The sequence below is a fragment of the Pedobacter sp. ISL-64 genome (genome assembly GCF_018613605.1).
GTDB lineage: Bacteria > Bacteroidota > Bacteroidia > Sphingobacteriales > Sphingobacteriaceae > Pedobacter.
This window is the reverse complement of sequence record NZ_JAGGPU010000002.1, coordinates 173,015-403,700: the sequence shown is the minus strand read 5'-3', so window position 1 is coordinate 403,700 and position 230,686 is coordinate 173,015. Positions and strand designations below refer to the sequence as shown.

The window sequence follows — 230,686 nt, the reverse complement described above, 5'->3', positions numbered from 1 at the left end:
ATCTTCGATCACATCGCCAAGTTCGCCACCGGCAGAAGGTGTTTTTCTACTTTTTTGTGCCGCAAAAGCAACAGGCAAATGTGGCATATTTTGCGCCAGGTAGAGAAAAAATGGTTTCTTAGCTGTAGCACTTTGTTTAATGAATTTGATCGATTCGCGGGTGTAAGAACTCGTTAAAATACTATCGTGCGGTTTATAGATTTCTGGTTTGGCATTTCTAAAAATCTTGATCGTCGTATCAGTTTTAACATAAGGCGCTCTATAATCGTGGCTGTATAAAAGGCCATAAAACTCATCAAATCCCTTTTTGTTTGGCAGCGAAACACCATGATCGCCCAAATGCCATTTACCGACCAAAGCGGTAGCATAGCCTGATTGTTTAAGCATCTGTGCAATAGTAATTTCATCTTCAGGCATGCCACGTTTATCGCCCGGACCTATTGGCCAAGGCAAATCCATCCTGCTACAGTATCTTCCGGTGAGCAAAGATGCCCTTGATGGCGTACAGGTTGGTGAGGTGGTTACGAAGTTTGTAGCTTTTATTCCTCTCATAGCCATTCCATCCAAAAATGGTGTTTTGATCAGCGGACTTCCATAACAAGATATGTCAGCATAACCCATATCATCAGCCAATACAATAATTACGTTTGGTTTTTGCTGTGCTTTTAATTGTATCGAAAAACTGCAAGCCAGTAGAAAAATTAAGATTCGGAGATTCATGCCTGAAATTTAAGCATCATATTTTACAAAAAAAGGAAGTATCCAAGCTTTTACCAAAACAAATACTCAAGTTTAGATTGTTACCTTTGTAGAAACATTAAAGATCTACATTTTGCAAGTTCACACCCTATTCGAAGGCACCTATTCTGTTGATGCAACAAAGAAATTTGTTCCTTTCGACCCTGCCATACATCATTTTAAAGACAGACCCGCATCGCTATTCATTAACGTTCAGCCTTTTTTGGTTGAGCTGAAAAACGACCTTGTACTCTTTGATACGGGTTTAGGATTTAGTGATGACCATGGCGAACTGATTTTGCACAAAAATATTCGCAATGCAGGTTTCGATCCTACTGATGTGACCAAGGTGTTAATGTCGCACTTACACTATGACCACTCTGGGGGCATGATCCATAAACAAGGAGATGATAAAGTTGAACTAAGTTTCCCCGATGCTGAATATGTAATTAACCGAGGCGAATGGGAAACAGCATTTAGCAGCACTTCATCTTCTTACCATACCGATATTTTCGATTTTGTACAACGCAATGCACAATTAAAATTTGTAGAGGGCGATGGCGCATTGGATGAAACCATTTCTTACGAATTTACAGGTGCACACTGTCCCAACCACCAGGTTTTCCTTTTAACCGAAGGTAAACAAAAGATATTTTTTGGTGGCGATGTACTGCCTGAACCTGAAGAACTGGTTAAAAACTTTATTGCCAAATATGATTTCGATGGCCGTAAGGCAATGGAATTACGCAAGGAGTTTGGTAAAAGAGCAGCAGAAGAAAACTGGGAATGTTTGTTCTACCATGGCAAAAGCGCAGCAACTGGTTTTGTTGATGTTGTTGAAGGCGGATTTCGGATTAGGTAGGTTAGGGTTTAGGGTTTAGGGTTTAGGGTTTAGGGTTTAGGGTTTAGGGTAAAACAGATCCATTATGGATTTAGTACGAGTTGAAGTTAAAAAATCCGATTTATTATCTTGCTTAAATTGCGGTTGGCTAAAGCCGAACCACAATCAAATTCATCCTCACCTGATTTACTTACCAATCATTCATTGTTGCCAGCTTCAGCTGGCACATAACAAAAAAGGTCCCGATAAATATCGAGACCTTTTGCATTTCAAGTCCTCCCATTAAGGGGAGGGTTGAGTGAAGTTTATTTCTTAGCTACCAATTTAACAGCTAATTCAAAGTTATCATCAATTGCTTTGTCGCCAATGCTATCGAAGAATGATTTAGAACCGTATTTGATGTCATATTTAGTTCTATCAACAACGATTTTACCTGCTAAAGCCGAAGCTGTACCATCGGCATTAACCGTTACTGTTGCAGGGAAGCTTAATGGTTTAGTAATACCTTTGATGGTTAAATTACCTGATACCGTTACGTTTGCTCCTGAACCAGCAACTTTAGTAATTACGAAAGTTGAAGTTGGAAATTTAGTTGTACCGAAGAAATCGTCTGCTTTTAAGTGACCTTCTAATTTAGCACTTCCATCAACATCTTTAATTGAAGCCATATCAATTACAAATGTACCACCAGTTACACTTTTACCGTTAACGGCTAAGGTACCTGATTGTAAAGCTACAGTTCCGTTGTGAGAACCTGTTACTTTTTTACCAACCCAAGTAATGGTTGATTTTGCTGCATCTACAGTATAAGTTACTGGTTTAGTAGGGTTTTTAAAAGCTGACAATGCTACAACTGCCACTAATAAAAAAATTGAGCTAATTTTTAATTTCATTTTCTGGTTTTTTATAATTTGATACAAATATAGATTAACTCCCGATTTACTGTTGTTGACCTATGTTAAGTTTTTTCAAAAATAATCGGATTTATTTAAAATCATTCTATTGACTGCAGAAATATAGCAATGGTTTAATTTGTTTACTTTTTAATGTGAATATAGAAAGGTAGAAGGCGGAAGGTTTAAGGTAGAGGGTTTCCTTCGCATCGCCTAAAAAATGCAAATATTTACTACATACCTATCATGCTTAATTTTATCCTATACTGTTCATAGAAAAAATAATCTTCTATATTTAGAAAATAATATTAAATGCTCATGAAAAATAAAATTTACGCTTCATTATATTTATTCAGCTTATTACTTATTGCAAGCAGTTGTAATTTCAACAGCACTTATTTAAACCGCGAGGAAGATAAAAAAGATGCGGAGAAAGTAGCGGATCAGTTTTATACGTTGGTTGAGAAAAATGATTTGAAAAATCTAAGCCCTCTTCTCAGCAATCAATTTAAAGCTGTAACCAACGCACAAAAATTAAATGATTATTTAACTGGAACTGCTAACAAGCTGGGTGAGATAAAAAGCAAAAAATTAGATCACTGGGAATCGAAAGTAATCAGAGGCTCAAATCCATCTGCAAATTATGTACTATATTATGTTGTTGAAAGGGCAAAATTTCAAGCAAAGGAAACAGTTACTTTAACTGCAGAAAACGACCAAATTAAAATTTTAGGATACAATGTAAATTCCGAAGGTTTATTAAAATAAGAAGAATCCTTGATCTATAAAAGGCATTGAAATCGGCAACTAAATCATGGCAAAGAAAAATTTACCCGATAATTTAAAAAATGGCATTGAAGCACTTTCGGCCAGTTCGATGGATGATGTGAAAGTACATTTTAATTCGGATAAACCTGCACAATTAAATGCTTTGACCTATGCTAAAAGCACGGATATTCATTTAGCTGCCGACCAAGAAAAGCATTTACCGCATGAGGCATGGCATGCGGTGGTGCAAAAACAAGGTCGGGTTAAACCAACAACACAATTAAGTCCAGATATAACAATTAACGACGATGCTGGCTTAGAAAAAGAAGCCGATGAAATGGGATCAAAAGCAGCTGATCTTTAAATTATAAATAAGGCATCCGCTTTTTATATTACTGCGTTTGGCTTTTACAATAACGCACCTTATTTTTATAATAACGCACCCGCGATTTACATTAACCCACCCGTGATTTATATTAACTTACCCGCGATTTATATTATTGCACCCGCTAAGTTAAATACCGCTCGCTCTGAATTGGTTTCCCATCCAGCCCCCTCCTTTATAAACCTGACAGTAGCGAAAATCCTTTTTGTTTTGCCTCCGTCTTTAAAGATTGCCGCGTCGTTCCTCCTCACAATGACGATAATGGGGAATCCACAAAACAAAAAGATTGAAGCGAATGGCAGGACTGCACTCCCCTATGAAAACCTAACATTCATTTCCAAAAAAAATCTGCAAGTTTTATGAAATGAATCCATAAAACTTGCAGATGATTTATCTAAATAGATTGCTTCGTCGTACCTCCTCGCAATGACGATTGGGAGTAATTAAGGCGATGGAAAGGAAAACCTTAAACCCTCTACCTTCTAAGGAACGATCTCTTCTAAGTAACTCTCAATCGGCGGACAAGCACAGATTAATGCCCTATCACCATGACTATCGTTAACACGACCAACTGAAGGCCAGAACTTGCGTTCTAACACATAAGGAAGTGGGAACGCAGCTGTTTGACGGCTGTAAGCATGGTCCCATTCGTTAGCGGTAATTACCGAAACCGTATGAGGCGCATTTTTTAATGGGTTATCAACTTTATCTAAAGTGCCGTTTTCTACAGCGGTAATTTCGTTTTTAATCGCGATTAGGGCGTCACAGAAACGGTCTAACTCATGTTTAGGCTCCGATTCGGTAGGCTCAACCATTAAAGTTCCTGCAACCGGGAAAGAAACCGTTGGTGCATGGAAACCGTAATCCATTAAACGTTTTGCAATATCAGTTACTTCGATTCCGAAAGCTTTGAACGAACGGCAATCTAAAATCATCTCGTGTGCACAACGACCCTGAGCACCTGAATAAAGTACGGGATAATGCTGCTCTAAACGCGCTTTCATATAGTTTGCGTTTAAAATGGCATATTTGGTAGCATTGGTTAATCCTTCAGCACCCATCATTGCGATATATGCATGAGAGATAATCAAAATCGAAGCCGAACCCCATGGCGCAGATGAAACTGCAGAAATTGATTTTCCTTTATCGATATCAACCACGGCATGACCTGGAAGATAAGGAACCAAGTGCTTTGCCACACCGATTGGGCCCATACCAGGACCACCACCACCGTGAGGGATACAGAAAGTTTTGTGCAAGTTTAAGTGACAAACATCGGCACCAATATTGGCCGGACTTGTTAATCCAACCTGTGCATTCATGTTTGCACCATCCATATAAACCTGTCCACCATTAGCATGGATGGTTTCGCAAATTTCGATAATGCTTTCTTCGAACACACCGTGAGTAGATGGATAAGTTACCATCAAACACGATAAGTTGTCTTTGTGTAATTCTGCTTTCGCTTTTAAATCTTCAACATCGATGTTACCGTTTTCTAAAGATTTAACCACAACAATTTTCATATCGGCCATTGCAGCAGAAGCAGGGTTTGTTCCATGTGCCGAAGCAGGAATTAACGCTACATTACGGTGGAAATCGCCTCTATCGTGGTGATAAGCGCGGATAACCATTAAACCCGCATATTCGCCCTGAGCACCAGCGTTTGGCTGTAAACTCATTGCGGCAAAACCGGTAATTTCACTTAACCATTTATCCAGTTCATTAAAAACCGAATAGTAACCCAATACTTGATCTGCAGGTGCAAATGGGTGGATGCGACCAAAGTGAGACCAGGTAACCGGAATCATCTCTGCCGTAGCATTTAATTTCATGGTACAGCTACCCAAAGCAATCATCGAGTGGCAAAGCGATAAATCTTTTGCTTCTAATGATTTGATATAACGCAACATTTCATGCTCTGAGTGATGTGCGTTAAAGATTGGGTGTGTTAAATAAGCTGAGGTACGTTGTAATGAAGCAGGGATAACCGTTTCTACATTTTCTACCACTTCAACCTGATCGGCAGCAATAGCTTTAACTTTAGCAAAGATTTTAGCAATTAGAGCTACATCTTCGAAAGTGCTGGTTTCGTCGAACGAAATAGTTGCAACGTTACCAACATAATTTAAGTTGATTTCGTTATCGATACATCCTGAATGGATACCGCCCTTTAAATCGCCTAAATCGAAACGGATCGTATCGAAATAAGCAGAATTCAACTGCTCGAAACCTAAACCTTTTAAAGTAGATGCTAAGCTGATGGCCAAACCGTGTGTACGTTCTGCAATAGCTTTTAATCCTTTCGGACCATGGTAAGCGGCATAAAAACCAGCCATAATAGCCAATAGCGCCTGTGCGGTACAGATGTTTGATGTTGCTTTATCTCTACGGATGTGCTGCTCGCGGGTTTGCAAAGCCATACGCAAAGCATAATCGCCATGACTATCAATGGTTACACCTATAATACGACCTGGGATGTTACGTTTATATTCTTCTTTAGTTGCGAAAAATGCAGCGTGTGGCCCACCAAAACCCATTGGTACACCTAAACGTTGTGTAGTACCTACTACAACATCGGCTCCCCACTCGCCCGGAGGCGTTAATAAGGTTAAGCTTAAAATATCGGCAACTACCGTTAATTTAATATTTTGATTGTGCAATGCCGATGCAAAATCTTTATAGTCGAAAACTTCACCGTTTCCTGCCGGATACTGAACAATTGCACCAAAGAAATCTTCAGCGGCTACGAAATCTAAATGACTTCCGATCACCAGTTCAATACCGTAAGGATTAGCACGTGTTTTTAAAATATCGATCGTTTGAGGGAAAAGCAATTCCGAAACGAAGAACTTTTTAGCCGCCTGATTTTTACGCAAGCTATATTGCATAAACATCGCTTCAGCAGCAGCAGTACCTTCATCCAATAAAGATGCATTGGCAATTTCCATTCCGGTTAAATCAATAACCATCGTTTGGAAATTTAACAAAGCCTGCAAACGGCCCTGTGCAATTTCTGCCTGATATGGTGTATATTGTGTGTACCATCCTGGGTTTTCGAATACGTTACGTAAAATTACACCCGGGGTAATGGTATCATAATAACCCTGTCCGATAAAGCTTTTGAAAACTTTATTCAACAATGAAGTTTGTTTTAAAGCACCAAGATATTCAGTTTCTGATTTTGCTGCAGGCAAATTTAATGGCTGTTTTAGCCTAATTGCCGTCGGAACAGTTTGTTCAATCAGCTCATCAATAGAATTTACGCCAACAGCTTGCAACATTTCGGCTGTATCTGCCTCATTTGGTGCAATATGACGATTTTGAAAATCTTCCTTGTAATGGATATTTAAGCTCATGCGGTATGAATAATAAATTTGCGTGCAAAGGTAGCAAAAACGAAGCTGTATTTTGCTATATATCAGTGTAAAAAAGGTGTATTATTTGCCGTTAAAAGCGACAAAATAGGTAGAGTTTATACACAAGCAAGAAGACAAACGTTTGTTCATTTTTATTTGATTAACTCATTATTAGGAAAGCAATGGCAGTTCCCAAATTTAAGTTTGTTGCCATAGTTAACATCAATCTTTTTGCATCCTGTTGAACCGAATAAATAAGCAGCTGCAACGTAAAATATCAGCTACCAAAGGAAAGGAAAAAAGCATTTTCGTAAATTTGAAACCTACTTACCTGTGTTCTTTTATGTCAACTTGCAAAAATAACGTCGCACTTTTAGTTCATGCCTGCGATAGTTATGAATTTCTATATAAAGGTTTTGATTACACTTTCTCAGAAAACTGGGATTTTAAAATCCCTTGCAATTATTATTTCGCTACAGAAATAAAAAGCGCTGATGTGAATGGCTTCACCAACATCAAATCGGGCAAAGGCGAATGGGCCGATCGCCTGGTAACGCTGTTAAGTAATATAAACGAAGAATATGTACTCTATTTCCAGGAAGATATGTGGTTAAGCAAACCTGTAAATCCTAAGTTCTTTACAGCACTGTTCGAACAGGCAATTGAAAACGGTTGGCAACAGGTTAAACTTCATAGTTCTGGTGTTTACAAAACTAAAGAAACCGCTAATTTTATTGAAGGATTTAATATTGCGGAGATCGATAATGAGGCATCAGATTATTTAATGTCGCACCAGATTACCCTTTGGAAAAAAGATTTTCTGCTTGCGCAACTCTATAAAAAAGAACATCCATGGAGGAATGAACGCAAAGGTACTAAGAGATTGAAAAAATTAAACCCACTTATTCTTCATGCCGATTACTTTGCAGAAAATGGCGCGGAGGAAAACAATAAAAATAAAAACCCGTCCGAACGAAGCGAGTACTATGCAGTTTCATTTAACAGTACCTTAAATTACAATGCCGTTCGGTTTATCGAGGTATTGAGGTCGGGTACTCAACCTCAAAAAGATTATGCTGTGGAACTGCTAAACCATTACGACAACAATTTAACGCATAGCGGTAAAGAAAGGCCTAAAAAAGAAGATCTTTTTAAGAAGCTTAAAACGTATCTATCGAAAAAGAATTCGTAATTAATTTTCACATATCATATAGTTTGAAAAGCAATGGCTGTGCTAAAATTCATTTTGTTCCCGCCATCCGCTACAATCTTTTTGAGATCCTACCAGCATATTCAAAGTTGCTGCAAACAAAAAGTATTTTCGCTGCTGTCGGGTTTAAAAACCAGGGACTACAAGAAACAGAGGTTGCTGGGCGCAAATGCCAATCAATACTTGCGGCCAACAAAAGTCAGCCGCAAGGAACGCGTTATTTGGTCAGTAAAGTATTTACGGCAGCCACAAGTTGTTCTTTATCACTTGGTCGCGGGGCTTTCATCGTGTTTACGTTTCCTTCTTTATCAATTAAAATATAGGTAGGAAAACTGTTTATCGAGAATCTGGTCTCAATCATATTTTGCTGCGTTTCTGGCAAGCGGTAATGCACAGCATTTTCACTAGACAGTTCATATTCTTTGATAATATTTTTCCAACCTTCTTCTGGAGAATTATTGGCGAAATACATAATACAACATCTTTTCCCTTTAAAGCTTCTTTAACCGGTTTTACAAAAGGCATTTCGCCTTTGCAGGGGGCACACCAAGTGCCCCAAAAATCAACATAAATTACTTTTCCTTTATAAGGTTTAATTAGTTCGGCAAAGAGGGAATCTGCATTTTTCGCATCTTTTAAATGATCGGTTCTCTTTAAACTTTCCTTGTATTCTACATCAACCTTGGATATGTTTTGATAAGCAAGCTGAAGCTTATTAATTTCATTTCGATAGAAATCATTTTTTAAGTTACCTATAGACCGCGCAAATACAGTATCTGGCATTGCAGTATGTTTACCTTCAAAATATTTATAAAAACCACGTACCATAACACCCTCTCTCAAATCTTCGTTTTCAATACTCTTTGCCACCCTTAATTCCTTATCAAAAACTTTAAAAGCCAATTTTTGACCTGCCCGGTCTATAATCTGTTCTTTATAAATCCTCCTTACACTATCTGCTAATTTTCGTTTTTCAGGAGAAAATCCCTTTAAAAGCCTTAGATATTTTAATGAATCTTTAGTTGACCCAATTTTATTCAATTCGATCTCAGCGAGCAGCGCCTTCTTTTCCTTACCTGATAAATTAATCTGTTTTAAATAAACCATTTCAGCAAGCACGTCGTCCCACTTAACAGAATTTCGTTCATTCGAGGCCAAATAAGCAAAGTAAACTCTTTTAAACGATGAAAAATCCCTAACCAGCGTAAAAGGTTTAGGCGGGTTGTTTTGATACAAACTATCACTAACAAAATTTATAAATGGTTCAGGGAATTTCTCTTGCTTTAGTGTAAATCTTTTCTGCATTAAATCAAACCCCATTTTATACTTATAACCCTCTGATACAAAATATTTAAAGCGGTTACTTGCATTTTGGTATTTTGCCAAGTGTTTATTCAGATATTCAATTGCTTTTTGATGTTCTTTCTTACTGATGGCTAAAAAAGATAACAAATCTGCATTTCTTCTGGCATTATAATCACTCTCTGTGGTTCCTAAGTAAGGGCCATAATACTTGTAGTTCAGCAATTCGTTATGAAAACCGGCATTATCGCCCATCGCACTCCTGATCTGGGTGTTGGAATCTTCATAATAAAAATAATGTTCTCCCGGTTCAATCACGTCAATAACTCCATTCCTCTCCCAGTCTAAAAAAACCTGAGTGGTATTTAATAGAGGAATTTTGACCGTAAAAAAACCATTGCTATCCAAATCGCCATAGTAACTAACCTGTTCATCTTTTAAATGATCGGTAAAACCAACTGAAAAAGGTTTATTACTTGTTGGGTTTCTTAAATAACCGGTAATGACTGCCGTGTCCACTCTGGCAAAATGGTTATCTTTAAATGCTGTTGCATCTTTTGTACTGTTGGCTTTAAATTCTTTTTTCAGCAGGTATACATTGCTTGCGCCTTGCTCATCGACCAATCGGGCAATGCTATCGTTTTTCGCTGTAAATTGAATATTTCTCTCCTTCCCATCTTTAAGAAGTGTAATCTTTAAACTTTTCCCATTTTTTTCGATGCTTTTATAGGGATAAACTTGTTTATTGTAGATCGCAAAGTCTTCAAAAAAACCATACTGCCATTCGTTGGTGTTATCGTTTATCCAATTACCCAAGAATTGGTATACCAAAGGGTTCTTAGCAATAGGGGCATAAATTTTCAATCCTTCGAGACTATTTACTTTTAAAGCTTTAACCAACTTATGCACATAAACCATTCTGCAGCTATCTTTATCTTTCAACAAAAACCGATCTTCTTTATCCATGTAGTTGCCGGCCCATACAATTTCCCATTCCTTGTTTTGATAAAGCATTTTATGCTTGGCAGTGATGTAAAAATCTGAATGTGATGGTGTATTCACCCATTTTCCAAAATAGTATGATGGGATTTCGTTTTTGTTATAAATTTTAATGTCAGGATCAGAAGCACTCCATGTACAATAAATCTCTTTTTCCCATTTATTAAACTTCAATAAGGCTTTACCTTCATTTGGCGTTTTAATTTCTAAGGTTAAAGAGGTTTTATCTCCTGTATTGAGCCACATTTTGTAGGTCCCATTGATATTTTTTAGACTGTCAACTTTATACATCCGATAATTGTACTCAACGTAATTATCATTAATTAAAGTCCCGTTCCAGTTGCCTACTTTTGTTGCCTTATAGCTCCAAAAGCCATGAAGATTTTTAGGCACTATAGGTTTTGCATTGACAGGTATTAAATAAAAAAAGAAAATGAGGGTGAGGAGGTGAGCTAGATTTTTCATGGTTATTATTTAGATTAGACTGATGAAGGTATCAAGTTTTTAATCTAAAAATTCTTAAAAAATGTTAAAAATCAGATAGTTCCATTTTTCAACCCAAAACAAACGTTTGTTCTATTTTTAATATCTTATCATTTGAAAAGCAATGGCTATGCTAAAATTCAAGTCTGTTCCCGCCATTCACTACAATCTTTTTGCTACTCCCTTGTCATGCTGAAGGTTGCTGCAAACAAAAAGGATTTTCGCTGCTGTCGGGTTTAAACACGCAAGGCAATACAAGAAACAAAGGTTGCAGAGTCCAATAGGCATTACGCCTTTATCTTTGGTCTTTCAGCTTTAGTCTTTCTCCTTATTTCTGCACTTTCCAGCCCTCATCTTTGCTCAACTTTAATTTATAGGTTTTGGTAATGAAGTTGCTGTTTTTGTTCGCGTCCTTATCAAAAGGTTCGAAATCAGTAGTGGTCATTTTAAGTGATACGGTAACCTTTGCCGTGCTTGAGTTTACCTGTGCAAAGTCGACTGGTTTTTCGTCTGATAAAACATATTCTACAACTTTTACCGTTGCCTTATTACCATCCTGTTTCAACACCAACGGACTTGCCTTATCGGTTAAAGTGATCTGGTAAACGTAACTGCTATCTTTCGATAAGAATTTTTTCTTAGCTTCCTTTAAGCTTAACGAAACCAGGCCTTTACTTGCCAAGGATTTGTATTTCCCAAGCTCGAACATATCGTTTGTGCTGTTGAATTTGATCTCCCCAAAATTAAACCTGGCGGTTTTATATTCGGGATTGGCTTTTAGATAATCGGTAATTACCTCAGCAGCCTCGTCTTGATTAATGGTGGTTTTGGTTTTACATGCGGTTAAACCGACGATGATAAAGGATAAAATATAAATAGTAAGTTTTTTCATGTGTATATGCGTTATGCTTTTTTAAAGATATTTAATTTTAGTTTAACCGCAAAGAACGCGAAGTTTATTAATCTTAGGCTTAACCACAAAGGCGCTAAGAACGCAAAGTTTGCATTCAAGGCACAACATTAAATTTCAAAAGCCCGGCTTGTGCCCTCTTTGCCTTCACTCTGCGTACTTTGTGGTAAAAACTAGATTATTTCTTTTTGATATAGAACCAATATAAACCACAGAGTGCACTAAGTTTTCACAGAGAAAACAGAGACTTCAGGCACCCTACATCCTTAATTGTTAAAAATAATAGCCCTGCTTTGTGCCCTCTTTGCCTTCACTCAGTGTACTTTGTGGTAAAAACGAGATTATTTCTTTTTTAGATATTCTAAATTTGGCAAAACCATCGCCGATAAAATTACCACAACGCCAACCCACCTTAAAAACGATACCTGCTCTTGTAACACAAAACCCGCCATCATTACGGCAACGGGCAATTCTGCGGCGCTTAATATCGAACTTATGGCTGTTCCAATTCTGGGTACGCCTTCTGCATAGAATAAAGGTGGAATAACCGTACCAAAAACTGAGATAATCAGTCCCCATTTCAATAAACTACCATTTAAAGCACCGTTAAATAAGAATGTTGGCGGAAAAATAATGAAGATTAATATACAGGCACCGGTAATCATCAAGGCACTTTTTTGCAATGGAGCATATTCATTTCCAATCCGGCCACTCAACAGCAAAAAGCCTGCATAAGAAATTGCAGCCAACAAACCGAAACCAATCCCTTTGAAATCCATGCTCTTGATACTTGTTTCAGCCATTCCGCTGGCCAAAACAGTTCCAGCTAAGACCAACAGGATTGCCAAGAGCTGTAAGCCTGTGGGCTTCTTTTTAAAGATGAGGTATTCCATTAAAATACTCATCCAGATAAACTGCATTAACAAAATGATGGCTACTGAATTTGGCACAAGTTTTACACATTGATAATAAAACACGCTCACTAATCCAGTACATGTTCCTGCCAGCACCATTTTCCACCAAGGGGTTTTAATGTTAATTGTTTTGGCTTTATAACCAGCGGTTCTGCTTTGAAAGAAAAATAGCACCCATAAAATTACGGCACCAAAGAAAGCCTGAGCTCCTGTAACATCACCCAGCGTATAACCTTCATGATAAGCCAGTTTAACAAAAGTAGAGAGGATACCAAAACTGCAGGCACCGAAAAAAACAAGGAGAATTCCTTTTAACATATTTATATTATCTAACCACAGAGAAAAAGAGTTTTTCACCGAGTACGCAGAGGCTCTGTTTCTCTGTGCACTTCTTAGTGTACTTTGTGGTTAAAAACTAAGCTAATTGTTGTAAATATTTCTGAATGGTGGTTTCCAAACCTAAATAAAGAGAATCACTAATGAGTGCATGACCGATTGAAACTTCTAATAAACCAGGGATGCTCTGCGCAAAATAATGTAGGTTGTGTAAGTCGAGATCATGCCCGGCATTAATTCCCAAGCCTAATTTGTTGGCATGATGTGCCGCAGCAATGTAACTCACTACTGCCTTTTCGCGGTCGGCAAAATAATTATGTGCATAAGCCTCAGTATATAATTCAATCCGGTCTGTTCCGGTTTCTACCGCTCCTTCAACCATCTCTACAACCGGATCTACAAAAATAGAAACACGGATGCCCTCCTTTTGGAAAACAGCAACCATTTCTTTCAGGTAGTCTTTATGTTTAACCGTATCCCAACCGTGGTTAGAGGTAATCTGACCTTCGGCATCAGGCACGAGCGTAACCTGAGCAGGTTTATTGGCCAAAACCAGATCAACAAATTTATCTTCTCTGCAATTTCCTTCAATATTAAATTCTGTCGCAATAACAGCCTTTAAATCGTAAACATCCTGGTAACGGATGTGGCGTTCATCAGGCCTTGGATGCACGGTAATTCCCTGCGCACCGAAACGTTCGCAATCTAATGCAACCTTAACCAGATCAGGATTATTACCTCCGCGACTGTTGCGAAGTGTAGCAATTTTATTGATATTAACCGATAACTTTGTCATGAAGCAAAGATAAGGCTTTGCCTCTGTTAATCTTAAACCTTAAAAAAATTTGACTTTTTTTTGCTCATATTTGCTTCTTGTAAATGAACTTAAAAGATACAACAATATATAAATTCCTGATCGTTTTACTTGCAATTGCGAGTATACCAGCACTTTTTGGTGGCGTGATGGAGCCCGATGGCGCATTATATGCTTCCATGTCTAAAAACATCATCCTGTTTAAAGATTGGTTTAATCTTTACGGCCGTGGGGCCGACTGGCTGGATAAACCCCACCTCACTTTTTGGATTTCTGCAGCATCCTTTAAAATTTTCGGAATCTCGTCCTTCGCTTATAAATTACCATCATTTCTGTTCGGTTTACTGGGCGCGTGGTATTTATACAAATTAGCCAAAGATATATACGATGAAAAAACCGGATTGATCAGCGCAGTGATTTTTCTAAGTGCCTTGCATATCATCACTTCTACATTTGATGTTAGGGCCGAAATTTATATTACCACTTTCACATTAGCATCTATTTACCATTATTATAAAGCACATCAAAATTCTTTCTGGCACATTGTAGCAGGTTCATTTTTTGCGGCCTGCGCGATATTGATCAAAGGAATTTTTGTATTGATTCCTGTATTTGCAGGTTTTATTATCTACTGGTTGCTTACAAAACAATACCGTCAGCTTTTAAAACCAAAATGGTATATCGCCATTCTCTTGATTTTTGTTTTTACTACCCCCGAGCTGTATTCGCTTTACACGCAATTCGATCTGCATCCCGAAAAAATTGTTTTTGAAAGAACTGGTGTTTCGGGTTTAAAATTTTTCTTTTGGGACAGTCAGTTCGGAAGGTTTTTTAACAATGGGCCAATTAAAGGCAAAGGGGATATTTCCTTTTTTCTACACACTACCCTTTGGGCATTCCTTCCCTGGTCTGTACTATTTTATACGGCCGTAGTAAATCTGTTTAAAAGAAAAAATAGAATCACTTTAGCTCCCGAAAGCATTATGATCTGGGCAAGTGCGGCGGTTACTTTTCTGATCTTTTCGCTTTCTAAATTTCAGTTACCGCATTATATACTGATCATCTTTCCTCAGTTTTCGATCATAACAGCCTTGTACTTAAGGAAGCTTGGCGGCAAAGGTTTAAAAACCTTCTTTTTTATACAGAACATCATTTTCATTTTGGTTATTGCCTTACTTTCTGTCTTAACCTTTTTCTTTGGATTTGAAAGCCCATATTTAATTATCGGTATCCTGATTGTTGTTCTCGTTATCGCATTCTTGTTGTTTAAAGGCATTTTATTGGAAACCATTATTGCGAGAAGTGCATTTTTATCTGTTGGATTAATGATATTTCTCTTCATTTTTTTCTACCCGGCCCTTTTAAAATATCAATCGGGTATGCAGGCAGGTAATTGGTTAAAGCAAAATTACCCTACTGCTAAACCTGCAGTATTAAATTATATAGATGCGTTCTCTTTTGATTTTTATGCCCCTGGTGAAGTAAAATATTTCCATAATTATACAGATCTCGACAAATCAAAAAACCTAAAAGACTTGGTTATATACATTCCGGAACAGGAATTAACAAAACTGAAAAGTGAATACCACGCTGAAATTCTAAAATCGTTTGAATATTTTCATACCACCAAACTCACGGGTAAATTTTTAAACGCAAAAACACGTCCTCAGGTTTTAGAGCGATTTTATTTGGTTAAAATACATTAACATGGATTTATTCTTCCGCATTTTAAAATTTGGATTAACAGGTTTCCTCGGGATGGCAATAGATTTCGGCGCGACCTGGTTGTGTAAGGAAAAGATTAAAATAAATAAATACATTTCCAATGCCATTGGCTTTACGCTTGCTGTGACCAATAATTATCTGATTAACCGGGTTTGGACTTTCGAAAGTACGAATACGCATTGGGGAACCGAATTTAGCAAGTTTTTAGTGGTAAGTTTAATCGGTTTAGGGTTAAATACCTTTATTATCTACCTTTTTCACCAACGGAAAAACGGAACTAATTTTTACGTAGCCAAATTTTTTGCAATAGTGATCGTTTTTGTGTGGAATTTCCTCGCGAATATGCTGTTTACTTTTAAATAGAAAGTTTTGGAATGCTTTCGAATAGATCCTGAAACAAGTTCAGGATGACGCATGACTTAGAAGACTTAATTATGTAATTGGTACGGCACTAATAAACCAATGACCAGTGAACAAATGAACCAATTTAAGTAACGTTTTTGCCAATAAAATAGAACACTACAAGCCATATCAATCCTTTAATCAGGAAGAATAAAAACCCAACCAGCCCCACCCGCTTAAACCATAATTTTACTTTTTCTTTGTTCATGGCGATGTTTGTAAAGATAATGGATTTGCCATAAATTAGAAAGATTTTAAATAAGGAAATATGAAGTTATCTAAATCTTTGCTTCTCATTATTTTTTCCATTTGCTTTTTTGGTGTTAAAGTTTTTGCACAAAATTTTGATGATATTAAACGCTACAAGGTAAACTTTGCTACAGCCGCTCGCGATAACGAAAAACTGATTGCAATTAGAAGTTTTTCTGCAAATAATCAAAAATATTTACTGTTGGTAAATCCAGAGACTTTAGATACCAAAATAGATCTGGCAAATAAGTATACTGTAAGTAGCTTACAATATTCGAACGTGCTGGCTATTTTTAAAAACACGGCGTACATTAAATCAATCGACGCAGCGGCAGCTAAAGATCTACAGCTTCAAAATGCAGGTATTGATCATGCCATTCCGAACGAAAAGGGCATTACTTTAACCATCGATCTTTGTCCATCGCACAAGGCTTTAGACAGGATTATTTTTCAATCTGTTTTCGATGAATTTAAAAAGACAGAACAGCCTGCGCCGCTCGCGATTTCTGTTTCTGGTAAATGGATGCTGAAACATCAGGATGACCTGAACTGGCTGAAAAGTCTGGTAGAGAAAAAAGAGCTGAATATCACCTGGGTAAACCATACTTACAACCACGAAGTAAATAAACTGCCATTAGCCGAAAACTTTCTATTGGCCCCTGAAACCAATTTAGATGTGGAGGTATTGGAGAATGAAAAACTGATGCTCAAAAATGGTTTAACACCATCTGTATTTCTCCGTTTCCCAGGTTTGGTATCGGATAAGACGATTGTAGAAAAGATCGAGGTCTACGGATTAATTCCTGTTGGAAGTGATGCCTGGCTGGCAAAAGGGCAACAGCCTAATGCGGGCAGTATTGTATTGATCCACGGCAATGGGAATGAAGAAATTGGGGTGAAAGATTTCATCCAGTTATTAAAAACCAGACAGGCCGATGTAAAAAGCAAACAATGGCTACTTTTCGATTTAAGAGAAGGTTTGGAAAAGGAATTTGAATAGCTTGCTTTTTAACCGCAAAGGACGCAGAGGGAAGGCGCGGAGCACGCAAAGCTGGGGCCAGATAGTTTTGAATCAGACTTAGCGCCTCTTTGCGAAAAGCTTTGCGTTCTTTGTGGTAAAACTCCTTCTTAAATGGCAATAACTTTATTTCTTTGGCCTTAAAACATCTACTGCATTTTTTAACCGCAAAGCGCACAGAGAAAAGGCACAAAGAACGCAAAGTTGGGTGCATAGGTTAATCTAGCATTGCGTCACTTTGCAAAAAACTTTGCGTTCTTTGCGGTAAAACCACTATTTCTTAACCGGCAACAACTTTATTTCTTTCGCCTTAAAACGGTTATTTACAATTTCGCCTGTAACTTCTGCTTTGCTTACGGCATTGCAAAAACCATGTTTGTCGTGGGCATCGCCAAAATCATCAATGCCTTTTCCATCAACAAAATAAGATTTGCCATCTATTTTTACTGCTAACTCGCAGTCTTTACCTTTCATTTTAAACTGGCATTCGCCACAGGCAATATCTACCGTTTGTTTGGTGATTACTTTTGCTGTTGCAGTTTTTAGAGGTGCAGTTTGGGCATTTACAGAAATAGCAAATACACAAAGAATTAAAGCAAATATTAACTTTTTCATCATTTCTTCTTTTTTCAAATGTAAGTTTTCAAGGGCAAAAGAACCACAATTCTTTGTAAAATAAACCTGATGGAAACGAACATCCCGATTCTTCCATCGGGATAAAGTGTACAGCAGGACTGAAACCTCCGAAGAGAACAGGAACCAACGTTTTCAAAAAATAGCAGACTCGCCCAGACTTTATGGACACCCCGCCTTGCAGGCACTCCTCTGACGAATCGGAGGGAATAAAAAAAGGGATATGCAATTTGCACATCCCTTTGATATATTAAGTTTCAGTTACTGCTAACTGAACTAGTATCTGTATGTATCTGCTTTGAACGGACCTTCTACCGGTACACCGATATAATCAGCCTGGTGTTGATCCAAAACATCTAATTCTACACCGATTTTTTCTAAGTGTAAACGTGCTACTTTTTCATCTAAATGTTTAGGCAAAGTATATACTTTGTTCTCGTAAGCGCCAGTGTTGGTCCAAAGTTCCAATTGAGCCAGAGTTTGGTTAGTGAATGAATTACTCATTACAAAACTTGGGTGACCAGTTGCGCAACCTAAGTTAACCAAACGACCTTCGGCCAGGATGATTACATCTTTACCGTCGATGGTATATTTATCAACTTGTGGTTTAATTTCAACTTTAGTATCGCCATAAGTGCCGTTTAACCAAGCCATATCGATTTCGTTATCGAAGTGACCGATGTTACAAACAATTGCTTTATCTTTTAATGCTCTGAAATGTTGTTCGCGAACGATATCACAGTTACCTGTGGTAGTTACCACGATATCAGCTTCTTTAATTGCAGTAGCTAATTTTTTAACTTCGTAACCTTCCATTGCAGCCTGTAAAGCACAGATCGGATCAATTTCAGTTACGATAACACGTACACCTTGCGAGCTTAACGATTCTGCAGAACCTTTACCCACATCGCCATAACCGCAAACAACGGCAACTTTACCAGCCATCATTACATCAGTAGCACGACGGATCGCATCTACTAACGACTCACGACATCCGTATTTGTTATCGAATTTAGATTTGGTAACCGAATCGTTTACGTTAATTGCTGGTGTATGCAATGTTCCGTTTTTCATTCTTTCGTATAAACGGTGAACACCAGTTGTAGTTTCTTCTGATAAACCTTTAATAGCTGCAATTAGCTCAGGAAATCTGTCGAAAACCATGTTGGTTAAATCGCCACCATCATCCAAAATCATGTTTAATGGTTGTTGCTCCGGACCGAAGTATAAAGTTTGCTCAATACACCAGTCGAATTCTTCTTCGTTTAAACCTTTCCAGGCATAAACCTGAATACCAGCAGCAGCAATTGCAGCAGCAGCGTGATCTTGTGTAGAGAAAATATTGCAAGATGACCAGGTAACTTCAGCACCCAGCGCAGTTAATGTTTCGATTAATACAGCCGTTTGGATGGTCATGTGCAGACAACCTGCAATACGCGCACCTTTTAACGGTTGTGTTGGACCGAATTCTTTACGTAAACTCATTAAACCTGGCATTTCTGCTTCGGCTAATTCGATTTCTTTACGGCCCCATTCTGCCAGTGAAATGTCCTTAACTTTGTAAGGGATATAAGAAGTCTCTACTGATGACATAATTATTTGTTTTAAAATGAAATGCAAAGTTACCACATCCCTTTGTGAAAGCCAAATAATTAAAAGCGCAAGCAGGTTTACAGATTGTAAAATAGTACTTCCTTTTTCCACCACAAGTTCCAATACTTCATGTCTAAGCTATTTTTTGAAAAGCAAGTCCTGTAGTTCTTAGCTCAGCTTCGGCCCCTGCCATACATTATAGCTCCGATGAATCCCGATGTAAAATCGGGACGGAGGCTGCCGTTCCCGTCAGGTTTAGAAAACATAAAACTGTGCTCCGTTTGTAAAGCTGAGATCAATCTAAAATAAAACTTTGATTTACAGCTAATTATTTCTTAAATTGTTATAACCAAATTAAGTTTTATGAAAAGCGTAAAACACTTGTTAGATACCAAACAGGTACGGATTATCTCGGTATCAGAAAATATTTCTGTTTTGGATGCCTTAAAAGTAATGACAGAAAAGAACATCAGCGCAGTATTGGTCATGGAAAACAATCGGCTGCATGGCATTTTTACGGAACGCGATTATGCCCGAAAAATCATCCTTCAGGGTAAATCATCAAAAGATACTTTGATTAAAGAGGCAATGACGGCCAGTCCGATCACCATTAATTTAAGTGACAGTATCGATTATTGTATGGAGCTGATGACCGATAAACACATCCGCCATTTACCAGTTGTAGAAAACGACGAAGTAAAAGGAATGGTTTCAATCGGTGATGTGGTAAAGTTTATCATTGCAGATCAAAAACAGACCATTTCGCAATTGGAAAGCTACATTAGTGGTTAATGCTGAGTTGGATTATGTTGGTTGGTGAGACACCAACCAATAGATGAGGCCTACGCTTTTATGGCTACTTTATCTTCTGTTTTGCCGGATTGGTGCATTTCGAGTTTTCCATTGTATTGTGCACCTAGTTCAATTTCAATGGCCTCTGTTTTAATGTCGCCGTTAACCCTGCCTGTCTTTTTTATTTCCAGGTTTTGGGTTTTTACATTTCCGTTAACCGTTCCATAAATAATGGCCGAAGCGGTTTGTATGTCACCTTTAATCATCCCTTTTTCACCCAAAACAATGCCGCCTTCAACATTTACATTGCCAATTACAGTTCCATCGATCCTTATAACTGCTTTTCCTTTTAGTTCGCCTGTAATGGTAAAGCCGAGGCCTATGATAGTCGAAATCTCTTGTTGATTTAAGTCTTTAATCTGATTGTTTTTCTTGAACATATTTCTTATAAGGTTAAAAAGGATCTTGGATTTATAACTTTACCATTTTTATGCACTTCATAATGTAAATGTGGGCCGGTTGACCGCCCAGTTGAACCCGCTTTGCCAATGTTATTGCCAGCTATCACATCCTCATCTACCTTTACCAAAATTTTAGAAAGGTGACCATAGTATGTTTCAAAACCATTACCATGTTTAATTACGATACAATTGCCATAACCACCACGCCTTCCAGCAAAAATCACCTTACCGTTCGCTGTACATTTAACAATGTCGCCATAATTGGCCCTGATATCGAGTCCTTTATGTGTCTCCACGTTTTCACCACTAAAAGGATTTTCGCGATGCCCGTACCCGGATGTGATTGTACCTAAATGTGGATAACCCATAGGCGTATAGGCCACGTTATAGGCAATTTTACTCAGGTAGTTGTCGTAAAACTCGCCGATTTCTTCAGCCGATAAAATATCATCGCTTTGTTCTCCGCCTTCATTGCCCGTTAAAATTGGCTTTAATCCTCTTGCTTTTAGGTATTTATTGATGGTAAGCAGTTTTTTATCTATTGATTGGTAATGCTTTTTTAGGGAAGAAGTATCGATAACAGATAGTTTGTCTTTACTTTTTAAAAGCGCCAGTTCGAGTTTACTCTTGGCTAATTCTACACTCGAATTACTGCGGATCAGGTAAAATATGCTGGATATAAGTATTAAGAATAATCCTAAAACGCCTAAAATATACTTTTTCCAATGTACAATGTATCCTGTTGGAACTTGGATGGGCTTGCTTGAACTTTGATTATTATTTACAAAAATTACGGTTGTTTTGTTCCGTTTTCTGTTCATTTTTACTCAGATTTTTTGTTTGGGACTAAAACAAATATATGATTAACAACCACACAGTCAAAAACAAAGCCCACATTTAACACTTGCAGGAATAAAAATCACAACACATTAACATCGAATTAACCTTCAATTCATTGCTCACGCTCGCTAAAAGACAGGTCTGTAACATTTAAGTGGTTTCCGTTATAAAGCTATCTAGGCGATCGGCACAACCAATACTATTAAAAACTATATTCGTAGACAAAATATTTTAATGAAAGCCCTAATTTATCCGGCAGTCGCACTCGTATTCAACATTATTCTCTTTAATAGTTTCCCCATGGCCGGGGGTGGCGTAAGTATAGGGGCATTATTAACCATTCCAGTTATAGGCCTAATCTCACTTTTACTTACGCTCACTCATTACCTACTGCGAAGAAAAAAGAATACTACAAAATATTTTCAACCCATTGGGATCACCTTAACCGTTTTGATCAGTTATTTTTTATTCATTACCGATGAAGGCAATACCCCAATTGATATTATGGGCAGGATGTTTAAAACAGCAAGAAATTACAATAAAATTAAGCTGACTGATTTCTACCTAGATGACATTCCATCCAATGCTGAAAGGATATTAGCAACAAAGAAAAAGTTTAAAGATCAAATTCCTGATACGGCATACACCATTAATATTTTTAAACATAACGATTATAAAACAATAGAAACCTTCGGCATTTTTTATAAAAACGGGAAACCTATAGCTATAAATGAGAATGTTAAAATCAGGCAAATAAACAGGATGGCAATTATGCTCACAAGAATTGCAGGGCAGGATAGTTTAAGTTTTGTTCTATCGCCATTGACAATAAAACTAGGCGAAAGCAGAATAAGCGGCTTCCCAGAAGAAAACCCTAAAAGAAAGCCAGAAGAATCGTTAAGACAAGCTGACATTAACCCCGTTAGTAAAAGAATAACCTTAGACCAACAGTATTTCGCTTACAAAGTCTTTTATTGGTTACTTTAACAGCAAAAACTTGTCATTTCGAGCGAGCGCAGCGAAGCCGAGAACCACGAAGTGCTCTGCGAAGCAAAATCTTTTAAGGTAATTTTCGCAAAGATTTCTCCGCTACGGTCGAAATGACGATTTACTGAATAACGAACTAAACTTATTGAAATCTGTGTAATCAAACCCCATGGGAAAAGGCTAGAAATCCATCAAATCATTACTTCCACCTCCACTCACCGGCAATACTCAAAGGCTCCTTTAGGTTCTGAGATTCTAAGAAAGCCCTTAATTCTTCTTCGCCCTGCACACCTACCGGAATTTTCGGTGTATTGGCTAAAGCGTAAGTTAACATGGCGCTGTAACGCACTGTATTTTTAAGTTCCTGCTCATCAACCAGTTTAAAACTATCGCCATCTGAGTGATAAAATGGGCCAGAATTGTTTGGCAGTTTACCACCAAAACCACCGCCGGTAGGAATCCCCTCTAACATAAAAGGTTGATGATCGCTATGCAAACCAGCACCAGCATTAAACAGATTTTTGAAACCGGTATCAATTTTTACAATATCATCTCCCCAGGCCGTAAACAAATCTTTCATTTCTGCTCTTGAAGTAGAAAAACCCTTCGGATCGTTCGTCATGTCGTAGTTTAACATAAATTTAACCTGGCTTAATGTTTTGTCTTTTTTAGCCTGATCGATGTATGCTTTAGAACCCAACAAACCTTGCTCCTCGCCCATAAACAATACAAACTCTATGGTACGTTTGGTTTTTAAATTCAGTTTTTTAAAGGTACGTGCCATATCCATAATAGCAAAAGAACCAATTCCATTGTCGATTGCACCGGTTGCTAAGTCCCAGCTATCTAAATGTCCACCCACTACAATTTTATCCTTAGGCCATTCAGTTCCTTTAAAAGTAGCCACTACGTTTCTCGCTTTGATTAAACCCGAGAAATTAGTCATGGCGATGTGTGCAATCTGCGGTTGTGATTTAATTTTTTCCTTCAAAGCTGTACCGTCTTCCAGTCCAATACAAATAGCGGGAATGGAGATCAACTTACCTGTTACCGAAGCTGTCCCGGTTAAAAGTACACCATCTTTTACGGTGTTGATAATGATCACTCCAATTGCGCCATATTTTGTGGCAATGGCCGTCTTTTCTGAGCGGTGTAATGACTTTGTCCCAGCAGGAGAGCCTGGTAATACACCAAGATAAATCAATGCAATTTTACCTTTAAACTTCTCAGGACTGCCTTGATAATCTGCCTCCAATCCATTACCTGCATCTACTATCTCGCCAGTAACGTCAGCACTAACGGGCGAATGTGCTAAAGTAACAGCCTTCATTTTCGTCAGACTGTTTTTATCAGTACCAATTTCCACACTGATTGTTTTTCTTGCCCAGCTTTCTACCTCGAAAGGTTGAAACTTCACTTCACAACCGTAAGATTTTAATAAATCGAAAGCATACTGCTCTGCTTTTGCGCCGTTTGTAGAACCCGTTAAACGATGACCGATAGTTTCAGTTTCATATTTAAGTGTTTGATAAGCTTTTGAATTCTGCTGTACATCGGCATTGATTTTGGCAAAAACATCGCCGAATTTATCCTGGGCATTTACAAATAAAGCGGTACAAAGAAGCGCTGCAGCGAAAAGATATTTCATTAGGAATAATAGTTTAGTTGTTGAAAGTACAAATTTTAGCCAGAGATTACTAGCTGTAACGTATATTTTGCTCAATCGAGCCGTCATACTGAACTTGTTTTACAAGTAGAAACAGTTTTTTTCAATTGTCTTGTAGCTACTACGTGGTTAGTATCTTAAAAGACCCTGAAATAAATTCAGGGTGACGACCATTATAAAATAGTCCCATTTAGATTATTGCTCTTTAACATGCACTTTTTTCTTCGGAAAAACCAACGAGGCCACAATGCTGATTACCAAGATACTTAAAATCACAATCAGCGAATGCTCAGTGGTGAAGCCCCATTTTTCCAGATAAATATGCCCCAACATTTTGATACCTATAAAAGCTAACAATACAGCCAACCCGGTTTTTAAATAGTGAAATTTATGGATGATATTCACCAACAGGAAGAACATGGAACGTAAACCCATGATGGCAAAAATATTAGAGAAAAATACAATGTAGGGATCTTTTGTTACCGCAAAAATAGCTGGGATAGAATCGACAGCGAATAAAAGATCGGTAAACTCAACAATCAGCAGTACCAAAAATAAAGGTGTCACCAGAGTTTTATGGTTAATTTTTACGAAGAATTTTTTACCCTCATACTTTGGATGGATAGAAAATATTTTCGAGGCCCATTTAACCACCGGATGATTTTCCGGATCAATCTTATCATCCTCATCTTTACTAAAGAACATTTTTACCCCGGTAAAAACAAGGAAAGCGCCAAACAAATAGAGTATCCAGGCAAATTTTGCAATTAATGCTGCACCAACAAAAATGAAGATGAAACGCATAATAATGGCACCCAAAATACCCCAGAACAATACACGGTGATAATATTTTTCTTCAACGGCAAAGGCTGAAAAAACGAGTACGATCACAAAGATATTATCTACAGAAAGTGCATATTCAATTACATAGCCGGTTAAAAATTCTAAGCCGAGGTTTTGTTTATATACCGCTAAACTTCCTTCAAAATCATTAGGGATTAATTTAATGTGATGCTGGTGTCGTGTTACAATTTCTTGCAGATGTGCAAAATCCTTTATTCCATGTAACTGGTGCCCTTCGGTTAACAGGATAAAGTAAAAACCGATAGCCAAAGCCACCATAATCAAACTCATCACCCCAGCTTGTTTTAAGCTCACCACATGCTCTTTCCTACTAAAAAGACCAAGATCTAAAGCAAGAATCAGCACAATAAAAAGGAGAAAACCTAAGCTAAAAAGTAATTCGTTACCCATTATTTTTTACGTTCAGTAGTGTACAGTACAAGTTGTTCTAAACCAGTCCGTGCTTCGCCAGCCTCAAAACTGTGCAAAATATCAAATGCCTCTTTCTGGTACTCCAGCATTTTCTGATTGGCGTAATACACACCTTCCTGGGCATTTACAAAATCAATTATCTGCTGAATTTTAACCGCATCATCCTGGTGGTTTTTCACCAGGTTGATTATTTTTTTACGTTCAGCTTTTTCGGCTTTATTCAGTGCATAAATTAAAGGTAGCGTTACTTTCTTCTCTTTAATATCAATACCCAAAGGTTTGCCTACATCATCAGTCCCGAAATCGAAGGTATCGTCTTTAATCTGAAAGGCAATTCCTACTTTTTCGCCAAACAGGCGCATTTTTTCTATCGTTTCATCATCCGCACCAGCCGAAGCAGCACCCGCCGCACAACAAGAAGCAATTAAAGAAGCTGTTTTCTGTCGGATTACATCAAAATATAACTCTTCCGAAATATCCATTCTCCTCACCTTTTCTACCTGCAAGAGTTCACCCTCGCTCATCTGTTTCACCGCTTCCGATACAATTTGTAACAAACGATGTTCGTTATTGTTTACCGAAAGCAACAATCCTTTAGCCAACAGGTAGTCGCCAACCAAAACGGCAATCTTGTTTTTCCATAAAGCATTGATAGAGAAAAAGCCGCGGCGTTCGTAAGCATTGTCTACCACATCATCATGCACCAAAGTAGCGGTATGTAAAAGCTCTACCAAAGCAGCCCCGCGATGGGTTGATTCTGTAATGCCACCACATAGTTTAGCCGCAAAAAATACGAACATCGGCCGCATTTGTTTGCCTTTTTGCTTTACAATATAATGGGTAATCCTATCCAGCAACGGTGCGTCGCTATGCATAGATTCTTTAAAGGTTTTTTCAAACGCTTTAATATCAGCAGCAATAGGTGTTTTTATCTGTTCGATTCCCGGCATTAAGTCGAAAAATTTTGATTGCAAACTTAAGCTAATTTCCCATAAAAAGGTAATATGTGGTTGTATTATTAAGGATTTGAAAAGCAACAGCTTAATCTTTAACATCTTTTGCTCCTGCTATTGCCCATAGTCCTCGCCCTCATGCTCACGGCTGTGGGCTATTTGGCGCCATCAGGTTTAACATTACGGGTTAGTGTAGGTAAAAACCCCTCCATACGATAATTAATTCCTCAAAAATATTAGCTTTATTTAATTTCAAATTTTACATTTAAACCAATATTAGCTGAGCCTAGATGAAAAAACGCTACAAAGTACTTATCGGCCTTTCGGCATTAATTGTTGCAGGCTACCTACTGGGCCCAAAACCCAAAAAACCGGTTTACAACAAAGAACTCACACAGGTTCCCGATCTGGAAGATTTAGACCGTTATGTGGCCAGCATAGAATCGATGCACAAAATAAAACCAGGTAATGAAGCCGAAATCATCTGGGCCGATCCCCTCCACAAGCAAACCGAGTATGCCATTGTTTACCTTCATGGTTTTTCGGCATCAAAAACAGAAGGAAACCCCGTTTACCTAAATCTGGCCAAAGAATTAAATGCCAATTTATACCTAGCGCGTTTGGCCGACCATGGCATTGATACACTTGCACCTATGCAATATTTTACCGCCGACCGCCTTTGGGAAACCAGTAAACAGGCTTATGCCATCGGTAAAAAACTGGGCAAAAAAGTAATTTTAGTAGGCACTTCTACCGGTGGAACTGTCGCTTTAAAACTAGCGGCAACCTATCCTGAAATTAACAGCTTGATTTTATTGTCGCCAAATGTAGCCATTAACGATAAAAATGCCTGGCTTTTGAATAACCCCTGGGGATTACAGATTGCCAGAAAAGTGGTGGGTGGCGATGAACGCAAGGTAGATGACCGTACTGACGAATATAAAAAATACTGGTACACCAATTACCGCCTCGAATCTCTGGTAGAACTGGAAGAATTTATTGAGAGCAGTATGATAAAATCTACTTTTCAAAAAGTAAAACAACCCGTTTTAATGCTCTACTATTACAGAAATGAACTTGAGCAAGATCCGGTAGTACGTGTAGATGCCATGCTGAAAATGTTTGATGAACTGGGTACACCGAATAATTTAAAAAGAAAACAAGCCATACCAAACGCAGGGAATCACGTAATGGGATCGTATATTACTTCGAAGGATTTACCAAGTGTAGAGGCTGCTATTGAAAGTTTTGTGGGGAGTACGTTGAAAGTGCCTGTTCAATTGAAAGAATAGTCGTCATCTCGACTGAAGCATAGCGGAATGGAGAGATCCATCAAAATAGATTTCTCGACTGCGTTGCACTCCGCTCGAAATGACGATCCCTGCTTATATTTACTATATTAAATACTAATCTAAATCTCGCTCTTTATGAAAATTAAACCTATACTGATTGAAATAGCATGGCTTTTGGGTTGTGCAATCATACCACATAGTATATTCTTTATCATCTTAGGAAATTCTGGTCTGAACATTAACCTTCACGACACCTATTTCGTAATAAAAAACGGCTATCCCCTGGTGTGGTTTTCAGCCATTTCCATCGCTTTCCCACTTTATTTCATCAAAGAAGGCAGGCATTCTTTCAATCGAACGCTACCATTTATTATCTTTTTAATTTTAGGTTTTGGTTTCAACACATTAATTGCTAAAGCAAGTCCTTTTTTTCTTTTTTACCTGAGATTGGCCAAAATGGCTGGACAGTCTACCCTCCATTATCAGTTCACAACAGGGCAACAACGGACATTCTAACACAGGAAGGATTTCTTTCTATGTTTTTAATGCCAATCAATTACCTTATCTTATTTCAAATTATAGTTATCGCACTAATGTTATTTGCAACATACAAGTACGGAAAAAGCAGGAATAATTAAATTCAGAACTCTAAAAGCCCAAATCAAGAAATTTAAGCTTATTTGCGTAAAGACTTACAAAGTTTTCCATCGCTAATCCTCAGACTAAACTTCTTAGGAAATTTAACTCAAAATATTCTTCACAATCATTTCGGCGTGCACCCTCGAATTTTCGATAAAAAGTTTGTGGGTATCCAATCCACCGCAAACTACACCTGCCAGATACAAACCTTTCACATTCGTTTCCATCGTTTCTTCGTTGTAAACCGGGCAAAGTGTTTCGGGCAGTTCGATGCCGAATTTCCTGAGCATTCCAAAATCGGGCTGATAACCCGTCATCGCAATTACAAAATCGTTCGGAGTGGTTTTTATGCCCTCTGGTGTTTTGATATCTACTTCTCCCTCCCTTATTTCAATCAACTCGGAGTTAAAAAGTGCTTTAACTTCTCCCTCTTTAATCCTGTTCTGGATATCCGGACGCACCCAATATTTAACATGAGGACCAAGATCGTTACTACGCACCACCATCGTCACATTTGCGCCTTTTCGGTAGGTTTCTAAAGCAGCATCTACGCCCGAGTTATTGGCGCCAACCACTACCACATTTTGAAATGCATATAAATGCGGGTCTTTATAATAATGCGTTACTTTTGGTAAATCCTCTCCTGGAACATTCATCAACAATGGCACATCATAAAAACCAGTAGCCACAATTACATTATTGGCCGTATAATTGGTTTTAGTGGTATTGATTTCGAAAACATCATGATCGTTTTTAACAACCTGTTTTACGCTTTCAAAAAGATGGATATTTAAATCAAATTTTTCGGCCACACGACGGTAATATTCAACCGCTTCATTTCTGTTAGGTTTCGGACTTATGGTTACGAAAGGAACTCCTCCAATTTCTAACTTTTGAGAAGTAGAAAAGAAGGTCATAAACACCGGATAGTTAAACAAACTGTTCACCAAAGCACCTTTCTCTACAATTACATAGCTTAGATTTGCTTTTTGGGCTTCAATTGCACAAGCCATCCCTATCGGGCCAGCACCGATAATTAATACGTCGTAATGATTTTGATTTTCAGACATCCAGTTTTTATTTCGCTTAAAGAGTGGTCGTCATCTCGACTGCAGCACCGCGGAATGGAGAGATCTGTTAGCATAGATTTCTCGACTGCACTGTGTTCCGCTCGAAATGACGATCTCTTTTATTTATTAAACTTTCATTGCTTTGCTTGGGCAGGCGAAATCGGTTCTTTTTAAACCGGTATTTTTAATTGCGCCGTAACCGCCTGCAACATCAATCACATTTTCTACTCCACGCGATTTTAAGATGGAAGCAGCAATCATCGATCGGTAGCCACCCGCACAGTGAATATAATAGGTAGATTTTGGATTAATCTCGCCAGTCCAGTCGTTAATAAAATCTAATGGACGGCTCAGCGTAAATTCCAGATGTTCTGATTCATATTCACCTGGCTTGCGTACATCAAGTGCTGTAATTGCTCCGTTAAGACTAGCTGTTTCAAATGCCTCGGCAGAGATTGATTCAATCGTATCGATTTCCTTGCCAGCATCTGTCCATCTTTCGAAACCACCATCTAAATAGCCTATGGTACTATCGTATCCTACGCGGGTTAAGCGGGTAATGGCTTCTTCTTCTTTACCCTGATCGGTAATCAGTAAAATTGGCTGCTGTAAATCGGTAATCAAAGCACCAACCCACGGTGCAAACTGTCCGTTAAGGCCAATATTGATCGAATTTGGAATAAAACCTTTTGCAAAAACCTGCGGATCGCGGGTATCGAGCATAATCGCCCCTGTTTGGTTTGCAGTATCTTCAAACTGCTGAGGTGTTAAAGCGTTTAATCCTTTCTCGTAAACCTCATCAATACTTTCCACCCCGCCTTTATTAATGGCAGCATTTTTAGCAAAATATTGTGGTGGTGGCAAAATGCCATCTGTTACTTCTGCAATGAATTGCTCTTTTGTTTCGGCTTTTAAAGCGTAATTTACTTCCTTTTGGTGCCCTAAAGTATCGAAAGTTTCTTTACTCATGCTTTTGCCACAGGCAGAACCTGCACCATGTGCCGGATAAACAATTACATCATCAGCTAAAGGTTTTATTTTCTCATTTAACGAATCGTAAAGCATTCCCGCTAAATCTTCCATGGTTAAATGGCCTTTTTGCGCTAAATCAGGTCGACCAACATCGCCAATAAATAAGGTATCGCCACTAAAAATGCAATGATCTTTTCCATTTTCATCTCTTAGCAGATAAGTAGTCGATTCTAAAGTATGCCCGGGAGTATGTAAAGCGGTAATGGTTACGTTTCCAATTTTAAACTGCTCACCATCTTTAGCAATGTGCGATTTAAACTCGGTTTTAGCGGTTGGGCCATAGATAATTTCGGCACCAGATTTCTCTGCCAGGTCTACATGTCCGGAAACAAAATCGGCATGAAAATGCGTTTCAAAAATATATTTGATGGTGGCCCCTGCTTTTTCGGCTTTCTTTAAGTACGTTCCAACCTCTCTTAGCGGATCAATAATTGCAGCTTCGCCATTACTTTCGATGTAATAAGCGGCTTCTGCCAGGCAACCTGTATATATTTGTTCTATTTTCATGTTTAATAAGTATCGAGTGTTGTGTATCAAGTATCAAGACATAACCTTACGCCTTAAACCCTGTACCTTATACCTCTTTACTAGCAAAAATAGCGCTAAATACTTATAACCGAAATGATGTCGGTCATAATTGCAGAAGTTTTACTTACTGTAATGCAAAACTGCTAACTGAAAATGGTCAACTGCAATTGATTTGGGCGTTACCCAAGCTGCGCAAGGGTCGGGCTTTTTCAGGGCTGCGCTTCGCTCCGGTACCGATGAAGGATCGGTACTAAACCCTTACAATCCCTAACGCGGATCTATCGCAATTTCAGAATTTATGCAACGACCCATGTTGTTAAACCTGATAAAGCGTAAAGCCCGGAGCGAGGTATCCCGATTCATCGGGAAGGACTTGAAGCGGTAACAGGACTAAACGTGCCATTATAACAGAACCCATCATTTCCAAAAACGATGAAAATAACCCTACACTTCAGGATTAAATCCGTAGTTCTGTAAACGGGATTACAAATCCCGACTAGCATTAATCTTTAGTCAATTCACCCCTTAGCGATTCTTCCATTAATTTTCGGCTTTCTTCTATTGACAAGCCCAAGCCCATTACAAACATTAACTTTGTAACTGTAGCCTCGAAAGTTAAGTCGTACCCACTTAAAATGCCCATTTTCAACAATTCTCTACTGGTTTCGTAACGTCCCAATTGTACAGATCCTTTTTTACACTGAGAGATATCGATGATTATCTTTCCATTCAAAATAGCCTGACGCAAACTATCTAAAAACCATTGTGCGGTTGTGGTATTGCCTGAGCCAAAAGTCTCTAAAATAATGGCATCTACTTTAGAATCTGTTATTGCCTGAACCGCCTGTGGCGTTATTCCAGGGTATAATTTCAGCACCCCGATGTTAGAATTAAAATTGGTGTGTAACTTTAATTCTCCTTCAGTAGCTTTTAGGATATAGTTTCTGTGAAATTGCAAGTGAACGCCTGCTTCGGCAAGTATCGGGTAATTTGGCGAACGGAAAGCCTCGAACTTTTCACTATTGTATTTTATAGAGCGGTTGCCCCTAAATAATTGCGCATCAAAATATATACAAACCTCTGGAAAAAGTGCTTTCCCATCTTCTTTGGTCGCTGCAATCTCTAGAGCGGTAATTAAATTCTCTTTGGCGTCAGTCCTGATTTCGCCAATAGGGAGTTGCGAACCGGTTAAAACAACAGGCTTATTTAGGTTTTCGAGCATAAAACTCAATGCCGATGCGGTGAAGGCCATGGTATCAGATCCGTGGAGGATCACAAAACCATCGTACCCATCGTATTTATGATAAACGAGTTCGGCTAATGTTTTCCATATTTCAGGATCCATGTTTGAAGAATCCAATACCGGATTGAAGGAATGCACATCTAAATCGTAATCTAAACGGCTCAATTCAGGAACGTTTTCTTTTATCTGCTGAAAATCAAATGGAATTAACATCCCATTTGTAGGATCGTTAACCATACCGATGGTACCGCCGGTATAAATTATTAATATTTTGGTCATTTGGTTGGGTGAAGGTTGCTCACCGCAAAGAAACTAAAAATTTACAAATGATCAGGCGATATTTTTAAATTAGCAACAAAAAAGCCAAAAAACAGAATATAATTATCAATTTAATAATTTTTAATATATTATTTTAAAAATAGAATAATAAATTCAATACGATCGTCATCCTGAACTTGTTTCAGGATCTGGCAAGAAAGATGCTGAAATAAATTACAACGACAGAATCTAAAGCTTATGCGTCATTCCCGCGCATGCGGGAATCTTAAAGCTACTGCATTACGATTCCCAATCAAGTTGGGAATGACGAACCACCAGAACCTCTTGCACAAGAATAAGAATCTCTTAAATTCCGAATATTTTCTTCGAATTTTCTGTGGTTATTGCTGCGATTTCTTCAATAGAAACGCCATAAATATCGGCAAGTTTTTGGGCAACATAAGTCAAATAACTACTTTCATTGGGTTTTCCGCGGAAAGGAACCGGAGCCAAATAAGGCGAATCTGTCTCTAAAACTAAGTTAGCTAAAGGAATCTCTGACAATACCAGGTCCAATCCAGCTTTTTTATAGGTAACCACACCGCCAATGCCTAAATAAAAATTTAAGTCGATGGCCTGTTCAGCCTGAGCTACATTACCAGTAAAACAATGGAATATCCCATGCAGTTTGTCGTCCCTTTCACTTTCTAACAGCTCGAAAACCTCATCAAAAGCTTCACGACAATGGATCACAATCGGCAAACCTAAATCTTTTGCCCAGGCAATCTGTTTACGAAAAGCATCTTGCTGAATGGCCAGAGTAGTTTTATCCCAATACAGATCTATCCCGATTTCACCAATAGCATAAATTTTCCGATGCGAAATACTATTGTAGATTTCGTCCAATTGAGCACGGTAATCTTCCTTCACATCACAAGGATGTAAACCTGCCATTGCAAAACAATTTGCCGGATATTTCGTCACCAGATCATCAATCATAGCAATCGACTTTACATCAACATTTGGCAAAAACAAACGGCTAACGTCGTTCTCGAAACAGCGCTCCATTAACTGCGCTTGTTTTTCAGCATCCTGCTCGTAATATAAATGGGTATGGGTATCGGTGAAAATCATGTTTATAATGTAAAATGGGTAATGGTAAATGGATGATAGGCTAGGTTATTTCATGAATGCATTATTCAAAGTCAATTTCTTCTCAAATCTGTCATGTTGAGCCTGTCGAAACACTTTACAACAAATTTTAAGCAAGTCCTTCGACAGGCTCAGGATGACAACGATTTATTATATATTCTCGGCCTATTTGCACATAAAGACCCTGAAACAAGTTCAGGGTGACGATCGCTTAAAGCCTGTTACTTTGGTCTTTCTGACCTCCAACCTCAAACTATTTCTTCTTCTTAGACACTTTGACCTCAGACTTCGGACTACCGATCGCGGACTCCAAAGCCATTTCCTTTTTCAAAAACTTTCCGGTTAAACTGATCGGGTTCTGGATCAAACCTTCAGGCGTACCTTCGAATAAAATCCTTCCTCCACCAGCACCGCCTTCCTCGCCTAAATCGATCACCCAATCGGCAACTTTAACCACGTCTAAATTGTGTTCAATTACCAAAATCGTATTTCCTTTATCAACCAGCTCTTGCAATACACCTAAAAGCACATTAATATCTTCGAAGTGAAGTCCGGTGGTAGGCTCATCTAAAATATAGAAGGTTTTTCCGGTATCTTTTTTAGAAAGCTCTGTAGCCAGTTTAACACGTTGGGCCTCTCCTCCTGATAAGGTAACCGAAGATTGACCTAAAGTGATATAACCTAAACCAACATCTTTCAATGTTTTGATCTTCCTATAGATGATCGGGATATTTTCGAAGAAATTACAGGCATCTTCGATACTCATATCCAGCACATCGCTGATCGATTTTCCCCGGAAACGAACTTCTAAGGTTTCTCTATTATATCTTTTTCCACCACATTCTTCACAAGGCACCTGTACATCAGGCAAGAAATTCATTTCAATCACCTTTAAACCAGCGCCCTGACAGGTTTCGCAACGGCCACCTTTTACATTAAAAGAGAAACGACCTGGTTTGTAACCACGGATTTTTGCTTCAGGCAACTGTACAAATAAATTTCTGATATCGGAGAAAACGCCGGTATAAGTAGATGGATTAGAACGTGGTGTTCTGCCGATAGGTGCCTGATCGATTTCAATTACCTTATCAATTTCTTTCAATCCGTTAATTTTCTCGTAAGGCAAAGGTTGTTTTTTCGCCCTAAAGAAATGGTGATTTAAAATCGGATATAGCGTCTCGGTGATCAAACTCGATTTACCACTGCCCGAAACTCCGGTTACAGCAATAAATTTACCCAAAGGAAAATCTACTGAAACTTCTTTTAAATTATGCCCGGTAGCTTTTATGATAGACAATTTATGTCCATTTCCTTTTCTACGGACTTTTGGTGTTTCAATTTTCTTTTTGCCGTTAAGGTAATCAGCAGTTAAAGTATTCGACTTCAGGATCTGTGCGGCAGTTCCTTCTGCAACTACCGTTCCGCCGTGGATACCCGCTCCAGGACCAACATCAATTACCCAATCGGCCTCCAGAATCATGTCCTTATCATGTTCTACCACCAAAACGGTATTTCCAAGATCACGGAGATTTTTAAGCGCATTGATCAAACGTTCATTATCGCGTTGGTGCAAACCAATACTTGGCTCATCGAGAATGTACATTACATTCATCAACTGCGAACCGATCTGCGTAGCCAAACGGATCCGCTGTGCCTCGCCACCTGAAAGTGTACGGGCAGTCCTATCTAGCGTTAAATAAGTTAAACCAACATCTGTTAAGAAACCGATCCTGGCTTTAATCTCTTTTAAAATTTCCTTTGCAATAATATTCTGACGGTCGCTAAGGCGCTCATCTACTTTTTCGAACCAGATGTTCAGGTTGAAAATATCCATTGATGACAACTCAAAAATGTTCTTGCCATCAACTTTGAAGTGTAGACTTTCTTTTTTCAAACGAGCACCATTACACTCTGGACAGGTTTTCAGTTTACGGAAAGTTTCCATATCATCAACTGCAGCCTCGCCACGTTTTTCGTTCTGTTCTTCGAGCATTTTAATAATACCATCGAAAGTGATATTATAATTCTGAACATTCCATTTATTGTACTCAACAGCTACATTGATCAGATCGTGTGTACCGTTTAAGATAATATTGATGATATCATCACCCAGTTTTTCGATTGGGGTAGAAAGCGAGAAATTATATTTTTTAGCCAGCGCTTTTAATACCTGGAACATCCAAATATCTCTATATTCGCCCAATGGTGCTAAACCACCGTTTAAAATGCTAAGTTTTGGGTTCGGAATCACCGATTCTTTATCCACCACGAAGATATAACCTAAACCGTCACAACGTTCGCAGGCACCATAAGGCGAGTTGAATGAAAAACTGTTAGGTTGAGGTTCGTCGTAAGAAATCCCTGTGGTTGGGCACATCAAAAACTTGCTAAAATGCGCAACGTTATTATCTTTATCGCTGATTTTGATCACACCTTTACCCATTTTCATCGCAATTTGCAACGAATCTAGCAAGCGTTTTTTATCCTTCACATCAATGATCAAACGGTCAATCACCACTTCGATATCGTGAATTTTATAACGGTCTACCTGCATTTTAGCAGAAATATCCTTTATTTCCCCATCCACACGAACCTTTACATAACCTTGTTTACGGATCTGCTCGAAAAGCTCGCGGTAATGCCCCTTTCTACCTTTAACAACAGGCGCAAGAATATTTACTGCAACACCATCAAATCTATTAAAGATATTCTGCAGGATCTGGTCTTCGCTCATGCGCTCCATCTTCTCGCCAGTATTGTACGAATAGGCATCGGCAACACGTGCATAAAGTAAACGCATAAAATCGTAAATCTCGGTAATGGTACCTACAGTAGAGCGTGGGTTTTTACTGGTGGTTTTTTGCTCGATGGCAATAACCGGGCTCAGTCCCGAAACCTTATCTACATCGGGGCGCTCCATCCCTCCCATAAACTGGCGGCTGTAGGCACTAAATGTTTCCATATAGCGGCGCTGTCCTTCCGCGTAAATAGTATCAAAAGCCAGCGAAGATTTGCCGCTACCGCTTAAACCCGTTATAACAACAAGCTGGTTGCGTGGAAAACTGACATCTATATTCTTTAAATTATGTACCCTCGCACCATATACTTCTACATCTTTTTGCTCGCCGAGGTCGATAGATTTATTGCTCATATTTTATTAAAAGTTGGAGGCAAAATTGAGCCTTTAAAAAGACAAAATTTCAATCCGCAAAAATGCTAAAAATTTTATCAAAATGAAAGTCTAATGCAATCTTGATTAAGGATTAATTGTCATAATGTCGGCTTCTATTTCTAAGGAAACCAGAGGCAAACAAAAGAGACAGATTAAAAAGCGCAAAAAATTCGTCATATCAGATAAACGCTGAGAATGAAGTAACTGTTTTGTATTTTTAGAGAACTTTTAAAGTTTTTAAGCCCCTCACCCAATGCAACCTATAAACATCTTAACAAAGATCTCTCGACCCCACTGCTCTCCGCTCGAGATGACGACGCACCTGTAGGCACCACGCGAACCAAAGAACCAATGGCTAATGAACCAACCTACCACTCTATCGTTGTTCCATTCTCTGTCGGGTGTCCAGTGCACACCAACACTCTTCCCCTTTCCAATTCATCATCGGTAAGCACTTCATTATAATCCATTCTTACCCCACCTTTGGTACAGTTGGCTACACAGGTACTGCATACACCCCCGCGACAACTATACGGTAGTTTGATTTTATTTTCCAGCGCAACATCTAAAATTCTTTTTGGCCAAGGCACTTCGAGGTTATAAGTTCCCCCTCTAAAGTTTAAAATTACCGAATAAGTGTTTCTATCGACAAGCTTTTCTGCCGAACCATCATCCTCATCCACCTCATCTTCTGGCAATACAAAGGTTTCTCTTTTGATCTGTTTGATATCGAAACCCATACCCAGTAAGGTAATCCGGCATAAATCCATATAAATTATCGGGCCACAGCTGTAAAACAGCGCATCATTCCGATCAAAATGCAAATGTTCTTTGAGTAATTTCTCGATGTAGAATTTATTCAGCCTGGCCGTCATTAGGTTTTTGCTATTACTGAAAACCCAAACAATCTTTAATCTATCCGGATATTTCTTTTGCCATTCGTTCAGCTCATCATAAAATAATGCATCCTCAATTGATCGGTTACTATATACCAGTGTAACCAACGATTTTTTCTCACGCACCAATGCTGTTTTCAAAATCGAGAATAACGGCGTGATTCCTACTCCTGCAGCGAACAGAAAAAGATCGCGTTTCAGGTTTTCTTCTGGCAAGTAGAAGAACATCCCTTGAGGCTCTTGCGCCAAGAGAATATCATTTACCGAAGTTTTATGGTGTAAAATTCTTGAAATCTCTCCATTTTCTACCCTTTTCACTGTAATGGCTAAAGGCTCATCCACGTCTGGTGAGCTATTAAAAGAATACGATCTTCTTATCTCCTTATGTTTCCCCTGAAAAACCAACGAAATAAACTGACCGGCTAAATACTTTGGGTATTGTTGATCTACTTCCTCAAATTGAAAAGTAACGTTATCGCCAGGTTGATTTATGATTTTATTGATGCGCAGTTTGAACATAATACAAAGAAAGGAAATTGGTTCAATAGTTCATTGTTCATTAGTTAGCGTGATGCCAAAAACACACGGTTTAGGGTTTAGGGTTTAGGGTTTAGGGAAAACACTAGTCAGACAAGTCTGTGTTCGATAATAATAAAAAATACATGCGCTTAAATGACCTTCTATTTCTTATATGGTAAAACTATTCCGTGTTAATCCGTGCTTCCGTGGCAAGAAAAAAGTGGTTAGTGGTTAGCAAAAACAAATCTGTGTAATCCAACAATCAGCGTAATCACCTTCAAAAAAAAGCGTCCCGATTTAAAACCGGGACGCCTTACCAAATGCTTGTCTTTATCTTAATTATATTATTCGGCGTTGTAGGCCAATAATACTCTCGGTTTTTCGTAACCGTAACGTTTCGGATGTTCCATAATCTGTTTCATAGAAATCACTTTATAAACATAGCCTCCGGTTTCGCGGTTCAGCTTCATTTTGTAGTAATTATCTTGATTTTGATTATTGATCTGCTTGCGCAGACGTCCGTCGCCAACATTGTAAGCCGCAGCTACCAATGTCCAGCTTTCTAAACCTTTATACATTTCTTTAATGTATTTGCAGGCAGCGATGGTCGATTTACGCAGATTATAGCGTTCATCAACATTTCCGTTTACTCTTAATCCATAGGTACGGGCTGTGCCAGGCATAAACTGCCAGATTCCGGCTGCACCTTTTGGAGAAACTCCTTCCGCCATTCCAGATTCGACCAGGGCCAAATACTTAAAATCGTTTGGAATTCCGTAGGCAGCAAGAATAGGCTCAATTACAGGAAACCATTTTGCTGCTTTTGCATGCAATTTATTGGTTTGCGTATTTCCGTAAGTGTGTGCTGCAAGGATTTTTTTCATTTTGCGTTCTACCTTTTTATCGCCTAATGGCAGGGTTTCTTTTGCAAAATTTAACTGCGCCATTAAAGATAGCGGCTTTTCCGCGCTTTCAACCTCCAGGCTATCAGATTTGGGTATTGTAGTGTTTAATTTTTCTTCTTTTAAAAGACTTTTTTGTGCTAAGGGCATTTGGTAAGCGAACACTTTTGCCAAGATAAATAGTGTTGCCACTACCGCAAATGGTACGATGTGTTTCTTTAACATCTTCCTCCTTTTTTTGGTGAACTTATATAAAAACGTTGGCAAAGGTAAAAAATAATAAGCACATTATCAAATAGTTACAAAACTAACCCCTAAAATCAACCCCTAAAGTACTTTAAACGTGGTTTTTATATTTTGATTTTCGGCCGAATTTTCCTATATTAGAGGCTATTTTTTTATCTAATTTTTCTGCTCTTAAAATTGTTATGTTCATCAATTTTTCATAAATTTGCAACCCGCATTTTTAATGTGGTTAAAAGCGTATCATGATAAATAAAAACAATAGGAACAGTCGGGATGACAAGTCCAAACCAGGCAGTCGGAAAACAGAAGGCAGAAGTAGTTCGGCCGGGTCTGACAGAAGAAGATCAGACGACAAAGACAGCAAATTCAAAAAATCACCCGATTCTAAAGACGGCTTCAAACCTAGAAGCGCAGAGGGTAAAGATTTCAAATCAAAATCTTTCGGAGACAAAAAAGACTTCAGGCCAAGAACAGGAGACCGTAATTTTAAATCGAAAGATGGAGAATCAACAGGATTCAAATTTGGAGACCGCGAGTTTAAATCAAAAGATAACAACTCAAAATCAGAAGACCGCAGTTTCAAGCCAAGAGAAGGTGGATCGAGAGATTACAAGCCAAGAACTGGAGATCGTGATTTCAAATCGAGAGAGGGAGGATCAAGAGATTACAAACCGAGAACAGGAGACAGAGATTTTAAACCAAGAGAAGGTGGTGCAAGAGATTATAAGCCAAGAACAGGAGAACGCGATTTCAAATCTAAGGATGGAGATTCGAGAGATTTTAAACCGAGAACTGGCGACCGCGACTTTAAACCTAGAGAAGGCGGATCAAGAGATTACAAACCAAGAACAGGCGACCGTGATTTCAAATCGAAAGATGGCGGATCAAGAGACTTCAAACCCAGAGAAGGTGGCTACAAAGATTTTAAATCAAGGGGCAAATCGGATGATTTCAAGCCAAGTGCTGGAAGTTCAAGAGATGTAAAACCTAGAGAGCCGAGGGAAGGCGACACCCGTCCGTTTAGAAAACGCGAGGATCAACCAAGAGATACAGAATTTAACCGCCCAGAGCGAACTGTAATTGCCCAAGGCCGTAAAACAAATGAAGACAAAGGCTTAATTCGCCTTAACAGATATATTTCAAATGCAGGTATCTGCTCTCGCCGTAAAGCTGATGAGCTAATTGCTGCCGGCATTATTACCGTAAACGGAGAAGCCATTACCGAATTAGGGCACAAAGTTGATCCGGCGAAAGATTTAGTTCGTTACAACGGCGAATTATTGAAACGCGAGAAAAAAGTTTACGTTTTATTAAACAAACCAAAAGATTACATCACTACTACCGACGATCCGCAGGAACGCCGTACGGTGATGCAATTGGTTGACAAAGCCAGTCGTGAGCGTATTTATCCAGTTGGCCGTTTAGACCGCAACACCACCGGTTTGTTATTAATGACTAATGATGGTGATTTAGCTGATAAATTATCCCATCCTAAAAACGGTATTACCAAAATTTACAATATTGAGTTGGATAAAGCTTTATCACAAGGTGATTTAAACAAAATTGCTTTTGGTTTAGAGCTGGAAGATGGATTGATTAAACCTGATAACATTTCTTACGTTGCGGGTGGAACTAAAAAAGAAATTGGCATCCAGATCCACAGTGGCAAAAACAGAATTGTTCGCCGTATTTTCGAACACCTGGGTTACAATGTAGAAAAATTAGACCGCGTAGTATATGGTAATCTGACTAAGAAAGATCTACCTCGTGGCAGATGGCGCTATCTTGAAGATCATGAATTGATCCAGATTAAACATCTGATAAAATAATATGTAAAAGGCAACCGATGGTTGCCTTTTTTGTTGAACATAACAGAGGTTGTCATTCTGAACACAATGAAGAAACCCTAGTCAATGGGAGCCTAATGCCCAACTTCTGTACGACAAAAGATCAATGCATTCATCAACCGTCTGTGCAAATCAAGAACAGATTCTTCACTGTGTTCAGAATGACAGTTATCTCTTTTACATTAAAATTTTCCCATATTTGTTAAAATCAATATCGTTTTTCATGAAAAAAATTAGTTCAGTATTTATACTTTCTATACTATCAACGCTAACATTTGCGCAAAAAACCAATTACAACCTTATTGTTGGCACCTATACCGCACCTGGAAAAAGCGAAGGAATCTATACTTACAACTTTAATACTTCAACCGCAGCTACAACGGTAAAAAGCATCACAAAAAACACAGCCAACCCGAGTTATCTGGCCGTTTCTCCAGATCAGAAATTTGTTTATGTAGTTAATGAAACTGGAGCCACCAGCACAGTTAGTGCTTTTAAATACAACGCAATAACAGGTACTCTAACTTTTTTAAATAAGGTAGACAGCCACGGCGCCGATCCTTGTTTTATTACCGTTGATGCGAAAAATGTTATTGTTGCAAATTATAGTGGAGGCAGTTTAGCGGTATTCGCACGCAAGACTGATGGTGCCTTAACAGAAGCTTTGCAAGTGATTAAACATACCGGAAAAAGCATTGATCCTAAAGGCAGACAACAAAGCGCACACGTACATATGGTCAAATTTACACCGGATCACAAATATTTAATTGTTAACGATTTGGGTGAAGATCGAACTTATATCTACAACTACAAACCTGCAGCAAAAGAAAACATCCTTTCCGTTAAGTCAGTGATTAAAACCAATGCAGGCACTGGCCCAAGACACATCACTTTTAGTCCAAATGGAAAATTTGCCTACTTAGCGCACGAATTTAATGGCAGTATAACCGTTTTCGCCTATTCGAATGGGAGTTTAACCAAAGTCCAAGAGATTGGCACTACACCAAAAGACTTTTCCGGAAAAGTTGATGGTGCTGATATCCATATTTCGGCTGATGGAAAATTTCTTTATGAAACCAACCGTGGAGATGCCAATAGCATTTCTGCTTTTTCAATTCTGCCAACCGGAAAATTGAAATTCATCGAAACAGTCAGTACACTCGGCAAAGGGCCAAGAAACTTCACGATTGATCCGACTGGAAAATTCCTATTGATCGGTCATCAATACACCAACAACATCGTTATCTTCAAGCGAAATAAAATTACTGGCAAATTAACCGATAGCGGTAAACGCATTGATGTTGGCGCGCCAGTTTGTTTAGTTTTTAATTAATCACCTAAAATTAAGCCAATGGAAAACTTCGATTGGACCAGATTCACCATCAAGATTGCTGTTAAAGCGGAACTTGAAAACATGTACAATGCCTGGACAAAAGCCAGCGAAATTGAGAAATGGTTTTTAAGCGAGGCGGAATTCTCTGACGAAAACGGCATATTGCTCAACAAAACGCAAAACGTATTGAAAGGCGATAAATACCAATGGATCTGGTATCTGTATGATGATATTGAAAAAGGGAGCATAACTGAAGCCAATGGCAAAAATGAACTTCAATTTACTTTTGCAGGCGAATGTTTGGTCGACATTAAACTCAGAGAAGAGTTTGAGTATGTAGTTGTAGAGTTGACGCAAAAGAATATTCCTTTAGATGAAAATGCAAAAAGAAATATTCGCTTAGGTTGTCATAATGGTTGGAGTTTTTATTTGGTTAATTTAAAATCTGTTTACGAAGGTGGTTTGGACTTAAGAAATAAGGATAACCGCTTTAAGCCCATGCTGAATAATTGAGGTGATGGATTTAGTGGGTAAAGAAAGAGAAACTCAGGAATTAGGTTTTTCGGTGGTAGATGATGTATTTACAGACCAGGAAGTTGAAGATATCCTTGCAGCGATTGACAGGACAGATCCTACAAAAGAAACCTTTAGAAAATCGGACGATCTTTTTGCCATACGTCAGTTTTTAAAAGAAGTTCCAGAAACAATCTCCCTTATTTTTAATGACAAACTCAAACATATCGTAAAAGAGTTTTTTGGCGAAGATTATTTTCTTGTCAAATCGATCTATTTCGACAAACCAGAAGCATCAAATTGGTTTGTTTCCTATCAATCAGGATTTAACGATTTCAGTTAACCAGAAAGTAGAAATAGCTGGTTTTGGGCCCTACACTAATAAACATAATCAGTTTGCTGTTCAACCGCCACTTAATATCCTTGAAAATAATTTCACCATCCGCATTCATCTCGACGACACGAACGAGGAGAACGGTGCATTAAAAGTAATTCCCAATTCGCACAGCAAAGGCATTTACCGCCCCGAAACCATAAACTGGAACATAGAAAAAGAAATGAGTTGCAACGTAGTAAGAGGTGGTGTGATGATTATGAAACCACTACTTCTGCACAGTTCGAGCAGAACAACTAACAATCAAAAAAGAAGGGTAATTCATCTTGAATTCAGCAACAAAATACTGCCAAAGGAATTAAAGTGGTCGGAATATTTGAGTTTAATGTGATAGATACTGAAACAAGTTCAGTATGACGATTCGAGGATAGGATTGATATGGTTAATACACATAGGAACGTCACCCTGAATTTATTTCAGGGTCTTAAACCGAAAAAGCTAAAAGAAAATTATGGAACGAGGCGGCTGCGTTTATATTTTAACGAATCACACTCGTACCGTATTATACACTGGTGTAACATCCGATTATATTTCAGGATAGTTGAGCATAGGGAGAAGAAATATCCAGATTCATTTACAGCCAAATACAATTGTAGTAAACTCGTTTATTACGAGCAGTTCGATTCAATTGAGGAGGCCATTGCGAAAGAAAAACAATTGAAAAACTGGAGGCGGGCCTGGAAGATTAATCTGATTAATCAAAATAACCCAAATTGGGAGGATTTATTTGAAACCCTCGAATGAAGTTGAAATTCATTTCGGAATCCTCACCCTGAGTTCATTTCAGGATCTTTATAGCATTATAGATGCTGAAACAAGTTCAGCAGGACGATTCTGTGTGGATTAATCACACCCATCCTTCCTAGAAACGTCACCCTGAATTTATTTCAGGGTCTTTATAGCAAAAGGATTAGCATGATAGGTGCTGAAACAAGTTCAGCAGGACGATTCGAGGGAAGGATGTATCTAAGAATAAAAAATGGCCCCGATGAAAATCGGGGCCATTCAAATATTATATTGTCGCTTATTATGCCGGTTCTGCAACTCTGGCTACATTGCGATATGGGAATTCATTAAAGATATGTCTGCGGGCAAAACGGCCAGGAGAATCGGCGTTAACCAATTTCACGTAGATTGCTTTTGGCACATCGAAATATTCGTAAGCACTTCCATCAAAAAACTGGATATTTAAAACCTGTTGTTTGTATTCGAAATCCTGAATATTCGACAATGTTGTAGTTTGCGTGTACGTTTCGATATTCTGTTCGCGTGTTTCTGGCGCAATACTTACCAAGAAATGGTAAGCTTCGATAATTTCTTTACTTCTAGCTTCTGCATCTAATTTCTCTTCTTCCTGCTGAAATTTATCAGGGTGACAATCTTTCATCAATGTGCGGTACACAGATTTAAGCTCTTTTAACTCAGCATTTTTATCTACGCTCAAAAGCTTTCTGTAATCAACTATTTTCTTCATTTGGGATAACCTCTTTTTTAATTTTGTCGAAATGATTTCAGGGACCTTTATCTGCAAAACCGTTTCAAGCCGCAAAGATACGATTTATAATCATTTGATTTTGAGAAAGTTTAATTTGTTAAATATTGCTAATATGAATCATCAACTAACGAGTTCTCCTGTATGTTACTTAAGTTTTTTAACAACAGATGCACACGGATTTATCATCTGTGTGCATCCTTTTATCTGTGGTTAAATATACCGTGAGACTTAAATTGTTAATATTTAGCTTGTAATGAGTTTTCGATTACTTCTTTATAATAGTTAACATAAACAGGCAGGATCTTTTTCAGGTCAAAATCTTGTGCCCTTGCAAAAGCATTTTCTTTGAAACGATTCAGGGTTTCATCATCCTTTAATATTTCAATGGCATGGGCTGCCATTGCATCTACATCTCCAACATTGCTCATGTAGCCACAAAATCCGTCAACGTTCAGCTCAGGCAAACCACCCGCATTTGTAGTAATTGCCGGCACCTTACAAGCCATTGCCTCTAATGCTGCTAAACCGAAGCTTTCAGATTCTGATGGCATTAAGAAAAGATCTGAAACCGATAAGATTTCTTCAACCGCATCTTGCTTACCTAAGAACCTTACATTTTCGCAAATATTCAACGATCTGCAAAGCTGCTCATCGTAAGCGCGCTCAGGCCCATCGCCTACCATTAATAGTTTCGACGGAATAACCGCCTGTACTTTTTCGAAAATCCTAATCACGTCAGCCGTACGTTTTACTTTCCTGAAATTACTGGTGTGGATTAAAATCCTTTCGTTATTTGGCGCGATCGCTTTTTTGAAATGACCTTTTGCCTGCAAACTGAAGCGCGAAAAATCTATAAAATTTGGGATTACCTTAATTTCTTTTGTAATCTCGAAATGGTTATAGGTATCTTCTTTCAAATCTTCCGACACCGTAGTTACACCATCGCTTTGATTAATAGAAAAGGTAACCACAGGTTTATAAGTTGGATCTTTACCCACCAAAGTAATATCGGTACCGTGCAAGGTAGTTACCACAGGGATGTGGATGCCATAACTTGCCAAAATCTGCTTCGCCATAAATGCCGCAGAAGCATGTGGAATGGCATAATGAACGTGTAATACATCCAATTGTTCAAAACGGACAACATCTACCAGTTTACTGGCCAGAGCCGATTCGTAAGGAGCGTAATCAAAAAGTGGATAATCCCTTACCGAAACCTCGTGATAAAACAGGTTGGCAGAAAAGAAATCGAGCCTGGCAGGCTGACTATAAGTAATAAAGTGAACCTGATGTCCCTCGTTAGCAAGTGCTTTACCAAGTTCTGTTGCAACTACTCCACTACCGCCAAAAGTGGGGTAGCAAACAATTCCTATCTTCATTGTACATGTATTGTTGTTATCGCAAATGTAGCCGATTTTAATCTATAATGCGTGTCGGCTTATTGCAATAAAAACAGTAACATTTCTATGTTAATGCTTTTGTTTTGCCGAATGTCTATATTGGTATTGATGGAAATTATGGGATGATTATTTATCTTTTGTAGGAGGTCGCATTTTTATTTTGAAGCGCAGGGTTTTTCGGACTTTTTAAAGCTGGTTCCTGCTTTGCGCTGTAGTCCCGATTTTCAATCGGGAGCTGCCGCTACAATCAGGGCTAAAAACTTATGGCGGTAGCACATAAAACAGACATAGTAGCAGAAACCCGACTAACCTAAACCCGATAGAACGATTGATCCCCGTTTTTTTCTAACGGGAGCAATAGTGATAGCGGGAGAGGATTAACCAATAATCTACCACAAGTGCTTTCCAAAACAATAATTGATTTTCTATCCTTAAAATAGACACCTATTGTTTAGACCTCAAAAGCGTTTGAGTAACTTTTAGAAAACTATTTCAGGTTTCTCATTTCCTCTTTAATTACGAGATAGAGTTCATTTGGACGTTGCGTACCGATAAAATACTCCAGTCCATCACGATCGGTTAAAACAACCGCATCTTTACCCGATGAATAAAAACGGATCGTACCTTTTGTGTGCAGGTTGTAAACCGGATTATTGAAAAAATAACGGCTATAAGTTGCCTTACGAACGTCAACAATACTGTTCAGGTCTATCTTAACACGTTTGGTTGTCCAAAGACCATCCAAAATCATACTGCCATTATCTACTACAATTTTGTACTGGATAAGGAAAAGTAAAAGCATAGAAACACCAATGATCCCGAAGCCTACAACGAGGAACAAGTCTTGCGTATTGTCACGATCGCGTTCATAAACGTAGGCTGCAAAACAGAACGCGGCCATAATAAGCCTAATGAAAATACGAACATAATCACGGCCGATGTACTGTTTTTCGATATAGGCGTATTTGCTTTCCACTTATTTAATTTTGAGTTCGAATATAGCAACTTTTTTTGTTGCTGTAGTTAATTTATATCGGTTATCCTGCCGCATACCTGCAATCCAAACAATTTCACCATTGCCGTTAACCAAAATCGGCGTGACGCTTTTCAAATGTAGGGGAACTTTCTCGTCGATAAAATAATCGCTCACTTTTTTGGGATTACGCATACCCAATGGAATAAATTTATCTCCATTTTGCCAATTCCTCAACACCAAAGGGAAAATTAATTTATCAGCATTTACAAACGCTTTATTCGAGTTAATTTCGAATTTCACTTCATCTGTAAACCTCAACGAAATTTCATCATTAGCAAAAGCAATGTTTTCAGTCGTTGTGTGGATAAACTGATTAGTGGTAACCGATGTATTTTTTTCAACAATAACCAGATCACTTCTATTAATAATGGCCTGGTGCGTGGCGCTAAAAAAATGGGTGCCACTTAACGCCCTTAAACTGTCTAAGATTTCCTGCACTACATTTTCGCCGAAATTAAAAGGCTTAAGCAACTCGTAGAGCAGCAATTTTTGCGGATTCAATTTCGAAACCTCTTCCAAGGAGATATAAATGCCATCATTCCTTTTATTTAGGATTTTATTTGCAAGTTTTTCAACCTGGATATTTAAAAAAGTCTCCAATTCAGCAAAGCGTGAGATATTTTCGGCAAATGTTTTTTCGAGATTAGGGTTAATCTCCTGCAGATGCGGTACTACCTGTAGTCTGATTTTATTCCGTGTATAATTTGTACTTGCGTTTGAGCTATCTTCTACAAAATCGATGTTATTTGTCCTTACAATTTCATCAATCTGCTGTCGGTTCAAAAAGAGCAAGGGTCTGATCAGTAAATCACGTTTAGGTAAAATGCCATGCAATCCACTTATGCCTGTGCCACGGGTAAGGTTAATGAGTACGGTTTCTACCGCATCGTTTTGGTGTTGGGCCAGCGCTATATAATCGTAATCTTCTTTACGCCTAATTTCTTCAAACCAGTTATAGCGCAGATCGCGTGCTGCCATCTGGGTAGAAATTTTATTTTCGGCCGCATATTTTTTGGTATCAAAATGCGTTACATAAAAAGGTAACCCTAAACTTTTGGCCAGTAGCGCAACAAAACTTTCATCACGTTGTGCCTCATCAGCCCGTAAATTAAAATTACAATGTGCCACACCAATATCAACGCCTATTGCTTTAAACAAATGCAACATTAATACCGAGTCTTTCCCCCCACTTACGGCCAAAAGGATCTTGTTAGCCCGAACAAACAGCTGGTGCTGTTCAATAAAATCCTGAAATTGTTTTACGGGTAACATCCACCAAAAATATTTAATTTTAACTGGTATTCCGAACGTTCGGAACAAAAAACTAACTTTGTAGTGTGCAAAAACTATTTGTCTTTTTATTTCTTTTAATCAGTCCAGTATTTTTATTCGGTCAGCAACCTGCTTCGAAGATTAAAATTGTTTCGTTTTCCAAAATAACTGGTGATATCAAGAAAAAGATCAATTACCTACGAAACCCTGTTTTTCAACAGGATAATGCAACTTTGACCTGCGATAGTGCTGTATTTTATAGCGAGCGGAACTATTTCGAAGCTTTTAAAAATGTACATATCAACCAGCTTACCACTGATATTTATTCAGATCAATTGGAGTATGATGGGAATAAAAAACATGCGCATTTAACCGGAAATGTGGTGATGAAAGACCCAACATCCACCTTAACCACCAATATTTTAGATTACAATACCCTCAGCAAGATAGGCACTTATACCAGTGGAGGAAAAATTGTAAATCAAGAGGTAACAGTAACGAGTAAAAATGGCTATTATTTTAGTCAAAGAAACGTAGCCTACTTTAAATATGATGTGGTAGTAGTTACGCCTCAATCGGTCATAAAATCGGATACGATGAGCTATAATACTCAGGATAAATGGACCTATTTTTATGGTCCTACCAATATCAAGGGAAAAGACGATAATCTTTACACCGAAAATGGTCAGTATAATACGATGACTGAGGATGCTTTTTTTGGAAAGAAAAACCTATACACGCAAGGCACCAGATCGTTAAAAGGTGATAGTTTGTATTATTTCGGAAAAAAAGGAATTGGTAAAGCAGTAAAAAACATTGTTTTTTCTGACACGAAAGATAAGATGAAAATGTTCGGCGATTTAGGCTATTACTATAAACTGGATCAAAGGACATTGGTTACACGAAATGCATATCTTGGCATTGGCACGGAAGATTCTATAATGGTGAAGAATAAAAAAAAGCCAGATAGTTTATGGATGGGTGCCGATACATTAGAAACGCAGATGGTGCTACAAAAAACCTTAAAGCTAATCCCTAAAATTTCGATTAAAGCCGACAATCAGGTTGGCGAAGATGATGAAGATACCGGTGAGAAAAAGGGAACCACAGAACCTAAGGAGAAACCTGAAACACAAAGCACATTAAAAGACGACCGAAATAAACGCAACACCGCAAAAATAAGCAGGACTGACAGGAAGAAAAAGAATAAGGGTGAGGCGGTAACGGACGATCCGCTTAACCTGAAAGACAAAAGTATCGATAGCCTAAAATCGAAAGTAGATTCGCTTGGCAAAGATCTGCCCAAGATTAACCTCGATAGTTTGCAGAAAAACAATCTTTTAAAGAACAAGGCCGATTCCATTATCAAAAATCTGCCTAAACTTAAAACCGATAGCCTGAAAAAGCTGGCTGATAAAGCCAATTCGATAGTAAAAGATGTATCGAAAACAAAAATCGATAGCCTGCAAAAAAAGATCGCCGATAAAGCTTCTCCTATTGTAAAGGATATTTCAAAAACGAAAATCGATAGCCTGCAAAAAAAGATAGCAAAATCTGGCGTTAAAGATAGTTTAACAAAAGCGCTAGGAAACTTAAAACCAGGCGCATTAAAGACTGATACGGCCAAATTTAACCCGGCTGATACCGTTCAAACCCGTATCATTAAGGCTTACCACGACGTTAAGATTTTTAAAACTAATATACAGGCCAAAACCGACAGCCTTTTTTATACCAGTGCCGATTCTACGCTACGTTGCTACAGTAATCCGATCATCTGGTCGGAAGGCTCTCAGCAGGTTGGCGATACCATTTTTGTTCAGTTCAAGAATAAAAAACTGAATAATTTACAGGCTTTTAGAAATGCATTTCTGGTAAATACCCCAAAAGATTCATTGAGATTTAACCAAATAAAAGGAAGGTTAATGACTGGTTTCTTTAAGAATGGAAAATTTAAGAACCTATATGTAGATGGCAACGCCGAAAGTATTTATTATACCCAGGATGATAGCACAAAGGTGTACAAAGAAATGAACCAAACACTCAGTAGCAGGATAAAATTCATCTTTAAGGATAAGGAAAATGCAATTGAGGAAATTGTTTATATCAAGGGAATAGAAGGAGCCTTAAATCCGGAAAACACCATTGCAAAAGATCATGTTTTAAAAGGATTTTCGTGGAAACCTACTGAACGCCCAAAATCAAAAAAAGATGCAATAGGCTCTTCGGGTAAACCTAAGCTCAAAACAAAGGCAAAAGCAGTTGCAGTTAAAACAGTGGCAGGTGCTAAAGCAACTCCTGCAGGCAAGGTACCAACAACGGTACCAGCTCCGAAACCAAAGGTTACATTAGGAAAAGACAGTTTAAACCTGGATAAGAAAATACCTCAAACCAAACCAGCAGACACTGTCAATTTTGGCATTAAGCCCATTTTACCCAAAAAGGATTCTACACAAGTCAAAAAAGATTCTGTTCAGGTGAAAAAGATGGTTGGTAAAATGTAGTTTTTGCTATTAATTGAATTAATGATTAAATTTATTCATGGATTTACAATCAGAGAAATTAAGTGTACTTCAAAAAATCATTAATTCAGATGATGAAAGTCTGATCAGGGATATTAAATCATTAATTACTGCTAGAGATTTTGATTGGTTTGATGGATTAAATAGCCACCAGCAAAATGATATTTTAGAAGGAATAAATCAACTCGATCGTGGCGAAAGCTTTAGTCATGAAGAAGCAAAAAGAAGATTTAGTGTCTGATGGATATCATTTGGTCTAAAAAAGCAGGAGAGACTTTCCAAAAAAACATCGAATATTTAGAGGAAAATTGGACAGAGATAGAGGTGAGAAAATTTATCACAAGGGTATTTACCTATATAGAAACACTGTCTGAAGAACCATTAATTTCCAGAAAAACTTATAAAACAAAAATACGCATATTGGTATTATCATTCCACACATATCCGTTGTATACAGGATTAAACCAAAAAGTAAAATATTAGAAATTGTAACTTTTATTGACAATCGACAAAGCGGTAAAAAAAGAGAAAATTTTTATAATTCTAGTTTCAAAAAATCCATCATCTTTTTTAATGCAATGGCCCTGTGGCTGATTTTATTCTTTTCGGCCATATCCATTTCGGCAAAGGTAATCTCGTAGCCATTAGGCTGAAAAATAGGATCGTAACCGAAACCCTTCGAACCTGATAATTCTGTCCTGATGCTTCCTTCTATTATGCCTTCAAAAATGTGGTTTTTACCATCTTGCATTAAAGAAATCACTGTTTTAAACCTTGCTTTTCTGTTGGAGTTGCCCTCAAGCTTAGCTAAAACCAATTGAATATTTTCTAAACTATCTCTGCTTCCAGAATACCGGGCAGAGTAAACTCCTGGTTCGTTATTCAAAGCATCTACCTCTAAACCGCTATCGTCGGCAAAACAATCTAAATTAAAATGTTCAACTACATAGCTGCTTTTTAAAGTAGCATTTCCTTCAAAGGTATCTGCAGTTTCAGGAATATCAACTAAACAACCAATATCTTCCAGATTCAGCACATCATATTTACCTTCAAGTGCAGCCCGTATTTCTTCGGTTTTATGTTGATTATTGGTCGCAAATACAAGTTTTTTCATTGTAAAAAAGGTAAAAGGTTTAAGGTGTAGGGTTTGAAAGATTAACTGTTTCTTTATTACCGGCTTATTTAATTTTTTGAAGATGCCCCCAAAGTATTTTCTTAGCGGTTAAATCGCTATCGAGATGATGGAGATTTGGAGCAAAGATAATCCTGGTGGTTTCGTGAACGATGATTTCATTCTGCCAGGTAAGGTTAAGCCTCAAGTCGGCAATCTCTACTCCAAAAGATAACATAATGGCAGGTTTAAAAAAACGGTGCAATTCTACGAAATCTGTTCCCTTATAATTTGAATAATTTAGAATAGCAAAATCAGGCGTACCCAAATCAACGGCTTTAACAATTTTCCGCAACAATTCTCTGCCTTGCTCAGTACTTACATCATGCTCACTATCGTTAACTAAAATGAGTACTGATTTTTTATTTCCACCTAAAAATTTAAACGTTTTTTCAGGTGCAGGTTCAGCCACAATATGCGGAATTTCAGGAGCTTGCGGATAAACTTTAGGCACATTTGTAGAATTAATACCTGGAATTTGTGTTATTTCTGGTTTTAAGACAGATTCTTTTACTTCAGTAACGGAAACATTTTCGACAACCAAAACAGGTTCTGGATTACGTAAAGGCAGAATTTCTACGTTTTCATCCTTTACCAGGAAAACCTCTTCAGTAAAAAATAAACGTAAAGCATTCGCATTGTTGGTAACCTGGTTTTCCATTCGTATTTTTGCTCGATAATAATTTCTGTTAAAATTAGTTAAATATCTTATAATAGCGTCGCTAATTGTTACTTTTATCCCTTAAAATTTATAGAGTGCTCTGCGTGAAGAAAGCTTATTGCCTATTTGTTTTCAGCTTTATTTATAGCATTTCGTTTGCGCAAAACGTTGCTGTAGTAAACGGTAAATCAATAAGTGTTAAAGAGTTTATGTGGGCATACAAAAAAAGTCATAACGGAAACGTTAGTGCGGCTTACGATACTTTGCAAGCCTATTTAAACTTGTACATAAATTTTAAGCTTAAAGTTTTAGATGCCCGGGAGATGGGATTGGACAAAAACGCAAGCTACCAGGAAGAAATTAAAACTTACGAGGATGCATTAACCACACATAAAAAAGTTGGGGTAAGTAACAAAGACCGCGATTTTTTATTGAATGAATACCGCGAAGGTGTTTTAATGTTCAATGTTTCGGAACAAAAAATATGGAACAAGGCACAGGAAGACGAGCAGGCGATAAATGAATTTTACACCAAAAACCAACAAAATTACAATAAACCTTTAAGCGAAGTTAGAGGAGAGGTAATTGCCGACTACCAACTAAGTTTAGAAGAAAAATGGCTAAAAAGCCTGAAACAAAAATATCAGATTAAAATTAATGAAAACGAGTTGAAAAAGCTTGCCAAGTTATAACCAACCTGATTTTTTTGACCATAAGTATTAAATTTGCAAAATATAACAAATAGAATGAAGAAAGTTTTTTTAGTAGCAACCGCTTTAATTTGCCTGTTTTTAAACAGTTTCGCTCAAAAGCACACTGTAGATAAAGTTGCTGCTGTTGTAGGAAATAATATTATCCTGCTATCAGATTTAAACCAACAATACACACAATATCTTTATCAGGGTAACCAGCCTAACAACGAGATTAAATGTAAACTCTTACAACAAACCTTAACGCAAAAGCTACTTAAACAACAGGCTGAGATCGATTCGGTAATGGTTGAAGATGGTGCGGTTGATGATGAGGTGAACAAACGTATGCGTTATAGCATGCAGCGTGCAGGTGGTCAGGAGCGTTTAGAGCAATTTTTAAATAAATCTGTTCTGCAGTATAAAGATGAGATCAGACCATCGGTAAAAGATGAGTTGATTGCACAAAAAATGCAACAAAAAATCACCGAGAACATTAACGTTACACCAATGGAGGTTGAAAAATACTTCAAAACTTTGGGCGATAGTGTTCCTCAATTTAATACAGAGGTAGAAGTTGGTGAAGTAATTTTAAACCCGCAGTTAACCAGAGCAGAAAAACAAAAATTCCGCGATAAAATTGAAGCCCTTCGTTTAAGGGTTAAAAGTGGCGAAGATATGGGTGTGTTAGCTAAAACCTATTCTGAAGATCCAGGTTCTGCCGCCGATGGTGGCGACTATGGTTTTATCGACAGAAATACCATGGTTAAAGAATTTACTGCCTGGGCATTTAAACTGAAAGCTGGAGAAATTTCACCAGTGTTCGAAACAGATTATGGTTTCCACTTTTTACAGGTTTTAGAGCGTAGAGGCGAGCAGGTACATGTTAGACATATTTTAATTATGCCTAAAACTACACCAGAAAGTTTAACCCGTTTAAAATTGCATGCAGATAGCATTTACAACAATATTATTGGTAAAAAATTAAGTTTCGCTGCTGCTGCTAACCTTTATTCAGATAATAAAGAGAGTAAATATAATGGTGGTATGATGCTTAATGCCGAAAATGTTCAGGCAAGAAGTACTTTTATCCCGGTTGATAAATTAGATCCGTCAGTGTTTTTGGTAATTGATAGCATGAAAATTGGTGGCATTTCTAAACCGGATTTATTTACAGCAGCTGATGGAAAACAAGGTTACCGCATTTTATATTTAAAATCTAAAATCCCACCGCACAAAGCAAACTTAGCTCAAGATTTCCCAAAAATCAGAGATGCCGCACAAAGTGATAAAATTAATCGTACTTTAAGCGAATGGTTTGAAAAACGTCGCGAAAGCACTTACATTAAAATCGACGATGAATTTAACACCTGTGATGAATTAAAAATTTGGACTAAAACCACAGCCGCAAAATAACACCAATGCAGTATAAGAACGAAGTAGAAGCTGTTGATGCACTTCATCAATCTTTCAACAACATTAAAGCCGAAATAAGCAAAGTAGTAGTTGGACAAGATGACATCATAAAATCTGTTTTAATCGCCATTTTTACTAACGGACACTGTCTGTTGGTTGGCGTACCAGGATTAGCAAAAACTTTACTTGTACAAACGGTGGCTTCTGTTTTAGACCTCGATTTTAACCGCATCCAGTTTACCCCCGATTTAATGCCAAGTGACATTATTGGCGCAGAGATTTTAGGAGAAGACAGGCACTTTAAATTTATAAAAGGGCCTGTTTTTTCTAATATTATCCTCGCTGATGAGATTAACCGTACACCACCAAAAACCCAGGCTGCTTTATTAGAAGCCATGCAGGAGAAATCGGTTACCGCAGCTGGGCAAACCCATATTTTACCAAAACCGTTTTTCGTTCTGGCCACACAAAACCCTATTGAGCAGGAAGGAACTTACCCGCTACCCGAAGCGCAGTTAGATCGTTTCATGTTCAATATTCAATTAAATTACCCTGCCTTTGCAGATGAATTGAACATTGTAAAAAAAACGACCAGTAATAAAACCGTTCAACTGCAGAAAATTATCCATGCAGATGATATTCAATATTTCCAGAAACTGATCCGCGATATTCCGATTACCGATAATGTTTTGGAATATGCCGTAAAACTGGCTGCTAAAACCCGTCCTAATAGCGAGTTTGCTACCGATGCTGTTAATAAATACATCAGCTGGGGTGCTGGTCCGCGTGCCTCGCAGTTTTTAGTGCTGGGTGCAAAATGCCACGCCGCCGTAACGGGGAAGTACTCACCAGACATTGAAGATGTTAAAGCTGTAGCTGAGCCTATTTTACGCCACCGCATTGTGCGTAATTACCGCGCAGAAGCTGAAAGCTTATCAATCGAGAAAATCATTAAAGATTTATTGTAGTAGCATTAAGCTAGTCTGGATTTGCAGTCCCGCCTGATGAGCCAGAATTTTAACTTCTATTAGTGGATTACAAATCCACAATACAGCTGGAAAAGTCATCTCCAATCCCTATCTTGTGTATCGATACTATTCGCAAAACCTCGTGCTAAAAGATACATTCATTAGTCTCTTAACAAATTATACGGATAGTGACCGAATAATAGCCGAATTTTGGGCTGAGATTGAGAAAAACTACACTCATAAAAAAAGACATTATCATACACTTTTACATCTTGATAACTTGTTGACACAACTTACTGAAGTAAAAGTTAACATTAAAAGCTGGGAAACTATTCTATTTACTATGTTCTATCATGATATTATTTATAATGCGTTAAAATCGGATAATGAAGAGAAAAGTGCCGAACTTGCCCAGAAGAGAATGATGCAAATTTCGGTTCCTGATCACATTATCAATAACTGCAAAACTCATATAATAGCCACGAAAAACCATTTTGCTTATCCTGAATCAGATACAAATTATTTTACTGATGCAGATCTTTCTATATTAGGCCAAAGCTTAGAAAACTATACTACTTATTCGCAAAACGTAAGAAAAGAATATTCAGTTTATCCAGATCTCATTTATAATCCAGGACGAAAAAAGGTTCTGGAACATTTCATAAAAATGGAACGGATTTTTAAAACAGATTATTTTTATCACAAATTTGAAAGCCAGGCAAAATCAAATTTACAGCTCGAATTAGAACAACTTAGTTAACTGGGATTTGTAATTGCTGTCTTATGAACTAAGGATTTTTAATCCTTATATTGTGGATTGCAAATCCAGACTAACGAAAAATATTATTATTTTTAAACTTAATATCCTACAATAAATTATCGCACTCAAAATGGAAGAAAAATACCCAAGTCTGGTAGAAAGATTACAATCTACATTTATCGACACCATAATTATCATCATTCTTATGGTATGTTTTTCAAATGTATTAGACGGCTTTAACAATGTACCAGAATGGGTACGGATCTTATTATTTGCATTTTTATTTGTGATTTATGAACCACTTTTCATGACATTTGGCTGCACCATCGGTAATTACATTAAAAGGATCAGAGTAAGAAAACATGAGGACATTAACCAAAAAATCAATATTGGCCAATCCATAATCAGGTACCCAATAAAGCTTGCTTTAGGCTGGATTTCGTTCCTAACCATCAATTCAAATCTACAGAGAAGGGCCATCCATGATCTGGCCTCCGGCAGTGTGATGATAAAGCTTTAATTTTTCCCATTTTAGCTTCCGCTAATCGTGGTTTACAATCCCAACTAGTGAAAATTGGTTACCTTTTATAAAATATGGTATTAAAGTTTGTAAGTTCCGTTCAAATACGGATGTATCAAACATGATCCTCGACTTTATCAAAAGACGTTATATTGCGCTTATTTCATTATTACCTTATTTTGCTCTTTGGGGTCTTTGCTTTAACTTTTTCCACATGGTTGCAGAGAACCCAAAAAGCAGTTGTGGTGCTGCCAATGGTGGAATGCTAGTTATGATGTTGTTTGCCATGGCATCTACGACTGTAATATTCCTTGTCTTTAGTCTTATCAGTAAAGGACAGAAACGCAGAGATTTTATAACAATACTTTTCATCACGTATTTACCTTTATTGATTGCTGTTATAGACCTAGCAACCTAAAAGTACAGGCCAATATAAATCCAGCACAAACAATTATATTTGTTTTATGATGTGTGTCAATAAACTTACCGGTGCTATAGCCGCACTTATGGATGAATATAAAAAGGCGATTAACGAGCTTATTGCGGTAATCGAACCAATTAGCCCACATCAACTGATTAAAACCATTGAGCCAGAAAGTTCAAATCCAGATTGCATTTCCATTCAAACTATCTTAACGCATGTAACTGCTTCGATGTTCAGTTATGCGGTGTATATTGAAAATTCTATTGGATTGAAAACAGTCAGGCCGGAACGATTGCAGTTTGACGATATCACACCTTATATCTCAAGGATCCAGGAAGCGCTTAAATATAACGAGGACTTTTTCATCAGAAATCCCAACATCACCATGGAAGAGTTCGATCAATCGAAAAAGATAAATACAGGGTGGGGACAGCAATACGATGTAGAACAAATGTTAGAACATGCCATCGTTCATATTTTAAGGCATAGGCGGCAGATTAAAAATGCTTTAATTCAATTTAATGCTTAAAACAAAAAAATTGAGCGCTCAAACCAATTTCTATAACCGGTTTTCATTTTTATATCCACTGGTCGATGTTTTTCTTAAACCTCAAAAGGAAAAGTTTTTCGATGAGATTAATCAACTGCCCTATGGAAACCTACTCGAAATCGGTGTTGGTAACGGATCTCATTTTCCACGCTATAAAAACCACAAAATTACCGGGATAGAAATTTCTTCTTCGATGTTAAATGTGGCTAAAAAAAATGCAACAAATGAAATCGAATTATTTCAAATGAATGGCGAGCAACTCGAATTTGCAGAAAATAGTTTCGATTATGTGGTATTATCGCATGTAATTGCCGTTGCAGATCAACCTGAAAAATTACTGATGCAATGCCACAATGTTTTAAAACCAAGTGGAAAACTCTTAATTCTAAACCACTTTACGCCAAATAATTGGCTAAAACACCTAGATCGGCTATTTAATTTTTGTTCTGGATGGTTCCATTTAAAATCTTTATTTTACATAGAGAATATTAAAGCGATTAATCAGTTTAAACTTGAAAAAGAAATCACTTTAAAGCCATTCTCCTATTTTAAAATTCTAATTTTCACCAAACCTTGAAAAAGCACTATTGGTACATTTTCTTTTCCTTGATAATTAGCCTGTTCATATATGTATTTTACAGGACTGATAAAACCATGGTGAATCAGATTATCATTCAGTTGATCTCTTTCAAAACCTACCAAAGCTTGAAACAGGCTGTCACAGCAAGCTTGCCACTAAACGAATACCTGATCTATTCACTTCCTGAGGGTTTATGGGTTTTCTGCATCACCTTAACCTCAAAAGAATTTTATTTTGATCTTTTCAAAAAACGCATCAATTGTGTTTTCATTCCACTTTTATTCGTTATAGCACTCGAATTATTTCAATTATTCCATATCACCAATGGCCGTTTCGACTTTTTCGATATTGGCATCTCCTTGTTTTTTTGGTTTATAGCGGCTAAAATTATCGATACACAGCAATGTTTAAAAAATCTGTTCCATTCGTTAAATTATAATAGTGCATTTTGTTTACTGAGTTATTGCATTATTTATCTCGCACACGTAATCCATTAGAAAATTTTATTTTAAAATTTGCAATTCACTGAAAATAAATATCTTTGCATCAAAATTTACAGAAATGCTACGTCAACTACATATCCAACAATTAAGCTTTAGCCCGTCTTGTGGCATAAAGGGCTTGGGTATTGACTTAAATTTCCTTTCCAACCCTTAACGCGGTTTTAAGTTTCAACAAACAAAACCCACATTTAAAAATCAATTTATTACGCATTTGCTAAGCATTTAACCGCTTATCAAAATTAATTATATCCGTTATGGACATTTATACCACTGTAGAAGAAAAGTATCTACAGGCCATTGAAGAACTGCACTGGGGCGAATTACCTAAGGCGCTTCAGTATTTTAATGAAATTATTGTTTTCGACCCTGATTATGCAAGAGCTTATTTTCAGTTGGGCGATATTTATGAGAATCATTTTAAAGATTATAAAACTGCAGGTTATTATTACAAACGCTGCATTGAGCTAGATGCCGATTTCCCAGAGGTTTATAAACCCTATCTGGAACTTGTTATTACGCTTAAAATGCACAAATTGGTGAAACAGGTTGCAGAAAAGGCTTTACTTGTACCTGGTGTTTGCGAAGCACACATTTACGAATGTTTGGGCCTACATGCCGAGCAACAACAAGATTTTGCAGAAGCAGCAAATTATTTCAAAAAAGCAGAACTGTTTAATGCCGTTCAGGATGAGCAAAGCACTTTACAGGAACACCAAAACCGTATTAAAAGTAAAATGAACAGCACAAAAGCAATGATTTACGATTTACAAGGATAAAAGGCATTGCCTTTTATCCTTGTAAATTAGATGGATTATCTTAAAATACAATTCGCCGAATTGCCCTTGTTATTTTAATTTTGTTACTATCTTTACCGCACAATTACAAAGCATAAATCTTTAAATCAAAAATATTCGATATGTCAGCTCACGATTCACACGCACCGGTTCAGCAAACAAAAGGCATTTGGGCTTTACCATTAACGGCATGGATTCTGGTTTTATTATTGGTAGTTTATTTCACCAGACCAATCTTTAACCACGAAGAAGCACCTGCTCATCATGAAAAAACTGAAGCAGCGCACGAAAAACCAGAAGCACACCACTAGGATTTTCCAGTTATAAAAGCATAAAAAAAAAGCGTTTGGATTTAAAATCTGAACGCTTTTTTTGTACTCCTTTATTTCTTACTATTTAAGTTGCCCCATAATGTTTGGAAAATCGGTAATGATGCCGTCTACCCCAAGGCTCATAAAATAATTTACTTCCTTTGCCGTATTCACCGTCCAAGGGATAATTTTAATACCCATTTCGTGGCAGCGGTCTACCAAACCCTTACCGACCAAAACCGAGTAAGGGCTATAAATAGTCGGTTTAAAACCTAATTTCTCAATATAATCTTCAAAAGGCTCCTTTTCATCAATCAATAATGAGGTTTGTATTTTTGGATATTTCTCGTGCAGGTATTGCAGCGTACGCATATCAAATGATTCGATAATGACTCTTTTGGCGAGTTTTTTCGAATTAATTACATCCATAATGAGTTCTACAAATTCTGCAGGTTCCGGATGAAATTCGTTATCGCCTTTTTTAATCGTTTTCGTTTCGATGCTATATACAGGTTTGGCAAGCTTGTGTGCTTTAACATAAGCCTCAACCGCATCTATTGTTTCAGAAAGCAGCGGTTTGTAAGCTTTAAACTTCATCTGCCCGGGAAAGCGGTTATGGACTTTGCTGCCTACATCAAACTTTTTAATTTCCTCATAATCCATCTTGTAGATGTTATAATTCTTTTGGTCTTTCAGCGTAATCGGCTTTCCGTTGGGCAGCAAAGAAATCTCGTTATTGAAATAGGGTTCTTGCGAAAGCACCACTTGTTTATCTTTCGAAATCACGGCATCCATTTCTAAGGTAGTAACGCCTAAATCGATCGCTTTTAACATTCCTTCAATGGTATTTTCGGGCATAATACCACGTGCACCGGCTTTACCCTGTACATCGAATTTCTTCTTTTGGGCAGAAACATTTAAGAAAAGTAAAATGAGCGTGGAGAGTAAAAGTAATTTTTTATGCATGAATTTTAAACGTAAAATGGGTAGTTTTATTTGTGCGTTGACAACTTTAATAAACAACTTGAAAAGGAAAGTTGTCAAAGTTCTACCGCAGTATAAGCATTGAGCCAACCTAACTGCGGGTAAAGACAAAATTATAGAAATAAAAAAAGGGCTTCTTTTTATGGATAGCCCTCTTTAATTCACATCTGTTATTTATCTTTCTGCTGGTACAAATGCCTGTACAATTAAGTTCCAGCTTGCGTCAGCTCCCTTTTCATAAACGAAAACATAATTAAAACTTTCGCGTAAATCGGCCTTGTAATCAATAGTAGCCACACCATAGGTATAAGCCAAATCGCTACCGATTGCTTTATCTACACCTGTTGTTTTCAAGTTAATTTTGCTAATCATTCCGTTGTAAAAAGCAATAATTTTCCCTTTTCCGTCAATGGCTTCGTTACCTGGGAAAAGCAAACGTGCATCGCTGGTTAAAAAACCTCCAAATGCCGCAATTCCATGCGTTTTTAACAAAGTATTTAAAGTTTTCTCGGTGGTTAAGATAATTTCTTTCCCAGCCTTAATTTCTTTTTCGTTTAAGAACTTTGGTGCAACATGATCTTTAGGTTCAATAAACTGTGGCGTAACTTTGGCCAAAGGTTTATTGCTTTCCGTTCCTAAATCAATAGCCAATTTCCATCTGCCATTTTCTGGTTTCCAGATCGATAAGTATTGCCCGTATTTTTTCTCCGAAGTACCAACTTCATATGGGCCAGTAGTGAAACCTAAATCGCCACTACGCGATACTTTCGCCAGGTTTGGGGTCCAGGTCACATCGTTTTCAGCATTTGCTTTACCCGCATAAAAAGTTTTGGCATTAACCGGATTTGGTCTGAACACTAAAGTGCTCGTTGATGAATAGTCTATAAAAGCTTCTTTATCTCCATTTTTGGCAATTGACTTAGCAAAATCCTTCTCAGCATTTACTAAAGATTTGGTTGTTCCGTCGCTTTTTTGGGCAAAAGCACCTAGGGCTAAAAGCGAAGCTATTGCAGTTGAAAATAATTGTTTCATTATTAATTAAGATAATATTGTTTGGCGAATATAAAATTTTCTTTAATGTATGGCCTTAAAAGTAATTAACAATTACACATTAAGGCTACTTATTTTTCTCTATAAATGGTTTCTAAAACAGTTTGCCCTGCGGCCTTCAATGTATTTTTATCAATATTGGCCAAGTTATCCAATTGCGTGTGCCAATTGATATAAAAACCACTGTTATCGTTGTAATGGATAATATCGATAGAAGGAACACCTGCTTTGTTCATCCAAAAATGATCATCAACCAATTTTCCGCTCGGAATTTTCGTAAAGTAAGAAGCATAACCAATTTCATTACCAATTTCCCAAACCTTGTTTACTACGTTTGGAGCAGCCTGACGGGAGATTTCATCCTGTGTAAACTGCGCGCTACCGCCACCAACCATATCAAGATTAATGCCGTACAAAGCTTTATATCCTGTCGTGATTGCTTTTTTAGCCCAGTATTGAGAGCCTAAACACCATGTAGTTTCATCGGGTGTTTCATCATTGGCCTTGCCATAATCTTCTAAATCCCACAATACAAAATCGACTCCAACTTCTGGCTGTTTCTGTTGAATCTGACGTGCCATTTCCAAAATTACCGCCACCCCACTCGCACCATCATTTGCCGCATCAAAAGGTTTCGCATGATTTGCAGGGTCGGTATCCTGATCAGAAAACGCCCGGGCATCCCAGTGTGCCGTAATTAAAACCCTGTTCGTTTTATCCGGATTAAAAGCCGCAGCAATATTTTTCAGCTGAAAGCTTTTCCCATCATAAGTTTGTGTTTTCTCGCCCTGAACAGCTACATCGACACCGAACGATTTGAGTTTAGCTACTAAATAATCGACACATTTTTGGTGCGCTGCTGTTCCAGGAATCCGTGGTCCAAAATCTACCTGAGCCTTGGTATAGGCATAAGCACTATCAGCATTAAAATCCGGAGAAACTAAAGGCAGTGCCTTTTCCCCATTTTCATCAGCATTTTGGTTTGTTTTATTCCGACAAGCCTGAAGTGCAATTAAAGCGAATAAAGGCAGTATTAAAAGTTTTTTATTCATTGTTTAATGTAACGGAAAATTGTTTAAAGTAGTGTAATGTGTTGGATTTAGTCGTTCATCTTCATCCCCCTGCCCCCTTCAAAGGGGGACAGACTCCTTGATAAATTCAAAATGCATAGGATTTATTTTCCACGATTAATTCATCCCCCTTCCGAAGGGGCAGGGGATGACCTGGGGAAAACTTGTTTCTTCAACAGGATCTCGGATGATCTTTCTCCCACTCTGCTATGAAATGTTGAATTGTCCTATCTACATTCTCGATATCGGTCATTACCTCATCATCGCTAAACCTCAGAACATGAAAACCCAATACTTTTAAAATATCTTCGCGTGCTTTGTCTTTTTCAAATTGTCCCTCCCACTCATGACTAAGGCCATCAACCTCGATAACCAACTTTAAATCCTTTGAGAAAAAATCCGCAATATAATTCGCGATCGGTCGCTGTCTTAAGAAAGAATATCCCAGCATTTTTTTATTCCTCAACAATTCACACCACATTCTTATCTCTGCTTTTGTACTATCATTTCGATGGCCTCTAGCAAAAAATTTTAATTTAGAATTATAGTGGTTGTTATCCATCGGTTAAAACATCTATTATTTCATCGCTGGTATTATTTGTTCATCCCCCTGCCCCCTTCAAAGGGGGACTTGATTTCTCGATAAAGACAACTAAGTCTTACTCCAAGTCGTTCCTTCTTTGCCATCTTTAAGCTGGATCCCCAATTCCTGTAAGCCAATACGGATACGGTCAGAAGTGGCATAATCTTTATTAGCTTTTGCCTCAGTCCTTAAGTTAATCACCATATCCAAAACGCCATTTAAGTCGTTACCTCCAGCATCCTCATCTTTCAGTCCTAAAATATCGAATACAAAATCGCTAACCAGTTGCTTTAACTTTTCTAAAGCTTCTGCAGAGATTTTTCCCTTACCATCGTAAACGGTATTGATAATCCTTACCGCTTCAAATAGTTCGGCAATCAGGATCGGACTGTTAAAATCGTCATTCATCGCATGGATGCATTTTTCTTTCAATGCATCGATATCGAAATCATTCTGTTCAGAAACCGTTAATTTATCTAACAAACCAATGGCAGCCATTAAGCGACGGAATCCTTTTTCTGAAGCATCCAAAGCATCATTCGAGAAATCTAATGTACTGCGATAGTGTGCCTGCAACATAAAAAATTTAACCGTCATCGGGCTAAAGCCTTTTTTCAATAAAGGGTGATCGCCAGTAAATAACTCTAAAGGGAGAAAACCATTTCCGGCTGATTTAGACATCCGCGTGCCATTTACTGTAAGCATATTGGTGTGCATCCAATAGCGGGCAGGCTGTTTATGGCTGCAAGCTTCAGATTGTGCAATTTCATTGGTATGGTGCGTCGCCGCTAAATCCATTCCACCACCATGAATATCAAATTCGGCACCCAAATATTTAGCACTCATGGCCGAACATTCGATATGCCAGCCCGGAAAACCCATGCCCCATGGCGATTGCCATTGCATCAGGGTTTCTGGTTTCGCTTTTATCCAAAGGGCAAAATCCAACCTTCCGCGTTTCTCATCCTGTCCACCCAATTCGCGGGTATTGTTAAGCATATCTTCCAGATTGCGGTTCGTTAAAATCGTATAATTATATTCTTTACTATATTTTTCTACATCAAAATATACGTTGCCATCAACTTCATAACCATAACCGTTGGCTATAATTACCTTAATCATTTCGATCTGTTCGATAATATGACCAGTAGCAGTAGGCTCTATACTTGGTGGTAAAGTATTAAACATGCGCAATACATCATGGAAACCCAAAGTGTACTTCTGCACAATTTCCATTGGCTCAAGCTGCTCTAATTTTGCACGTTTTGCAAACTTATCATCACCCTCGTCTCTATCGCCCTCTAAGTGACCCGCATCGGTAATATTACGTACATAACGTACCTTATAACCAGCATATTTAAGGTACCTGAAAATTAAATCGAAAGAAATAAATGTGCGGCAATTACCCAAGTGCACATCACTATAAACAGTAGGGCCGCAAACGTACATCCCAACACTGGGTGCATTTAAGGGTTGAAAAAGTTCTTTTTTGCGCGAAAGCGTATTATAAAGCTGTAAGCCAGTATTCATATTGCAAATGTAATATTAAGTTAGAAAGTTAAAATGATTTAATGATGGAATGTTGCCTGTTGCCCCGCTTATGATTTTTCTTTAACATTTGTAAGGTAACTACTCATTCACTTTGCGACATATCAATCCCCTCTTTCAGAGGGGTGTCCGCAGGACGGGGTGTTTTATTTATTTCAGTTAAAATAATCATCCGTGCTGTCAGATGTTACCATCTGACTGTAAATCAAAATTAAGCCTTTAAAGGTATAGCGTTGTTTTCTGCATAGATATGAAAAGGTACGCTACTGCTCATCGGTAAAAGCAGCCCCTCTTTCCGCTGTAGCTTCGCCAAAGGGGCTCAGGCTGCCGCTTCAATAGGGTTTAGATTGTTTAGTTTAGTGGCTTTTGGCTCTTTCTAAACTTGCGAAGTCTCACAAGGCCAAGAGCTCGGACGGGCTTCGCAAGTTAGGTCAGCGCAGGGTGTAAAAACAAAATTTAATCTTTAATTTAGATACCTATCAAACATCAGTAAATGGTCCAGATCAGAGAAATTTCAGAAAAAGATGCTGAGGGCGTAGCCAAACTTGCTACACAACTGGGTTACGAGAGTAACATCAAGCAAACATCAGCCAGGATCAATCTCATTATTAATAACAGCAGCACAAACTGTGCATTTGTTGCTATAATCGACGACAAAGTAGTAGGTTGGATCCACGGTTTTTACACCTTAAGAGTAGAATCCGATCCATTTGTCGAAATTGGGGGGTTAATTGTAGATGAAACTTACCGCAACCTAAAAATCGGAAAACAGTTAATTGAACACGTAAACCTTTGGGCAAAAAAGCATCAGCTAAAAAAACTAAGGGTAAGATGTAATACCAAACGGATCGAAAGCCATAAATTTTACGAGCATATTGGCTTTAAACAAAATAAGCAGCAAATTGTATTCGAAATGGATCTGGCTTAATTTTTTTATTAGTGTCAGATAGAAATATCTGACAACCACGGGCAGGTCTTTGCTAAACTTGCGAAGTCTAGCTCCGGCTCTGCCCGGCCAGACTTCGCAAGTTAGCCAACCCGCAATTAACAATCACCCCAATTATTACAACCTTCAAACATTTCTGCATTGTAACATTTCAATCCTATTCATTAACTTTGTACCATGATTGATTTACCGGTAGTACCTGCTGTAACTGAAGTAAAACGTAAACCAGATTGGTTACGTGTAAAATTACCCGTTGGTAAAGAATATGCACAAGTTCGCAGTTTAGTAGACACGCACAAGCTCCATACCATCTGCGAAAGCGGCAATTGTCCTAATATGGGCGAATGTTGGGGTGCAGGCACGGCAACCTTCATGATTTTGGGTAATATCTGTACCCGTAGCTGTTCTTTCTGTGCTGTAGCCACAGGCCGCCCTTTAGCAGTTGATGTTGACGAGCCTAACCGCATTGCCGATTCGGTAAGATTAATGGGCGTTAAACATTGTGTAATTACTTCGGTAGATCGCGATGATTTAAAAGATGGCGGCTCAATCATCTGGGCAGAAACCTTACAGGCTATCCGCAGAGAAAGTCCAATTACTACTTTAGAAACCTTAATCCCCGATTTTAAAGGCCAGTGGGATAATTTATACCGCGTATTGGAAGAAAGACCAGAAGTGGTTTCGCACAATATGGAAACGGTTAAGCGTTTAACCAAACAAGTGCGGATCCAGGCTAAATACGACAGAAGTTTAGAGGCTTTAAAAAGAATTTCTGAATTTGGTTTAAGAACAAAAACAGGTATTATGCTCGGCTTAGGCGAAACCGAAGAAGATATTTTCGAAGCCATGGACGATTTAGTTGCAAATGGTGTGCATATCTTAACCTTAGGGCAATACTTACAACCTACCCGTAATCACCACCCTGTTGTAGACTGGATCCATCCGGATACTTTTGCGATGTATAAAGAAGCTGGTTTAGCAAAAGGTTTAAAGTATGTAGAAAGTGGCCCGTTGGTACGTTCATCTTATCATGCAGAAAAACACCTTTTTCCAATTGAGGGGATTGCTTAATTTACTGGCAACGCAGGTTTAACAACGCTTTAAAAGTTGCACTCCTTCCTGGAGTACCTTTCTAAAACATTTTTTTGCTTTTACTGTTGTGTATTGTATCTTAGTAACCAATAGTGACCGCATTAAAAAAACTAACCCTAACTGAGCCTGAACTTGTTCAAGCACTGCAGTCGAAAGATCCCGCGGTTCTAAAAACACTGTACAGCATGTATTCGTCAGCGCTTTATGGCGTTATTTCGCGCATTATCACCCATACAGAGCTTGCTGAAGATGTACTACAAGAAACTTTTGTAAAAATCTGGCAATCTGCTGCACACTATGACAATACCAAAGGACGTTTGTTTACGTGGATGATGAACATTGCCCGCAATTTATCAATCGACAAACTACGTTCTAAAGACTTTAAGAATTCACTCAAAAACCAAGATATAGAAAATAACGTAAGTTTCGTTGATGAACAAAACAAGGTAACCTTCAATCCTGATATTCTTGGAGTTAAGCAACTTGTAGAGAACCTTAAACCGGATTTACAGGCAGTTCTTGATTTAGTTTATTACAAGGGTTTTACCCATGTGGAAGCCGCAGAAAAGTTAGATCTGCCATTAGGTACGGTGAAAACCCGGATCCGGTTGGCTATTATTGAATTGAGAAGGAATTTTAATTGAGCGTGGAAAATTTAAAAGCATATATCGAATCTGGAGTACTTGAGCTGTACGTTTTAGGTGATTTATCACCTGAAGAAGCGTTGCAGGTTGAGGAAATGGCATCTCAACACCCTGAGGTAAGAGATGAAATAGCTGCTATTGAGCAAGCTATGGAGCAATATGCTATGCAAAATGCTGTAGAGCCATCTGCAGATGTAGAAACAAGATTATTCGAAAAGTTGGGCTTAAGTGAAGTTGAAGAGCATGTGAATGTTCAACCCGAACCAATTTATACAGAAGAACCAAGAATTATACGTTTAGATGGAAATGATGCCAAAGTAAGAACTTTGCGTTATGCCTTAGTTGCTTGTATAGCTTTATTGGTAGTAAGTACAGCGGCATTGTTTATTACCTATAACAAGCTAAATGCTGCACACGACCAAATTGCGAGTTTGAACCTGGATAAACAAAAATTTGCTGGCTTAGTAAGCAAATTAGCGTTCGAAAACCAGGGTTTGGATAATATGGCAGCCATGGCCGACAGCAAAGAATGGGCAACCATCAGAATGGCTGGTCAGGCTTTTAGCCCGAGCGCTAAAATGAAAGTTTATTGGAACAAAAAAGATAAAAGTGTGCTGATCAACTATGTAGCAATGGATTTACCAAAAACCGATGCAGCACATCAATATCAGTTATGGGCTTTGGTAAACGGCAAACCGATAAGTTTAGGCGTATTCGGCAAAACGGATTCAACTAATAACGAGGCATTGGTAAAAATGCAGACCATTCAAGAAGCACAGGCTTTTGCCGTAACTATAGAGCCTATGGGCGGAAGTGTAAATCCAACAATGGATAAATTAACCGTAATGGGCGGTGTTTAAATAGAAATAATTTAATCAATTATATTAAAATCCCGATATTGAGAAGTGCTGGGATTTTTTGTTTTTATAACATTAATTTCTCGTTGATGTTTATATTAGAAAACGAACAGTTCCAACTCCGTAGGTGCTGCAGTCCCGTTATACACTCCAATCTTTTTATTGCAAATTCAATACGTCAGGCAATACGTCTAGTCTAATCCATTTTAAACAATAAAAAGGATTTCCGTTACTACCGGGTTTAGGAACAATGGGGCTGTGGGTTTTGACCTTTCGACTGCCCTTTGTAGGCAATGGTTTTGCGCCCTGCAGCCCTAAATAGGATGAATGGCCGCGCCGCCTAAACCTGGACAGCAGCGAACACCGAACGCAGAGCGGTAAAGCGAATGGCAGGACTATCGTTGCCTAAATGCTCCTGCATGTGTTTTTCAAAAAAGTGGATAAATATTTCTGCTGAAAGAAGCGCAATACCTGATTAACACATGCAGAGAGACCTTGTCATAAAGATCTCTCCGCTGCGGTCGAGATGACGATGCCACTATTAAGACTTGGCCGCGTATTTCACCTCTTCGTAAGGCTGTACCAAAACCCATCCCTCGCCAAAAAATTCTAATTGGAAAGATTCGCCACTTCCTCTTCCGATAAAAGACCCGAAAGTTAAATTGGTTTTAATGTTTGGCGTTAAGTTTTCAGACCAGGCTACTGTAGCATTAGGATCAGTGTACACAGGCTGATTGCCGGTAACCCTTAATAAAATAGGTTCGCCATGTGTGGTAATGGCAATATAGCCACTGCCCGATAATTTAACCTGAAATAAACCACCGCTCATCATGCCTGCAATGCTTTTTAGCATTTTTATTTCGTTTTTAATATTGTCTTCTAAAGCCAATACATCATTACCGTTTACAAAAACCGCTTCGTTTTGGAGTTTGATGATCTTTACTTTCTTGCCCTCATCCGCCAAATATAGTTTACCTGTTCCAGTGGCGTGCATCAGCGAAGTACCTTCGCCAGATATGGCTTTCTTTAACAAACCACCCAAACCTTTGCTCAATAGTCCTTCTCTTTTAAAATCGATATTTCCAATGTAAGCAACCATCGAACCTGCTTTTGCCAATATTTTTTGATTTTTTAGATTTACCTCCAGCATGGCAGGTTTCTCTAATTCGAAAAAATCGTTTTCATTTGGATTCTCTGCCGATTCCTGAATTAATTCATTCAGCGTGTACTCTTTTTGTGCCATAATAATTTGTTTTCCGTTTTTAAGATATCTGTTATTTTAAATATTCCCTTAAACTATAAATTATAAACTAGAAGTATAGTAGATTAATGTCGATTTTTCTCCACAATTGTGGCTAACTGCACACAACCAACAAACTAATTGGATATGAGCACTTTAATTTCTTTAGACACCCTGGCTGCAACCTGAGAGGCGGTAGCCACAAAGTGTTCGTGCGCTAAAGCATCGCCTGCTTTTCCATGAATATAACAAGCTAAAATAGCGGCATCTGTTGCGGTATATTGCTGTGCTATAAAGCCTGCAATAATACCGGTAAGAATATCGCCCATTCCCCCTTGCGCCATTGCCGCATTGCCTGTAGGATTGATGAGTACCTTACCTGTAGGCAGGCAGATAAAAGTATACTGGTTTTTAAGCACGATAACGATCTTCCGTTGTCTGGCCTGTTCTATAGCCTTTTGCACCCTGTCCCACCAATTATCATGTTCGCCGAATAACCGATCGAACTCTTTCATGTGTGGGGTAAGAATGATATTTGTGGCAAGTTTATCGATTAGATCGGGCCTTTTGCCCAGAATATTTAAAGCATCGGCATCAATAACCATTGCTTGGTTGGCCATGATCAAGCTTTCGAGCAGTTTTTCATTCTCAGCCTCTGTACCTAAACCCGGACCAATAGCAATTGCCTGATATTTTTTGGGGTTCTCTATCCGCGTGTATTCGTCTCTTGGTAGCGCCATTACTTCTGGTAAGGTTGTATTTAAGGCGATTAATCCACTTTGCGGGATACAGACTGTGGTTAATCCCGCCCCTGTGTGTAAACAGGCCATCGAAGACAATAAAGCCGCACCCATGGTATTGGTATTTCCCGCGATAATCAATGCGTGGCCGTAAGTACCTTTATGGCTGAACAATTTTCGGGGCTGAAGGATCTTTTCAATATCACTTTCTTCCATCAAATAGAAATCAGCTTCTTGTTTTTGGATAAAAGCCTCATCCAGATCAATATCAACCACCTCATATTTTTCAGTCGCCATGGCCGACTCGGGAAAGAAAAAGTTAATCTTCGGCCTTTGAAAACAAATTGTTTTATAGGCTTTTATACCGTTGTATTCTTTAGGCAACTTGCCTTCCGCAAAAAAACCAGTGGGTACATCAACTGCATACACTTTTTTATTCAGCTTGTTAATGACCTGAACCAGTTGTTCATATTCTCCGCTTAAAGGTTTATTTAAACCAGAGCCTAAAATGGCGTCGATAATTAAATCGGCTTTCAGATTCTTTAAGTCAGAAACCTGGTTGACGATCGTTTTTTTGCATCTCGTTTCTTCAATTCGCTGTAGGTTGATAGCAAAATCGTCGCTTTGTTTTTTAATGAAGTTGATGATGTAAACTTTTATATTCTCGTATCCGTTAGCAATAAGCAAATGGGCAATGGCTAATCCATCTCCTCCGTTATTTCCCTTCCCACAGCATATAGCAACGCTTTTATTCGTATCGAACTCATCTCTTAAAAAAGTTTGAACAAAAGCCCTTGCAGCTTTTTCCATCAGATCGATTGATGCTATTGGTTTATTCGCAATCGTAAACTGATCGGCATTACGCATTTGGGCAGAAGTAAGCAATGTTAGCATATAACTAAGATAAGGTTATACAGCTATAATGCCAAAGATGGGATTTTGTTTGATTTTTTATACCCAAGGTGCTGGTATTCCAAAATAATTTAAGGTACTGTCTTTTAATTTTTATACCTTTTGCCAATCTTTAGCGTTGTCTAATGAATTAAATTAAATCTCAAAACAATGAATCAAAAACCATCGAATGCATTCGTGGCAGCTGCCTGGATTGCATTAGGTATCGGAATGATCGGCTTTATTGTAGGCCTATGGCGTTCTGATATGCTTCTTAATGAAAAAGGATATTATTTTACCGTATTGATGTTTGGCCTTTTCGCCGTAATCTCTTTACAAAAAGCTGTTCGCGATAAATTGGAAGGAATTCCCGTTACTGAAATTTATTACGGTATCAGTTGGTTTTCTACGCTCTTAACCATCACCTTATTGGTAATCGGTTTATGGAATGCTACTTTGCTGCCCAGCGAAAAAGGATTTTATGCCTTTGCCTTTTTACTCTCCCTATTTGGTGCCATTACAGTGCAGAAAAATACGAGAGACAGCCAGATCGTGAATAAAAACCGTGATTCGGAATAAAGATATGCGGAACTAAAACGGGGGAGCGAATAATAGCTTCCATATTTTTACACTTAACATCAAAACCAACTGCAGGTTTTATGGAATTTCATAAAACCTGCTTTTTTTTTATCTAAAGAGGCGGATTAACCAGCAACCAACTTATTAATATTTTCTAATTCTGCATAAAAATCAAGAAGTTTCTTTTTGGATTTAAAATTTGTATCGTTAATAATCTTCGCAAATAACCTGATCGATTCAAAAAGTTCGTCTACCTGGAAATCAAAATAGCTGCCTCCTGCAAAATATTTATAATTTGAGGCCATAAATTTTTCGATCTGTTCTTTCTCTTCTGCCGTTATCTGCTCTGCATATAAAGGGTTCGTTAGTAACTTTAAAAGTTCTTCTTTAAAAATTATTTCTTCATCCTTAACCAGGTACATCTGCTGTTCAATAGTTTCAACAGCAGTACGCTCATGCATAAAGGAAGTAACCTGAACAATTTTATTGTGGCAGCTATTCTGGCTTTCCAAAAGTGAATGGATCGCTTTATAATCACCGTAAAAATTAGCAAATTCATCATTTCTACCCTGCTCGAAGGAAAGCCCTAGAAAATATTCAAATATCTGGATATCTAATTTCTTCAAATGATTGTCTAATTCTTCTGATTCGCTTTCTAAGCGTTTAATAAGCTCCGAACAATCTGTCTGCGTGTATCTTTTCCCATCATAATCAAAGGTTTTAATCTCAAAAAACTTGTCATCAATCTGTTTAATCGTATTTAAATCGCCATTGATACCGTCGTGAAGATATATCAAACTTAAATTTTCATCACTAAAAAAATCATTGGCGCGTAGCTGAAAAGATAGGACCGGTTTTTCAAAAGCAACCACTTCCAGATCATTTAACGGATTTCTAAAATCGAAATAGCCATTGTATAAGCGATGAAATGCATTCTGTCGCTGATCTTCCAAAAAATCTTCTTCAAACTTGTCTGCATCTGAAATTATAGGAGAATCACCATAGTCTATTGCATCGAAGAGTTTTTTTGTAACCTGTTGAAGTACCATATCCTTATTTACCAATAAATCTATTGCTATACCAGAACCATAGCTCTTCAATGGGTAATCTAGTTTCTTAAGATGTGCTACCCTATCTGCGGTACTTGGATGCGAAGACCATTGATCTTTCAGAACGAGTTTACTTTTATTGAACTTGCTATAATGTTCTTCTGTTACAATCGGAAGATAATTCTCAATTCTTATATCTTGAAGACCAGCATAAAAATCCATTACAAATTTCTGTTGTGGAAAAATGTTGTTGGTTTTTTCCTTATCCTTGATTTTGCCATTATAATAACCAAAAACGTTATTTAAGGAATAATCGGCCAATTGTAGGCGGTGAAGCGCGGTAATTAAGGCTTCAGAACCCGCAACATTTGCTGCCACTGTATCGGCATGAAACTCCATTTCTCTGGAGAGCGCCAAATGATTCAGATTAACATCATCATAAATCTTTTTTAGAATAAACTGGATGCCCCCAATAATTTTATTTGCCAGAGCAACAAAAATTCCAAAGTAGCTACTTATACCAGCTAACTTCTGTGCAAAATTACCATAACCTTCATTATCATAAAGTGTATTGTAGATAACTTGATTAACATTATAAACATAACTCCCTGTACGCATACTTTTTTGAGAGAAATGGCCAAATTCATGTGCAAGGATAGCCTTCAGCTCATCAATTGATATGGTGTTCATTAAGCCTAAACCAATATGGAGGTTTTTTCTTACCGGAAGAAACATGCTCCAGAAACTAGAATCGTAAAACACAGATGCATTAACTTCTGAAGAAAAGTAAACCTTTTTTGGAAAATCGGTCCCTACTTCTGCTACAATCTCATCAATCATTTTAAAAAGCTCAGGCTGTTCGGATTGCGTAACCCGTGTTAAATGAGAACGGTCAATTTTATTAACCTTAAATATAAATTTCACCAGGAAAATCAAAATTAACAGGCCAAAACATACTAAGCCGCCGCCCAACATAATGGTAATAAACATTGGTTTGGCTGCAATTAACATAAAGCCAGCAAATGCAGAAAGCATGGTTAAGCCAACTGCTGCAGAAACTAATACGAAATAGGTTAATACAAATAGTAAAATGGCTTGAATAGATTTTCGGGCCATTTTCCTGAAATTTTCGGATGGCTGGAGAGCATTTTCGTACATAAAGATATTGTTTGGTAATGCAAGATAACAAAAGCGCTAAATGCCTAAAAGGGATTTTAAAAAAAATAGGGATAAAATTCTTGTGGCAATTCTCCGCTTTAGTTAAATGTTAGAAAATAATTACTACTTTAAGCATCAGATACCGAAGCTAATAGTTTATCATTTTCGAGCAAATAATATAAACCTATTTCAATCTTATACATCCTGCCAATGGAACAAAAAGATAGCTTAAAAAAAACACTTACCCCTTTTATGTTGTGGGGACTTGGTGTTGGATATGTGATTTCGGGAATGTATTTCGGTTGGAACTTAGGCCTCGAAAAAGGAGGCACACTGGGTATGGCCATTGCAACGGTTGCCATTATGGTGATGTATGTTACCTTTAGCTTTAGCTATGCCGAACTGGCCTGTGCTATACCAAAGGCTGGTGGTGTTTTCGATTATGCCAATACAGCACTCGGCAAAAACATCGGTTTTATTGCGGGTATTGCTCAAATGGTCGAATTTATATTTGCACCCCCTGCCATAGCCTTTGCCATTGGTGCTTATTTTAATGCCTTTTTCCCTCAGGTACCCATTCTTACCAGCGCAATTGTTGTTTACTTTATCTTTACTGCTCTAAATATATATGGTGTAAAAGCTGCGGCTTCGTTCGAAGTAATTATTACCGTTTTGGCAGTTGGCGAACTGCTATTGTTCTCTGGCATTACATTGCCTAAATTTCATGCAGAAAACCTGGTCCACAATAACTTTCCAAATGGTTGGAGTGGTGTTTTTGCCGCCATTCCATTTGCCATCTGGTTTTTTCTGGGTATAGAAGGTGTTGCAAATGTAGCCGAAGAAACCAAGAACCCACAGCGAGATATCAGTAAGGGTTTTGGCTGGGGCATATTTACGTTGGTGGTATTATGTATGCTTGTTTTTATCTCCACCATTGGCATTGGCGGTTGGGAAGCCATTGTGTATAAAAATGGAAAATCGGGCGAAACCTCCGATTCGCCTTTGCCACTCGCCCTTTCGATGATCACAGGCGATAACCACCTATTGTATCATTTACTCATCACGGTTGGGTTATTTGGCCTGGTAGCCTCCTTTCATGGATTAGTTTTAGCAGCTGGTCGTTCTACTTACGAGATGGGCCGCGTGAAAAGTATTCCAGCTATCCTCGGAAAAATTTCTCCTAAATTCCAAACACCCGCAAATGCATTAATTGGCAATATGGTGATTGGTATCATCGCACTTTTATCAGGTAAAACTGCCGAAATTATTATCATTTCTGTATTTGGCGCATTAACTTTATACATCATCTCGATGATTTCGGTAATGGTACTTAGGAAAAACAAACCAGAAATGGCACGGCCTTTCAAAACGCCAATTTATCCGTTATTTCCCATTATTGCCTTAATTATTTCCTGCGTTTCTTTCATCGCAATGCTGATTTATAATCTTAAATTGGGTTTAATTTATTCGGGTATCGTTTTGGGCATATTTCTTCTATATAAAATTTTTAAAAAGGCAGATTAATGAGTACGAGCAAAGACATCCTGGATTACGTTAAAAATCATCCCTCTGGAAAAGTAAAATTAGCTGTTGCCGATATCGACGGTATTTTAAGAGGAAAATATGTAGCTGCCGAAAAATTCGCATCTCTGGTTGAAGGCCGATTGGGTTTCTGTGATGTTACCTTTGGTTGGGATGCAGGTGATGTGGCTTATGAAAATGGAAAATATACAGGTTGGCATACCGGCTATCCCGATGCACAGGTTAAAATCGACTTGAGTACCTTTCGGAAAATTCCCTGGGAAAATGACGTACCTTTCTTTTTAGGCGATTTTATTGATGACCAGGATAAGGCAAATTTTGTATGTCCAAGACAACTGTTAAAAAAAGTAATTACCGAATGTGAAAGTGAAGGATTTTCGCCGCTTTTTGCACAGGAATTTGAATGGTTTAATTTTTCGGAAACACCAGAAACCCTCCACGAGAAAGGTTTTGCCAATTTAAAACCCTTAAGTCCGGGCATGTTTGGCTATTCTATTTTAAGGAGTACTTACAAAAATGAATTTATGAGCGATCTGTTCGATCTGCTGAACAAATTCGATATCCCGATCGAAGGTTTGCATACCGAAACCGGACCAGGTGTTTACGAAGCGGCCATCAAATATGCTCCAGCTTTACAAGCTGCCGATCAAGCGATATTATTTAAAACAGCCGTAAAAGAAATTGCCTATAAACACGGTATCATCGCTACATTTATGGCCAAAATAAGCGAAAACTTACCGGGATGTAGTGGTCATGTGCATCAAAGCCTTTGGGATGCGGACAAGAAGATCAACTTGTTCTACGATGAAAAGGATGCAGATAAAATGAGCGAGATAATGAAAAGTTATATCGCTGGTCAGCTGCACTGCCTTCCATACCTTTTACCAATGATTGCCCCTACCATAAACAGTTACAAACGTTTAGTTGAAGGCGCATGGGCACCAACAACGGTAACCTGGGGAATCGATAACCGGACAACTGCGTTACGTGCACTGCCGGGAAGCAAAAAAGCATCACGTTTAGAAACCCGGATAGTAGGCTCAGATACCAACCCTTATCTGGCACTTTCGGCCTGTTTGGCTGCCGGAATGTACGGGGTCAAAAATAAGCTGAAACTCGAACAACCGGCCACCAAAGGAAATGGATATACCGATTTATCGAACGGCACACTGTCGCGTAATTTATTTGAAGCAACGCAAAAGATGAAAAATTCTGATCTGGCCGCAGCATTGTTGGGCGGAGATTTCGTTGATCATTTTACCATGACCCGCGAATGGGAATGCAAGCAATATGCTAAAGTAGTAACCGATTGGGAGCTAAAAAGATATTTAGAAATTATTTAGCCTAAAGTGTTCATGCTGAAAAATCAAATTTTTAAAAAAAACAATAATTAAAGATGAGAGAATACGGGGCATCGTCATTCCCAACTTGATTGAATCCTAATGCCTTGGCAGGGTTTGTAGGTTGCATTAAGATTCCCGCCTGCGCGGGAATGACGACCGTTTTTTAAAATCTGTGATTGGTAACTTGATTCGGAATCTTGATATTTTAACACCCAAGCTTAGGTGAGCTCAGGTGCCTAAGGTGGTAAAACAAATAAAAACAGGCTAAAATGTTGATCGCCTAAGCCACCTTAGAACATCTTAGCTAACTGTATATAGTTAGTTTAATAAACAGTAAAATAACAACTCACCCTTAGGTGCGCTCAGACACCTAAGGTGGTAAAACAAAAGATAAATTAATTGCCATGATATTTGATAAAATCCATCAGTTTAATTTCCCTACAACCATCCGTTTTGGCGCTGGCGCAGTAAAAGAGTTGCCCGCCTACTTAAGCAAGAACAATATAAAGGCACCGTTAATTGTAACCGATCCCACCATCGCGCAACTTCCCTTTTTTAAAACCATTGTTGAAGATTTAAAGGCAAAGGGCATTGCTGTCGAGGTTTTTAGCGACATCCACAAAAACCCGGTAAAAAGTGATGTTTACAAAGGTACTGATGTTTGGGATGCTACCAATCGCGACAGTATAGTTGGTATTGGTGGTGGTGCAGCTTTGGATGTTGCCCGTGCAATTGTACTCCGTGTTAACCACCGCGATGATTTATTCAAGTATGATGATTTAATCGGCGGCGATATTTACGTAACGAACGATGTTCCGCATTTTATCACCATCCCAACCACATCTGGTACCGGAAGTGAGGTTGGCCGCAGTGCGATTATTGCTGATGACGAAACCCACCAGAAAAAAATCCTATTCTCGCCAAAATTAATGGCGCAGATCGTATTTGCAGATCCGGAGTTAACCATGGATTTGCCGCCCTTTATCACTGCCGCAACAGGTATGGACGCATTGACACATAATATGGAAGCTTATCTGGCCAAGAACTTCCACCCCATGTGTGATGGAATTGCATTAGAAGGAATCTCATTGATCAAAGATTCTTTGGAACGGGCAACCAACAATCCCGATTTAGAAAGCCGTAGTAAAATGTTAATGGCTTCGATGATGGGCGCAATTGCTTTTCAAAAAGGTTTGGGTGTAGTGCATTCACTTGCGCATCCGCTTTCTTCATTGTTAGATACCCATCACGGATTGGCCAATGCTGTGAATATTCCTTATGGCATGCAGTTCAATGTTGCTGGCTTTGAAGATCGTTTTAAAAAAATTGCCCGTACGTTGGATCTCAAGGATGAAAATGGTGAAGCCGTTGTAAAATATCTGTTCGATTTAAATACAAAAGTGAATATTCCGCATAAATTGAGTGATATTGGCGTTAAAAATGAACATATAGAAACACTTGCCGATTTAGCCTTTGCAGATTTTGCACATCCAAACAATCCTAAACCGGTAAGCAGAGAAGATTTTAAACAATTGTATTTAACCGCACTATAGATTAGGATTGCTTGATTATAGGATTTTAGAATTATTAACCCATTAAAATCAGTGTAATCTAAAAATCGGTGTAATCACCCCAAAGGAAAAAAATAAATCAGTGGAATTAATTAATATGTCTGATAAAATAATAATTGGTGTTACCGACTGTAGTAAATTCGACATCTATCGGGATTGGGTGTTATCCTATAACAAAAATGTGGTGGTAATCCAGCTCGGGTACAAACTCAACAATTTCGAGGAGATCAGAAAATGTGATGGGATCGTTTTAACTGGAGGAGAAGACGTTCATCCCCGTTTTTACAATCAGCCTGAATATTATCCTTACTGTTATGACGATGATATTGATGAAAAACGTGACGAGTTTGAATTTAAGGTTTTAACCTATACCGAAGCCAATTCTGTCCCTGTTTTAGGCATTTGTAGGGGCATGCAAGTGGGTAATGTATTTTTTGGCGGAACTTTAATCCCTGATATCCCAACCTGGGGAAAATTCGATCATTCAAAAATGCACGATAAATCAGACCGATATCACGAAATCATCGTCAATCCTTCCTCGTGGCTGAACCAGATTGTGAATACAGATAAAGGCTTAGTGAACAGTAACCATCACCAAAGCACCGATAAAACAGGGAAAAGTTTGGTAGTGAGCGCAATATCACCAGATGGCGTTACAGAAGCCATGGAGCGGATAGAACCCGAAGGAAAATCCTTTCTGTTATTTGTACAATGGCATCCCGAACGCCTAAAAGACCAGCAAGGCCCCTTTAGCAAAAACATACATGAGGCTTTTATTAATGCGATAAAATTAAATATAAACCACAGATAAAAAGGATAAATACAGATTGTAATCATTAAGCTAATTTAGGATGTTAGTCCTAAACCCTTTTTAAAAATCTGTGTTCATCTGAGAAAATCTGTGGTAAGAAAATGAATAACATGCAGATCATCAACCCAGCAACAGAAGAAATTATTACCAGTTTAGCGGAAGATAACTCCTCTACGCTCCAAACTAAATTAGATACTTTAAAAAAAGCTCAACCTCAATGGGCCAACAAAACCCTTAGCGAAAGGGTTTCGGTTATTGCTCGGTTTAGTGATTTACTGGAGGCTGGCATAGAAGAATTGGCATCGGTATTAACCAGCGAAGTAGGCAAGCCACTCCAACAATCGCGCAACGAAATTAATGGTGCAAGAGCCCGTATTAAATGGATGTTGACCAATGCCGAAAAATACCTGGCCGACGAAATAATGACCGATGAACCAGGACTCAAAGAAATCATTAAATACGAACCGCTGGGTGTAGTTTGTAATATCTCAGCCTGGAATTACCCTTATCTGGTTGGGGTAAATGTATTTATCCCAGCTTTATTGAGTGGCAATGCTGTAATGTACAAACCCTCAGAATATGCCACTTTAACCGGGATCGAGATTGAAAAAAAGTTAAAAAAAGCAGGGGTACCCGATGATGTTTTCCATATCGCTATTGGCGCAAAAGAAACGGGAGCAGCATTATTAGAAATGGGTTTTGATGGTTATTTCTTCACAGGTTCTTACAAAACGGGAAAATTCATTTACGAAAAAGTAGCGGCAAAAATGGTTCCCTGTCAATTGGAGTTAGGCGGAAAAGATCCGTTGTACATTGCCGAAGATGTAAACGATGTTGCTTCTGCTGCAGTTGGTACGGCCGATGGCGCTTTTTACAATAACGGACAAAGTTGTTGTTCAGTTGAGCGCATTTATGTGCATGAGAAAAATTATGAAAATTACTTAAATGCCTTTGTTACCGAAGTTAAGCGCTGGAAAATGGGCCAACCAACAGCCGATGGTGTATATATTGGTGCCTTAACACGGAAAGAGCAGATTTTGGTATTGGAAAAGCAAATTAAGGATGCCTTAAGTAAAGGTGCAACATTATTAACTGGCGGAAAGGCCATTGCAGGAAAGGGCTATTATTTTGAACCAACAGTGTTAACAGATGTTACCAATGATATGATGGTGATGCAGGAAGAAAGTTTCGGACCAATTATCGGAATTATGAAGGTGAAAGACGATGCAGAGGCCTTAAATATGATGAAAGATACAGACTATGGCTTAACGGCATCGGTTTATACAGCCGATCAGGCAAGGGCTGAAAAAATACTATCTCAGCTTGACGCGGGTTCGGGTTATTGGAATTGCTGCGACAGAGTGAGTGCAGCACTGCCATGGAGCGGAAGAAAATATTCCGGTATTGGGGCTACATTATCGCATCAGGGATTAAGAGCCTTTACTAAACCAAAAGGCTATCATTTAAGGGGATAATGAATGGAAAACGATAGCGACAAACAACTTATTGAAGGCGAAATTGCCGATTATTTGTTAACAGATGATGGAATACTCATTTCTTACAGTAAAAGCATTTTACGTACAGTAGAAAATATTGCGGCCAATGTTGAACTGGTGAAGAAAATTACAGGGGATAAGAAAGTTCCACTGTTAATTTACTTAAAAAACTCTCCTGTTCCAAACAAAGAAACACGAAAGTTTTCTACGGAGCAATTTCCTCAAATTTATACGGCTATGGCGATGGTTTCGAAACCCGGTTTAGCCCAATTGATTATGAAGATCCTGTTTAAGTTTCAAATTCCACCCATCCCGATGAAATCATTTACGGACGATGAAAAAGCTATGGAATGGTTGAAAAAGTTTTTGTAGTCAAACTTGCATATCATAATTGCTTTAGTTTGTTCTTTTTTGATAAAAAAAGTAAGGCTTATAGATTTTATTAAATTCATAACTAATTTAACGCTCCTGATACGCTCAAAATAAAACGCTATGATTCCTATTGATGACATCCGCAAAAACTATGAAAAGTATGATGATACTACAATTCTAAAAATTATTTCAGGGGCTAAAGGGTTACGAAAAGAAGTTGTAGCCTTATTGAACGATGAAATCATAAAAAGGAATTTAGATACTAAACTGATCAAATTTGTAGAAGAAGAAACTAACTTTTACGAGGGAGTCGAAAGGGCGAATTTAATTAACGAGATCAAGAATTCTGTTTGTACCCATTGTAACAATGAAAACGAATTATATGGCTATACCTTTAATACGATAATATCCTACCTGATTTGGTATAATCATGAACAAAAACTTCAGATCATATGTTCAACATGCGCAAAAAGTTTTCGTTTAAAGAGTATGCTCACCACACTTGCATTAGGCTGGTGGTCGAGGCCAGGCCTTTTTGGTACACCTGCCACACTTATTTCAGATCTGATAGAAATCTTCAGAAAGGAAAAGTACAGCCAGCAGGTAATCGACTATTTCATTGATGAAAATACAGGAAAAATCAGACGTATGGAAAAAGGAAAAGGTATGCTAACAGCTCTTATTAGGAAATTTAACCAAAAAAAGGCAGAATTAGAAGACTAAAATTTGCTATTACACTATTAATAAATTTAATGCATGATCACTTCAGATAGCAATCAGAAAAATTGGTTAATTAAACAGAGCTATTTTGATCGAAAGCCTAAAAATTTATCATTTACGGCACAATCAATACTATTTGGTAATCAAAAATTATCAGTTCCCACAATAACTGATTTATCTAAAGAAGAGCCGTTAGAATACCGTTTTGGTATTAAATGGATTAGAGGATTTGAATTTATCGTAGGGAGAAAGTATCAATTATTGATTAAGAACAGCAATGGGGAAATGATCAAAATAAGTTTCGGTTCTTATTATGGCATCAATAAAGTCCATTTGTATAATCAATATGCCGAAATATTAAACCAATTATGGGAAAGCTATTTCGATGGGTTAGTGGACCATTATTTAGCACTGTTTAGTCAAAAAACACCATTCATTTTGGCAAATGTGACTTTCGACGAATCTGGTATCAAAATTAAATCCGCAAAATTTATTAAGGAAGAAGAAAAATCGTTGCTTTGGCCTGATGTAGGCACCAAAAATTACCGCACTTATTTTGCCATCTTTTCAAAACAAAACCCATCAAATATCAATAAAGGATATAGTTATTTAGATGATTGGAACACGGGAGTTTTATACAGTATTATTGAAACGATATTAAAAGGATTTGAGGCAAAATAGTCTCAAAAAGGAACCAATAAACAACACTATTTATTCTAAAAGATTCTTCACTGCGTTCAGAATGACAAAAACATTTACGTGTCTTCACGAACCATCGTAAACTTAGCTCATCGCCTAGCAATGCAACCCATTTGTGGTTAAATCTTCGACTCCGCTCGGGCTGACAAACCTCTAATTATGGCATAAATTCAATCACGATTTTTATCAAAACCAAACGTTATGCGCTCCGCGCTTTGCTTCTTGCACATTTCCTTCCGCACAAATACCTCCTATTAAAATCTTTTTTAATAAATTGCGGATTATACTTATTCGGTTAACCCGCTTTAATTATTTTAATGAAAAAATTATTCCTGATTATCTCCTGCTGTTTTTTTGCAGCCAATACCTTCGCTCAATCTATTGTTACAGAAACTGAAATCGGCGATTCCGAAAGCGCAGTTGTGCAAACACCAATTGCCATCATCCCCGAGCCTGTATCCTTAATGAAAAAGGCAGGTACTTTTACCTTGCCAGAAAATGTAATCATCCAGACTGTTAAAAGTGGAGAATTAAAACAATCTATCGCTTACCTTTCTGATCGGATTACCACTGCTACAGGGAAATTTGTAAGTACAGTGAGTAATTCAAGTCACCCAACTATTAAACTGATCTTAAACACCCAAGAAGATACTCAACTCGGTAAAGAAGGTTACAGACTAAATGTTAATCCCACTCAGGTTGTAATTACAGCTAACCAGCCTGCAGGGATTTTTTATGGCGTTCAGTCATTGCTTCAACTTTTCCCGGCCGAAATAGAAAGCAAGGAACTAGTAAATGATATCAAATGGAAGTTACCTTGTGTTGATGTGGTAGATTATCCGAAATTAGGATGGAGAGGTTTAATGTTCGATGTAGCCCGTCATTTTTTTACTAAGCAAGAAGTAAAGCAGTTTATTGATGACATGGTGCGTTATAAATTTAATCTGTTGCATTTGCATCTCGCAGATGATGAAGGCTGGAGAATCGAAATTAAAGGCTTGCCTAAATTAACCGAAGTAGGTGCATGGAGCGTTAAAAAAACCGGGACTTTTGGCGATTTTACACCACCAACGGCGGATGAACCCCGTACTTACGGTGGCTTTTACACACAAGAAGATATTAAGGAACTTGTTCAGTATGCACAAGAACGTTTTGTAAACATATTACCAGAAATCGATGTCCCGGGACATAGTTTAGCTATTATCGCTTCTTACCCTGAATTATCCTGCACACCCGATGCCGTTAATTATAAAGTGCGCTCAGGCGAGAAAATAATGGATTGGAGCCGTGGTGCGCCTCCAACAGCTTTGCTTGATAATACGCTTTGCCCGGCAAACGAAAAAGTTTACGTGTTCTTAGATTCGGTACTTACCCAGGTAGCGAAACTTTTTCCTTTCGAGTACATCCACATGGGTGGCGACGAAGCACCTCATAATTTCTGGGAAAAGAACGATCAGGTTAAAGCCTTAATGCAACGAGAAGGTTTAAAAACCATTCCACAGGTTCAGGCATATTTTGAAAAACGTGTAGAACAGATCGTAATTTCGAAAGGCAAAAAATTTATGGGCTGGGACGAAATTCTTGAAGGTGGTGTATCGCCAACAGCAGCCGTAATGAGCTGGAGAGGAATGAAATATGGTATCCAGGCAGCGAACGAAAAACACAATGTGGTAATGAGTCCGACAGATTTTGCATATCTGGATTATATGCAGGCGGATCAGATTACCGAACCAAAAGTTTATGCCTCGTTAAGGTTAAATAAAGCCTATCAGTTTAACCCTATTCCAGCGGGCGTAAATGCACAATATGTAATTGGTGCACAGGCCAACCTTTGGACAGAACAGGTATTTACTTTCCGCCAGGTAGAATATATGGTTTGGCCACGTGCATTTGCCATTGCCGAATCGATCTGGAGTCCGATTGAAAAGAAAAACTGGGCAAATTTTGTTGATCGTACACAACAGCATTTCAAACGATTAGATTTGGCAGAGATTAAGTATTCCCCTGCTATTTACGATCCGATTTTTACGGTGAAACGCAGTGCAGATAAACAATTAATAATCGAATTAACGCCAGAAATAGACGGTCTGGATATCTACTATAGCTTCGACAACTCTACTCCCGATCGCTTTTACCCGAAATACACAGCCGCATTACAGGTGCCAAAAGATGCCAGTATGTTACGTGTAATTACCTATCGTGGTAAACAACCCATTGGAAGATTGATCAGTATGCCTATTGCTGACCTGCAGAAAAGAGCAAGATAAAATGACAGGAGAGAAAAGTTTGGCAAAACTGCTAAAAACAATGAAACCAGTGCACAACCCTGGCGAATTTGTATTTTGTAGGGTTGAACATCCAAGCACAATAGATATTAACCTGGCAATTTGTTTATTCAAAGAGCAGGAGGCAACCACGGTGGTCTTAAAAAAAGAAATTGCAGATCATTTGGGTCTTGAGTATACTTTTATCGCTTCTTGGATCACATTAACCGTACACTCTTCTTTAGAAGCCATAGGTTTAACAGCAGCATTTTCAGCTGCACTTGCCGAAAAAGGTATAAGCTGCAACGTAATGGCGGGCTATTATCACGACCATATATTTGTGAATTTGAAAGATAATGAGGCAGCGATGAATATTTTAGAACAACTCTCCAAATAATGGGTAAGGAAATAGAGCGCAAATTTTTGATCGATCTGCAGAAGTGGGATAACCTGAGCAAACCAGAGGGAAAGCTTTTTAGGCAAGGCTATCTGCTTACTGATAAAGATAAAACCATACGTGTAAGGGCAACAGCAACCAAAGGCTTTTTAACCATAAAAGGTCAAACAATAGGTGCCACACGAATGGAATATGAATATGAGATCCCTGTTGCGGAGGCCAAAGAATTATTAGATAATTTCTCTTTATCTGAGCTTTCGAAAACCCGTTACGAAATTCCGTTTAGCGGTAAACTTTGGGAAATAGATGTATTTTTAGGCGATAATACAGGCCTCATTGTTGCCGAAATTGAACTTGACAGTGAAGACGAAATATTTGCCTTGCCAGATTGGGTAAGCAGAGAAGTTACCGAAGAAGAAAAATATTATAATTCCAATTTAACTATAAAGCCATTTAAAGACTGGATTTAGCACAACCTATAGACCTTGCAAGTTTGAAAACTTGTGAGGTCTTTTCATATACAGCGTTTTTTTTTATAAATAATTAATAGATTTCACTTTCTAGTTAAACGCATTTCATATATTAGCTTTATCGAAGTCATCCCACCGATAAAAAGGAAATTACTTTAATTTCTAAGCATTGTATTGTCAAATAATATCAATATAAAACCAAAAGGATGAAAACAACTAAATTATTAATGAGCATGGTTATTGCAACTACACTATTTTTTGTAGGCTGCAAACCAAACGATGCGGCCATCCAAGCTGCAATTCAAGCCAAAGAAGCAGCAGGCATTACGGTGGCCGTTGCCAAAGGCGAAGTAACTTTAACTGGCGAAGTTGATGATGAAGCCACAAAGGCCAAAGCAGAAGAAATTGCAAAGGCAGAAAAAGGAGTGAAAGCTGTAATCAACAATTTAACAGTGAAACCAGCAGATGTACCAGTGGTAATCGCCGAAGACTCCGCTTTAATTAAAAATGTTGCTGATGCAACCAAAGATTTCCCAACGGTGAAAGCTGAGGTTAAAGACGGTGTAATTCTCTTAACCGGGGAGATTAAAAAAGCCTCTCTAATAACTTTAATGCAACATTTGAGTGCGTTAAAACCTAAAAAAATCGACAATAAATTAACCGTTAAATAACCCGACCATGGCATTAGCAGATAAATATAAAACACTAACTGACGCAGCAACTGCGGCGGGCATAGCAGATTTAGCAGTAAGGGAGCAGGATGGGATTTTATACATAGATGGAACTGCCGCCGATGGCGCGACTAAAGACCACCTTTGGGAAGTTTACAATCAGATCGACCCAAATTTTACTTCAGGTGATCTGGTTCTGAATGTAAACGTGGCCATTGATGCAGCGGTCACGCACGCAAAAGTTATCACAGAGAGCAGTAATCTAAATATCCGTAAAGGTCCGGGAACCGATCAACCAATTGTAGGTAAGGCTGCACATGGCGAAGTAATTACCCTTGTAAACAGAAGCAACGATTTATGGTGGCTGGTACGAACTAACGATGGCGAAGAAGGCTATTGTTATGCGCAATATTTAGAAGCGCAGGCTTAAAAATGCGAACAGACCTCGCAGGTTTCTGAAACCTGTGAGGCCTGTTTTAAAATTAAATTAGCTGATGCTCGTGCGCAAAATTCAGCAAACCAACAATTGATTTAACGCCAGTTTTACGCCATATATTTTTACGATGGGTTTCTACTGTATGTTCCGAAATAAATAACATCTTGCCAATATCTGCAGAAGTGTATTCTTTGGCAATCAACCTAATAATTTCTACTTCCCGGGGTGATAAAATATTCGCTTCCTCTGTATGGTTTTCACGCTGGTAACCGTTAATAAATTTAGCCGTAATGGAATTTTGTATATAGGTTTCGCCGAGCATAACCTTATTAATTGCTTTATGCAGTTCGTGAAACTTTACATTTTTTAAAAGATAGCCATTTGCTCCAGACTTGATCATTTTCGAGATATTGATAAAATCATCCTGCATAGAAAGTACAATAACTTTAATTTTGGGGAATTCTCTTTTAATCAATTTAGTTAAATCAGCTCCAACCTTCTCGCTAACACTAACATCGGCAAGCACAATATCTGGCGTTTTAGTCCTGATCAATTGTACGGCAAGTGCAGCAGAATTAACCTCGCCAACAACAACAATACTTTCTGAATCACTTAGAATGGATTCAACACTATCCATTAATGCATCATAATCGTGAATTAAAAAGACCTTGATCTTCTCCATAAAGTTTAGTTTTAACGTTAACTCTTTTCACCAGAAATTCAGGCAAAACAGTTTGAAGAGGTTTTAAACACAAGGTTAATCGCTATTCAAAACCTACCCAATATTCTATCAAAAGCTTTAAATTTTATGTTTTTAACTAAGGTAGGTTGCATCTTGTTCTTGACATATTCCAATAAATTAGCCCCCTGTTTTTGCATAACGGTTGAGTGAAACCATTTAGAAATACTGCGGTTATTTCTATTGCATGTTGGGTAACGATAAGAAGCCGTTACATGCCTGCAATATCCATCCTTTATAAACAGATTGAAAAATATGCTAAACAGCATCAATTTCAGGCCCAGAAACATAATAGTACTGCTTGAGCGCATAGTAATAATAAGGATGGTTAATTGTTTTGTTAATCTAATTTAAACAAAAATTTCATTTTGCCACTACAATTATTAATTTCTTAACACAAAAAAGTGCAAAGCCAGTATTGAATTTTACTGATCCCTGCGCTTTTATATTGGGATAAGTATTTTATTTACTTAGCGGTATGGCCACATTTGGTTTAATAATACCTTTCAGTTCTACATCAAATACCAATGGCGTAAATGGATTAATTGGTCCGCCACCATTTTCTCCAAAACCCAATCTCGATGGCAAAATCATTTTGATCTTACCGCCTACACCAATAAGTTGGATACCCTGAATAACGCCTTGCGGCAATTGCCCTAATGGTAGGCTACGTGGCACATATTGTACGCTTTCAGAGAAAATTCCGGCTTCTTTTGCGATTTTAGCATTCGAAGTATCAAAAACATTTAATGTTCCATTCGATTTTTTATTGGTAAACTGACCTGTGTAATCCATTAATACCGTATCCGTTAAAGTTGCTCTTTCAGAATTACCCGGAGCAGAAATTACATATTGCAATCCAGATGGCGCAATAGTGACCTTTAAATCATTCTCGGCCACGTATTTTGCAATTTTAGCAGGCTCTACCACTTTATTTTTTTCATTTAGCGCTTTGTACTCCGATTCAAAGAAAAGTCGTTTCTTCGCTTCGAAAATAGAATCGGGATCTTTCCCTTTATGCAATACTTTCTCAATTTTAATCGTAAAAGAAGCAATGTTTGATTTTAGTCCTTTTGGCTTAGGCTGGCCTGAATATTTCTCCATAGAATCCAGGTTCAATTTAAAAACTGCACTGTCTCCTTCACCGAGCAGTTTCAATCCTGAAGCTAAATCGCCTTTAAACATCGACTTGCTAATGGCAAAGAAAGCCGGACGCTCATTATCGTAAGTATTTACCATTACCGAATCGGGATTGGTATTGGTTTCTACTGTTTGAACACCATTTAACTTTACATAATCGCCATCCTGAATTTTCGGCTTACCGTCACTTTTATAGATCTTGTAAGTCATATCTCCTTCACCCTTTTCGAATTTGTTACAGGCAGACATGCCTAGTGCCGCCGCCAAGAGAATAATAATTCCGTTCCTCATTTAAATTTATTTATTAAAAAATAGTAGTTAGATCTTTTTCAAAATGCCTACTATTTTATTAGATCACTACAAAGATAGGTTATAATAAGTTTTTATAAATCTTTGAAACGTTTTATTTCTTGGCTCAGTATTAAAAAATAATAAACAAAAAAAATCCTGCTTAAATAATAAGCAGGATTTTAAAATATTTTTAAGAAATTATTTTTTAACTACAGGAGCAGGCATTTGAACTGGAGCTGCTGCAGCTGGTTTTCCTTTGATAATATCTTTGATTTCTAAATCGAAAGCAATTGGGCTGAAAGGCATGATACCTACCTGAGGTGCACCTTGCTCGCCATAACCTAAATTAGAAGGGATAATTACTTTAATTTTACCACCTTTACCAATTAACTGTAAAGCTTCAGTAAATCCTGGGATTGTACCGCCAACTGGCATTTTTTGAGGACCGTAAGGTTTACCTGGTTTAAATTCGTTTTCTGCTTTAGCCAATTTCTCATCACTTGTATCGAAGATTTTGTATTTACCATCTTTACCTTTTTTAGTTACTCTACCAGTATAATCAATTAATACGGTATCGCCTAAAGCTGGTTTTTCTGCACTGCCTGGTTTTTCTATAATGTAGTGTAATCCGCTCGCAGTGGTTTTGGTCTCTAATTTAGTATCTTCTAAATAGCTTTTTAATTTAGCAGGTTCAGCAGCTTTCTTTTTTTCTGAAGTAGCTTTGTAATCAGCCTGGAAAAACTCCTGTGCTCTTTTGTTAAAAGTAGAATCAGCTTCACCGGTTTTTTTCTTGAATACTTTTTCGATTTTCACTGTAAAAGTGATGTATTTATCATTTTTGAACTGCTCTGGTTTAGGTTGTTTACTATGAAGTGCCATAGTATCTAAGTTTACTTTAAAAGTAGCGCTATCGCCTTCTCCAAACAATGTTAAAACATCATTCATATCACCAGCATACATTTTTTTCTGTGCAGGAAATACTGCAGGAGTTTCGCTATCGAAAGTGCTGGATAAAACTGAATCTTTATCGTTTTTCTGGATAAAATTCATTTTAACGATATCGCCTTCTTTGATTTTCTCGTTACCTGCCGAGTGGTGAATGGTATACAATAAGCCACCAGCTCCCTTTTTCTCTTTGTTACATGCCGCTAAACCTAAGGTGGCTGCTGCTAGAATAATAATTCCCTTTTTCATTTATTTAATTTGACTTTTTTAAGTTTATTGTTTTATTTCTTGTGTTTAAGCTATCAATTGTTCTTTGTATTCTGCTAATATTGTTTTAAATTCATTTACTACATCAGCCAAGGGTTTTTCTGCTGCGCCACCTGCTGCATTCCTATGGCCACCGCCATTAAAATATTTTTTACAGATTTCGTTGGCCGGAAAATCGCCTGTAGACCTAACAGATAATTTAACTTTATCCGGACGCTCAATAATTAATGCGGCTAAACGGATGCCATTAATCGATAATGCGTAGTTTACCACGCCCTCTGTATCGCCGGTTGCACTATGATATTGTGCCAGTTCTTCTTTTGTAACCGAAATAATGGCGGTATTGTATTCTCTTATAACTTCTAACTTGTTTGACAGGCAATAACCCAAAAAGCGCAAACGATTTTCGCTTGCATTATCGTATACCAATTGATGGATTTTCCAGTGCTCGGCACCAAGATCTATCAAATCAGCTGCAATACGGTATACATCGGCTGTAGCTGAAGGAAAGCGGAAAGATCCAGAATCGGTCATGATACCGGTGTACAAACAGGCTGCAACATCTTTGTTGATGCCAGCTTTATCTTCCAATTGATTAACAATAAAATCGTAAACCAATTGCGCAGCAGCACAGGCATTAATATCCCAATGACGGTAATCATCAAAATCTTCAGGTTCGAGGTGATGATCGATCATGATTTTTTTTGCTCCTGCTGCTCTAACCAATTCGCCAAGTTCATTAATCCTGCCTAGGGTGTTAAAATCAAGGCAAAATATGAGCGAAGCTTCATCCACTAACTTAGCGGCCTTATCTTGCTCTTCTGTAAAAATAATTACATCGCCATTATTTGGCATCCAATGCAGAAAGGTAGGATAATCTGTAGGTGTGATTACCTTAACATGATGGCCTTTTTGAATTAAATATCCATATAACCCCAGAGATGAACCCATCGCATCGCCATCGGGTTTGTGATGCGTGGTGATCACAATTCGTTGTGGCGTAGCTAATAATGTTTTTAATTCAGTTAGTGTAAGCATATATTTTTTGCGCTGCAAAGCTAAGTAAATTTAGATTAGGATTAAAGGATTTTAGGATTAGTAGGATCATAGTTTTAAAAGAGATGGAGATTAACAGGATTATACAACTTAAAAAAAGCTCAGTTAGCCATTTGAAGCCTAATTATCCATTACGAACCTCGGTTCGCGACCGAAAAACAATGTTTATTGATTATTCATCAATTAAAACGTATTTTTGCAAAAAAAATTGATATCAAAAGCACAATGAGCACTAACAGAACTTTTACCATGATCAAGCCTGACGCAGTAGCAAACGGCCATATCGGATCGATCATTAACGACATTACAAATGCTGGTTTTAAAATCATCGCATTAAAATATACTAAACTTACAGATGAAACTGCTGGTCAGTTCTATGCTGTTCACGCTGAGCGTCCTTTTTACAAAGATTTAGTAAGCTTTATGTCTTCAGGACCTATTGTTGCTGCTATTTTAGAAAAAGACAATGCCATCGAAGATTTCAGAAAATTGATCGGTGCTACTAACCCAGCTGAGGCAGCAGAAGGAACTATCCGTCAGAAATATGCAAAATCAATCGATGCTAACGCGGTTCACGGTTCAGATTCTGATGAGAATGCAGAAATTGAAGGTAACTTCTTCTTCAAAGCAGACGAACGTTTCTAGTTTTCAACACAAAAAACTTACGATAAAACCCCGAATATTCGGGGTTTTATTGTTTTATCTATTTTGTATCTTTCGGCCTTAAAATATAATCCACCATTTTAAACCCGTTTGAATTAATTACACATAAAATAACCAATGAAACCATCATGATTTACCAACAATAAACCATGATCGCTTCATCACAAATGAAAACAATTTAACAAGAATGAAAAGAATTTTTTTAGCGGTATGTCTATCCGGTATCGCTGCTGCATCTTATGCACAAACCAAAACAGCAGCAAAGAAACCTGTTGCCAAAAAACCAACCACAGCCGCAAGTAAAACATCAACCTTTACAGCGGGTTTAAAATCTACTTTAGATTCTACCAGTTATGCTTTCGGTACTTCCATCGGCGCGGGATTAAAGACAACTGGCCTTTCTACCTTAAATTACGAAGTACTGTTAAAAGGACTGAAAGATGCATTTACAGGAGGCAAGGTTATTTTAACTCAGCAGCAGGCACAACAATGTATTAATGAGGCATTAGCCAAGGCATCATCAGTAAAAAACAAAGCTGAAGAAGCAGCAAATAAAATTAAATATGCACCAATTATGAAAGAAGGACAAGATTTCTTAGAACAAAACAAAAAACGTGCAGGTGTACAAACAACTGCAAGCGGCTTACAATACGAAGTTTTAACTGCTGGTACCGGCGTTAAACCATTGGCAACCGATTCGGTATTGGTTCATTACAAAGGAACATTATTGAACGGAAAACAATTTGACAGCTCTTATGATAGAGGCGAACCGATTTCATTCCCACTAAACCAAGTAATTAAAGGCTGGACAGAAGGTGTACAATTGATGCCTTCGGGTTCTAAATACAAATTTTTCATTCCATATGATTTAGCATACGGAGCGCGTGGTGCCGGACAGGATATCCCTCCTTACAGCACTTTAATCTTCGAGGTTGAATTGTTAAAAGTGAACGGAAAATAAAAATTTCTATTCGTCATCTCGACTGAAGCACGGCGAAACGGAGAGATCTTTTAACCATAATCAAAGATTTCTCCATTGCACCACCAATGAAAAATTAATCAAGATACCTGCTTCTTTATTGAGCAGGTATTTTTTTTGGAAAACGATGTTCAGTGCGATGTGGCAGCTGGAGTCCCGCCATCGCTTATAGTCCTCTCCCGATGAAATATCGGGATGCGGGCTATGCCGCTTTGTCGCGTTTATTAACAAGGGGCAGAAGCACTAAACTTGCAGTCAGATGGCAAACTCTTACACTACTACAAAGATACCTAGACCAGAATCATGCTCAAAGATTTCTCCACCACGGCCGGAATGACGAAATCTAGAGCATTTTACTAAAACTTTCTTCAGTATTCAATGTTAGCTATTACAAATTAACATGTATATGAAAAGAGCATTTCCTTTAGTACTGATCGCATTTTTATGCACTACCTTAAGCAGTTGTGAACTAGTAGAAGGTATATTTAAAGCCGGCGTTTGGGTGGGCGTAATTGTAGTTGTAGTAGTGGTTACACTGCTGATCTGGATTTTGTCCAAGATATTTGGTGGAAGAGGCTAGTTTAGTCCTGAGTCTATAGTCCTTAGTCGGGAGTCTTAGTCCTCATTAAAAAAATATTAAGGGTATAAGTGAAAATCTTATGCCCTTTTATTATGCTTATAAAAAAATCATATCGGTAATTACCACACTACCGGCATGTTCATTAAGCTTCTGGATAATGCCCTGACGTACCATAACCAATTCATTTTTGATTACCGAAGATTCGATGCGTAGGAACAATTTCTTATCGTGAATGTAGATCTGCTTGGTCCTGTTGGCTATGGCGGTGCCCATAATCTCTGGCCAGATAGACAAGATTGAAGTTTCGTCGAATTTACGGCGCAAACGGTATACATCCAGCATTTTGCTGATGGCATCTTTTACTGTAACATCATTGGGTTTACGCATTTTGTATAGTTCCGTTATCTACTTCGAACAAAGTTACATCAACTTCTATTTTTTCAAAAATTGATTTTACCCTTTCTCTTCCTGTATCTGTAATAAATATCTGCCCAAAATCATGGTGGGAAACCATTTGCATCAATTTTTGAACGCGGTTATCATCCAGCTTATCAAAAATATCATCCAACAAAAGCAAAGGCTTAAATCCTTTGTTTTTGGCGAGGTAAGCATACTGGGTAATCTTCAAAGCAATTAAGAAAGATTTCTGCTGACCTTGTGAGCCAAACTTCTTTAAAGGCATTCCGCTGATCACAAAAGCCAGTTCATCTTTATGGATACCAGTTGTGGTACGCTCCAGTACACGGTCTTTCTCTACCGATTTTTTTAACAGCTCCTCGAAAGTAACCTCATTCAATTGCGATTGATAATTCAGCTCCACCGTTTCCTTATTGTCTGTAAGGTAGGTATAATATTGGTTAAACAGCGGAATAAACTCATCCATAAAGGCCTTACGGATAGCGAATATCTTATTGCCGGCTATAATCAACTGCTCATCCAAAATCTCAAGCAATGTAGGATCGTACTTTCTGGTAATGGCAATCTGTTTTAAAAAAGCATTCCGGTTTAACAGAATGCGGTTATAGGTAATCAACTGATCCAGGTAATGTGAGTCTGTTTGCGAAATAACATTGTCAATAAACTTTCTCCGCTCCTCACTACCTTCCATAATCAGGTTTACATCATAGGGAGAAACCATCACTACCGGAAAAAGGCCAACATGATCAGCCAATTTATCGTATTCTTTTTTATTGCGTTTAAACTGTTTTTTTTGGTTGCGTTTTACCCCGCAGGAAATTTTTTCGTTTTTTTCGTTGCGGTCAAAATCGCCCTGGATCATAAAAACTTCTTCATTGGTTTTGATCTGCTGGCTATCGATGGGATTAAAGTAACTTTTACATAGACAGAGGTAGTGAATAGCATCAAGCATGTTCGTTTTGCCTGAGCCATTATTACCCGTAAAAACGTTTACCGTTTCCGAGAAATGGAGATCTGCATCGGTATAGTTCTTGAAATTTAGAAGGGTAATATTTTTTAACCACATAAATATGTCACAAATTTACCGTTTTTTAGCCTCTTAACACCCATTGTTTAAAATAAACGTTAATAACACTTAAAAAAATTGTACTTTCATAGCAAGGAAAATTAGATGGTTGCACAAAAAATGTTAGAAGGAAATGTTCTATGGTCATATGATCATGAACTGACCAATGAAAAAAGTTCGGGCTGGATTAAAAAAATCGCCGGTTTATTTTCGTTTTTAAAGCCAATTCACAATCACGAGGGCGATATTCTATTGGCATCGAATGGTCTTTTTATCACCGGAGACGAACAATTAGAACTTCCATTATCGAACATAGAAGAAGTTTATATGGGGTTCGACGACTTATTTCCAGCTTCATCAGCAAAAAACTTCGGTGCATTCTGGCAACCCATCAGAATTAGATCGACTGTGAGCCGCTCTGAAAGTCAAACTATATACCTGGTGATTAACCACACTGGTATTTTTAGCGATAACCAAACCTGGTTTAACACACTAATTAGCTTGTTACGCTAATGATCATGACGATTTTACGATTTGCAAGCCTAAATAACTAATGTTTAATTAAATACTTCAAAATAAAGATTGATACTTTGATTGAAAAATGTATTTTTGCAATCTTAAATTTTTTAAACAAACATGTCTACAACAGATAACCAGACAATTCAACCAACTAAAAAAGGTTCATTTTTACAAGAGAATAATAAGAGCTTACTGTTTATTGCAGGTGCTGTAGTTTTATTAGTTTTAATATATCTTTGGTATCAAGGCGTGTATTTAAAAGGTCGTGCTGAAGAAGCCGCTAGCAAAATGTACAAAGCAGAGCAATTTGTTGGTGTAGATTCATTATCGAACAGAGCTGTTAAAGGCGAAGGTGGTTACCCAGGCTTAGAGCAGATTGCTAAAGAATACGATAACACAAAATCGGCAAACTTAGCTAACCTTTACCTGGGCGGTATTTACTTGCGTAAAGGCGAATACAAACAAGCTATAGAGGCATTAAGCAAATATAGCGCTACAGGCAGTCCGGTTGCAGATCCATTGGCTTTAGGCTTATTAGGTGATGCTTACAGCGAATTGAAAGACTTTAAACAAGCGGCCACTTACTATAAAAAAGCGGCAGATAAAGCAAGTAAATTTACTTCACCAATGTTTTTAAAGAAATTAGGATTGGTTAACGAAAGCCAAAATGATTTTAAAGGTGCTGTTGAAGCTTATACTAAAGTAAAAACACAATACCCTGAGAGTGCAGAAGCGCAATTAATTGATGCTTACATTGCAAGAGCTCAAGAAAAAGTTAAATAATCATTAACTAAAACATATTTATGAAAAGATCATCGAAAGATGGTCTTTTTTTGTTTAAAAGCTTTTGTTTGTTAATTGCGCTGGTTCTTCGATTATGCTGCCCATTGGCATATCCCCATAGAAAAGTCGTCATCTCGACTGGAGCATTGCGGAATAGAGAGATCTATGAACCAGATTAACTTAGAAAATAGATTTAGCTTCGCTGAGCCTTCGGGTTCTCGGCTGCGTTGCACTCTGCTCGAAATGACGATACTACGAGGCTATTCATTCTACTCCGTGCCTAGTGGCCCACCAAACGATAAACGGCCTCATCCACTAATCATTGTTTTTTTTTTGGAAATCAGGTGCAGAGCCTTTTAGGCTTGTGCAGTCCCGCTCTACGTTTTTTTCCGATGTTGATTTAGTTTTAAAACCAATTTATCGATAAAGCATCGGAACCACTTCGATCGGGTTTAGGTGGCGCAGCCAGCAATACTATTTGGGGTTGCATGATGCAGAAAAAAGGAAGTCGACCCTACATGATATTCGCCAGATCAGAGGGCCTGTAAGGACACAGACCATGACTCGAAAAGGAAATCTATATAAAATATGCTATTCAACCTTTAATAATAGCAAAGACATTGCCCTTTAAACCTGATTGAAATGGAAAGCCCGGAACCCGATCCTTTATCGGGTGAGGACTTGCAATGAAAAGCAGGACGAACAATAAAAAGAGCCTCTGCAATTGCTTTAAAAAAAAGCTATCCTAACCTGATCAAAGCATGTTACAGTATAGATGCTGAAATAAATCTGATAGCTATCGGATCAACATGACGATCCATCTAATCAATTAACCGATTTAAACCGTTAACCGATTAACCATCTACTTATTAAAAGCCGTCATGGTGTGGGCGGGCCCAACGGTTACGTAACTTTTAATCAGCGCTATGCTTTTATCAATCAACGCAGGGAGTTCTAATTGCTCATCCTTATCAAACAAGCCCAAAACAAAATCAACTTGTCTACCTTTCGGATAATCGTTACCGATACCGAAGCGCAAGCGTGCATAATTTTGTCCGCCACAAACCTCTTCGATGCTTTTTAAGCCATTGTGACCAGCGCTAGAGCCCTGTAGTTTTAGCCTCAGCTTACCGAGAGGCAATGCAAGGTCGTCAACAATCACCAAAACATTTTCTGGTGCTATTTTTAACTCTTTCATCCAATAGTTTACGGCTTTACCACTTAAGTTCATAAAAGTGGTTGGTTTAATTACATGAAGTTTTTTACCTTTAAAGCTCACCTCAGCATAATAAGCCAAGCGGATATTCTCGAAACTTCCATCTAAATTTTTAACCAGTTCATCGGCGATATCAAACCCAATGTTATGTCTGGTATGTGCATAATCTGGTCCGATATTCCCTAAGCCAACTATAAGATATTTCATGGGGGCAAAGGTAGAAGCTTAAAGCGAAAAGACCAAAGACTAAAGCGAAAAGTCGGAAGTCCATGCCGCGAATTTATTCATTTATTTTCAAACAGCTTCTTAATGGATAGCGGAGCGGTTAGCGTTAGGCGGTTAGCGGATTAACCTTGATGTAAATAAAAAAAGCGTTCCGAATTAAATCGAAACGCTTCATCTTGAAATCAAGAAATCCTAAGAATCCTGATTATTTTTTACCTTTAGCAGCTTCAGTTTCTGCTTGTTTTAACGCTCTAGACATTGCAACAGAAACGATAGTATCTTCAGGAGTGTTAGTGATCACATATTTTTGACCTTTAAGATCGCGAACACGGAATAAACTACCCACTTCTAATTTCTCTAAGCTTACTTCTACGTTTTGTGGCATATCTGCTGGTAATGCTTTAACACGTAGTTTACGTAATTTCTGGATTAATTTACCCCCCATTTTAACACCTGGAGAAGTTCCTGTTAATTTAACCGGGATCTCCATAACGATTTCTTTCTCGTCGAACAACTGAAGAAAATCGATGTGCATTAATACGTCGGTAAGTGGGTGAAATTGAGTGTCTTTTACGATAGCTTTAGTTTTAGTACCGTTAACATCAATCTCCACAAAGTTTACATCCGGGGTATAAATAACATCTCTTAAGTCAGCAATAACTACAGCAAAGTGTTGTTGCTCTTTTCCACCATACAATACCGCCGGAACTTTACCTTCGTAACGAAGTTCCTTGGCATCGCGTTTCCCTACGTTCTCTCTTGGAGAACCGCTAATTGCGATTGTTTTCATTTTATTTTTATTTTATATTTATTAGTAGTCAGTATTAAGTATCGAGTTTCAAGACCTTAAGCCTTCGACCTTCTACCCTTTACCTTATTTAAACTCTCTTTTTGTTTAATTGGTTAATTGTTGTAATTGGTTAACTGACGGCAAATCTACAATTAACCGATTAACCAGTTTATACAATTAACCTCACTATACTCTAAACAGATCACTAATTGAGCCGTGCTCGTTTACATTGGCAATTGCCCTTGCAAATAAGCTGGCAGTGCTTAGCACCCTAATTTTCGGACTTTCCTGTTTCAACGGGATAGTGTCCGTAACGATTAACTCGGTTAATACCGAATTTTCTACCGTTTCTATTGCCTTGCCTGATAATACTGCGTGTGTACAAACCGCTCTAACACTTGCAGCACCGTTTTCCATAATCAAAGCCGCAGCTTTTGATAAGGTTCCGGCAGTATCGCAAATATCATCGATCAATACTACATCCTGTCCGGTTACATCACCAATAATCGACATCGATTCGATTTCGTTGGCACGTTTACGGCGTTTATCGCAAATAATTACCTCAGCATTAAAAAACTTGGCAAAAGTACGTGCCCTGTACGAACCGCCCATATCTGGCGATGCAATAGTTAAGTTTTTTAAGCCCAAACTTTTAATATAAGGCACAAAGATTACCGATCCATCTAAGTGATCAACCGGGATATCGAAGAAACCCTGTATCTGTGCAGCATGCAAATCCATCGTCATGATGCGGTGGATACCTGCTGATTTTAATAAGTTAGCCACCAATTTGGCACCGATTGCTACACGAGGTTTATCTTTTCTATCCTGACGGGCCAAACCATAATAAGGAACAACTGCAGTAATATAATGTGCCGATGCTCTTTTAGCCGCATCAACCATTAGCAAAAGTTCCATTAAATTATCACTGGGCTGATAAGTAGATTGGATTAGAAAAACATCACTACCGCGGATTGACTCATCAAAAGAAGGCTGAAACTCTCCATCACTGAATTTGTGAATGGTTACGCTACCAAGTGGCTTGCCGTAATGTTCGGCAATCTTAAGTGATAATCCCTTAGAACCTGTTCCGGAAAAAAGCTTTACCGGGTTAAACTGCAATGGCATGGGTTCGTGTAGTTTACGGTTAAAAAAAATCGGATCATGTCCATTTAAAACATGATCCGACATTAAATTTTAGTTGTCCGACCTGGATTCGAACCAAGACAAACGGTACCAAAAACCGTTGTACTACCCTTATACTATCGGACAAAAACTTATCAAGGATATTCTCCTCGAAAGGGAATGCAAATGTAGGAACCTTATTTTAAATATGCAAGAGTGATTTTAAAATATTTTTAATTTCTTTCCTGCTGTTCCTGTTTGCGATGCAAAGATAAAAAAATCATCATATAGCGTGCAACATTTTCTTTTTTTATGCGACTTTTTTTACTACGGACCACTTAAATCATTTATTATCAAAGACTAAAATTAAACTATGAATTACTCAAGGATCAACACCATTGGAGGCTGGCTCTGTTTTATCGTTGCCGCGCTCACCTACATCTTAACTTTAGATCAATCTGTAAGTTTCTGGGATTGTGGCGAATTTATTTCTTCGGCTTTCCGAATGGAGGTAGTTCACCAGCCCGGCGCTCCAATAGTCTCCATGATCCAGAGGTTGTTTTCGGCACTCGCTTTTGGCGATAAAACTAAAGTTGCCTATTTTGTTAATATATCTTCGGCACTTGCCAGCGCAGGCACCATCCTCTTTTTGTTTTGGACCATTACAGCACTGGCCAAGAAAACGGTCATTAAAAAAGGCGAGGAAATCACCAGCCAGAAAATCATCGGCATTATGGGTGCAGGTTTTGTTGGGGCTTTGGCTTATGCCTTTTCTGATAGTTTTTGGTTTTCGGCAGTGGAAGCAGAGGTTTACGCCATGTCGTCGCTTTGTAGCGCCATTGTATTTTGGGGCATATTAAAATGGGAATCGCAGGCTGATGAACCTAAATCAGACCGGTGGTTGCTTTTTGTGGCTTATATTATGGGTATTTCTATAGGTGTACACATCTTAAATCTGCTAACCATCCCTGCATTGATATTTGTTTATTATTTTAAAAAGAACCCCTCGCCCAATTGGCAAAGCGTGTTAAAAATATTTCTTGTTTCAATCACTGTATTAGCAGTCGTACAGTTCGGCATTATTCAGTACGTGGTATCTTTTGCGGCAAATTTCGATTACTTTTTTGTGAATACGATGGCCCTGGGTTTTGGATCGGGTGTATTATTTTTTGCCATTTTAGTAATTGGAAGCCTGGTTTACGGCATCCGCTATTCCATCCTCAAAAATAAAAGGGTTTTAAACCTGATCATGCTATTTACGGTTTTATTGCTATTTGGATACAGCTCTTTTGCCCTACTCATTATCAGGGCGCAGGCCAAACCAAATTTAAACAATACCGATCCAGAGAATGCTTTTAATTTTCTGAGTTATGTAAACCGTTCGCAATACGGAGACAGGCCTTTATTATATGGCGAAAATTATAATTCTGAAAAGATCGACATTAAAGAAAGCGGCAAACTTTACAGAAAAGGAGAAACAAAATATGAATCAGCAGGAACAAAATCTGACTATGTTTTTGACGATAAAACTTTAGCTCCACGCATGTACAGTGATAAACCCGAGCACATTAGGTTTTACAAAAGTTACATGGGTTTTGATGATGAGCATAAACCTACCTTAATGGATAACCTAAAATACATGTTCTCTTTCCAGACCGGACAGATGTACATGCGTTATTTTATGTGGAATTTTGTGGGCAGGCAAGACAATGAAGATGGGCAATTTGGCGGGAAAGATGGCAATTGGCTCAGTGGCATTAAACCTTTGGATGCGATCAGGCTTGGTGATCAGAAAAACCTTCCACCATCCATTGTAGAAAACAAAGCATACAACAGGTTCTTCTTTTTGCCGCTGATTATTGGTTTGATCGGCGCGGTTTGGCACTTTAAACGGAATCAAAAAGATGCAGGTATTATTGGTTTACTATTTGTTTTTACTGGTATTGCCATTGTAGTTTATCTGAACTCAGTTCCGATTGAGCCACGTGAAAGGGATTATGCCTATGTGGGTTCGTTTTATGCCTTTGCCATCTGGATCGGTTTAGGTGTATTTGGATTAAAAGACTTTATCTTCAAAAAACTAACGCCTGTGCGGGCCAGTATTTTTGCTTCGATTATTGCCTTGTTCGGTGCTCCGATCATTATGGCCAATCAGGGATGGGACGATCACGATCGTTCTGATAGCCACGTAGCGAGAGATATGTCTGTCAATTACCTAAAATCGTGCGCTCCTAATGCTATTTTGTTCACTTATGGCGACAATGATACCTACCCGGTTTGGTACGCGCAGGAAGTAGAAAACATCCGTCCGGATGTGCGTGTGGTAAACCTAAGTTTATTCACCGCCGATTGGTACATAGACGGTATGAAAAGAAAGCAAAATCAATCAGCGCCGCTTCCTTTAACGATTAAGCGCAATCAATATGTTGCTGGTACACGCGATATTATGTATTATCAGGATTATAAAATCGCCCAGCATATTGAGTTGCAGGAAATTTTGGACGTGCTTCTATCCGATCATGACGAAGATAAAGTAACCATGACAGATGGTTCTAAATACAATGTGCTACCAACCAAAAACCTTAAACTGGCGGTAAGTCCACAGCAGGTTTTGGATACCGGAACCGTGCCTAAAGAAGATGCAGGCAAAATTGCTAGCAGTATGGAGTGGACTTTTAACCAAAATTATGTTACGAAAGGGACATTGGCCTTGTTTGATATTTTGGTACACAATAATTGGGAGCGACCGATTTATTTTACTGGGGCAATGCCAGATGAGCAATACGTTGGGCTAAATAAATACCTTTATGTGGAAGGATTGAATAAAAGGTTATTGCCCTTAAAACCAGATACGGCAATTACACAAGATTATGACCGTGTAAACCTGAAACCGATGTACAACAATATGATGAATGTTTATGGTTTTGGCAATATTAAATACGCCAACCATTTAGACAGGCAATCTGCTGATGATGTAACCATGTTCTCGAATATGTTTAACGGTTTATTAACCGGCTTGATAAATGAAGGTAAAATTACCGAAAGCAAAAAAGTGGCTAATAAATATTTTGAAGTCATTCCTGCTAAATTCTACAGCATGCGACAGATAATGAGCACTTATTATTTCACTGAAAACCTTTATCGTTTAAATGATTTAAACCGTGCAAATGCGATGATCAAAAAAACTGCCGATTATGTGGGCAGGGAATTAACCCATCTTGCTGATGTTTCAGAAAGTAAAAACCAGCTATCATCTGAGCAGGATGTACGTTTCTACCTTGGCTATTTAGGACAAATGGTAAAATTAACCGAGGTTTTTAAACAAGCTGAGCTAAGCAAAAGCCTTGAAAAAAAATACAATGATCTGATTGTAAGGTTTACCCCATTTGCAGCGGGTTAAGCTAAAAACATTCTAAATTTTAACCCATAGGCAGATTTCACCTTTCTGCTTATGGGTTTTTGCTTCTCAAATAAATTAAAATCCTTTATGTTAAAGGCCTTAAGCCGTTAAAAATTGTTAAATCAATCCAAAAATTTACCTGTTTTATCGACTAGAATAGTTAATTTCGGCAGCATTTTTATGTGAAAACAATTTTTAATATCATTAAACAAACCAATGAATTATTCAAAAGTTAATAATATAGTAGGCTGGATCTGCTTTTTAATTGCTACACTAACTTACGTTTTAACCTTAGAGCCTTCTGCCAGTTTTTGGGATTGCGGTGAATTTATCGCATCGGCATTTAGGATGCAGGTTGTTCACCAACCGGGTGCGCCTTTGTTCTTAATGATCCAACGTTTCTTCTCTATTTTTGCAGCTGGAGATTTGACCAAAATCGCTTACTGGATGAATGTTGGTTCGGCTGTATCGAGCGGGGCAACTATCTTATTCTTATTTTGGACCATCACTGCATTGGCTAAAAAAACGGTGTTAAAAGCTGGTGAAGAACTAACAACCGGTAAATTGATCAGCATTATGGGTGCAGGTGCCGTTGGCGCTTTGGCTTATACTTTCTCTGATAGTTTTTGGTTTTCGGCAGTAGAATCAGAAGTTTACGCACAATCATCGTTATTCACGGCGATTGTATTTTGGGCTATCCTTAAATGGGAAGCACATGCCGATGAGCCACGTGCCGATCGTTGGTTATTGTTTATTGCCTATATTATGGGTTTATCAATTGGTATCCACTTGTTAAACCTGTTAACCATCCCAGCACTTGCTTTTATTTATTATTTCAAAAGAACAGATAAAGCAACAACATCGGGAATTATTAAAACCCTTATTGTTGGTATTTTAATCTTAGCGGTAATCCAATATGGTATTATCCAATACCTGGTTTCGTTCGGTGCTTATTTCGATTTATTCTTTGTTAACACATTAGGTCTGGGTTTTGGAACAGGCGTTTTATTCTTCGCTATTTTATTAATCGGCGCCCTGGTTTGGGGAATCCGTTATTCTATCCAGCACCAAAAGAAATTATTAAACTTAGGTTTAATCTCTACTGTATTAATCATTTTCGGTTATGCATCATTCTCGATGATTATCATCAGAGCAAAGGCAGATCCGAACTTAAATAACAGTGCACCGAAAGATGCTTTCTCTTTCTTAAGTTACCTAAACCGTGAGCAATATGGCGACAGGCCATTGGGTTATGGCCCTAACTATAACTCTGAAAGAGTAGGCGTAACTGAAGGAAAAACCATCTGGAGAAAAGGAAAAGACAAATATGAGGTAGCGGGTAAAAAAACCGATTACGAGTATAACAACAACACTTTACTGCCACGTATGTATAGCGATGATCCTAAACATGCTGCTTTTTATAAAGAATGGATGCGCTTAGATGATTCTAAAAACCCTAATCTGGTTGATAACGTTGGTTTCTTGTTCAGCTATCAGATTGGCTACATGTACATGCGTTATTTCATGTGGAATTTTGCTGGTCGCCAGAATGACGAGCAAGGCCAGGGTAGCGGACATGAAGGTACCTGGATTAGCGGCATTAAACCAATTGATGCCATGTTGAGAGGCAATCAAAGCAATCTGCCACCATCAACCGTCGATAATAAAGCGTATAACCGTTTCTTCTTTTTACCATTAATTTTAGGCGTTATTGGTGCACTTTGGCATTTTAAACGTAACCAAAAAGATGCGGGAGTTGTAGCATTACTATTCTTCTTTACCGGTATTGCCATTGTATTATACTTAAATCAAAAACCATTAGAACCCCGCGAAAGGGATTACGCTTATGTAGGATCGTTCTATGCCTTTGCAATATGGATCGGGCTCGGGGCACTCGCCATTAAAGAGTGGTTGTTTAAAAAACTAACGCCAACTGCCGGTGCCATTGGTGCAACCGTAATCGGATTACTTGCTGCACCGGTAATTATGGCCGGGCAGGGATGGGATGATCATGACCGTTCTACGAAAATGGTTCCGCATGATATTGCCTTGGATTACCTACAATCTTGTGCGCCAAATGCCATCTTATTTACTTATGGCGATAATGATACCTACCCACTTTGGTATATCCAGGAGGTAGAAAATGTTCGTCCTGATGTGCGCATTGTAAACTTAAGTTTATTCGATACAGATTGGTACATTAATGGTTTAAGACAAAAACAAAATGAATCCGCTCCATTACCAATTTCGATGAAACCTGAACAATATGTACAGGGAGAAAGAGATGTAATGCCATACGATGATTACAAAATTGCAGGTAGTGTGGAGCTTAAAAACGTAGTTGATTTGTTGCTATCAAACGATGAGAGCGATAAAGTACCGATGCAGGATGGATCAAAATCTAACTTCCTGCCAACTAAAAACCTTAAAATTACAGTAGATCCGCAGCAGGTAATAAATACAGGAACAGTACCTGCTGCTGATGCTGCAAAAATCACCACCACAATGGATTGGAAGTTTAATAAGGGTTATGTTACTAAAGGAACTTTGGCCATGTTCGATATCCTTGCACATAACAACTGGAAACGTCCGATTTATTTCGCTTCTACAGTACCTTCTGAGCAATATAACGGCTTAGACAAATATTTATACAGCGAAGGTTTGGCCATGCGTTTATTACCACTTAAAGCTGACACAACAGCATCTGAAGATAGACCAGAGCAATTAAATACGCCTGTATTGTATAATAATGTGATGACTAAATTTAAGTGGGGAAATATGAAAACCGCTAAATATTTAGATCCACAGTCATCAGATGATACTTTCATTTTCACCAATCTCTTCAGTAGCTTAACCAGCAGCTTAATTAAAGAAGGTAAAATAGCTGATGCCAAAAAAGTAGTAGATAAATATTTTGCAGTAATGCCTGATAAATTCTTCGGCATCCGTACGGTTGTTGTAAAATTCTACATGGCTGAAAACCTATACAAACTAGGAGAAACCGCCCGAGCTAATGATATTTTAGACAAATCTGGCGATTATATCAATAAAGAATTAAACTACCTTGCCGATATCTCTCAATCAAAAGGTTTAACCGGATCGCAGAACATTCAAACGGGATTATACTACCTAGACAGAATGATTAAAACGAGTAAAGCTGCAGGTCAGGATAAACTGAGCGATAAGCTGCAGAAAACATTTAACAGTTTAGAAGGCCGTTTATCGATGTTTTTCCCACAACAGTAAACGGATCAGAAAATAGCTTACAAAGCAGCTGCATTAATTTGTAGCTGCTTTTTTGTTGACCAACAATAGATCGTCATTTCGAGCGAAGTGCAACGCAGTCGAGAAATCTGCCTAGATAGACCTCTCCATTCCACTACGTTCCAGTCGAGATGACGTTTTTCGTTTAAAATGTTTCAGTGATAGTGCAACCAAACGGAGAGACTAAATTCAGGTTACGATCCGTAATAAAGCTTTCGGATTTGTCCAAAAAAAATCCTGTTCAGCATTGCCAAACAGGATTCAAATTTATTTTAGTTAATGATTATTCGTTTACAACACCCATCGCACAGAATTTTTCAATCCGCTGTTCAATCAGTTTATCAGTTTTTAGTTTACCTAAAGCAGCTAAATCTTTAATAAGGTAATCTTTTAAAGTTCTGCCCATTAACTCCGGATCCTGATGTGCACCTCCAAGCGGCTCAGGAATAATACCATCGATTAGTTTGTTGCCAAACATATCATCAGAAGTTAATTTTAAGCATTCAGCAGCTTTCTCTTTAAAATCCCAGCTTCTCCATAAAATAGACGAGCAAGATTCAGGAGAGATTACCGAGTACCAGGTGTGCTCTAACATATATACTTTATCACCGATACCGATACCCAAAGCACCTCCCGATGCACCTTCACCTACTACAACACAGATAATCGGCACACGGAGAATAGACATTTCCAACAAGTTTCTGGCAATAGCCTCACCTTGTCCCCGTTCTTCAGCCTCTAAACCAGGGTAAGCACCCATAGTATCGATAAAGGAAACAACCGGTTTATTAAATTTTTCAGCCAAACGCATTAAACGCAAAGCTTTACGGTAACCTTCAGGGTTGGCCATACCGAAATTACGGAACTGACGCTCTTTGGTGTTTTTACCTTTTTGGTGACCAATAACCATTACCGTTTGGCCATTTATGGTAGCAAAACCGCCAATAATCGCTTTATCATCTTTAACGGTTCTATCGCCGTGCATTTCAATAAAATCATCGCAGATCATATTGATGTAATCGAGTGTTTGCGGGCGATCGGGATGACGGCTCATCTGAACCTTGTTCCAACCGGTTAAATTTTTATATAAGTTATTGGTAGTTTCATCTAATTTACCATCAAGCTCGTCTAAAGTGGCAGACATATCTACCTTAGTTTTTTCGGCAACTTGCTTAACCTTTTCTATCTGCTGAACTAAATCGGCAATAGGTTTTTCAAAATCGAATGATGTTTTTATTTGCTGCATAATTGAACCACAAAAATAAGTAATTATTTTTAGTTTGCAGTGAACAGTTTTTTGTTTGCTTTTTTGGGCCGGCTAAATTGCTTTAAATAACTGTCAAATTAATAGCAGTATGCAAAGAAGTTATAAGCTAACCTATAATTTGGAAAGCAATTACAGTGGTGCTTCGGTTAAAGCAGTCCTGCCATTTGCTTTTAGCCCAGATGAAAAATCTGGGGCTATCGCGGCTGTCAGGTTTAGATAACAGCTGTTTTTGCAACCATGAGGGGTTTAATACCACCGCCCTAACCTACATAGCCCTGATTGAAGCGGAGATCCTTTTTTGTCAGCCTGAGCGGAGTCGAAGGGCAAAAAAGATCGGCGCGCAAAGCAGGACGAACAATAATTATTGCACTGCAACTGCGCTCCAGATAAAACTCGAAGCATTAATTTATAAGAGTTGACAACTGATTAGCGCGGTGCAGAGAAATCTTTGAGCGATTTATTTGGATTCGATTCAAAGATTTCTCCATTTCGCTGCGCTTCAGTCGAAATGACGACCAAAAGAGCTAAAACTTAGCGGCCTCACCTGCTTTTGGTAATGCTTTTTTAATAAATTCACGGATATGGTTATTGGCCGTTTTCAGATCATCTTTACGTAAATACATCATGTGCCCACTGCGGTAACCTTCCCAGCTCATGCGGTCTTGCAGTTTACCGGCGGCATCTAACTGCCACATGCTGTATTTCGCGTTGAAATAATCGCAGGCACCATCGTAATAACCTGATTGCACCAATAAGTGCAGATATGGATTCTGTGCCATGGCCTGGCGGAGGTTATCGCCGGTTTGGTCGCCAGTTTTATCCCATGGGTAAACGGAACCGAACATATTGTACTTTAAATCGGTTTTATAATTCAGCTCGTTGCGGATGTACATATTAATGGCTGGTGTAAAAGAATGTAGCCAAGAAGTCAGTTCGGCATTATAATCGGGTCCTTCGCCGGCACTCATTTTATCGATACCACGATAGCGCGAATCTAATCTACCAACAGTAAAACCTTTATCTCTCAGCAGTTCTTTCCAAAAGAAATCAGCAGGTACATTGAGGTTGTAATCTAATATCACTTTTTCTGAAAGACCAGCGTAACGGGCCATCTTTGTGGCAATGGCTTTCTTTTTATCAGCACTTAACATCCCGCCCTGCGAAATAGCTGGGATTAATTCATTAATGGTAAAATTTTCAACCTCAGGAAGCATGGCTGTTAAATCTTTGCCCTGTAAATCAGCCGCAAGCGCCTTATGGTACCAGGCTGTAGCTGCAAAATATGGCAAACGCAAAGCCGCATCAACAGGGCCACTACGCTCAATACCAAGTTCTGTTGGCGAAACCAAAACCACGCCGTTTAAATACATCCATTGACTGTTTTGCAGCTCTAAAGCCAAACCCGAAACGCGTGTGGTACCATAACTCTCGCCAATTAAAAATTTTGGAGAGGCCCATCGGTTATTACGGGTTACAAAAGTATTGATCCACTCGGCCAGATATTTAATATCGGCACGTACTCCAAAGAACTTATTGGTTGGAATATCTTTACTCACCGCTCTCGAATAGCCAGTATTAACCGGATCGACGTAAATAATATCGGCAACATCTAAAATAGAATATGGATTTTCTTTATAACCATAAGGCTGCACAGGATAACCTTCGTCATCAATATTTAAAATCACAGGACCAGTATAGGCGATGTGCATCCAAACTGAAGCTGAACCCGGGCCGCCGTTAAAAGAGATTACTAAAGGTCGTTTATCGCGATTTTGCACATCACTGCGTTCGTAATAAGTATAAAACAAACCTGCAATCGGTTTTCCGTCTTCATCCCAAACCGGCAATGTACCTGTTGTGGCCTTATAGGGAACCGATTTACCATCGATATTTACAGTGTGATTGGTAACAACAGAACTTTCTACCTTAATGGTCCTTTCGTTTACTGAAGATTTAGGTTCATCTTTAACGGTAACCTGGGTAGTGGTTACGGTTTCTTTAGATTGGCTTTTTCTTGGTTCTTGTTGCGCATATGCAAAAATACCCATGCTTAAAAATGTAGCGAGTATAAATCTGAATTTCATTGTTTTGGTTTGGTTTCTAAATATCAAACTATTGTAGCGTTAATCAAAAAGCGCATTAGAAATGTTACCATAAAAGAAAAGTCTTGACGCTTGCCAAGACTTTAATTATTCATGTTACAACAGAATTTCTGATGAGTTTAAAATCGACGCAAAATGCAGCACAAACGTTTGCTTAAAATATTATTCAAAATGTAGGGAACAAAAAAGCCGATACCGCAAATGCGGTATCGGCTGGTAAAAACTGATTTAATCGAGACGGGTTATTGTTTAATTCTTTTTTATTACTTTAAGGCCAGAATCTCTTCATCTGACAATACCTTGTTCCAAACTTGTAATTCATCTAACTTTCCTTTAAATCCACCAACAGTTTGAAGTGGAAAAAACAAAGTTTCCGATTTACGCACTTTCGTTTTGTCTTTATCTGTAAACGTGATCCAGTTATCGTACAATCGTTTTTCAAGTTTACCATTTACATAAAGGCTAGTACCTTTATTGGTTCCGGTTATCACAACGTGTGTCCAGCTATTATCGGGCACAGCATATCCAAAATCGATATCATAACCTTCTCTCGAAAACCCAAGTTTGCCTGTACCTGTTTGTTTTAATTTCACGGTAGCGTTAGGCGATTTGAATAACAGCGCACCATCCAAATTGTTATTGGCAGGGTTTACCCAAAAAGAAACCGTATAATTATAACCTATTTCAGCGTATGGTAACCTGGCATAACTATCTTTTCCTGAAAATGACAAAGCATTCTTTGAATATCCTTCTATATAAGTTGCGCCAGTAGTTTTGATCTGATTGTCTTTTTCATCAAAGTTAAACCGGACTGTAAATGGCGCATCATTTTTAGATAGCTTTCCACTGATGTTTAATGAAGGGCCTTCTCCTATCTTCTTGCTCAAAACGTCAAAATCATCGAACGTTAAAGTTGTATTGTTTCCTCCCCACATCTTTTGTGCTAGTACCTGCATAGCAGGGAATACCCTGTCGTGTACATCTTTTTCAGTAATTCCGTTGCCTACAATATCATTCCACACCGCAAAAGAGCCACCTAATATAGTAGGATCACCAGGTGTAAACTGAACATTTCCGATCATCGAAGGCGTCCATTTATTATAAAGATTTTTAATGTTCAGGTAATCATAATAGTAGCCTGCTGCAGGTACAATATATAGCCATCCATCAGGCGTACTGATTTGCTTATAGCCCAGTTTCTTCATCTCAACAGGGTTAGCATAACCGTTATACCAGGTATTCATCACCACATTTTCTACTTTTACAGGAGTGGTACCTTTTGCGTGTGTTAATGCTCCCCACAGCCTAACATCTTTTCCAAAACTTTCTACATATTTAATCATGCGATCGGTAAAAGCCCTGAAAACTTCTGCATCTTTTTTAGCATATTCATCTGTACCAATGTGAACCGCTTTACCCGTAAACACTGGTGTGTTACCAGAAATATATTCTTTAAATACATTTTCCATAACCGTATAACTAAGTGGATTATGGAGATCGAGGTGATCCATACCATATGCTTTACTGCCAATTTCGGGGACTACCTTGGTAAAGGCCAGCGCATGCGCCGGTGCATCAATTTCTGGAATAATGCGGACCGCATAATTATCGGCTAACTGTTGTAGCGCCATAAATTCCTTTTTGGTATAAGAACCATCTTTTGCCGTCAGCCCCGGGTAGGTTGTATTTTCTAAGCGGAAAGACGAATAGGTATCAGCCCAATTATCATTGAAGTATTTTTTAAAGCCATTGTCATTTAAGTGGATCTGAAAATCGTTCAATTTGTAGTAAGACATGAATTTCACATAATCTCTTAAAAACTGCAGGCTAAAGAACTTACGGCCAACATCGAGCACAAATCCGCGTACTTTAAACGCTGGATAATCTCTTGCCAATCCTTTTGGAATGGAATTTTTCTGTTCCAGTAACTGTAGCAAAGTTCTGGTTCCCCAGAATAATCCCTGATATTTTACTGCACTAATGGTAATATGTTCATCTGCATTAAAGTAGTATCCTTCTTCGCCAATGCTTTTATCTGTTGCACCTAAGGATAAAAAAATATCGCCTTTTTTAGCCTTACCTTTCACAATTAACAGGCTGAAACCTAGCTGATCTTTCAGCTCTTGTTTTAAAATGCTGGCAGCGTTCTGCAGCTGTTTCTCATTCGCTGTATTTAAAACAATTCTACTGGTGGCCGTTAAAGAGAAATTGCCTTTACCACCATGCCATTCGCGTAAAGCGGGGATTACAAAAGGCTGTGGGTTAATACCACCGTCTGAAAATTTCCCTGGGACAACGATCTGTTTAGATACATCGTACTTTATCGAATCGCTTACCTGACTAATCAGTTCGAAATACAAGTTTACATTTGTTGCAACCAGTGGCCTGGTAATATCGCCAGATGGATTTACTATTGGTTCGCGATTACTTCCCTTGAATACCAGAGAGTAACCTTTTGGGCTTTCTGGAAAAATAATTTTCTTGTCGCCAGCCTTTATTTCTTTAATGTTAGGTACTGATTGAATAACCGTGCTGTCGGTTTGACCGAATAAAAGACCTTGAGTAACAATAAGGAAACCGAGAGTAAATAGAATGCTTTTCATGTATAAATAATGAATTATTATAATTAGCGTTTAGCGTATTCCGTTAAGTACATTACAGTTTTAATACTGAAGATGATGTACTTATGAGTTAAAGATAAACTAAACTTCTTTATACGCTCAAGTAAGTTTTGCGCAAACGTTTGATGAAAATGCAATAACAAACAATGGAATAAAAAAGCCGACACTGCATAAGCAATGTCGGCTAGTAAAAAACCGGGATGATATAAATTATTTATCCCACCAAACTCTACCTGCAAGGTTATCGCCACCTGGTACAGCTGCGGAAGCGGCCTTGTAGTTAACACCATTTTTAGCTGCTTCCTCTACTGGATAAGGGAAACGACGGGGAATAGTTCCGTTAGTAGCATTTCCAGGATAAACCACGGGGGTTAAAGTCGGGAATCCAGACCTGCGCCAATTAGACCATGTTTCGTAAAAATCCAACATGGTGCATGTATGTAGCCAATATTGGGTATTAATCATTTCCAAACCATTAGCTGCGATGTACGGATTGGCAATGGCATAGGCATCGGCTACAGTGCTTGATATCGCCAGACTGGCGTCGTATTGAGATAAGAAAGTGATACCAGCAGATAAACCATTAGCATAGTGGGCCGCGGCTGATCCACTAATTGCCCATCTTTGCGCAGCTTCTGCCAATAACAATTCACTTTCGGTATAAGTTAAGATAAAGGTAATACCATCTTTCTTAATCATTGCCGGGTTAGGTGATGAATAAGCAGGAAAAGTTGTATAAGAAGCATCTTGCCTAATATCTCTACCAGCAATACCACTTAAATCTTTCCCGTTAGGCATTCCTTTTTGAACAAGTGGGTCGGCGCTGTAATTAGGATTTTGTGTCTTCGTATTTTCATCAAGAAAAAGTCCTGTAACGGCAACTTTTCCTAAACGTGGGTCGTTTACTGATTTTAATTTGTTAATAAAATTTTGTGACCACTTCACATAATAATTTTCTTGTCCGCCATCACCAGCCAATACCTGACTGTTGCGGTTCTGAGTAACCCTTGCGCCTGATACATCATGTTTAACAAAGGCATTGTCGTCATTGCTGATCATGGTTTTACCAATTACCTTTTGTGCATAGGCTTTAGCTGTATTTTCATCTACTTTGGTTAAACGCATGGCTATACGCAATAATAAAGTGTTACCGAATCTTTTCCATTTATTGATGTCTCCTTTGTAAATGGCATCTCCTGTAACTTTATCTCCATTCACATCCAATGCATTTGTTGCTTCTTCTACCTCTTTTAATAAATCGGTATAAATTGCCTGTTGCTTATCATATTTAGGTGCTAAATTACCTGTATAATAACCTTGTCCTGCTTCTGAATAAGGCACATCACCGTACAGATCGGTAATACGCTCAAAAATTAACGCTTTCCATAAACGTGCAACCTGGCGTACGTTATTATACTTAGAAGACCCTTTTGTAAATTCAACAATATCAACAATAGGTTTAACCTGTTCTACATAAGCACCAACAGACGTACTGCCCCAATAAGCTGCAGTATAACCTTCATTAAGCAGATACTTATCTCCTGCCCAATAGCTTACAACAGTAGAAAGCCCCTGCATCATAGTAGATGAATAAATCAAATTCCCTCTCCAGGTATCATAAGCGAAATCGATGCTCCCAGTATAAGTAAGCTGAGCGGTAGTTAAGGTAAAATTAGGATCGAAAGTAGCTGCCCCATATGCAGAAGGATTGGTATTGATATCTTCGAAATCTTTGGTGCAACCAGAGATTATTAACATGCCGATACAAAGTAACAGGCTATATTTTTTTAATATGTTTGTTTTCATTGTTCTGTCTGTTTAAAATTAAAGCTTCACACTAAGGTTTACGCCAAATGTTCTAACCGGCGGCACACCACCTAGTTCCAATCCTGGAAAAGTAGCATTGTAACTGGATTCGGGGTCGATGTTATCCGTCTTTTTCATCAGGATAAATAAATTGCGACCGACAAAACTTACATTTAAACCATGTATTTTGTTCTTGAACATTTTGGCTGGAAAGTTATAACCTAAGGTCATCTGTCTGAGCTTTATGAAACTAGCATCTTGTACAAATTTATTTGAAACATTATCTGCTGAAAGCTGATAGTAAGTTGCTGCGGTATTGCCCAAACCCTCACGATTTTCCAGTGTAGCTTGATGCAAACCAAACACGTAGCCATAATAATCAGTAGCAGAGAATACTTTTCCTCCCCATTTGCCATCAATCAAAAATGATAATGTTGCACCTTTATAATTAAACTCGTTGTTCCAACCGGCAAACCATTTATTGTAAGCAGAGCCGTATGCAACAAGATCGCCACGTTGAGGTGCACCGTTTGCACCAAGCATGACTTTTCCTGCTGCATCATATTTATAATCGTACGCCATTACCTGAGAGGCGGCTTTGCCTGGTATGTTCTGTAAAAAGCCAACACCAGGGCGTGAGGTTGCGATAAGGTTTGAGGTTACACCATCAGCAAGAGAAATTACTTTATTATCGTTGTAAGATCCGTTTAAAGATGATGTCCACACAAAATCTTTACTTTTTAACACCTGTCCAGATAGCAATAATTCAACACCTTTGTTTTCGATCTTACCAGAATTTAAAACGGCTCCACTATAGCCAGTTGATGTCGATGTAGTAACAAAGGTGATTTCATCTTTAGAGGTTTTTTTATACCAGGTAAGATCGAGGTTCAAGCGATCTCCTAAAAAACGCATTTCGGTACCAACTTCCAATTCGGTTGCTTTTGATGCTTTTAATGCCAAATTTGGAATATTTACATTAGAAATAGTGCCTAACGGCAAACCATTTAACACTTCACTCCTTAAACTGTAAGTTAATAAAGTTTGATAAGGATCTGTTGCCTGACCAACAACTGCGTAGCCAGCTCTCACTTTACCAAAAGTTAAGAAAGATGGTTTCCAAAGTTCGGAGAAAACAAATGAGCCACTAACCGACGGGTAAAATACACTCAATTTATTGTCTTTACCTGGTGTTGCCAACGTAGAGAACCAATCGGTACGACCACTTCCTGTTAAATAAAAAATGTCTTTATAGGCAAGTTCTAAAGTACCATATACAGATTGGGTTTCGGCTACGGATGCTACATATGCCACAGATTTATTCTTGGCATTTAGAATATTATAAACACCGAAAACTGCAAAATCAGCCCCACTGTTTGTTGTCTGATTAACGTTTGTTCTACGATAACTCGCTCCAACATTCGGTGTAACAGCAAAATCTTCATCTATTTTAAAAGGTTTGCCTACTAAAACATCCACATTTACATCGGCAAACTTAGTTGCCTGTTCTACAATTTTACCGGGTGCATAATAAGCGGTACCTGATGGCACCACGTTTTTATAGCCGTCGGTATAGGCGTCACGTCCGGCACGCCCCTGTAAAAACAGCCCACTATCAAAAGTATATTTAGCACTGAACGAACTGATTAAACGGTCGCGTTTGGTATCGTTTACAAACTCGTTTGCAGCGAACCAAGGATTGGTTGCATAAGCATTGCCTTTATTGTATTGGATTTCATTGCCATTTGCGTCTTTCCATGGCTTAAGATCATTTACACTTACGCTTGTTGGTAAAAAAGCAACATTATAATTGGCATTACCTGCACCATCAGAAACCATTGGCCTGTTTTTCGCCTGCTCTAGAATGTAATTCATGCGGGCATCGATAGTTAAGCGTTTAACCGGACTAAAAGTACCTGTAAAATTAAAAGACTGCCTGTTTAAACCTGAATTTGGAACAACCGAATTATTATGAACATCGTTAGCTGATAAGCGGATGGTACCGCCATCAAAACTTTTGTTCAATGCCAGAGTATTAGACCACGTACCTCCAGTACGGTAAAAATCTTCGATGTTGTTTTTCTGTGCAGTATAAGGTCTGGAAACACCATCAAACTGGATTACATTAGATCCATCTAATTTTGCTCCCCAGCTGGAACCACCCACCTGTGCCGCTGCAGCGGCATCAACGGGCTTTACACCATTGGCTCCTTGTCCGTAAACATATTGCCAGTTGGTTCTGTCCATAACCTGTTCTGCTACATAATTACTATTAAATTCTATGCTGTTTCCCTTTCCACTTTTTGTGGTAATTAAAATTACACCTGCTTTTGCACGATAGCCATACAACGCCGATGCTGCCGCACCTTTAAGCACCGAAATACTTTCAATATCATCAGGATTTAAGTTCCCAACAGCATCTCCTAAATCTGGAGCATTATCGTATTGGCCGCCTGAGTTACCATTGCCATTGAGATTATTTAAACCCACCGGTTTATTCTCCATCGGCACTCCATTAATTACATATAAGGGTTGATTAGTTTGACTTAAACTAGAAACACCGCGGATGGTTACACTGGTTGCTGCTCCCGCACCACCAGAGGTAGAGCTAATATCGAGACCGGCCACTTTACCAACCAAAGAGTTGGCCACATTATTTTCCCTTGCTTGGGTTAGCGTTTCACCACTAACTTGTGTAACCGAGTATCCTAAGGCCCTTCTTTCTTTTTTGATACCCAAAGCAGTAACCACCACATCAGTAAGTTGTTTGGTATCTTCTGATAATACGATATCGATATTGGTCTGAGAGCCGATGGCAATTTCCCTGGTTTGAAAACCAGCATAAGAAATTACCAGAATAGCATTTTCAGGCGCATTTAATGCAAATTTACCGTTCACATCGGTAGAAGTACCAATGCCTGTTCCTTTAACCCTAACACTTGCACCAGGTAAAACCCCTCCAAGGGCATCTTTAACGGTTCCCGAAATCGGGACTTCTTTATTTTTGCTAATCACAATCAAGCCACCATCCGAAACAGAATATTTCAGGTTAGTTCTGTTTAAAATGGCTGCCAATACATCTGTTACCAAAGTATTGGTTACAGTAATGCTTACATCCTTGTTTACCGGAACGTAAGAAGAGCTGTAAACAAAATGGTAACTGCTTTGCTGCTCAATAATCTGTAATACCCTGGCCAGCTTTGTTTTCTTAACATCCAAAGAAATTTTTTCCTGAGAAAAAACCGATGCCGAAACATTAAGACAGGTAATGAAAACCATAATACAGGCTAGTTTCATTAGCATAATGAATTTTAGAAGCGCTTTATATTTTGGGCGCCCTTGCAGTAAGTAATAATAAATCATATTTTTGTTTTTTTGGTTGCATAAAGTTCTTGGCAGCAATCTGTTTGCGCATAAACTGCCATTAATTAATCAAAAGAGAAATTGTTAAGGGCGGTGCTCCAACACCGTCCTTTTTTCTTTCTATTTCGAGATGGTTACCTGTTTTCCTTTTATCTCATATTTAAAATTATTTTCAGTGTCTTTTAAAGCTTGTAAAACCTGTTCGATACTTTCGTTTGTTATGGTCGCTGTAAAGCGGTATTTTTCTATTGAAGGATCTGTAAATCTGATTTCTACGTTATACCATTTTTCTAAAACATTCCTAATCTCATCAAAATCCTGATCGTATATTTCGATCCGGTTCTGCGTCCAGGCGGTTTCTACAATGGTGCTGTCTTTAATCTTTGTGTAATGGTTAATGGTAATTTCGGGCTGTAAAGCAGTAGGTTTAAGCAATTTGCTTTTTTGTTGCGGGGCAACGCTCTTATAAAAAGTAACTTTCTGACTTGGTTTTAAAGTAATGGTTCCGCCATTTCCATTTACGGCTTCCATGGTAATTAAGCCACGGATTAAAGTTGCTTCTGAAGTTGTTTCATCGGGATATGCTTTCACATTAAAAGCGGTGCCCAGTACATTGATGTTAAAATCGGCTGTGTGCACTTTAAAAGGTTTATTTTTATCATGAGCCACATCAAAAAAAGCTTCGCCCCTTAGGGTAACCTCTCTGAACTGATCGTTAAAACCTTTGGTTACAGATAAAGAACTTTTTGCGTTTAATAATACAGATGTTCCATCCTGAAGTTTAATTTTTTTACGCTCACCACTTTTTGTGGTAAAGGTGTAAACCTCCGCTACAGCATTTTTTGTTTTGTTATACTTATAGTATGTGTTATAAACCAATACTGAGCCAAGCACTAAAACTAATGCCGCAGCTATTTTAAGCCATAAATAACGGTTCAGTTTAACTACTTTTTCTGCCGGAAACATACTTTCCTTCAGGCTTTCTGTTTGTTTGTTTAATGGGCGTTTATTCCCGCTCAATATCACATAAAGTTTTTTTGCTTCTGCAATTACTGCAGCCTGCTCGGGGTGGGCATTAATGTACTTCTCCCAATATCCAATGCAAAGCTTATCTGTTCCAGCACAATACTGCTGAAAAGTACTATCGACAAGAAAATCTTCTGCATTGAATTTACTTCTATCAACCATTCTAATTTGCCTTTTATATATCAGTGCCCAAAAGCTTTACTTTTTCCTAAGAAAATTTTAACTTTTTTTTAACATAGCGGAATATGTGCCCTGAATGAGGACATAACGAAGAAATTTAATTTGCAGGAATGCAGATTAAGAAATACAAAGGAGTTGATTCGCTGAAGGTTCAAGCAGTTTTTATGTTTTTTTTGGAAAGCAATTGCAGAAGCATTTGGGTTTGATAGTCCTGCTATCCGTTTTATTTCATATCGCTCCTATCAGGTTTAGGTGGCCGAGGCTGTATTACTATTGAAGGTTGCAGGGGAGCAGAAGGATTAAACACCAAGAACCACACACCCAGTTCCCTAAACCCGGTAGTAACGGAAATCCTTTTTATTGCTTAAAAACCATATTTAACTATAACGTTTATTTGCAATAAAAAGATTGGAGTGCATAACGGGACTACAGCACCTACGGAGACAGGAATGCTCGTTTTCAAAATATAAAATCCACTATCTCAAACTGGCAGACTGTGAGGATAGAAAGGCTTCAGAAGTTTTAAGTATTAATTTTTTAGGCGTTTTAACACGCTATCCGCTGTATCTTTTGGCTTTCCTTTACGGGCTCAGGATGACACCAAAAGGATGCCGCTCCTATCGTTAACGCAGATACATCGCGGGCAACTTCAAAAGTCTAAAAGGGATAAGGGTAAGAATGACTTTGGAAGTTTAAGCGGAAGGCCATTTTTTCTCCCGCTATGGTCAAAATGAAGAGCGAAAAGATTTACGAAGTCACCCTCCTCCTCTACCCGAGGCTAGACTTCGTAAATAATATTACGCATTAAATTCTTTCCTTAGGATTTTAAGCGCGTCGTAGATGGTATTATATGCCGTTTTTATGGTTTGGTTGCTCTGCTCGGCAATCTGTTCGTAGCTTAGTCCGTCAAAAAATTTCAAATGGATCAACTGTTTTTGACGGAAGGTTAATTTTTCTAGCGCATTTTTGAGCTGATGTTGCACCAGTTCGTCGCTTTGTACCTTAACAATAAACTCTTCGTAGCTCATTTCCATCCAATCGCCATCGGCCCCTGCATTAAAAAGTGCATCGTTAATTTTACGCTTTCTTTCTAATATTCTGAGCAGTTTGCGTTTAAGGAAGGTACGCAGATAGGCTTCAACATTATCAACACGGGTTAGGCTTTCGTGTTTCTCCCAAATGGTGGTAAAAACAAGGTCGGTAGCTTCACTTGAAGTATCGGCATCGGCACAAACCCTGATCCCGAAATTTACGAGCGGGTAGTAAAGTGCCGTATAGAGGTCAAAAAACGCATCTTTATCGCCAACCCGTAACCGTTCCCATAATAAGTGATGCGCTAGTTTACTGTTCATTAACCTGTTAGTTGTTATCGCAATATTAACTAAAAACAACAAGATTATTAGGTACCAATTGAGAAACCTCGCAGGTTTTCAAACGGCGCAGCCTTCAATGAGGCCGTTAAAAAACAATATGAAATACGAATTAAACCTGCGAGGTTTGAAACTGAAATTATTTTAAAACCGTTTTACTGAAAATGTGATATTCTCCAGGCGCTAAAGTTTGAGTATAAGTATTCGATGAAAGATTAATATTGCTTCCAACCACATCAACCCAAGTGCCTGATGAACCAAAATCAATATTAGCTGCCTGGCTCACCACATCAAAATTACCCACCACCATAACAGTGTTAGCACCTTCGGTTAGCTTAATGTATTTGATTCCACCAGCAAGGTTATAGCTTGAGTTAGGTGAGTTAAAAATGCTGTTATTTTTTTTCAATCGGATGAATTTAGCGTAAGCATCGTACAAAGCTTTACGGTTCGGATCTGCGTAATAATCCCATTTAATCGGTTTTTCACCTGTTCTTCCATTAAAATCGATGCTGATATCATAGCCCAATTCCCCAAACTGCCAGATCATTTTTGGTCCGGGGATACTAAATAAAAATGCGGCTATTAATTCTTCTCTTTTTAATGAAGTGGATAAATTTCCTTTAATTACATAACTACCTGAAGCATTTCCATAGGTAATATTCTTAAAATTTAATCGCTCTTCGTCGTGACTTTCGCTATATCCAACCAAGTTCTCTGACTTTGCAAACCCATGATTGACATAAAAACCCCATTGAAAATTAGAATTATCTAACCAGCCCATGGTTGCTTCGTTCATATTGTAATTCATGTTGTTCCAAAGCATCATACCCTCATCAGCCAAAACTTTCTCTTCAGCTTCCTCAGCAAAGTGCTCCAAAATCACATAAAAATTAGGATCTAAACTTTTGATGAAACCATTATAGTCTTTCCAAATTGCAATCCGCCCGGCATCGTACAATCTAAACTGGTCATCACTAGTTGACGATTTCTGTGTAAATCCTTTCGACAGATCGAAACGGAAACCATCAATTTTATATTGCTGCATCCAAAATTTCATCACATCTTTCGAGAACTTTTTAGTAGCCAAACTTTCATGGTTAAAATCATACCCCACATTAAATGGATGTTTTGCATCAACATTAAACCATGGACTAGCACTGGTTGGCTTAGCGCCATCAAAATACAATTGCACCATTGGTGATTGGCCGAAAGAATGATTCAACACCATATCTAAAATCACAGCAATGCCATGGCCATGGCATTCATCTATAAAATTCTGCAAAGCTGTTTTAGTACCATAATATTTGTCGGGTGCAAAATAAAACGAGGGGTTATAACCCCAGCTTAAATTCCCTTCAAATTCGTTTACCGGCATTAACTCAATTGCGTTTATACCCAAACCGATCAGATAATCGAGTTTAGCCAGTGTTGAGGCGTAGTTATGATCGGTGGTAAAATCGCGGACGAGCAATTCGTAAATGACCAGGTTATCTTTAGCCGGGCGGGAAAAACTGGTGTTTTTCCAGGCGTAAGTTGGCTGATTGGCCTGCATTACACTCACAATCCCTGTTGTTTTACCGGTTGGATAGGCTTTTAAATTTGGATACGTTGCTGCAGTAATGTATTTATCATTATCGGGATCGAGTATTTTCTCACAATAAGGATCGGCAACTTTTAAGTTTCCATCTACATAAAACTGGTAGGCATATTCTGTATTGGGGTTTAAATTATCTACCTGAATCCACCAATAACTCCCATCTGGTGTATTTTTCATGGCTAGCGTTGTGGTAGACCAATCGTTAAATTCGCCAATTAGCGAGACTGATTTTTTACCTGGTGCATATAATGTTACTATCACCGATGTTCCGTTGTTGATAAATACCACGCCATCTCTCGCCCCGGCAGGTAAAGCAGCTGTTTGATTTGTTGGCGTTGGTTCTAGGCTAACATCTGTAGATGCTTTTTTACAAGCGCTATTAAACGCTACTATCAATAGAAACAGATAGAGGATGGTTTTTGCTTTTTTCGTTTCGTGCAGACACGAACCAAGGCAGTAAATATTTTTTTTCATTTGGTTAGGGATTTTATTAATTCCAGGTACAGTTTACCTTCTCGGTCTGTGTCCCCACAGACCGAAATGTTGTTAGTGGTCTGTGGGGACACAGACCACGGAATAAACCATGGATTTATTACACCGATCTATTTTCTTCTACCCCGAGTTTCGCCGCTAAAACCTCGTCTGTTTTCTTAGGTTCGCGGATAAACAAATAGCAGATTACAGCGGCTAAAACCATTAATCCACCACCCAATTGAACAGCTAGAAGTCTATCGTTATTTAATACATTGCGCATTAGCCAACCGAAACCTAAGGAGGCAATAATTTCTGGCAGTACGATAAAAAAGTTGAAGATGCCCATGTAGATCCCGATTTTATCTTTGGGCAGAGAACCGCTCAGCATGGCATAGGGCATAGAAAGTATACTGGCCCAGGCAATCCCCACACCAGTCATGCATAAATACAGCATATTTTTATCGTGCACCCAGGCTACGCTGATTAAACCAATGGCTCCACAGATCAAACAAAGGGCATGTGTGGTTTTACGGCCCAACGCATCGGCAATTTTTGGCAGCACTAGTGCGAAAAGAAAAGTAATAACGCTATAATAAGCAAGGGTTAAACTTCCAAAATCTGCACCGTGGGCATAAACTGGATCGGCAGCATCTTTTCCACCAAAAACATTCACGGCAACGGCTGTGGTATAATAAAACCACATTAAAAACAAGCCTGGCCACGTAAAAAACTGTACCAAAGAAACAATCTGCATTCTTTTAGGCATATTCCTTAAGGCATGAAAAATTTCTCTTGCACCACCACCAAAACCTTTATTGCTTTCTTTTACTTTTTCTTTAAAATCTACATCCTGAGGTGGGTATTCTTTAGTGGTAAAAACCGTCCACAATACTGCGGCAAAAAAGAAAAAAGCACCGATATAAAAAGAAAACTTTACATTTTCAGGAATACTCCCCTGCTCTGCAGTATTGGTTAAGTGGAATACGTTGTTCATAATCCATGGCAATGCTGATGCTACACTTCCTCCTAAACCGATCATCATACTCTGCATAATAAAACCTCGGTTAACCTGGCTATCGGGTAATTTATCGGTAACAAAAGCACGGAAAGGTTCCATGGCAATGTTTCCAAAAACATCTAAAACCCAAAGCAATCCGGCCGCCATCCACAATACACTGCTATGTGGCATAAAAATTAATGCAATACTACTTACAATGGCCCCGATCATAAAATAAGGTCTTCTTCTACCCCATTTTGGGTGCCAGGTACGGTCGCTCAGGTAACCAATAATAGGTTGTACCAATAAGCCGGTTAAGGGCGCCGCCAAAAACAATAATGGAACCTGATCGGGATTGGCGCCAAGGTTTTCGTAAATACGGCCCATGTTTGCGCGCTGTAAATCCCAACCGAACTGAATCCCAAAAAAACCAACGCTCATGTTGATGATCTGTACGAGTGTTAATTTCGGGTTTTCGAATACTGTTTTTAAGCTCATTGTATTTGGTTTAGTTTTTAACCGCAAAGCGGAAATTGAAATCAGATCTCTGCTTACTTTGCGAAGCACTTAGCGTTCTTTGCGGTTAATTCATTTTTTTATCTTAAAATTCAATCACCTGTGCGTTAACAGGCGTAACGGTTACGGGTATGCTTGTTCCTCCCGGGATATTTAATTTTCTGTTTGTTAACAGGTCTGTAACCGGAGATGAATGTTTAACTTTTAAAATCTGATCAGGGATTTCGATATTGGCGGTTAAAGTTTCTGTCCGATCAAAATTGGCCACTACCAATAAACGCTGTTTGCCCGAGTAACGGATAAACGCATACATGCGGTTATTCATATTACCAATAATCGGCACCTCATAAATCCCGCCATTAATTATCGCATCACTCGTTGAGGTAACTTTTAATAACTGTTGATAATAAGCGCGTAATTTCTGCTCGTTTTCACTTAATTGTTTACCATCAAAAGCGCCATTATTCATCCATTTCTGGTGGCTTGGAACGCCCCAATAATCAAAAATAGTTGTTCTGTTGTCGTCGCCGCCAAATCCTTCTTGACCTTTTCCAGGTTCGCCAACTTCCTGACCGAAATAAAGCATCACCGGACCTGCACCTAGTGTTGCCGAAACAACCATTGCAGGTAAAGCCAGTTCAGCTTTACCTGCAAATCCGGCAGATGCAATGCGTTCTTCATCGTGGTTTTCTAAAAAGCGCAACATGTGTTTGCCAAAACCGGCACTCTCTACCTGCCACACGTGTTTAATTGCAGCTACATCTGCAGTTGGTTCATTTCTGATCAGTTTCTTAAGTCCATCATACAAACCCACTTTATCATAAAGGTAATCGAATTTACCTTCATCTAAATATTGTTTGTACACTTTTGGATTGTAGGCTTCGCCCAGAAAAATTAAATCAGGATTAACTTTTTTCACCTGTGGAATTACCCAGTTCCAGAAAGCAATAGGCACCATTTCGGCCATATCACACCTAAAACCATCCACCCCTTTATTGGTCCAATAAGTTAAAATATCACGCATTTTTAGCCAAACCGGCGGAATGGGATCGAAATACTGCTTTTCGCCATTCTGATAATCTACGCCATAATTCAGCTTAATGGTTTCATACCAGTCGTCATATTTAGGCTGTGCAGAAAATACATTGTTACCGGTAGCTTTTGCAGGGTTTTCATTAAACTTACCATCCTGTAAAATAGAAATAGGTGTTTGCTTTGCACCACTTGTTGGCACTGCAAATGGCTGACCAGGGTTATAATAAAAATCGTTTCTGGCACTAAAAGCTTTGGTTACATCATCCTGGACACCAAAATCGATTATATTTTTTTGTTTTGCATAAGAGTGGTAACTTCTGGCTACGTGATTGGGCACAAAATCGATCAGCACTTTTAAGTTTTTGGCATGTGTTCTTTTCACCAGTGCTTCAAACTCCTTCATCCTGTTTTTAACATCAACAGCCAGATCTGGATCTACATCGTAATAATCGCGGATGGCGTAAGGCGAACCCGCTCTACCCTTTACCACATCGGCATCATCAGGTTTAATCCCATAGGCAGCATAATCGGTTAAACTTGCGTGGGCAAGTGCACCTGTGTACCAAACATAATTAACACTGAGCTCTTTTATACCATCTAAAGCTTTATCGGTAATATCATTAAACTTACCTGAACCATTTTGTTCGATGGTACCGTAAGGTATATTTGTGCTGTTTTTATTCCCAAATAAGCGGGGCAATAACTGATAAATAACGATCTGTTTATCGTTCATTTTTGTACGCTGTTTTTGTGCAAAGGATGGTGATGAAATAAGTAAAAAGAAAATTGCCACAATATAGGCTACCGCATTAAGATTGCTTCGTTCCTCGCAATGACGATCAGTCGAGGCAAATCTCCATCCGTTTTCCATTTTATATTTTACCTCTACAATCATACCAACGTTGCGTTATTTACTTCAATTTCGGTATTTCCGGCCAATTTATAAAACTGGTTTCTGATACCGATTTCTAAATCAATGGCTGCATTGTTTTTGATGCTGATAGCGTTCTCGGTAATATTAATCTTTAAGGTAGCCCCTCTAAAGCCGATGGTAAAAGAAAAAGATTTCCATTTGCCTGGCAAGAAAGGATTAAACTGCAATTTACCATCACGCACACGCATGCCCGCAAAACCTTCTACTACACTCATCCAGGTTCCTGCCATCGAAGTGATGTGTAAACCATCTTCGGTATCGTTGTTATAATCATCCAGATCTAAACGGGCGGTACGCAAGTAGAATTCGTATGCACGGGCTTCATCATTTAATTTTGCCGCTAAAATACTGTGCACACAAGGCGACAATGAACTTTCGTGTACGGTACGTGGCTCATAAAAATCGAAGTTGCGTTTCAATGTATCCAGATCGTAATCTTCTTCAAAGAAATATAATCCCTGTAAAACGTCGGCCTGTTTAATGAAACACGAGCGCAAAATCCTGTCCCAGCTCCATTTTTGATTAATTGGACGTTCGCTGGCAGGAAGATCTTTCACCAAAGTTTGTTCTTTATCTAAAAATCCATCCTGTTGCAAGAAAATGCCCAGTTTTTCATCGTGTGGATAATACATTTTCTCGATGATATCGGCCCAGTCGGTAAATTCCTTTTGATCGAAATTTAAGCTTTTTAACAGACTGTTGTATTTTTCAGGCTGCTGCGTTTTCACGATTCCGGCAGCTTCGGTTGCATATTTCATACACCAGGCAGCCAAAATATTGGTGTACCAGTTGTTGTTTACATTGTTCTCATATTCGTTTGGTCCGGTTACCCCAAGCATTACATATTGCTGTTTATCGTTGCTCCAGTTAACGCGTTGTTTCCAGAAACGGGCAATACCGATCAACACTTCTAAACCAAAGTCAGACAGGTAGCTTTCATCACCAGTATAGCGGATGTAATTGAAAATGGCAAAAGCGATGGCGCCATTACGGTGGATTTCTTCAAAGGTAATTTCCCATTCGTTGTGGCATTCCTCACCGTTCATTGTTACCATAGGATACAATGCTGCACCGTCTTTAAAACCTAATTTTGCTGCATTTTCAATCGCTTTACCCAATTGCTTATGGCGATAAACTAACAGGTTTTTGCTCACTTCCTGTGGAGCAGTTGCCAGATAAAACGGCACACAATAAGCTTCTGTATCCCAATAGGTTGAGCCACCGTATTTTTCGCCCGTAAAACCCTTCGGACCAATGTTCAATCGGTCATCTTTACCTGTATAAGTTTGAAAAAGCTGAAAAATATTGAAACGGATAGCCTGTTGAGCCGAAACATCACCTTCGATAATGATGTCGCTTTCTTCCCACTTGCTCGCCCAGGCTTCAGTTTGTTCTTTTAACAAGGTATCGAATCCTTTATCAGATGCTTTGGCAATTACCGATTTTGTTTCTTTTAAAAGTGATTCTTTCGGGTAATTTTCTGAAGATAAATTCGCTGCGATTTTAACCAAAGTGATCTCTTCGTTCGCTTTTACCTCAAGAAAAAAAGTTTGTCCCACAAATTTCTCTTTGCGGACAGCCTCAGGGTTGATGTCTAATTTCTCCGCATTTTTATACAGTTCAATATTACTCCCGGTACAAACCTCAAATTCAGTTTTCTTAGTTCTTAATTTAATGTAAGCTTCTGTTCCAGAAATTTCATCTGCAATTTTATCCCAGAATTTTTCGTCATAATTACTGTCCTGATTTTTAACATCGCCATCAATAAAGGGCATTAATGTTAATTTACCATCGAAATTTAATGGCGTAATGCTATAACGGATGGCACCAACTTCATCATCAGCAATGCTGCAAAAGCGGGTCGATTTAACTTTTAGGGTTTTACCGCTTTTTAATTTTGCCGTGAAGGTACGCTCCAGGTATCCGGCATGCATATTCAACACACGTTTAAAATCGCTTACCTCAGCAGTTGCCAGATCAAGGATTTCATCATCTATTTTTACTTCTATACCTACCCAGTTAGCCGCGTTCAATACTTTTGCAAAATATTCCGGATACCCGTTTTTCCACCATCCCACACGGGTTTTATCCGGATAATAAACACCTGCAACGTAATTCCCAGGTAAAGTATCTCCAGTATAAGTTTCTTCAAAGTTGGCGCGCTGGCCCATACGGCCATTACCCAAGCTGAAAATACTTTCCGAAATTTTATTTAAATGTGGATCAAAGCCTTCTTCGATAATATTCCACTCATCTGCTTTAATGTAATTTTTCATATTTAGTATCAAGTAGCGAGTAACTAGTATCAAGTAATTAGAATCGGGTATCAAGATAAATTTACTACTTGATACTTACTACTTAATACTTGCTACTCCTTTACAATTCTTCTAGGTCTTTAACTGTTAATTTGTCTAATCCGCTTACCACCACATCTGCTTGACTAAGCACACTTTTTTCACCAATGCCGATGGCTTTCATTCCACCTCTTTTTGCGGCTTCTACACCGGCAACAGCATCTTCAAAAACCACGCATTCATCAGGTGCAAAACCTAAAAGTTCGGCCCCTTTTAAAAATACTTCCGGATCAGGTTTTGATTTGGTTACCATGTTTCCATCAACTATTTCATCGAAGAAATGAGCAAGGTCTGTCTTCTCTAAAATAATCCCCGAGTTTTTACTTGCCGAGCCCAAGGCCAATTTGTAACCGGCCTTGTGAATCGCTGTTAAGAAATCAACCGTTCCGGGCAAAACTTCGGCCGGTGTCATTTTAGTAATCATATCTACATACCAGCTATTTTTTAAACTGGCGAGTTCTTCTCTTTCTGCATCGGTTTTATCTACTCCACCCCAGGTAAGAATCTTATTTAAACTTTCTACGCGACTAACGCCTTTCAACTGTTCGTTCTGTTCTTCTGTAAAATCGAAACCCATGGTATTGGCCAAACGTTTCCAGGCTTTATAATGGTAAACTGCAGTATCTACAAGTACGCCATCAAGATCAAAAAGACAGGCCTTGATTGAGGCGGAAGGTGTAAGGTTGAAGGTAGAAGGTTCTGTATGATTATTATCTTGCATCTTTATTATAATTTTTTGTAGTGAGTATCAGGTTTCAAGACAGCTTATTTTTGGCAAATAGCAATTACCTTCCGCCTTAAACCTTCGACCTTTTACCTTAACTCCAACACCAACGTTGTTTTAGCGGGCACTTTGATGTTTTGAAAACTGATATTTTCGTCGGTAATTACATTTTTAGCTGATGTAATTCCTTTTGTTCTTTCGGCAAAGCGATCGGTATTTAATGTTTTTTCTTTTTCAGTGTTGTTTACAATAACCATTACTGTCCCTTTTGGTTCTGCATTGTAGCGGAAATAAACATAAATATCATCTTGCGGAACAAACTGCATCAATTTACCCGTTTGTAATGCTGCGCTGTTTTTGCGGAAATTGGCCAATGTTTTAACAAAATTGAAAGCTTCATTTTCTTTGCCTGTACGGCCATCGGCTATAAATTTATCCTTTTTATCACCGTCCCAGCCACCGGGAAAATCGGAACGGATCAATCCATCAGGATTAGAAAAGTTTTTCATTAAAATTTCTGTTCCATAATACATCTCGGGAATGCCCCGCATGGTTAACAGGATACTCATTCCCATTTTGTATTTATCAAAATCTTCTCCAACCATCGAATAAAAGCGGCTCATATCGTGGTTGTCTAAAAAGATGCAGTTGGTATTTGGGTTTTTATAAAGAAAATCGTGCGCTAAGGTGGCATACAAACGGTTAATTCCGTCTACCCAACCATTTTTGCCGTTGATTCCTTCGTAAATCGCATCTTTTAAAGTGGCATCGGTAATCCCTTGCAAATGGGTATCAAAACCGCGGTTAACCGTATTGCCACCAGTAAAAAAGGCCTGGTTCGCCACAGCAGTTACCAGTGTTTCGCCAAAAACGGATAAATATGGAAATTCTGCCTGAACTTTTACAGCCCAATCGGCCATATAAACCGGATCGTTATATCCGTAAGTATCCAAGCGTAAACCATCAATACCGGCATATTCGATCCACCAGATGTGGTTTTGGGTCAGGTAATTCTGTACATAAAGATTGGTCTGGTTTAAATCGGGCATTGAAGGTACAAACCAACCATCTAACATCTGTTTACGATCTGCCGCAGCGGCGTGTACATCCATAACGGTCTGATCGCGGTAACTTGTTTGCGTATACTTTGGCCATTGGTTTAGCCAGCTTTTCATCGGTAAATCTTTATAAAACCAATGTTGGGTGCCAATGTGGTTATGTACAATATCTTTAATCACTTTTAATCCTTTGGCATGGGCAATCTCTACATACTTTTTATAAAGTGCATTTGTTCCATAACGTGGATCTATTTCATAATGATCGGTTACCGCATAGCCGTGGTAAGAAGCCTGTGGCATATCGTTTTCTACCTCTGGTGTCATCCAAACTGTAGTTACGCCTAAATCTTTCAGGTAATCGAGGTGGTTAATTACACCTTGTATATCGCCACCATGGCGGTAGTACATGCTATCGCGGTTTAATGCAGTTTCGGTTAAACCCTGAACCACATCGTTGCTTTTATCGCCGTTCGAAAAACGATCGGGCATAAGCAGGTAAATAAAATCTTTGTTGGTTACGCCCTGAATCCTGCCGGCACTTTTATCGCGGTTTTTTAATTCGTAAGTGTAACTGAATATTTTTTTCCCATTAACGGCAAAGTTAATGGGGAATTTGCCGGCTTTGGCTGCCGCAGCAATTGTTAAATCGAGAAATAAATAATTGGGATTTTCTACTTTATTTACCTTAATTAGCTTAACCCCTGGATAGGTTAAGGCCACGGTGGTATTGGCAATATTATCGCCATGCACCAGCAGTTGTAATTTAGGGTTGTGCATGCCTGTAAACCAGAACATTGGCTCTACCCGTTCCAGCTTTTGGGCAAATAGATTGTTTGTTAGAAAAACAACCAGTAGGGTAAAAATTGTTGTTACCCTTTTAAAAAAGGAAGTATTAGTATGATTATGAATTGGAAACCGATAATTTGGATGGGTATGAGATCTGTTCATGCTAAAACTTTAAAGATTTTAAAAAAGCCCCGCAGTATGTAACTGCAGGGCAGATAATAAGGATTAGTTTTTAACCATTGTAGCTTTTTTAGCGGCTACATCTAAAGTAATGGTATAAGTTCCGGGAACGGTTACTGCAATGTTATCGCCATTGTTGGTTAAAGCAGTTATGCTACCACCAAGATTAACTGTCCAATCGTGTTTGAACCTAAATTTCAATGCACCAGCAGTTAAGGTTGTTTTAACGGAGTAATTATTTGATTTTCCATCATTTACCACTTTCATGTCGGTATCATTGTTCCAGCCACCCAAAGTTGCGTCTCCAATAATCGACCATTCGTTCGGTGTTGAAAAAGCTATGGTTTTGGCATTTAAATCAACAGTTACCTGTTTTACTATGGCATCTGGCGATTTTAAGTTATCGCCTGCACTACTGCTGATTTTACCCGAACCAGCATCGCCATAAGCAATATCCCATTTTTTGGAAGGAGTGATTTTAAACTCCAGGTTTCCGGCGGTATAAGCAATCATTCCGGTATAAACGCCATTGCTTGATAGCGAAATTAAACTGTCAGCAGTAGCAGGATCCCATCCTTGATAAGCCCCTGGAACATAAATCCATGCTGAAGCCAAATAAGGCGTGGCGGTTAAAGTGATCACGTTTGAGTAAGTTAAATCGTTTACGGCTGCTCCCGATTTCAACCTTACTTCAATCTGGGCGGCAACGCCAACTTTTCCACCTAAAGCCAAAATCATGTTGTTGATTTCGGTTACGGTTGGTGCATAAGTTTTCGCGGTAACCACTACTTCTTTTGGAGCAGCAAAGTTAGTGCCCTTTAACGCGAACTGTAAGGTTGAGTTTACTGGCACCACATAACCTGATGACGTAGCCAGTGGATAGCTTAATGTTAATGCGGCCTGCGCACCATTTGCCTGTACCAAACTCAATGTATTGGTAGAAGCGGTAAGTGTGCCTGCTGCCCCAACAATTGAAACCGTTTGGGTTTCGTCTTTTTTACACGACCAAAGCGACAATGCTACAAAGCAAAAGGCCAAGGTTTTGAAAAATATTGATTTCATATCTTATTAAAATATTAAGATTAATAACCTGTGTTTTGAACCAGATTCGGATTGGCAATTAAATCTGCCGCCGGAATCGGATAAATGTTACGATAAGCTGGAATAGATGTTCCGGCTTTAACTCCGCCTTTAAATGGCCATAGGTAAGTACCACCGGTAAATTTACCATAACGCACTAAATCGGTACGGCGGTGGCCTTCCCAGTATAATTCGCGGGCACGTTCATCCAAATAAAAATCGACAGTTAATGCAGCTGGAGTCAGATTACCTGATGCATTGCCATAAGCACGTTGACGTAAGGCATTAACATATTCGAGCGCTTTCCCTGCATCACCACCTGAACCACCACGGGCAACTGCTTCGCCGTAAATTAAATACTGTTCGGCCAAGCGGAAAATGGCAAAATCCAAAGAGCTGAATGTTCCATTTAATGATGGAGGTATGGTGCTGGTACCAATGATGTTTTTAAATTTTGTAACACGCAATCCATCTGTAAATACGCCAATTTCATCAACTGTATTTTTTGCACCGAAGAAAGTACCGCGTTTATCTAAAGTTCCATTTGCATCTGGAAATAGCGCAGGTAAATTCTGACGGGTCCTGTTACCTCCCCAACCACCATTAGGTACGCCATAAGATGCTGTACCCATATCGGCATTAATACCTGCATTGATCAGGAATGTGGTGCCTCCATAATTGGTACCTGTTACTCCATCATAATTAATGGTTAAAATATTCTCGGTATTGTTAATGTTATTATCCGCTTTAAAAAGATCGGTATAATTGGATTTTAAGCTATAACCCGCAGCAATCACCTTGCTCGAGTAAGTAATGGCTTCTGTATATTTTGCAGTTCCGGTATAAACCTGCGCATTTAAATATAACCTGGCCAATAAAGCCCAATCAGCGCCTTTATCTGCACGGCCATATTCGTTGCTACGCGCATTGGCTAAATCGCCCTCAATTGCTTTCAGTTCTGATTCGATATAAGTAAAAAGGGCAGCCCTTTGGATCTGTTTTGGGGCTACTTTACCGATTTCATCATTTTCGGTAACAAAAGGAGGATTACCAAAGGCATCTAAAAGCACCCAATATTGATAAGCACGTAAAAAACGGGCTTCTGCACGATATCTGGTAATATCTGCAGCGTCGGTACCTGTAATGTTGCGTGAAGCCAATTTATCGGCTGTACTTTCTCGAAGAAATTCATTACAAACCGTAATCTGTAAAATACTTCTTGAGTATAATCCCCTTAAAAACTGGTTATCCACACTTGGTGTACCATAATCCAATTCCGGAATACCGGTATCTCCCCAGGCACAGATCGCCTCATCGGTTACCAACTCTTGTGAAGTCCAGAATAAACGTAGGAAATCTGCAAAACCCGAGTTCAATCCACCGATATCACTATTATCCGATCCTGTAGAACTGGTTAATGCATAAGCCGCATATAATTTAACCAAACCTTGTTTATACCCTGCCGGAGTAGCATAAACGGTTGCCGCAGTAACATCATTGGTGGGCAATACGTTTAAATCTCCTTTTTTGCATGAATTTAATGACAACAATAAAACACCTGATGCCAATATTATTTTAAATGAGTTTTTCATTTTTTGTCTCCTTATTAAAAACCAACATTAAAACCTAAAGTATACGTGCGCGGACGCGGATATAGGTTATAATCAATACCACCGCTCAACTCAGGATCTATACCATTGTACTTGGTTACGGTAAAAACATTCTGGCAGTTTGCCGATATCCTTAACGAGGCTGTTCCGGTTTTAGATAACTTGCCGGCGTTGTAAGAAATACCTGCATTGTCCATTTTCAGGAATGAAGCGTTTTTAATATAATAATCGCTTAAGAACTGGTTGTTCTGGAAATTGGTTGCCAGAAAATCTGTTGATGCATTGTTGATTACACCTGCCGGACTTAAGATATTCGCTCTGACACCAAAGTTTGATGAAACGTTATCATATATGTAGTTACCAAAGTTAGCCCTAAGCGACGTAGTAAAACTCCATTTCTTGTACGAAAAGGAAGTATTGAAACCCAGGGTAATATTTGGATCAGGTGATTTATAAAAATACTGATCGCTGGTATTGATCACGCCATCTTTGTTCAGATCTTCATAAACACCTTCTAAAGGTTTTCCATCTGCGTTGTACACTTGTTTGTATACGAAAAAAGATCCAGGGATTTGGTTAACGGCATTATATTTTAAGGTAACACCGGTACCACCTGTAATATCGCCTGCACCAACTTTCGAAGCAGGATCGGGATTTAAGGTTAAATTGGTTACTTTTCTTTTGTTGTATGCAATGTTTACACCAAAATCCCAGCTGGTGTTTTCGGTTTTGATTGCCGAGAAGTTTAAGCTTCCCTCAACACCTTTAACATCCATATTACCCACATTCGTTGTTAACTCGTTGTTAAAGTTCGTACCTACGGGAATATTGATTTTGCTTAAAAGATCAGAAGTCTTTTTGTAATACACATCGATACTTCCGTATAAACGGCCTTTCATAAAACCATAATCCAAACCTGCATTATAGGTGGTAGTAGTTTCCCATTTCAGATCAGGATCGTAAGCTGCCGGAGTATAATAGTTGTAAAAAGTATTACCGATCTGGTATTGGCCGGTATTGCTATTGGCATAATATTTAGATAGGTAATCGTAATAGCCGATACCATCTTTATTACCTGTTTGACCGTAACTTAAACGGAGTTTTAAATCAGAAACCGATGAGCTGTTTTTCAAGAAATTCTCGTTTGAAATTCTCCAGGTAAAAGCAGCTGAAGGAAAATAGCCCCAACGGTTTTGCTCTGCAAATTTTGAAGAAGCATCAGCCCTTAATGTTCCAGATAAAATATATTTATCTGCCAAAGTATAAATAAACCTTCCGTAGTAAGAAAGTAATTTATCACGATCGGTAGAGAAAGGGAAAACAGGTGTTACCAACGCCTCTCCGGTTCCTTTGTAAGAAGTAAAGTTGAAACCGGTTTTTGAGTTATCGTAATATCCGTAACCTGCAGTTACATCAAAACGGCTTTTAATGCTCTCTACAGTATGTGCGTAGTTTAAGTAAAACTCAGAAAGTTTGTTGGTTTCTGTATTCAAAGAATGGGTATATGATCCTGAAGTTGAAATGCTTTGTGCAGCATAAACCGGAATACGAACATCACCGTAGCCTTTAGACAGATCGTAACCTAAATTTAAATTAGCGTGCAATTCTGGTAAAAAGTGGAAAGAGTAATCGAAACGTGCGTTACCAAAACTTCTTTCGGCATTACCATTGTTATCGTTCAGCCTGATTAAACCTACCGGGTTGCGCGGTGCATTCGGATTTACCGTACCATCGCTTCTTAACCATTCGAAGTAGTTACCAAAGCTATTGTTTGCGTTTACTGATTGTGTTGGATCGAACTGGATAGCAGCACCAACAGCACCGGCATTAGCAAAATGCGACTGGGTTAACGCACCTTTTAAGTTTAAGTCGATTTTTAAATGCTCCTGGAATAATTTTGGCGAAATGCTGATTGCACCGGTTCCACGGGAAAAATGATCGGTGATCAAAAGGCCTTGCTGATCTAAATAACCAGCAGAAACACGGTAAGGAACCCCTTTAAATGAGCCTGCAATGCTTAAACTGTTATCGGTAGAAAATGCGTTCTGATAAATTTCATCCTGCCAATCGGTATTTGAACTGCCCAGTAACGAAGTGAATTTTTTACCATCGTCATAACTTGCATTGGGGTTCGCATTCACGAAATCACGGATCTGGCCTGAGGAAAGGATATCCACCTTTTTGGCAACCGTGGCGATAGAATTGTTGGTGCTAAAATTAAACACCGGTGCACCTGATGCACCTTTTTTGGTCGTAATTAAAATTACCCCGTTCGATGCCCTCGAACCATAAATGGCTGTTGCATTTGCATCCTTTAAAACGGTAAAGGTTTCGATATCGTTCGGGTTGACCAATGATAATGGGCTTGGCGCATTACCAATAGCGTTACCACTGAAGGGAACCCCGTCAATTACGATAAGAGGATCGTTACTTGCATTTAATGATGCCCCACCACGGATACGGATTTGGCTACCTACTCCAGGTTGACCACTATTAGAGATAATGTTCACCCCTGCTACCTTACCCTGGATCAATTGTTCAGGCGTAGTAATGGTACCTTTCTGAAAATCTTTCGAGTTTACTGTGGTAATAGACCCGGTTAGGTTTTTCTTTTCTGCAGTACCATAACCGATTACCACTACTTCATTCAGTTTTTGTGCATCGGGTGCCAATTGAAAATTAACAGTAGCATTTGCTGAAATGCTTACAGCTTTATCAAGGGTTTGATAACCGATAAAACTTGCAGATAGCGTTATCGAACCATTCGATAAACCTGCTAGTTTATAATTACCATTGGCATCTGTTGATGTACTTCTTGTTGTTCCTTTTACAACTACAGAAGCGCCAGGTAATGGCAGGCCGGTTTCATCAAGCACTTTACCAGATACCGATCCGGTTTGTGCTTTTACCATTAATGCTGAAAAAACTAACAGCACCAAAAGCCCCTGTTTTAACAGGTAAAATACTCTCATATTTGAAGCTCGTTTAAGTATAAAAATTTGGTTAAATATTATAGTGATTTACACATAGGCCTAATTTACAGCTGTTAATGATATTTCAAAATATATTTAAAAAATATATTTCGGGCCAAAATATCAACAAGAAAATCAATGTAAAAATTGGCTTTTCGCCACAATTAAAAATCTATATTAAATAATTTTTAAATTTTCAATAACTTGATAATCAATAAATTAAAAATGATAAATTTTAATTTAAAGTGTAAATATTACACTAAGTCATTTTCGAAGCTTTTTTCGGGAACGTTCCCGAAAAAATTGGGTCAAAATTCAAACAACTTTCGGGAACGTTCCCGAAAATAAGTCAGAATTCTGCGTATTTTACACTAAGTGACAAAAATTTTTGAGAATTTTAAGCTGAAAACCACCCCCTTTTTAAGGGCTTTTTTTACCCGTTTACGGTCGAATTCCGCTTGATAATTTTAGACTCTAAAACCACCTCATTTGGTAGATTCTTATCGGCATGATCATCTAAAATAGTAAACAGTAATTTAGCCGCTTCCTCTCCTATTTCGGTAGCGGGTTGAGTGATCGTAGTGAGTGAGGGATTTAACAAAGGAGCAATTTCCAAACTTGAGAAACTGATCACCTTTAAATCTTTGGGGATGTTGATATTGAGATCGTAACACGCATAATAAGTGGCAAAGGCCAAACGTTCAACCGAGGTAAAAACACCATCCGGTTTTAATTGCGTTAAAGCCTCTTTAATGATAATGCTATTTTCGTCGTAACTGTTACTGCAATCAACTATCAGATTTTCTTCGAAAGGAATCTGATGTTTAGCCAATGCATCAAGATAGCCCTGCATACGTGTTTTACCTATCGATAAACTTTTATTCACCACCAGGTAGGCAATTCTACTGCAGCCCTGCTCTATTAAATGCTCAGTTGCCAGAAAACTGCTGTTATAATCATTTGTAATTACCCTTGGCGTATCAATATCTTCGTAAATCCGATCGAAAAACACCAAAGGCAGCCTTTTACTTCCAAATTTATTGAGGTAATTATGATCGTTAGCTTCTCCTGAAACCGACATTACAATACCATCGGCCCTACCATTGTGCAAATGGCGGATAAAAGTTACTTCTTTTTTATAATCATCATCCGTTACGTAAATCAGAATATGATAGCCATTTTCTCTGGCTACGCGTTCAATACCGTGAATGGCCTGTGAGAAATAATTATTGGCCAATTCGGGTACAATAACGGCAATGGTTTTACTTTTTTGCTCCCTTAAATTACTGGCGTAGTGGTTGGGCTGATAGTTTAATTCTTTTGCTTTGGCTAATATACGCGCTTTGGTAGCCGCATTAATGTCACTATTATCCCTAAAAGCCCTCGAAATTGTAGAAGTAGATAAATTTAATGCTTCTGCTAACTTCTTAATATTAATACTATCCATTTTTGGCTATTAAACCCAATTAATTTGAATAAACACTGTAAATATAAAACATTAATGCACCAATATCTGCCATGTAAAATAATTTATCAGTTAATTCACTATTGCGGGAATAAAACAGCTACATTTTATTAATTGACATTAGTTGATATTTACCATAAAATTCTTTAAATAAATATTCATTTTTTTTAAAACAAAAAGCATCTTTACCGCTTTAATAATTATGCGCTTTTAATCATCATCTCATTTACCGGTGCAAAACAAAACGATATGAAATAAAATTACAAAATGGGAAATAAAAAAATACTCATTGCCGATGACGATGAAGGAATTGTTGATGCTGTGACGATGATTTTAGAAGTGATGGGTTATGATGTTGAATTTACATATGATGGGGGGGCGGTAATAGATGCGGTAAAAAATAAGCCAGATCTGATTATGCTTGATATCTGGATGAGTGGGCACGATGGCAGGGATATATGCAAACAGCTTAAAAACGACCCTCAATTTAAGGAAATTCCTATTTTAATGATCTCGGCCAGTAGAGACATCAGACAATCTGCGCTAGATGCCGGTGCAAATGATTTTATGGAAAAACCATTCGAAATGGATTCGTTACTTAATAAAGTAGAGGTATTGTTGGATTAGATAAAAGGTATAATGCATAAGGTTTAGGGTGTATGGCTTTCCGAGAACGATCGTCATCTCGACTGACGCGTAGTCCCGAATTTTCGGGAGAGAGATCCATAACAGATTTTGCTTCGCAGAGTCTTCGGGTTCTCGACTGCGTTACACTCCGCTCGAAATGACAAACGTTGGGAATAATATTCTTAATGATCACACTTAACTCATCTCCTTAAAATAAATCCGTTCAGGCAATTGCTTAAAAACAAATTCCGTTACATGGCAAAGCCAAAGTTTATGGTTCTTAAATTCTCCTCTAAATTTTTCTAACAGATAGTCGCCACCACCACCCAAATTCTCTTCCCGGGTATAAACAAGATCTAAAATTTCGGCATTTTCAATAGGCGCATCAGCCATCAGTAATTTGCATTCATCCCCGGCAATCGCTATCCAGTTCAATAATTCATCGGCACCCTCTACCATTTGCAGATCGGCTATATCTCCTCCCCATTCGGGTATATCGGCATACCATTCGTGCTTTGCATTTTTATAAAAACGAATTGCTCTCTCCATATTTTGTAAAGAAAAAAAATCTAGATCAATAATCCTGATAAAAATCACGAAATTTAAATCATTGCATGTCTGATTCAACTCTACCGGTTTTAAGAAAAATAATTCATATCGATATGGATGCTTTTTATGCATCTGTAGAGCAACGCGATTTTCCTGAATACCGGGGAAAGCCCTTAGTAGTTGGTGGCAAGCCCGATAGCCGAGGCGTAGTTTCTACAGCCAGTTACGAAGCACGGCAATATGGAATCCGCTCTGCAATGCCGAGCAGTAAAGCTTACCAGCTTTGCCCGACAGCAATTTTCGTATACCCCCGTTTTGATGCCTATACTGCGGTTTCGAAAGCGCTGAGGGAAATTTTTAGTCGGTATACTGATATTATAGAACCCCTTTCGTTAGATGAAGCCTACCTTGATGTAACGGAAGACAAGCTCGGAATCGGATCGGCTATTGACATTGCTCAATCCATTAAAGATGCGATTAAAAATGAGTTAAACTTAACGGCTTCAGCAGGCGTATCGATCAATAAATTTGTGGCCAAAGTAGCTTCAGATATGAACAAACCAGATGGTTTAACTTTTATTGGTCCATCGAAGATTGAAGCTTTTATGGAAAAACTCCCGGTTGAAAAATTTTTTGGGGTAGGCAAAGTTACCGGTACCAAAATGAAGGCCATGCAGATTAATACAGGTGCAGATTTAAAAAAATTAACTGAAGCCCAGCTTGTTGCCCAATTCGGAAAATCGGGAAGGTTTTATTATAAAATTGTTCGTGGCATTGATGAACGCCCCGTTCAGTCGAATCGCGAAACCAAATCAGTTGGTGCAGAAGATACCCTTTCTGAAGATACCAATGAAGATTCGGTGATGCACGATCTGCTAAAACAGATCAGTGAAACCGTGGCCAAACGTTTGGAAAAATATCAACTCAGCGGAAAAACGGTAACCTTAAAAATCAAATTTGCCGATTTTAAACTCATTACGCGCAGCCGGTCTTTTGCCACACCAATAAATAAAGCAGAGGTAATTTATGCTGAAGCGATTAAACTTTTGGAAGAGGCAGCTATCGGCCTAACCCAGGTAAGGTTGTTAGGCATTACCTTATCGCGTTTTTATGATGATGTAGAAATCGAAAAGCCAGAAAGTAATCAGCTTGAGTTTGAGTTTTGATCAGATAAATTGTCATCTGATAGCTATCGGATGCGAGAAGGCTTTTTCAGCCGGCGAGGCAATCTTATAACAAACGCTATGATTTTATTTCGGTCGGTGAGACACCAACCGATAGGATAATTTCCTAGTTTAAAACACCAATTTTCATTTGGAGCGCAAGGCCAGTACAAAACAGTAAGTTTCTTCCCGTTTTACGCTTATACGCTTCACTTCCTCGTTGCTGCAGGGTAGCGCTGCAACCGTGGCTATTGGGCCAAAACAGTATTTCATTTTCTGGATTGTTGGGTGCAGAACCCTTGTTCCTAAACCTGGATTGGAGCGAACACGAAGTGCAACGGAGTAAAGCGTAAAGCAGGACTAACGGCCTCCAAGAACCGCAGGCCAGTCATTTTCTAATTCTAATAGCTACTCAAATAGCTTTTTTTGCTTGTATATATACAATTGTCTATTTGGTCTGTGTCCCCACAGACCAAGGACAACACAAAAAGGCCCTGCAACTAGATGCAGAGCCTTTAATTGTTAATTTTAAGGGCTAAAATTTATTTGCCAGCTAATTTATCGGCAAGCATTTTCATGTAAAAACCGCCTACTACACTCCGGGCTTTAAAATTATCGCGGATACCGGTATTTGAATCATAAAAATCGTTTAAAGGCACTCTCGACTCGGTTTCGATAGCGTGTTTGTAAACCGGGTGAACCAGAGCTTCGAATTCTCTTTGTGTTGGTGCAAAAGTAGCAGTCCACAGGATCCAGTCATTTTTAGTGTAGGCCTTTCTGCTATCCAACGGAATACCGTATCTATTTTGTTTCGTCAGGTAGTATTTGGTTTCGGTTTCGTATATCTTTTGCGGAAACAGGTTTAACTTTAAAACCTTATCCCAAACCAGGTTATACTTCTGGCTCCATGTATTTTTATTATCAAAAGTTAAGGCGTAGTGATCGCCAGCATCGGCCATTTCTATCCATTTTGGCACCATACTTTCGGCAATAGCCCTATATTTTTGGGCTATATCATCATAGCCTAATGTTTGGGCCATTTGTGCATAACAGGCTATACCTACAATCGCTTTTACCGATAAGTTGGCATTACGGGCAAGGTGACCGGCAAAATCATCGGTACATAACTGCGTTTTTGGATCTAGGCCCTCTTTGGTTAAATAATCAACCCAGGTGGTTAAGGTTTTCCAATGCGCTTTGGCATAATTGGCATTCCCCTGTGCTTTGGCAATTGCAGCAGTTAAAATAATCATGTTGCCCGATTCTTCAACCGGCATTGGCTCACCATAAGTTTGTCCGTTTGCTAACGGATAGGTTCCCAGATCGTGAGCTGCCCAAGGGTGAGGATATTTTCCGCTTTCGCTGAAATAGAAAATACCATTCAACATGCCCTGTAACAGTTCAGGATTATAAATCAGGTACAATGGTGCCGAAGGGTAAGTAACATCAACGGTATTGATAAAACCACCACTGTTGTTTTCCTTAGATAACCATAAAATTTCACCCTGCGGGCTCTTTACCAAAGTATGTGCAGCAATGCTCTGGCGATAACCTAAAACACATAAATCGGCATATTCTTTACCACCTGATTTTAAGGCATCGGCATATAAAGTTTTGTTAAAAGCCTCGCATTTCTGGATCACTGTTTTGTACTCGTCTGCAGCAGCAGTTAGTTGTGCTTCGATGGTTTCTTTACCCGAGGTATTCCACCATGGTCTTAAATTTTTATTGAAGTATTGAACAGAATAAATTTCATCATAACCCAGTTCAACATATTTTTCTACCGCAGCTTTACCTACCGTTCCAAAGGGGATAACTGTATTTAATGCGAGCATTTTACCCTGTTTAGCGGTTGAAGCTGAATTTCCTTTTCTAAAAGCATCAGCTGCATCTTTTTCTGCAGTTACAAATTGAATCGCATTACTTGTTTTTGGAGCGGCTACATAAAAGTAACCCCAATCGATACGCATATCATCGCTTGCCTTTTGCAAAATCGGTTGCTCTACCGTACCCGTTTTTAGTACCAACAATTTAGCCGTGCTGTATTTGCTTGCGGTAACCTCTTGCGTTGGACGGTAAACTGCAATATTTGACGACGCACTGACGTAAACTTTTACCTGGTGCGTTTTACCATCGTTCGCTTGTACCTGGTACGAAACATAAGAAACCGGACGTGCGAATAAACCCAAATCGTTCATCAACAATGGCGAGGTAAAGGTTAATTTTAGATCGATTTTGCCACAAGTGAAGTTGTAAATAGTCTGCGTAGCATTGATATCGACACTTTTTTGTTTGGCTATCTGTACTTTTTCGGCATTATCCTTTAATTTATCAACCAGACCAAAATCAAGGAAACGGCCACCAGCGGTATTTAATAAATGGATGGCGATTACGTTTGATCCCGATTTTAAGGCACTCTTATCGCCCTTGCTTAAAGCAACATACTGAAAGCTGTTCGTCCAGCCTTCTTTGGTGTATATTTTTTTCCCGTTTAAATAAACTTCAATATTATCGTCGTGGTTTATTTTTAAGAAGAGTTCGTTTATCGATGCAGGGTTTGCCACGTTGATAGTTCTTCTTACCCAGATATCGTGCGATTTCCAAAGTGTTTTTACATTTTTTGCATCATCACCAATTGGTGCGGCACCGGTTTGCCAGTTACTTGCACTATAGTTTTCGGCTTTCCAGTCGCCCTGAGGTTCCGTTTCGGTATATTTTACGTCATATCCTTTTTCATCAGAAGCGGGTACAACCGTTTTGTAGGTAGTGGTTTCTTTACCTAAAAAGCGATAAATACCGCCATCAACATTGATTAAGCCTAAAAGAGAATTATCGGCCCCGGTCCAATGCTGGGTGGAAGATTCGTTTAATTTGTCGGTAGTAGACCAGATACTGAAATAGGTATTGTGTGTAATTAAAGGATAGGCAGGTGCCTTTCGCTCCTGTGCCTTTAGCAAACCGCCTACAAACATGCAGCCCAGTATGCCGAAGAATTTTAAAGTGTTGGTTTTGTTCATAATGTGTGTGTATTGAAGTCTGATATTATATTCTGGTTAGATTTAACTGTAGTTAAACGTTTTACTAAAGTATAAAATATAATTTACTTTTGTTAGAGATTTCAAATTTTTAATTGTCTAAATGACAATTAATATCAAACCCTCAAAAAAAATACATGAAGTTTTTAAGCTCCATGTACCTTTCAAATTGTGCATAAAACCTATAAACTAAGGTTGTTTTTTGTTGATTGTCCACTCGGCCAATTGAAACACACGGCTTCCCCTGTTCGATTTAATGTAAAGACGGTAAAACTTATAAGCAATGTAATTATCGAAGTGGAAAAGTTTAGTCTGTTTTCTGCTACTATCATTATTCTCCCACGGGCATACCGTAACCGTATGCAAATCGGTATACTGAATACCGTCTAATGAGCCTTGCAAAATCCAGAATCTTGGATCGCGGTCTGGTGCATCATTACCCGAAGTTAATGTATAAGCACCAACAACCTGTGGCGTTGCCAGCTCGAAGGTACATTTCTGCGTACCATCGAAACCTGCCTGCAAGAATTTCGTATTTATATCCTGATCGACCAGTTTTTTAGAACCTTCACCAGAATCGGCGCCTGCACCTGCTTCGAGGTTGACCGAAAATTTACCACCAATGGTTTTCATGTAATTTTCGCCGCAGATAGAATAATTTATTGTAGGATCTACAACATTAAGCAACACTTCTTTGGCTGCAGAATAGCCTTGGCTATTCCTGGTTGTTAGGGTTACTTTATATTTGCCAGGAAAACGGTACGTATGTTTTGGATTGACCAAAACAGAGGTACTATCATCACCAAACTGCCATAACAGGCTTTTATAGTTTGTAGAACTTCCGGTAAACTGGTATTCTAAAAATTTAAAGGTATCTGGCTTTATATAGGCAAAACCTGCTGTTGGTTTAGGTTCGTCTACCACTGGAACCACCTCTTCTGCATCTTTCTTACACTTTACTGTTGTAATTACAATAAGTATTAAAAGAGATAGAATACTGAATAATCTTTTTACGTTATTTTTCATATCTTATTAATATTTAAGGTGTTGGAAATAATTGAGATTTTGGTATAACTCTTTTCGACAAAACATTTGGCACTTCAATTTCCAGATACGCTTGCTGCCCACCTACATTTTCGCGGTGATGTGCCTCAATAGTATAACGTTTTCCACGTTCTAAAAATATGGTGCCCTTACGTGTATCTTTATCCCACTGGGTAGTATAATCATTCACCAAGGGAACTCCGTTTACATATAATCTCGATCCATCATCCCAACGGGTTTGATAAAAAGTATATGTGCCACGTACAGGGGCTAAAAACTCACCTTTCCATCTACTTGCGAAGTTATCTCTGCTTAATTGCGTTCCGGTAGCATTTTTTACATTGTCTGGCCATCCATCGCCACTAAAGTTAATGGTTTCATCAATTCTGGTTACAAATGGTGCACGCCCATCATCAGGATCCAATTGCGTATTGGTATAGTATTTTGCTGTTAAACCAGTACCAGTTCCTGTGATATAAGAGTTGTTATCTAAATTTACATTAGGATCTACTACCACGATTAATTTGCTTTTTGTAGGATGTATCACATGGTTTGTGGCATCGCTGATACTGAAGGCGAACGCGAATTTCTTATTCGCGACAATATTTGCATCAAAAACCGGCCATGGGATCTGAAGTCTGACGATCGCACTAGACGCCCCTGTAGCAAATCGAACTAAAGTATCAATTGAATAATCCTTGGCAGCCAAATGTATTGCATCTGCAGGCAAGGTTCCCCTACCTACTAAAGTGGCAATAGTATCTACATTTTCTTTAATTTTGATATTGAATGCAGTAGATGGCTGATTCTCCAAACTTACAATAAGTGGAATGGTTACCCCTGCCGGCCCTACAATGTAGTCGCCCTGATAAACCACATTATATATACCCCCACCATTTAAAGTTAAGTAGTGTATATCAGTCGATTTTAACAGATCTGCAGTATTAATAATCACTAAAATGGTCGACTTACCAGCCGCGATTTTGTTTCCTTTGCCCGGAGCCGAAAGCTTTAATGCAAAAACAACCTTTTTACCATAATTACGTTCCAATACCGATCTGCGAACAATGGCAATACCTTCACTGTTATCGGTTCCATAAGCAACGTTAATTACATTGGGATATTCTACTGCAGCAGATGGCATGAGTACGCCGTTTGCGATAGTGCCATTATTAATTAACTGTGTAACCGTATCGTTATTTAAGGTTAAACCTACCTGGAAAGCTTCTTCTGCCACCCCGGTTAAGGAGATTTTAAAAGGCACTTTAACATATTCATTGTCGATTGAAACATTTCCGACCACAATACCCTCACCTGTTATACTCCGGGTGGCAGCATCTGGCAACTTCAAATCCTCTACTTGTGATTTGCGACAAGAATAAACACCAATGATGCTTAAACTTATCAATGCGATGTATATAATTTTTTTCATTTTATGCTATTTTAAATTATCAGATAATCCTTATTGATCCAACCAAACCCGGCCATCAAGTCTCCAGGCCTGTTTATTGGCAATTTTTAACCAGTTTATAATCTGCGCCGGAATATCTGATGTTTGCGGAACAAATATCGCCAGTGTTTCTGGTGCCGGAGGGCAGATTAAATCGTTAAAATTCTCCCAGGTATAAGTTCCCTGAAATTTAAAGTCGTGCGCCTGAGAACTTAAATCAGCCATGATATTACCGTTACCGTCAGTTGCAGGCCAGTACCCTACCAGGAAATTAAAGTATGGATGACTTTGATCAATTGAAGTTTGACAGGCATAGTTGCCAATCATTCCATCAGGAACGGAGAATTTAAAATAACGGATATCAGTTACATATACATCTGGCTCTCCGTGTCCATTTCCATTTAGAAATCCTAATTTTAAAGGATTCGAATTTGCTAATGAACCTGATCCGGTAATTTCGGCCTCATTATTAAAGCCACCATTGGTGTATGTACGAACAAATCTTTGTCCATTGCGCACCTCTATCTTTGCAGTTAAATTTGTCCATTTTCCCTTGCTAAAACTTCCACCTCTACATTGATGATAATCTCCATCCTTAGTGCCTCTCCATTCGAAATACCAATAGTCTTCTTCTAAGTAAATTACCCAACCTACACTTGGATGGCCACCCGACCACTCGTTACGTTTACCTAAAATACTCGGCCAGAAAAACTTGTCTTCGTTCTTTTTAACCTTAAGCTCTATGGTCATTTTTGTGGTGTCGTCTATATTGTAAACGCCTGCATCTTCACCATCAATTTGTGCCCTAACATTTTGCCCTTTAAAACGGATGGTTTTACCTAAATACCGATTACCGGTAAATGGCTTGGTAAGAATCCGTTTGTTGTACGTTGGCGCATAGTAGATGATAAATGAATTTGCTTTAGGCTGACTAAAAATGGTTTGATCATCGGCATTTGCAGGTAATGTATAGGGCCCACCAGCGCTTGATGCGATAACAACCAACCACTGCTCATTATTATAGTTTGGGCGTTTTTTTAATGCGGTTAAGATTTCACCTACCGAAGTATCGAATTTTTCGATAGCTGTTTTATAGGCTGGGAAAGAAATATCATACCCAGATCCGGCAGCTGCTCCTGCTGCATTAACACCCATAAAGTGCCCTACAACTACAGCAGCTGTATCGCTTGTTAAATTGCTTATTAATCCTGCTTTCACCGCATCATCGTCTGCTACCAAATTACTCACATCGGCTCCTGTTGTTAACGATTTAAATATAGTTGAGGAGGTGTAAGCAACAATTTTCGATTTTGCACTTGTTTCTTTAATTCTGCTAAAGATAATCGGATAATTCTGCAGATCATTATTGGTTAATGCATCAGTGGTAACCTTATGTTTATCTTTTTTAACCCCGGTTAACATATTTGCCCAATTGGTTGCATTTGCAGTTGCGTCAGGATCGCTTAAGCCTACCCAACTGTAGATTGCATGTGGTAAAACCGCATCGATATTTGGTGTATTGGCATCCAAAACCGATTGACCTCTTGCTCCATCAACCACTAAATAGAGCACCTTACGGTTTCCGTATTTTACAGTTGTTGTATCGCTGGCATTTTTATCGCCAATTGTCCTGTCGAATTCTTTATTACAAGAAAATATGGCCGTAGTGATTATTGCTGCGATTAAGCCAATCAATAATTTATATTTTTTCATCATACTCTTCCTAATTTATATTTTGGTTAGCTTAATCTACTATTCGATGGTTACCCTAATGATGTGATATAATGGTAAATTATCAAAACGATAAAATTCACCAATTAACAATAATGCTTTTTTACCATCTGCAGATTTGGTTTCAATAACATCAGATAAGCCTCCAGTAAAAGGACCGGTAGAATTGTATCCTTTCGCCAATGTTCCTGTCGATGTTAATACCATAAAACCATTTCTGGTAATGTTATTGTATTTAATAAAATTCCCGCTCGCTACAATTAACCCGTTATTAAGCTGTTTGGCGAAACCAGGAAAGCCACCTTCAAATGGTTTGGAAGCAAATGTCTCATCTAAAGTTCCATTATCATTTAAAACAGCCAAACCAAATGCTGGTTTACCATTGTATTGTGTAAAGATTCCGGTAATTACATATTTTTTTGTAGTTGTATTATAGGTACAGGAACTTATAGTATTATCCGCCCCTGAGCCAGGCGTGAAAGAAGGATCGATGTTTCCATCGGGATTTAAGCGAACAATACGATTGGCTGGTTGGCCATCAAATGTATTAAAGCTACCAAATACAACCAGTTTTTCCAATTTCTCTGCATCGGTATGCATATAACTATCGATATTTCCATTCCCACTTTCCTTCCCCTTGTTGGTAGTAGTGTTAAAACGGAAAGTTTTATCAAGGCTACCATCTAAATTAAAGCGCAATACCTGGCGAATTTCTGTACTATCCAGTATTACGGTATCTCTGGAAAAATCATAATTAAACTTATCATAGGTTCTTTTTACATAATACCTAAAATTACCTGTTGCTAAAATTTTTCCCTGGTGTGCGTATACACGGTTAATATAACCATTGGTACCACCATTAAATTTTGGGAACCATTTTTGCGTAACCGTATCGGTAAGCGTTGGCTTTCTTTTGGTTTGGATTTTTATGGTGTCGATTGCTCCACTAGTAAACAAACTGGTAATGTTGCTGATATTTTCGGTACGCTGGTTAAATCCGCTAAAACTACCCGCAATAATAAAGCGACCGCCAATTTCCAAAATCCTAAATAAAGCACCATTCGCCCCTCTCCCTGTACGGAAAGTACGATCGTATTCTCCATCAATGGATGTTCTGGCGATCCTATTAATTGGAACCACCCCGCCTTTGTTATCAAAGTTGGTAAAATTACCGACTACGATAGCTCTTCCATCAGGCATTTCATACACCTGGCTTACATAACCATTTGTACCCGCTATCGCTTTAAAAGTAGGATCGATTTGAATAAGCCCGGTTACGGTAAAAGTTGGTCCAATAAATAATTGGTCACCAATGGCGATTGAAGTTACGCCCGTACTTCCATTTTCCGGAACTTTAACCTTTATTTCAGTGGCAGTTACACTAACAACTTCGGCCTTTTCGCCGTTAAACATAAAGCTTAACTGATCTTTATATTTATCAAAACCAGCAGCTTTGATGGTTACAGTTGTACCCACCAGTCCGATTGCCGGAACAGGTACATCAGTTTGCGAAATGGCCACACCCAGGGGTGACTTTGCATCAGCATAAGGATCGGGGAGCACTTCATCTGCCTTTTTACATCCTTGAAAACTAAAAGCAATCAAAGTGATTATTGCGAATATAAATTTAATTTTTTTCATCATTTAATTTCTTGAGGTAAAACCAATTATGCCTTATTTTGAGGGATCAGAAGGAGCTAAACCACTAAAATATACATCACTAAAAAAATCATCCCGTTTAAATCCAAAATAAGCGCCATTAACAATAGTATTAAAGGCCAAAGCATGTACTACGCCATTAGTAGGTTTAATATCAGATGATGCTACCGCATTTATATCCCAATTATCATTTGGTTTTGAAGCATCAGGAATATAAGTCAAATTGAGTTGTCGGTATCCAATATATTTGATGTTGTTTGCGGTAGCATAGGTTACCCCAATGTTACAAATATTACCTGCAAGGGAATAATATAAGCCTCCTGGATAAACACTCCTCACATCAAAATCTACCTGTTGATAGTCCTTTAATCTATTCACACCCTTAAACATGTAGCGTTGCAAATATCTCCTCCAGATTACCGGACTGATCTGATCTAGCGTTTTAACGGTATCCTTTCCTGAGTAAAAAAGAAAATTATTTAATCCATTAGTTCTGATTGTTCCGATTGTTCTTTTGATTACATCATCATCAGGTGCAAAAAAAGTAAAGTCGTCATTAGAAAATGTACTTTCTAAACCCGCAAGCTTTACAATTCTGGCCAGGGTATCAAATGGAACTTTTTTAGCCTGTAAATATTGAAGCATGTTGCCTTTAAAATTAGGATCAGCTAAACCTCCATCACGATAATACTCATCTTTTTTACAAGAATTTAATAATACTAATAAGGCAGCACAAGCAAAAATTAGCTTTTTCATATGTCTTTTATTATAATAATTAATTACCACCATTAACCCAATACTCATTCAGTTTCATATATGGATTGTTGTTCACCGCATCTGGGCTTATCGGCCAGGTCCAGGCACCACGACTAAATTTATCCGATGTAAGCACATTGTAAGCATACTGACTATTTAAAATTCTCTTTGTTCTTACCAAATCGAAGTAATGATGGCCCTCGCCGATAAGTTCCCTTGAACGTTCGTAAAAAATAAATTCTTTAAGGTCTCCATTTGAAGGCGTATATGGAGATGCTCCAGCGCGAGCTCTTACCAGGTTTACCAGTTTTATGGCTTCGGTATCTTCATTTATATTTGCAAGAGCCTCTGCCGCCAGCAGGAGTTCTCCTCCATACCTAAAAATCATAAAAGTGTTATCAGGATTGGCGTCTTCTTCACCAACGATAAAAGAGTTCTTGGCATATTTTAACAACATGAACTTTCCATTATCTGAAAAAATATCTTCATTAAACCAGGTTGTTATCCTTTTATCGCTGCCATCCTGAAAAATTTTCTGCATGTACTCCCCCCTGTAGTAAGCAAAACTTACACGGTGGGTATACTCAGGCCTTTTGTATGGGTAATGCAAAAACATATCGGCAATAGGGGCAACATTCAGTACCGCATCACCATAGTTTATACTTTGATAAAACTCAAATAAGCTTTCTTCGGAACGGCCTTTAATAACCGTTGACCACTCTGAAAGTGGTAATAACCGATAGGCGTTACTCGCTACCAATTCCTGACCCAAAGCGGCGGTAGCTTGATAATATTTGTTAGCGTTGGCCCCGTCAAAACCGGCGTTCCACATATTCATTTCCATCATTAAAGCAATAATGCTTCCCCTACTTGCCCGTACGCCTTTCAAAGCAGGGTCGCTATAAGTAAATGGAATTTCATTTTTGTGACTATTTAAATCGGCAATGCATTTATTGAGAACCGATACGAAATTTTCACGTGGTAGTGATGTAGAATGAAACGCATCTGTATAATAAACAACATCTCCATATAACCTAACCATGGTAAAGTAGCAAAGTGAGCGAATAAACGCGGCCTCAGCTTTAAACTGTCCTTTTTCTGTATCGGTAACTCCTGGTACGCCCTCATCTAATTTTGCGATCAAGATATTGGCGCCCTGAATGGCCCTATAATAGCTAGTCCAATTTGTTATTCTATCAAAATTGTAGTAATCCCATGGCTGTCCCCTTCTTATCAGGTTTAATAAATCGTTTCTGCCTAAATATTCAACGAATTCACGCGATGGCGCGTTGTCTGACTGGCTTTCGTGCAATACTTCACCTGACCTATATTCACCAACCGCACCAATATAATGTGTTTCGTTTATTTTGCTGAAAACAATCCTCGATAAATCATAAATATTGGCCACTACGTCTTCTTTAGACTGGAAATAGTTGTTTCCCGTTAATTTATCTAAAGGCTGTATGTTTAAAAACTTTTTACATGAAGGCAAGCAAAAAGACGCCGCGATAACTAAAGTGTAAATGATAACTTTTTTCATAATAAATATTTTTAGTTGCCTGTGTTAAGTTCTAAGTTTAAACCAATATTATACGTGCGTGGCACAGGATAACCGTTAGAAATATCGCGACCTAATGCGGTTACGTTTTCTGGATTTGGACCACTGTACTTAGAAAATGTAATCAAGTTATTGGTTGAACCAAATATCCTTAAATTGGCAAGTCCGAATCTGCGTATCAACTTTTTATCAAACATGTACGAAAGCGTTAAGTTGTTAATTTTCAGATAGGATCCACTTTCCTGCCATAAAGTTTGATCGGCTCTTAGTGGCTGAATATTTCCATAACGGGAAAAATCGTAAGGGTATGGGTATTTAGCCACATCACCAGGTGCCTGCCAGATATTCAAATCACCTAAAGGTACTACCGCGTTTAAGGCAAAAGGATCTCTCATGATGGCAATACGATCGGCAAGCGCATTATTCAAGATTGTTCTATCTGCGGTATAACTTGCGTACATATTTAGGCCCCATTTTTTATACCGCATGGTGAATGATAAACCACCAGTAAACAATGGTTGTGAGTTTCCGGTAATTTCGTAATCCCTGCCATCCAGAATATAATCGCCATTTACATCTTTCAAGATCGGGTCTCCCCCGTAAAAGAAGGTGTTATTGGTTTGGTATCTTTTTCCGGTAACCGGATCTACTGGTACATCTGCATCGCCACTGTAAACGCCCTGGTTAATTCTTAAATAGTTTGACAAGGTATTTCTGCCCACACGGAAAACATTATGCTGCAGGTAACCAGAGCCATCGAAGCGGATATATTGCCCGTTATACTCTTCAGGTAATTTTAACAACACATCGCGGTTATACGCTCCGTTTATTGAAAAAGATAAATCAAAATCTTTACTGGTAATGGCCTTTACATTTAAGCTGATTTCGGTACCGTAATTAGCGATACCCAAATCGTTACTCGATAATTTGTTAAAACCCGTGGTATTTGATAAAACACGATCGAACAATAAATTATCTACCTTTTTGAAATAGGTATCCACAACGATCGAGAATCTGTTCAGGAAGCCTACATCAAAACCAAGATTGTACTGACTGGTAGTAGTTGGCTTTAATGCCGGATTTGGAATTAAATCATAGTCGATACCAATGGTTTGTGTATTGTTGTAATTTCCATTTAGGTTATAAATACCATAAATACTTTGAAGATTACCTGTAGGTACAATATTTTGGCCCCATGTTAATCTTACACTACCATAATCTAACCATTTTTGATCTGTTAACCAGTTTTCTTTGTTAAAATTCCACCTCAAACCCACTGAAGAGTTTTTAGAATATGGATTTTCCAAACCGCTTGATGATGTACCATCTAAACGGTAAGAGAATTCAGCGACATATTTCTTATCGTAATCGTAAGATAATGAACCTGCAAAAGACGCGATTGTAGCATTTTTATAGCTACTTAAAACCCCACCCCCCCTTGAGTAATAACCGTCGTAACCGATTGGGCCCTGAAGCTGATCGTTTGGAATTCTTTCCTGTCTGCTTATGGATGATTGTGAACCTTGTTTATAAATTTCGTTAAATGTGTTAATAAAGAAATTATGTTTTTCGCCTAAAGTTTTAGCGTAAGTGATCGCGTTTCTATTATATAACTGGAAGTTTCTTCCATTATAATCATAAAGTTTGGCAAACTGTCCGTTGGCCGCAGCTGGTGTAAATGTAGTTTCAGTATCTGAAGTATAATCATAACTTAAGGTAGATGAAGCCGCAAAACCTGGTATAAATTCGTAACGGGCATCAATATTTGTTCTTAAATTTCTCGAATTGTTATCATTCAGCGTTTGCAAAGCCGACAATACGCCACCAGATGCCTGATAAAAAGACGGAGGAGGCAAAAGTGTTGACGCCTGACCGTTTGAAGCTACACCCGATTGAAGTAAGCCTGCACCGTTACCTTTATTCTGCTTACCTACCGAACCATTAACGAAACCGAAAAATCTAAATTTATCATTCGGTTTGAACTCCATGTTCATGTTCAAATTGTAACGGTTATAACCTGTGTTTTTAATTACACCTTTTTCGGCATAATACCCCATATTGGCCTTGTAATTAAACTTCTGATCACCACCATCTAAGGCTAGGTTATGACTTTGGTTAAAAGTGGTTTGATAAAATACATCCTGCCAATCGGTAGAATTGTTCCAGTATGCATTTAAACTATCGGCAAGGAAAGGTGTATTGCTAATCCCCCTGATTTGATTAAGGGTCTGCGCGTTTAAAATAATCTGTTGAATCTTTAATTGACGTTCTGAATTACCACCTAATGTTTCGCGTAATTTAGGGGGTGCATTAACGAAAAAGTTCGATACATATTTAATACGCGGCACTTTCGAGTTACCTCTTTTTGTGGTAATGATGATTACGCCATAAGCACCTCTGGAACCATACATGGAAGTTGCCTGCGCATCTTTCAGGATTTGGATATTTTCGATATCCTCCTGAGGGATTAGCGAAAGTGGGCTCACCCCAGGACCTTGCGTTTGAAAACCAAACTCTGCTGCCTTATCTGCATCTAAAGGCACACCATCAATAATATATAATGGCGATGTAGGTTGTAAAAATGAATCGTTACCACTACCAGAAATACTTAAACTTGATAAACCACGAAGCTGTACCGATCCTCTAAAACCCGGTGCACCGGTATTGTTCTGGATATTTAACCCCGGTACTTTACCCTGTAAAAGTGTTTCTATATTCGATACCGGTATATCGGATACATCCTTACCACTAAGCACCGTTACCGATCCAGCAGTGGTTTCCTTTGGTCTATTCTGATACGCTACAATGATTACCTCACTTAGATCCTTGCGGTTTTCGCTAATGTTAACTGTAATATTGGTTTGATCGGTAATTTTAACCGATGAGGTGTTGTAACCTAAAAATTTGAATAAAAGTGTTCCTCCAACGGGTACGTTAACCGAAAACTTTCCGTCGCCATTTGTTTGCGTTAAGCCTTTATTGGTGGCTTGCAAAACAACCGATACACCTGGCACCCCTTGTTTAGTATCTTTATCCAGAACCCTACCACTTACAATGATATTTTTTTCTTGCGAATAGGCATTCGTACAACATATTATACATACAATAAGTAATGTATATAAAAGTATATTTCTTTTCATAATATTAGCTTTATTGATCAACTATTCGTTAGCAAATTTTGGGTTCTCGTTTTTGAAATAAAAGACGATTTCCCAGTCTCCTGCTTTGTAAATGGAGAAATTGATACCGAAAGTAGCCACCGTACGTCCGCCCCCAAAACCTATCCGGGAGTAACTCAATTCAGCTTTTGCTCTTGATCCCCCGGTAGCGTATGATGTTGGAATCTCTACCAATGGAATTGGATAAGCAACATCGTACTGAACATATTTATCTGTTTTTTGGATATTAAAACCATGGATCATTTTATCCCAAACCGTTTCATTGAAGAACTTCGGATCAATGGGTAAAGAATCCTTGCCCAAAACCACAATTCGTAACGAATGGCCATTTCCGCCAGAAGCTAATGGACGGATGTAAACAATCGCATCCTTTTTATCATTGTTGCTTACTAAGTTTAAGTTAGAAGTTGCGCCGATTACGTTATTTAAATAAGGGCGGATATAATCTCTCAATTTTTTATCTAAAGGAAATTTTGGGTCAGGAGAAGGCAACCCCGTATAGGCGTTAAAATCATTCGATGGCTCGTATGGGCGCTCTCTGAAAGGTCTGATCTGAAAATCTTTGATCAGCCTTTCACCGCCTGTATTTTTAACCTTCACATCAAAAAAGCGGGTATCCTGAGAAAAATTAGTACTATCTGTTGGACGGGGCTTCAATATCTGATTGGTTGCCGAAGGCCACAAAATAAATTCACCTGACGAACGTATTTCAAATATTGGATGCGTTTCAATTTTTCTTTTCGCTTCAATTTCAGCCAAGCTTTTCTCCAAACCCGTGTAAGGAGCAGTCCAAACATAAGTAGGCGCCGTTGTAAAAAGATCGCTTACCGGTTTTCCATCACCAAACCTAACGTTTACAATTTCAAACGTAATTGGATTGGTTGAGTTATCACTATTAAAACCACCGATAAGATTGGTTCTACCAATTATGGGTTCAAGAATTTTATTGCTAAAATTCACATTGTTGCTGATATAATCTTTCTCATCTGGCAAGTCGAAAATCTTTTTACAGCTACTGCAAACAGTGATAGCAAGTAAAAGGAGCGCAAAACATTTATTTATGATAGATTTCATTGGAGTATTTATTTTAATGTTTCTATTTCGCATCACTATTTCGTTTTATTTATGGTAAACTCAGCCAACTGGAATGTTCCGCTGTTTCTTAGTTCGGTAATAACAACGCGGTAAAATTTATAGGCAACCGTGTTTGTACATCTAAATACCTTTTGCTGATATCTTTCTTCAAAGAAGAAGTTAGATCTCCTATCCAATTCTACCCAATTCGTACCATCCATAGAGCCTTCATATGTCCAGGCTTTAGGATCTCTTTCGTTGGCATCATTTGCCGATGTTAAGGTATATACTGATGAAACCGCTGGAGTTTTGAGTTCAAACCTCATCCATAACTCACCCTGTAAGTCGGCTAAGAATTTAGTATGGTCATCACCATCAATTACTTTCCTCGAATTTTCTCCACTGGTTATGCCCCCACCATTTTCGCGGTTAGATGAAAATACACCGCCAATTTCCAGGTACAGGTTTGGTGGTGGTGGTACAAAGGTTAGCCGGGTAACGAATTCGTTAAAACCAAATACGTGATCGGCACTGATTACATGCACTATGCCATTTTTGGTTTTAATATTGTTTGATGATGTTGTGCTGGTTGCCCAGTTGCGAACAAACTTGCTTTTTTTGGTATTGTTAAAATTAATGATTGAAGGTCCCGCACCAACTTGGCCAGAAGCCGAAATGTTAGTGATGCTCGCATGCATCGGGTAAGAAATATGTGCACTGGTTAAGTTTAACCCATCCTGAAGTTTTAAAGAATCTGTAGGTTTTTTGCCTCTGATAATATAATAAGAGGTCATAGTATCTAACTGAACGGCATCTATATTGGCTAAAAAAAGTGCATCCTTATCCGATTGCTTTCTCAAGGTATTTAAGTTTCGTAAAGCCAGCTGAAAGCTTGGATTGCTTACTGCAAATAGCGTAACATTACTATCGGTTAATGTTTTTTTAAGGCCCATTCTATCAATCGCTACAATTAGCGAATCGAAAACCCCCGGTTTACTTTTTAAATACTCGTAAGTATTTCCAGCAAACGTTACATTTTGTTCTGGAGCATCATAAAATCCTCCGTTCTTTTTGCAAGCCGAATTGATTAGCGTTAGCAACGATAAAATTGCTAAAGCGCTCATGTATTTTATTGAATTTTTCATATCCGTTATCATTAGCGCCAGTAAGCATTTTGGGTTAATAAACTATTTTGAGAAATAAGCCTCCTTGATATCGGCCAATAAATGCCACCAGAGTTAATGAGGTTCATAAATTTGGCATCATTTTGTTTGATCTTATTGTAGCGGATCAAATCGTACCACCTTGAGCCTTCACCCAACAATTCGCGATGGCGCTCCTCGAAGATTAATTTTATGACGTCGTTTGTATTCAGTGAATTAATTAACGCTGTAGGATCGTCAAATCTTCTGCTCTGAACAACAAGTAGTTCATTTAGTGCTCCGTTTTGATCACCTAGTACCGATAATGCTTCAGCACGTAAGAGTACAATATCTTCTAAGCGTGTAAAAATCAGAGCGCTGGTAAAATATCTGAAGTTTGGATCTGTTCCACCACCCTGGATCACTTTGATTTTACTGAAAATGGGATACTTACCATTCAGGTTTGTAAAATACCTTCCATCATATCTAGCCTGTCCTAAAGTATCAACGGCAAACCTTTGATCTTTAGCAATATTGAAATATTTCAGAATCGAATCTTTTGGCAGATAAATATCCGGAACTGATTTAGTCATAACTGGCTCAGCTAATGTTAATTCTTCAATATGCCCTGTTGATGAACCATCTACGTGGCCATAATCGGAGTTGAAACCAAATATCTGCCTGGTATTTTTATTGTAGAAGAATCCGTTAGAATTTGATAAATCACCAGTTGAAGTAAAACCGCCGGCACTTCTGCCATAATTATCTTCAACAAATTTGGCATATTTAGCAACGTTGGTGTAATCGCTATTCCAGGCTGCTAAATGCGCTAATACAGCGTATGCAGTCACTTTTGTGGCCAAAGCACCTCCCCATCTTCCCGAAGTTTCATTGTAATAATCAGTTGGCTGCTGCACATCACCACCACTATAGATAAATGGCATATCAGCTGCCGCTTTTAAAATTTCCTGTTCGACCCATGCTAAAACCCTTGCCTGGCTTTCACGTGGTTTATCGGTAAATTTACCTTCATCCGATGAAGTAATAAAGGGCACATCACCCCAGATTCTAACCATGTAGAAATAGGCAAAAGCTCTTAAAAATCTGGCTTGTGCAATATCAACAGTCATGTTATTGCTCGTGTAACGTTTATCCGTTTCTTTAACATGTGCAATATTTTCTAAGAAAACATTGGCACCGTTAACAATGGCGTAAAACCTTGTCCAATCAGATAACGATTCGAGTACCGGATATGAGGCGTTTAAATTATTGCCAATAACCGCTTTTAAATCCTGTCTTTTTGGGCTTAAAAATTCTCCTGTTCTTACATCACCGTAAATCCAGTGCCCATTATTGTCTGATAAAGCAGCACGTGTTAAGGCATAAACACCCAAAATTCCCGAGCGGGCATCTTCTACCGTATTCCAGGCATTTTTTTCGCCTACAACTCTGGTAGAATCTGTTTCTAAAGCTTTATTACAGCTGGAGAAGGCTACCACAGAAATCAGAAGTATGTATAATATATTTTTCATCTCGCTTGATATATTGTTAGTTCTTGTTTTCATCTTATAGATCCATTTTAACACCCAGGGTATATGTTCTTGGGATAGGTTGGCCATAACCGGTATCAATACCGTCATAACTAACCAGCTCAGGATCTTGACCAGTGTAAGGTGTGATGGTGAAAATATTACTCACAGAACCGTATATGAAGAATTTGCTGATTTTGATATTTCTTTTATTGAGCAAGTTACCCAGTTCGTAACCTAATGATACTTGCCTTAGTTTTAAGAATGAAGCATTCTCTAAGAAAAGATCCTGATCTGCGCGATATGGAATTACGGTACTCCAAGGGTTATAAAGTGGGTATTTTGAATAATCTCCACGTTTTTCCCAGAAGGTGATTTCTTTAACAGAATTGATATCAGTATTACCTTCGCGGTTCACAAAATCGAAACGGCTAGCCATTTCCTGGTTGATTAGCTTTCTACCTAAATTAAAGTAAAAACTTGTACCTAAACTCCAATTGCCATATTTAAAGTTGTTATCAAAACCACCTGCAATGGTTGGCAAAGAATGTCCTTTTAATACTTTATCATTATCATCAATGGTATTATCACCATTTTGATCTAGCCAACGTGGGTCACCAGCTTTTAAAGTAATTCCTTTATATTTTAATTTCTGTCCGTTAACCACCGGCACATCAGCATCTGCTGTATAGATACCGTTATTAACCAATAACCAATATTGATCTACTGGCTGGCCAACTTTTAAAAACCTGTTACCCACAACCAGCTGATCTAATCCTCTAGGCAATGCCTTCAGTTCGTTAGCGTTGTGATTAAAGTTTAAGGCAGAATTCCAGGAGAATTTACTTTTGGCGATTACCTGACCGCTAATGGTTACATCAATACCCATATTATTAACGGACATACCACTTTCGATAGATTGTTTGTAACCATATTCGGCATAAGCCGGTATACCAATTAATTGATTTTTATCGGTTTTGCTATATACATCAACAGAAAGGTGAAGACGGTTTTTTAACAGCGCAGCATCAGCACCAATATTAAGTTGATCAGAGTACGACCATGGCACACCATAACCTACCCAACCAAATTGGTAAGAACGGGTTAACACACCGAATGCATTATATCCAGGCACCGTTAAGTTACCGGTATAGCCAACCGAGGCCGTATATTGTGGCCCCTGCGCATAATTATCGTAACTAAATGTACGCCCCATTCTACCAATGCTTGCACGCAATACTAAGTCATCAACCAGTGTGTTATCTTTCAAAAATTCGTTTTTGATATTCCACGCTCCGGAAATAGTTGGCGAATAAAACCAGCGGCTTGTTGGCTGTGCATTTGAAGAGCCATCTAAACGTAATATCGCTGAGACAAAATATTTATCGTTAAATGAATAATCGGCTTTTCCATAGAAAGACAATAAATTATCTTCTGTTTTATCAAGAAACCGATACGTCAATTCTCTAGGGAAGGCAACCGGAGTTAAGTAATTTCCATTATCCGAACCATTATCATTTTTAGGTTTCGAATCGAGCAAATTGATTTTAATGTAATCGTTAACGCCTTTATAAGCATAAGCGTTACTATATTTATAAATATCCCATTGCATGGACTGCCCCAATGCAAAATGAAAATCGTGAACCTTATTAAGGTTTAAATCGTATGTCACTTTGTTATCCATCATTAATCTTTGGCTAAAACCATAATAATTGGATGCATAACTGTTCCCTTGCAAAAGCGTTCTGGCATAGAAAACATCTCTGTAGCCCTCACTGTAATCGGCATTAAAAGACGATACCACTTTAAATTTTCCAAAAGTTCCTTCTAGTTTGGCATAACCTTGGATACTGTTTGTTTTATTATCATCAAATCCTTTCGTATACTGTTGTACATAAGAAGCATAGAAATCCTTATTAGGAGGAAGTGGTGCACTCAAATCAGGGAAATAATTAAGCTGTGCAAACCTATCACGCAAGGTTCTATTTCTATCGCGGTTTAAACGGTTGGCGTTAATCATTGTTGAGAACAGCAACCACTTGGTCGGCTTCATATTGATATTGAAAGTGGCGCTATAACGGTCGATACCGGTTTCGTCGGCTACACCCTCGCTTTTGGTATTACCCAATGCAAACCTAAAGTTGGCTCTGTCGGTACCACCGGCAAGTGAGAAATTAATGCCATATACTAAAGCATTTTTATAGTATAAATCGGTCCAGTCTGATTTACCACTATATACGTTGTTTAACGAATCACTTAAATATACCGGATACTCTTCATCATCAGAATACCTTCCGTTGGTGGTATAAACATCATAAAAACGCTGTCTGAACTCATTTTCATATTTACCATTGATGGTATTTACAGTTGGCTTTTGCACCATCCCTATATAGGAATTGAAAGATATGGAGCGATATTTACCAACAGCTGTTTTTGAGGTTAAAACAATCACTCCATTAACACCTCTTGGCCCGTAAACAGAAGTAGAACCTAAATCTTTAAGTACCTCTACCGATGCAATATTATTCAGATCGATACCGGCCAATAAATTAGTTGCAGGACCGATTCTATTAAAATCGAATTGCTGTATATCAAAAGCAAAAGGATGCTCCCGTACCAACGGGATTCCGTCGAGAACCACCAGAGGCTGAGCATCGTACAAATCCTTTTTAGATAATAATGGCATTGCAGCCCCTCTAATAAACATGTTCTGAATAGACCCAGGCTCACCAGATGGTTCCTGAATATACAGACCAGCAAAATTGCCCTTTAAGTTTTGTTGTAATGAAATGGCAGGGAATAGTGATAGATCTCTGGTGTCTTTTTTTACACCGCCAGATAACTTATCGTAAAGTGTTTTCTGCTTGATCTGATCTAAACTGTCTTTTCGTAATGAATCTTTCGGTGTTACGATCTTGATTTTTGTCGTATCCTGAAGAATCAAGCAATTAATTGTTAGGCCTTTATGAAGTTTTTCACCCGTTGCAAAAGTCGGTAAAACGTTTAATGTAAACGCGGCAAAAAAAACAAGGCACGCCCATAAGTATCGCATAGTTAATGGATCTTTAATTGGTAAAAAAATGATTTCTAAAACTTATTTTTTCGGAAACGGCATGATATGTCCTCGGTTAAAAAGACAGGTACTTCGGTAGTAATAGTTAGGAATTCTCATAAAATTTAGTATTTGGTTAACTCAAATATATAATATACTAAAACGTTTTAATAACATATTGTCATTTTTATGAAATTTTTATAAAAAAGCACAATAATATCTAATTCTATTAAAATAATTGTCAGTCAGACAGGTAAAAAAATAAATATTATCAGAATATCTTAAAAAATTAACATCCTATAAAACAGTCTATAAGGACATTTTTAGCCAGCAATAACAATAAATCGAACAATTTTATGTTGCTATTTTCTTAAAGTACTTAAACGTTTTAGTAAAAACATAAAATATAGATCAAGAAGTAAAGATTAAACCGACAATGATTGTTTAGGCGTGAGGATAATCCTTTACCATATTATATATTATAACATTACCTTAGATATAGTGGTATTTTATATCATAAAACAGAAAAGTTAAAATCAATTATTTTTCGGTGGCCACCCGATAAGTAGGATCTTCTATAATGTTTACTGCTATAATCTGATCTGCATTTTTCAGCAAGCGTTTACAGTCGTTACTCAGGTGCTTTAACTGGAGCTTTTTATCAGCCGAACGGTAACGTCCGGTTAGTTTATTCAGGGCATCAATACCCGACATATCAAAAACACGGCTATGCTTAAAATCAATTACGATATGCTGAGGATCATGAGCTACATCAAACAGCTCATTAAAATTGGCGATAGATCCAAAAAACAAGGGGCCGAATATTTCGTAGGTTTTTACACCACTGGCATCGATATGTTTACTGGCACGTATTCGTTTAGAACTTTCCCAAGCGAAAACAAGTGCTGAAATAATTACACCTATTAATACCGCAAGTGCCAGGTTATGCAGCCAAACTGTAATTACAGCCACCAGAATCCCAATGATAATATCCTGCGAGGGCATTTTATTAATCACTTTAAAGCTCATCCATTCAAAGGTGCCAATGGCTACCATCATCATTACACCAACCAAAGCCGCCATGGGTACGCGATCTATTACCGGAGCGCCTGCCAAAATAATAACCAATATAGTTAAGGCAGCAATAATGCCCGATAACCTTGCCCTGGCACCTGCAGAAAGGTTAACCAGTGTTTGGGCAATCATCGGGCAGCCACCCATCCCTGTAAAAAAACCATTTGCAATATTCGCAATTCCTTGAGCAATACTCTCTCTGTTCCTATCGCCTTTGGTTTCTGTAATTTCATCAACCAGATTCAAGGTAAGCAGGCCCTCCGTTAAGCCCACACCTGCCATAATGAGCGAATAAGGAAAAATGATCTTCAGCATATCCAGATTCAACGGCACTTTCGGAATATGAAACGGAGGGAACCCTCCATTTACTGAAGCAATATGTTTAACCAGTTTGGTATCAATTCCAAAACATAAAACGATAAGAAAAACCACAATAATAGCCACCAGCGAGGATGGAATGGCCTTGGTTATTTTAGGGAGAATGATCACTATTGCAACGGTGAGTAATACCAAAGCCAACATGATATATAAAGGGGTACCGCTCAACCATTCTATTCTGCCGTTAACAAGGGTTTTGAACTGTTCCAGCTGCGACATGAAAATAATAACCGCCAAACCGTTAACAAAGCCAAACATTACGGGCTGCGGAACCAGCCTGACGAATTTTCCAAGTTTAAACAGCCCCACTATTATCTGGATTACACCTGCTAAAGCCACTGCCGCAAAAACATATTCTATACCCTGGGTTTTCATTAAGGCAATGAGCACGATTACTGTTGCACCTGCCCCTCCAGAAACCAAACCTGGCCTGCCACCTAAAACAGCCGTAACCAACCCCATAATGAAAGCGGCGTATAAACCTGTTAAAGGAGGGAAACCTGCAAGAATAGCAAATGATAACGATTCGGGGATCATCGTCATGGCCACCGTTAAACCTGCAAGAATTTCAGTTTTATAATTTATTTTCTTAGAAAAATCGAAAAGTTGCAGGTAAGGTTTCATCATTTAAATTATTAGCAGTTGCAAATATCTAAATTATGGGAACATTAGTGCTATAATAAATATCGGCGCTGAATAAGTTCAGCATCAGTGGGGCAAATAAATATTTATAAATGAAGGCAAATTTAACGAGCACAATAATAACCCTAAGTCACGATTTGGAACCTATCGGCGTTTAAAATCCTTTTGAATTCGATATACCGTCTTTTCTACCTGGGTTGTAGCGAATTAACTAAACCATTCGTTTTAATTAAAACTTATCACAATGAAAATTTCCTCCAAAGCCATGTTTTATTATTTCTTTGCACTCCTCCTATTTGCAGCCACAATTTATAGCACAAAGCTACTGGTTATATTAAACACTTGGGAAGAATTTACCGATACCGTGACTAAGCTATTTCCGTTTGTTGGTTTTATGGCATTAGATATTCTATTATTTACCATCAGTATGTATCTTTTTAGAAAAGGCTATAAAAATGGAAAAGAAAAAAAACATATCCGATTCCTGTAAGCAAAAAGATATTTAATTACTATGGAATTAATTTGGGATAACCCTTTTACTTTTAAGTTCATCAAACAGATCAAAAAACATTTTTTCAGTATCGATATACTCATGGAAGCCCAATCGTCTTGCTTTGGTACCGTCTGAGAAGAAATCGTAATCCCAAGAAAAAACAAAGTCGCCAAAGGCCCATGAAGATACTTCTCCATAACTGTGTTTGGCTAGGTTATGTTTTTCTTGCAGCTGTGTCCACAAAGTCGATTTATCGGCCATTACGGTTTGCAAAAACATTTGAAGTGGAGGGGCAGTATCCATTTTAAAATAAGCTGCAATTTTAGGCCAAAGATCGTTCCATCGGACCAAATCACCATTGGTTATATTAAAAGCTTGATTGGCACATGCTGGGTTGGTGGCCGCCCATACCGTTGCTTTTGCCAATAATCCAGCATCTGTAATGTCTAAAAGCTTATCATATGCTCCTAATTTGCCAGGAAAGCGCAAAGGCAAACCCAGTTCTTTCGATATGGATGCATAAACTGCAATTACAGAAACCAAATTCATTGGATTACCCAATGCCGTACCCGCAACCACAGATGGCCGGAGTGCAGACCAGCTCCATTTTTTTCCCTTTTGCTGTGCTTCAAGAAACTGTTGCTGATCTACATTAAATTCTGGGGGCATATGTCCACCGTCGCTTTCTTTTGCCGGTGTTTTAAAAGGACCGTAATGCGCTCCGTATACTTTATAGCCCTGCATTAAACTGATGTGCTGTAAGTCTTTTGCAATACCTTCAATGGCATTAACCACATTTATAAGCATCGCCAAATTAGGTGCTACCAACTCCGCCCATGTAGGTTTATCCTGATATGCGACATAAAAAACATGTGTTACTTTAGTTAAGAGGCTCAATTGCTTCTTACTGTCCTCTGGGTCCAGCAGGTCTACAGAAATGTACCTCGTTTTATCTTTACCCAGCCCACCCCGACGCGATAAACCGATAATATCCCAATCGCCAAGATTTTCTAAGTGGCTGATTAAATTACTGCCAATTACCCCATTTGCACCCACAACCAATGCTGTTTTACTGTTATTCATCTCTTTTAATTTAAATTAATTCACATACGGTAAAGATCCTGACAAACCACAGATATGTTTTTGTAAAATAGTATGATAGATTTGTATAAATCTATGATGAAGCGATATATCCAATTTCAACCTATTGTTATTTCGGAATTTGAAGTAAGCAAGTGGCAGCACCCTTTACATCGGCACAACCATTATGAACTGATTTACATTAAAAATGGATCTGGCCAGCATATCATTAACGAAATCTCCATTGCTTACGAAAAAGGAAATCTCTTCTTAATTGGTCCGGATGATGATCATCGTTTCGAAATTGAAGAAAAAACACATTTCATTTATATCAAGTTTACCGATATATTCATTCATCAAAAAGAGGTTAACCCAACAGGCTTGCAATACCTGGAATACCTGATCAAAAGCCGTGAAACACATTTTCTAGGTTTTAACTTTACGGCAAACGATCAGTTGATTGTTGAAAACATCATCGCAGTTATCTTATCGCTCAATATAAACATGTTGCAAAATGAAGCTTTAATCTGGACGCAGATCTTAGTACTTTCCGATATCATGCAGCGCAATATGCCCGAAATCAAAAATAGCGCGCAACGCTCGAAAGACATCCAAGCCATCTTCTGTTACCTGCACAAATACATTTACCAGCCTAAAAATTTAAAAGCGAATGTAATGGCGGCACATTTTAACCTTTCAGAAGACTATATAGGGCCCTATTTTAAAAGAAATACAGGTATAACCTTACGCCAGTATATCCACAATTATCGTCAGCATTTAATTCAACAGCGAATAGAAAGCGGAAGATTTGGATTGAAACAAATTGCGGAAGAATTTGGCCTTGTTGACGAAAGCCACGTAAGTAAACTGATGCGAAAAGTCTGAAGGGATGTAAGATGGATTAGTTCAAAGTCTATACTGCAGAAGAAACATGCCCTTGTGTGCTTCTTGCCTTAGTTATTGGATGGAAAATGTAAGATAGATGCTGGAATTGGCTCTGCGTTCATCTTCTAGATCTGTGGAATAAATAATTAAAAACGAATTGCAAATCCTTAGCATTTAGGTCTGGATTGCAAATCCAGACCCGCTACATTATTTAAACAAACTTTTTTCATCTACCGAAAAACCAAGCTCAATAAAACTCAGTGTAGACCATTTAATTTTGAGTGGAGTGCCTGCATCTTTTATGGTTTCTTTACTCACATCCTTACCAGTTCCATAATTGATCTGTGCAAAAGGATTTTTATCAATATTGAGCACTAAAAGCAATCTGCTCCCTTTTTGCAGCTGCTTACTGAATACTCTCGATCTATAAAAAGGTATGGTTTCTAATTTCCCAGGTTTAAGCAAGTTTCTTTTACTCATATCGTATGCGTAACTGGCTCTTCCTAAATAATAAGAGAGCTGGAAATATTCGCCTGAGGGCGTAACTTCATAAAGAACCAGGCCTACATCCATATCCCTTTTGTTTATGATGGCTTTAAGCTGTCCCTCTAGCGCACCTGATACTGAAACGGCTTTATTAAATGGCTCCGTAATAAAAAACAGCCCATTGGATCTGTCGATTTCTTTTTTGATGATCGGATCAGGGTAATAATCATTGTAGAATGTGGTTCTGTCTGCCAGATCAACCTGTTGATGCATAAAAATTTGTTCAGCTGGCTTTTGCTGCGATAACAGCATCGTTCCGTTTATACTATCCAGATAAAACCGGATACGGTGATCTTCCATTTTTACCAATGAAGGTGCATGCTTCCACTTATTTGCGCCCATGACCTCATAATTGATCTTATCTTTTATCAGTGTGGGTTTCTTTCCGCCTTTAAGAATATAATCGAGCCATTGGAAAGTGATTTCGCGGGTATTGATTAGTGCTATTGAATCTACCTCATAGTCCCTTAGCATAGCTACTCCACCTATCTGTGATCCAAAATGATCATAAGGGCCTATAATTAAATAATGTTCGGCCGAGGGATTATACTTATAATGTTCGCGGAGGTATTCCAATGCCGAAACCTGTCCATCATCATAATAGCCGGTAATACTAAGTACTGGAATATTAATGTGTTTAAATTCTTTACCATAAGGCACCATCGACTGCCAGTAGGCATCGTAATCGGGGTGACTAAGCCACTTCTGCAACAATGGATTTGGTGTACCGTCAATGCTGTCGACCTTATTGTAAGCAACCCCACTTTCCCACCAGTTATTCCGCATCCTGCGCCAGCGGGCATTATCGTTATTCACAGCATCATCCGTGTATTTGTTATTGGTGATGTAAAATGCCCATTGATAATTGGCTGTTAAAAAAACATTATTTTCCATGGGTAAGCCAAGCCCTGGAATTGCAGCTACATAAGGTACAATGGTTTTAAGCGCCAGATGCAGGTGCTTGGTGGCAGCCCATTGTGCAAAACCAGAATAACTTCCTCCATACATGCCAACCCTGCCATCACTCCATGATTGATTGGTGATCCAATCGATAACCGCATTCACATCCTGTCCTTCATGCTCATAAGGTTCGGGCCTATCGGGACTGAGCCGTTTCCCTCTGGCATCAGCAACAATGCCTACATAACCATGATCGGCAGCGTATTTGGCTTCCATCAAACTTCTATTGGTGTTGGAATAGATAAAATAAAAGAGTGCGGCAGGTAATTTCTGCGGCATACCTTTTTTCCTCACCACTACAGCAGATAAAGTAATGCCGTATTTTGTTTTAATCATCACGCTATCATTGATGATATAATTAGTGGTATCTGGTAAGGTTAGTTTTTGCTGTGGAAAGGCTTCAATGCCCATTACGAGGCATAGCGCAGCCATACCCAGTTTTACTAAGTTTATTTTCATGATCAAAAAATTATAATTTATGTTTTAATGAGGCTCCGTAATTTAACAGCCTGCCGTTCTGATATTCTGATTAAATTTCCCGTTTTAAGTTCTACAAACATCCCCTCATCATCTTTTTTTACCGAACTGATGTAGTCGAGGTTAAACAATATACTTCTGCCGGCTCTAAAAAATCTTTCACAATCGGGGTTATCTTCGAGTTTGTTTAATGAGGTTTTGAGCAATACCTGCTCTTGCCCGAAAAAGAGCCTGGCGTAATTCTCTACCGACTCGACCAGATGCACATCTTTCCATTTAATGAGGTGGTGTTTGCTCCTATCCTTTATAAAAACAGCTGCTCCATCATTCGCACCGATCTTTTCTATGGCTTTATCCATTGCACTTTTAAAGCGTTCCTCCCGTATGGGCTTCATCAGGTAATCCATGGCGCTTACTTCAAAAGCCTGCACCGCATAACTGTCGAAAGCGGTTACAAAAATCACCTGCGGCACATGTACCAAATTCTCCAACAGGTCGAAACCCGAACGGCCAGGCATCTGTATATCCAAAAAAATCAGGTCGGGCTTTAAAAGTCCGATAAGTTGCTCGGCTTCATCAGCATTGGCAGCCTCACCCAATACCGTAACCTGCGGATAGCTTTTTAACATCCTTATCAGTTCCTGCCTTGCGCCACGTTCATCGTCAACAATCAGTGTTCTAATGTTGCTCATCTGATTGGGATTTTAATTTCGGCGCAAACCTTTTGCTCCATTTCATACAGGCTGAAAGATGCATGGTGCTGGTAACTGAGATCGAGCCGTTCTTTCAGGTTCTGCAGTCCTATGCCCGCCACCGTTTTATTTGGTTCCAACTTTCCAGGGTTTAAAACACGGATGCTTACCAATCCATTCTGTTCGTTAATTATTACCTCAATCTTCCCGCCCTGCTTTTCTAATGCAACTCCATGTTTTACCGCATTTTCTACCAATGTTTGAATGCATAAGCGTGGCACCATCAGCGCAGAGAGCGAAATATCGATATCCAAATCGTATTGTAATCTTTCTTGCATCCTCAAACCTTCTAACTCCAGGTAATCTTTCACCAGGTCTATTTCTTCATTTAACCTGATCAGCATGGCGCTGCCTTTATACAATCCACTGCGCAACAGTTCGCTTAGCAGATCGATTGCCCTACCCGCTGCATCGGGCCGGGTATATACCAAAGATTTTATGTTATTGAGTGCATTGAACAAAAAATGGGGATTTAACTGAGCAGAAAGATTATCCAGTTGCGACTGTTTAAAGCTAAGCTCCAATCTGGCATTTTCTACTGATAACCGCATTTCCCGTTTTGCGTAGTGGTAAAGGTGGTAGGCTAAAAGCCATATGGCCATTAAGCGGATACCAGCAACAAAAATACCTACTGCATTTAAACTAAAAAAATCAGCAAACGACTGGTGTGGGTGGCTTAGAAACAGTAATCTCACCAGGTACAACTTACTAACCGTAATTATGGCATAAAAAATACCCATTACTGGAATAACGATCAACATCCGCCAGATCAGTTTTTGAAGCGCCAGGTCTTGCCAATGGTTTTTATTTGCAAAATTACGGTACAAATGGGTAATCAAAATGTACATGATCACATCCGAAACAAACTGTACAACAGCCATATCGAATCTGAAATTACCAGCTGCAGACCAACCTTGAAATCCCCAATACAAAGCGGCCACACACCAGCCAATTAGCTGACATTTCCAATAAAGCGATATGTAGGGTTTCTTTTCCAAAAATTTTCTGTTCCAAACAAAGCAACGAAAACTAATTTTAAGAAAAAAGATAAAGTACAGGAGCGTAGGGTTTTGGGGGATGAGTGGTTCTTTTAGTCAGGAGCCGGGAGTCAGAAGTCCAGAATCTATCGTGCAAAGAAAGAAATATGCCTTTATGCGCGCTGTGCCTTAGTGGTTAAAGGATGGAAATAGTCCGAAATCGGGAGTCGGGAGTCCGAAGTCTATTTTGCGACAGAAACCAACATGCCTTGGTGCCTCTGTGCCCCTCTTCTAGACCTGCAGGACAAATAAATAGCTAAAAAACGGATTGTAAATCCGTAGCACTCGGGGTCTGGATCGCAAATCCTGACCAACAATAGGCCTAACTTTGGGCTCTCTGCGCCCCTCTTAGCGCCCTTTGCGGTTAAAACGTCAATTCAGCAACTGCTTTTTAAATGTATTCGGACTAATACCAACCTCTTTTTTAAATAAACGCGAGAAATAAGAAAGGTTCTCAAATCCCAATGCATAAGCAATCTCCGAAACCGATCTATTTTCACCGATCAAACGATTTTTTGCTTCAGATATCAGGTAAATATGGATATGTTCTAAAGCCGTTTTTCCACTCTCCTGTTTTAAAACATCTGTTAAATAACCTGCCGAAATGTTTAAACGCGCTGCCATATCATGCACTGATGGCAAACCTTTAGTAGCCAATAATCCATTAGCAACGTATTTATTTATTTCTTCATTAAACCTGGTTACTGTTTTGCCCGAAATTTCTGTACGGTTAAGAAATTGCCTTTTGTAAAAACGTTGACTGTACTTAAGCAAAGTATCTACATTGGCCAAAATCAATTCGCGACTATATTCATCCTGGTTGTTTCGGTATTCGGTTTCAATTTTATGATACAGCTCCCATACAGTGCTTTCTTCACTGGGCGAGAGATGTAGCGCTTCGTTGGTTTCATAATCGAAGTAGTGGTATTTTTTGATGGTATCATGCAACATATGCCCATTCAAAAAATCTTCATGAATAAAAATCAAAAAACCATCTTCATCCATCTCCAGGTTTTTCATTTCGATTACCTGATTGGGTTTAAAGAACATCATTGAACCACTCTCGTGGTCGTATTTTGTACGTCCATAAAGGATTTGTCCTGCAATAATCTTTTTAAAACCGATCATATAGAAATCGCTCGTAAACTCCCGGTCGCCCATGGTACACATATGGTCGCATTTGTAAATGCTAAACAATGGGTTCTCGGGTGGTGGAAATGCATTTTCTCGGTGTAATTCGGCTAAATTTTTATAGTGTTTCATCCCTTTGAATAATAATTAACTACAAGCTACACAATTACCCCGTACAGCTTGTAGTTAAAGGTTTTAAATGATTTATTAATGACCGTGCGCATTCGTAGCTACTTCAGCCCATTCATCAAATTCAGCCAAACGTTCTGCATAAACCTGTTTAACACCTGGTAGAGCCACTTTACCCAACAAGAAGTGTAAAGGAGGATTAAGACTGTCGATCAATGCCAATACAGCGGGTACGGTTGCTTCTGGTTTGCCCCAACTATCGGGTGTTGAAGCATCAAAAAATGCTTTTTTAACTGGAGCATATACTTCTAGCGGCGCTGTTTGGAAAGCTGAAGCACCCGACCAATCGGTAGAAAAACCATTTGGTTCGATTAAACTTACCTTAATGCCAAAACCTTTTACTTCTGTAGCCAAGGTTTCACTTAAGCCGTTAACGGCGTATTTCGAGGCATTGTATAAACCCAGAACAGGCAAACTCACCAAACCCAGGAAGCTAGAAACCTGGATAATGTGCCCGGCTTTCTGTTCGCGCATTACCGGAACAATTGCTTGTGTTACCCACAGCAGACCAAAAAAATTGGTTTCCATTTGTGCACGGGCCTGTTGTTCAGTCGTTTCTTCTATGGCACCAAACAAACCAAATCCTGCATTATTGATCAATACATCAACGCGGCCAAAGTGCTGCTTAACTTTTTCAACTACGGCAAAACAGGCATCTCTATCGTTTACATCCAATTGAAGCGGCAACACGGCATCGCCATAAGCTTCTACCAAATCATTTAAATCTGCTGTATTTCTTGCGGTTGCAGCTACTTTATCGCCACGTTCTAAAAGGGCCTTTGCCCAGATTTTACCAAAGCCACGTGAAGCACCGGTAATTAAAATTATTTTCGACATTTTTTTCTTTGTTAAATATTGATAACAAAGGTATTGTAGCGCGCCAAGACCGATTTATACAAAACACGGGACTATTAGCACATTTTAAGGTTTAGCTAAATTATCAGTTTGAATATTTAACAACAACCCGAAAGATGATCAATCTGTTGTAGCGTTTATGGATGTTTTTACGTTTTATGAGGAACCATTAGTCTAAAAACCACTCACCTATGAAAAACCTACTTTTTCTTTTTGTAGCCTTTGCACTTGTTTCATGTAAAAAATCGGAAAGATATGGTCCGCTGAACTTAAAAAACGGACAGGAAGTTGAACTGCAGGTAAGCCCTCATTATGCTGCAGATAATGATGTGCTTTTAAAGTTGCCAGGCAATGTAGATGCGGGTGCCTCTCTTGTAGGTTTTGACCAAAGAGAACCTGGTTATTCTTACCGCGTTAAAGCCAGATTCAACCGCGATAAAGAACCACTTCAAGACGGGCCTGAATACTACTTTATTTTCGAAAAGATAATTAGCAAAGAGCAATACAAAGGAATTGAATCATTTCCTGTTCAGCTGATTACCTCATATGTACCTGGCGGACCCGTAATAAGACTAAGCAAAACAGGAAATAACTATTATATGGTTCCTGATAAGTTACAGCTCACTTATGAAGACAGTACCATACAGAACGAACTCGAAGAAATATGGCTAAATGTACAGGAAATCCGTGCAAACTGGCAAAAAGGACAACGGCCAAAATGGAAGGCCATTAAGGCAACAGTGGTACACGATCCGCAGAAATTTGGGAAGGCCTACATGGTACAACAGATACAATTCATCGATTAACAAAAAATACAAAGAGGCTGTATCATAAATTGTAATTTACTTCGAGTTTGTCACGTTGTCCAAAGGACTCCTACAGAGAGCCTGTCGAAACGCCTTTTAAGAGATTAAAAAAGGTCCTTCGACAAGCTCAGGATGACAATTTATGATAAACCTTTTTTGGTTTTAAGTAAAACCTAAGATTTATTACTTAGATACTGTAATTAAATGATTCGGTTTCGATTAACCCACGGTGCTGCATTTCAGTCCAAAAGGCTAAGGGCAGCTCTTTTGCGGCAAGGGCAACATTGGCGGCAACTTTCTCAGGTCGTGTAGTATTTAAGGCAATGCTTTTCACCCCAGGAAACTGGAAAGAGAAATTAAAACAGGCTTCAGCCGGTAGCACATCAAACTCATCACAAACTTTAAAAAATTCGTTCCTCCAATCGAGTAGTGCTTTTCCCGATACTGTATCACGATCAACCTGCTGATAATTGAAAAAATCGCCTCCTGTTAAAAACCCTCCGTTAAACACAGCCGAGTTAATTACCTGTACGTTCTTTTGATTTAGCTGTTTTACAAAAGCCACCAGTGCTTTAGGATGTGACTTTAAGGTTAAACTATTGGCAATCATTACCCAGTCCAGCGCCACATCTTTTGTAATCAGCTCGATTACTTTCCAGTCTTTTGCCCCTACCCCAATAGAAGATACTAAACCAGCTGACTTTAGATCGCCTAATGCCCTATAGGCTTCGATAATGTGCTGATATCTTTCTTCGTAATCCGATCTGTTATCAGCTGCCAACAGGTATTCGTCAGGATCATGTACAGAAACCATTTGGGCATGATAATCGCCCAGCAAATGATTACCCTGTTCAAAACATTTCATTATCCCTTCATAACTGATCATCTGTACGGCATCATGCCCGATATTTTTCCATATGCCTGGTTCAAATGTTGGCTCAGGAGTCAAAAGTTCTGTTCTATACCAGCCAAGCTTATTGCTGATCACCACATTTTCTTTATCAACATTTAAATCAGCAAGGCATTTCCCTAATGATTCTAGCGCGAGGCCAGCCCCATATTTACCTGCGGTATCAAAGAATGCAACTGGCTTGGCCGATTTTACACAAGCCTCAACAATAGCCAACTTTACAGAGTAATCAACGGACTGATAAAGATTGCCCAAACTGCTTGTTCCAAAAACAACAGCGGGCAGCTGGAAATCAATCTGTTCGGTGTGCATGTGCCAGTTCGACTTTTTCATATCACAATTCGTTTAACTTAAATATATTTTTCATTAGCAGCCACTTTTCTCCCGGCTTTGCCAAGGGTAATGCCTGCTGATATTTCCACATCAGTTCTTCCCACTCTTTCACCTTAGGGTTAGCAATATCCATAGCTGTTTTTTTTTCAAAACTGAAATCATTCTCAGTTTCCATAATCATGAACAAACGATTCGAAATGCGGTATATTTCCATTTCCAAAACCCCCGATTCGATAATACTCCGCTTAATTTCAGGCCAACCGTTAAGGTGATAAGCTTCATACTCCGCTATGAGTTTTGGATCATCAACGAGATCCAGTGCTAAACAATATCTTTTCATTTTTCACTTTAAAATGTGAGCGGCTCTCCCTATTTTTTGAATTCTATTTTGAAACCAGTTACCAACCAGGCCGGATAATCTGCGGGTTTGCTAATTACGAGGGCATCATCTTCCTGCACCCACTTTAATTTACTTTTACTGCCCAGCATCGTAACCGAAGTGATGGGCTTCTCCAGGTATTTCGATCTGCGCCCAAGTAAGGTCATTCTGATGCTTTCATTTGGCACATTTAAACAGAAAGCAAAAAGATTGTCCGCCTTTGTGGTATACCTGATATCGGTAGATTGATATTCACCTGAATCGGTTAAACCACCAAAATGGCCCTTTTTCTGGTTTGATTTAATAGTAGAAGGGCCTTCTCCATATACTTTCCATGGTCTCGATGCATAAATACCTTCTCCATTCAATTTGGTCCAGTCGCCAATTTCCGTAACAATTTTAACAACATCAGGCTCCAGGTCTCCTTCTGGAGTCTGTACAACATTGATCAAAAGATTTCCATTTTTACTTACAATATCGATCAAAAGCTGGGCGATTTCATTTGCACTTTTGTATTTCTGCCCGGTTCTATAATACCAATCTCCTATCGAAGTATCGGTTTGCCAGGGAAATGGGCTGATCGAATCCAATACACCGCGTTCTACATCTTGTGCCCATTTACCTTCAGATGGCTCTTTTGGCGTGTATACAGCCTCAAGTTTGCCTTTATTTTTGGCCATATCCTGATTGTAATAGTGCGCAACCATTGTACGCCCCATATCGTCAAAAGGAAGTTTACTATCCGAATAAAGCAGGTCGGGATGATAATTATCGATCAGTTCGTTAACATTTTCCAACCATTGTTTATGCCAGCCCGGATTATTGGTCAGCCACTCTTTCATATCAGCCGAATCTGCAGGCAGATGATAAAGATCAGAATATTTCGGATCGTGCCCGTCATAGGCAATCCCTGCAAATTGCCCTGTTTTGTCTGCGCCATGGCTTGGCTGAAACCAGTTAAAACTGGCCGCAAGATGCTCGGAAACACCAAAACGGAGTCCTTCTTTTTTAGCCGCTTTTTGCCATAAACCCACCACATCTTTTTTTGGCCCCATATTTACCGAATTCCATTTATGGATTTTGGAATTCCATAGAAAGAAATTATCATGATGCGAGCCCATGGTTACAAAATATTTGGCACCGGCCTTTTTATACAAAGCCATCAACTGCTCAGGATTCCATTTCTCTGCTTTCCATAAAGCGATAATATCTTTGTATCCAAATTTAGATGGCGTACCATAAGTTGCCACGTGGTACTTATTCTGCGCACTGCCCTGAACGTACATATTCTTGGCATACCAATCACCCTGTCTGGGAACTGCCTGAGGGCCCCAATGAGACCAGATTCCAAACTTGGCATCTCTGAACCAGTCTGGGTATTTATACTGCTTTAAGGATTCATCGGTAGGTTTAAAAATCCCTTGTTCTACCTTATCTGTTTTTTGTTGTGCCTTGAGGTTTAAGCCTAGGGAACACGCCATAAGGCCAACTAATACTATTTTTTTCATTTCCTTATATTTGGTTTTATCAAAAATAGGTAACTCATCCGCTCAATTCTTGAAATAAATAGACTATTTGTTGTAAAAATCCGACATTTAAGAAATGATAAAAAAGCATTACAGCACACCTTTTTCTTACTGAACTAGATTGTAAACTCAACCCAGCCGATTGATTTATCCTGAAATTACTATCCTAATCCGTCTTGATTCTCTTTCTTAATTTCAAATCATCCAAGAAACTCACCGGCATGTAGACATCTACCTATAAAAACCAATTGTTTAGGGTATAAGGATTAAGATGAACCTAAAAGCCATTCATCTATACCGTTCATTACGTCCTAGCAAGAGGCGCTCTGTACCTTCACTCTGTAACCTCTGTGGTTAAAATGGATGATGAACGTAAAAGGATCTCTCTCCCGAAAATTCGGGATTGCACTTCAGTCGAGATGACGACATAACACTGCGTTCTCTGCGCTTCACTTCGCGATCTTTGCGGTTAAAAAAATGATAATTAAATCTTTTGTTCTGCATAAGCAACATTATAGAGATGGTTTGGCTTTAGATAGATCACATCATTTTGAAAATCAAAAACCGTATTGAATCTTTTCAGAATATCGGTTCCCAGATAATGAACGTTAACTCCTGGCATGGGTTTGTTTTGCTCCATAACCTGAGCTGGAACATTTTTCAATTCAAAATTACCAATCTTCAAACTTTGCAGTTTTACCGTGGTTACCGGGATTTCATTACCTCTTGTACCATGCATAATTACCTTTTTGATCACTTCCATCTTCCCGGTTGGAAAGCGCATTTCCTGCAGCAAATCGTTATCAAGCATAGCTGTGCGCTGATAACCTAAATCGAAGAAAAAGAGGCTTTTATTTTTGATCCCGCTTTGCGAAATTTCACTTTCTATAAAAGGTTTGTTTTTGATATAGGTGATCTTAAACCTGGTGTATTCCTTATCCTGTAAAATCTGCTTGGGCATGGTAGAATGCACCATCATTTTATTCTGATCATAATCTAACGCTACAATCATACCGTCGAATATATCCCATCCCAGCAGGCCATCGGTTTCATTGCCCGCCAATTCGATATCATAAATTTTGCTCTTGTAGGTATGATTCCCAATTTTGATATCATAATCGGTGTTATAAAGTTTGGGCTTAGATTTAACTTTTTGCTTAAGTGCAGCGGTAGTAAAGTCTACCTCGGTTGCGCCTGAATCGAAGTTTAATAAAAGGGAATCAGTTTTGTTGAAAAACACCGGTAAAAAGTTCGTATTGTATTTATTCACAAAAAAAGGAATTGAATCGTGCACTTCAGGCAATATTTTGCTGAAGTTTTTTAGCTCAGGACACACAATCTTGGTGCGGCAGGAATCTTTGCCGTTTAACAAAACAATAAATTCTTTTTGCTCCCCAGGTCCTATCCTAAACACAATAGAATCTATATCCGTTTTGAATTTTATGTTTATTGATTTGGTTATTTTACCAGTTGTAAACACATCTAATTTTATCTTGGGATTGATGTACCAGTTCGATGATGCCTTGTACGCTTCGTAGAATTTTGCCTGACCAACTCCCGCTTTAACAATTGGTAATTTCTTTTGAGCTAAAACAGAAAAGGGAAGCAAAACTGTTAAAATGAGTAATATTCGTTTCATGAGCGATTAATAGATTTAGAGGTTTAAGGCTTGCATTTAGTGGTTACCATCGGAAACCTGAACTAAAGGTAAAAAGAATTCACATAAGTCACGTTTAACCCCTTAACTTGTCGTTTTTGCACATTAATACTTACCCGGCTTTATTATACTTTTGAATATACTAAATCAGAAAACAATATGGCAACTCAAATTTTTGTGAACCTATCCGTTAGCGACCTTAACAAGTCGGTGGAGTTTTTCACCAAACTTGGTTATACTTTTAACCCACAGTTTACCGATGAGAAAGCAACCTGCATGATCATCAGCGATACCATTTACGTAATGCTGCTGACCAGAACCTTTTTCCAAACTTTTACCCAAAAAGAAATCATCGATGCCCACAAAGCAATAGAAACCTCCATTGCCATATCGGCCGATAGTAAAGATGCTGTTAACGAAATGGTAGATAAAGCAGTAGCTGCTGGTGCCACAATACCGAATCCGGCTACCGATTATGGTTTTATGTACCAACATAGTTTCGACGATCTTGATGGCCATCATTGGGAATATGTATGGATGGATCCGAACGGTATGCCTGAGCATCAGGGGTAGTCTGTATATTAAATTATAAATGGCAAGCAACGGATTTTCGGGCTTGCCATTTATTGTTGGGATTATTCGACTCATGGTTAATTCGCTGTTGAATCGTGGTTAGGTGATTAGCGGGATTAAAATAAGAACAGCTAACCGTTCTTAGTGTCTCGATAAGGAAATCTATTTTACCAACCTCATATGCCGTAGGTGATAAAAATACACTCCCCCTCTAACTCCTGTTCCCGCTCTTAGCCTGTCTAACCCCCTGACCATCGCTTAAATTAAGCTTGTAAACAAAAGTCAGGCGATACCTGGCCGCGTTGGGACTGTTTACTTGCGTAATGCTAAAGCCCTGCCCCGTTGTAGTGGTAGAAAATTTGCGCAGGTTAAACAAATTGCTCACATCGAACAACAAGCTAGCCTTATCTTTTAAAAAGTTCTGACCAATCCCAACGTCGATCGAGTGGATTGCTTTCATACTACTCTGTGCATTATTAACTGCACCGGTAAAATTATAACGGGCCTGCACACTGAATTTATTGGGCAATTTTACCTGCGTACCTAATCTGGATGTATACGTATTGCTTGAAAAAGCAAAATCCTGACTGGCATAAACCCCGGCCTGACTGAAGTGGTAAGCATTCAATTCCATATTCATTTGCAGCCATTTGTAAGGATTATAAAGCACCGAAAGTTCTGCGCCAGAGCGTTCTTCCTGTTTAATGTTAACTGGCATTGAAATAAAAAGTCCGTTCTCGCGGTAACTGTAATCAATCATTACCCCGGTGTTGTGCTGGTAATATAGCGATGGGTTAATAATAAACGTACCCGCCCGCACAAGCAGGCCCAGCTCGAGTACATCGGCATAGGATGGATTAAGATCGGGATTACCCACATACCTGGAATTGTAATCGGTTATTTCATTAAAGGGGTAAAGGTTATTTAAAGCCGGCCGGTTAATACGCCTGCTGTAACTCAGCTGCAACGAAGTGCTTTTGCTCATTTCATAACCCAAATGCACGGTTGGAAACAGTTTCAGATAATCTTTATTGCTGTTATAAATTCCTTTTTTATCGTCAATACTTACTTTCGTATATTCACTCCTTAGCCCCAGCTGGTATGAAAAGCGATTGATTTCACTGTTGAATTGTAAATAAGCACTTCCAATAAATTCATTATAGCCGACACCATTGTCAATGTCATCAATTACCGCCCAGCCATTTGCGGCTTTTCCTTCTGCCAGGAAATCGCTGTTTACTTTCCTGTTTTCGGCTTTAATGCCATAGGTTAAGGCGGCCTTGCCTTTAAGCGGGATAACCATATCGCTTTGCGCTGCAAAATCTTTGCTCGAACCAATGGCAGTCGTCCTGATTTCGGGTCGTTGCTCTACCGATGGCAATATTTTGTTGGTGGCGAGATTCCAGTTTTTAGCACTATTCCAGAAATCGTACTGCATATCTACCGTTAACTTTTTGCCGGGCTTTTTAAAGAGTCGGGTGTAGTTAAACTCCAGTTGATTGTAATTTCTGTTTTCCCACGATTCGCCTGTACGTACCAGTGAGCTATCGGGAGCTGAACTGAAATAATTGTACCCCAGGGTGGTTTTATCGTGGTCTTTTGTAGCATTGCGCAGGTAAGCCATGGTGATGGTGTTTAAACTATCGGGCTGATAATCGGCCCCGAAATAAACCAAACGGCCATCGTCATGTCTGTTTTCATCCTGGTGCTGGTTAAGCATAGAGTTGAAACCTTGTTGATTTACGGTTTGATTAGTTTTATATAAACCCACATAATCAGAAAAGCGTAAGCCAATGGTTGAAAAGAGATTTAATTTGTTCGATTTATAATTTAAACTCGGCGAAATCCGGCTGTCGTTCGGAATACCGCCCACCAGCCGAAGCTGCCCGTTAAAACCGCTTTTTTTATTTCTTTTCAGCACAATATTAATGATCCCTGCCGAGCCCGAAGCATCATATTGTGCAGAAGGATTGGCAATAACTTCTACCCTTTCTACCTGGTCGGCGGGCAATTGTTCAAGCGCCGTTCCGGCTGTTAAACCAGACCGTCTGCCGTTAATCAGCACCAAAACGCTACTGTTTCCGCGCAGGCTTATGCCACCACCGGGCGCAACACTTACCGAGGGCACCCCTGCTAGTAATTCGGTTACTGAACCCGATTGCGAAAGAATATCTTTTCCAACCTCAAAAACCTTTTTATCTAACTTTAAACTTACAGCTGCTTTTTCTGCCGTAACGGATACTTCGTTTAACACCTTTGTATCGGGCTCCATTAAAACAGTTCCCAAATCAGCTTTATTCTTATCAACCTCAATTGTTACGCTTACTTTGCGGTAGGCCATAAAACTAAATTCGATGCTGAGTTTGCCTTGTTGTGTGGTGCCCAAAGTAAACTTCCCCTTATCATCGGCCATGCCCGATACCAATGGTTTACCGGCTTCATTTAAAATAGTAACACTTGCAAAAGGTATTGCCGCATTGGTTGTTTTCTCTTTAACGTGACCGGAAAACGAACGCTCTTTTAATTGTGCGGTACTGTTTAACCAAAAACAAATAAAGAGGGTAAAGGTGATAGCGATATGTTTCATGCTGCAAGATTAGTCCTCTGTGCTGAGAGCTAAATAAAAAAACATGCAAACAGCTCTATATCCTTTTGAAATGCATCAAGGCGATTTATCTTTATCTTACATTTGAATTATGAAACGCATTCTCCTGTTTATACTTTCCGTGGTTTTATTTTGCTCCTGCAAGCGGCAGGTATTGTACGAAGAATACGACCCTATATTTAAAACAGGCGATGATGTGGCCTGGGCTGCTAAAAGCTTAAACGAAACCGGCTGGCGACAAGAGCGTGGCTCTACCGGCCGACAGGTTTTCTGGATCAGGGAAAAAACCGAACTGATTGACAACAGTGGAGGTGCATTGGGCCTTCAGATAATTGCCTTTGGGGCTTACGAAATTTATTGGGATGGGGTTAAAATAGGGATCAATGGGAAACCCGGCTCGCCCATTGTTGATGAAGTTCCGGGTAACGAAACTATAATTCTTCCTGTTCCCGATTCACTTTCCAAACCGGGCAAGCACACCGTAGCCTTGCGCAGCACCCAGTTTAGTTACCCCAGGGTGCAGCGTAACGTGGGCGTAAAGCTCGATACCTATGTTAATCTCATTCGCAGGCCACTGCTTATTTCTTCACTCATGTTTATCATGGCAGGCGCTTTTCTGGTAGCCTCGCTATATTATATCTTTCTATATTTCAACAGCCATAAAAAACAATATCCTGTACTCATCTTTTCTGTAATTTGCCTGCTCTTCTTTTTACTCCTGATTACCGAGTACCTTAAATTTTATATTGAAATCCCCTATCCCAAATTCTTTATCCGGATGGAAGTAATCGGATGGCTAACTTTTTCCATTTCGCTCCTGGTACCCCTCTACTTCTGCATCCAGTTTGGCATTAAAAGAAAATACCTGCTCCTTTGCCTGCTTTTTGGTGTGCTGCTCTTTATTTACATCCACAATTATGGCCACTACGATCTATCGGCCATTTATTATAGTAGGACCATGTGGTTTACCATGCTGCTTATTGCATTTGATGCAGTTTACCGGAAACAAAAAGGCAGCTGGCTGCTAATGGCAGGTATTTTAGCAAGTGCTGGCATGAATTATTATCTGCTTTACGATTTTGGAATATTTATCTTCTATACTTTTATTGTTCTGTCTATGCTCTATCTCCACACCATCAGAATGAAAAAGATAGAACAGGAACATTCCAATTCATTGCTGCTTTCATCGAGGTTACAGCTCGAACTTCTAAAGAAAAACATCCAGCCACATTTTATCAAAAACACCTTAACCTCGCTTATCGACTGGGTGGAAGAGTCGCCTAAGAAAGGAACCGAATTTATTCAGGCACTGGCCAACGAGTTTGATATCATGAATGCCATATCTGAACAAAGTTTAATCCCCATCAGGCAGGAAATTGCTTTATGCCAGATGCACCTGAAAGTGATGGGTTTTAGAAAAGAAATTAGTTACGAATGGGAAGATAGCGGAATTATAACTTCGGCAACCATACCGCCGGCCATTATCCATACCCTGCTCGAAAACGGCATTACACACAATACATCACAAGGCAATGGTACAATTAGGTTTAAACTTTCTTTTAGCCAAACTGATGATTTTTGCCAATACACCTTCGAAACCTTGGGCAAAAATAGGGAGTTACAAGCCGACCGCAGCGGAGGAAACGGTTTCAGGTACATTAAGGCCAGACTCGAAGAAAGTTATCCAGGCTGCTGGAAATTTTCATCCGCGGCATCGGCACAAGGCTGGATGAGTATCATTAAAATAAGCAATAAATCAAAATGACAATACTGATAATAGAAGATGAGGCACGGATAGCGAAAAGGGTTGAGCGAATGACTGCCGCTCATTTCGAAGGTAATGCTTTAATCCAGATCTGCGATTCGCTTAAAAAGGGAATGGATTTTCTGGAAAAGAACAGCATTGATATTTTGTTGCTCGATCTTAACCTGAACGGGAAAGACGGTTTTGAAGTACTGCAATCTTTAACCTCGCGCACTTTTCAAACCATAGTAGTTTCGGCCAATACCGAAAATGCACTTCGTGCTTTCGAGTTAGGTGTACTCGATTTTGTTCCAAAGCCTTTCGATCAGGAACGGCTTACACTGGCGCTCAGTAGGGCAACAGCTACAAAAAAAGAACTCAGCAGCAACTTGCGCTACCTCACCGTGCGAAAAAACGGCAGTGTCCGCCTTATCGAACTTAACCAGCTCAACTATATTAAAGGGGCGGGTATATACAGCGAACTGCATCTTCTAGATGGCAGCATCACATTGCACGATAAGGGGCTTGATGCGCTGGAGCAAATTTTGCCTGCTGGTTTCGAACGCATCCATAAATCGTATTTGGTTCAAATGAAACAAATGGAGCAGATCTTAATCTCTTCGGGTACCAAATATGCATTAAAGCTTAAAAGCGGAGAAATTTTACCTATTGGCCGGTCGCGATATAAATCCTTTAGAGAACGGATCGCTTTGCAGGAGCAGGAAAACCACAGTTAAACAGGCGAACCTTGCTTTAGGTAGTTAAGAAATAGTAGATAAAGCGGTAGCTGCTGGTGCCACAATACCGAATCCGGCTACCGATTATGGCTTTACGTACCAACATAGTTTCGACGATCTTGATGGCCACCATTGGGAATATCTATGGATGGAAACGAATGGTATGGAAAAAAAGTTTCGACATTTTTATCCTTCTTCACGTCCAAGCTTAAAAAACATAAAATCAGAATTAAATATTTCATAATATTATTTTTTATACCAATCAAGTCTTAAAAGGTATTTACCTGCTAATTAGCAGGGAATATACTTAATAATTTTCACACAAAATATGAATTCTTTGGGTTCCTCCATGTGAAACCAGGATAAATTTCTCGCCCAGCCATAAACGCAAAAAACCCACAACTTTCGCTGCGGGTTTTGAAGCTCCCTCTGCTGGACTCCCTTCGCCTGCGCTCAGGATAAACTTCTCGCCCGGCCTAAACGCAAAAACCCCACAACTTTCGTTGCGGGGTTTGGCTCCCTCTGCTGGGCTCGAACCAGCGACCCTCTGATTAACAGACGGACGCTACCCATTACTAACTATGTCTAAATCAATTGATTACAAGCATTCAAAGAAATCCCGTAAAGTATTTGTAACGGTTTTTTATTTAGTTATAAAGATAATAAATATTTATAGGTTGTGTATATAGGATGCTAAACTTATATCATTTTTCAACTCCCATACTTGTTCTGTGTGTAATATCAGAGTGGATATTTCATCAATTACATATTCTAAATGCTGTTTTGAAATTCTAAAAGAAGTTTTAGCACATATTTCGGGTAATTTTCCTGAGTTTTGCTATTGCGCCTAAATCGCGCAAATTCGGAAGGGCTTACCCGATACCTTGCAAAATTACCTTCGTGCAGGGAGGTAATCTCATTTTCCACTACCTGATAAACTGCTCCCTATCCTGTTCGGGTATGCCTTCCGCATCGGCCTTGACGTGATCCAGCATATTTTTATTACTGTCCTCTTTCATAATGATGGAAGTAATAAACTGCTGACTGGTATTCGGTACTTTAGTTTGAAAGTGTCGGGTTCACCTAAAGATACATTCATGAGTTTAAATTTTAATCACTCAAATTTCACCTCATTAGTAGCATAATTATTATGAGTTGCAAAGATTTACTTATGAATTTCAAGCATCATAGACTATCAACGCTAAACAATTATTTGATAAAATTCCTTCTGAAAGATGCAGGCGTTACCCCGGTATTCCTCTTAAAGAAGATTGTAAAGTTGGGTTGTTCGGCGAACCCAAGACAGTAGGATATATTCTGTAAGGACCAGGAGGTATACAGCAAAAGTGTTTTGGATTCTTCAAGGATGCGGTCACGAATGTGTGCGCTTACATTTTGTCCGGTATGTTTTTTGAGGACCGCATTAAGGTAGTTAGGATGCATATCCAGGTTCTGCGCGAATTCTTTAGCCGTTCTTATTCTTATTGGCGCCAAATAATTGATATTGGAGGTCTCTTTTTCCAGCAGGGAAAAGAAATTGTGAATATGCAGATGGTCTGCACCAATGTGATTTGGTTCCGGATAGTGGCCTATCTTCATGCTTTCAACGATGAGCATTTGCAACATCACCTGTATGGTCTCCTCCCTATAGCAACTGTATGCGTTTTCCTGCTCGGCGATATTATCGAAATATTGTCTCACTAGAGACAAGTCGTTATCTTTCAGACTGATGATATTTTTATCCTTGTTTTGAAATAAACCGTATTTATCCAGCATTTCCTTAAAATGGGGGTTATCGAGCAAAAAAGGTTTTTTAAAAAGAATGTATTTTGCTTCCAGCTGCTCAGATAAATCTTTCCAGGAGATGATGTCATTGGGATGGGCGAATATTAGCGTAGGCTGCTGAATGTAGAATGTCCTGAATCCAATCGTCATCACCCCACTGCCCTTGGTGATGAGCATTATTTTGTAAAACTCACGGCGGTTGGGCATTAGGGTATTACCTGCAAAGTAGCCTTTAACCGTGCAGGTTTTAAAATTCCAATAGACAGGATTCGTTCCTGATTTATTGACATCCGAGAGATCGTGAATGATTCCGATCAGGGAATTGTTTAATCCTGTGTTCATAATCCTAAATCATTTAGTTATTTGCCTTTTTATCAACCGCACGTTTTAACCGAAAAACCCTAGTGATAAAAGAATACGATTATGACATATGAAAATCTTGTGCCGTTTTTTAACTATCTTATTATCAATATTTTAAAAGATAAATAGCCATTTTTTTTCAATGATATTTCGATACAAATTCCCCTGTACCGAAATATCGTTGAATGTAGAATTTGGCGTTAAAGAATATTCTGCGAGGTTTGAAGTATTTACAATAATATATAGCTTAATATTCAATCATTAATCGCCTGACTCAGCAATTTCGTGCGCTCCCGGACATCCATCCTCAAGGATGGAGACGGATAAGAGATTAATTAAACGAATCGATGTAGAATATTTCACCAAGGATTTTGATTACCAGCTACTGGGGCTCGGAAGGTATATAAATGCGGGGATAATAATGATCCGACATATACCGTTTTCAAATCCTCTCCGCCAAAAGCAAGGCTGGTTGGCAACTTCAGAAATTCTCCGGCGCAAGAGCCCAAGTGCTCTGCAGTTGCGGTAAAATTTTCACAGCCAGATACCCAGTTCTTTAGGCAATCAACGTTTATATCGGTAAATATTTCCAGGAAATCCCCTTTGGTGGTGATCACACCTATTCCATTTTTAGCCACTAAAACTACCCAAACATTACCCTGGGCATCCAATGTAAAGCCATCCGGATTATTACCGGGTCCGAGATCTTCAGGCCCGACAAATTCTTTGGGTCCAAGGTCATTATTGGCAGTGATTCTAAAGCGCACAATTCTTCTGGCTAAAGATTCCGCAGCATACAGGTAATTCCCATCAGGACTTACCTTCACTTCATTGGTCAAATACAGATTTTCAGTGACGATTCTGGCCTCTTTTCCATCAATCAGCACAATATATCCGTCGGGCGCCCTGTTCTCCAGGGCGCTATACCAATGATCGCCTTTAGTCATTACAGAAATCCAGATCCGGCCTTTCACATCACACCAGGCATGGTTGACAACTCCTAAGCGTTGTCCGTCTATTTCGGTCAGGAAAGGGGTTGTCACGCCGCCCTGGGATATCATATGAAGTGTTCTGTCCGATAATCCGCCTACCAGGAAAGCGCCATTTTTCATTCGGCAAAATCCATTGGGTTCCGCAATTCCGGAACCGAGCAAAATCGGAGCACCGCTGGCATCCAGTTGTGCCAAGCCCCCCCTGTTATCTGAAACCCAGATTCCGTCGGTTGAACACCATACGCATTCAGGGCGTGAGAGGTTATTGCCGAACGTTTGAAAATCCGCTTTTGATAATTTAAAATCGTAAATTGATGACATGGGTAGCTTTAGGTTAATTGTTGTTAATGTGTTCACGGGTAATCCCCAGTCTTTTCATCTTTGAACTTAAGGTGCTGGCCGGAACGCCGAGCACGTGCGCTGCGCCGGCCGTACCATTTATTTTTCCTCCGCAGGCCTTTAATGTCATCAGAATATGGTCTCGTTCATTCTGGTCCAAAGTTTTATAGATATAAACCGACTCATCAAAATTATTATTGCGGGCAACCGGAATAGCAATATTTTTAAGGGTATCGCCCGAGGAAAGCAATACACTGCGCTCAATAAGGTGTTCCAGCTCCCGGATGTTTCCCGGCCAGTGGTATAGTTTGAGTTCCTGTATCAAACGGTTATTTAGCTTATTAATTTGTTTGCCCATCTTTTTAGAGAAACGGTTAATGAAGTGTATTGCCAGAAGTGGGATATCCTCTACCCGCTGACGCAGCGGCGGCAACTCTATCGGGAATATATTCAGCCGATAATAAAGGTCACTTCTGAAGCGTCCCTCATCCATTTCTTTCTCCAGATTCCGGTTGGTTGCTGCAATAATCCTAACATCGACCTTAATTGTTTCTTTCCCACCAATCCGTTCAATTTCCTTTTCTTGAAGGGCTCTGAGTAATTTTACCTGAAGTTCCAGCGGCATTTCCCCAATTTCATCAAGAAACAAGGTCCCTTTATGTGCGAGTTCAAATTTACCCAGGCGGCGATCCATGGCCCCGGTGAAACTGCCTCTTTCGTGACCAAACAGTTCCGACTCGATCAGGTTCGCTGGCAATGTTGCGCAATTCACCTTGACCATGAGTTTATTACTCCTTGGGGAGTTGCTGTGTATAGCGCGCGCGATTAACTCCTTACCGGTACCGGTCTCGCCCAGTATCATAACCGTGCTGTCGGAGGATGCCACCTTGCTTACCAGTTTGAAAACCTGCTTCATTTGGGTGCTCTCACCGATGATATCCGAATAATTATTAGCAGTTTCAAGCTCTTCCTGAAGGTAGATTTTCTCTTCTTCAAGCCTGGACTTATAACCGCTGATTTCTTCAAGTTGTTGTTGAATTTTACCGCCGGCAATAATATTGGAAACCACCACAGCAATTTGGGTACATACACTACTGAACAATTCATTCAGATTATCAACAATGTCATGGGAAAGGGTCTTCACCAGCATGATACCGATGAATTCGGCTCCAATCCGTACTGGCGCGAGGAACCACTTCTCCGCAGGACTTAATTTATCCCCTGAAGAAGACAAAACTGATTTTGCTAATGGCTGGAGGGATTCATAATCCAATATTTCCGGTCCGGAGGATTCCAATGCAGCTTTTAGCAGCGCTTCATCTGAAATGCTTTCTAATTCTTCAGCAGAAGGTAAAAATGCATTTGAACTTTCCGTGATGGTCTTATCGGATAGAAAAAGTGTAAAAGTATTGTCGTCTGGATTTTTAATTAAAAAAACGAAGTTGCTCACTTTAAAAAGCTCGAAAAACTGAGTCGATATTACTCCGGCTAAGCTATGTTTATCCTTGACAGCAGTAATGGCATTACTAAAATCGATTAGTCTAGATTTCTCTTCACCTTTTTCTTCGGTATTTGTATTGGCAATGATATTTTGTACTGCAACTGAAAGCTGACTGGCAATCCCGGATATGATCCTTAAGGTTGCCTCTGCAATTTTTTTGTCATGATCAAAAAGGACGATCCATAATCCAAAAGGTTTATTGTTGGTAGTCAATCTGACGATAACCAGTTGCTTGATGCCGCTTTCATAGTTGACTTTCATATAGAGCGGGAAAGAATTCTTTTGTGATTCCTCATCAAGATGCACAACAAGCGGTTCCTCAGATTCTATAGCAGAGTTTAAGAATCCGTCCTTTAGTTCATGTATCCCGGTTGATGACTTATGATACAAGGGATGATTACGTCCAGCTGCATTTGGATCTAATAAAAACCCGGTGGCGGTATGCCCTGTTGCATCGAGTTTTGCAATAAAAGTATGTCTAAAACCAATGATGGTTTTCATTACCTGTGTGATGAGCTCAAGCAATTCCTTGTTAGTCCTTACTGCGGCGATATGTCGACTAAGCTGGATAAGGGTATCGCGCTCGGTTTCCCGGCGGGTGATCTTATCATAAGACAATACATTGGATAGTGCATTGGAAACCTGGTAGGCAACGCCCTGAATGAGTTGTAGGGTGTGATCTGAATAATTTACAGGTTGTTTAAAATTAATCATCAGCATGCCAATCCTGTTTTGATCATCATAAAGGCTTACCCCTATTTTGGCGATTATTCCCCTTTGCAGATCCTCCTTAAGATAATTCGGGCAATCCTTTGCTAATACCATCCTGCCAGTTTCAAACACCACGGGGCTAATGGATTCCATCACCACGCTATAGCAGGGATCATTTACATCACACACCTCGCCTGATTGTGGATTGTCTTTCACTCCAGCTCTGGTCGTTAGATAATTTGCATAGGTGTTTTTATCAAAAGAGAGCATGATATCCAGATCATCGAACTCAAGCAGATACTTTAAGTGTTCACTTACTTTATCAGCCAGATATTCTTTTTTTCTAATCGAGGTGAGATCATAGCTGAGCTGAAGCAGACGGGTTTGCTCAGTTTCCCTTGTCTGTATTAGGTCCGCTCCACGAATGTTTGCAATGGCTATGGAAAACTGAACTGATAGACTCCTGATCAAGTCCAGCTGAGCGGTGGATATTTGCTGATTTTCAAGCTGACAGATTGACCAGATTCCAATTGTTTTTTCCCTGATCTTTAGCGCAGTCATTATAATGGTTCTGATACCGCTTTCATAATTAATTTCAAGATAATACGGTAGTCCTGATTTTTTCCTTATCTGCATCAAATCAAATACGACCGGCTCATTGGATAATACCGCCTTATTGAAAAAACCATCCGTGATTGGATACTTTGTTGTATTTACGGAATTATAACTGGGATGATTTTTCGTTCTGGATTCACTATCCCGGAGAAAGGAGGTGACGGTGAGGTCATCATCATTAATGACCGAAACAAAATGATGACTAAAATCAAACAGGTGTTTTAGTTTCTGGTGGATGATTTTTAATAAATCTGTACGTTGCTTTGTTGCGGATAAATCTGCACTGATGGCCTGGATGGTATCATATTGACTTTGGGCTTTAAACAGTTGCTCCTGTACGGCAATGTTTAGAACAGCGGAGTTTATCATGTTGGCGATAATTTGCAGTAAGGGCAATTGGTGCCTTTCCGAATCACTTTTAGAAGTGAATGTAAGTATCCAGTTTCCGATAACCTCGGGACCTCTTTTAAGGTTAAAAAGAATCACCTCGGCAAAACTGTTGTTGCTGCCTGCCTTCAGGTAAGGAAAGGTTTCCCTGGTCTCGGCCATCTCATCTAAATCCAATACCACTGCAGATGAATCCACTACTTCTCCTCTGACAATCCTGTCATCGAGTGGTACTCGTCCAAGTTTTATTTCCTGGATAAAAGGCCATGCATTCAGATTCGGAGATTTTTCGTACAGAAAGTCGCTGATCGTGGTCAAATCATCGTTTACCAGGAATATTGTTGAGGATTCGAAACGAAGAAACTCCCGGAGCCTTGTTTCCAGAGTATTGACAAGATGCTTTTTTTCCTGAACTAGGGCCAGTTCCTGGCTCAGGGACAACAGAATAACTTGAATATTCGGCACATCCTGTTGCAATGTATTATAGTGATTAATTGTTATCATTTGAGGAAAGACCGGAAAAGGCATACCTGACTAACCGGATTTAGTTACGAACCGCAAAGCCAAGAACTGTGCCACATCGGCAAAACGCATTGCATATTGTGGAAAGCTAATTTTACGTTTTTTTGTAATCGTGAAATATCCTGATTTCATAGTATATCGCACGGAATTTCACGATAAATCGATAAATAGAATGTGGTGATATTAATAGATATGTTGTCTGAACAGAAATTCGACACCGGCATTGTCTGAAGTAGATGGAAATTCGTTGGGTACGAGTTCAAATCCCAGGTTATTATAATACCTCAAATTCACCTGGGGTGTACTGATTTTAAGATCAACTGTTTTTTTTCCTTCTTCGGCCGCAATCCGCAGCACTTCGTTAATTAGCAAAGAAACATACCCTTTTCCTTGAGTGCTGGGCAGGCAGTAGGTCTGATGAATAACAAATGCCAAAGGTTCGACCGACCATGAAATAAATCCGACAGGCTGCAGAGTATCTTCTATAAGCAAAAAAAACTGAACCTTTCCCTCGAGTAAAATTCTAATTTCCTCAGCAGAATAAACCTGCTCGAGCGTAAGCAGGGCATACTGTCTCTCGCGGCTATTAAAATGGCCCGTGAGCCAGGCTTTTTCCGCAATACTTCGGATGGCTTCTACATCATCAAGTGTTGCTCTTCGAATAATATACATGTCGCTAACTTTAGCAAACGCATGGAAAATTCGTGCCAATCACACAACAAACTGTAAATCAGCGCATTAAACAATATTTTGAATAGAGAAAAGCACCTGTATATCGGTATATTTTCTTTATAAACGTTATTTCGTGATTTATTGTTGATGAATAAAATTACAGGCTAATCTAAGAATGGCCGTCATTAAAATATTTTTCTATACCCAGTTTTTTCATTCTGGATTTTAGTGTGGAGCCATTGATATCCAAAAGTTCAGCCGCTCCGCCACGTCCGTATATTTTCCAGTTACAAAGCTTTAAGGCAGCCAGGATGTGATCCCGCTCATTTTGGGATATCGTTTTTAGGTTTGCATCTTGCAGGGGCAGCGATACCTTTCTTTGCGGTAATGGAAAAGCGGAAATTTCACCTCCTTCACAGAGCAGGACGGATCGGGCGACAAGATTTTCAAGTTCACGAATATTACCTGGCCAGCTATAGGCTCTCAGGGCACAGCTGACTTCATTAGAAAACCCTTTTATATCTTTATGTTCCCGATTGGCAAATATTTTCAGAAAGTGGTTGGCTAGAGTGAGAATGTCTTCCGACCTTTCTCGCAAGGATGGCATCTCAATTGGAAAAACATTAAGCCGGTAATATAAATCCATGCGAAACTTTCCTGCGGAAAGTTGATCTTCAAGGTTCCGGTTTGTGGCGGCCATTACCCGAACATTAATTTTCCGGGATTTACCGCCAATTGGATTAATTTCTTTCTCCTGCAACACGCGTAAAAACTTTACCTGCATTTCCAGGGAAAGCTCGCCTATTTCATCCAGAAAGATTGTTCCGCCGTTAGCCAAATCAAATTTTCCAATCCGTTTTTCATAAGCACCTGTAAAACTTCCCTTTTCATGTCCAAACAGCTCAGCTTCCACCAGGTGCTCGGGGAGCGCTGCACAGTCTACGACAATAAGCGGGTCATTCTTATGTTTGGAACTTTGGTGAATTGCCTTGGCAACCAGCTCTTTACCTGTCCCGCTTTCCCCTAAAATCAAAACCGGAAAATCAGTGTTCGCAGCAATGGCAATTAATTTTTTTACTTCTGCCACTTCAGGGGTATTACCAATAATGGATAATGTGGAAGGGTGCTCATGTGATGAATTTTCTATCGGTTTGGGAACGGACAGGGTTCTAAGCAAACTAAGGTGTTGGTTGTGTAAATACTGTGCGATATCAAGCATTGCCAGCACATCTTCAGTTCGAAATGGTTTAACTAAAAAACCGTAAGGACCGGTTTCTTTAGCTTCCTTGAAGGTTGCGGGATCGGAATTTGCGGAAAGGAAAATAAATGCAATTGATTTCTGTTTCAGTATCCTGGCTAAATCAATTCCAGTTTCATGTGTTTTCAGGAAAATATCCAGAAGCACAATATCGGGTTGATTTTCGGCAATTATGCTCATTGCCTCGGGAACAGTCCTGGCTATGGGCAGCACCTGATAAGCCGCATTTTGCAGGATTAGTTTTAAGTTGTTAGCTTCGATAAATTGATCTTCAACGATAAGAATTTTTTTTGCCATTTCACGAGATGCCGAATTCATTATTTTTTTGTTCCTCTTCCAGCGCAAAGGTAATTTTTATAGTGGTTCCCTGTTGTACTTCGAAGCTAATTTTCGCATTGATATCTTGTGAGAGGCCTCTCATCAGTTCCAGTCCAAAGGATTGATCATTGTGCCTGTTGGAAAGCTCAAAACCTACTCCATTGTCTTTTACCATTAAGGTAACAAGCAGCGGATCAATGATAAGAGTGATATCAATACGTCCGCCGGAATCCGCCGGAAATGCGTGCTTTATTGCGTTTGTAACTGCTTCATTAACGATCAAAGCTAATGGTATGGCCACGGTGACATCAAGCTCCAGGGGCTGAATCTGCGGATAAATATCAATATTTCGTGCTTCCAGGCCATAGCTTCGCCGCAAAAAAATTAGAAATTCGCTAAAGTAATGCGACATATCTACCTGCTTGATATTATCGGACTGATAGAGTTTCTGATGAAGCAGGGACATTGCGAAAATTCTGTTCCGACTGGACTCTATGGCGACCAGGGCATCATCTTTCAGGAAAATCGCCTGACTTTCCAACAGACAAAATATGGTATGGAGGTTGTTTTTGACCCTGTGATGGACTTCCTTCAATAAATAATTCTTCTCTTTGACCAGCTTCTCCAGAACTTTGTTTTTATCGTCAAGACGTATGCTTTTAAAAAGAATAATCCGGTTGCTTTTTTGCTTCTGTCGATACTGATAATATAAAAGCAATAGTATGATTAGCACAAAGACAAAACCTGCGGCAATGAGGTTCCGTATCTGGCTATCCTGCCTGGCCTTTTGTTGCTGGGCAAGGTTGCGTTGCAACAACAACTTAATATTTTGGTTTTTGAGCTTCAACTGTTCTTCACTCTTTTGTTTACCGTAACTCACCTCCCATCTCTTCAGGGCTTGGTCAACCTCTTTACGACGGCCACTTTCTGCTTGGTCATTGAGATAAATCATGTGCTTCATAGCACCCTCAAAATTCCTAGTGGCAGAATCTGCTAAGAAGGCCATGTAATGCAGGTGACGACGCGCGCCCGTTAGAAGCAAACGTTCATCTTTCAAGGCGGTCTTCAGATATGGTCGCGCCTCTTCATAATGCTGCCAATCCAAGTACAACTGACCAAGATTTACCTGAGCGGCATATTTGTCGAGCCCGTACTGTCGGCTCATCTTTTCGAATTGCTTGAAATATAGCTCTCCTTTATGAAATTCTTTGAGCCCTCTATGGATGTGTCCGAGCATGGAAACATAGGCCATCTGCTGGGAAATATCCGCCGGGGGGAATTGCGTTTGTCTTTTCAGCATAAATGCCAATGCCCGTCTGTGCTGATTTAACTTCTGATATGCCCTGCCGATGTATAGGGTGATGTCAGGGTCCGACACCTTTATTATTCCAGGCATTCGGCTGTATGCCTCAATTGCGCGAAAACCAAATGCGAGGGCATCGCTGAAATGTTCGTTGTTATACGTGATCCGGGTTTGCAAAAAATAAATGTCCCCGGTTATTTGTGCGTTTTTATTTTTAGCCAACGACTGAGCAGCCAGAAGCGAATATTCTGTGGCTTTATCGGAACGGTCATTCCGAAGATAATATTCCGCCAGGTAAAAACATGGATATTCCAAGTGAGGATTAACGGTCTGTTGGTAGCGTTTCAAAAGTCCCAGCAGCTCCTTTTCTGCATTCTTTTCATTTAGGTTACCATGGGCAACGGCAATATTATTTAACGAAATCGTTTCTGATAATGGATCTTTCAACCTGCGCGCAAGTTTGAGTGAAGCCCGACTGTAGCTTAGTGACTTATTTTGATAGTCAGCATTTTTTATCGCTGAAGACCAATAAAAAAAACTGATGGCCGAAAGCATTTTTAGCCGCATTTCTTCGGAATTGATTGTCAATACGATTCCTTCAGCTTTTTCGAATTCCCTTTGGGCAAGGTAAGTATACCCCAAAACTAACAGCGCGCGGTCAATAGCGACTGTATCTCTTAGTTTGCGGCTTAGGGAAACTGATGTTAAAGCATTTTGCAAGGCGGATTGCAAATCAGTCTTTGATCGGGTCGCCTTATTAAAATAATGCTGTGCGAGCGAATAAGCCAGCGCATTCTTGTTTGAATTTGTCGAAGAAAGCTTATGATCAGCATTGATTGCCTTTAAATCTTTGACCATCACCGGGAGGGGCGGATAATAATACTGAGCTGATGCAGGGCCGGAGCAAACCGAGAAACAAAAAAAGACAATCCACGAACTTAACCGCAAAAGTCTGTTACAAGCACCACAATCTTTAATCATTCCTGATAATCCCGACAAATAAGCAATCTCTGGCCAAACGGAAAACCAAATTTATATCTAAAATTAATAAAAAATTTAGATTAATACGGTGGATGTAGCGTTTTGGATGCTTAAAGCTCAGGAATATATTTTATCAGGAAGTAGGCAATCAACTCGATAAGAGTAAACTTATTAAGTTGCCTGCCGAAAAGCTAATGGAGTAGTTCCGGTATATTTCTTAAAATAATTCCCAAAATGGGCACTTTCAATAAAGCCAAGCCGGAAGGAAATTTCTTTAATAGAAAGGGTTGTATGCAGCAACAGGCTTTGGGCCTCACAAATCATTTTTTCCATTATCCAGGTCTTTACCGCCTTACCTGTTTTGGTTTTGATAACGGTATTCAAGTAATTTTCATTCAGGTTCTGAAGGGCTGCATAATCAGTAACCCGGAGCTGCAGACAGGTTTTTCCCTCCACCAGATCCCTAAAGTGATTTTCCAAAAGCATTTTAAAGTTTTTCACTATTTGGGAACTTTTGTTTCCCTCATAAATAGGGTTATAATCTTTCCAGAATGCCTCTTTTATTTTAAGAAGTATAATCATCAATAAATTGCCGAGGATTTGTTTTTTATAAAGTGAGGTGCCGTTAAATTCTTTAAACATTTCCAGGCAGGTCTGTTCAAAAACCATAAAATCCTCGGTTGATAAATTTCTTGGGTTTACGGTTTCAGAAACCAGGAATGGAAACTCTTTAAACACATCTCCGTGAATATTCCTTTTCAAAAATGATTCATTGAAAGCAATCAGGTATACATCTTCAATATCATACCAGACGAACGATCTGAAGTGACCTGGGTTTGTAAAAAAAATTGTCCCTGGCTCCATCCTGAAAGTAATATCATCTGTGGTGTAATCTGCATGGGCATTCTTTACGAATAGCATTGTGAAGTAATTGGGTCTGAATACTATCGAGCTAAAAGGAAGTGTTGTAAAAAGGTCCTTCAGGTTGCTCATCGATAAGCCTTCTCCATCATGGAGCATATGGCTGACCGGTAAATTCATCGCCTGGAAAGTTTCTGTTAAATCCTTAAATATTGCTGATTGCTTATCCATTAAAATAGCTTGCCTGTTTTGTGTAATGGATATTTTCCTATCTCAGCGCATTATGCATTCACAGCAACCTGGAAAGAATAGAGACATCCGGTAATTTGTTCAAAGGTTCTTAAAAACAGATAAAAAAATTTAGCAAATGCTCTTAATGATTTATTAATATCAAAGAATTTCGATATTTTCGGGAAAGACCTAAATCAGCTGAAGGTAATCTAAAAGTCAATCCATCTGCAGGATGTGTCCAGCAGATGGATTAATGGTTCTTGGTAGCTTTGTTAACGAAGGTTATTAAAGGGCATTTAAAACCTTCACTAAGGTATCTGCCAAGGCATGGTCAGAAGCAGGGTTTTGCCCCGTTATCAATTCTCGGTCGCGGACTACGTACGGCGCCCACAACGCCTGAGCCTTTTGCAATTTTGCTCCTGAAGATGATAGTGCGTCCGCGACATAAAACGGAAGCTTTTGTTTTTTCGCTTTCAGGGCGTCGTCTTCTTCCGCGTTAGAAAAAATAGTCATCCTGTAACCTGAATAAATCCAGTCTTTGGCAAATTTGGCAATTACCTTTGTGTCCTGCTGTACCAAAGCCTGGCGATAAGATACTGGATCCTCCAGCGCAGCATTTAGTGCAACCGGGCCATGACAGATTAGGGCGGTCGTCATTTTATTTGTATGAAAGTAACGCAGAATTTTGCCTAAATCCTTATTCTCCATCAAATCAACCATTGGCGCTCGGCCACCAGGGATAAAAATGGCAGCATAGCTAGCAAGGTCAGATGCAGCAACATCCGAAAGTTTTAACGGAGTTTTTATTTCCTGAAGATTGTTTACAAAACTTAATGCTTTGAGGAGCTTCAAGCTGTCATTCTGGAAATAACTTTTGTCAATCGACACCTCGTCCATATGCGGAGAAGTGCCTCCTGGTGTTGCTATATTGAGTGTATATCCTGCGGCGGCAAGGGCCTGGGCAGGGACAGCAAACTCATCCAAAAAAAAACCAGTTGGAATGGTTGTTCCGTCCTTTAGGGTTAGGCTGTTTTCAGCGGATAAAACTATAAGTACATTTTTCGTTTTGGGGATTGACTGACCGGCATTTTTAGCAACACTATCTGAAGTTGGTGCATTTCCACATGCTGATAGCATTACAATGATGATCATTGTCAGCACTAATTTCGAGTATTTTTTTAATATTGGGTTCATGGCTATAGATTTAATAGACTAATTGATTTTAAATATTTAATTGAAATCGGTTGACAAGGTCACCTGTTTCAAGTTTTCGATTTCCAAGGAAACGGCTTTCAGTTTTGCTGTTACCCTGTTGTAGGCATCCTGTCCTAGCAATAAACGCAAGGGTGGATTTTCCATTTCCGAGACTCTTATAATTGCTTGTGCACCTTTCACCGGATCACCGGGCTGAGAGCCGTTGTTAGCATTGAGTCTGGTTTTAAACAGACCTGCTGTCGGGTCATAATCCGCAATCGAAATCCTGGATAACGCTAGTGATGAGGCTAAAAAATTGGTTCTGAATGCTCCGGGCTCAATCAAGGTGACCTGAATACCCAAGCCGGTTACCTCAAGCAGAAGTGCCTCTGAAAACCCCTCTACAGCATATTTACTGGCATTATAGATTCCAAAGCCGGCAGTACTTACCAGCCCTGCATTGGAAGATAGGTTGATAATGTGTCCCTTTTTCTGTTCCCTCATCAGGGGCAGCACCAACCGGGTCATACGTATGGTAGCAAGCACATTAAGCTCGATGACCTTGGCTACTTCATCCTGCTGAGCTTCTTCAATTGCGCCTGCAAAGCCAAAACCAGCATTATTAATCAGCACATCTATATTGGAGTATCTCGATCTTAAGTCCTTGACCATACTGGCTACTGAATTTTCATCAGTTAAATCAAGTGAGATGACCTCAAGATTGGCATGGGCTTTAGTTTCCGGGTCAAAAGTGTCGGCATTTCTGGTCGTGGCAATAACCTTTTTTCCGGCACTTAGAAGTTGTTTAACGATGATCAGACCCAGCCCTTGTGAGGCGCCTGTGATCAAAAAAGTATTTGGATTTTTCATGATGTCTATAATTAATATTCACTGATGTCTTTTGAGAAAAGCACCAAATCGTAAACCGGTGCAGTTAACAGGGGGCCTACTTGTGCCACGAAATCTGAAGTCGCCTGGAGTTGGTTATGCTTATCAAGAAATTCCTGGGACAGCCAGCGTTCATAAAGCACGAATTTATCATCCTGGCCATCGACACGATGAAAGTTGAAGTCCACATTTCCAGGTTCATTCCGAACTGAGGGGACGAAAGCTTTAAATAGTTCCGCAAATTCATGACCGTAGCCTGCCTTCACCTCAAAGGGAACGATCAGAGTGGTATAGGCTTTACGGCTATCATCGAACTTTAAATCCTGAGACCTTGGCAAAAGGTCGGCGAGATAATTCATTTGTATATCTTCCTTCAAATGGCCATCTTGTAAGGCAAAGGCTCCTGCTGTGTAAGGCTGTGCAAAGTGAGCTTCCAAAGCTTCCTGGCTTTCCCAGCGTTCGAATAAATAATAATTTTCCGGCTGACCCAGCGCGGAATACAGTTCCATTTTATAGTTGCCTGGCTCAGTCCATGCACCATGGACATCATCCAAAAGGGCTTTTCTGGCAATTTCTATGCTAGCGGGTTTTGCCGATACCTTTACAAACAAGGTTATAGTTTTCTTTAGATCCTGATTTTGAGTTTCCATTTTTTCCTGGTTTAATTTACACATCAAATATCTGCAGGTCAGAGGGGTTGGCATTATCAAATACAAAGGAAAGGTTATGAATATCAAAGCCCGGAGAATTTGAAATAAGTAAGTTTTTATTTGATTTTCATTCAATAGCCAGCGTGTTAACACTCAACTTTGTATAGGGCGAACACAGTAATTGCTTCTAATAAAAAAAGTTGAAATGAGTTCACGAATTTTCATCCTTATTCCCATGTTGTCGGTGTTCATAATATGGGAAATCTACGCTCAGGATCCTGCGGTTTCCTCCGCCAACCTGGGCTTAACGAATATGCAGGCGGGAAGAACCCGTCCTCCGGGTTGGTATTACATTCAATATCTGCAGACTTATAATTCCAACAGCCGCCGGGACCGCAGCGGCAGGCCAATACCGGGGCTGAGCCAAACCGGATCTCTGGCAGCAATCCAGCAAATCGCTTATATCAGCAAAAAAACTATTGCTGATGGCCATCTTGGCTTCACTGTACTTTTCTCTGCTATTAAGAGTGATCCAGGAAGAGGTCAGGAAGGAACAATTACGGTCAATCCAAATCCCATATCTGATCTGGTCGCAGGACCATTTATACAATGGTATGATAAGCGCTTGCTGGGCAAACCTTTCTCACACCGCCTGGGCATCAATATAGCCTTCCCGACTGGTGCATTCGATGAGCGCTTTGATGTTAACCCCGGTGGGCATCGATTCCGGATATTCCCGCACTATGAATTTACGTTCACTCCGTTAAAGATATTCGCGGTAAGCATTAAAAATAATTTCTACTTTTCATTTAATGAACTTGGGGATTACAACAGGCCTGCTGTGGTATACAATATGAACTATGCATTTGAATTTAAAATTAATCGGCAACTTGTCGTTGAAGCAGCGGGCTATTACTTAAATCAATTTGGTCAGGACAAATTCAAAGGCGATAAGCACTACTACAATGATGTTCTGGGGATATCTGATACCAGGGAACGTGTATTTGCAGCCGGCCCAGGCATGGGCTATTCCTTTAAAAAAGGACTCGCCGTTGAGCTAAAAGCAATGTGGGAAATGGTGGCCAAGAGCAGAGCACAGGGATTCAGGGGAACGATGGTATTGTCCTATCCGCTATAAAAATCTCCGAAAGATAAATTATAAAGCACTGAATGGAATGGCACAGTGCTTTATAGAAAACAGGTTATACCCTATTTTGAGGATTTAATAAACTTCAGAACTTTCTCAGGATGCTTTGCACCTGCTAAAAATCCACGGTATGAATACAAAACTGTACCATCCTTGTCAATAAGAAAAGTTTCCCTTCCAGTCATCATCAGGAAAGATTTCACACCAAAAAGTTTCAAAACTGCATTACCAGGATCGCTCAGTAATGTAAAGGGCAGTCGATTGGCTTTGGCAAATGCTGCATGGGTCGCTACCGAACCGGAATTTATACCGATAACTTTAATGCCTGCTTCGATAAAGTCTGTATAACTGTCTCTAAAAGAGCAGGCCTCTTTGGTGCATACCGGACTTTCGTCTTTAGGATAAAAATAAATTATTGTCTTACCATGCTGCGCTTGAGCATAGAAATCATATGGATTACTATGCTGATCAAACAATGTAAATGGTGGAACCTTGTCTCCGATTGTGAGTGTTTTCATTTTGTTTTTTTCGACAAAATTAACATGCTTATTATTCGCTCTGATTAACTAAGGTTAATATCGTAGCATATTTATAGATTATTTTATTTTTTGAAGTCTTCGTCTAATTCGGCTAAGTGAAGGGGCTTCTATTCCCAGAAAAGACGCGATGTGATAGAGGGGTATCAGTCGAAATATTTCGGGATGTGCGGCCTGCAATGCGGCATAACGGTCCTGTGGTTTATGAAACAATAAAAGTTCAGTATTATTCATCACTGCCCCTAATACAAACTCGGCAAGCAAACGGCCAAACCTCTCCCAGGCGGGCCTGGTCTGATACAACCTCTGTAAATGATCATAATGGATATAAAGTACTTCTGCTTCCGTCATGGATTCGGTATAGTATTCACAGGAGGTCTGGGACAAAAAACTTTTGAATGAACTCACAAATTGGTTTTCCAGGAAAAAAAACAGGTTTTGTTCAGAGAGCGTCGCTTGATTGAGTTTATATATGCGAAACACACCTGATAGTACAAATCCCAGGTGTTTACATACATTTTTATATTCATTATAAAACTCCCCTTTTTTGTAGCGCTTAATTTGCCAATATTCAGTTGACAAGTTAAATTCCTCTTCACTCATCCCTGAAAAGGCAATGATAAAGTGTTTTAATTTTTCTATTTTTTCCATTGATATCGTAAATGAATAAGGCCTGATTATAATACTAGCCAAGGCGCAGATATAACGCCTTTATCAGCATTGGTTGACTCACCAATAGCGGTGATTTTTAATTAAATTATAAAAGCAGATATTTTCGGATTTAATTTTCGAAGGGAAGTTTAAAAACATTGTCACAAGCCTCAAAATTATGCATGCAGTTATCTTCATCAATCATTGAAAGCTTAATGTCCCAATTTTTAAAGTCTTTCTCATGGCGTTGCACAAAAGTTTTTATGGCGCTTATACGAGCATCTGCAATCTGTTCCAGCGGTTGGGTTTTTTCCTTGAAAGAAACAAAGAAGATGTGCGCCCAGTTTGATTTTGCCATAATCGCTAGTACCTCTTCGGACAACCAGACAGTCTGTTGTGAGAAAGACTTTTCAAAATCTTCCAGGCTCAATTTCGAGGTTTCCCATTGCCTGGCGAGATCTTCAGCGCTCTGATGGTTGATGTAATAATCAATAGGCCCAAATTGTTCGTGAATACTTGCTAAAGTTAGCGAAAGTGTTTTGCTACCCATGCTTCCGTAACCTATTAGGCACAAATTAGGATGAGATAATCTCGTATTTTCCTTAAATAATTTGGTATCGGGAGTCAATGCGATTACAAAAGCATCCTTTGATAGGATATACTTTATTGATGCCAACCCCAGTCCTTCGATTCCACCGACAATCAGCCATATCTTTTTATGTTTTTTCATTTTTTATGTTTTAGGGAAACCCTTGATAGCAGATTAATAATTAACCGATGTCATTGATTTGCGGCAGGTTTGATTATCCGCTTACGGCGATCACTAGTGCTTCTTCAGATGAAAATTTGGCTACCGGATGCAAATTTATTGGCAAAGCTGCCGGAGCATTATAAATTTCTTCAAGCACTTTCACGTACAGTTCAAAAAAATCTTCCAAAAGGTGATGTTCTGCATCCTGTCCGGCTTTACCTTCCTGTTCCATCAATCTCTGATCTAACCCTGTTTCATTAATTTTAGTTAAGTTTTTCATAACATTAATTTTTAAGTTTCGATAGGATAAAGTTCTGCAAATTGACAGCCAACAGATTAGTAAAGACAAAGGATAAATTATGAATTTCACAGATTGGTTTATCCGGGATAATCAGAATTCCTTCATCTGCAGAATAAAAAAAGCAGCTTTTAGAGCTGCTTTGCTTGACTGAAAACATGTTGCTTAGTGAAAAATTTCTACTACTTTTCTTTCGGTGTAAAGCTGGTAAAAATCCTCAGCAAGAATTTTGGGACTATGGGTTTCACTGTCGCTAGAAATGAGCCCTGCAACCGATACCAATCCTGTAAATATACCTTCGGATTTAACACGCTCATTGAGCTGGTAAGCAAGGCTTCTCAGTGCTGCTTTACCAATTGACAGGGATCCGTAATCGGCATTTGGATGTATACCAAACCCTCCTCCTGTGATAAGAAATACACCTTTTTGTTCTTTTAAAGTTGAATAACTTGCCTGAAAAGATATTAGAGCATTTGCTACATTGATCGTAAAATCAGAAACCAGTTCTTCAGAACTTTCCTCCAGAATGTCCTTCTGCTTTAGGACAGCCGCATTATAAAGGACCACATCAAATCCCCCTGATTCCTTTACAAGAGCGGTGATTGCCTTGGTTAATTCCGAAGATTTACCGGCATCCGCTGCAAGGTAATTTACCTCTATTCCTTTTTCAGAGATGGAATTTTTCAATTCTGCTAATTTGGAAGCATTTCTGCTGATAAGGCTAACGTTAAAACCATTGTTGCCAAACTTTTCGGCAACACCTTGGCTCAAACCTGGTCCTGCGCCGATTATTAATATTGATTTTTTCATCTTTCTTTTCTTTTAATGAAATGATAAATCAAATTTCTTGAATTCCGGGCTTAAGATTTGTAGCAAATGCAAAGCTAATATTATGAATTTCAAAGATATCGGCGGTCTATAAAAAAGCCTCCGCCTATTGAGCGAAGGCGGAGACAATTTATCAGACCTTTAGGCAGAATAGCTTCTTCGAAATTCTGCGGGGGTAGTTCCTGTGTTCTTCTTAAAAAACAGGTTGAAATTAGGTTGTTCTGCAAACCCGATGCTATAACTGATATCTTGAAGACTCCAGTCGGTTTGCAATAGCAATACTTTGGCCTCTTCTAATATTCGGTTTCGGATGTGTGTACTTGCATTCTGACCTGTATGCTTTTTCAGCAGTTCATTGAGGTAATTGGGATGAACGTTCAGGTTATAGGCAAACTCCTTGGCTGTTTTAATTCTGATGGGTGAACTATAGTTGATATTAGAGGTTTCACTTTCCAGTAAATTGAAGAACTGATGTATATGCCCGAAATCCTCACTCACCGAATCGGGTTTTGGAAAGCGGCCAATTTTCATGCTCTCTATCATCAGCAGTTGCAGATAAGCTTGCATTGATTCCTCTTTATAGTCGCCGTTTTCCACCTCTTCTGCTTTCAGTTGCTCAAAGAAACGGTTGATGGTTTTGGATTCGGACTCCTGTAAACGGATGACGCTTTTATTCTTTTCGGAAAAGAGGCCAAATTTTTCGATAACAGATTTAAGCTGCTGATGGGAATTTATAAATGACTTGCGGAAAAGTACGTAATAACCGCCCGGTTCTTCAGAAAGATTTCTCCAGGAAATGATATCATTTGGATGTATAAAAAGCAACGTTGGTTCCTCAATATAATAGGTATTGAGTCCCATTGTAAAGACTCCGGTTCCTTTGGTAATCAGAAGGGCTTTGTAAAAATCCCGGCGATTAGGCGAAAGGTAGTTACGGCATTCATGCTGTTCCCGGTTGAAAACGCGGATTGTCCAGTTCTCATAAGAGTCTCTCAGCACTGGAATCATGTCAGGAAGATCTCTAAGGGTATCAATAATTTTTGAATCAATAGTCGTTTTCATTGATAAATTGTTTAATATGTTGTCTAATAAGACAAAACGTAGATTGCACCTACTAAATTACGGAAAATCAGATTACATTCCGCTTTGCTAAAAACTTTAGGTAAAAGAAACACTTTTTGAAGTGCTTTCCCAGGTATCGAAATCATTTTTGAGTTCCTGTAATTTTTCTCTGGCTCCCTGAAGGGCATCTTCCCCCAGCAACAACCTTAATGGGGGTGCCTCTGCTTGCGAGACTGCTATAATTGCCCTGGCTGCCCGGACAGGGTCTCCCTCCTGTTGACCGCTGATCCCTCTAACCCAAGACTTAATGGCGCCGGCAGTCTGGCTATAGTCATCAATGGAAAGCTCATTATCTTTTGCTGAGCGCCCCGCCCAGTCCGTTCTTAAGTTTCCCGGGACAACGATTGTCACTTTTATACCAAGAGGCGCGGTTTCCTTTGCAAGTGCTTCTGAAAATCCGTCAACCGCATATTTAGTTGCGTGATAGTAGCCAAGAGAGGGAAAGGATTTAAGGCCGCCAATAGAGGAAATGTTTATAATGTGACCACTTTTGTTGTGCCTCATAATCGGCAATACCGTACGAATTAAGGATGATGTACCCCAAAAGTTCACCTCAAACATATAGCGAACCTCTTTTTCATCACTCTCCTCCACAGCACCGAAATATCCTAATCCTGCATTGTTGACCAAAACATCAATGGATCCGAAATGTTGCATCAGCGCATCAACGGCATTTCCAACCTGTTCAGGTTTGGTGACGTCAAGTTCAAGCTCTAAAGCCGTGGATGGATATAAATCAATTATATCGATAACATCCTCCGTTTTTCTGGCTGCCACCCCAACGCGGTAACCTGCTTCCAACGCAGCCAAAGCCAGAGCACGGCCGAGCCCTGAAGAACAGCCGGTAATTAACCATACTTTATTATTATTATTATTCATAATAGCAATATTTATTCTTCAAATTTGCTTTATTGATTTTCAATCCCATTATCAAAAGCACATCTTCTTTTATGAATTTCAAAGATAATCTGAGGCAACGCATCAAAGGATTTCTTCCAAATGCCATACGCCTGAGATTAGGCATAAAACCAAAAAGCCAAAATTTAGCTACCGGTTATTATGGCTACAACAAACGTCTTTTTGGCTACAAGTTGAAATACCCGGCACCGGATATTTGTAATAAATAATTCATAAATAAATGGACATTAAAAAATTTGTAAATGAATGGATTGCCATGAGCAATGCATACGATATTGAAAATTATTTGGATACTTACCATAGTGATGCAGTCCTTGATGATCCGACAGCGGGAGCGGAATTTAAAGGCCATTCTGGAATAAGAGCTTATTTTGAAGAATATTTTATTGGATATCAGACCCAGACCTATTTAAAAAACATCAAGATCATCTCTGAAAACGAAGTACATCTTGATTTGGAATTTACTGGCACTTTTTCCAATCAAAGGCTAAAGGGAACCTTTGATTTAGTTTTTAGAGGTGAAAAAATTATATCGGCCAAGGCAGAGTTGGTTTAAGAATTTTGCTTCTCATTGGGAGCAGGTATATGAATGAAGGTATACTTGATTAAGGATCGGTTCAATCGCGGATTCAGTGATCCCTCGGATGTTAATCATCCATATCCGATAATTCCAACGAGGGCAATGGGTAGCTATTATCATAACAAATGGCAAAGCTGCGTCTTGTTGAACCTAGCGAAAGCGTAAAAGCGGGTGGCATTAGTTGCAAAAAAAGCGGGCAACTAATGCCACCCGCTTAATCACCCTCACTATTTCCCGGCCTTATGCATTTGCCAACTTCACATCTTCATGGTCAGTACCTGTTACAACAGCATGCCAATCCTGGATATCTTTTTCCATCGCCGCGGTTTTATCACGATAGGTTTGAAGGGTATCATTACCTAAAAGCAAATGTACCGGTGGATTTTCAGCGGCAGCAAGCTGAATGAATGCGGCAGCCAATTTTTCAGGATCTCCCGGTTGATTATGGTTTGCCTGAGTAGCAAAATCACGCATTGCCCCAACGGTTTCTGCATAGTCCTCGATAACATTTTCAGTACGCGAAAGTGAGGACTCATCTAAAAAGTTTGTCCGGAAGAATCCTGGTGCAACAACTGTTGCATGAATGCCAAGGGGTTTAACTTCCTGGGCAAGAGATTCGGTAATTCCCTCGATTGCGAACTTAGTTGAGCCGTAGATACCCCAGCCCACATATCCAAAGAGACCTCCTACTGAAGAGACGTTGATTATGTGTCCTGAACGTTTTTCACGCATATGTGGAAGCACCGCTCTGATAAGATTTAGTGTTCCAAACACATTTGCTTCATAGTTAGCCTTACTTTCTTCATCGGTTGCCTCTTCTACTGCAGCCAATATGCCATATCCGGCATTATTAACCAGCACATCTATGCTGCCGAATCTATCCGTTGCCTGCTTCGCCACAGATTTTGCCTGTTCCTGATTGGTTACATCCAGGGTCACTACTAAAAGATTTTCATGAGCATTAAATTGTTGAAACAACACTTCCGGTTTTGAACGTACCGTTGCTACAACTTTATCACCTGATGCTAAAACTGCTTTAGTTATTTCATTACCAAATCCCCTTGAGGCGCCGGTGATGATCCATGTTTTTTGAGTTTTCATATTCTTTTTTTTGATGAATCAAAGTTGCTCACATTTCATGGGGCAGGTTATAGTAAATTCAAAGATTACATTATGAACTTCAAAGATTACCTTTCTAATGCCTCATAAAGAGGTTTTCAATGAGTAGATTCACCTCCTGATCGGCTTTTAAAGCTTTTCATACCTTATTCATCATCACTTTTTATAAGACGGATATGTTAAAAAAACAGAACGAGCGGTTTGCCACCTGGCTGGCATTTGCATTAATTCCTTTACCGGGTTTCGCAACAGATATTTATATTCCCTCGCTTCCTAACATGGGAAGGGATTTGCATACAGGAAGTTTGGAGGTACAATTAACGCTAACACTATTTTTAGTGAGTTATGGACTATCCCAAATTTTCATCGGAAGTATTCTCGACAGTTATGGCAGATACAAGTTTTCGACCTGGGCGATTGTGATCTTCACGCTTGCAAGCTTGTGCATCGCGGTAACGGATGACATTTATCTAATTTACCTGATGCGGGTGATCCATGGCATCACCGTGGCCATTATTGTGGTTGCAAAGCGGGCTTTCTTCGTTGACCGTTTCGAAGGCACGCGGTTAAAAAACTACCTGAGTTTATTTACCATCATCTGGTCTGCCGGGCCCATCCTCGCCCCGTTCCTTGGCGGCTATCTGGAAAGCTTGTTTGGATGGTATGCCAACTTTTATTTTCTGGCGGCTTATGGTGCTATTTTTTGTGTTCTGGAATTGATGTTTAGTGGGGAGACCTTAAAAATTGCTGCCGGTTTTCAGCTTAAAAGGGTGGTAAGGGTTTATATTGAAATGTTCAACACCACTGATTTTACCCTAGGTGTGCTGATGCTCTGTTTTGCATATGCAATGGTAATGATTTACAATATGACCGGACCATATATTATTGAACATCATTTGGGCTTGAGTCCGACGACTGCCGGCAATGCTTCTTTTATATTGGGTATGGCCTGGATGCTTGGTGGCTTTATTGGTAAGGCAACTATTGAAAAACCTTTTTATAAGAAACTGCTGCTGAATGGGGCTTTACAGGTTTTCTTTGCCTTACTGATGATCTTTAGTGTAAATTATGCCTCAAATCTTTATTCACTTGTTTTATTTGCTTTTATCATTCATGTTGGCGCTGGTTTTACCTATAACAATTACTTCACCTATTGTTTGAGCCGATTTCCAAAAAATGCCGGTATTGCGGGCGGACTCACCGGTGGGTCAGTTTATATTATTCTCTCCATTTTCACTTACTGTATCATCGCCCACATCCCTGCAAAAGACGAAGCAAATTTAAGCTACAGTTATCTGATTTTAATCTTTCCATCATTTCTGCTGATGTGGTATATATTCAAAAGGCAGCAGAGGCAGTTGGCGTCCATGGATATTAAGCATGTCTAATATTCGAGATGATATCTTTGAAATTCATAATGATTCCTGCGGTTTTACTAATACTGAGGGTGAACAGTTTAAGAGATTTGTACTAATAATAAATAAAAGCCGCAGAACGGTGGTTAACAAAATAAATTATCAAACTTTTAAAACTTATGATTATGAAAACGAACATCAAATTATTTCTTTTTGCCCATGCACTAATTCTAATGTCGGCAATGAGCCTGTTTGCACAGGATTCAAAAACAGGATTTGTAATGCCTGCATTAAAACCACAAAGCCCGCTGGCAGGTATGCATGGGAACCATGTGGGTATACGGGTGCCGGAATATGAAGCGGCAGTGAAGTGGTATACTGAAAAGCTGGATTTCCGTATTATTCACGAGTGGCCATATGCAGATGAAAAATTAGCCTATTTGGCTCCGGCAAACAATAATGACTTTTGGATAGAGATCCTTGCGGAAGGAAAACTAAAAAACAAAGTAAAATATGATGATTTAGGAAAAAGCCTGGAAGACGGAGGCTATCACCATCTTTGCCTGCATGTTAATGATTTGGACCAGACTTTAAAGGAACTTAAAAAACGTGGTGTGAGTATTGTTGGTGAGCCTTTTTACCTTGAAGCGATCACCAGAAAACTAGCATTCTTTCAAGACCCTTGGGGTAATATGATCGAGCTTGCCGAAGTGGTAAAAAAAAATAGTCAACATTTAAAATGGAAATTATGAAAACCCAAAGCGAAAAAAAGCTGAATTATATTTACCGGATATTTTTAATCAGCATCATTTTAGGCGTTTTATTTAATATAAGCAGAGTTATGGCACAAACTAATATAGAAACGACAAAAGCAAATAAAGAAGCCATTCGTTTAGGTTTCGCGGGATGGACAGCGGGTACAGGTAATTTTTTCGATCTCCTGCACGATGATATGGTATGGACCATTACAGGCAGTACCCCCTATTCTAAAACTTACAAGAACAAGAAACAATTTATCGATGAAGTCATTAATCCGTTGAACCGTAGGTTTTCTAAAAAAATAGTTCCTACCGTGCGTGCAATTTATGGAGATGGCGATGTGGTTATCGCTTACTGGGATGGGGTGGCTACGGCAAAAGACGGTAAAGGATATAAAAGTTCATATGCCTGGTTTATGCAGATGAAGGAAGGCAAGATTATTAATGTTACAGCATTTCTGGATGGCCTTGAATTCGGAGACATTATGAAAAGGTTGCCCGGCGATGAGTGATAACTAAAAACAAAGAATGCGAAAAGAGCGAAGCACAAATGTACTTCGCTCTTTTTTTTTGGATTTAATGTCGCAAAAATATGGATTGAAAAGGAATCTACGATTTTTGCAATACATACAATGGAATGTGTAATTTCTTTGCCTGCATTTATCTCCACCTTTGAATTAACAAATTCATATTGGTATGCAGAGATTAAATCACAAAACAGCGCTGGTCATAAATGCCGGTGATCCAGTCGGCAAAGTGGTTGCTGAGCGGCTGGGTGCGCTAGGCGCAAAAGTTATTCTTCACCATGAAGATACAGGCTGCGAAATAAGCCAAACCCTGAGTACGATCAAAGCCATGGGCAGCCGGGCGGTGGAGATAAAACATGATCTAAGATCATCAGTGAAGATTAAGGATTTCTTCGGCACCCTTATCATTTCACATCCGGTAATTGACATCCTGATTATTAACGGATCAATGAGTAACGAAGGGACAGAATCTCGGGATGCCGACAGGAAAAATCTTCTTGAGATTTTCAGCAGTGGTTCCGCATTGATTAACGAACGTGGACACATCATATACCTAAGTCCGATAATCAGGCAGATTCTGCAAACAGGAATGCCTCGCGAATTGTCGAAGGATCTCAGTACGGCTATCCTTGCTCACTCCAGGACGATAGGGAAAAAAAAGGCGGTATTCAACACAATCATACCTTATGGTTTAAATCAGGATATCCTGCAACAAAACCCAGAGGCCGGTTCGGATCATATACATTTTTCGGTTCACAACACCTTATTGAAAAGATATACTGAGCTGGATGATCTTGCAAATCTGACGGAATTTCTGGCCAGTGATTTAAGCGCAGTAATAAGCGGACAGTATTTTTTGACAAACATATAAAACCTAAGATCATGGAAACCAAAATCACCAAACTGCTAAACTTTAATAAAGTGCATGATTTTTATACAGAATTGGGATTATCTCCTCAGCGTTTAAGAGCAGACAGCGACTTTAGCATCTATAACCTGAAGTCATTTTCACTACATTCATTGAGACAGTCACCAATATACCGGGCAAACTTTTTTTCTTTTATATTCGCGAAACATGCCTTCGGGAAATGCTATTGTGATGGAAATGCATTTGAAATTGTTCCGGGAACAGTCTATTTTAACAATCCGGGATACATCAGGCAATTCAGTCTGGACTATGTAGAAAGCCTGCACTATTTAACCCTGAGTGAAGGATTCTTAAAGGAAAATGTTCATCCCGAGGTTTTTGATGAGTTTCCGTTTCTACTTTGTGAATCTTTGAACCCGAAGGTTTTAAGTCCGACCCAGTTCAGTGAGCTTGAACATTTGTACCTGCAGATACAGAGCGCCTATGAGTCCAGCTCCCCTTATAAAAACAAGCTCATCGGACACATGATGGTTGCCGTTCTTTTAAAAATAAAAGAATTCTGGTGGCAGGGACCTTCAACCGAGCTACAGTTGACCAGGGCATCTGAAATTACAAATAAATTTAAGATCATGCTCGAAAAACATTACCGTGAATTGAGCAAAGGTATGCACGAGCGGGCAAACAGGGTTCAGGATTATGCTGATGAACTCTGCCTACACCCCAATTATTTAAATAATATCGTGAAAAGCCAGACCGGCAAATCGGTAGGCTGCTGGATCGCGGAAAAAACGATCAGCGAGGCGAAATCATTGCTGCGGAATTCCACCATTCCTTTAAAGGAAATTTCCTATAGATTAGGTTTTATTGAGCCTCAAAACTTTAGCACTTATTTCAAAAAGCACACGCAAAGCACGCCACTACTATACCGCCAGAGCATTTAGCCAAAACACTGCCATTACCAATCAAATGCGTTTCCCGAAAGAGACGCATTTTTTCGTTGAAGATTACCATGGTTGACAGCATGATATGCTAACGATGAAGATAAAGCCATCAAATCTTTGAAATTAATAACATAACCTTTGAAATTGGTACAGATCAGGGTATCATTTCTTTTGACCTTTGGTATATCAAAACGGAAACAAAAAACTTAAATAAAATGGAAATTAATCACACACAAACTTTCAAAGCCCTGACTCAGGCTATTGACAAGGCAAATGAAATCGGCGTTAATGCCAACATTACAATACTGGATACAGCAGGACATCAAAAATTATTTTTCAGAATGGATGACGCATTCCTGGGGTCTATCGATATCTCGGCAGGCAAAGCCAAAACGGCCATGTTATTCAGAATGAATTCTGAACAGGTTGGCGAGTTTTTAGCTCCTGAAATGGGCACTTACGGTATGCTTCAAACAAGTGGCGGGCTTGTAGGATTTAAGGGCGGTATGCCGGTAAAAGCCGAAGGAAATATTGTCGCTTACATTGGTATATCAGGAGGAAGTCCGGATCAGGACTTTGAAATTGCCACTGCAGGAAGCATCATTTAATTATCTAAAAAATCAAAAAATCACATATATACTTAAATTTCAAAATCATGTCAAACACAAAAACAATTTTGATCACCGGAGCAGGCTCTGGTTTCGGAGAAGGCGTAGCCATAGGATTAGCTAAATTGGGCCACAAAGTAATCGCAGGCGTACAAATTTCACCACAAGTAACCCCTTTACGCGAAAAGGCTATTGAGCTGGGGTTACAGGACAATTTAAGGGTTGAAAAATTGGATGTCCTTGATGAGTATGATGTTGCCTATGCACTAACCTGGGACATTGATGTATTGTTCAGTAATGCAGGTATTGGTGAGGCAGGGCCGGTATTCGAAATCCCATTGGGTTTGGTTCGCAGAAACTTTGAAACCAACGTATTCGCACCATTAAACCTTGCACAAAAATTCATCAATAAATTCATCGTTGGCAAGAAAAAAGGTAAAGTTGTATTCACCTCTTCAATGGGCGGATTGTTCACGCCTGCCGGATTCGGTATATATGTTTCAACAAAACACGCGCTTGAATCTATCGCTGAGGCTTTACAACAGGAAGTAAAGCAGTTCGGCATTCAAATCCAAACGGTAAATCCTGGCCCGTACTTAACAGGATACAATGAGACTATGGCTGAAACACCATTCCGCTGGTTAAATGATGAGGTTAACTATACCAAAAAAGCAGAGCTTAAAGCAGTTTTTGATGCGATGCTTGGTGTGCCTGAAGGAAGACTTGATCCAAACGAAATGATCGATGCGATGATTGAAATCGTTCCATCTGAAACCGGCAAATTCAGAAATGTAATGCCTAAAGCGATTGAGGATATGCTAAAGGAAAATCAAAAGAATGCCTGGGAGGCAACAATATAGGTTGATAAGTAGTAAAGGAGGCACCTATGAGGTGTCTCTTTGCTTTTAGGTAAATACCACATTCATTCGCCTTATTTCTTTTTTTAATATCAAAAGCATTTAATTATGAATACTGGAAAATATTACAGTCTTTCTCATTTCATTCCATGGTCGAGAAGGTTTATTTATTTCATGCTTATTGTCAGCACGATTCCATGCCTGCTTTACTATTTTCTGGATTTTAAATGGCTTGCGATTCCCTGGGTACCGGTTGCCTTGGTAGGCACGGCGGCATCTTTCATTGCCGGATTCCGCAACACACAAACCTATAACCGGGCCTGGGAGGCGAGACGGATCTGGGGTGGCATTGTAAATTCCAGCCGCAGCTGGGGTGTAATGGTGACAAGTTTTATTAAATCCGAAGACAAACAGGAGCAGGAAATCCACAAAAATTTAATTTACAGACATCTGGGATGGCTAACTGCGCTGAGGTTTCAGTTACGGGAATCAAGAAACTGGGAGAATGTAAAAACCAAAAACAACTACGTTGAATATTCCAAATATTTCACCGTTCCGGAATGGGAAAGCGAAATAAAAAAAGAGCTGACTGTATTTTTAGAGGCTTCTGAGCTGGATTATATCCTGACAAAAAGTAACAGGGCCACGCAGATTATCAAAAAACAATCTGAACAGCTTCGGGCGCTAAATCGGGCCGGATGTATTCCAGGCTATGAATACGTGGAACTGGAACGGTTGCTTAAAGATTTGTATGATTTGCAGGGAAGAAGTGAACGGATTAAGAACTTTCCTTATCCGAGACAATTTGTGAGCATCAGCTTTTATTTTATCTACCTGCTGGCGCTTATGCTACCGCTGGGGTTTCTTAGTGAATTCTCCAAGCTTGGAAATGAATACATATGGTTGACCATTCCGGCCAGCGTAATTGTCGGCTGGATGTTTCTGGTACTTGAATCTGTTGGAGAGAGTACAGAGAACCCATTTGAAGGGAATGCAAATGATACCCCGATTACGAGTATTTCGAGAACAATTGAAATTGATTTAAGAGAAATGATAGGCGATACCGATATACCTCGTCCGCTTACTCCGGTGAATGACATTTTGATGTAGAGGCAATACTAATTGCCATCAGTAACATACATTCTAAGATGCTCGGAGCGAGTTTTGAAAAATATAAAAAAAGAATTATGAAAAAGAAAAAACATGGTTGATAACCGGCGCATCGAGAGGCTTTGGTTTGGATATAGCCAAGAAAGTACTGGATTCCGGAGACAAGGTTATAGCGACTGTCCGAAAAGAAGCCAAGGGTTTAGAAGGGTTTAAAGATAATCCGGACCTGTATATCGTTGAAATGGACGTTACGGACGAGGTTCAAGTTAAAGAGGCCATTCATCGCGGAATTACGCATTTTTTGGGTATTGATGTTGTGGTAAATAATGCCGGTTACGGATTACTTGCAGCAATTGAAGAAGGAAGTGATGCGGAAGTCAAAAGAAACTATGAAGTTAATGTCTTTGGAACGCTAAACGTGATCAGGGCAGTGTTGCCTTTCATGCGTAAACAGCATTCGGGCCATATTATAAATATTTCTTCTCTTGGCGGTTTGGGCGCAAGTGCTGGATGGGGATTGTACGGATCCACTAAATTTGCCATTGAGGGCATCACTGAAAGTCTGGCGCTGGAGTTGGCCCCGCTAGGCATAAAAGCAACTGTCGTCGCGCCTGGGTTCTTCAGAACAAATTTTTTGGATGAATCTTCATTAACCAGGTCTGAGACGATAATAGAAGATTATGCGGAGACTGTTGGCGCGATGCGTGGATTTGCCACCAAAGCGAATTACAATCAGCCTGGCGACCCGGCTAAACTTGCAGAAGCTTTCATCAAGCTTGCGGCATCTGAAAACCCACCTGTACATCTTCCTTTGGGGAAAGATACAATTAAGCGGTTTAGGGATAAGGTTGCCGGCTTTGAGAAGAATATTGAGGCCTGGCATGAGGTTATAACCGAAACGGACCTTCACGACACGGAGGTGAATCCAATGTAATTTCGGCGTGCTGATTTCCAATAAAATTTTCAGTGTTAGATTACTGGTAGTCGCAAAAATTACCATCATTTCAGAGATGATGGTAATTTTTGACAGTGTTAGATTTGAACTTTGTGTCATTTATATAAACAAAGTTTGTATTCGCAATCCCCAAATTAGGTGTGAATTTTGACTCCGGCAACTCCCTTGCCAGCGCATGCAAATCACTAATTTTGTAAATTACTATTAATCGGCAATTTGGATATTAAGATAATAGCGAATTGCCTGCACAAAGGGGTTTCCAACTGATTTTCAGTTCGACGCTTTTCAACACCCTGGAAGTTGATGACTCTCCCGCCAAAACATTTGAATTTACTATGAGATATATCTCGCTATTGCTTATACTGATTAACTATTTTACAGCAGCGACTGTCCCGCCAGATATTTTTTTCAAAAAAATCAATTTGGATCAGGGCCTTTCGCATAGAAAGGTAAACTGCATCCTTCAGGATAAGCGGGGGTTTATCTGGTTTGGGACAGAAGACGGTCTTAACCGGTATGACGGCCGATCGATCGCCTACTTCAGGCATCGCCATAATGACAAAACAACTATTTCAGGAAATATTATAAAGGATCTTTATGAAGATGCTGATGGCGTAATCTGGATTGCCACACAGGATGGCGGGATGAGCCGATATGATTACCGTTTACCTGCCCGGCAGCAGTTTAAACAATTTAGTTACGATGGACATTCTCAAAGGGGTATTCCAGAAAATGGGATCAATAAAATAGTCGAGGACAGATATAACTGCCTATGGCTGGGAACGAACAGCTCCTTTGCTGTGAGGTTTAATAAAAGAACGGGGATATTCGATACTCCGGTGAAGAAAGGGACAAAATGCGTTCTCGCTTTGGCGATGGGAAGGAATGACACATTATTGGTTGGCCGCGCAGGAGGAGGTTTGCTTAAAATCAATACACGTAATTTATCTCACAAGTCCGATGACCGCTATGAGGATTTGTACGCCTCACTCCCCCATGCGAGTATTACCTCGATGTTCAAAGATAAAAAGGATGGCATTTGGCTGGGTTCATGGGATAAGAAAGTCTACCGACTTGCGGCTGATGGCTTGCAGGAAAGCGTGTATGATGCTGTGTTCAAAAGTGCCAATATTGCAATGGATGAATACGTATCGTTTGCGGAAGATGCTGAGGGACAAATATGGATGGCGGGAAGAGCGGCCGGAATTGTCCTATATGATCCCATTAAGAGACGCATGGTGAACTTAAGGCATCAAAAGCAAAATGCAGGAAGTTTAAGCGATGACCATGTGAACACGGTTTTCAAGGACCGTCAGGGAATTATATGGATAGGTACAGATAATGGTGTGAATATGCATAACCCTTTATTTTCTCCTTTTGAACAGCATATGCTGGAAAAAGATGATCAGGACATCAAAATCTATGATTTTTACAAGACCAATCAGGGCGATCTGCTAATAGGCACAAGCAATGGACTTTATATTAAGGATAGGAACAGCGGACTCCTTCACCACAGGAAGTTAACCTATCAGGGGAAACCTTTATCGGTAACTCATTTTTTCATGGATATGGATAAACAGTGCTATATCGGCACGGACTTCACACTTTTTAGATATGACCTTTATACCGGCACAGTAAGCCCTCTAGCAAATACAGATCAAGATCCGGTTATGAAAAAGCTGATCAATTCGCGGATAGTATCGGTGATCAGAGATACTATTGATCATCATCCGGTGCTGGTCGTCTCACCTTATGGACATTATTTAACTTATTATGATCTAGTTGAAAAGAAATGGACATCAAGGGCTGATTCGGTAAAGAAAATTCTTAAGAAATACGATATTAAAGATAATCTGATACGGAAAATCTACAAGGGAAAGCAAGGGCGTGTCTGGTTAGCAAACTTCAAGGCCGGGCTTGGTGAGTGGAGCAAAAACATCGGAACTGTAAAGTACTACATCAATGATCTTGATAACCGCTATTCGTTGAGCAGCAACAATGTATTCGATATGCTTGAAGATTTAAGCGGGAACTTGTGGGTAAGCACTTATGGTGGAGGCATCAATTATTTCAACCCAAAGCAGCAGCGGTTCTATCATGTAAGCGAATCAAGCAATCTGTCCGAGGGTATGCAGATAGATGCTCATAATAAGCTTTGGATGCTCTGCAATGGTCACATTCATAAATACGACCCTGCAATAAAGGTGTACAGCTGTTATGATATGCCGCGACTACAAAAGACCGGGGGGCTGTCGGGCTATATGTTTAGGGACAATGATGGAATTATCTATGCTTCGGGCTTGAATTACTTTATTACATTCAACCCCTCAAAAGTGGCTAAAATTGACCATAACCCGAATATTTACTTTACCGATTTTAAGATTTTTAATGCCTCTTACAATGAGTTGCTTAAGGCAAATACCATTGAACTTAACCACACTCAGGATCAGATTACCATTGAATATGCTGCCCCTGAATATAGCGGGGATAACTTGCAATATGCCTATAAACTCGAAGGATATGATCATGAATGGATTGCTGCCGACAAGCGAAATTTTGCAGAATACGCAAATTTAAAAGCCGGTACTTACCGCTTTCAGGTCAAGGCCACCAACTGGCGTGGTACTCAAGCCACAAAGGTATCGGTCATCAACATTATTATAAGCCCGCCATTCTGGTTAACGGGGTGGTTTTGCACGAGCGTATGTTTATTAATGGCAGGAGTCATTTATTTCATTTACCGTTACCGGATGAACATCCTGCTTCAACAGCAGGCTATCCGCAATGGTATTGCCCAAGATCTCCATGATCAGATTGGTTCAACGCTAAGCAGCATTTCCGTTTATAGTGAGGTTGCAAGGCGATATGCAAAGGGCAATCAGCGGCGTCAGATGAATGAGGTTCTGGATACGATTGGTGTAACAGCTAATGAGATGATTCTTGAAATGAGTGATATTGTCTGGGCCATTAATCCAAAAAACGATAACCTATCCAGCATCCTGCAACGGATCAGGAGTTATGCAGAACCACTATGCAGGGCTAAGGGGATTAATTTTATTTTCGAATACGATGAAGCATTTTCTATCACCAATATTGGTATGCAACAGAGAAAAAATCTTTTTCTAATTTTAAAGGAAGCTATCAATAATGCCATTAAACATTCAGATTGTAAAAACCTAAAGGTGCATCTTTCCCAGCGTGGAAGTTTCGTGGAGCTAAAGATTTCAGATGATGGAAAAGGCTTTGATATGGAAATGCCCGGACAAGGAAATCACGTAATGGGTAATGGCATGTTAAACATCAGAAACCGGGCAGATCAGCTTGATGCCACGATAAATTATCAAAGCAATCCGGGAATGGGTACAACCATTAGAATAGTATTTAAAAATAAGTAAAACGCAACTAAATTAAACTTTCCGCTTAGCACGGTCGAATTTATAATATGAGCATACGCGTAGCCATTTTCGATGACAATAAAAATATCAGGAACAGTATCATCCTATTACTCAATATTGATCCGGACTTCGAGATGGTTGGATCATTTTCTGATGCTGTCAACTGCGTGGAAAAGGTATTGTCCTGTCAACCTGATATTGTTTTGATTGATATCGAGATGCCGCAGGTTAACGGCATCGATGCAATTAAGAAACTAAAAAAAGAGATTCCCAGAATAGACATCATCATTCAAACGGTGTTTGAGGATGAGGAGAAAATTTTTGCTTCCCTGAAAGCCGGCGCAACGTGCTATATTCTGAAAAGTGGTCTATCACATGTCGGAGAGGCCATTAGGGAGACTCATTCCGGGGGCGCTATGATGATGTCTTGGGTAGCTCGCGAAATTCTGAATATACACAACCTCACTTCTCATGGCAAAGTGAGCGCCTTAGACGGACAGCACTTGACCAGGCAAGATTGTGAAATTCTGGGACAACTCGTTATTGGACAAAGTTATACGATAATCGCTCAACAGATGAAAACAAGTCCTGATCTACTGAAAGAGCTAGTTAAGAAAATTTACCAGAAACTGCACCTGATCAATCAATGAGTTGGTAAGTCAAGAAAGATCAACGTAACAAAGGGATTGAATGAGGGTCATTAATTCGCCTAATGGGACTTTATGTATTAAGCCAGTAGCGTTCTTGAGCTGGATAAAGAGCAGCACCGTTTCACCAATTGGGAGGGACAGCGCTACTCAAATACTTATGATTCTTTACTGGCGCGCATAGCCAGATCAGAAAGAGCGATGGTATATTCTCTACGCTCCTTTTCCCACAAAATGGAATAGGTCTGCGGATATAAACCTGTTTGTGAGATGGCGCCTAGTTTGGTTACCGGTAAATCTACGTTCGGCTTTTCTTTCAGATAGCTAACGGCTATCATTGGCTCCATGAAGATAAATTTGCCATTGAAAGATCCGTAGATAAAAGTTGAAGTAAAATCCTTGCCATGATACTCATGGGATGTTGAATCAAACCAGTGTTTTCCCATTTTAGCTTGATTTGGACCTGGAACGTAGTTCTTCGGTATGGAAGCAGCCGGAGGCAAGACGTCAATTCTTGGATCCTCCAAAGTTATTTCATTTTTTTCGCGCTCGGATATCATGTAATAATGTATATCGAAATGGGGAACATCGTAAATATGCTCCGGACCATGTCCAACAACGGCATAATCAAATGAAATGTGCTTGATTAGCGTTTGATTGTCTGCGGGCATGGGTAGCGAAAACTCTGCATTTTGAACAGGCAAGCCCTCGAGAGCGTTCTCAGTGAATGTAAAACCGACTTGTTTAACGCTGCCATCCATATTTTTGGATATGTAGGTTCGTGCTTTACCCTTACCCACAGCAACAAATTCACCGTAGCTTATTGCAGGCGCTTGTCCATTTTCATCATCGTTTTTACTACACGAAGAGATACCGAGCAAGATTGAGAGTATAGCGAGCGACTTAAATGTTTTTAAAAAATTGTTATTAGACATATTTTATTGATTTAAAAAGATATAAATTATTTTATTGCAACAGGTTCATTGTAAATAAGATCATCGATGACAACCATGTCATTCGATGCGCCATCACGGACGCCGGCGGCCAGAACTGAATTGCCGGATATAATCTTGATCCGGGTAATTCTGGATTTGTGTGTATGCAAACCAACGAATGAGAATTTCTTGTCTGCAGCCTGCGCTTTGGCTATGCCAATAAGTTTAATGCCGTCATAAATTGCAACAACAGTTGCATCTGAATTGTCAACATCGGAAAAGATAAGACCAAAGGATGTTACATAAGCGGGGGTGTTGGTTCCGGGCACCATAAAGCGTATTTCACTTGTGGTTGTTCCTTTTGGACTAAATAACTTGTTTTTACTGAATTGGGCAAATTGCCTTTTGAATGCTGTATCAATTTCTGAAAAGCTGTTGTCGCTGATTAGTAATGTCGCTTCATTAGGGGTATAAACTAATCCGCGTTTTCTGCCATCGGGGGCTGCAGGATCAATATTATTGAAAAAATTTGCCGGAAATAAACGCGGACTGATAAAATCGGCCGGAACTCCGTCCCAATTAATTTCCCTGCGACCATTCACGGAACCATCTGGAAAGGTGTTTAACGTAAGACCGGCATGATTACGAAACTGATTGACTTTGGAAATAATTGCGCTACTATCCCCCGATGCAACGGTAACTTCAACATCCCGGTTTTCAAAAGTAGGCTGGTGTTCTCCATTTTTATCACAGCTAGTTAATGTCCACGTAAGGAGGGCCAAGCCCATGGTTTGCTTTAAAAAATTTTTCATAGTGATTATCGTATTTTCTTAAGCCAAAATTGCTTTGGATTTCGAAGAACTACAATCACCGAAAACGGGCAGAATCTCACCGATATCAATATCTTCCTGACCAGTTCATCCTTCGTATCTGAGAGCCGCCTGATCCCTGGATTTGGTTGAATACTTGAATAGTGTGAGCCCTTGCATTTCCCCTAACACCAGGGTATTGCTAAAAAAGCTGATGCAGTTCCGGTTTACATTTGTTAAAATTTGTTTCTTTGGGCGACCAATCGTTCAAGTTAAGCCTCGCTACTTGAAACCAAAATAATCATAGGCTGGGCCCATTTTTTCTCCAGCTATTTTTTATGCGGTTGTCTTCTACCCGTAACTTCGCAGCATCCATTTGGCTTGTTTGCTTTACGTGCTGGCATGCTTCTCAAAATGTCCATGAGCCACTCCAGAAGGTTTATGCCATTCAATTTACAGCCGCCTACAAAAGTATTTAGGATGTTGTTTTGCTACCAAAATTTCGATTGATTGGTTTCAATCCAGTTTTGGATGTATCTGGCTTCCTCTTGCCACCCTTCTTGTCCCAATACAAAATGGTTACGTGAAGGCATCTCTTTATAGTCTACGATGTAGTCTTTGGACTTATATTTCTTATAGTTTTTGTAATTTAACACCGCGGGTATAATATGATCCTCGCTGCCGGATAAAATGAGCAGCGGGGCATGAGGCTTTTTATAATCAATTTTTGCATCCTTCGTCAGCGCACCCCTTGCCACCCTTTTAGATTCGGGAATTACAAATTTGTTATACGTGGAGTCCTGCTCAAATGCAGACATTCCATTTGTAAACGTATAAGCCCAATGCTTTAAGGACATCATGTAATTATCGCTCCGTTTCGTAAAATAGCCCAGAGGTCTAAATACCGACTTTAAAAACGAATATTTGAAAGTTATAACGCCTTTTGGTGGCAGGGAATGAATAACCACCCCGCCTTGAGCTAGGTTTTCAGAGAGCAAGTGCTGTACAATCAATCCACCTAAAGAGTGTCCGATAAGGATTGGCTTCTCTTTTAAGCCACCAATTATATGTTCATAATGTTTGATCACGTCGCCTAGCTTAGCTTCGGACAAGGGCTTGTTGGGATCTAGACGGAGCTGCTCAACAGTCGAGTTCTTGTGAAGACTTGCAGGCACAATGACTTGATATCCTAATTTTTCAAAATAAGTTTTCCAATTATCCCAGATGCTGTGGTGAACAAAGGCCCCAGTTACAAATACAATTGTTTTTGAATGTTTAGGAACGGCTTGGTCTTTAACTTGCGCGGAAGCACTCATTAGCGCATTGCTCATGATAACGATAATCACAAGGAAAATCAATTTTTTTAATTTCAAATTCATTTTTTTATTCTTTAATTCATTATTTAAGGAAACACTTTCGGAACGTATTTAGGAAGATTCAGTTCTAAGACTATCTGTGGAAGAACCTAGGTCAAAGTTCTGCTAATCAGATTCCATACGATTAGCAATTACACAGGGGTCCTTATGAATTTCAAAGTTTCAATTATATCCATTATCAATGTCCCTCATTAAATTACTTTGATTAAGATTCAGTACTTAAAATTTTATCCAAAAAGCATCCAGAAAGAAAAGATATTCAAATGATCCACGCCGGGCACTATATTTTCTTCAAGCATTTGAAGCATTTCAGTTGCGGAAACATCATCAGTATTCTCATTACTATTATGGGTAGTTGTACATTGGTTGTGATTGAGCAGATTTGATTGATGCGTTTGCCGGTCACCATTTCCAGTTTGATTCGAGATGAATAATTTGTCGTCTATTTTTTTTGTTTTCATAACAAAGTTCTATCACCTTGTAGGGTTTTTTTTGAGTACCGGAAATATGTCTTTGAATAAGTATGAGTCTATTACATAGCACCTTGAAGAATCGTACTTTGGCACACTCCTTCAAGGCTACGCAACGTGGAAATTCTGCTCAAGCAGTATACGTTCATGAAAATCGGATGATATTATTTATCAGATTTTCTTTCCAGCGTTTATAGGGGTAATATTTCAATGTTGGCTCAAACCATGTTGGCTTTTGAAGTATACTCTTATAATGAGTAAAGCAACGGAACCCTGCTTCACCGTGATAGGCCCCCATTCCGCTTTGCCCTACGCCTCCAAAAGGCAGATTTTCATTTGCAAACTGGAGTATCACTTCATTGACCGCACCGCCGCCGAAGGATACTTCAGTTAGTACTTTTTTCCTTAGGCTATGGCTTTCAGTAAAAAGGTACAATGCAAGTGGTTTAGGACGGGATTTTACATAACTGATTACATCCTCGATATTTTCATAAGAAAGAATGGGAAAGATAGGACCAAAAATTTCATCTTCCATGACTTTGTCATCTTGACTGACATTGCTCATCACCGTTGGCTCCAGAAATCTTGAACTTTTATCAAACCTACCGCCTTTGAAAAGTTTTCGCTCATCAATAAGAGCTATCAGGCGTTCTAAATGCTTAGTGGTTATAATTTGTGCATAGTTATCCTTTTCCAGTGCAAACTGTGCATGATCTATCTCTGCGGAAAGTATTTTTAAAAACTGATCTTCTATGCTTTTATGAACATATACATAATCAGGGGCGATACAAGTTTGGCCAGCATTGAGAAACTTACCCCATACTAACCTTTTGACAATGATACTAAGGTTAGCATCTGCTGCAATTATTGCGGGGCTTTTCCCGCCAAGTTCCAGGGTAACGGGCGTTAAGTGAAGGGCAGCTGCCTGATAAACAATCTTTCCGACGCTTACGCTGCCGGTAAAAAATATTTTGTCATAGGCCTGTGTAAGGAGTTCGGTTGTTTCCTTGACACCCCCTTGGACTACGGTAAAAAAAGAGGGGTCAAAATTTGCTCTGATCATTTTCGCAATCACGGCGCTTGTATGGGTGGTGATTTCACTGGGTTTGAGTATCACCGTATTTCCGGCGGCAATGGCAGCGAGAACCGGACCCAGGCTTAAGCTGATAGGATAATTCCATGCACCGATGACAAGACAGACACCGAGCGGTTCAGGTATCAGGTAACTTTTTGCAGGCATATTTAACAGGTTTGTTTTTGCCCGCTCTACCTTAGACCATTTTGGCAAATTCTTGATGTAATTATCGAGTTCTGTGTATAATCCTGAAAATTCGGTAAGAAAGGTATTGAACTGCCCTTTCATAAAATCTTTATATACTGCGTTGATTAGTTCAGGTTCGTGATCCCTGATGACACGCTTAAGTTTCTTTAACTGAGCCACACGGAATGCCGGGGACTTGGTGATATTGGAATCAAAATAGCTTCTTTGCAGATCTAATAATTCTTTCATGTTTCTTAAAATAATAAATGAACCAGGGCTCTTCGAGAAGTGAGTCTTAACTTTCAAAGTTGAGCATGATAAAAAAAGGGCCACAGGTTTTCCAGTTTTAAACACGTTGCGATGCTACCCACAACCTTTACCTTACCAAGCTCGGGGTTTATGCGCAGAAGAGGTAAGCGAAGAAAAGAGGAAACCTTTGGCCGCTATACTTATGCGCTAAAGCGCAACATATTTTTTGATGATTAAATTTGCAACAGCACAGGTAAGCATAGGCCGCTAGCGGCATGGGCTGACTTCCACAGCTTTCTGGCAAGTGTTTCATCCAATGCAACTTTCTCTATCAGAGTGGAAGCGGGATAGCCTCTCAAGCCACCGTCTGCATCTGGCCCATAAAATCCGCCTCCCACAACATTAGGGGACACCGCGGCATATAAAATCGATAATGCACCCTGCTGAACCATCATGGATGGACCTAACCTTTCGGAGAAACCGTCCAATTCCTCGGCACTCATATGCCTAGATAGTTCAGTTTTGGTTACCCCGGGATGTGCAGCAACGGAAAGAACCTGGTCGCCTTGAGTCGCAATGCGCCGTTGTAATTCTAATGAGAATAATAGGTCGGAAAGCTTGCTTTGACAATATTCCCGGAATGCATCATAAGATTTTTCGGACTTAAGATTGTTGAAATCGATACTACCATAGGTATAGGCTAAACTCGTCACCGTTACGATACGGGCTCCAATGTTTTGCGCGAGTAAGGGATATAGGTGAGCGGTTAATGCAAAGTGCCCAAAAAAATTAACTCCATACTGAGATTCGAAACCCTCGGCGGTAAAGGTAAGGGGCGGATTCATTATCCCCGCGTTATTGATGAGCAGGTGAAGAGATATACCCTTTTCCTTAAATACCTGAGCAAAGTGACTTACAGACGATAAGCTGGATAGATCTAGCTGCGCAGCTTCTAGCTTTCCGGATGTAGGCTGCTTTTCAATTTCCACAATAGCGGATTTTGCTTTGACAATATCCCTGCATGCTAAAATTACATACGCACCTTTTTCATATAAAGTTTTGGCAGTTTCGAAGCCGATACCGCTATTGGCTCCTGTAATAATTACGGTTTTACCGGATTGATCTTCTATATCTTCTTTTGACCACATATTTCTTCTTGTTTTTTGTAAGCAGGCTTACCTTAATTTAAAGTGCAATATTAAGCAGACTGAACACGATAGCATATCACCTAAATCGGTGATATGCTTGTTGTTGCGACAGTTAGGACCATCTACGAACCTCGATCTGAGTTTTGTTGATTTCCGTTAAATATCAGCCCAGATGAAAATAGATTTGATGCTCGATGAGCACTTGGTTAATGCCTTTCTGCAGCAATCAGCTTTGCGGCATATTCAGCAATCATAAGCGTTGGCGCATTGGTGTTGGCTGCTGGAATAGCCGGCATTATGGAGGCATCTGCAATACGCAGACCGCGAATACCATGAACTTGTAAATTCGGACTAACAACAGCGTCGTTATGGGTACCCATACTGCAGGTACCGACCGGATGGGCATAGCTTCCGGCTGCATCCCTTACAAAGTCTGCGATATCCTTTTTCTTTTTCACATTAACACGGATTTTCTTAATCAAATCAGCCATTTCCGGCTGTGAAGCGAGCTCAAGACAAATCTCAACAGCATTCACCAAAGCGTCCAAGTCCGCTTTCTCTCCTAAAAGATTTGCATCAATATGTAGCGGGGCATCTGTCTTGGAAGAGGTCAGTTTCAGTATCCCTCTGCTTTTGACCTGTATCAAAGCGGGTGCAATACTAAAGCAGTTGGGCGGAAATGTATTTTTGGCAGCGATGGCCGGTGACACGAAAGGAACCTGCCCGCTTAATATCATGAGGTCTGGACGGCTAAGTTTTGGATTACTTTTCCAGTAGGCTACCGCCCCCGAAAGATTATTGTTCACCGTACCTAGCGGCTGCTTAGCCTCAAAAATGAGCCCTTGCAACAGGACATGGTCGTGCAGGTTTTTACCTACACCGTTACGATCGAGCTTTGGATTGATGCCAAGGGCCTTGAGATCATCCCACGGACCGATGCCCGAAAGCATTAGTAACCTTGGTGATTCTATAGCGCCAGCGGACAAAATAACTTCGAACCCTGCCTTCACTATTATTTTATTTTTGAACCAGCTAAATTCAACGCCGGTGCAACGGTCGCCTATAATTTCTATTTTAGATACCTTGGCATTGGTGAGCACCGTTAGCCTTTCGTTGTTCAGAACCGGCTCCAAATAACCATTAAAAGGACTGCATCGCTTACCATTGGTGATATTTGCAACCATCTGCCCCACGCCCTCAGGCGATCGTCCGTTGGTGTCTTTCAGAAATGGCATGCCGAAGGATTTTGCAGCATCAATCAATCTGTCCGAGACTATATGGGAAGGATTGGTTCTCTCCACCCTTATCGGCCCGCCGGCACCGTGGAAGTCACTCTCACCTTCTTCCCAGTCCTCAATTTTTTTGAAGAAGGGCAGCACCGACTGAAAGTCCCATCCCTTATTTCCGACGTGTGCCCACCCGTTGTAATCATCCTGATGACCACGAGCCCAAACCATTCCATTGATGCTGCCTGAGCCGCCCAAGACTTTTCCACGTGGAAGGATCAAAGTATTGTTTCCGGTATTACTTGATGTTTGGTATTGCAGATTATAGTCCACAATAGAGCCGATATTTTGTGGCCAAAGGGTCGCCTCTGTTATTGAACTGATATCCACGCCATCAGAGGCGCTTTCAAGCAGCAGGATAGTCGCCTCTGTAGTATCCAGTAACCGTCTGGCCAGGGCACATCCTGCCGAGCCGCCACCGATTATGATGTAATCATACTTTCCCTGTAGTTTCTTATTGCCCGATTTATTGTTTCGGGAACCTTGCTTTAAATCTTGTGATGTATTCATAGTGTTTCGTGTTATGCAAACCAAAAGTAGTATGGCTGCGATACCTGAAAAATGCCCGTTTAAGGTGAGGCTATCCCCTATTTAAGGTGCTATCTCATACGTAAACGAATACACTACCGGTACTTGGGTGGTTGGGAAGCGCAATTTCTGAATCCCTGATAACGGTGATGCAAACCACCATTTTAAATAGTGCAATTCCGATATTTTTGAATACAATTTCGGGGTTTGTCAATGCAATGGCTTGAATTAGACCCCTGAATAAAAACAAGAAGAATAAATATTATGAAAAAAAATTATTGGCTGTTTGGTGGGCATCTAAGTATCCATGCAGACGAGCAAAAGACCGGCGGGACCTACGACATGATCGAGGGAACGATGCAAAAAGGAATGGAAACACCACTTCATCTTCACACCAAGTATTCGGAACATGTGTACATGCTGGAAGGAGAAATCGAGATTTATACCCCTGATGAAACTGTTGTATTAAAACCAGGTGACGATTATTTCATTCCTGTCAATACACCACATTCGATATCACCAACGGGCAATGGCAATAACAGATCACTTGTGGTTGCCTATCCCAGCGGATTTGCTGAACTTATACGTCATGTTGGTACCGCTGATGATGGCACGGGAGTACCTGTAACCGAAGATCCTGATGCGACAATGCAGCGCTTTATGACTGCTACGGCTAAAATTGGCGACGAAATATTAGGCCCTCCAGGAACTAGATTGTAGCTAAAGTCTAAAACAATAAGCCCCCATGCAAAAATGCCTGGGGGCTTATCAAACTTACTAAATCCGGGTGGCTAGCCTGTGTGACGCTTTCTCGGCGTTATACAATATTATGGTTGATTGCTTTGGCAACGACTTCAGTTAGGGAAGCCACATGCAGTTTTTCATAAATTTTTTTGATATGGCTTCTTACCGTTTCATAGCTTATATTCAACTTATAACCAATCATCTTATGGCTCAACCCGTCGACAATTGCGGACAATACTTCTTTCTCTCTTGCAGTGAGATTGTATTCTTCGGTGGTAACCTGTCGCTTGTTGCGATAATCATACTGTAATCTTGTGAGCACCTTACGGGCTATTGAGGGGCTCATCGGTGCACCGCCTGTGCGCAGGTCTTTGAGTGAATCAATCAGTGAACTATTTAAACGGTTTTTTAGGATATAACCTGATGCGCCGACAGAAATCGCATCAAAAACACGCTCATCATCCTCAAAGACTGTTTGTATGAGCACCTGAACAAGTGGAAATTCCTTGTTTAGCACCTTAATCGCCTCAATCCCATTTAATCCAGGCATCTCAATATCCATTAATACGATATCAGGTCTTGAAATGCGCACTTGCTCAATACAATTCATCGCATTTTCAAAGCTTCCCACAATTTCGAACATGGAGTCAGTATTTAGCAGCATTATGATGCTGTCGCGAATGTTTTTGTTATCATCAAATATGGCTATTCTAATGCTCATTCTTTTCTGTGTGTTATGTTTTAATTTAAGATTGCCATTGATTGGTTCTGCTTTACGATCAGCAATTGCTCTTATAATTGTGGAGTAGAATCCAAATGAGGCTGATCATAGAATACGGAAACTTCATCAAGCGATTTTCTTTTCAAATCAGGCACGAAACAGTCCGAAGCAGGGTAACCTATTGGGAGTAGCAAGAATGCTTTTTCATTTTCCGGTCGTTGAAGCACTTTAGATAAAAAGTTCATTGGACTTGGCGTATGGGGCAAGGTCGCGAGTCCGGCATTATGAATTGCCGCCATTAGAAATCCGCAGGCCAAACCAACTGATTCGTTGACATAGTAATTATTTATCTTTTCTTTATCCGCTCCGATATCGTAGGATTTCTTGAAAGCTATAATAAGCCAAGGTGCAGTTTCCAGAAAAGGTTTATGCCAGTCGGTACCAAATGGACGTAAAGCTTCCAGCCATTTTTCCGGCATTCGGCTTTGATAATTTTCAAACTCCTCCTTTTCTGCAGCTTGCCTGATTTGTTTCTTAACTATTGGATCTGACACTGCACAAAAAACCCATGGCTGTTTATGTGCGCCTGATGGTGCTGTTGAGGCTGTGAGGATTAGCTGTTCAATTACTGTTTTCGGAACCCATTGGTCTGAAAAATCCCTTATTGTACGCCGCTTGTCCATCCAGCCCAGAAATTCCTGGCATTTTATTAACATCTCTTCGTGATCTACGAAAGGCTTTGAATAGGGTATATAGGGGAATCCTTCGATAATTTTTGTTTCAATTTGCTTTTCCATTTTTAAAAGATTTTATATGTATGTTTTTTTAATGTATGATTGGTTATTTTTCAATATAATCGATGTCCGCTGAAAAGGTTTCCCTTGTCCTGCTCAACGCCCAAAAGGCGGTGACAAGTGTGATTGAGGCCACAATACCTGCTGACTGAACGAGTGAACCATTAAGCAGACCTTTCAGGTATTGAAAGAGAAAAGAGAGTGGTATAACCGCACCTCTGACAAAATTCGGAACGGTGGTGGTCACGGTTGCTCGGATATTTGTTCCGAACTGTTCAGCTGCGATGGTCAGGAAAAGCACCCAGTAACCGGCGGCAAAGCCGAAAAATGTGCAAACGGCATAGAAACCGAATAGACTAAGGTCATGTAAAGTGAGGTATAAGAATATTGCAATTGCGGTTAAAGTCAGGAATACAAAAACTGCTTTTACACGGCTTTTGAGATACTGGCTAAGCAGTCCGCTTGCGATGTCTCCAATTACGGTTCCCCCATAGCAGCAAGCTATGGCCAGCCCGGCATTTACAGCGTCTTGAACACCAAGTGATTTTCCAAATTCAGGCGATAAGGTGATAAGTATTCCGACACCAAACCACAGCGGCAGACCCAATAAGATACATTTCAGGTATTTCAAAAATCGTTTCTTATCACTG

195 protein-coding genes and 1 pseudogene (2 of these 196 cut by a window edge) are annotated in these 230,686 nt (G+C 39.1%); 80 read left to right on the top strand and 116 right to left on the bottom strand.

From position 1 onward, the window contains the following. Window positions 1–720, bottom strand: the 5' portion of a protein-coding gene (locus J7E57_RS04300) for a sulfatase-like hydrolase/transferase (protein ID WP_215125359.1). It extends 606 nt beyond the left edge of the window; the window shows 720 of its 1,326 coding nt (coding positions 1–720); the start codon lies at window positions 718–720; the stop codon falls past the left edge of the window. Window positions 721–832: 112 nt separating this feature from the next. On the opposite strand from J7E57_RS04300, the gene J7E57_RS04295 reads away from it, so the two are divergent. Next, window positions 833–1,600 carry an MBL fold metallo-hydrolase gene (locus tag J7E57_RS04295; RefSeq protein ID WP_215125358.1) on the top strand — a complete coding sequence of 256 codons (768 nt, stop codon included), beginning with the start codon at window positions 833–835 and terminating at the stop codon, window positions 1,598–1,600. A 284-nt stretch (window positions 1,601–1,884) separates the two neighbouring features. Here the strand turns inward: J7E57_RS04295 and J7E57_RS04290 are convergent, their stop codons facing one another. Continuing rightward, on the bottom strand, window positions 1,885–2,472 hold the full coding sequence (locus J7E57_RS04290; RefSeq protein WP_215125357.1) for a YceI family protein: 588 nt from the start codon (window positions 2,470–2,472) through the stop codon (window positions 1,885–1,887). A gap of 318 nt (window positions 2,473–2,790) precedes the next feature. Between J7E57_RS04290 and J7E57_RS04285 the strand changes: the two genes are divergently transcribed. Both J7E57_RS04285 and J7E57_RS04280 read left to right on the top strand, forming a co-directional pair. Next, window positions 2,791–3,240 (top strand): hypothetical protein, encoded by a 450-nt coding sequence (locus tag J7E57_RS04285; RefSeq protein ID WP_215125356.1) that lies wholly within the window; start codon window positions 2,791–2,793, stop codon window positions 3,238–3,240. Between the two features lie 46 nt (window positions 3,241–3,286). Next, entirely contained in the window at window positions 3,287–3,604 is a 318-nt protein-coding gene (locus J7E57_RS04280) for a hypothetical protein (RefSeq protein ID WP_215125355.1), read from the top strand. 503 nt (window positions 3,605–4,107) lie between these two features. Here J7E57_RS04280 and gcvP read toward each other — a convergent pair. Beyond that, window positions 4,108–6,984 carry an aminomethyl-transferring glycine dehydrogenase gene (gene gcvP / locus J7E57_RS04275; RefSeq protein WP_215125354.1) on the bottom strand — a complete coding sequence of 959 codons (2,877 nt, stop codon included), beginning with the start codon at window positions 6,982–6,984 and terminating at the stop codon, window positions 4,108–4,110. Between the two features lie 343 nt (window positions 6,985–7,327). Here gcvP and J7E57_RS04270 point away from each other — a divergent pair, with 343 nt between their 5' ends. Together J7E57_RS04270 and J7E57_RS04265 are read left to right on the top strand one after the other, a co-directional pair. Further along, window positions 7,328–8,176, top strand: coding sequence for a hypothetical protein (locus J7E57_RS04270; RefSeq protein ID WP_215125353.1), 849 nt, complete (start codon window positions 7,328–7,330; stop codon window positions 8,174–8,176). Window positions 8,177–8,199: 23 nt separating this feature from the next. Further along, the gene (locus J7E57_RS04265; protein ID WP_215125352.1) at window positions 8,200–8,517 is read left to right on the top strand and encodes a hypothetical protein; all 318 of its coding nucleotides are present in this window, start codon (window positions 8,200–8,202) and stop codon (window positions 8,515–8,517) included. Here J7E57_RS04265 and J7E57_RS27430 read toward each other — a convergent pair. From J7E57_RS27430 to J7E57_RS04245, 5 genes are all read right to left on the bottom strand, one after another. After that, on the bottom strand, window positions 8,412–8,666 hold the full coding sequence (locus tag J7E57_RS27430; RefSeq protein ID WP_410522678.1) for a TlpA family protein disulfide reductase: 255 nt from the start codon (window positions 8,664–8,666) through the stop codon (window positions 8,412–8,414). The two genes, J7E57_RS04265 and J7E57_RS27430, sit on opposite strands and share 106 nt — an antisense overlap. Next, window positions 8,552–10,960, bottom strand: coding sequence for a hypothetical protein (locus J7E57_RS04260; RefSeq protein ID WP_215125351.1), 2,409 nt, complete (start codon window positions 10,958–10,960; stop codon window positions 8,552–8,554). Before J7E57_RS04260 ends, J7E57_RS27430 begins: the two co-directional genes overlap by 115 nt. Before the next feature lie 346 nt (window positions 10,961–11,306). After that, window positions 11,307–11,870, bottom strand: coding sequence for a hypothetical protein (locus J7E57_RS04255; protein ID WP_116252710.1), 564 nt, complete (start codon window positions 11,868–11,870; stop codon window positions 11,307–11,309). Window positions 11,871–12,229: 359 nt separating this feature from the next. After that, window positions 12,230–13,120, bottom strand: a complete 891-nt coding sequence (locus J7E57_RS04250; protein ID WP_215125350.1) for an EamA family transporter — start codon at window positions 13,118–13,120, stop codon at window positions 12,230–12,232. 97 nt (window positions 13,121–13,217) lie between these two features. Next, on the bottom strand, window positions 13,218–13,934 hold the full coding sequence (locus tag J7E57_RS04245) for a pyridoxine 5'-phosphate synthase (RefSeq protein WP_215125349.1): 717 nt from the start codon (window positions 13,932–13,934) through the stop codon (window positions 13,218–13,220). Between the two features lie 83 nt (window positions 13,935–14,017). On the opposite strand from J7E57_RS04245, the gene J7E57_RS04240 reads away from it, so the two are divergent. Beyond that, window positions 14,018–15,658 carry an ArnT family glycosyltransferase gene (locus tag J7E57_RS04240; protein ID WP_215125348.1) on the top strand — a complete coding sequence of 547 codons (1,641 nt, stop codon included), beginning with the start codon at window positions 14,018–14,020 and terminating at the stop codon, window positions 15,656–15,658. 1 nt (window position 15,659) lies between these two features. Next, window positions 15,660–16,040, top strand: coding sequence for a GtrA family protein (locus J7E57_RS04235; protein WP_215125347.1), 381 nt, complete (start codon window positions 15,660–15,662; stop codon window positions 16,038–16,040). A 124-nt stretch (window positions 16,041–16,164) separates the two neighbouring features. Here J7E57_RS04235 and J7E57_RS27235 read toward each other — a convergent pair whose 3' ends face one another. Then, window positions 16,165–16,287: a hypothetical protein gene (locus tag J7E57_RS27235; RefSeq protein WP_262890336.1), complete on the bottom strand. Its 123-nt coding sequence runs from the start codon at window positions 16,285–16,287 to the stop codon at window positions 16,165–16,167. 60 nt (window positions 16,288–16,347) lie between these two features. Here J7E57_RS27235 and J7E57_RS04230 point away from each other — a divergent pair, with 60 nt between their 5' ends. Beyond that, complete coding sequence (locus tag J7E57_RS04230) at window positions 16,348–17,328, top strand: polysaccharide deacetylase family protein (protein ID WP_215125346.1); 981 nt, start codon at window positions 16,348–16,350, stop codon at window positions 17,326–17,328. Between the two features lie 291 nt (window positions 17,329–17,619). On the opposite strand, the gene J7E57_RS04225 is transcribed toward J7E57_RS04230, so the two are convergent. Then, window positions 17,620–17,961, bottom strand: coding sequence for a DUF6370 family protein (locus J7E57_RS04225; protein ID WP_215125345.1), 342 nt, complete (start codon window positions 17,959–17,961; stop codon window positions 17,620–17,622). 294 nt (window positions 17,962–18,255) lie between these two features. After that, window positions 18,256–19,572: an adenosylhomocysteinase gene (ahcY, locus tag J7E57_RS04220; RefSeq protein ID WP_215125344.1), complete on the bottom strand. Its 1,317-nt coding sequence runs from the start codon at window positions 19,570–19,572 to the stop codon at window positions 18,256–18,258. A gap of 363 nt (window positions 19,573–19,935) precedes the next feature. Between ahcY and J7E57_RS04215 the strand changes: the two genes are divergently transcribed. Further along, window positions 19,936–20,364, top strand: coding sequence for a CBS domain-containing protein (locus tag J7E57_RS04215; protein ID WP_215125343.1), 429 nt, complete (start codon window positions 19,936–19,938; stop codon window positions 20,362–20,364). A 50-nt stretch (window positions 20,365–20,414) separates the two neighbouring features. Here J7E57_RS04215 and J7E57_RS04210 read toward each other — a convergent pair whose 3' ends face one another. After that, on the bottom strand, window positions 20,415–20,804 hold the full coding sequence (locus J7E57_RS04210; RefSeq protein WP_215125342.1) for a polymer-forming cytoskeletal protein: 390 nt from the start codon (window positions 20,802–20,804) through the stop codon (window positions 20,415–20,417). A gap of 5 nt (window positions 20,805–20,809) precedes the next feature. Next, a complete protein-coding gene (locus J7E57_RS04205; protein ID WP_215125341.1) occupies window positions 20,810–21,646 on the bottom strand; it encodes a M23 family metallopeptidase in 837 nt (278 codons plus the stop codon). Window positions 21,647–21,899: 253 nt separating this feature from the next. On the opposite strand from J7E57_RS04205, the gene J7E57_RS04200 reads away from it, so the two are divergent. Continuing rightward, window positions 21,900–22,652, top strand: coding sequence for a hypothetical protein (locus J7E57_RS04200; RefSeq protein WP_215125340.1), 753 nt, complete (start codon window positions 21,900–21,902; stop codon window positions 22,650–22,652). A 199-nt stretch (window positions 22,653–22,851) separates the two neighbouring features. Here the strand turns inward: J7E57_RS04200 and J7E57_RS04195 are convergent, their stop codons facing one another. From J7E57_RS04195 to J7E57_RS04185, 3 genes are all read right to left on the bottom strand, one after another. Beyond that, window positions 22,852–24,300 carry a M20/M25/M40 family metallo-hydrolase gene (locus J7E57_RS04195; protein WP_215125339.1) on the bottom strand — a complete coding sequence of 483 codons (1,449 nt, stop codon included), beginning with the start codon at window positions 24,298–24,300 and terminating at the stop codon, window positions 22,852–22,854. Window positions 24,301–24,513: 213 nt separating this feature from the next. Then, on the bottom strand, window positions 24,514–25,572 hold the full coding sequence (locus J7E57_RS04190) for a TerC family protein (protein ID WP_215125338.1): 1,059 nt from the start codon (window positions 25,570–25,572) through the stop codon (window positions 24,514–24,516). Further along, complete coding sequence (locus J7E57_RS04185; RefSeq protein ID WP_215125337.1) at window positions 25,572–26,543, bottom strand: polyprenyl synthetase family protein; 972 nt, start codon at window positions 26,541–26,543, stop codon at window positions 25,572–25,574. Before J7E57_RS04185 ends, J7E57_RS04190 begins: the two co-directional genes overlap by 1 nt. Before the next feature lie 293 nt (window positions 26,544–26,836). Between J7E57_RS04185 and J7E57_RS04180 the strand changes: the two genes are divergently transcribed. Together J7E57_RS04180 and J7E57_RS04175 are read left to right on the top strand one after the other, a co-directional pair. Further along, window positions 26,837–27,838: an alpha/beta hydrolase gene (locus tag J7E57_RS04180; protein ID WP_215125336.1), complete on the top strand. Its 1,002-nt coding sequence runs from the start codon at window positions 26,837–26,839 to the stop codon at window positions 27,836–27,838. A gap of 135 nt (window positions 27,839–27,973) precedes the next feature. After that, the gene (locus J7E57_RS04175; protein WP_215125335.1) at window positions 27,974–28,354 is read left to right on the top strand and encodes a hypothetical protein; all 381 of its coding nucleotides are present in this window, start codon (window positions 27,974–27,976) and stop codon (window positions 28,352–28,354) included. A gap of 224 nt (window positions 28,355–28,578) precedes the next feature. Here the strand turns inward: J7E57_RS04175 and J7E57_RS04170 are convergent, their stop codons facing one another. The 7 genes from J7E57_RS04170 to J7E57_RS04140 all read right to left on the bottom strand — a co-directional run bounded on the left by J7E57_RS04170 (window position 28,579) and on the right by J7E57_RS04140 (window position 39,474). Next, a complete protein-coding gene (locus J7E57_RS04170; protein ID WP_215125334.1) occupies window positions 28,579–29,547 on the bottom strand; it encodes a YpdA family putative bacillithiol disulfide reductase in 969 nt (322 codons plus the stop codon). Window positions 29,548–29,673: 126 nt separating this feature from the next. After that, complete coding sequence (locus J7E57_RS04165; protein ID WP_215125333.1) at window positions 29,674–31,086, bottom strand: MBL fold metallo-hydrolase; 1,413 nt, start codon at window positions 31,084–31,086, stop codon at window positions 29,674–29,676. Between the two features lie 523 nt (window positions 31,087–31,609). After that, complete coding sequence (locus J7E57_RS04160) at window positions 31,610–32,629, bottom strand: asparaginase (RefSeq protein WP_215125332.1); 1,020 nt, start codon at window positions 32,627–32,629, stop codon at window positions 31,610–31,612. A gap of 345 nt (window positions 32,630–32,974) precedes the next feature. Continuing rightward, entirely contained in the window at window positions 32,975–33,742 is a 768-nt protein-coding gene (locus tag J7E57_RS04155; RefSeq protein WP_215125331.1) for a TatD family hydrolase, read from the bottom strand. Between the two features lie 271 nt (window positions 33,743–34,013). Then, complete coding sequence (gene uvrA / locus J7E57_RS04150) at window positions 34,014–36,911, bottom strand: excinuclease ABC subunit UvrA (protein ID WP_215125330.1); 2,898 nt, start codon at window positions 36,909–36,911, stop codon at window positions 34,014–34,016. Window positions 36,912–37,300: 389 nt separating this feature from the next. After that, window positions 37,301–38,347: a 2Fe-2S iron-sulfur cluster-binding protein gene (locus J7E57_RS04145; RefSeq protein WP_215125329.1), complete on the bottom strand. Its 1,047-nt coding sequence runs from the start codon at window positions 38,345–38,347 to the stop codon at window positions 37,301–37,303. 344 nt (window positions 38,348–38,691) lie between these two features. Next, window positions 38,692–39,474: a lytic transglycosylase domain-containing protein gene (locus tag J7E57_RS04140; RefSeq protein ID WP_215125328.1), complete on the bottom strand. Its 783-nt coding sequence runs from the start codon at window positions 39,472–39,474 to the stop codon at window positions 38,692–38,694. 263 nt (window positions 39,475–39,737) lie between these two features. Here J7E57_RS04140 and J7E57_RS04135 point away from each other — a divergent pair, with 263 nt between their 5' ends. From J7E57_RS04135 to J7E57_RS04115, 6 genes are all read left to right on the top strand, one after another. After that, a complete protein-coding gene (locus J7E57_RS04135; protein WP_215125327.1) occupies window positions 39,738–41,324 on the top strand; it encodes a pseudouridine synthase in 1,587 nt (528 codons plus the stop codon). A gap of 241 nt (window positions 41,325–41,565) precedes the next feature. Then, window positions 41,566–42,675, top strand: coding sequence for a lactonase family protein (locus tag J7E57_RS04130; protein ID WP_215125326.1), 1,110 nt, complete (start codon window positions 41,566–41,568; stop codon window positions 42,673–42,675). 18 nt (window positions 42,676–42,693) lie between these two features. After that, window positions 42,694–43,188 (top strand): SRPBCC domain-containing protein, encoded by a 495-nt coding sequence (locus tag J7E57_RS04125; RefSeq protein ID WP_215125325.1) that lies wholly within the window; start codon window positions 42,694–42,696, stop codon window positions 43,186–43,188. Between the two features lie 4 nt (window positions 43,189–43,192). Further along, the gene (locus tag J7E57_RS27065) at window positions 43,193–43,531 is read left to right on the top strand and encodes a hypothetical protein (protein WP_251029793.1); all 339 of its coding nucleotides are present in this window, start codon (window positions 43,193–43,195) and stop codon (window positions 43,529–43,531) included. Then, complete coding sequence (locus tag J7E57_RS27060; protein WP_251029792.1) at window positions 43,494–43,913, top strand: phytanoyl-CoA dioxygenase family protein; 420 nt, start codon at window positions 43,494–43,496, stop codon at window positions 43,911–43,913. The genes J7E57_RS27065 and J7E57_RS27060 overlap by 38 nt, the downstream gene beginning before the upstream one ends. A gap of 47 nt (window positions 43,914–43,960) precedes the next feature. Further along, window positions 43,961–44,326: a GIY-YIG nuclease family protein gene (locus J7E57_RS04115; RefSeq protein ID WP_251029791.1), complete on the top strand. Its 366-nt coding sequence runs from the start codon at window positions 43,961–43,963 to the stop codon at window positions 44,324–44,326. A gap of 283 nt (window positions 44,327–44,609) precedes the next feature. On the opposite strand, the gene J7E57_RS04110 is transcribed toward J7E57_RS04115, so the two are convergent. The 4 genes from J7E57_RS04110 to tilS all read right to left on the bottom strand — a co-directional run bounded on the left by J7E57_RS04110 (window position 44,610) and on the right by tilS (window position 48,785). Next, the gene (locus J7E57_RS04110) at window positions 44,610–45,056 is read right to left on the bottom strand and encodes a KTSC domain-containing protein (protein WP_029279950.1); all 447 of its coding nucleotides are present in this window, start codon (window positions 45,054–45,056) and stop codon (window positions 44,610–44,612) included. Window positions 45,057–45,313: 257 nt separating this feature from the next. Next, on the bottom strand, window positions 45,314–46,456 hold the full coding sequence (bshA, locus tag J7E57_RS04105) for an N-acetyl-alpha-D-glucosaminyl L-malate synthase BshA (protein ID WP_057931188.1): 1,143 nt from the start codon (window positions 46,454–46,456) through the stop codon (window positions 45,314–45,316). Between the two features lie 508 nt (window positions 46,457–46,964). Beyond that, window positions 46,965–47,453, bottom strand: a complete 489-nt coding sequence (locus J7E57_RS04100) for a hypothetical protein (RefSeq protein ID WP_215125324.1) — start codon at window positions 47,451–47,453, stop codon at window positions 46,965–46,967. Then, on the bottom strand, window positions 47,454–48,785 hold the full coding sequence (gene tilS / locus J7E57_RS04095) for a tRNA lysidine(34) synthetase TilS (RefSeq protein WP_215125323.1): 1,332 nt from the start codon (window positions 48,783–48,785) through the stop codon (window positions 47,454–47,456). 65 nt (window positions 48,786–48,850) lie between these two features. On the opposite strand from tilS, the gene J7E57_RS04090 reads away from it, so the two are divergent. Beyond that, a complete protein-coding gene (locus tag J7E57_RS04090; RefSeq protein ID WP_215125322.1) occupies window positions 48,851–51,286 on the top strand; it encodes an OstA-like protein in 2,436 nt (811 codons plus the stop codon). Window positions 51,287–51,323: 37 nt separating this feature from the next. Further along, window positions 51,324–51,545 carry a hypothetical protein gene (locus tag J7E57_RS04085; RefSeq protein ID WP_215125321.1) on the top strand — a complete coding sequence of 74 codons (222 nt, stop codon included), beginning with the start codon at window positions 51,324–51,326 and terminating at the stop codon, window positions 51,543–51,545. Window positions 51,546–51,839: 294 nt separating this feature from the next. Here the strand turns inward: J7E57_RS04085 and J7E57_RS04080 are convergent, their stop codons facing one another. Together J7E57_RS04080 and J7E57_RS04075 are read right to left on the bottom strand one after the other, a co-directional pair. Next, window positions 51,840–52,418 (bottom strand): non-canonical purine NTP diphosphatase, encoded by a 579-nt coding sequence (locus J7E57_RS04080; RefSeq protein WP_215125320.1) that lies wholly within the window; start codon window positions 52,416–52,418, stop codon window positions 51,840–51,842. A gap of 64 nt (window positions 52,419–52,482) precedes the next feature. Then, window positions 52,483–53,136: a hypothetical protein gene (locus tag J7E57_RS04075; protein ID WP_215125319.1), complete on the bottom strand. Its 654-nt coding sequence runs from the start codon at window positions 53,134–53,136 to the stop codon at window positions 52,483–52,485. A gap of 104 nt (window positions 53,137–53,240) precedes the next feature. Here J7E57_RS04075 and J7E57_RS04070 point away from each other — a divergent pair, with 104 nt between their 5' ends. The 11 genes from J7E57_RS04070 to J7E57_RS04020 all read left to right on the top strand — a co-directional run bounded on the left by J7E57_RS04070 (window position 53,241) and on the right by J7E57_RS04020 (window position 60,651). Beyond that, window positions 53,241–53,828: a hypothetical protein gene (locus J7E57_RS04070; protein ID WP_317196514.1), complete on the top strand. Its 588-nt coding sequence runs from the start codon at window positions 53,241–53,243 to the stop codon at window positions 53,826–53,828. 54 nt (window positions 53,829–53,882) lie between these two features. Further along, a complete protein-coding gene (locus tag J7E57_RS04065; RefSeq protein ID WP_215125317.1) occupies window positions 53,883–55,241 on the top strand; it encodes a peptidylprolyl isomerase in 1,359 nt (452 codons plus the stop codon). 5 nt (window positions 55,242–55,246) lie between these two features. Beyond that, window positions 55,247–56,209 carry an AAA family ATPase gene (locus J7E57_RS04060; protein WP_215125316.1) on the top strand — a complete coding sequence of 321 codons (963 nt, stop codon included), beginning with the start codon at window positions 55,247–55,249 and terminating at the stop codon, window positions 56,207–56,209. 142 nt (window positions 56,210–56,351) lie between these two features. Continuing rightward, on the top strand, window positions 56,352–56,969 hold the full coding sequence (locus tag J7E57_RS04055; protein WP_215125315.1) for a hypothetical protein: 618 nt from the start codon (window positions 56,352–56,354) through the stop codon (window positions 56,967–56,969). A 130-nt stretch (window positions 56,970–57,099) separates the two neighbouring features. Continuing rightward, window positions 57,100–57,489, top strand: coding sequence for an RDD family protein (locus tag J7E57_RS04050; RefSeq protein ID WP_215125314.1), 390 nt, complete (start codon window positions 57,100–57,102; stop codon window positions 57,487–57,489). 121 nt (window positions 57,490–57,610) lie between these two features. Then, window positions 57,611–57,907 (top strand): hypothetical protein, encoded by a 297-nt coding sequence (locus J7E57_RS04045; RefSeq protein WP_215125313.1) that lies wholly within the window; start codon window positions 57,611–57,613, stop codon window positions 57,905–57,907. A 46-nt stretch (window positions 57,908–57,953) separates the two neighbouring features. Next, window positions 57,954–58,442, top strand: coding sequence for a DinB family protein (locus J7E57_RS04040; RefSeq protein WP_215125312.1), 489 nt, complete (start codon window positions 57,954–57,956; stop codon window positions 58,440–58,442). Continuing rightward, a complete protein-coding gene (locus tag J7E57_RS04035) occupies window positions 58,435–59,040 on the top strand; it encodes a class I SAM-dependent methyltransferase (protein ID WP_215125311.1) in 606 nt (201 codons plus the stop codon). Before J7E57_RS04040 ends, J7E57_RS04035 begins: the two co-directional genes overlap by 8 nt. A gap of 77 nt (window positions 59,041–59,117) precedes the next feature. Continuing rightward, a complete protein-coding gene (locus J7E57_RS04030; protein ID WP_251029789.1) occupies window positions 59,118–59,540 on the top strand; it encodes a hypothetical protein in 423 nt (140 codons plus the stop codon). A 260-nt stretch (window positions 59,541–59,800) separates the two neighbouring features. Beyond that, the gene (locus J7E57_RS04025) at window positions 59,801–60,322 is read left to right on the top strand and encodes a hypothetical protein (protein ID WP_215125310.1); all 522 of its coding nucleotides are present in this window, start codon (window positions 59,801–59,803) and stop codon (window positions 60,320–60,322) included. 140 nt (window positions 60,323–60,462) lie between these two features. Then, window positions 60,463–60,651 (top strand): hypothetical protein, encoded by a 189-nt coding sequence (locus J7E57_RS04020; protein ID WP_029280597.1) that lies wholly within the window; start codon window positions 60,463–60,465, stop codon window positions 60,649–60,651. Window positions 60,652–60,732: 81 nt separating this feature from the next. Here J7E57_RS04020 and J7E57_RS04015 read toward each other — a convergent pair whose 3' ends face one another. The 5 genes from J7E57_RS04015 to cysS all read right to left on the bottom strand — a co-directional run bounded on the left by J7E57_RS04015 (window position 60,733) and on the right by cysS (window position 65,868). Next, the gene (locus tag J7E57_RS04015) at window positions 60,733–61,617 is read right to left on the bottom strand and encodes a glycerophosphodiester phosphodiesterase family protein (protein WP_215125309.1); all 885 of its coding nucleotides are present in this window, start codon (window positions 61,615–61,617) and stop codon (window positions 60,733–60,735) included. Window positions 61,618–61,809: 192 nt separating this feature from the next. After that, window positions 61,810–62,667 (bottom strand): nuclear transport factor 2 family protein, encoded by an 858-nt coding sequence (locus J7E57_RS04010; RefSeq protein ID WP_215125308.1) that lies wholly within the window; start codon window positions 62,665–62,667, stop codon window positions 61,810–61,812. An 89-nt stretch (window positions 62,668–62,756) separates the two neighbouring features. Then, complete coding sequence (locus tag J7E57_RS04005) at window positions 62,757–63,737, bottom strand: M28 family peptidase (RefSeq protein ID WP_215125307.1); 981 nt, start codon at window positions 63,735–63,737, stop codon at window positions 62,757–62,759. A gap of 190 nt (window positions 63,738–63,927) precedes the next feature. Further along, the gene (locus J7E57_RS04000) at window positions 63,928–64,317 is read right to left on the bottom strand and encodes an endonuclease domain-containing protein (RefSeq protein WP_215125306.1); all 390 of its coding nucleotides are present in this window, start codon (window positions 64,315–64,317) and stop codon (window positions 63,928–63,930) included. 90 nt (window positions 64,318–64,407) lie between these two features. Next, entirely contained in the window at window positions 64,408–65,868 is a 1,461-nt protein-coding gene (cysS, locus tag J7E57_RS03995) for a cysteine--tRNA ligase (protein WP_215125305.1), read from the bottom strand. A gap of 511 nt (window positions 65,869–66,379) precedes the next feature. Here cysS and J7E57_RS03990 point away from each other — a divergent pair. From J7E57_RS03990 to J7E57_RS03975, 4 genes are all read left to right on the top strand, one after another. Continuing rightward, the gene (locus tag J7E57_RS03990) at window positions 66,380–66,814 is read left to right on the top strand and encodes a GNAT family N-acetyltransferase (RefSeq protein ID WP_215125304.1); all 435 of its coding nucleotides are present in this window, start codon (window positions 66,380–66,382) and stop codon (window positions 66,812–66,814) included. 195 nt (window positions 66,815–67,009) lie between these two features. Then, complete coding sequence (gene lipA / locus J7E57_RS03985) at window positions 67,010–67,903, top strand: lipoyl synthase (protein WP_029278501.1); 894 nt, start codon at window positions 67,010–67,012, stop codon at window positions 67,901–67,903. A 113-nt stretch (window positions 67,904–68,016) separates the two neighbouring features. Next, complete coding sequence (locus J7E57_RS03980; RefSeq protein WP_131027860.1) at window positions 68,017–68,568, top strand: RNA polymerase sigma factor; 552 nt, start codon at window positions 68,017–68,019, stop codon at window positions 68,566–68,568. Between the two features lie 2 nt (window positions 68,569–68,570). Beyond that, the gene (locus J7E57_RS03975; RefSeq protein ID WP_215125303.1) at window positions 68,571–69,428 is read left to right on the top strand and encodes an anti-sigma factor domain-containing protein; all 858 of its coding nucleotides are present in this window, start codon (window positions 68,571–68,573) and stop codon (window positions 69,426–69,428) included. A gap of 538 nt (window positions 69,429–69,966) precedes the next feature. Here J7E57_RS03975 and J7E57_RS03970 read toward each other — a convergent pair. Together J7E57_RS03970 and J7E57_RS03965 are read right to left on the bottom strand one after the other, a co-directional pair. Next, the gene (locus tag J7E57_RS03970; protein ID WP_215125302.1) at window positions 69,967–70,668 is read right to left on the bottom strand and encodes an AIM24 family protein; all 702 of its coding nucleotides are present in this window, start codon (window positions 70,666–70,668) and stop codon (window positions 69,967–69,969) included. Between the two features lie 134 nt (window positions 70,669–70,802). Beyond that, window positions 70,803–72,299 carry an NAD(P)H-hydrate dehydratase gene (locus J7E57_RS03965; RefSeq protein ID WP_251029787.1) on the bottom strand — a complete coding sequence of 499 codons (1,497 nt, stop codon included), beginning with the start codon at window positions 72,297–72,299 and terminating at the stop codon, window positions 70,803–70,805. Between the two features lie 168 nt (window positions 72,300–72,467). Here J7E57_RS03965 and yiaA point away from each other — a divergent pair, with 168 nt between their 5' ends. After that, window positions 72,468–72,875, top strand: a complete 408-nt coding sequence (gene yiaA / locus J7E57_RS03960) for an inner membrane protein YiaA (RefSeq protein ID WP_029278495.1) — start codon at window positions 72,468–72,470, stop codon at window positions 72,873–72,875. 125 nt (window positions 72,876–73,000) lie between these two features. Here the strand turns inward: yiaA and J7E57_RS03955 are convergent, their stop codons facing one another. Beyond that, a complete protein-coding gene (locus J7E57_RS03955; protein ID WP_215125301.1) occupies window positions 73,001–75,082 on the bottom strand; it encodes a M48 family metalloprotease in 2,082 nt (693 codons plus the stop codon). Window positions 75,083–75,292: 210 nt separating this feature from the next. Here J7E57_RS03955 and eat point away from each other — a divergent pair, with 210 nt between their 5' ends. The 13 genes from eat (at window position 75,293) to J7E57_RS03890 (ending at window position 87,868) form a co-directional block, all read left to right on the top strand. Continuing rightward, window positions 75,293–76,606 (top strand): ethanolamine permease, encoded by a 1,314-nt coding sequence (gene eat / locus J7E57_RS03950; protein WP_215125300.1) that lies wholly within the window; start codon window positions 75,293–75,295, stop codon window positions 76,604–76,606. After that, window positions 76,606–77,967, top strand: coding sequence for a glutamine synthetase family protein (locus J7E57_RS03945; protein WP_215125299.1), 1,362 nt, complete (start codon window positions 76,606–76,608; stop codon window positions 77,965–77,967). The genes eat and J7E57_RS03945 overlap by 1 nt, the downstream gene beginning before the upstream one ends. A gap of 404 nt (window positions 77,968–78,371) precedes the next feature. Then, entirely contained in the window at window positions 78,372–79,520 is a 1,149-nt protein-coding gene (locus tag J7E57_RS03940; RefSeq protein WP_215125298.1) for an iron-containing alcohol dehydrogenase, read from the top strand. 115 nt (window positions 79,521–79,635) lie between these two features. Next, window positions 79,636–80,349 (top strand): gamma-glutamyl-gamma-aminobutyrate hydrolase family protein, encoded by a 714-nt coding sequence (locus J7E57_RS03935; protein ID WP_215125297.1) that lies wholly within the window; start codon window positions 79,636–79,638, stop codon window positions 80,347–80,349. 110 nt (window positions 80,350–80,459) lie between these two features. Further along, entirely contained in the window at window positions 80,460–81,824 is a 1,365-nt protein-coding gene (locus tag J7E57_RS03930; RefSeq protein WP_215125296.1) for an aldehyde dehydrogenase family protein, read from the top strand. A 3-nt stretch (window positions 81,825–81,827) separates the two neighbouring features. Next, on the top strand, window positions 81,828–82,217 hold the full coding sequence (locus tag J7E57_RS03925; protein ID WP_215125295.1) for an STAS/SEC14 domain-containing protein: 390 nt from the start codon (window positions 81,828–81,830) through the stop codon (window positions 82,215–82,217). 120 nt (window positions 82,218–82,337) lie between these two features. Continuing rightward, window positions 82,338–82,940: a hypothetical protein gene (locus J7E57_RS03920; protein WP_215125294.1), complete on the top strand. Its 603-nt coding sequence runs from the start codon at window positions 82,338–82,340 to the stop codon at window positions 82,938–82,940. 33 nt (window positions 82,941–82,973) lie between these two features. Continuing rightward, window positions 82,974–83,618, top strand: coding sequence for a hypothetical protein (locus J7E57_RS03915; RefSeq protein WP_215125293.1), 645 nt, complete (start codon window positions 82,974–82,976; stop codon window positions 83,616–83,618). 335 nt (window positions 83,619–83,953) lie between these two features. Then, window positions 83,954–85,903 carry a beta-N-acetylhexosaminidase gene (locus J7E57_RS03910; RefSeq protein WP_215125292.1) on the top strand — a complete coding sequence of 650 codons (1,950 nt, stop codon included), beginning with the start codon at window positions 83,954–83,956 and terminating at the stop codon, window positions 85,901–85,903. Window position 85,904: 1 nt separating this feature from the next. Beyond that, a complete protein-coding gene (locus J7E57_RS03905) occupies window positions 85,905–86,297 on the top strand; it encodes an ACT domain-containing protein (protein WP_262897867.1) in 393 nt (130 codons plus the stop codon). Continuing rightward, complete coding sequence (locus J7E57_RS03900) at window positions 86,297–86,767, top strand: CYTH domain-containing protein (protein ID WP_215125290.1); 471 nt, start codon at window positions 86,297–86,299, stop codon at window positions 86,765–86,767. The genes J7E57_RS03905 and J7E57_RS03900 overlap by 1 nt, the downstream gene beginning before the upstream one ends. Before the next feature lie 206 nt (window positions 86,768–86,973). Further along, window positions 86,974–87,438: a BON domain-containing protein gene (locus J7E57_RS03895; protein WP_215125289.1), complete on the top strand. Its 465-nt coding sequence runs from the start codon at window positions 86,974–86,976 to the stop codon at window positions 87,436–87,438. A 7-nt stretch (window positions 87,439–87,445) separates the two neighbouring features. Next, entirely contained in the window at window positions 87,446–87,868 is a 423-nt protein-coding gene (locus J7E57_RS03890) for an SH3 domain-containing protein (RefSeq protein WP_215125288.1), read from the top strand. Window positions 87,869–87,920: 52 nt separating this feature from the next. Here the strand turns inward: J7E57_RS03890 and J7E57_RS03885 are convergent, their stop codons facing one another. The 4 genes from J7E57_RS03885 to J7E57_RS03870 all read right to left on the bottom strand — a co-directional run bounded on the left by J7E57_RS03885 (window position 87,921) and on the right by J7E57_RS03870 (window position 92,294). Next, a complete protein-coding gene (locus J7E57_RS03885) occupies window positions 87,921–88,556 on the bottom strand; it encodes a response regulator (protein WP_215125287.1) in 636 nt (211 codons plus the stop codon). A gap of 519 nt (window positions 88,557–89,075) precedes the next feature. Continuing rightward, window positions 89,076–90,044 carry an FKBP-type peptidyl-prolyl cis-trans isomerase gene (locus J7E57_RS03880; RefSeq protein ID WP_215125286.1) on the bottom strand — a complete coding sequence of 323 codons (969 nt, stop codon included), beginning with the start codon at window positions 90,042–90,044 and terminating at the stop codon, window positions 89,076–89,078. A 198-nt stretch (window positions 90,045–90,242) separates the two neighbouring features. Then, complete coding sequence (locus tag J7E57_RS03875; RefSeq protein ID WP_215125285.1) at window positions 90,243–91,238, bottom strand: FKBP-type peptidyl-prolyl cis-trans isomerase; 996 nt, start codon at window positions 91,236–91,238, stop codon at window positions 90,243–90,245. Window positions 91,239–91,283: 45 nt separating this feature from the next. Continuing rightward, window positions 91,284–92,294, bottom strand: a complete 1,011-nt coding sequence (locus J7E57_RS03870; protein WP_215125284.1) for a DHH family phosphoesterase — start codon at window positions 92,292–92,294, stop codon at window positions 91,284–91,286. Window positions 92,295–92,537: 243 nt separating this feature from the next. On the opposite strand from J7E57_RS03870, the gene J7E57_RS03865 reads away from it, so the two are divergent. The 3 genes from J7E57_RS03865 to J7E57_RS03855 all read left to right on the top strand — a co-directional run bounded on the left by J7E57_RS03865 (window position 92,538) and on the right by J7E57_RS03855 (window position 94,534). After that, window positions 92,538–92,957: a nucleoside-diphosphate kinase gene (locus J7E57_RS03865; RefSeq protein WP_025144153.1), complete on the top strand. Its 420-nt coding sequence runs from the start codon at window positions 92,538–92,540 to the stop codon at window positions 92,955–92,957. Between the two features lie 205 nt (window positions 92,958–93,162). Beyond that, window positions 93,163–93,936, top strand: a complete 774-nt coding sequence (locus J7E57_RS03860) for an FKBP-type peptidyl-prolyl cis-trans isomerase (RefSeq protein WP_215125283.1) — start codon at window positions 93,163–93,165, stop codon at window positions 93,934–93,936. Between the two features lie 424 nt (window positions 93,937–94,360). Continuing rightward, window positions 94,361–94,534, top strand: coding sequence for a hypothetical protein (locus J7E57_RS03855; protein WP_215125282.1), 174 nt, complete (start codon window positions 94,361–94,363; stop codon window positions 94,532–94,534). A 96-nt stretch (window positions 94,535–94,630) separates the two neighbouring features. Here the strand turns inward: J7E57_RS03855 and J7E57_RS03850 are convergent, their stop codons facing one another. Both J7E57_RS03850 and recF read right to left on the bottom strand, forming a co-directional pair. Next, window positions 94,631–94,921 (bottom strand): DUF721 domain-containing protein, encoded by a 291-nt coding sequence (locus tag J7E57_RS03850; RefSeq protein WP_029278338.1) that lies wholly within the window; start codon window positions 94,919–94,921, stop codon window positions 94,631–94,633. Beyond that, window positions 94,914–96,017, bottom strand: a complete 1,104-nt coding sequence (recF, locus tag J7E57_RS03845) for a DNA replication/repair protein RecF (protein ID WP_215125281.1) — start codon at window positions 96,015–96,017, stop codon at window positions 94,914–94,916. Before recF ends, J7E57_RS03850 begins: the two co-directional genes overlap by 8 nt. Window positions 96,018–96,137: 120 nt before the next feature. Between recF and J7E57_RS03840 the strand changes: the two genes are divergently transcribed. Together J7E57_RS03840 and J7E57_RS03835 are read left to right on the top strand one after the other, a co-directional pair. Further along, a complete protein-coding gene (locus J7E57_RS03840; RefSeq protein ID WP_215125280.1) occupies window positions 96,138–96,530 on the top strand; it encodes a hypothetical protein in 393 nt (130 codons plus the stop codon). A gap of 123 nt (window positions 96,531–96,653) precedes the next feature. Then, window positions 96,654–97,319 (top strand): tetratricopeptide repeat protein, encoded by a 666-nt coding sequence (locus tag J7E57_RS03835; protein WP_108197625.1) that lies wholly within the window; start codon window positions 96,654–96,656, stop codon window positions 97,317–97,319. Between the two features lie 862 nt (window positions 97,320–98,181). On the opposite strand, the gene pth is transcribed toward J7E57_RS03835, so the two are convergent. From pth to J7E57_RS03820, 3 genes are all read right to left on the bottom strand, one after another. Continuing rightward, complete coding sequence (pth, locus tag J7E57_RS03830) at window positions 98,182–98,742, bottom strand: aminoacyl-tRNA hydrolase (RefSeq protein WP_215125279.1); 561 nt, start codon at window positions 98,740–98,742, stop codon at window positions 98,182–98,184. 223 nt (window positions 98,743–98,965) lie between these two features. Then, complete coding sequence (locus J7E57_RS03825; protein ID WP_029278329.1) at window positions 98,966–99,550, bottom strand: 50S ribosomal protein L25/general stress protein Ctc; 585 nt, start codon at window positions 99,548–99,550, stop codon at window positions 98,966–98,968. 186 nt (window positions 99,551–99,736) lie between these two features. Continuing rightward, the gene (locus tag J7E57_RS03820; RefSeq protein ID WP_029278327.1) at window positions 99,737–100,678 is read right to left on the bottom strand and encodes a ribose-phosphate pyrophosphokinase; all 942 of its coding nucleotides are present in this window, start codon (window positions 100,676–100,678) and stop codon (window positions 99,737–99,739) included. A gap of 370 nt (window positions 100,679–101,048) precedes the next feature. Here J7E57_RS03820 and J7E57_RS03815 point away from each other — a divergent pair, with 370 nt between their 5' ends. Next, window positions 101,049–104,075 carry a DUF2723 domain-containing protein gene (locus tag J7E57_RS03815; RefSeq protein WP_215125278.1) on the top strand — a complete coding sequence of 1,009 codons (3,027 nt, stop codon included), beginning with the start codon at window positions 101,049–101,051 and terminating at the stop codon, window positions 104,073–104,075. Between the two features lie 216 nt (window positions 104,076–104,291). Then, the gene (locus J7E57_RS03810) at window positions 104,292–107,321 is read left to right on the top strand and encodes a DUF2723 domain-containing protein (RefSeq protein ID WP_215125277.1); all 3,030 of its coding nucleotides are present in this window, start codon (window positions 104,292–104,294) and stop codon (window positions 107,319–107,321) included. Window positions 107,322–107,622: 301 nt separating this feature from the next. Here the strand turns inward: J7E57_RS03810 and J7E57_RS03805 are convergent, their stop codons facing one another. Next, window positions 107,623–108,585, bottom strand: coding sequence for an acetyl-CoA carboxylase carboxyltransferase subunit alpha (locus J7E57_RS03805; protein ID WP_108197621.1), 963 nt, complete (start codon window positions 108,583–108,585; stop codon window positions 107,623–107,625). A 109-nt stretch (window positions 108,586–108,694) separates the two neighbouring features. Between J7E57_RS03805 and J7E57_RS27230 the strand changes: the two genes are divergently transcribed. Next, window positions 108,695–108,826 carry a hypothetical protein gene (locus J7E57_RS27230; RefSeq protein ID WP_262897866.1) on the top strand — a complete coding sequence of 44 codons (132 nt, stop codon included), beginning with the start codon at window positions 108,695–108,697 and terminating at the stop codon, window positions 108,824–108,826. Between the two features lie 304 nt (window positions 108,827–109,130). Here the strand turns inward: J7E57_RS27230 and J7E57_RS03800 are convergent, their stop codons facing one another. From J7E57_RS03800 to J7E57_RS03725, 16 genes are all read right to left on the bottom strand, one after another. Beyond that, window positions 109,131–110,690: a S10 family peptidase gene (locus tag J7E57_RS03800; RefSeq protein WP_215125276.1), complete on the bottom strand. Its 1,560-nt coding sequence runs from the start codon at window positions 110,688–110,690 to the stop codon at window positions 109,131–109,133. A 281-nt stretch (window positions 110,691–110,971) separates the two neighbouring features. Next, entirely contained in the window at window positions 110,972–113,311 is a 2,340-nt protein-coding gene (locus tag J7E57_RS03795; protein ID WP_215125275.1) for a family 20 glycosylhydrolase, read from the bottom strand. A 228-nt stretch (window positions 113,312–113,539) separates the two neighbouring features. Then, the gene (locus J7E57_RS03790; RefSeq protein ID WP_215125274.1) at window positions 113,540–115,135 is read right to left on the bottom strand and encodes a SusD/RagB family nutrient-binding outer membrane lipoprotein; all 1,596 of its coding nucleotides are present in this window, start codon (window positions 115,133–115,135) and stop codon (window positions 113,540–113,542) included. Window positions 115,136–115,153: 18 nt separating this feature from the next. Beyond that, on the bottom strand, window positions 115,154–118,432 hold the full coding sequence (locus J7E57_RS03785; RefSeq protein WP_251029786.1) for a SusC/RagA family TonB-linked outer membrane protein: 3,279 nt from the start codon (window positions 118,430–118,432) through the stop codon (window positions 115,154–115,156). A 186-nt stretch (window positions 118,433–118,618) separates the two neighbouring features. After that, complete coding sequence (locus J7E57_RS03780; protein WP_215125272.1) at window positions 118,619–119,686, bottom strand: FecR family protein; 1,068 nt, start codon at window positions 119,684–119,686, stop codon at window positions 118,619–118,621. An 815-nt stretch (window positions 119,687–120,501) separates the two neighbouring features. After that, window positions 120,502–121,056 (bottom strand): RNA polymerase sigma factor, encoded by a 555-nt coding sequence (locus J7E57_RS03775; RefSeq protein ID WP_215125271.1) that lies wholly within the window; start codon window positions 121,054–121,056, stop codon window positions 120,502–120,504. 157 nt (window positions 121,057–121,213) lie between these two features. Beyond that, a complete protein-coding gene (locus J7E57_RS03770; RefSeq protein WP_215125270.1) occupies window positions 121,214–123,148 on the bottom strand; it encodes an alpha-amylase family glycosyl hydrolase in 1,935 nt (644 codons plus the stop codon). A gap of 118 nt (window positions 123,149–123,266) precedes the next feature. Beyond that, on the bottom strand, window positions 123,267–124,643 hold the full coding sequence (locus J7E57_RS03765; protein ID WP_215125269.1) for an MFS transporter: 1,377 nt from the start codon (window positions 124,641–124,643) through the stop codon (window positions 123,267–123,269). Window positions 124,644–124,746: 103 nt separating this feature from the next. Continuing rightward, entirely contained in the window at window positions 124,747–126,591 is a 1,845-nt protein-coding gene (locus J7E57_RS03760; protein ID WP_215125268.1) for an alpha-amylase family protein, read from the bottom strand. After that, on the bottom strand, window positions 126,588–128,906 hold the full coding sequence (locus tag J7E57_RS03755; protein ID WP_215125267.1) for a glycoside hydrolase family 65 protein: 2,319 nt from the start codon (window positions 128,904–128,906) through the stop codon (window positions 126,588–126,590). Before J7E57_RS03755 ends, J7E57_RS03760 begins: the two co-directional genes overlap by 4 nt. A gap of 100 nt (window positions 128,907–129,006) precedes the next feature. Continuing rightward, on the bottom strand, window positions 129,007–129,705 hold the full coding sequence (pgmB, locus tag J7E57_RS03750; protein WP_215125266.1) for a beta-phosphoglucomutase: 699 nt from the start codon (window positions 129,703–129,705) through the stop codon (window positions 129,007–129,009). A gap of 92 nt (window positions 129,706–129,797) precedes the next feature. Next, entirely contained in the window at window positions 129,798–131,714 is a 1,917-nt protein-coding gene (locus tag J7E57_RS03745) for a glycoside hydrolase family 13 protein (protein WP_215125265.1), read from the bottom strand. Window positions 131,715–131,777: 63 nt separating this feature from the next. Next, on the bottom strand, window positions 131,778–132,794 hold the full coding sequence (locus J7E57_RS03740) for a SusE domain-containing protein (RefSeq protein ID WP_215125264.1): 1,017 nt from the start codon (window positions 132,792–132,794) through the stop codon (window positions 131,778–131,780). 20 nt (window positions 132,795–132,814) lie between these two features. Next, window positions 132,815–134,404, bottom strand: coding sequence for a RagB/SusD family nutrient uptake outer membrane protein (locus J7E57_RS03735; protein WP_215125263.1), 1,590 nt, complete (start codon window positions 134,402–134,404; stop codon window positions 132,815–132,817). A gap of 14 nt (window positions 134,405–134,418) precedes the next feature. Then, the gene (locus J7E57_RS03730; protein ID WP_215125262.1) at window positions 134,419–137,394 is read right to left on the bottom strand and encodes a SusC/RagA family TonB-linked outer membrane protein; all 2,976 of its coding nucleotides are present in this window, start codon (window positions 137,392–137,394) and stop codon (window positions 134,419–134,421) included. Between the two features lie 433 nt (window positions 137,395–137,827). Beyond that, window positions 137,828–138,841: a LacI family DNA-binding transcriptional regulator gene (locus J7E57_RS03725; RefSeq protein ID WP_215125261.1), complete on the bottom strand. Its 1,014-nt coding sequence runs from the start codon at window positions 138,839–138,841 to the stop codon at window positions 137,828–137,830. 285 nt (window positions 138,842–139,126) lie between these two features. Between J7E57_RS03725 and J7E57_RS03720 the strand changes: the two genes are divergently transcribed. After that, window positions 139,127–139,486 carry a PleD family two-component system response regulator gene (locus J7E57_RS03720; RefSeq protein ID WP_029278891.1) on the top strand — a complete coding sequence of 120 codons (360 nt, stop codon included), beginning with the start codon at window positions 139,127–139,129 and terminating at the stop codon, window positions 139,484–139,486. 195 nt (window positions 139,487–139,681) lie between these two features. On the opposite strand, the gene J7E57_RS03715 is transcribed toward J7E57_RS03720, so the two are convergent. Continuing rightward, window positions 139,682–140,035, bottom strand: a complete 354-nt coding sequence (locus J7E57_RS03715) for a DUF6717 family protein (RefSeq protein ID WP_215125260.1) — start codon at window positions 140,033–140,035, stop codon at window positions 139,682–139,684. 65 nt (window positions 140,036–140,100) lie between these two features. Between J7E57_RS03715 and dinB the strand changes: the two genes are divergently transcribed. Next, the gene (gene dinB / locus J7E57_RS03710) at window positions 140,101–141,201 is read left to right on the top strand and encodes a DNA polymerase IV (RefSeq protein WP_215125259.1); all 1,101 of its coding nucleotides are present in this window, start codon (window positions 140,101–140,103) and stop codon (window positions 141,199–141,201) included. Between the two features lie 539 nt (window positions 141,202–141,740). Here dinB and J7E57_RS03705 read toward each other — a convergent pair. From J7E57_RS03705 to J7E57_RS03645, 13 genes are all read right to left on the bottom strand, one after another. After that, window positions 141,741–144,215, bottom strand: coding sequence for a glutaminase family protein (locus J7E57_RS03705; RefSeq protein ID WP_215125258.1), 2,475 nt, complete (start codon window positions 144,213–144,215; stop codon window positions 141,741–141,743). 207 nt (window positions 144,216–144,422) lie between these two features. Beyond that, window positions 144,423–145,259 carry a PKD domain-containing protein gene (locus J7E57_RS03700; protein WP_215125257.1) on the bottom strand — a complete coding sequence of 279 codons (837 nt, stop codon included), beginning with the start codon at window positions 145,257–145,259 and terminating at the stop codon, window positions 144,423–144,425. Window positions 145,260–145,272: 13 nt separating this feature from the next. Then, window positions 145,273–146,709 (bottom strand): PA14 domain-containing protein, encoded by a 1,437-nt coding sequence (locus J7E57_RS03695; protein ID WP_215125256.1) that lies wholly within the window; start codon window positions 146,707–146,709, stop codon window positions 145,273–145,275. A gap of 30 nt (window positions 146,710–146,739) precedes the next feature. Continuing rightward, a complete protein-coding gene (locus J7E57_RS03690; protein ID WP_215125255.1) occupies window positions 146,740–148,443 on the bottom strand; it encodes a DUF4983 domain-containing protein in 1,704 nt (567 codons plus the stop codon). Between the two features lie 36 nt (window positions 148,444–148,479). Continuing rightward, window positions 148,480–150,099 carry a DUF5008 domain-containing protein gene (locus tag J7E57_RS03685; protein WP_215125254.1) on the bottom strand — a complete coding sequence of 540 codons (1,620 nt, stop codon included), beginning with the start codon at window positions 150,097–150,099 and terminating at the stop codon, window positions 148,480–148,482. A 33-nt stretch (window positions 150,100–150,132) separates the two neighbouring features. Continuing rightward, entirely contained in the window at window positions 150,133–150,873 is a 741-nt protein-coding gene (locus J7E57_RS03680) for a fasciclin domain-containing protein (RefSeq protein ID WP_215125253.1), read from the bottom strand. Window positions 150,874–150,892: 19 nt separating this feature from the next. Beyond that, on the bottom strand, window positions 150,893–152,413 hold the full coding sequence (locus J7E57_RS03675) for a RagB/SusD family nutrient uptake outer membrane protein (RefSeq protein ID WP_215125252.1): 1,521 nt from the start codon (window positions 152,411–152,413) through the stop codon (window positions 150,893–150,895). An 11-nt stretch (window positions 152,414–152,424) separates the two neighbouring features. Then, window positions 152,425–155,571, bottom strand: coding sequence for a SusC/RagA family TonB-linked outer membrane protein (locus J7E57_RS03670; RefSeq protein ID WP_215125251.1), 3,147 nt, complete (start codon window positions 155,569–155,571; stop codon window positions 152,425–152,427). 21 nt (window positions 155,572–155,592) lie between these two features. Further along, entirely contained in the window at window positions 155,593–156,684 is a 1,092-nt protein-coding gene (locus tag J7E57_RS03665) for a DUF5007 domain-containing protein (protein WP_215125250.1), read from the bottom strand. Between the two features lie 35 nt (window positions 156,685–156,719). Then, window positions 156,720–157,829, bottom strand: coding sequence for a discoidin domain-containing protein (locus J7E57_RS03660; protein WP_251029785.1), 1,110 nt, complete (start codon window positions 157,827–157,829; stop codon window positions 156,720–156,722). An 11-nt stretch (window positions 157,830–157,840) separates the two neighbouring features. Next, on the bottom strand, window positions 157,841–159,391 hold the full coding sequence (locus tag J7E57_RS03655; protein WP_215125248.1) for a RagB/SusD family nutrient uptake outer membrane protein: 1,551 nt from the start codon (window positions 159,389–159,391) through the stop codon (window positions 157,841–157,843). 1 nt (window position 159,392) lies between these two features. Next, complete coding sequence (locus J7E57_RS03650) at window positions 159,393–162,299, bottom strand: SusC/RagA family TonB-linked outer membrane protein (protein WP_251029784.1); 2,907 nt, start codon at window positions 162,297–162,299, stop codon at window positions 159,393–159,395. Window positions 162,300–162,947: 648 nt separating this feature from the next. Beyond that, window positions 162,948–164,483, bottom strand: coding sequence for a SulP family inorganic anion transporter (locus J7E57_RS03645; RefSeq protein ID WP_215125416.1), 1,536 nt, complete (start codon window positions 164,481–164,483; stop codon window positions 162,948–162,950). A 262-nt stretch (window positions 164,484–164,745) separates the two neighbouring features. Between J7E57_RS03645 and J7E57_RS03640 the strand changes: the two genes are divergently transcribed. Then, complete coding sequence (locus tag J7E57_RS03640) at window positions 164,746–164,991, top strand: hypothetical protein (protein WP_215125246.1); 246 nt, start codon at window positions 164,746–164,748, stop codon at window positions 164,989–164,991. A gap of 27 nt (window positions 164,992–165,018) precedes the next feature. Here the strand turns inward: J7E57_RS03640 and J7E57_RS03635 are convergent, their stop codons facing one another. After that, entirely contained in the window at window positions 165,019–166,077 is a 1,059-nt protein-coding gene (locus J7E57_RS03635) for an SDR family oxidoreductase (RefSeq protein WP_215125245.1), read from the bottom strand. 93 nt (window positions 166,078–166,170) lie between these two features. On the opposite strand from J7E57_RS03635, the gene J7E57_RS03630 reads away from it, so the two are divergent. Next, window positions 166,171–166,959, top strand: coding sequence for an AraC family transcriptional regulator (locus J7E57_RS03630; RefSeq protein ID WP_215125244.1), 789 nt, complete (start codon window positions 166,171–166,173; stop codon window positions 166,957–166,959). Window positions 166,960–167,166: 207 nt separating this feature from the next. On the opposite strand, the gene J7E57_RS03625 is transcribed toward J7E57_RS03630, so the two are convergent. The 5 genes from J7E57_RS03625 to J7E57_RS03605 all read right to left on the bottom strand — a co-directional run bounded on the left by J7E57_RS03625 (window position 167,167) and on the right by J7E57_RS03605 (window position 172,888). Continuing rightward, window positions 167,167–168,924 carry a CocE/NonD family hydrolase gene (locus J7E57_RS03625; RefSeq protein ID WP_215125243.1) on the bottom strand — a complete coding sequence of 586 codons (1,758 nt, stop codon included), beginning with the start codon at window positions 168,922–168,924 and terminating at the stop codon, window positions 167,167–167,169. A gap of 17 nt (window positions 168,925–168,941) precedes the next feature. Beyond that, window positions 168,942–169,634: a LytR/AlgR family response regulator transcription factor gene (locus tag J7E57_RS03620; RefSeq protein WP_215125242.1), complete on the bottom strand. Its 693-nt coding sequence runs from the start codon at window positions 169,632–169,634 to the stop codon at window positions 168,942–168,944. Beyond that, a complete protein-coding gene (locus J7E57_RS03615; protein WP_215125241.1) occupies window positions 169,631–170,692 on the bottom strand; it encodes a sensor histidine kinase in 1,062 nt (353 codons plus the stop codon). The genes J7E57_RS03620 and J7E57_RS03615 overlap by 4 nt, the downstream gene beginning before the upstream one ends. Window positions 170,693–171,103: 411 nt before the next feature. Continuing rightward, on the bottom strand, window positions 171,104–171,994 hold the full coding sequence (locus J7E57_RS03610; RefSeq protein WP_215125240.1) for a helix-turn-helix domain-containing protein: 891 nt from the start codon (window positions 171,992–171,994) through the stop codon (window positions 171,104–171,106). Window positions 171,995–172,069: 75 nt separating this feature from the next. After that, window positions 172,070–172,888 carry an SDR family NAD(P)-dependent oxidoreductase gene (locus tag J7E57_RS03605; RefSeq protein WP_215125239.1) on the bottom strand — a complete coding sequence of 273 codons (819 nt, stop codon included), beginning with the start codon at window positions 172,886–172,888 and terminating at the stop codon, window positions 172,070–172,072. A gap of 209 nt (window positions 172,889–173,097) precedes the next feature. On the opposite strand from J7E57_RS03605, the gene J7E57_RS03600 reads away from it, so the two are divergent. Next, entirely contained in the window at window positions 173,098–173,712 is a 615-nt protein-coding gene (locus tag J7E57_RS03600) for a hypothetical protein (RefSeq protein ID WP_215125238.1), read from the top strand. Between the two features lie 187 nt (window positions 173,713–173,899). Here the strand turns inward: J7E57_RS03600 and J7E57_RS03595 are convergent, their stop codons facing one another. The 4 genes from J7E57_RS03595 to J7E57_RS03580 all read right to left on the bottom strand — a co-directional run bounded on the left by J7E57_RS03595 (window position 173,900) and on the right by J7E57_RS03580 (window position 178,499). Next, window positions 173,900–174,955 (bottom strand): aldo/keto reductase, encoded by a 1,056-nt coding sequence (locus tag J7E57_RS03595; RefSeq protein WP_251029783.1) that lies wholly within the window; start codon window positions 174,953–174,955, stop codon window positions 173,900–173,902. A gap of 1 nt (window position 174,956) precedes the next feature. Further along, entirely contained in the window at window positions 174,957–175,295 is a 339-nt protein-coding gene (locus J7E57_RS03590) for an L-rhamnose mutarotase (protein ID WP_215125237.1), read from the bottom strand. Window positions 175,296–175,324: 29 nt separating this feature from the next. Then, window positions 175,325–176,842 carry an alpha-L-fucosidase gene (locus tag J7E57_RS03585; RefSeq protein WP_215125236.1) on the bottom strand — a complete coding sequence of 506 codons (1,518 nt, stop codon included), beginning with the start codon at window positions 176,840–176,842 and terminating at the stop codon, window positions 175,325–175,327. A 502-nt stretch (window positions 176,843–177,344) separates the two neighbouring features. After that, window positions 177,345–178,499 (bottom strand): aspartyl protease family protein, encoded by a 1,155-nt coding sequence (locus J7E57_RS03580; protein WP_215125235.1) that lies wholly within the window; start codon window positions 178,497–178,499, stop codon window positions 177,345–177,347. Between the two features lie 177 nt (window positions 178,500–178,676). Here J7E57_RS03580 and J7E57_RS03575 point away from each other — a divergent pair, with 177 nt between their 5' ends. Continuing rightward, complete coding sequence (locus J7E57_RS03575; protein WP_215125234.1) at window positions 178,677–179,090, top strand: VOC family protein; 414 nt, start codon at window positions 178,677–178,679, stop codon at window positions 179,088–179,090. A gap of 211 nt (window positions 179,091–179,301) precedes the next feature. On the opposite strand, the gene J7E57_RS03570 is transcribed toward J7E57_RS03575, so the two are convergent. Then, window positions 179,302–181,677, bottom strand: coding sequence for a TonB-dependent receptor domain-containing protein (locus tag J7E57_RS03570; RefSeq protein WP_215125233.1), 2,376 nt, complete (start codon window positions 181,675–181,677; stop codon window positions 179,302–179,304). A gap of 109 nt (window positions 181,678–181,786) precedes the next feature. Here J7E57_RS03570 and J7E57_RS03565 point away from each other — a divergent pair, with 109 nt between their 5' ends. Next, window positions 181,787–183,460 carry a histidine kinase gene (locus J7E57_RS03565; protein WP_215125232.1) on the top strand — a complete coding sequence of 558 codons (1,674 nt, stop codon included), beginning with the start codon at window positions 181,787–181,789 and terminating at the stop codon, window positions 183,458–183,460. Continuing rightward, window positions 183,457–184,176, top strand: coding sequence for a LytR/AlgR family response regulator transcription factor (locus J7E57_RS03560; protein ID WP_215125231.1), 720 nt, complete (start codon window positions 183,457–183,459; stop codon window positions 184,174–184,176). Before J7E57_RS03565 ends, J7E57_RS03560 begins: the two co-directional genes overlap by 4 nt. 1,209 nt (window positions 184,177–185,385) lie before the next feature. Here the strand turns inward: J7E57_RS03560 and J7E57_RS03555 are convergent. The 10 genes from J7E57_RS03555 to J7E57_RS03510 form a co-directional block, all read right to left on the bottom strand. Beyond that, window positions 185,386–186,303, bottom strand: coding sequence for an AraC family transcriptional regulator (locus J7E57_RS03555; protein ID WP_215125230.1), 918 nt, complete (start codon window positions 186,301–186,303; stop codon window positions 185,386–185,388). A 377-nt stretch (window positions 186,304–186,680) separates the two neighbouring features. Further along, complete coding sequence (locus J7E57_RS03550) at window positions 186,681–187,634, bottom strand: SMP-30/gluconolactonase/LRE family protein (RefSeq protein ID WP_215125229.1); 954 nt, start codon at window positions 187,632–187,634, stop codon at window positions 186,681–186,683. A 13-nt stretch (window positions 187,635–187,647) separates the two neighbouring features. Continuing rightward, on the bottom strand, window positions 187,648–191,394 hold the full coding sequence (locus J7E57_RS03545) for a sigma 54-interacting transcriptional regulator (protein WP_215125228.1): 3,747 nt from the start codon (window positions 191,392–191,394) through the stop codon (window positions 187,648–187,650). A 177-nt stretch (window positions 191,395–191,571) separates the two neighbouring features. Further along, window positions 191,572–192,060 (bottom strand): GNAT family N-acetyltransferase, encoded by a 489-nt coding sequence (locus tag J7E57_RS03540; RefSeq protein WP_215125227.1) that lies wholly within the window; start codon window positions 192,058–192,060, stop codon window positions 191,572–191,574. Window positions 192,061–192,229: 169 nt separating this feature from the next. Next, a complete protein-coding gene (locus J7E57_RS03535; RefSeq protein WP_215125226.1) occupies window positions 192,230–193,636 on the bottom strand; it encodes a sigma-54-dependent transcriptional regulator in 1,407 nt (468 codons plus the stop codon). Next, window positions 193,617–195,920, bottom strand: coding sequence for a histidine kinase dimerization/phosphoacceptor domain -containing protein (locus J7E57_RS03530; protein WP_215125225.1), 2,304 nt, complete (start codon window positions 195,918–195,920; stop codon window positions 193,617–193,619). The genes J7E57_RS03535 and J7E57_RS03530 overlap by 20 nt, the downstream gene beginning before the upstream one ends. Window positions 195,921–196,091: 171 nt before the next feature. Further along, window positions 196,092–197,012 (bottom strand): helix-turn-helix domain-containing protein, encoded by a 921-nt coding sequence (locus J7E57_RS03525; RefSeq protein WP_215125224.1) that lies wholly within the window; start codon window positions 197,010–197,012, stop codon window positions 196,092–196,094. A 285-nt stretch (window positions 197,013–197,297) separates the two neighbouring features. Beyond that, window positions 197,298–198,206 carry a type 1 glutamine amidotransferase domain-containing protein gene (locus J7E57_RS03520; protein ID WP_215125223.1) on the bottom strand — a complete coding sequence of 303 codons (909 nt, stop codon included), beginning with the start codon at window positions 198,204–198,206 and terminating at the stop codon, window positions 197,298–197,300. A gap of 36 nt (window positions 198,207–198,242) precedes the next feature. Further along, a complete protein-coding gene (locus tag J7E57_RS03515) occupies window positions 198,243–199,076 on the bottom strand; it encodes an oxidoreductase (protein WP_215125222.1) in 834 nt (277 codons plus the stop codon). An 11-nt stretch (window positions 199,077–199,087) separates the two neighbouring features. Next, complete coding sequence (locus J7E57_RS03510; protein WP_215125221.1) at window positions 199,088–199,744, bottom strand: putative quinol monooxygenase; 657 nt, start codon at window positions 199,742–199,744, stop codon at window positions 199,088–199,090. Window positions 199,745–199,949: 205 nt separating this feature from the next. Between J7E57_RS03510 and J7E57_RS03505 the strand changes: the two genes are divergently transcribed. Next, window positions 199,950–200,882, top strand: a complete 933-nt coding sequence (locus tag J7E57_RS03505; protein WP_215125220.1) for a transporter — start codon at window positions 199,950–199,952, stop codon at window positions 200,880–200,882. A 71-nt stretch (window positions 200,883–200,953) separates the two neighbouring features. Here the strand turns inward: J7E57_RS03505 and J7E57_RS03500 are convergent, their stop codons facing one another. From J7E57_RS03500 to J7E57_RS03470, 7 genes are all read right to left on the bottom strand, one after another. After that, window positions 200,954–201,409 (bottom strand): peroxiredoxin, encoded by a 456-nt coding sequence (locus J7E57_RS03500; RefSeq protein WP_215125219.1) that lies wholly within the window; start codon window positions 201,407–201,409, stop codon window positions 200,954–200,956. Between the two features lie 78 nt (window positions 201,410–201,487). Continuing rightward, window positions 201,488–202,078, bottom strand: a complete 591-nt coding sequence (locus tag J7E57_RS03495) for a Crp/Fnr family transcriptional regulator (RefSeq protein WP_215125218.1) — start codon at window positions 202,076–202,078, stop codon at window positions 201,488–201,490. Window positions 202,079–202,208: 130 nt separating this feature from the next. Further along, window positions 202,209–202,808: an SDR family NAD(P)-dependent oxidoreductase gene (locus J7E57_RS03490; RefSeq protein ID WP_215125217.1), complete on the bottom strand. Its 600-nt coding sequence runs from the start codon at window positions 202,806–202,808 to the stop codon at window positions 202,209–202,211. Window positions 202,809–202,881: 73 nt separating this feature from the next. Continuing rightward, a complete protein-coding gene (locus tag J7E57_RS03485; protein WP_215125216.1) occupies window positions 202,882–203,109 on the bottom strand; it encodes a hypothetical protein in 228 nt (75 codons plus the stop codon). A 183-nt stretch (window positions 203,110–203,292) separates the two neighbouring features. Further along, complete coding sequence (locus J7E57_RS03480; protein WP_215125215.1) at window positions 203,293–203,937, bottom strand: SDR family NAD(P)-dependent oxidoreductase; 645 nt, start codon at window positions 203,935–203,937, stop codon at window positions 203,293–203,295. Between the two features lie 159 nt (window positions 203,938–204,096). Then, window positions 204,097–205,017 (bottom strand): AraC family transcriptional regulator, encoded by a 921-nt coding sequence (locus J7E57_RS03475; protein ID WP_215125214.1) that lies wholly within the window; start codon window positions 205,015–205,017, stop codon window positions 204,097–204,099. Between the two features lie 96 nt (window positions 205,018–205,113). Beyond that, window positions 205,114–205,956 carry an oxidoreductase gene (locus J7E57_RS03470; protein WP_215125213.1) on the bottom strand — a complete coding sequence of 281 codons (843 nt, stop codon included), beginning with the start codon at window positions 205,954–205,956 and terminating at the stop codon, window positions 205,114–205,116. A 259-nt stretch (window positions 205,957–206,215) separates the two neighbouring features. On the opposite strand from J7E57_RS03470, the gene J7E57_RS03465 reads away from it, so the two are divergent. Continuing rightward, a complete protein-coding gene (locus J7E57_RS03465) occupies window positions 206,216–206,551 on the top strand; it encodes a nuclear transport factor 2 family protein (protein WP_215125211.1) in 336 nt (111 codons plus the stop codon). 264 nt (window positions 206,552–206,815) lie between these two features. On the opposite strand, the gene J7E57_RS03460 is transcribed toward J7E57_RS03465, so the two are convergent. Further along, the gene (locus J7E57_RS03460) at window positions 206,816–207,676 is read right to left on the bottom strand and encodes an oxidoreductase (RefSeq protein ID WP_215125210.1); all 861 of its coding nucleotides are present in this window, start codon (window positions 207,674–207,676) and stop codon (window positions 206,816–206,818) included. A gap of 194 nt (window positions 207,677–207,870) precedes the next feature. Here J7E57_RS03460 and J7E57_RS03455 point away from each other — a divergent pair, with 194 nt between their 5' ends. The 11 genes and pseudogenes from J7E57_RS03455 to J7E57_RS03405 all read left to right on the top strand — a co-directional run bounded on the left by J7E57_RS03455 (window position 207,871) and on the right by J7E57_RS03405 (window position 219,718). Then, window positions 207,871–209,082: an MFS transporter gene (locus J7E57_RS03455; RefSeq protein WP_215125209.1), complete on the top strand. Its 1,212-nt coding sequence runs from the start codon at window positions 207,871–207,873 to the stop codon at window positions 209,080–209,082. Between the two features lie 152 nt (window positions 209,083–209,234). Continuing rightward, window positions 209,235–209,801, top strand: coding sequence for a VOC family protein (locus J7E57_RS03450; RefSeq protein WP_215125208.1), 567 nt, complete (start codon window positions 209,235–209,237; stop codon window positions 209,799–209,801). Then, window positions 209,798–210,319: a nuclear transport factor 2 family protein gene (locus J7E57_RS03445; protein WP_251029782.1), complete on the top strand. Its 522-nt coding sequence runs from the start codon at window positions 209,798–209,800 to the stop codon at window positions 210,317–210,319. Before J7E57_RS03450 ends, J7E57_RS03445 begins: the two co-directional genes overlap by 4 nt. A 184-nt stretch (window positions 210,320–210,503) precedes the next feature. Beyond that, window positions 210,504–211,205 (top strand): SDR family oxidoreductase, encoded by a 702-nt coding sequence (locus J7E57_RS03440; protein WP_215125207.1) that lies wholly within the window; start codon window positions 210,504–210,506, stop codon window positions 211,203–211,205. A gap of 11 nt (window positions 211,206–211,216) precedes the next feature. Then, a complete protein-coding gene (locus J7E57_RS03435; RefSeq protein ID WP_215125206.1) occupies window positions 211,217–212,143 on the top strand; it encodes a helix-turn-helix domain-containing protein in 927 nt (308 codons plus the stop codon). Between the two features lie 215 nt (window positions 212,144–212,358). Then, window positions 212,359–212,751, top strand: coding sequence for a GlcG/HbpS family heme-binding protein (locus tag J7E57_RS03430; protein ID WP_215125205.1), 393 nt, complete (start codon window positions 212,359–212,361; stop codon window positions 212,749–212,751). A gap of 47 nt (window positions 212,752–212,798) precedes the next feature. Beyond that, window positions 212,799–213,611, top strand: coding sequence for an SDR family oxidoreductase (locus J7E57_RS03425; protein ID WP_215125204.1), 813 nt, complete (start codon window positions 212,799–212,801; stop codon window positions 213,609–213,611). Window positions 213,612–213,716: 105 nt separating this feature from the next. Beyond that, window positions 213,717–214,718 carry a bestrophin family protein gene (locus J7E57_RS03420; protein ID WP_215125203.1) on the top strand — a complete coding sequence of 334 codons (1,002 nt, stop codon included), beginning with the start codon at window positions 213,717–213,719 and terminating at the stop codon, window positions 214,716–214,718. Between the two features lie 94 nt (window positions 214,719–214,812). After that, window positions 214,813–215,652: pseudogene (locus tag J7E57_RS03415) on the top strand (oxidoreductase); the annotation flags it as partial. Window positions 215,653–216,008: 356 nt separating this feature from the next. After that, window positions 216,009–219,068 (top strand): sensor histidine kinase, encoded by a 3,060-nt coding sequence (locus tag J7E57_RS03410; RefSeq protein ID WP_215125201.1) that lies wholly within the window; start codon window positions 216,009–216,011, stop codon window positions 219,066–219,068. Between the two features lie 47 nt (window positions 219,069–219,115). Next, a complete protein-coding gene (locus J7E57_RS03405) occupies window positions 219,116–219,718 on the top strand; it encodes a response regulator transcription factor (protein WP_215125200.1) in 603 nt (200 codons plus the stop codon). Between the two features lie 155 nt (window positions 219,719–219,873). Here the strand turns inward: J7E57_RS03405 and J7E57_RS03400 are convergent, their stop codons facing one another. From J7E57_RS03400 to J7E57_RS03380, 5 genes are all read right to left on the bottom strand, one after another. Then, window positions 219,874–220,650 (bottom strand): DUF5602 domain-containing protein, encoded by a 777-nt coding sequence (locus tag J7E57_RS03400; protein ID WP_215125199.1) that lies wholly within the window; start codon window positions 220,648–220,650, stop codon window positions 219,874–219,876. Window positions 220,651–220,676: 26 nt separating this feature from the next. Further along, a complete protein-coding gene (locus tag J7E57_RS03395) occupies window positions 220,677–221,462 on the bottom strand; it encodes a hypothetical protein (RefSeq protein WP_215125198.1) in 786 nt (261 codons plus the stop codon). 488 nt (window positions 221,463–221,950) lie between these two features. After that, a complete protein-coding gene (locus J7E57_RS03390) occupies window positions 221,951–222,838 on the bottom strand; it encodes an alpha/beta hydrolase (protein ID WP_251029781.1) in 888 nt (295 codons plus the stop codon). Window positions 222,839–223,062: 224 nt separating this feature from the next. Further along, complete coding sequence (locus J7E57_RS03385) at window positions 223,063–223,296, bottom strand: hypothetical protein (protein WP_215125197.1); 234 nt, start codon at window positions 223,294–223,296, stop codon at window positions 223,063–223,065. Window positions 223,297–223,450: 154 nt separating this feature from the next. Next, window positions 223,451–224,815, bottom strand: a complete 1,365-nt coding sequence (locus tag J7E57_RS03380) for an aldehyde dehydrogenase (protein ID WP_215125196.1) — start codon at window positions 224,813–224,815, stop codon at window positions 223,451–223,453. 111 nt (window positions 224,816–224,926) lie between these two features. On the opposite strand from J7E57_RS03380, the gene J7E57_RS27225 reads away from it, so the two are divergent. Continuing rightward, window positions 224,927–225,052, top strand: a complete 126-nt coding sequence (locus tag J7E57_RS27225) for a hypothetical protein (protein ID WP_262897865.1) — start codon at window positions 224,927–224,929, stop codon at window positions 225,050–225,052. On the opposite strand, the gene J7E57_RS03375 is transcribed toward J7E57_RS27225, so the two are convergent. Beyond that, window positions 225,049–225,963 carry an oxidoreductase gene (locus J7E57_RS03375; protein ID WP_215125195.1) on the bottom strand — a complete coding sequence of 305 codons (915 nt, stop codon included), beginning with the start codon at window positions 225,961–225,963 and terminating at the stop codon, window positions 225,049–225,051. The genes J7E57_RS27225 and J7E57_RS03375 overlap by 4 nt on opposite strands. 206 nt (window positions 225,964–226,169) lie before the next feature. After that, the gene (locus tag J7E57_RS03370; RefSeq protein WP_215125194.1) at window positions 226,170–227,759 is read right to left on the bottom strand and encodes a GMC family oxidoreductase; all 1,590 of its coding nucleotides are present in this window, start codon (window positions 227,757–227,759) and stop codon (window positions 226,170–226,172) included. A 282-nt stretch (window positions 227,760–228,041) separates the two neighbouring features. On the opposite strand from J7E57_RS03370, the gene J7E57_RS03365 reads away from it, so the two are divergent. After that, entirely contained in the window at window positions 228,042–228,497 is a 456-nt protein-coding gene (locus J7E57_RS03365; RefSeq protein WP_317196510.1) for a cupin domain-containing protein, read from the top strand. A 97-nt stretch (window positions 228,498–228,594) separates the two neighbouring features. On the opposite strand, the gene J7E57_RS03360 is transcribed toward J7E57_RS03365, so the two are convergent. The 3 genes from J7E57_RS03360 to J7E57_RS03350 form a co-directional block, all read right to left on the bottom strand. Next, a complete protein-coding gene (locus J7E57_RS03360; protein ID WP_215125192.1) occupies window positions 228,595–229,242 on the bottom strand; it encodes a response regulator in 648 nt (215 codons plus the stop codon). 71 nt (window positions 229,243–229,313) lie between these two features. Then, window positions 229,314–230,039: a nitroreductase family protein gene (locus J7E57_RS03355; protein WP_215125191.1), complete on the bottom strand. Its 726-nt coding sequence runs from the start codon at window positions 230,037–230,039 to the stop codon at window positions 229,314–229,316. Between the two features lie 43 nt (window positions 230,040–230,082). Further along, window positions 230,083–230,686, bottom strand: partial view of an MFS transporter gene (locus J7E57_RS03350; RefSeq protein WP_215125190.1) — the end only. Its footprint extends 641 nt past the window's final position; 604 of the gene's 1,245 nt are visible here — the last part of the coding sequence; its start codon lies off the right edge, out of view; it ends in the stop codon at window positions 230,083–230,085.

What these genes read in the sequence shown, in the direction of transcription:
- J7E57_RS03685 (WP_215125254.1), bottom strand. Translation starts at nt 150,099, where the DNA reads ATGAAAAAAATTAAATTTATATTCGCAATAATCACTTTGATTGCTTTT.
- J7E57_RS03795 (WP_215125275.1), bottom strand. Translation starts at nt 113,311, where the DNA reads ATGAAAAGCATTCTATTTACTCTCGGTTTCCTTATTGTTACTCAAGGT.
- J7E57_RS04085 (WP_215125321.1), top strand. Translation starts at nt 51,324, where the DNA reads ATGGATTTACAATCAGAGAAATTAAGTGTACTTCAAAAAATCATTAAT.
- J7E57_RS03580 (WP_215125235.1), bottom strand. Translation starts at nt 178,499, where the DNA reads ATGAAACGAATATTACTCATTTTAACAGTTTTGCTTCCCTTTTCTGTT.
- J7E57_RS03690 (WP_215125255.1), bottom strand. Translation starts at nt 148,443, where the DNA reads ATGATGAAAAAATATAAATTATTGATTGGCTTAATCGCAGCAATAATC.
- J7E57_RS04060 (WP_215125316.1), top strand. Translation starts at nt 55,247, where the DNA reads ATGCAGTATAAGAACGAAGTAGAAGCTGTTGATGCACTTCATCAATCT.
- J7E57_RS03905 (WP_262897867.1), top strand. Translation starts at nt 85,905, where the DNA reads ATGACAGGAGAGAAAAGTTTGGCAAAACTGCTAAAAACAATGAAACCA.
- J7E57_RS03535 (WP_215125226.1), bottom strand. Translation starts at nt 193,636, where the DNA reads ATGAATTCGGCATCTCGTGAAATGGCAAAAAAAATTCTTATCGTTGAA.
- J7E57_RS03720 (WP_029278891.1), top strand. Translation starts at nt 139,127, where the DNA reads ATGGGAAATAAAAAAATACTCATTGCCGATGACGATGAAGGAATTGTT.
- J7E57_RS04160 (WP_215125332.1), bottom strand. Translation starts at nt 32,629, where the DNA reads ATGACCAAAATATTAATAATTTATACCGGCGGTACCATCGGTATGGTT.
- J7E57_RS03930 (WP_215125296.1), top strand. Translation starts at nt 80,460, where the DNA reads ATGCAGATCATCAACCCAGCAACAGAAGAAATTATTACCAGTTTAGCG.
- J7E57_RS27225 (WP_262897865.1), top strand. Translation starts at nt 224,927, where the DNA reads ATGCTACCCACAACCTTTACCTTACCAAGCTCGGGGTTTATGCGCAGA.
- J7E57_RS03920 (WP_215125294.1), top strand. Translation starts at nt 82,338, where the DNA reads ATGATTCCTATTGATGACATCCGCAAAAACTATGAAAAGTATGATGAT.
- J7E57_RS03550 (WP_215125229.1), bottom strand. Translation starts at nt 187,634, where the DNA reads ATGTCATCAATTTACGATTTTAAATTATCAAAAGCGGATTTTCAAACG.
- J7E57_RS04245 (WP_215125349.1), bottom strand. Translation starts at nt 13,934, where the DNA reads ATGACAAAGTTATCGGTTAATATCAATAAAATTGCTACACTTCGCAAC.
- J7E57_RS04025 (WP_215125310.1), top strand. Translation starts at nt 59,801, where the DNA reads ATGGACATTTATACCACTGTAGAAGAAAAGTATCTACAGGCCATTGAA.
- J7E57_RS03835 (WP_108197625.1), top strand. Translation starts at nt 96,654, where the DNA reads ATGTCTACAACAGATAACCAGACAATTCAACCAACTAAAAAAGGTTCA.
- J7E57_RS03700 (WP_215125257.1), bottom strand. Translation starts at nt 145,259, where the DNA reads ATGAAAAATAACGTAAAAAGATTATTCAGTATTCTATCTCTTTTAATA.
- J7E57_RS04260 (WP_215125351.1), bottom strand. Translation starts at nt 10,960, where the DNA reads ATGAAAAATCTAGCTCACCTCCTCACCCTCATTTTCTTTTTTTATTTA.
- J7E57_RS03645 (WP_215125416.1), bottom strand. Translation starts at nt 164,483, where the DNA reads ATGAAACCTTACCTGCAACTTTTCGATTTTTCTAAGAAAATAAATTAT.
- J7E57_RS03775 (WP_215125271.1), bottom strand. Translation starts at nt 121,056, where the DNA reads ATGAACAGTAAACTAGCGCATCACTTATTATGGGAACGGTTACGGGTT.
- J7E57_RS03570 (WP_215125233.1), bottom strand. Translation starts at nt 181,677, where the DNA reads ATGAAACATATCGCTATCACCTTTACCCTCTTTATTTGTTTTTGGTTA.
- J7E57_RS03965 (WP_251029787.1), bottom strand. Translation starts at nt 72,299, where the DNA reads ATGCTAACATTGCTTACTTCTGCCCAAATGCGTAATGCCGATCAGTTT.
- J7E57_RS04235 (WP_215125347.1), top strand. Translation starts at nt 15,660, where the DNA reads ATGGATTTATTCTTCCGCATTTTAAAATTTGGATTAACAGGTTTCCTC.
- J7E57_RS03485 (WP_215125216.1), bottom strand. Translation starts at nt 203,109, where the DNA reads ATGAAAAACTTAACTAAAATTAATGAAACAGGGTTAGATCAGAGATTG.
- J7E57_RS27235 (WP_262890336.1), bottom strand. Translation starts at nt 16,287, where the DNA reads ATGAACAAAGAAAAAGTAAAATTATGGTTTAAGCGGGTGGGGCTGGTT.
- J7E57_RS04180 (WP_215125336.1), top strand. Translation starts at nt 26,837, where the DNA reads ATGAAAAAACGCTACAAAGTACTTATCGGCCTTTCGGCATTAATTGTT.
- J7E57_RS03555 (WP_215125230.1), bottom strand. Translation starts at nt 186,303, where the DNA reads ATGAACACAGGATTAAACAATTCCCTGATCGGAATCATTCACGATCTC.
- J7E57_RS03935 (WP_215125297.1), top strand. Translation starts at nt 79,636, where the DNA reads ATGTCTGATAAAATAATAATTGGTGTTACCGACTGTAGTAAATTCGAC.
- J7E57_RS03840 (WP_215125280.1), top strand. Translation starts at nt 96,138, where the DNA reads ATGTTAGAAGGAAATGTTCTATGGTCATATGATCATGAACTGACCAAT.
- J7E57_RS03860 (WP_215125283.1), top strand. Translation starts at nt 93,163, where the DNA reads ATGAAAAGAATTTTTTTAGCGGTATGTCTATCCGGTATCGCTGCTGCA.
- ahcY (WP_215125344.1), bottom strand. Translation starts at nt 19,572, where the DNA reads ATGTCATCAGTAGAGACTTCTTATATCCCTTACAAAGTTAAGGACATT.
- J7E57_RS03565 (WP_215125232.1), top strand. Translation starts at nt 181,787, where the DNA reads ATGAAACGCATTCTCCTGTTTATACTTTCCGTGGTTTTATTTTGCTCC.
- J7E57_RS03910 (WP_215125292.1), top strand. Translation starts at nt 83,954, where the DNA reads ATGAAAAAATTATTCCTGATTATCTCCTGCTGTTTTTTTGCAGCCAAT.
- J7E57_RS03590 (WP_215125237.1), bottom strand. Translation starts at nt 175,295, where the DNA reads ATGAAAAGATATTGTTTAGCACTGGATCTCGTTGATGATCCAAAACTC.
- J7E57_RS04185 (WP_215125337.1), bottom strand. Translation starts at nt 26,543, where the DNA reads ATGCCGGGAATCGAACAGATAAAAACACCTATTGCTGCTGATATTAAA.
- J7E57_RS04040 (WP_215125312.1), top strand. Translation starts at nt 57,954, where the DNA reads ATGATGTGTGTCAATAAACTTACCGGTGCTATAGCCGCACTTATGGAT.
- J7E57_RS03505 (WP_215125220.1), top strand. Translation starts at nt 199,950, where the DNA reads ATGAGTTCACGAATTTTCATCCTTATTCCCATGTTGTCGGTGTTCATA.
- J7E57_RS03450 (WP_215125208.1), top strand. Translation starts at nt 209,235, where the DNA reads ATGAAAACGAACATCAAATTATTTCTTTTTGCCCATGCACTAATTCTA.
- J7E57_RS03820 (WP_029278327.1), bottom strand. Translation starts at nt 100,678, where the DNA reads ATGCCATTGCAGTTTAACCCGGTAAAGCTTTTTTCCGGAACAGGTTCT.
- J7E57_RS03660 (WP_251029785.1), bottom strand. Translation starts at nt 157,829, where the DNA reads ATGAAAAATTCAATAAAATACATGAGCGCTTTAGCAATTTTATCGTTG.
- J7E57_RS04115 (WP_251029791.1), top strand. Translation starts at nt 43,961, where the DNA reads ATGGTTAATACACATAGGAACGTCACCCTGAATTTATTTCAGGGTCTT.
- J7E57_RS27430 (WP_410522678.1), bottom strand. Translation starts at nt 8,666, where the DNA reads ATGTATTTCGCCAATAATTCTCCAGAAGAAGGTTGGAAAAATATTATC.
- J7E57_RS04035 (WP_215125311.1), top strand. Translation starts at nt 58,435, where the DNA reads ATGCTTAAAACAAAAAAATTGAGCGCTCAAACCAATTTCTATAACCGG.
- J7E57_RS03885 (WP_215125287.1), bottom strand. Translation starts at nt 88,556, where the DNA reads ATGGAGAAGATCAAGGTCTTTTTAATTCACGATTATGATGCATTAATG.
- J7E57_RS04210 (WP_215125342.1), bottom strand. Translation starts at nt 20,804, where the DNA reads ATGTTCAAGAAAAACAATCAGATTAAAGACTTAAATCAACAAGAGATT.
- J7E57_RS03855 (WP_215125282.1), top strand. Translation starts at nt 94,361, where the DNA reads ATGAAAAGAGCATTTCCTTTAGTACTGATCGCATTTTTATGCACTACC.
- J7E57_RS03355 (WP_215125191.1), bottom strand. Translation starts at nt 230,039, where the DNA reads ATGGAAAAGCAAATTGAAACAAAAATTATCGAAGGATTCCCCTATATA.
- dinB (WP_215125259.1), top strand. Translation starts at nt 140,101, where the DNA reads ATGTCTGATTCAACTCTACCGGTTTTAAGAAAAATAATTCATATCGAT.
- J7E57_RS03895 (WP_215125289.1), top strand. Translation starts at nt 86,974, where the DNA reads ATGAAAACAACTAAATTATTAATGAGCATGGTTATTGCAACTACACTA.
- pth (WP_215125279.1), bottom strand. Translation starts at nt 98,742, where the DNA reads ATGAAATATCTTATAGTTGGCTTAGGGAATATCGGACCAGATTATGCA.
- J7E57_RS03955 (WP_215125301.1), bottom strand. Translation starts at nt 75,082, where the DNA reads ATGTACGAAAATGCTCTCCAGCCATCCGAAAATTTCAGGAAAATGGCC.
- J7E57_RS03640 (WP_215125246.1), top strand. Translation starts at nt 164,746, where the DNA reads ATGAAAATTTCCTCCAAAGCCATGTTTTATTATTTCTTTGCACTCCTC.
- J7E57_RS03740 (WP_215125264.1), bottom strand. Translation starts at nt 132,794, where the DNA reads ATGAAATCAATATTTTTCAAAACCTTGGCCTTTTGCTTTGTAGCATTG.
- J7E57_RS03425 (WP_215125204.1), top strand. Translation starts at nt 212,799, where the DNA reads ATGTCAAACACAAAAACAATTTTGATCACCGGAGCAGGCTCTGGTTTC.
- J7E57_RS03790 (WP_215125274.1), bottom strand. Translation starts at nt 115,135, where the DNA reads ATGAAAACAAACATATTAAAAAAATATAGCCTGTTACTTTGTATCGGC.
- J7E57_RS04110 (WP_029279950.1), bottom strand. Translation starts at nt 45,056, where the DNA reads ATGAAGAAAATAGTTGATTACAGAAAGCTTTTGAGCGTAGATAAAAAT.
- J7E57_RS04225 (WP_215125345.1), bottom strand. Translation starts at nt 17,961, where the DNA reads ATGAAAAAGTTAATATTTGCTTTAATTCTTTGTGTATTTGCTATTTCT.
- J7E57_RS27230 (WP_262897866.1), top strand. Translation starts at nt 108,695, where the DNA reads ATGCAAAGAAGTTATAAGCTAACCTATAATTTGGAAAGCAATTACAGT.
- J7E57_RS03630 (WP_215125244.1), top strand. Translation starts at nt 166,171, where the DNA reads ATGATGAAGCGATATATCCAATTTCAACCTATTGTTATTTCGGAATTT.
- J7E57_RS03405 (WP_215125200.1), top strand. Translation starts at nt 219,116, where the DNA reads ATGAGCATACGCGTAGCCATTTTCGATGACAATAAAAATATCAGGAAC.
- J7E57_RS27065 (WP_251029793.1), top strand. Translation starts at nt 43,193, where the DNA reads ATGGATTTAGTGGGTAAAGAAAGAGAAACTCAGGAATTAGGTTTTTCG.
- J7E57_RS04270 (WP_215125353.1), top strand. Translation starts at nt 7,328, where the DNA reads ATGTCAACTTGCAAAAATAACGTCGCACTTTTAGTTCATGCCTGCGAT.
- J7E57_RS03380 (WP_215125196.1), bottom strand. Translation starts at nt 224,815, where the DNA reads ATGAAAGAATTATTAGATCTGCAAAGAAGCTATTTTGATTCCAATATC.
- J7E57_RS03595 (WP_251029783.1), bottom strand. Translation starts at nt 174,955, where the DNA reads ATGAAAAAGTCGAACTGGCACATGCACACCGAACAGATTGATTTCCAG.
- J7E57_RS03670 (WP_215125251.1), bottom strand. Translation starts at nt 155,571, where the DNA reads ATGAAAAGAAATATACTTTTATATACATTACTTATTGTATGTATAATA.
- J7E57_RS03510 (WP_215125221.1), bottom strand. Translation starts at nt 199,744, where the DNA reads ATGGAAACTCAAAATCAGGATCTAAAGAAAACTATAACCTTGTTTGTA.
- cysS (WP_215125305.1), bottom strand. Translation starts at nt 65,868, where the DNA reads ATGAATACTGGCTTACAGCTTTATAATACGCTTTCGCGCAAAAAAGAA.
- J7E57_RS03460 (WP_215125210.1), bottom strand. Translation starts at nt 207,676, where the DNA reads ATGAAAACTCAAAAAACATGGATCATCACCGGCGCCTCAAGGGGATTT.
- J7E57_RS03495 (WP_215125218.1), bottom strand. Translation starts at nt 202,078, where the DNA reads ATGGAAAAAATAGAAAAATTAAAACACTTTATCATTGCCTTTTCAGGG.
- J7E57_RS03850 (WP_029278338.1), bottom strand. Translation starts at nt 94,921, where the DNA reads ATGCGTAAACCCAATGATGTTACAGTAAAAGATGCCATCAGCAAAATG.
- J7E57_RS03445 (WP_251029782.1), top strand. Translation starts at nt 209,798, where the DNA reads ATGAAAACCCAAAGCGAAAAAAAGCTGAATTATATTTACCGGATATTT.
- J7E57_RS03575 (WP_215125234.1), top strand. Translation starts at nt 178,677, where the DNA reads ATGGCAACTCAAATTTTTGTGAACCTATCCGTTAGCGACCTTAACAAG.
- J7E57_RS04030 (WP_251029789.1), top strand. Translation starts at nt 59,118, where the DNA reads ATGGTGAATCAGATTATCATTCAGTTGATCTCTTTCAAAACCTACCAA.
- J7E57_RS03490 (WP_215125217.1), bottom strand. Translation starts at nt 202,808, where the DNA reads ATGAAAAAACATAAAAAGATATGGCTGATTGTCGGTGGAATCGAAGGA.
- J7E57_RS03945 (WP_215125299.1), top strand. Translation starts at nt 76,606, where the DNA reads ATGAGTACGAGCAAAGACATCCTGGATTACGTTAAAAATCATCCCTCT.
- J7E57_RS03525 (WP_215125224.1), bottom strand. Translation starts at nt 197,012, where the DNA reads ATGGATAAGCAATCAGCAATATTTAAGGATTTAACAGAAACTTTCCAG.
- J7E57_RS03360 (WP_215125192.1), bottom strand. Translation starts at nt 229,242, where the DNA reads ATGAGCATTAGAATAGCCATATTTGATGATAACAAAAACATTCGCGAC.
- tilS (WP_215125323.1), bottom strand. Translation starts at nt 48,785, where the DNA reads ATGTTACCCGTAAAACAATTTCAGGATTTTATTGAACAGCACCAGCTG.
- J7E57_RS03765 (WP_215125269.1), bottom strand. Translation starts at nt 124,643, where the DNA reads ATGAGCTTAAAAACAGTATTCGAAAACCCGAAATTAACACTCGTACAG.
- J7E57_RS03560 (WP_215125231.1), top strand. Translation starts at nt 183,457, where the DNA reads ATGACAATACTGATAATAGAAGATGAGGCACGGATAGCGAAAAGGGTT.
- J7E57_RS03680 (WP_215125253.1), bottom strand. Translation starts at nt 150,873, where the DNA reads ATGAAAAAGCTAATTTTTGCTTGTGCTGCCTTATTAGTATTATTAAAT.
- J7E57_RS04215 (WP_215125343.1), top strand. Translation starts at nt 19,936, where the DNA reads ATGAAAAGCGTAAAACACTTGTTAGATACCAAACAGGTACGGATTATC.
- J7E57_RS03665 (WP_215125250.1), bottom strand. Translation starts at nt 156,684, where the DNA reads ATGAAATCTATCATAAATAAATGTTTTGCGCTCCTTTTACTTGCTATC.
- J7E57_RS04195 (WP_215125339.1), bottom strand. Translation starts at nt 24,300, where the DNA reads ATGAAATATCTTTTCGCTGCAGCGCTTCTTTGTACCGCTTTATTTGTA.
- J7E57_RS03600 (WP_215125238.1), top strand. Translation starts at nt 173,098, where the DNA reads ATGAAAAACCTACTTTTTCTTTTTGTAGCCTTTGCACTTGTTTCATGT.
- J7E57_RS03520 (WP_215125223.1), bottom strand. Translation starts at nt 198,206, where the DNA reads ATGAACCCAATATTAAAAAAATACTCGAAATTAGTGCTGACAATGATC.
- eat (WP_215125300.1), top strand. Translation starts at nt 75,293, where the DNA reads ATGGAACAAAAAGATAGCTTAAAAAAAACACTTACCCCTTTTATGTTG.
- bshA (WP_057931188.1), bottom strand. Translation starts at nt 46,456, where the DNA reads ATGAAGATAGGAATTGTTTGCTACCCCACTTTTGGCGGTAGTGGAGTA.
- J7E57_RS04155 (WP_215125331.1), bottom strand. Translation starts at nt 33,742, where the DNA reads ATGATTTTCACCGATACCCATACCCATTTATATTACGAGCAGGATGCT.
- J7E57_RS03455 (WP_215125209.1), top strand. Translation starts at nt 207,871, where the DNA reads ATGTTAAAAAAACAGAACGAGCGGTTTGCCACCTGGCTGGCATTTGCA.
- J7E57_RS04135 (WP_215125327.1), top strand. Translation starts at nt 39,738, where the DNA reads ATGATAAATAAAAACAATAGGAACAGTCGGGATGACAAGTCCAAACCA.
- J7E57_RS03515 (WP_215125222.1), bottom strand. Translation starts at nt 199,076, where the DNA reads ATGAAAAATCCAAATACTTTTTTGATCACAGGCGCCTCACAAGGGCTG.
- J7E57_RS03655 (WP_215125248.1), bottom strand. Translation starts at nt 159,391, where the DNA reads ATGAAAACAAGAACTAACAATATATCAAGCGAGATGAAAAATATATTA.
- J7E57_RS03755 (WP_215125267.1), bottom strand. Translation starts at nt 128,906, where the DNA reads ATGAAAAATTACATTAAAGCAGATGAGTGGAATATTATCGAAGAAGGC.
- J7E57_RS04175 (WP_215125335.1), top strand. Translation starts at nt 27,974, where the DNA reads ATGAAAATTAAACCTATACTGATTGAAATAGCATGGCTTTTGGGTTGT.
- J7E57_RS03540 (WP_215125227.1), bottom strand. Translation starts at nt 192,060, where the DNA reads ATGTATATTATTCGAAGAGCAACACTTGATGATGTAGAAGCCATCCGA.
- J7E57_RS04290 (WP_215125357.1), bottom strand. Translation starts at nt 2,472, where the DNA reads ATGAAATTAAAAATTAGCTCAATTTTTTTATTAGTGGCAGTTGTAGCA.
- J7E57_RS03530 (WP_215125225.1), bottom strand. Translation starts at nt 195,920, where the DNA reads ATGATTAAAGATTGTGGTGCTTGTAACAGACTTTTGCGGTTAAGTTCG.
- J7E57_RS04010 (WP_215125308.1), bottom strand. Translation starts at nt 62,667, where the DNA reads ATGAAACAATTATTTTCAACTGCAATAGCTTCGCTTTTAGCCCTAGGT.
- J7E57_RS03940 (WP_215125298.1), top strand. Translation starts at nt 78,372, where the DNA reads ATGATATTTGATAAAATCCATCAGTTTAATTTCCCTACAACCATCCGT.
- J7E57_RS03735 (WP_215125263.1), bottom strand. Translation starts at nt 134,404, where the DNA reads ATGAAAAACTCATTTAAAATAATATTGGCATCAGGTGTTTTATTGTTG.
- J7E57_RS03625 (WP_215125243.1), bottom strand. Translation starts at nt 168,924, where the DNA reads ATGAAAATAAACTTAGTAAAACTGGGTATGGCTGCGCTATGCCTCGTA.
- J7E57_RS03370 (WP_215125194.1), bottom strand. Translation starts at nt 227,759, where the DNA reads ATGAATACATCACAAGATTTAAAGCAAGGTTCCCGAAACAATAAATCG.
- J7E57_RS03715 (WP_215125260.1), bottom strand. Translation starts at nt 140,035, where the DNA reads ATGGAGAGAGCAATTCGTTTTTATAAAAATGCAAAGCACGAATGGTAT.
- J7E57_RS03475 (WP_215125214.1), bottom strand. Translation starts at nt 205,017, where the DNA reads ATGAAAACGACTATTGATTCAAAAATTATTGATACCCTTAGAGATCTT.
- gcvP (WP_215125354.1), bottom strand. Translation starts at nt 6,984, where the DNA reads ATGAGCTTAAATATCCATTACAAGGAAGATTTTCAAAATCGTCATATT.
- J7E57_RS03610 (WP_215125240.1), bottom strand. Translation starts at nt 171,994, where the DNA reads ATGAAACACTATAAAAATTTAGCCGAATTACACCGAGAAAATGCATTT.
- J7E57_RS03815 (WP_215125278.1), top strand. Translation starts at nt 101,049, where the DNA reads ATGAATTACTCAAGGATCAACACCATTGGAGGCTGGCTCTGTTTTATC.
- pgmB (WP_215125266.1), bottom strand. Translation starts at nt 129,705, where the DNA reads ATGCAAGATAATAATCATACAGAACCTTCTACCTTCAACCTTACACCT.
- J7E57_RS03875 (WP_215125285.1), bottom strand. Translation starts at nt 91,238, where the DNA reads ATGAAAAAGGGAATTATTATTCTAGCAGCAGCCACCTTAGGTTTAGCG.
- J7E57_RS04205 (WP_215125341.1), bottom strand. Translation starts at nt 21,646, where the DNA reads ATGAACAGAAAACGGAACAAAACAACCGTAATTTTTGTAAATAATAAT.
- J7E57_RS04015 (WP_215125309.1), bottom strand. Translation starts at nt 61,617, where the DNA reads ATGCATAAAAAATTACTTTTACTCTCCACGCTCATTTTACTTTTCTTA.
- J7E57_RS03810 (WP_215125277.1), top strand. Translation starts at nt 104,292, where the DNA reads ATGAATTATTCAAAAGTTAATAATATAGTAGGCTGGATCTGCTTTTTA.
- J7E57_RS04240 (WP_215125348.1), top strand. Translation starts at nt 14,018, where the DNA reads ATGAACTTAAAAGATACAACAATATATAAATTCCTGATCGTTTTACTT.
- recF (WP_215125281.1), bottom strand. Translation starts at nt 96,017, where the DNA reads ATGTGGTTAAAAAATATTACCCTTCTAAATTTCAAGAACTATACCGAT.
- J7E57_RS03480 (WP_215125215.1), bottom strand. Translation starts at nt 203,937, where the DNA reads ATGAAAAAATCAATATTAATAATCGGCGCAGGACCAGGTTTGAGCCAA.
- yiaA (WP_029278495.1), top strand. Translation starts at nt 72,468, where the DNA reads ATGAATCAAAAACCATCGAATGCATTCGTGGCAGCTGCCTGGATTGCA.
- J7E57_RS04200 (WP_215125340.1), top strand. Translation starts at nt 21,900, where the DNA reads ATGAAAGCCCTAATTTATCCGGCAGTCGCACTCGTATTCAACATTATT.
- J7E57_RS03730 (WP_215125262.1), bottom strand. Translation starts at nt 137,394, where the DNA reads ATGAGAGTATTTTACCTGTTAAAACAGGGGCTTTTGGTGCTGTTAGTT.
- J7E57_RS04045 (WP_215125313.1), top strand. Translation starts at nt 57,611, where the DNA reads ATGATCCTCGACTTTATCAAAAGACGTTATATTGCGCTTATTTCATTA.
- J7E57_RS03605 (WP_215125239.1), bottom strand. Translation starts at nt 172,888, where the DNA reads ATGTCGAAAATAATTTTAATTACCGGTGCTTCACGTGGCTTTGGTAAA.
- J7E57_RS03760 (WP_215125268.1), bottom strand. Translation starts at nt 126,591, where the DNA reads ATGATTGTAGAGGTAAAATATAAAATGGAAAACGGATGGAGATTTGCC.
- J7E57_RS03825 (WP_029278329.1), bottom strand. Translation starts at nt 99,550, where the DNA reads ATGAAAACAATCGCAATTAGCGGTTCTCCAAGAGAGAACGTAGGGAAA.
- J7E57_RS03545 (WP_215125228.1), bottom strand. Translation starts at nt 191,394, where the DNA reads ATGCCTTTTCCGGTCTTTCCTCAAATGATAACAATTAATCACTATAAT.
- J7E57_RS04000 (WP_215125306.1), bottom strand. Translation starts at nt 64,317, where the DNA reads ATGGATAACAACCACTATAATTCTAAATTAAAATTTTTTGCTAGAGGC.
- J7E57_RS03435 (WP_215125206.1), top strand. Translation starts at nt 211,217, where the DNA reads ATGGAAACCAAAATCACCAAACTGCTAAACTTTAATAAAGTGCATGAT.
- J7E57_RS03635 (WP_215125245.1), bottom strand. Translation starts at nt 166,077, where the DNA reads ATGAATAACAGTAAAACAGCATTGGTTGTGGGTGCAAATGGGGTAATT.
- J7E57_RS03745 (WP_215125265.1), bottom strand. Translation starts at nt 131,714, where the DNA reads ATGAACAGATCTCATACCCATCCAAATTATCGGTTTCCAATTCATAAT.
- J7E57_RS04280 (WP_215125355.1), top strand. Translation starts at nt 3,287, where the DNA reads ATGGCAAAGAAAAATTTACCCGATAATTTAAAAAATGGCATTGAAGCA.
- J7E57_RS04190 (WP_215125338.1), bottom strand. Translation starts at nt 25,572, where the DNA reads ATGGGTAACGAATTACTTTTTAGCTTAGGTTTTCTCCTTTTTATTGTG.
- J7E57_RS03900 (WP_215125290.1), top strand. Translation starts at nt 86,297, where the DNA reads ATGGGTAAGGAAATAGAGCGCAAATTTTTGATCGATCTGCAGAAGTGG.
- J7E57_RS03880 (WP_215125286.1), bottom strand. Translation starts at nt 90,044, where the DNA reads ATGAGGAACGGAATTATTATTCTCTTGGCGGCGGCACTAGGCATGTCT.
- J7E57_RS03420 (WP_215125203.1), top strand. Translation starts at nt 213,717, where the DNA reads ATGAATACTGGAAAATATTACAGTCTTTCTCATTTCATTCCATGGTCG.
- J7E57_RS03725 (WP_215125261.1), bottom strand. Translation starts at nt 138,841, where the DNA reads ATGGATAGTATTAATATTAAGAAGTTAGCAGAAGCATTAAATTTATCT.
- J7E57_RS03365 (WP_317196510.1), top strand. Translation starts at nt 228,042, where the DNA reads ATGAAAAAAAATTATTGGCTGTTTGGTGGGCATCTAAGTATCCATGCA.
- J7E57_RS04125 (WP_215125325.1), top strand. Translation starts at nt 42,694, where the DNA reads ATGGAAAACTTCGATTGGACCAGATTCACCATCAAGATTGCTGTTAAA.
- J7E57_RS03925 (WP_215125295.1), top strand. Translation starts at nt 81,828, where the DNA reads ATGGAAAACGATAGCGACAAACAACTTATTGAAGGCGAAATTGCCGAT.
- J7E57_RS04075 (WP_215125319.1), bottom strand. Translation starts at nt 53,136, where the DNA reads ATGGAAAACCAGGTTACCAACAATGCGAATGCTTTACGTTTATTTTTT.
- J7E57_RS04230 (WP_215125346.1), top strand. Translation starts at nt 16,348, where the DNA reads ATGAAGTTATCTAAATCTTTGCTTCTCATTATTTTTTCCATTTGCTTT.
- J7E57_RS04165 (WP_215125333.1), bottom strand. Translation starts at nt 31,086, where the DNA reads ATGAAAATAGAACAAATATATACAGGTTGCCTGGCAGAAGCCGCTTAT.
- J7E57_RS03395 (WP_215125198.1), bottom strand. Translation starts at nt 221,462, where the DNA reads ATGAAAAATTTTTTAAAGCAAACCATGGGCTTGGCCCTCCTTACGTGG.
- J7E57_RS03470 (WP_215125213.1), bottom strand. Translation starts at nt 205,956, where the DNA reads ATGAATAATAATAATAATAAAGTATGGTTAATTACCGGCTGTTCTTCA.
- J7E57_RS04250 (WP_215125350.1), bottom strand. Translation starts at nt 13,120, where the DNA reads ATGTTAAAAGGAATTCTCCTTGTTTTTTTCGGTGCCTGCAGTTTTGGT.
- J7E57_RS03705 (WP_215125258.1), bottom strand. Translation starts at nt 144,215, where the DNA reads ATGAACAAAACCAACACTTTAAAATTCTTCGGCATACTGGGCTGCATG.
- J7E57_RS04065 (WP_215125317.1), top strand. Translation starts at nt 53,883, where the DNA reads ATGAAGAAAGTTTTTTTAGTAGCAACCGCTTTAATTTGCCTGTTTTTA.
- J7E57_RS03410 (WP_215125201.1), top strand. Translation starts at nt 216,009, where the DNA reads ATGAGATATATCTCGCTATTGCTTATACTGATTAACTATTTTACAGCA.
- J7E57_RS03385 (WP_215125197.1), bottom strand. Translation starts at nt 223,296, where the DNA reads ATGAAAACAAAAAAAATAGACGACAAATTATTCATCTCGAATCAAACT.
- J7E57_RS03805 (WP_108197621.1), bottom strand. Translation starts at nt 108,585, where the DNA reads ATGCAGCAAATAAAAACATCATTCGATTTTGAAAAACCTATTGCCGAT.
- J7E57_RS04130 (WP_215125326.1), top strand. Translation starts at nt 41,566, where the DNA reads ATGAAAAAAATTAGTTCAGTATTTATACTTTCTATACTATCAACGCTA.
- J7E57_RS04020 (WP_029280597.1), top strand. Translation starts at nt 60,463, where the DNA reads ATGTCAGCTCACGATTCACACGCACCGGTTCAGCAAACAAAAGGCATT.
- J7E57_RS03430 (WP_215125205.1), top strand. Translation starts at nt 212,359, where the DNA reads ATGGAAATTAATCACACACAAACTTTCAAAGCCCTGACTCAGGCTATT.
- J7E57_RS03915 (WP_215125293.1), top strand. Translation starts at nt 82,974, where the DNA reads ATGATCACTTCAGATAGCAATCAGAAAAATTGGTTAATTAAACAGAGC.
- J7E57_RS04140 (WP_215125328.1), bottom strand. Translation starts at nt 39,474, where the DNA reads ATGTTAAAGAAACACATCGTACCATTTGCGGTAGTGGCAACACTATTT.
- J7E57_RS03870 (WP_215125284.1), bottom strand. Translation starts at nt 92,294, where the DNA reads ATGCTTACACTAACTGAATTAAAAACATTATTAGCTACGCCACAACGA.
- J7E57_RS04050 (WP_215125314.1), top strand. Translation starts at nt 57,100, where the DNA reads ATGGAAGAAAAATACCCAAGTCTGGTAGAAAGATTACAATCTACATTT.
- J7E57_RS03890 (WP_215125288.1), top strand. Translation starts at nt 87,446, where the DNA reads ATGGCATTAGCAGATAAATATAAAACACTAACTGACGCAGCAACTGCG.
- J7E57_RS04285 (WP_215125356.1), top strand. Translation starts at nt 2,791, where the DNA reads ATGAAAAATAAAATTTACGCTTCATTATATTTATTCAGCTTATTACTT.
- uvrA (WP_215125330.1), bottom strand. Translation starts at nt 36,911, where the DNA reads ATGAGCAATAAATCTATCGACCTCGGCGAGCAAAAAGATGTAGAAGTA.
- J7E57_RS04145 (WP_215125329.1), bottom strand. Translation starts at nt 38,347, where the DNA reads ATGTTCAAACTGCGCATCAATAAAATCATAAATCAACCTGGCGATAAC.
- J7E57_RS03465 (WP_215125211.1), top strand. Translation starts at nt 206,216, where the DNA reads ATGGACATTAAAAAATTTGTAAATGAATGGATTGCCATGAGCAATGCA.
- J7E57_RS03800 (WP_215125276.1), bottom strand. Translation starts at nt 110,690, where the DNA reads ATGAAATTCAGATTTATACTCGCTACATTTTTAAGCATGGGTATTTTT.
- J7E57_RS03500 (WP_215125219.1), bottom strand. Translation starts at nt 201,409, where the DNA reads ATGAAAACACTCACAATCGGAGACAAGGTTCCACCATTTACATTGTTT.
- J7E57_RS03400 (WP_215125199.1), bottom strand. Translation starts at nt 220,650, where the DNA reads ATGTCTAATAACAATTTTTTAAAAACATTTAAGTCGCTCGCTATACTC.
- J7E57_RS03440 (WP_215125207.1), top strand. Translation starts at nt 210,504, where the DNA reads ATGCAGAGATTAAATCACAAAACAGCGCTGGTCATAAATGCCGGTGAT.
- J7E57_RS03695 (WP_215125256.1), bottom strand. Translation starts at nt 146,709, where the DNA reads ATGAAAAAAATTATATACATCGCATTGATAAGTTTAAGCATCATTGGT.
- lipA (WP_029278501.1), top strand. Translation starts at nt 67,010, where the DNA reads ATGATTGATTTACCGGTAGTACCTGCTGTAACTGAAGTAAAACGTAAA.
- J7E57_RS03785 (WP_251029786.1), bottom strand. Translation starts at nt 118,432, where the DNA reads ATGAAACTAGCCTGTATTATGGTTTTCATTACCTGTCTTAATGTTTCG.
- J7E57_RS04255 (WP_116252710.1), bottom strand. Translation starts at nt 11,870, where the DNA reads ATGAAAAAACTTACTATTTATATTTTATCCTTTATCATCGTCGGTTTA.
- J7E57_RS03770 (WP_215125270.1), bottom strand. Translation starts at nt 123,148, where the DNA reads ATGAAAAAAAATATTTACTGCCTTGGTTCGTGTCTGCACGAAACGAAA.
- J7E57_RS03620 (WP_215125242.1), bottom strand. Translation starts at nt 169,634, where the DNA reads ATGAGCAACATTAGAACACTGATTGTTGACGATGAACGTGGCGCAAGG.
- J7E57_RS03780 (WP_215125272.1), bottom strand. Translation starts at nt 119,686, where the DNA reads ATGGTTGATAGAAGTAAATTCAATGCAGAAGATTTTCTTGTCGATAGT.
- J7E57_RS03675 (WP_215125252.1), bottom strand. Translation starts at nt 152,413, where the DNA reads ATGAAAAAAGTTATCATTTACACTTTAGTTATCGCGGCGTCTTTTTGC.
- J7E57_RS03390 (WP_251029781.1), bottom strand. Translation starts at nt 222,838, where the DNA reads ATGAATTTGAAATTAAAAAAATTGATTTTCCTTGTGATTATCGTTATC.
- J7E57_RS04005 (WP_215125307.1), bottom strand. Translation starts at nt 63,737, where the DNA reads ATGAATAAAAAACTTTTAATACTGCCTTTATTCGCTTTAATTGCACTT.
- J7E57_RS04080 (WP_215125320.1), bottom strand. Translation starts at nt 52,418, where the DNA reads ATGAAAAAACTTGTATTTGCGACCAATAATCAACATAAAACCGAAGAA.
- J7E57_RS03970 (WP_215125302.1), bottom strand. Translation starts at nt 70,668, where the DNA reads ATGGCACAAAAAGAGTACACGCTGAATGAATTAATTCAGGAATCGGCA.
- J7E57_RS03865 (WP_025144153.1), top strand. Translation starts at nt 92,538, where the DNA reads ATGAGCACTAACAGAACTTTTACCATGATCAAGCCTGACGCAGTAGCA.
- J7E57_RS03375 (WP_215125195.1), bottom strand. Translation starts at nt 225,963, where the DNA reads ATGTGGTCAAAAGAAGATATAGAAGATCAATCCGGTAAAACCGTAATT.
- J7E57_RS03990 (WP_215125304.1), top strand. Translation starts at nt 66,380, where the DNA reads ATGGTCCAGATCAGAGAAATTTCAGAAAAAGATGCTGAGGGCGTAGCC.
- J7E57_RS04170 (WP_215125334.1), bottom strand. Translation starts at nt 29,547, where the DNA reads ATGTCTGAAAATCAAAATCATTACGACGTATTAATTATCGGTGCTGGC.
- J7E57_RS03585 (WP_215125236.1), bottom strand. Translation starts at nt 176,842, where the DNA reads ATGAAAAAAATAGTATTAGTTGGCCTTATGGCGTGTTCCCTAGGCTTA.